Here is a 230,686-nt window from a genome sequence, read left to right on the forward strand (position 1 = left end):
GAAAAAATATTCAACTTATCTCTGTCTTCTTTTACACCCGCTGATCAGTTTTTCAGCGGTTATTTTAGCTTTTCTGCTTTCTATTGTAGAAATTTCAGAACGTATTACCGATTTTATTGGTATTGCTAACTGAATTTCTTTCCAAAAAATACAGGTAAATTAAAGTCCTTTTGTTTTCCTGATTCCTTTAAAAATTTTGAACGGCATTTTTTGAAAAGAATTATAAAGTAAATTTTATAATGAAAGGACTATTGATGTAAGTTTAAAAAAAATATAAAACAATAAATTTAAAAATATGAATTTAAAAGATGTAAAAAACGAGTGGATCAACGGGCTCTCACAGCCATTGATGATTGCTGGGCCATGCAGTGCGGAAAGTGAAGCCCAGATGCTTGAAACGGCTAAAAGAATAAGAGAAACCAATGCCCAGGTACCTATATTCCGTGCAGGAATCTGGAAGCCGCGTACCAAACCAAACGGTTTCGAGGGAGTAGGAGTTATTGGTCTTAACTGGCTGAAAAAAGTGAAAGAGGAATACGGTTTCAAAACGGCTACAGAGGTGGCCAATGCCCACCACGTATTTGCAGCTTTGGAAGCAGATGTAGACGTTCTTTGGATTGGGGCACGTTCAACTGTAAATCCATTTACGGTTCAGGAAATTGCAATGGCTTTAAGAGGAACAGACAAACCTGTATTCGTTAAAAACCCGGTAAACCCGGATCTGGCCCTATGGATTGGTGCGTTAGAAAGACTTCTCGGACAGGATATTAAAAACCTAGGCGTAATTCACAGAGGGTTTTCAACGTACCAGAAAACAAAATACAGAAACAACCCGAACTGGCAGATTGCATTAGATTTCAAAAGTCAGTTTCCCAACATTCCGATGCTGATCGATCCGTCCCATATCTGCGGAAACAGAACAGGACTTGCCGATATTACACAGGAAGCACTTAACGTAGGATACCAGGGGGCTATTATTGAGACCCACTGCAACCCGGATGAAGCCTGGAGTGATGCGTCACAGCAGATTACTCCTGAAGTACTGGCGGAACTTATCGGAAACCTGAAAGTAAGAAATTCAGGACTTGCCGGTTTTGATAATGAAATGGGAAGACACAGAACTTTAATTTCTGATCTTGATTTTCAACTGATTGAGCTTCTTTCCCAAAGAATGAAGATTTCCGAGAAAATAGGTAAGCTTAAAAAAGAAAATGATATCGCGATCTTCCAGCCGGAAAGATGGAAGGTGATCACGGAATACGCTACTCAGAAAGCTAAAGAAACAGGGATGTCTCAGGAATTTATTGAGAAGGTATTTAAAGCCATTCATGAGGAATCTATTGAAGTACAGAATAATATCATGATCGACAGAGCATAATTGACAGATCACACAGTATAGTCTTTAGGGCTTAAGAGTCAGGAAAGTGGTGAAAAAGAAATGTTTTCATATCCCCGGATCTGTGCCTTAAGCCCTAATTTCTTATATTTGCATCCAGTATTATCTATGAAAGGAAAAATCATTAAATCAACAGGCAGCTGGTACCAGGTTCTGGAGCTTGAAACAGAAAAAATTTTCGAAGCCAGGATCAGGGGAAAATTCAAACTGATCAAAACAAGACTCACCAACCCGCTTGCTGTAGGAGATTTTGTAGAATTTCAGCTGGAGAAAGATGATATTGCATGGATTACTAAAATAGAACCGAGAAGAAATTATCTGATCAGGAAATCCGTAAACCTTTCAAAAGAGGCTCACATCATTGCATCCAATATAGATTTAGCCTGTTTTATTTTTACATTAAAACATCCGGAAACCTCATTAGGATTCCTCGATCGTTTTCTGGCATGCTGCGAAGCATATAACATTACCCCATTAATTCTGTTCAATAAAATTGACGTTTTAAATGAAGATGAAATTGAATTAGTGAAGGACATTGAATTTTTGTATCAGGAAATTGGCTATGAGACTTTAGAAATTTCTTCCTATTCCAAATTGAACCTTGAATTACTTCAGGATCTTCTTAAAGATAAAACCTCCGTATTTTTCGGGCATTCCGGCTGTGGAAAATCTACATTGGTGAATGCACTTCAGCCCGGGTTGAATTTAAAGACATCTGAAATTTCAGACTCTCAGCTTAAAGGAAAACACACCACAACTTTTGCCCAGATGCACTTCTGGCATTTTGGAGGAAACGTTATCGATACCCCCGGTGTACGTGAATTTGCGATGATTGACATTGAAAAAGAAGAAGTTCAGCATTACTTCCCGGAAATTTTCAAAAAAAGGGAAGAGTGTAAGTTTCATAACTGCCTGCACATTAATGAACCTAAATGTGCTGTTTTAGCTTCTCTCGAAACCGGAGAAATCCAACATTCCCGCTATTCTACTTATATAAAATTGATGGATGAGGCTGAGGAGGCTTCCCAAAAATAATACCGATCATCTGGATAAATGTTTTTTGTTATCGTTAGCAAACGCAAAGCCGCAAAAGTATTTTTCATGCAGTATATATAAGTAAGGTGCAATTAAAAATCTGTGTAATCTGAGTTATCTGTGGGGAATATTTAACCACAACAGACACAAAAGATTAATACAAAAGCTATTTTTAAGTTTAAAAGCTTTGTGTATAAAAGTTCACATAAGCCTAAAAAAATCTGCGATTTTTATTGATGCTGAAAATGAATCTGTCTAATCCGCGAAATCATCGGGAGAAAAAAATACAAGAATCTGTGAGATCTTAAAAACACCAACAAAAATCTCTTCTAAAAACCGGTTAATGTAATTTGCCTAATTTATTCAATAGAGGTAGACTTTAGTCCGCCTAAACAATAAAAATCATCCCGGGTTCTGATAAAGTCTAGTAACAAATATGTAAAACAGGCAAAAAATCTGCTGGATCTACGAGAATAAAAATAAAAATCTGCTGAAAAATCTTTGTTTTTAAATCTACAAAAATATCTGAGCTATTAAAATAACTCTACTTTTTCATGTCATAAATTATGACAGGTAAGATCAATTTTCGGAATGTCGGTTTTTAATGAAAATATTTTTTTGAATTTTTTTTAAAAAAAATATTTATTTCATTCTTTGAAATAGAAGGAATACGCTAATAATATGATTTTTTACGGTTTAAAATTTTATCATATTCGTAAAAAATTACTTGAATTTTTACAAATAAAAAACCCAGCCGAAGCTGGGTAAAAACTAATAACCATGAAAACTCAAATTAAACATGAGAATCATAATAGAATTAACAATTACTGTGCCAAAGTTGATAACTCCATTTCTTAATAAAAGTTATTTTTATGTTAAAAAAAAATTAAAATAAAAATCAAAGATATTTTTTGTAATTTTGCGCCATTAAAAAAATATACATTTATGTCTAACATTACATTCACTATGATTAAGCCTGATGCAGTAGCAGACGGACATATCGGTGCTATATTAGGGAAGATTGCAGAAGGAGGTTTCAAAATTAAAGCTTTAAAATTAACTCAGCTTACTGTAGCTGACGCTAAAAAATTCTATGAAGTACATGCTGAAAGACCATTTTATGGTGAGCTTGTAGAATTCATGAGCTCTGGTCCAATCGTTGCAGCTGTTCTTGAAAAAGATAACGCTGTTGAAGATTTCAGAATATTAATCGGATCTACTAATCCTGCAGAAGCTGCAGAAGGAACAATCAGAAAAATGTTTGCAAGAAGCATCGGAGAAAATGCAGTTCATGGTTCAGATTCTAACGAAAATGCGTTGATCGAAGCTCAGTTCCATTTTTCAGGAAGAGAAATTTTCTAAGAAAATTCTTTTATAAAATAGAAACCGGAGAAACTTCTCCGGTTTTTTTATGCCATAATGTCTGCGCTTGAGATATTTAGGAATCAATCTCAATTTTTAGCGGATAATTCCAGTCTTGAATTTTGTATATTTTTTTTGACTACTTCAATTTCAAGAAAAAGTATAATAAAAAAAATCAAGCTTATGCTAATTCTGTTTTTATACTTTACAGGTTGTTTTCAATAGCTTCCACCTTCTCCCTATGCAGGTCAACGGGTTTATCAAGCAGGATGGCAAGAACAGTCATACTTTTGTCAAACCTTTCTTTCGGAATATCAATATAAATGATCCCTGGTGTTTCACTCCAGTACAGCTTATTGTATATTTTATGATCCAGAATACTGCCTTCACCGGCTATCCTGATTCTGGCAATATTATTTTTGATTCCTTTTAAGGCAACAGGACCGGTAGGCGTTCCTTCTACAAACAGATAAATGGTCTGTCTGTCTTTTGAAAGAGCACTCATCCCTGAGTAATGTCCGCCAGGAAGCCCTTTTCCGGTTTCAAAAAGCGCTTCTGCATGTTTACTGATCCATTTCAGAGTTTCAGGATTGGTTTTGGGAGTTTTGGGAAGAGTCATTTCGAGTCCGTCATTGGTCAGCCCTGAATGATCCATAATATTGCTGCCATTATGAATAAGATTGGCAAGATCATACACCGCAGTTTTGGCATCTTTGTTTTCCAGAATATCCTTAACAGAGAAAGTGTCCTTTTCAAAATGATTAAGAAGAGTAGGCTTTTCACTAAAAATAAGCTGAACCGTTGTCACGTCCTGATCAAATTTTACCTTAGACAGATCAATCATCATCGTTGTATCGTTAGTAAAGTGGAAATTTACCTGAGAATTTTTATCCCCTACGACTTTTATAACCGATGGTTTACTGGCCAGGCCATACATTTTTACAAAATCTTTAGCCTCTTCCAGATAAAGAAATATAGATTTTTCATCTTCAGAAAATGCAGATTTTCCTTTATAATGCTCAAAAGGAATGCCTTGCCTGGTGCCGTATATAGCGTCTTTATTTTTTGTAGTCCATCTTCCGAGATTTTTTAAAATTTCGGTTTGTTCTTCAGGAATGGTTCCATCAGATTTCGGCCCGATATCCAGAAGGAGATTACCTCCCATGCTGATCACGTCTGCTAAGGTTCGGACAATCATATTAGGTGTTTTATAATGACTGTCGAACGGCTGGTATCCCCATGAATCATTCATCGTATAGCAAAGCTCCCAATAAGAGCTTTGGGGAGCTGCAACGGGAATTCCCTGTTCCGGAGTTTCATAATCACCATGATTGTTGAGCCTTGAATTAATAATAATATCAGAATTATACTTCTTTAAAAGGGCTAAGGTCTGCGGAGCTTTCCATTCTCCGGAAGAGTGCTCCCAATCGCCGTCAAACCATAATAAATCAGGCTTGTACTGTTGTGACAGTTCATTCAGCTGAGTTTGGTAATAAGAAACAAACTTATCCCATCTTTTAGGGTCGTTTTTGATATCATAACGCTTTTTTGTACGGGTATTGACGTCATAATATGGATGGCTCCAGTCTGGAAGAGAAAAATAGATCCCGGTTTTGAGTCCTGATTTTTTTAACGCGGCAACAAAAGGAGTTAAGACGTCTTTTTTGGCTGCAGACTGATGAGGAATCGTGATAGCCTTCTCAGCTTTAGAATTCCATAAAGAAATACCATCATGATGTTTGGAGGTAATAACGGCATATTTTGCTCCTGATTCCTGGATCATGCGAACCCATTCCTCCGGCTTGTAACCCGAGGCTGAAAAGCCGTTAAGCTGTTTCATATAATTTTCATGATTGATATAATTATTAAAAAAAGACCAGGACTCGGAGATACCATCAACTGAATAAATACCCCAATGGATAAAAATACCAAGTTTGGCATTTCTGAACCATTCCATTTTTTTTAGACCATCTGATTCAGACTGAGCATTGAAATGGCATGCTGATAGCATCAATCCTAAAAAAACAACTCCTGTTATCCTCTTTTTCATTTCTCTTTTTTATGCTAAAATAAATAAAGAAAAGCTAATTTTTTCGGATAAAGAAAGTAAATGTTATATTCATTAATAGAAGTATTGAATTTAAATATGAAAAGCTGAAATACTGAATAATAAAATATCGTATTTTTAACGAGATGATAAATGGAATACTTCTTGTAAGTTTCTTTAAAAAAAAGAATATGAAAATTCCAATGATAGTAATGGCGGGTTTATTAGCTGTGGGGGTATCTGCACAGACAACAAAACCAGTGAAAAAAATAAACAAGCCAGTTAAGAAAATTAAAAAAGCAGAAGCACCAAAACCGGTAAAAGCTGCCGAACCTAAAGTAATTGTAAAGAAAGATACTCTTCTTAAAAGAGGAGGATACTGCCCGGCCTGCGGAATGGGATAATTTATGAAAAAACCTCTCTTGGGACTGTCGATGATGCCGGAAGCAGATTTTGTTTCCGCAATACTTCCACTGTTGCAGGATCAGTCGGTGGCTGTGCTGGAATGGTCCTTTGATACGGTTGAACAAATGCATGAGCCGGAATGGCTCAGCGGTCTTTTGGATTTTTATGCCGAAAATAACCGTCTGTTGGGACATGGGGTATATTATTCGCTTTTTGATGCCCGATGGACAGAACGGCAGGAGGTCTGGCTTGAAAAACTAAAGCAGGAAATCCAAAGAAGAAAATACAATCATATTACGGAACATTTCGGTTTTATGAATACCGAAAACTATCATCAAGGCGTTCCCCTGCCGGTTCCGTTACATCCCAAAATACTACAGATTGGAAAAGACAGGCTGGCACGTTTACAGGCTGTCGTAGAAATTCCTGTGGGTGTGGAAAATCTTGCTTTTTCGTTTTCAGCAGATGATGTCAGGGAGCAAGGAATATTCCTTGAAAAACTGATTGAAGAAGTAGATGGCTTCCTGATTTTGGATCTTCATAACATTTACTGTCAGTCCTGTAATTTTGAGATTGATATTCTGGATATCGTTACCATGTATCCGCTTGAAAAAGTAAAGGAAATTCATCTTTCCGGAGGAAGCTGGCAGGAAAGTGTATACGGAAAAAAGCCAATCAGAAGGGATACTCATGATGATGCAATTCCTGAAGAGGTATTGGCTGTATTACCTGAAGTGCTTTCCAGGTGTCCAAATCTTGAATATGTCATTATTGAAAGGCTGGGACATACTATAAGTACAAATATAGAAAAAGAGTCTTTTTTCAATGACTTTGTTAAAACTAAAAAAATAATTGAAGGTTGCTTGTTTCCAGCCAGAAAGAAGACTGTGTGGAATAGAAAAGAATATATTTCTCCGGAACCATTGGAGGATCAGTTACTGTATCATGAACAGACAAAACTGACAAGATTACTCCACGAAAACGGGGATATTGCGTTTTTTAAAAATGAAGACTTTAGTTATTTCAACGTGCAGAAATGGGATCCCGAAATGATAGAAACTGCCCGAAGTATCATCAAAAAGTGGAACCCATACTAATTCTTTGTACACCGTTAATCAAAAATAAATGAAAATGACAACCGTATTTTTAATAACTGCAACTGTACTTACGGCTTTAATTGCAGGGCTTTTCTATGCGTATTCCTGTTCTGTAGTTCTGGGATTGGGAAAACTCTCGGATTCAGAATATCTGAGAGCCATGCAGAGTATTAACCGGGAAATTCTTAATCCTGTATTTTTTGTGAGTTTTATCGGAACAGCAATACTGCTTCCAGTGACTGCTTTTCTTTTTCGCGGACAGCAGCCTGCTTTTATCTTTCTTCTGCTGGCGTCTGTGGCCTACCTGATTGGTGTATTCGGAGTAACTGTTGCCGGAAACGTTCCCCTGAATGATCTACTGGGTAAGTTTGATATTGCCGGATCATCTGCCGAAGCAGTGAAACTGATGCGCAAAACTTTTGAAAACAGATGGAACTTTTTGAACAATATCAGAACAGTTTTCTCTGTCATAAGTATCGTTCTGGCAGTCTGTGCCTGTATCTGGAATAAAGAGATTTAAAATGAATTCAGTAGAAATACGCAACTGATTAATTACGTATTTCTACGGATGCGTGGTATGTGTTTTTATGTTGAAATTTACATCAACAACAGTAATAGATTTAAGTATTAAAAGTTTAAAGCGTAAATACTGATAACCAACGAATTTCATATTCCACAGAGAAGAAAGGCAGTCCGGATGGGCTGTCTTTTTTCGGTCTTCTGTTTTTATTCTGCTTTAAATAGAGTGTAATAACCTGCCATAAACGGTGTTTTTCCTGTAAAGCAATCATTGGTTTATAGTGACCTTTGTCCTAATCATAATTAAAATTAAAACCAATGAAACATTTAGAAAATTTTTTCGGTACGAGATGGTTGTCTCTAAAAAAGTTTTACGCCCTATTAGCTCTTACAGCAGCATTCTCCATAACAAGCTGCAGCAAAGATGACGATGAGCCTATTCCCCAGCCAATAACCTATGCAGTAGAAAACCCTTTGGATAAATATCATGAAATGACAGGTTTTACAACAACAACGAATTTTATAAACTCTGGCGATTATGAATTTGGGCTTGCCTTCTCGGCCAATGTAAAAGGGAAAATCAGCGCAATAACTATTAAACTTCCTGATGTTAATCCGAATCTAAGAGTAACATTCTGGGATTATACCACTAAAACAGTACTAAGAACAGAAACAATCAATGTGACAGCTTCTAATACTTTGATTACGAAAAGTATTTCAGAATTGGCGTTGGAAAAAGATAAAAAATACGTGATCACAATGAATTCCAATGACTGGTATAAGAGATCAAAGCCGGATAATAGCAATGCTGCGTATCCCATCACTGCCGGAAATATCAAATTTTGGGAGTATAAATGGACGAGTGGTACGGCACAGGCATTCCCAACGACTACTTCACTGGATTATAACGGAGGTGATTTAAGCTTTAATTTTCAACAGGTAGACTAATAACCATATTTTTTCAAAGGAAAAGGCAGCTCAATGAACTGCCTTTTCTGTTTTTTATTCAGATTTTTTTTAGATCTTTAAAAGTTCAATGGTTCTTTCCGGGCTTTCTGTAGAAAATACAGCATTTCCGGCTACCAGAACATCGGCTCCCGCTTCGAAAAGCTTGGAAGCATTATCCAGATTCACGCCGCCATCAATCTCAATAAGAGCTGTGGAGTTATTGCTTAAAATAAGATCTTTTGTTTCCGCAATTTTCTTGTATGTATTTTCAATGAATTTCTGGCCTCCAAATCCTGGGTTTACACTCATTAAAAGAACAAGATCCACATCTGCAATAATGTCTTCAAGCATCAGCACTGGAGTGGAAGGATTCAGAACAACTCCTGCTTTTGCCCCTCTGCTCTGAATATGATGAATCGTTCTGTGAAGATGGGTACATGCTTCATAATGTACAGAAACAAGATCAGCACCATGGTCAATAAATTCATCCACATACTTTTCCGGTTCTACAATCATCAGATGAACATCAACAAATTTTTTAGCGTGCTGCTGAATGGTCTTCATAACAGGAAAACCGAATGAAATATTAGGAACAAATCTGCCGTCCATAACGTCAACGTGGAACCAGTCGGCCTGAGATCTGTTCAGCATTTCAATGTCTCTTTGCAGATTCCCGAAGTCTGCGGATAAAAGGGAAGGAGCAATAAGCTTCGTTTTCATTTTTACTTTTTATACTTTTACTTAGATTTCCAGTTTTTAAAATGGATTAACAACTAAAAAATAATACAGGAAAAAGCTTCCCAATACCATTGTTTCCATAATTGTTAACTTGATATTATTAATTTTAATAACCAATAATCGATCAATCATAAATAATCCTAAAGGCATGATGCTGAAAATTAATAACATTTCCTGAAGCATTTTGTATCCTGAATCTGTTTTTGGAGGATCAAACCACTTATATACTATTAAAAATACCACATAAATAAAAAAAGAGTACTTAAAAGGGTATTAAAGTTGGTTTTCGGATTATTTGATAAAAGATACTTTTCATTTTAATGATACTTCAGCTTCATCTCCGGATTGATCTTAAGAAGCGTTTCGTAGATCAGTTTGATCACATTGCCCACATCTTCTTTAGATACCATTTCTACCGTTGTATGCATATAGCGCAAAGGTAAGGAAATTAATGCACTTGGTACTCCGCCGTTGGAATGGGCGAATGCATCAGTATCAGTTCCGGTACTTCTGCTCGCTGCTGCTCTCTGATAAGGAATCTTTTTGCTTTTTGCGGTATCAATAATCAACTCTCTGATCGTGTGATGAATGCTCGGTGCAAAGAAAACTACAGGTCCGTCACCACATTTTTGATCGCCTTCTTTCTTCTTCTCAATCATAGGTGTTGTGGTATCGTGGGTAACATCGGTTACGATAGCAATATTAGGTTTAATGGTATCAGCAATCATATCAGCACCATACAGGCCAACTTCTTCCTGTACGGAATTGGTAATATACAGTCCGAAAGGAATCGTTTTTTTGTTTTCCTTTAAAAGTCGTGCCACTTCAGCAATCATAAAGCCTCCGATTCTGTTATCGAGCGCTCTGCACACAAAATAACGGTCGTTCATTTCAAAGAATTCATCCGGATAAGTGATCATGCAACCTACATAGATTCCCATGTCTTCGACTTCTTTCTTCGTAACAGCACCGCAGTCGATGAAAATATTTTCAATTTTTGGAGCTGGTTCGTTCTGGTTGGTTCTGGTGTGGATTGCAGGCCATCCGAATACCCCTTTCACGATTCCTTTTTCACCATGAATGTGAACTACTTTCGAAGGTGCGATCGTCTGGTCAGATCCTCCGTTTCGGATCACATAAATAAGCCCGTCATCCGTAATATAATTTACATACCATGAGATTTCATCCGCATGAGCTTCAATAACGACTTTAAACTCAGCCTCAGGATTAATGATCCCATAGCAGGTCCCGTAATGATCTACTTCAATTTTGTCTACATAAGGTTTAATGTAATCCATCCAGACTTCCTGGCCTTTATGTTCGTATCCAGTTGGAGATGAGGTGTTTAAGTATTTTTCTAAAAATTTCAAAGATTTCTTTTCAAATTTCATAAAAAGGAATGATTTTTGCGTTTAATTTTTGTTATTATAAGTGTAAAAATAATGAATTTTAGCAAGATTATCTGCCTTTTTATCTTCTTTTTTGGGATCAGTGTTTTTGGTCAGAAGGATTCTATCATTGCGAAACCACTCAATCAGTACCCACCTGAATCCTTAAAAGTAGATGAGTTTGGTAATAAATATTACTATGACGAAAAGCAGAAGGTAAAGATATTTGAAGTGAATGGTGAACCTGTTGTAGAGCTGGATGAATTGGTTTTGGTCAATAAGCCGAGATTCAATAACCAATTGGATAAAAATTATTATTATTTCCTTAATAAAAAGCTGTACAGAGTATATCCTCTTTTTATAACTGCTCTGCAGCAGTACAGAGATATACAGGCTGATATGAATGATATGGACAGCAAGGCTAAAAGAAAGTTTGTAAGAGAAAGACAGAGTATGCTTGCCGATCAGTATGAAAAACAATTGCGGGACCTTACTACAACAGAAGGGCAGGTATTTGCCAAGCTGATGAACAGAGCAACAGGTAAAAACGTATATGAGATCATTAAAGAGCTTAGAGGTGGATGGAGTGCCTTCTGGTGGAATGTAAAAGGAAAGATGGCAGATATTGATCTGAAAGACCAGTATAATCCGCATAAAAACAGAACGGATGAGTTTGTAGAATCCCTGCTTCAGTCCAACTGGAATTCCGGCTATTTGCAGCCCTATCCGGGAGCCAGCGATTTTAAAACCAAAAAATAATAAAAATTCCTGTAAACATTTACAGGAATTTTTCTTTTAATTTATCGAATACAATTTTATCTATCGGCAGTTGAAAAGGATTATCCGGCTGATCAATATCAATCCATTCCGTTCTTTCAATGCAGGGATCCAGGATCAGGAAATCTTCTTCGGTGGTAATATTCACTATATAATACATGGTAAGAAGCTGTTCGTTGTCTCTGAAACGCGACACCAGGAAATCTTCCTGCGTATAAAAATGCTCAACAACTTCTATCTTCACATTTAATTCTTCATCAAACTCACGGTGAAGACATTCAAGCACTCCTTCGCCAAACTCCAGTCCGCCGCCCGGAAATTTCATTAAAGGTTCACCGGCATACTCTTCAAATAAAGTCAGTACTTTTTTATCTTTTACAGCACAGGCATATACCCTAATATTGATCTTGTCAATCATATATAATGTTTTGTATAGCTAATGTAAGGAAATATGTGGAAAAGACAAAGACGAGAACGGGCAAAGCCAATCATATATTTATTTTCTGATCTTTTACCTTTTCATCTTATTTAACCTCAATTCGGGATAAGAATATCTGATGGATGCAGGTTTGAAGCTGGATGATGGAAGAGGGAAGTTTTGAAAGTCACTAAGAACAAATATTGATCTGTTTTTATTTAATTTGATTTTCTGGTAGCTTTCAATACGTATAACTAAAAGTAACTTCCAGCCTCCTTCTTCCATCTTCCAACCTTTTACATTTTAACTCCTTAACCCGAACTCCTCAGGTTATTTAGAGTTTCACAGCATTAATCATCTCTCTCTTCCCGGGAGGTCCTTGTTTTTTCTCTACATTAAAATTAAGCTCCTGAAGAATTCTTCTAACGCTTCCTTTAGAAGAGTAGGTTGTTAATAGTCCGTTAACGGCCATTTTGTCGGAAACCATTTCAAACAGGGGTTTTTCCCAAAGGTCTGGCTGCACTCTTGCTCCGAAACAGTCAAAGTAAACAAGGTTGATTTTGGGCAGATCTATGTTTTTCAGATCGAAGAAATCACATTCTATCTTTTTTAAGTTAAAACCACTAATGATTTCTACTGACTTTTCCCACTCTGCCAGATGAATTTTCTGATAAATATTTTTGAACTCTGGGTTATCAAAAAGTTCAAAATAAGCTAAATCATTAACTTCGGATTCATTTATGGGGTATTTTTCAAGTGAAAAATAGTTGATGACATGATTTTTGTCAGTTTTTAAATATTCATTAATTGTCACTAAAACATTCAAACCTGTTCCAAAACCGAGTTCTAAAATATTAATTTCACAATCATTTATTAAATTTAATCCATTTTTGATAAACACGTGTTCTGCTTCCTGAAGGGCTCCGTGATGAGAATGGTAGTTTTCATTTAAATCATTGATAAACAATGTTTTGCTTCCGTCGTTTGTGGTCTTAATCTCTCTTTTCAAGCTATTTTTTGGTCAAATTTACTCTAAAATTTTTATATTTAGAAAATTATATTAAATTTGTAGAACATCGTAAAAATTTTATAAAATGATAATTCAAAAAACTGAAAACTCCAGAATTTCTACATTCAATCCTAACGATTTTTCATTTGGAAGTACTTTTATTGATCATATGATTATATGTGAGTATGAAAATGGAAAATGGGGTGATGTAAAATTAGTTCCTTACGGTCCGATACCATTTACACCTGCCATGATGGGAGTAAACTATGGACAAGCTTGTTTTGAGGGTATGAAAGCCTACAAAGACAAAGACGGGCAGGTTTTCCTTTTCAGGCCTGAAAAGAATTTTGAACGTATCAACAAGTCAGCGAAACGTCTTGCTATGCCTGAAGTAACTGAAGAAATGTTTTTAGACGGATTAAAAGCATTAGTAGATATCGACAGAGACTGGATCCCACAAGGTGAAGGAATGTCTCTATATATCAGACCTTTGATCTTCGCTACAGAAGAAGCTTTGAAAGCAAGAGTAGCTAATAAATATATGTTTGCCATCGTAGCAACTCCAGCGAAGAGTTATTATGCGGAACCTGTTTCTGTAAAAATCTCTGACCACTACTCAAGAGCGGCCAACGGAGGGGTAGGTTCTGCTAAAGCTGCAGGTAACTATGCTGCTTCTTTCTATCCAACACAGCTGGCTATTGAAGAAGGATATGAGCAGATTATCTGGACTGATGATGCTACCCACGAATATTTCGAAGAGAGTGGAACAATGAATGTATTCGTAAGAATTAATGATACAATCTATACACCGCCAACTTCTGAGAAGATTCTTGACGGGGTTACAAGAGACAGTTTCATTCAATTGGCTAAGAAAAGAGGTATTGAAGTGAAAATTGAGCCTGTAGCTGTAAAAACAGTAATCGAAGCTCAGAAAAATGGTACTTTGAAAGAAGTTTGGGGAGTAGGTACTGCTGTAGTAACTACGGTATTTCAGGCTTTAGGATATGAAGGTGTGAAACTGGAACTTCCTAAATTATCTGATGAAGAAAGTTATGCTGCTATTCTTAAAAAAGACCTGGTAGACTTACAGAACAACCTATCTGAAGATCCATTCGGATGGAGAGTGATGGTAGACCACGCTCTTGAAACTGTTTAATTTTAATTGAATAAACATACAGAAGCCGGGAAATTCCTGGCTTTTTTTATTTGACTCATTTACTTTGTACATTTCTCCTTCAAGTTTTGTAATTGATTCCCGAAATGTGTATTTTCGCAAAAGTTTATGAAAAAATTACTCTTCATATCAGCAGTAAGTCTGTTAAGCTGTAACAGGAATGCGCAGACGGCTCACCCTCCTGTAGGAGGTGTTTTAAGCCAGAAAGACCTTGATGTTTCCAAGAACAGGATGAAGAACCTGAATACCATTGAAAGGGGACAGATCCAGGACTGGATCAGTGGTCAGTCTGTGAAATATTTTCCTACACAGCTTAATTACTGGGTAACAGTAGAAGGTTTTGATCAGAGAGAAAAAAGAGCCGATGAGACTTTTATTTCTTATTCTTATGATCTTTATGACTTTGATCAGACGAAGATCTATGATGAACCTTTTGTGAGAAAAGAAGCCAGATTCGGGCATTTTGATGAACTGAAAGCGGTAGAGAATGCTTTGCGTTTTATGCGTGATGGGGAGGAAGTAACGCTTTTGGTACCATCTTCACTGGCTTACGGAACCTTTGGAGATGAAAAGAAAATAGATAACGATATACCCTTAATCATAAAATTAAAAGCGCTATAAATAATGAAATTGTTTAACAAGAATATAATTCTGGCAGCGGCAAGTATTTCGCTGATGAGTTGTACCCCAATTTATAAAAAAATGAACGTAGACAAAGAAACTTTCGAAGGTCTTAATAACGGACTTTATGCAAATCTTCAGACTTCTAAAGGAAATCTGATCGTGAAGTTTGAAGACAAAAAGGCACCAGTTACTGTAGCCAACTTTATCGGGCTTGCAGAAGGGAAAATTGACAACAAAGCTAAGGCTAAAGGAGTTCCTTATTATGACGGAACAATCTTCCACAGAGTAATCAAAGATTTTATGATTCAGGGAGGTGACCCTCAGGGAACAGGAATGGGAGACCCTGGATATAAATTTGAGGACGAAAAGAATGACCTTAAACATACAGGAAAAGGAATCCTTTCTATGGCTAATTCAGGTCCTAATACCAATGGCTCTCAGTTCTTCATCACTGAAGTGGCTACTCCTTGGTTAGACGGAAGACATACGATCTTCGGAAAAGTGGTGAAAGGAGATGATGTGATTGATGCTATTGCCAACGTGGAAAAAGGCGCTCAGGATAAACCTAAAACTGACATTGTATTAGAAAAAGTTTCTGTATTCAGCAAAGGTGACGAGTACAAAAACTACGATGCAGCAAAAACGTTCAACGAAGGAAAAGCGAAAATTGCTGAAAACAACAAAGCTTTTATTGCTAAAGAAGAAGCAGAAAAAAAGAAAAAAGAAGAAGAATTCAAGGCCAACCAGGAGAAAATGGTAGAAAACCTGAAAGCAGGTATGCAGAAAACGGAATCTGGTCTTTACTATAAAATCACAAAAACGGCAGACGGTAAAGCTCCAAAGGCAGGAGATAACGTATCTGTACACTATGCTGGTAAATTAGTAGACGGTACTGAATTTGATTCTTCATTCAAGAGAAACGAGCCTATCGAAATTCCAATCGGAATGGGAAGAGTAATCAAAGGATGGGACGAAGGAATTCTGTTGCTTAAAGAAGGTGAAACTGCTACTTTACTGATTCCGCCTGCAATGGGTTACGGAGAAAGAGGAGCAGGAGGAGTTATCCCGCCAAACGCATGGTTAATCTTCGATGTTGAGCTTGTAAAAGTGAAATAATTGCACACTTTATCATATAAAAGCCGTCCGGAAGGATGGCTTTTTTGTTTTGGGAAGGTAAAATTTATTGATGAAAAAACATTACTTTCGTGTACAAAATCTACACATGAAAAAAATCCTCTATACGCTCCTGACGTTTTCTACCATTACATTTTCCGCTCAAGGAAAGAAATTCTTTGAAAGCGGAGAAGTAAAGCTGCAGGCTCCGATAGAGAAAATCAATATGAAATTCGCATACGATCTTCCTTTTGTACAGGTGATGATCAATGGAAAACCATACAACTTTTTGTTTGATACCGGTGCACCCACTGTGATCTCTTCTGCTATTTATGAAGAATTGGGTCTGGAAAAAAAGCATTCCAGTAAAGTAAAGGATTCCCAGAAAAATAAACAGGAACAGATCTTTACTATTCTGCCGGAAATGATTGTAGATAAAGCTGTTTTTAAAAATGTAGGAGCTATTGTCATGGATTTCGGGGCCTCAGAATTAAGCTGTTTTAAAATGGATGGTATTTTGGGAGCCAACCAAATGGCCAAGCTTGCCTGGAAGGTTAATTATGAGGGAAATTCACTGGAAGCAGCAGAAAATCTTTCACAGTTTGATCTGACCGGGTATGATATTGTGATTCCCTTCGATCCGAAAACCCAGAAAACACCAATTATTAAAACTAAAATTTTAGATAAAAAAACAGAACTGACCTTTGATACTGGTTTTTCAGGAAGGCTTAAAGTAGGAGAGAACAGCTATGATCCGAAAAAAGCAGGACAAAGTGTGGAAGTTTACGGAACCAATTCTGTAGGAGCTTATGGAGCAGGAAAGCCAGCACCTGGCTATATTTTCAGACTACCGGAACTCGCATTGGGAAATAGAAGTTTTGCCAATGAAATTGCCAATACCGGAGGTTCAAACTTAATCGGAAATGACTTTTTCAAAAATTTTGTTTTCATTCTCGACTGGTCCGGAAATAAAATCTACATGAAACGCATTAAAAATGAAACGATCAGGCTGGAGTCTTTTGGGTTCGGATATCGCTTCATTGATGCTAAGCCAACGGTTGCTCTGGTATATCAGGAAGAGAATTTTCCATTGAGAGTTGGTGATTCTATCATCAGTATCAATGATGTGAATCTTGATAACCTTAATAAGGAAAGCGCCTGCTATTATTTCCTCAACAAGGCGGAAAAAGGGCAGAATGTAATTGATCTGAAAATAAAAAGAGAAGGAAAAGTGATGGAAATGAAATTGGAGAAGAAGGAATACCTGAAGGGATGAGAAGGAAAGATAGAGGTTCGGAAATAAACGAAGCGGCTTTGTTTATCCTTTAAAAATACAGCATCTTATACATCTTTGTCTGTCTTTGTGATCAATTAAAAAATTAATTCTGCTCTGCACCTGATTCATTCTAACCGATAAATAATAAAATAAAAACCCCGTTCAATAAGCTTGAACGGGGTTTTTTCAGTAAAATAAGAATTAAAGTTACAGATTTCTGCCTTTGTTCATTCTTGATGAATAATTTATTTTTCCGGCTAAGGAGCTGATGAATATCAATCCAAAGCCTAAGTAAGCCGCAAATGCGGTCAGATAAACAATTAAGCTGTTAAAACTTGGGTTGGTAGCGTATACCAGTACCGAAAAAACAGCAAAGCTCAAAAGAAGCACAAGGCTCCAGATGTGCATTTTTGCAGCATCTTCATTTCTCTTAAAAATCATTTCAAAAAAGTCTCTCATCATTAATCACTTTTTAAGGGTTATACATCTTTTTTCCGTTCTTCCATAGAACGGTCCGGAATCGATTTCCGTTATTTATCAACAGGCTTATGATCATGGTGAACTCGGCTAAGGTCACGATCTCTAAGACAGTATGATTATTTCGTACCAAGGTAGCTTAATGCTTCCTAATTATGTTAAAAGCAATATTGAATCAGTATGGTGATTCATGAGCTTTATGATACCGTACACAGCATTCATCGTAATGGAATTGATAGTTAACTATCTTTTCCTGTGCATACGGCATCTAAAGAAAAAGGATCATATAAAAATATAGGAACCGCCTTAATCTGGCCCAGCGGAAACTGAAATTCCGCAGAAAACCTTTTTCATCGTTGTGTTTTAACAATTTTTTTTCATTGTTTTAGTAGCTAATTTCATGCCAAAGTGATTTTTTTGCCTATATTTATTTTAATTAACTTTAAATATCATAGGTTTAAGTACAATATATAATGACTTTTGAAAGTATAAAAGAGGATATAAATAATTCTTTGGGAAGTCTTTTAACACACGCAAAAGACTGCTCTTGGAATACAATTTCTCCCAATATAGGTTTTATTGTGTCTGACTTTAATGAGTTTAAGGGGGCCAATTCTTTTGAGAGGAGTATGTTGAGGAATAAGGTGAATAATTCTAAGAAATTATTATCGTTGGAATCTGCTGTTGAAATGTTGAAGAAAGAGTATGATGATCTTTATGATATCAATTTATATATCTTCAGAGCATTCAGAAATGAAACGATTATTGAGATCCAGTATTACAGAAAATCAAATTTTGAGCCTGATTATTTTGAAACGGTAAAGGATAGCCAACCCATGCTTCATGCTAAAATAGCTTTGCCTTTTTACGCTTCAGAAGGTGGGAAATTTGATGTCAACTGGGAATCTGGAGGAGGTTTCAGACATGCCTGGAAAAGTTTTCTTTATCGGTTTAAATACAAAAGAATAATGAAAGAATTAAAAAGGTAGTGAGTATTTTAGTTTATTTGGATGCGATTTTTTATTTGCTCGCAGATTGGGCAGGTCAGGCAGATTTTCGGAGCAAAATGTGTTTAGATAAATCATTCTCGCATAAGATTAAAATCACTTTTTTTTGATGCCAAAAATAAATTTGTGCTATCAGCCAAATCTACGAGAACACATGTAATTCTTAGAATTTATTCAATAGAGGCGGACTTTAGTCCGCCCAAATAATAAAAAACAATCCATTGTCTTTAGCCAAAACCTATAAAAATCTGTTTGACTGAGCATTAAAAAAATCAATTATAAAGAAATTGCGTTCAAACAAATCTAGATATATTTGAACGCAATTTAGCTAAAATGGCAATTTACCAGTTCTTATCAATCATATAAATAAGCTGTGTCATCGCAGATGCTCCTAAAAGAAGTTCTCTGCGGTTTACCTTTTCAAAAGTATCTTCTTCCGTATGATGAATGTCAAAATATCTCTGAGAATCCGGAACAAGTTCTGCTGTTGGTACCCCCATCTGCTGAAGCGGAGAGATGTCTGCTCCTGAATATACACCTTCAAAATTATAAACACCGTAAGGGAAGAATAATTTTGTCCAGCTTTTGATCTGGTTTCTTTTGGCATCATCCATTTCTAAAGCAATGCCTCTTGGGGTAAAACCTCCTGCATCAGACTCTATGGCAAAAAGATGTTTTTCATTTTTCTCTTTCACTGTTTTTCCGTACTGAAGACCACCTTTTAAGCCATTTTCTTCATTGGCAAAACATACTGCTCTGATGGTATGGTTGTTCTGGATACCCAGTTTTTTGAAAGTTCTTAATACCTCAATACTCTGTACAATTCCGGCTCCATCATCATGAGCCCCTTCGCCTACATCCCATGAGTCAAGATGTCCACCTACAACAATCACGCTGTTGTCTTTTTTACCGGTAATTTCACCAATAACGGAGTGGGAGAGCTTTTCACCCTTCATTCCGCAATTGGAATTAAGCTTGGCGGTAACTTTCTGTTTTTTCAATAATGCTTCCAGTTCGTCGGCCGTTGTGTTCCCGATTGCAGCAGCCGGAACTTTGGTGATCTTGTCTTCATAGCGCATGGCCCCTGTGTGAGGTACGTCATCAAATGCAGAGGATAAAGATCTGATAATGGCAAATTTTCCACCTTTTTTAGCGGTTAAAGTAGCTGCATTTACTCTGTATTTTGCGGCATCACCATACCCTCTGAAGGTTTCTACAAAAGACTGGCTGAAAGGGTAGTTGAAAAATACAATCTTATCTTTTACCTTTTCTGCCGGGAGTTTTTCATATTCCTCCATAGATTTCACCATGATGATCTCTCCAGATACATCTTTTCCGCCCGTACCTTCAGAATTTCCAAGGGAAAGCATTTTCAGGCTTTTCCACTTTCCGTCTGCGGCTTTAATGTGTAATGATTCTTTACCTCTTTCCCAGACCGGAATCATCACTTCCTGAAGCCATACTTTATCAGCTCCGGCCTCACGGAGTTTCTGTTCAGCCCATTTTACGGATTGGTCATAAGCTTTGGAGCCACTCAAACGGTGTCCGATGTTTTTAGTCAGATCTCTCAGATCTTCATAACCTTTCCCATGGTTCAATATCTCTATGGAAATTTTACTGAATTGTATGGAATCTTCCTTAGACTGGCCGAAAACAGCCATTCCAAAAATTAATAATGAGGTTCCTAATATCTTTTTCATTGTTACCAATTTTTATCAATCATATAAATAAGTTGTGTCATCACTTTAGCGTCGGCAGTTATTTCGGATTTTTCATATTACCAGTTTTTATCAACCATAAAAATCATTTGTGTGATTACAACGGCTCCAAGAAGAAGTTCTCTTTTATTCACTTTGTCGAAAGTATCCTGTTCAGAATGATGGTAATCGAAATATCTTTGAGTATCTACAACAAGTTCTGCTAAAGGAATATCCTGTTTTTTCAAAGGGGAAATATCCTGAACAGCATCGGTTTGGTCGAAATCATAAACGCCGTAAGGAAGAAAATATTCTTTCCAGGGATAAACCAGTCTTCTTCTCTGTGGTGACATATCTAAAGAAAATCCCCGTGGAGAATAACCTCCGGCATCTGTTCCTAAGGCAAATACATGCCTTTCTTCTTTCTTTTTCACATAAGCAGCATACATTTCGCGGCCCTGTCCTCCGTTTTCACTGTTGGCAAACAAAACTACCCGGATGGTGTGATTGTTTTCATATCCAAGGGCTTTCAATGTTCTTAAAACTTCGATACACTGAACAACCCCGGTTCCATCATCAATAGCGCCTTCACTAATATCCCACGAATCAAGCTGAGCGCCTAAAACAATGACTTTAGAATCTTTTTTACCCTGAATTTCAGCAATAATATTTGGATTTGTTGCATCTCCTTTTGATTCTGCGGTCATGTTGATTTTAGCCGTAACTTTCTGCTTTTTTAATGTTTTTTCCAGCTCATCTGCTGATCTTACCCCTATTGATAAAGCAGGAATTTTAATTTTGTCATCAGGTTCATAATAAATCATTTTAGCATGAGGGGTATCATCATTCGCTGTTGTTAATGATCTTATAATTAATGCTTTTGCACCGGTTTTAGCAATAACGGAAGCAGAAATCAATTTTGATTTTGCAGTAAGTAAATAGGAGTCGCTGGTGTTGATGATTTTCGGGTCCATAGGCACGTTCACGAAAACTATTTTGTCTTTTAACTGGCCTATTGACATTGCATTAAGTTCTGACGTTGAATTTATTAAAACAATTTCCCCTGTCAGATCCTTTCCACCTGTTCCTTCAGAGTTTCCGAAAGAAAGCATTCTGATATTTTTCCAGTCTCCATTTCCTGTTTTTATCTGTAAAGATTCTTTTCCCCTGATCCAGACAGGAGCTTTGGCCTCTTGTCTCCAGATCATATCAATACCAATTTCTTTGAACTTTTTTTCTGCCCATTCTACTGCTTTGGCATAGCCGGGAGTAGCGCTGAAACGCGGTCCGACCCCTTTTGTGAGCTCTCCAAGGTTATCATAAGCCCTGCCATTGGTCATGATCTCGTCCGAGATCTTTTTAAATTCGTCGTGGTAATTTAATTTTACAGGAATTGATGTTCTACCGGCAGGTTTTTTCTGTGGTTTTTTTTGAGAAAATAAAAATCCACTCAAAAAGAGTGGAAGTATAATGAAGATTTTTTTCATTTTTTATTTACCTTTCTTTTTCCGATGATAAAAGTAGGGAAAAAATAGGAATTTATTAAGGTTTCATGTCATACATTAACAGTGCTGTAACCAATTTCGGTTCAATGAATGTACATTTTGGAGGCATGCTGAGTTTCAGATCTGAAATTTTAATCATATCGTTGAAACTTACAGGATAGATTCCGAAGCCTACCTTGCCTTCACCGCTTTCTACCTTTTCTTTTAAAATATTGATTCCCTGAATGTTTGAGGTTCCTTTTACATAGGTAATCTTTTCAGAACTGTCAGGATCTTCTATTTTCAGGACGCTTTTAAAAATATATTTATCAAGCAGGTGGTGATCCAGATTGTCCAGAGACATTTCCTTTGAACGAAGATCGTGCTTAACGTGAAGTGAATAAAACTTACCATCCAGATACATTGAAATATGGAATTTTTGTGAAGGAAAGTATGATGCCTCACCCTTTTCATGGATCAGGAAGTACTCTTCCAGCTTTTTTAAAAATTCTTCGCTTGAAAGACCATTCAGGTCACTCAGAATTCTGTTGTAATCATGGATCTTGATCGATTGGTTGGAAACAATAAAACTGTAAACGAAATTATATGCCTCTGTTCCGTTATGTTTTTTATTCTTTTCTTTATGATGTTTGGCGTTCAATGCTGTAGAGCCAATCCTGTGGTGGCCGTCCGCAATATAGAATGAATCAATCTGATCGATCACTTCTTTGAACTGCTGAAGTTTCAGGCGGTTATCTATTCTCCAGATTTTATGTCTGATCCCGATAGAATCGACATGGTTGAAAATAGGAACGTTTTTTTCCTCATGATTCATCAGAAGCTCAATCTTGGAATTGGAAGGGTAGGTAAGGAGAACAGGTTCTGCCTGCAGGCTTACTTTTTCCAGATAATGAGCCAGCTTTTCTTTTTTCTGAGGAATGGTGCTTTCGTGTCTTTTGATCTTTCCGTTCCAGAAATCTTCAATACTGGCAAGCCCAAGCAAGCCTCTGAAAATTTGTTTGTTGGGATAGATCTGCTCATAAAGATAGTACGCAGAATTGTCCTGAACGAGTTTTTTATCATCCAGAAGCTCTTCAAATGTAGAACGGATCTTTCGTAAGTTCCGGTCGATATCTTTGGATTTACTCACAACATATGGTTTTATCATATTGATGTAAGTATTCTCTATCTGAGCTTTCTCCGTAATTTCCTCCTGAGTAAAATTATCCAGAGGGTGGGTAGGGAAAGTGCTCTCAAGGTCTTTATGAGGTCTTATTCCACGGAAAGGTTTGAAAATAGGCATATTTATCTTATAGTTTCTTTTTGTAGCTTAATAATTTGTTCCGCAAGTTCAGCACCGATTTTTTCCTGTGCATCCACTGTATTTCCGCCTATGTGAGGGGAAAGGGATAATGCAGGATTCATCAGTAAGGGAAGTTCCGGGCTGGGTTCGTTTTCAAAAACGTCCAGTGCTGCTCCGGCTACTTTTTCCGACTCGATGAAATCAATCAGTGTTACTTCATTGATCACTCCGCCTCTTGCAGTGTTTACAATGTAGACTCCGTCTTTCATTTTTTCAAACTGAGGCGTGTCTATGATATATTCGCTCGTCTTTGGAGTATTGATACTGATAAAGTCTGTGTCTTTAAGAAAAGCATCCATATCATTGGTGGAAGTAATCTCAAAGTTGAGGCTTTGTCCGTCAAAAAAATCCAGGGTAAGCTTTTTTGTTTTCGGGTTCTTGGTAAGTACTTTGATCTTCATCCCTAAAGCTATACCTATTTTCACAACTTCCTGTCCAATGCTTCCGAAGCCAATTACTCCCAGTGTTTTTCCTGAAAGTTCATAAGCTTTGCTGAAAGATTTTTTCATTGCATTGAAATGAGTTTCTCCTTCCAGCGGCATCAGCCTGTTCGATTCATGAAGGAATCTTGCCAGTGCAAAAAAATGTCCGAAAACAAGTTCCGCTACTGATTTTGAAGAGGCTGTAGGAGTATTGATCACTTTAATCCCTTTGCTTTTGGCATACTCTACATCAATATTATCCATTCCGATACCTCCACGTCCGATAATCTGCAGACCAGGACAGGCATCAATCAGATCTTGTTTTACTTTCGTTGCGCTTCTCACTAAAAGAACATCTACGTTATTTTCATTAATAAAATTAATAACGTGATCCTGGGCCACTCTGTTGGGCAGAACTTCAATTCCTGCCTCTTTAAGTGCCAGTTCTCCTGTTTTTGAGATTCCGTCGTTTGCTAAAACTTTCATGTGTTATTGGATTTAAAGATTGAAAAATTTAATTATTTAAAAAATTTAAATCGGGCCGCAAATTAATAAATTTAAATGAACTGCCTTAAATCTTTCAATCTTTGAATTTTTTTAATGCTTAAATAATTACCTGATCGATTTCATAACATCCACCAATACCTGTACGCTTTCAATTGGTAGTGCGTTGTAAAGGCTGGCTCTGTAACCTCCCAGACTTCTGTGTCCGTTCAGTCCGCTGATTCCTGCAGCTTTCCAGGCATTGTCAAACTCTTCTTTTTTGCTCTCGTCTGTTAATTTAAAAGAAACATTCATCAGAGAACGGTCTTCTTTTACGCAGAAGGTTTCAAACAATGGATTACTGTCTATTTCATCATATAATAATTTCGCTTTGGCTTCATTTCTCTCTTCAGCAGCAGCAATTCCTCCGTTTCTCTCAAGATACTGTAAGGTAAGAAGAGATGCATAAATTGGGAATACCGGAGGGGTATTGTACATGGATTCTTTAGAAATGTGCTGCGAATAATCCAGCATGGAAAGCATATTTTCTCTTCCTGTTTTTCCAAGGATCTCTTTTTTTATCACCACAAGGGTTACGCCCGCAGGTCCCATATTTTTCTGAGCTCCGGCATAGATAAGGTCGAATTTTGAAAAGTCGAGTTGTCTTGAGAAAATGTCAGAACTCATATCACATACCATCAGCGTATCTACTTCAGGGAAAGATTTCATCTGGGTTCCGTAAATCGTATTGTTGGAGGTACAGTGGAAATAGTCGTACTCCGAACCTACAGTATAATTTTTTGGAATGAATGAATAGTTTTCTTCTTTGGAAGAGTCTACCACATCAACAGTTCCTAATTTTTTAGCTTCTTTAATGGCTCCTGCTGCCCAGGTTCCGGTGTCCAGATAGGCTGCTTTACCGTCTGTTTTCAAAAGATTGTAGGGAACCATTGCAAACTGCATGCTGGCACCGCTTCCTAAATAAAGAACTTCATAATCATCTCCAAGGTTCATCAGCCTTTTTACGATAGCACGTGCTTCATCCATTACCGCTACAAAATCCTTGCTTCTGTGGGAAATTTCCAAAAGGGAAAGTCCAATTCCATTAAAATCAAGAATGGCCTGTGCCGATTTTTCGAATACCTCCTGAGGTAAAATGCATGGTCCTGCGCTGAAATTATGCTTTTTGCTCATAGTGTTGTTTTTTGGTTGTGCAAGAACAGACTTGCGGTTTCATTATTAAAATTTTACTAGATTTCTTGATATTTATAGTAAAAAAAACCGTCTCATCGTCATGAGACGGCGTTTTTTATTCACCGTGTAAAAATGCTTTTTTATTAAGCAGGGCTTCTTCTGATTCTACATGATCCTCATCCGGAACGCAGCAGTCTACAGGGCATACCGCAGCACACTGAGGTTCTTCATGGAACCCTTTGCATTCCGTACATTTGTCGGTAACAATGAAATAAACATCATCACTTACCGGTTCCTGTGGATCATTGGCATCAACCGTCAATCCCGAAGGCAGTGTTACAGTTCCTTGAAGGGTAGTACCTTCAGAAGCTTTCCAATCTACGGCTCCTTCATATATTGCATTATTCGGGCATTCCGGCTCGCAGGCCCCACAGTTAATGCATTCATCAGTTATTTTAATAGCCATCGCTAATTTTTTTTAAATTTGCACAAAATTACAAAATATTCCCCAATTGTAAAGTAATTATGAATACCGAAAATCAAGTTTTAGGACTTATTAAGTTAAGTGACTATATAAAAACGTTTCTGACAAAGGATCAGAACAATGAGAATGAAAGTGATGCAGAATTTGAATTATTGCTGAAAAAATCGGAAATTGAGAATCCGTGGTTTACTCTTGATAATCAGAAATTTGCCTTTAAGCAGTGGACAGAACTGCTTACGGAAGAAAATATCAGTGCCTGGCTTAAAAATTATTCAGTTTCAAAGAACCCAAAAAGAGTAGGGCTTATTTTGGCCGGAAATATTCCTTTAGTAGGATTTCATGATGTGATCTCTGTAGTATTGAGCGGTAATATTCCGGTAATTAAACTGTCTTCAAAGGATAAATACATGATTCCGTTTCTGTTGAAAAAATGGAATGATTTTTCAGGAGGGCTAGTTTCGTTTGAACTGGTAGAAAGGTTAGAAAATTTTGATGCGGTAATCGCTACCGGAAGCAATAATACGGCAAGGTATCTTGAATATTATTTTAAAGATCATCCAAGTATCATCCGTAAAAACAGAACCTCAGTTGCGGTATTGAAAGGTGATGAGACCAATGAAGAACTGCAACTTCTGGCGGAAGATATTTTCCGTTATTTCGGATTAGGCTGTAGAAATGTGACCCGTATTTTTATTCCACAAGATTTTGTGATTGACCGGCTTTTTGAAAATTTCTTACACTTCCAGGATATTATTCATCATAACAAATACGCGAATAATTATGATTATAACAGAGCGGTTTACCTTCTGAACCAGGATAAGTTCTGGGATAATAATTTTGTGATGCTAAAAGAAGATGATAAGCTTTTCAGTCCTCTTTCTGTAATCAATTTCAGCAGATATGCTTCTTTGGATGATGTTAAAAGATTTATAGCTGAAAATGCGGAAAATATTCAGTGTATAGTGGCTAAAAATGAACTGGGATTAGATTCTGTTTCATTTGGGGAAGCGCAGCATCCAGCCCTGGATACCTATGCTGATAATGTGGATACAATGAAATTTTTGGAAGTGGTATGATTTTTCGTATCTTAACTCACTTATTTCACCCAATAATAAAATAAAACTTATGAAAAAATTATTTTTAGGACTTGCACTGGCTGCTGCTCCGTTTATGTTTGCTCAGAAAGTAGCGGGCGTAACGGTTGAACGTCCCAAAAAAGAAATACCAACTGAGCTGAGTAAAGATAAGGCTAAGATGTTTAATGAGAACCTTATCAAATTTCTCGATGCAGTAAAAGTATCAGACCGTAAGGTTATAGATGCTATGCTTTCTGATAAAGTGAAGCAGATTGTTACTGATGATGTCCTTAAAAAAGTAAAAGAAGGCATTGATTATACTAAAAAGCTGGAAATTCTGAAAGCCGGATATTATGTAACAGGGGATAATGAAGCCTATCCGAATCTAAAATATAAATATGCAGGAGATTCGTCCAATAAAGAAGTGGTCAGTGCGATATTTGAAGAAGATGGGAAAATTCTTGGGGTAATGCCCATGAATAATAAATAATTTATTTTTGATACAAAAAAATATTAACTATGATGACAGATTCTTTAGTCGCTCATTCCTCGGAAGTGGAAAAAGCAGACTTTTACAGGAAAACGTATTTACACGTTGCTTTATCAGTCCTTGCGTTTATCGGGATTGAAACTATTCTATTAAAAACCGTTCCGGCAGAGCTTATTGCTATGATGTTCGGACAGAAATATACCTGGTTACTGATTATCGGAGTATTCTGGCTGGCTTCTATTCTGGCTAATAAATGGTCTCTTGCACAGAGCAGATCTACGCAATATTTAGGATTAGGATTTTATATTGTACTTGAAGCAGTGATCTTTTTACCCTTGATCTATATTGCTGTTAATACCGCAGGGGTTAACGTAATCTTTCAGGCGGCTATGCTTACCATTTCTATGTTTGCAGGGCTTTCACTGGTTGCTTTTATGTCAAAAAAAGATTTTTCTTTTTTGAGAAATATAATTGTTATCGGAGGTTTTATCGCCATTGGACTGATTGTAGCGGGAGCTATTTTCGGATTTAATCTTGGTCTTTGGTTCTCCGTAGGAATGGTGCTTTTGGCTTCTGCCAGCATTTTATATGAAACCAGTAAGCTTAAAAATACCTATACAACAGGGCAGTATGTAGGAGCATCTTTACAGTTGTTCGCATCTATTATGTTGCTGTTCTGGTATATCCTGAGAATTTTAATGAGCAGAAGAAGCTAATTTGAGAAATAATGAGCTGAAGGTCTCATTTTTTTCATAACTTAATAATATAATCCTGATGATTTTCATCGGGATTTTTTCTTGCCACAGATACACGAATCTTTTACTAATATGCAAATGATGGCTGTCTGATTTATTTTTCTAATTATATGTTATCTTGTAAATTGATCAGTAATAAACTTTTCAGCCTGGGTAAAAAATCTGCACCATCTGTCAAATCTGCGAGCTATTTTTTCGACGCAAAGTTTTTTGCTGAGAATTTTTGATTTTCTTGCGCCCTAAAAACATTATCATAATTAAAAACTTTTAGGTCCCTTAGCGTTTTCCAATAAAAAAAATCTGCTCAATCTGCCAAATCAGCGAGGTATTTTGTTCGATTCAAAGCTAAAGGGAGTAGAGTATGAGATCAATCCTGCTGATCAATGTAATTAAATGATTGGATTGTGTTATTTGTGAAGAAATTATAACCCTTGTCTTCAGGAACCCAAAAAATCCTGATGGCAATTCATCGGGATTTTATTGGAACAATTGGGTTTTTCAGAAATTGTGTTTTATGGATGTTTTTAATTATTAAGTCTCTAATAATCAAAATTTATTTGTCGATTGAGCCCAGTACTTTCTGTGCAAAAGAGTTTAAGGCATCTTTTTCGCTCATTCCGTTCTGTACATTAGCGTGTACTTCTAAAGCACCGCAGATATTGGTAATTAATTCTCCTGCTACATTAAGGTCTTCTTCACTGGTTCCTCTGAATTCGCAGAAGCTTTCCAGTACCTCTAATGTTTTCTCAAGATTCTCAGGAGTCTGATTCTGATAAAACTGTCTGATTACGGGTAACTTCATTATGATAATTCGTTAAAAAGGTTAATTAAACTTTCTGCCTGGTTAGATTGTACTTGGTTAACCAGCTCTCCGTTTTTAAAAATAGCAAACGTCGGAAGGTTGTCTACTTTAGCCAGTTTTCTGCTTTCAGGAAGTTTTTCTGCATCTACATATAAAAACGGAATGGCTTCGTTTTCTGATGCTAATTTTTTGAATTTAGGCTTCATGATTCTGCAGTTTCCGCACCATGTTGCGCCATATTGAACAACTACTTTTTCGTTGTCATTTACGATATTCTGTAATGTATCTTCAGTTAATTCTGTGTACATAGGTTAAATTTTAAGAATTAAAATTTAACAATGTAACAATTGAATAGTGTATCAATGTACCAATAAAAATATCTATTGCTACAGTGATGCATTGTTACATTGTTAAATTACTAGATTGTTAAATTGATTTTAGTTCTTAGCTAAGTATTCTGCTGTAGAAGTTCTGTCTGCTTTCATTGCATCTTTTCCCTCTTCCCAGTTAGCAGGACAAACTTCACCGTGCTTCTGAACGTGCGTGTAAGCATCGATCAATCTTAAGAATTCCTTTACGTTTCTTCCTAATGGCATATCGTTTACAGCCTCGTGGAAGATTTTTCCTGTTTCGTCGATAAGGTAAGTAGCTCTGTAGGTTACATTAGAACCTGTGAAAGTTTCCTCTCCATCTTCATTGTATTCGAAATCCTGATCTACGATTCCAAGGATATTTGCTAATTGTCTGTGAGTATCAGCTAAAAGCGGGTAAGTTACTCCTTCAATACCTCCGTTATCTTTTGGAGTGTTTAACCATGCAAAGTGTACTTCATTCGTATCGCAAGAAGCTCCGATTACTTTGGTGTTTCTTTTTTCGAATTCACCTAAAGCCTCCTGGAAAGCGTGAAGCTCAGTAGGACATACGAAAGTGAAATCTTTCGGATACCAGAATAAAAGAACTTTTTGTTGGTTGGAAGTAGCTTCTTCAAGGATGTTGATTCTAAGATCGTCACCCATTTCAGACATTGCATCAATTGTTACATTTGGGAATTTTTTTCCTACTAAAGACATAATTTTCTGTTTTTATATTTAAATTTCTGTTGCAAAGATAAAAATATTTCATCTATCAATCAAGTTAATGTTGATAAATAAAATCTATAATTGTTTTTGACGGTAAAATGTGAAAAAAGCCCTGATTTCAGGACTTTTCTTTTATATTTTAATACCCAAATATTTCATTGAGATTAAGCTTTTTAACTTCACCGAGTTTTTTCATATCGGCTTCGTTTACTTTATCTTGTGAAGCAACCAGACAATAGGTGTAGCTTTTACCTTTCATCTCTTTGTCATGGAAAGTATTGATGTCAGTAAAAGAAAGCTTTGGAGCCTGCTCGTATACATTCTTTCTGATATCGGAATTATTTCCAAGCTTCTGAGCTTTCAGATAAGAGAAGATGATACCGTCCTGGGTAATTCTTTCGGAAGCAATCGATTTTTTCAATCCGCTTTTTGCTGTTTCAAATAACTGCTCAGACTTTGGAAGAGTAGTTAAAAGCTCATTCATGGCTGTTGTAGATTCGTTGAATTTATCAGCCTGAGTTCCTACATAAGCCATTACAACATCTTTGTCTTCTTTCTTACCCGGAAGTGCAAAATAAGAATAAGTTGAATAAGCCAGTGCTTTAGACTCTCTGATTGTCTGGAATACAATAGACCCCATTCCGCCTCCGAAATAGCTGTTGAACAGGTTAACGGTAGGAGTAATGGATGAATTATACTGATCCGCGTTTCTTACCCAGAAAACTTCAGCCTGTACCATGTCGTAGTGAGCGAATAATACCTTGTTTTTATCCGTTGGGATCTGAACAAAAGTTTTTGTTTTAGGCAAGTCTTTCAAAGAAGCAGGAAGCTTATGAACCGGAGTTAAAGAAGCTACCACCTCATTTCCTGATTTCGGTCCATAATACAATACTCTGTGTTTGAAATTGAAAAGATCATGAAGAACATTAATCAGGTCTTCGGCTTTCAATGCGTCAAGTTCTGCATCACTTAAGACGTTATTGAACGGGTTTTGAGGTCCGTACTGAGCATAGCTTCTAAGTCCCGCCATGATCGTCCCTTTATTCTGCTTGGCATTGGCTCTTGCTTTTTTAAGTCTTGCTTTGTAAGCATCTAAAGCTTTCTGATCTGCCTGGCTGTTTTTAATCAGGTCTTCGAAAAGAGCGGCTGTTTTTTCAAAATTTTCATTCAGACCTTCAAGAGATACATACGTTTCTTCATTTCCGGCGATTACGTTAAAGCTTGATGCCAGTTTGTAGAATTCTTTACTGATTTCTTCTGAAGACTTGTTTTTCGTACCCAGATACTGAAGATATTCTGCCGCCAGAGGAAGGATTTTGTTGTTCCATTTTCCGGAATCGAAGTGATAATACATTCTGAACAGAGCATTATCTGTATTTTTTACAGAAAGTACATCTACGTTTCCTAGCTTATTTTTGGCAATATCTTTATCATAGTTCAGCCATATCGGTGAAATTGCATTTTCCGGCATTTCATCAATCTTCTTAAGGAAAGGAGACTGGTCTTCTCTGTTTACTGTAACGGGGGTAATCGTTGGCTTGTCTACTTTTACAATACTCTTGTCTTCCCCTTTTTTCTTATAAACAGCAACGTAATTGTTGTTTTGAAGGTATTTAGAGGCGAAATCCATAATGTCTTTTTTCGTCAGCTTAGAGATTTCGTCTACATATTCTAAAGAAACCTTATGGTCAATACCAGAAGTAAACTCATCCATCAGAATGCCTGCTCTGGAAGAATATTTTTCATCCTTCTGGATAATGTTTTTCTTTTCATTATTAACAATAGACTGAATAAGATCATCAGAGAATTCTCCTTTTCTCAGCTTATCTATCTCCTGAAGAAGAAGTGCTTTCACTTCATCCAGAGACTGTCCTTCAGTGGGTCTTCCCTGGATAAGCAGGACAGAATAGTCTTTTAAGGCATAAGCAGAGGCAAAAGCGGACAGTAATTTTTGTTTTTTAACCAGATCCAGGTCAATTAATCCGGCTTGTCCGTTAGTCAGCATATTTCCTACAAGATTAAGCAATCTCGCATCTTTTGTTGTTGCGCCCGGAAATCTGAAGCCTAACATTACGTTTTCAGGGTTAGGGCCTACTACTTCTTTTACAATAGGAGAGGTAATTGGTTTTTCCTGGCCTATCTTATATTCAGGGATTGCTTTGGTCTTCATAAATGAAAACGCTTTGTCGATTTTTGCGATCACTTCATCAGGATTGAAATCTCCGGACATGATCACCCCCATATTATTAGGAACATAATAGTTGTTGAAATAATCTCTGATAGCTTTCAGAGAAGGGTTTTTCAGGTGTTCAATGGTTCCGATAGTAGTTTGCTTCCCGTAGTTATTATTCGGGAAAAGATTGGCGAACATCATGTCAAACACCTTATCACCATCATCATCAAGTGTTCTATTTTTTTCTTCATAAACCGCTTCAAGTTCCGTATGGAAAAGTCTTAAAACCGGCTGTCTGAACCTTTCGGATTGTACTGCTAAGAACTTATCAATCACATTGGCTGGAATGTCTTCTGTATAAACGGTCTGCTCAAAAGAAGTGAAGGCATTGGTTCCTTCAGCTCCCATTCCGGTCATCATTTTATCGTATTCGTTGGCGATTGCATATTTAGCCGCTTCACCGGAAACTTTGTCAATTTCTTTATAGATCTCTTTTCTCTTAGCCTCGTCCGTCGTTTTGTTGTACTTTTCATAAAGTGCATCGATCTGGTCTAATAAAGGTTTTTCTTTTGCCCAGTCTTTAGATCCGAATTTATCGGTTCCTTTGAAAAGCATATGCTCCAAGTAATGAGCTAGCCCCGTATGATCCGCAGGATCGGTTTTGCTTCCCGCTTTAGTAGCGATGTAAGCCTGGATTCTTGGGTCTTTATTGGTTGGACTTAAAATAACCGTCAGTCCGTTTTTTAACGTGTAATATCTTGCTGCAGTAGGGTCGTTGGTTACATATTTGTACGTATAACCGTTAGATTTTGCTTCTTTCCATTGGAAATCCTGTCCATAAGCATAACCGGCAAAACTTGCGGCGGCGATACTTGTTGCGATTGTTAGTTTTTTTAACAGATTCATTTTTGTTGCGTTATTATATGCTTTATTTTGTGCTGAATGGTTCCAGCAGGTTTTTGATTCTTTTCATAGCTTCTCTCAGATCATCTTCTGATGCGGCATACGAGAATCTGATGCATTCCGGGCTTCCGAAAGAAACTCCGCCTACACATCCTACGTGGGCATTTTCTAAAAGGAACATGGCAAAATCATCAGCATCTTTGATTTCTGTACCATTTAAAGTCTTTCCGATATAGTAGGAAACATCCGGGAAATAGTAAAATGCAGCTTTTGGAAGAACTACTTTAAACCCCGGGATTTCTTTGATCAGATCATACACAAGATCTCTTCTTTTTTTGAAGGCATCAATCATGTATTTGTATTCCGAAGGATCTGTTTTCAGTGCGGTAATAGAAGCTCTCTGGGCCATAGTGTTGGCTCCGCTGGTCATTTGTCCCTGGATCTTTTCACAGGCTTTGGCCAGCCATTCAGGACATGCAGAATATCCAATTCTCCATCCGGTCATGGCATAAGCTTTAGACATTCCGTTGATCACAGCTGTCTGCTCATATACTTCAGGAAACTGGGCAATAGAGGTCGTCTTGGTTTCGTAGTTGATAAACTCGTAGATCTCATCCGATATAATGGTAACATGTGGATGCTTAGCAATAACTTTGGCCAAAGATTTCAGCTCATCATAGGTGTAATATCCTCCTGAAGGATTACATGGAGAACTGAAAAGAACAGCTTTTGTTTTCTCTGTGATTGCTTCTTCCAGCTGTTCAGCCGTAATTTTAAAATCAGTTACATAAGAAGTAGGAAGCATAACCGAATTTCCGCCCATCATTTTCACCATTTCATCATAACTTACCCAATATGGGGCAGGAAGAAGAACTTCGTCTCCATCATTGATGATCGCTGCCAGTACATTAAGGATTGCCTGCTTGGCTCCGTTTGATACGCAGATTTGTGAAGGTTTATAGTCAAGATTGTTATCTCTTTTCAGTTTGTAGGCAACGGCCTCGCGAAGTTCCAGAAATCCCGGAACAGGAGAGTAGTGGCTGTAGTTTTGATTAATAGCGTCGAAAGCTGCCTGTTTAATATTATCCGGTACGTCAAAATCCGGTTCGCCAAGAGTGAGGCTGATTACGTCAATGCCGCTGGCTTTCATTTCTCTTGCTTTGTTTGACATGACGAAAGTCTGCGAGTAACCCAGTCGTTTTACTCTATCTGAAAGTTTGTCCATGTAGTCTTTTTGAATTTTAACAAATATATAATAAAAACATCTTGCCGGGAAATAAAAATAAGCTTAGAGAAAAGATTTTTGTCAGGTTTCAATTTAATCACTAGCTTTGGAAATAGGATTGATTTTGAGGCTTTCACCAGCTTTAAAAATTGATAATGTTTAATAATGGCCAAACTTAAAAATGTACAAACTTCTTTTTTTATTGTCCGCAGCTCTCTTTTCTGCACAGAATTACCGCTTTGTTTATGAATACAAGATGAAATCTGATATCGAAAATGATTCTTTGGTCACCGATTATATGAGTCTGGATACCGACGGGAAGAAATCTTATTTTTATAACACCGCTAAGTATGAAAAGGACTCTGCTTATGCGGCTGATAAGGATTTTGCAAAACTGTTTAAACGTAAGAACTATAACAGAAATCTGAACTATCTTATTGAAAAAGATTACGCTAAAAAGACTATCAATTTTTATGATCAGTTTAAAAGTGTGAAGCTGGTGACTACGGATAGCGAAATTCCTCAATGGAAAATAGAAAAAGAGTTTGTTAAGATCAATAACATGAAATGCCAGAAAGCGGTGACGAATTACAAAGGAAGAACCTGGGAAGCGTGGTTTAGTAAAGATTATCCGATCAATGACGGACCTTATAAATTCAGCGGTCTTCCGGGGCTTGTGGTAAGTATAAAAGATTCCGAAGGGCAGCATATCTTTAACCTGATCCAGATCAAGAAAATGAAAACCCTGTTTGATCGGGTTCCTGCAAACAGTAAGAAAATGTCTGAGAATGAGTATAAAAAACTCATGAAAAATTATACTTTCATTCCTGCAGAAGATTTTGAAGCATTCCAGGCAGATACAAAAGCGGGTACTGTTGGAGTTCAGCTGAAAGACGGTTATACAGTGCAGTACAATGTTAAAGAGCTTGAGAGGTATACAGGAAAAGGGGAGACTATTGACGATGAAATCCTCAGAAGGCTTAAAAGAACCAACAACCCTATTGAAAGGGATTAAAAATAATACATAAAGGACCGCAAAACTGCGGTCTTTTTTTATATCCGGCTCTTAAAGTTTGAATAAAGCCAATAAAAACTTATTTTTGCGGTTTATAATAATTCATATGGCAATATCGTTACTATTAAAATACTTTCCGGATCTTACAGAAAAACAGATCGAACAGTTTACCCAGCTGGAAAAACTGTATCACGAATGGAATGAAAAGATCAATGTGATTTCCAGAAAAGATATGGAATCGCTGTATGAAAAACATATCCTGCATTCTTTAGGAGTGGCAAAGGTAATGGAGTTTGCCCCGGGTACAAAAGTATTGGACATTGGAACCGGAGGTGGTTTTCCGGGAATTCCTTTGGCAATCCTGTTCCCTGAATCTGAATTTACCCTGATTGATTCCATCGGAAAAAAGATCAGCGTGGTACAGGCAGTTGCAGAAGGAGTAGGACTGAAGAACGTAACCGCTATTCATGGTCGTGCAGAAAAACTCAAAGAAAAGTTCCACTTTGTTGTAAGCCGTGCCGTGACCCAGATGCCGGAATTTTTGAGATGGCTGAAGGGGAAGTTCGAAAAAGAACAGTTCAACGCCAAGCATAACGGAGTTTTGTATTTAAAAGGTGGTGACCTTGCAGAAGAGCTTGCCGGTCTTAAATGTGAAATTTTCAGCCTTAAAAACTATTTTGATGAAGAATTTTTTGACACTAAAAAAGTAGTGTATTTATCAAAAGGCAATTTTAATTCCTGATCTGGATGACAGAGGAATAATTTTTGCTGTTTCTTGTTAATAATCAGTAAATTGAGGGTATGAAAAAACTTTTAAATATTGGATTTCCTGCATTATTTTTAGGGCTGCTTTTCATCTCCTGTAACGATGATGACTATCAGACCGTTGAATCGATCGGCAGGATTAAAATTGACAGCGTAAAAATAGTAAATGATACGATGGATGTTTTTTCCGTACAGAGTATCAGAACATATTCTACCTATCCTTCGCAGTGTGAAGGATTTTATGGCTATGATTATATTTATGATAATGATTTTGACAGGTCGGTAACTGCTTATCGCTATATAAAAGACGGCCCCTGCAGCCAGAACAGCTATACGGCAGGCAGCCAGATCAATTTCAATCCACGTTATAAAGGGAATTATACCTTCAGATTCTGGAACGGTGGAAACCAATGGATCACCAAAATAATTGTGGTTAAATAATGAGGATGATATTGGTATTCTGTTTTCTGGCTGTACATACAGTCTGGGGGCAGAAAATAATCTGGAAGGAAGATCAGAAGCTGGTTTGGGATAATTTTAAAAGTCCGGTTAACCGCAAAAACAATCCCAATGTGGCAGCTTACACCCATTGTGGATGGGAATATTCCCTGGTGAGATCTTCCAATCCCAAAACTCCGGTGAAAATTGAAATAACCGCTATTTTTAATGAAGAAAGATCATGGAAAGATGTGAAAAAAATCAATGATTATATCCTTCTTCATGAGCAGAAACATTTTGATATCGCAGAACTGTTTGCCAGAAAGCTTAGAAAAGAAGTCGCTGAAAAGATTATTACTTCCGGTGACTATGATAAGTATTTTAAAGCGGTTTATCAGAAAGTGTCCAATGATTATCAGAATTTTCAGAAATCTTATGACAGGGAAACCCAACACGGAATCAATGAAGAAAAGCAGAGAGAATACAATGTCCTCATCTCTGAAGAATTAAACAATTTAAAAAGCTACCAGGCCTCTTGAAATTTCTCAATAAGATCATCCACGAACTTCTGGAACAAAACCCGGACCTTTCGGCATTTAATATCGTTTTGCCCGGGAAGCGTCCCATCGTTTTTATCAGGCAGATTTTAGAGGAGAAGAACTATTCCGGACTTCTTCCCAACTTCTTTACCGTGGAGGAATTAATAGACCGTATTGCAGACAAACAGCCAATCCAGGGAATTTCTCTCTGGCTCTTTGCCTTTGATGTTTACAGAAGCCTTAATCTGACTCCCCGGGATGATTTCTCTGATTTTCTGAAATGGTTTCCCACCCTGCAGAAGGACTGGGATGATATCCTTAAATTCTCCGATAATGATCAGGTAGTTCTCCAGTATATGTTTGATGAAGAGAGAATCAAAGAATGGGCGCAGGATCTCGGTGAAAATGATGATGTTCCAAGGAAAAAATTCCTTAATTTCTGGCAGAATATGAATATTTTTCTTCCGGTATTAAAGGAAAAACTGCAGGAGAAGAACTGGGCAACCTCCGGAATGATCCACGAAACTGCAAAGTCGAAGATTGATGATTTTGCTAAAAATACTTCAGAACATTTTGTTTTCTGTGGATTTAATGCCTTTACCCCTGTAGAAGAAAAGCTTGTAAGAAGTCTTTTAAGATGGAATAAAGCCGGTTGTTTTTTCCAGGCAGACCGTTATTATTTTGATGATGAAAGACAGGAAGCCGGAAAATTTCTCAGAAGCCATAAAATGTGGAAAGAATTCAATGATAACAGAGATTTTCATTGGATTGAAGACGACTTTAACCAGCCGAAAAATATCAAGGTCTATGAAGTTTCAGGAAATGTAACCCAGACAAAAGTTCTTCCTGAGATTTTTAAAGAGATTGAAAATAAAACCTTTTCCAACACAGCAGTTGTATTGTTGGACGAAAATCTTCTGCCTGCCAGTTTAGACGTGATGTACGGAGTGCAGAACCTGAATATCACTATGGGTTTTCCGCTGAAGAACCTGTCTTTTTCCAATGCCGTAAAACAGCTTTTTTATCTTCAGAAACAACTGGAAAAAAACAAAACTTCCTATTATTACAGGGATGTTTTTCCTATTCTGGAAGAATTGCCGAAATCTGCGGAAGATGAATTGGTGATCAGTGATTTTAAAACCAAAATAGAAGAGAGGAATATTGTTTATATATCAAAAAAACTGCTGCATGAGCTCCTGAGCAGTCTTTCTTACTACGATCTGCTTCAGAAGGCAGATCACACAGGTATTTATCTGGATAAGCTGATTGCTTTCTGCCGGCATATTAAATGGCTGGATATTGATGATATTCAGTATGAAAATGTGTCTCACTTTGAAAACGCTTTCAGAATCATAAAAAATCAGCTAAGTCCGTATAATTTTGAGATCAGAATGGAAACGCTGGAAATTCTGATCAACCAGCACATCAATTCCGAGAGTATAGATTTTCAGGGAGAACCGCTTCGCGGACTTCAGATCATGGGGCTGCTGGAAACCCGTCTCCTGAATTTTGAAAATGTTATTCTGCTTTCTGTGAATGAAGGAAAACTTCCTTTGGGAAATACACAGAATACCTATATTCCTTTTGACATAAGGAGATACTTTGACCTTCATACTTTTCTGGAAAATGACGGGATCTACGCCTATCACTTTTACAGGCTGATTCAGGATTCGCAGAATGTACACCTTTTGTACAATGCACTGAGTTCGGGAGTGAATACGGGTGAGAAAAGCCGTTTTATTACTCAGATTGAAATGGAAAGTTCCCACAAAATAGAACACCTGATCATAGAGAATTCTTCTGAACCGATTGCTTCTAAGCCTATCGAAATTCCAAAGACGGCAATCGTTATGGAAAGACTTCAAAAATGGAAAGAAAAAGTATCAGCTTCACATCTTACCAGCTACCTTTATAATCCGATTGATTTTTATCTTTCCAAGATCCTGAACACCTCGGAAACAGATGAAATTGAAGAAGAACTGTCTGTTAAAAACTACGGAAACCTGGTTCATTATTCACTTCAAGAAGTTTATGAAATACTTAAAGGTAAAGTTTTAAAAGAAAGTGATTTACAGAAGTCAATTAAAGAAATAGATCAGTATATTGAAAAAGCAATTGAAAAGCTGAAACACCAGCCGGAGTTCTATGAAAAAGGAATGAATTACATTCACAAAGCGATTGCTAAAAAAGTTATTGAAAACATTCTTACCCACGATCTCGAACTGATCAGAAACGGAAATGAACTGGAGATTCTGGATATTGAAAAAAGATTTGAAAATGTAGATTTTTATCTTGAAGAAAAAGACAAGATTTCTTTCTTCGGATTTATTGACAGGATAGACCGTCTGAACGGAACTTTAAGAATTATCGATTATAAAACGGCCAAAATCAAAAATCTTACGGTAAAGATTGATGAGGATAATGTGTCGGATTATTTCCATAACAGCGACAGAAAACAGGCTCTCCAATTATGCATCTATCATTATGTAGTCCAGAACCTTCCTGAGTTCTGGGGATTCCCGATTGAGACCGGAATATGGAGCTTTGCCGAAGCTCGGAAAGGGGTGGTTTCCCTCCAGTTTGATAAAGGGAATATTGATGATGCGATGAGGTCTGTAAAAAAACTGATTCTTGAAATTCTGAATCCTGACCTGACATTTGTAGAAAACGTGAAATCCTATACTGTCTAACAAAAAAATGCACTCCATTGCTGAAGTGCATTCCATTTGAAAATGAAGAAATATAATATGAGAAGATACTAAAGTTTTATCTTTTTGTTGATTGTTTTTCCATCAGCAAGAGTGAGCTGTACCAGATAAACTCCCGGTTCCAGGGATTTTGATTCAAATTGAGATAGGTTTACATCCTGCCGCACAACTAATGCTCCTGAAATACTGTATATGCTGATGTTTTTTATATCGCCGGCTGATCTGGCGATGATCTGACGGCCATGTGCAAAAATATCTGTTTTATTTTCCGAAGAATGCCCAATGATCATTTTATTGAACTGCAGATTATAGAATTGGGTGGCAATCTCAAAGGTATAGTTCTGGTTTTCAAGATCCTGAATAGAGATTCCGTTATTTTCTATATACTGTGATTGGGAAACTGTTTTTATCAGGTTACGTTTTTCATCAAAGATATGTACTGCGGACAATTCATCCGGATGAATTTTAAGTTTTAAAATTCCATTGTTTTCAGATTGGATGATCTCATTTTCAGCAATTTGCTGAGGTGTATTTTTGATATAAGGAATCAGCTTGTTTTCATTGTTTTCCTGAACCTTCAGCAGATAAATTCCATCCTTAAGACTAGCCAGATTATTTTCTGTTACAGATTTTGCCACTGTTTTTTCTTGATTAAAATCTGTGATTTCCAATAGTTGCATATGTCCCAGATCAGGTTTGATTTGGGAAGAATATAGCGGATTGTTTTCCCTGGATTCTATTATCTGATCGCTATTTCCTGTCTGCTTTGAAGTAATCACAGCCCATTGATTGAATAATCCTCCGCTTCTGAGCGTATTGAATTTCGCATTGGAAGCCAGAACAAAAGGAACAATTCCTCCCACATGTCCCAGAGGGCCCCAGTAAAATGAATCCAGCTTGTATTTATCCAGATCCCACCACGAGTAATATCCACGCTGTACATTAATGGTTTTAGAGGTGTTTTCCGGCGGGATGGCCAGATCTACGGTGGAATGCCCTAAAGTCATTGGAGTTTTATTGTACCAGTCGTAAACATCTTTAGGTTTCAGGCATTGTCTGAGCTTATTATTCGGATTGCTGGTAACATCACTGACAAAATTGGGTGTGAAAAGACTTCTCCAGATCACAGGTCCCCACAAAAGTCCGCCGTTATCCTGAACCACATGATAATTATATTTGTCCAGATATTCCGCTGAAATAACTTCTGAAATATTGTTATTATAAGTTCTGTAGCCTGTATTATTGCAGGTGTGGAGTACATTGGCCAGAAAAGAGGTGAAAGGGTAGATGTCTTTTTCCAGAACTCCTTTATTCAACGTAACTCCCGAAAAATCATAAGGCCCGTCACCCATATACGCATATCTGAATTTTAAATTGTCCGGGTTTGAAATACTAAGCCTTTTCAAAGTTGACATTGCAGCATGCGCCCCCTGAGAATAGCCTGCCAGAAAATATTCATTATAACGTTTGATTCCCAGCTGTCCGAGGACTTTATTGGCGGCTGTAACGAAATCTATCGTAGCACCAGCTTCAGTAGCATAGTCTACATAAGGATGAACACCGTCTCCGCTGCCCATTCCCACATAGTCCGGAGCCATAAGAATATAGCCGTTCAGAACATAGGAAAGTTCTACTACAAATCCTGCACTAAGCGCTCCTTTTAGATTAGACGGAACATTTTGCCGACTGTCTGTAGTTCCATGGTCCGAAACAACAGTTGAAAGCTTGTAATTTACGTTAGGGTACATCAGAAGCCCTGTTGCTTTTACCAGAACATTATTCTCATTTTTAGTGTAATAAGTGATTTTATACCCTTTTAAACCAACATTGAAACCATTCAGATAATTGGTGAAATCAGGAGTATTCTGCTCACCGAGATTAACGGCTATGAAATTGATAACACCTTGTGGAGTAAGATCGAGTTTCTGTTCAATATTTACCACATCGCCAGCCTGCTGAGCCAGGTAAAAAGGAGCTGTAAAACTTAGTAAAAAGAAAGATAGTTTTTTCATATTAATGCATTATGGTGATATTAAATTAGTTGTTTTTAATAAAACCATTCATACATTATCAGATCAATAATTATTTATTGAATATAAATTCTCTGTAAAGTGAGTAAAACAAAGGATTCCGGCCGAAGGCCGGAATCCTTTGTTTTATATCGAATCTTTTAATTAAAAAGCATTGATACCAGTAATATCCAGACCTGTAATTAATAAGTGTACATCATGTGTTCCTTCGTAAGTAATCACCGATTCCAGGTTGGCAGCATGTCTCATCATCGGGAATTCACCCATGATTCCCATTCCACCAAGAATCTGTCTTGATTCTCTTGCAATATCAATCGCCATTTTCACATTGTTGCGTTTCGCCATGGAGATCTGTGCAGGCGTTGCTTTATGATCATTTTTAAGATTTCCTAACTGAAGACATAATAACTGAGCTTTAGTAATTTCAGTTAAAAACTCAGCCAGTTTTTTCTGCTGAAGCTGGTAAGAGCCAATTGGTTTTCCAAACTGCTTTCTTTCCTTAGAATACTGAACAGCTGTACAGTAGCAGTCGATGGCAGCACCAATTACACCCCATGAAATTCCGTATCTTGCGGAATTCAGACAGGATAAAGGCCCCTTTAATCCTGTAACTCCCGGAAGAAGATTTTCTTTAGGAACTTTCACATTATTAAATACAAGTTCACCTGTTTTTGAAGCCCTTAAACTCCATTTGTTATGCGTTTCAGGAGTGGTAAAACCTTCCATGCCTCTTTCAACGATCAATCCCTGTACTTTTCCTTCCTCATTTTTAGCCCATACTACAGCAATGTCGCAAAGCGGAGAATTGGTGATCCACATTTTAGCACCATTCAGCAGGTAATGGTCACCCATATCTTTGAAATAAGTTTCCATAGAACTAGGATCAGATCCGTGGTTAGGCTCAGTAAGACCGAAAGATCCAATCATTTCTCCTGAAGCAAGCTTAGGAAGGTGTTTTTTCTTCTGCTCCTCAGATCCGAATTCATTAATTGGGAACATCACAAGAGAACTTTGTACAGAAGCAGCAGAACGTACCGCAGAATCACCTCTTTCCAGCTCCTGCATGATAAGACCGTAAGAGATCTGATCAAGACCGGAACCTCCGTACTCCACTGGAATATAAGGACCCAATGCTCCGATTTTTCCCAATTCTCTCATTAAGCCGGGAAGGTCAGTATGGTTTTGTGCAGCCTGGTCAATCTGCGGCATTACAAAACTTTCTACCCAGTCTCTTACAGATTGGCGGATCAATTTGTGTTCTTCAGTAAGTAAAGCATCAATTCCGTAATAATCAGGGATGCTTGTAAGAGGATAATATGACATGATTTTTTGATTTGTTTAAAAATAGTACTTTTCAGGCGGTTTGGAAAATTTTTTTAAAAGCCTTTTGAGTGGTTGATTTTCAGTGATATATGATGGTTTTAATTAATTCATATAACAAAATGCCTAACCTTAAGATTCCTCATCATTAGAGATAGGATACTGGTGGGCAGAATTATGGATTTTATTCTTGAATTTATACAGGTAAGGAGCTTTGTTGGCAGAACCGTCATAAAACTTCTCCAGCCTGTCCAGAATATTCAAGCTTAATATTTTACGCTGGAAATTATTTCTTCTGAATTTCTGTCCTAAAATAGTTTCATACAGCAGTTGAAGATCCTTCATGGTAAACTTTTCAGGCAGAAGGTTGCTGGCTGCTGCTTCGGTATTGATATTCATCCGAAGGTATTCCAGCCCGGTTTCTATGATCCTGTCATGGTCAAATGCCATTTTAGGCAGATTATCCACTTCAAACCATTCACAGCTTTCATTGAAGGCATCAGGAAAAGTATCCGCAATGGAAAAATCAATAAGACTGCAGTATCCTACAGTAATAAATCTCTGGAAGATCCAGTGGTCCTGAGGCACCTCAATTCCTTTATTCCGAAGCAGGATCTGGTGTACATTATTCTCGGTACGGTCTATTCTTCCAAAAGTGTGAAACTGCTTTAAAAACAGGTCTTTCAGATGAGTTCTTTCATACAGAACCCTTGCAGCGGCCTCACGAAGATCTTCATCATTGAAAACAAAACCGCCGGGAAGCGACCATAGATCAAGATCATGATATTTTAAAAGCAGGACTTTCAGAATATTGTTGTGAAACCCGAATATCGTGCAGTCAACAGATACATGTGCTACAAAATCTTTTGTATCAATAAGTTCCTGAAGGGTTTCTTTGCTTTTTGTGTCTTTGAGTTTCATGGCAGTAAAAATAAAATTATTTTCTAAATTTTCCTTCCTGACAGTCTAAAATATATCAAACTTACCGTAAAAAGCACTAAAACAGCAAATAAGATATAAATAGGGTAATAATTTAAGAGCTCTTTTCCAAACAGAACAGACATAATAATAGAACTGACGGAGCTTCCTAAAGAAGAAAAAATAACAATAAGGGACGTAAACAGGTTGATTTTCTCTTTATCAACCTGCGCGATCATCTTTGAATTCACAACAGGGTAGAGCGGAGATAAAAATAACCCAATCACCGGAAATAAAAACACCAATATCCCGGAATTTTCAGATCCGAAATACTGAATTCCTACAATAAGGGTAAGAACAGCCATGATCAGACCTATACAGAGCAGGTAATATTTAGATAATGAAAACCTTTGAATGATATTGGCCGTCACAGTTCTTCCGGCATATGAAAAAAGAGCAAGAAAAGAAGTCGCCTGCAGGGAAAAAAACGAATCAATTTTCAGGTGGTTTTTGTAAAAAGAAGGAAGCCAGGAATTAAATCCCTGTTCCACAAACACAATAAAAAAGATAACGCCTAAAAATGCGATGGTCGCGGGATTGATAAAACCGGATAACTCAGAAATGATTCCTTTCGTTTCGGTTTTCTTAGCTTCTGAAATCGTCAGACGGGAAAATAAAAATATCGTTACAGCCGAAAGTATGGCAATAGATAAAAATCCAAACTTCCAGTATTCAGAATATTGACTTGAGATCAGCCATCCAAAGCCCATATTCACTACAAAAATACCGATCATAAAGGAAGCCTCCACACTATTCATCGTTTTTGCAAGTGATTTTTCATCCGAAATATTATTCCTGATAATCCCGAAAACACAGATTTTTCCAATCGCAAAGCAGGTTCCGATAATAGCAAACCAAACCTTATAGAACCAGAAATCTTCAATAAAAGGAAGAAGACAGGAGCAGGCCCCAACAATAATTAATGCTGTGATCAAAGCTTTTTTGGTTCCGGTTTTACTGATAAAATTAACAGCAAAAAGGGAAATAAAAGCAATCGGAAGATCTTTAAATGATTCTAAAAATCCCAGTTTTTCATAAGAAATGGCCTCAGAAAGCTGAAGGATGACCAGCCCCATACAGTTCAGTACCATTGAAAAAATAAGGAAAGTCAATTTTAACGGAAGTGAAATCTGGGAGAGCTTGGCAGTCATTTTGGAGATTATTTTTTAAGTTTTTACAACTTTTTTTATGAATTATGATGCAAATTTAAGCCTTTAAAGCCCCAAAAATAAAAGAAAAATTAAAATATTTATGAAGACAATGTTAATTAATTAAAAAAAAATATATTTTTATTGTCTCAATTTGAGAATTAAAAACTAACTCTATATGAATATAAGAATATCAGGAAGTTTTGGACTGGCCGCAGTGCTGTATTTTACAGCCAATTTCAATGCCCAGACCAAGGTAAAAGATTCTGTTCCCAAGGAAAATAAAATAGACGAGATTGTCATGATCGGATATGGAGGAGTGAAAAAGCAGAACCTTACCAGTGCAGTCTCTTCAGTAAAAGCAGATGCCTTTGATAACAGACCAATCTACAGCGTAGGACAGGCTTTACAGGGACAGGCGGCAGGAGTGAATGTCATTCAGGCTTCAGGAAAGCCAGGAGCAGCTCTTGATGTGAAAATCAGGGGGAATAACTCAATTTCATCCTCGGTGAGCCCTCTGTATGTAGTTGACGGAATCCAGACCAATGACATCACCGGGCTGAATCCTGACGATATTGTTGATATGACTATTCTTAAAGATGCCTCTTCTACCGCTATTTACGGAATAAACGGATCTTCAGGAGTGGTTATCATTACAACCAAAAGAGGAAAACAGGGAAAACCCCAGCTTAATTTTAATGCCTATTGGGGAATTTCAAAAACCGTGAAAAATATTGATGTCCTGAATCTTGATCAGTATAAAACCTTAATGGCAGACATCCAGGCAAACGGCGGATCAGACTATCTTTCCACCGTTACCAACCCCAGATATGCAGGGATTGATACCGATTGGAGAAAAGAAGTTTTTCAGACCGGATTTGATCAGAATTATAACGTAAACTATGCCTTTGGAAATGAGAAAGTAAAAGCTTACACCGCATTAGGGTATCAGGATATTGAAGGAATCATCAAGCCTGCTCATTTTCAGAGGACTTCGGTGAAAGTAAACTTAGATGCAGTGATTGCACCCTGGCTGAAATTAAATTCCTCAGTCAATTACTACTTTACCTCACTCACCAATACCAACGATAATTTAAGTACAGCGAGAGGTGGGGTAGTGCTCAGTGCTTTTAATACGCCGAGTTTTCTGCCTGTATACGGAACAGATGTTAATTTCATCCCGTCAGATGGAGTAGTCTATGATCAGACAACAGGCCAGATTAATGACGGATATAAGCCGGGCCAGTTTGCTCCGAATCCTTATCAGTCGTCTTGGGAAAATCCAGTTGCTTATCAGTCAAGAAAAGATAAAACCCAGACTCAGCGTTTCCTAAGCAATTTAGGTCTTGATGTGAAAGTTCTGAAAAATCTGGTATGGAAGCCAAGCATTTCATTTGATATGACAGACTCCCGGAATACTAAATTTACAGACGGATTCCAGACCAGCTACGGAAGATCAAAATCCGGAATAGGCTCCCAGGAGTATATTCAGTATCAGGAATATAACTTTGAAAATACCTTAACTTATACCCTGAAAAAAGGGGTTCATGATTTTTCATTACTTGGAGGAGCCCAGATCACCCAGAAAAGTTTTCAGAATGAATACTTTGCCGGAGAAAAATTCCCTGAAGGAATAATAAATTTCGATTATGAAAAGGCGGCAACACAAGGTTATGACAAACATAAAGACGTTCTGAGAAATGCTTCGTTCTTCGGAAGGGCCTTGTACACGTATGACGGAAAATATACCTTAATGGGAGTGTTCAGGTATAACGGTTCCTCAAACCTTGCTCCGGAAAAAAAATGGGGTTTCTTCCCGGGTGTTTCAGCTTCATGGCTGGTGTCTAAAGAAGATTTCCTGGCAGACAGTAAAGTCATCAGCGAATTAAAACTGAGAGGGGGATGGGGACAGACCGGAAATGTGTCAGGGGTTCCTGCTTATTCACACTTTAACATATTTGATCCGTATTGGTCAAATGGAATTCCTGCCTATACATTTAAACAATATGACAGTGATGTAACCTGGGAAACAACAACCGATACCAATGTAGGGCTGGATCTTGGGCTTTTCAATAACCGGATCAGGTTTACAACGGATCTCTATAAAAGGAAGACTACGGACCTTATTTTCCCTTATGTAATGGGGAATTTATCAGGACCAATCTATAGAAACGCCGGAAGCCTGGAAAATAAAGGAATTGAGTTTTCATTGAATACCGCTAATATCAAGAACGAAAACTTTACATGGAACACGTCATTCAACATTTCATTTGCTAAAAATAAAATTCTGAACTTTGAGCAATACCTCAATACCATTGATGTAATAAGTATGGAAAGTGTTGGAGGTAAAGTAATTCGTTTTCAACCTGGACATGCTTTGAGTACATTTTACGGATATAAAGTAGATCACGTAGATCCAAATACCGGAAACATGATCTATAAAGACCTGAATGGTAATGGATACCAGGATGTGGACGACAGAACATTTATCGGAAATCCAAATCCAAAATATACCTTTGGCTTCAGCAATAATTTTACCCTGAAAAACTGGTATATGGATGTTTTGATTACCGGCTCTGTAGGAAATGATGTCTTCAACGCAACCCGTTTTGATCTGGAAATGATGAATGATTATAAAAATCAATCTACGGCTGTTCTTAACCGATGGACTACGCCGGGACAGATTACCGATGTTCCGAGAGCCAATTCGGCGTCTGCACAGGAAATTTCAGACAGATTTGTGGAAGACGGATCTTATGTGAAACTGAAAGCGGTAACATTAGGATATAATTTCAATAATCCTTTCAAAGGAGTAAGCAAACTGAATGTGTACGTAACCGGACAAAATCTATTCACTATTACAGACTATTCCGGAATGGACCCTGAAGTAAATGCTTTCACGCCTAACAGAAATACATCCGGTGCAGAGAAATCTGTTTTCGGAATAGATTACGGAACCTATCCTCAGGTGAGAACCTTCATCATTGGTTTAAAAGCTAATTTCTAAATTATTTACAATGAAAATCAATAAAGCAATATATTATTTATTCGGTGCATCAGTACTTGCTGCCAGCGTTTCCTGCAATGACTTTCTGGATACAGAACCCATTACTGAACAGGGGATTTCTATTGATAATCCGTTAAAAACAGCAACAGATGCAGAAAACAGGATGAGCACCATTTACACTGCATTTGGAAATGAATACTGGCAGCTGGATTATTTTTTTAATGGTGATGCCCAGACAGAAATTTCCTATGCAGGAGCAGATAACGTTCAGAATTTTCAGCAGGATGAATATCGTATTGTAGCAACTAATCCGAATGTTGAAAGAGACTGGAAATATCTGTACGGGTTTATCAATGACTGTAATATGATCCTCAATTATGCCGATAATATCAATGATCCGGCGCTTACAGCAGCAAGAAAGGCTGAAATGAAATCAGAAGCAGCGATATTTAGAGCACTTTACTATTTCCATGCTGTTCAGCTATGGGGCGATATTCCTTTGGTTACCAAGGCTGTAATAGGAGTGAATGCCAGTAATTTTGATGAAGTATACAGTCAGGTATATCCCGCCAGAAAAACAGTAAAAGAAGCTTATGATCTGATTATTGCCGATCTGGAGGGAGCTATTGCCAATGCACCATCAGGAACTCAAAAATACAGAGCCAATAAAAACTTTGCTTATGGTCTTCTTGCGAAAGTGTATGCCTCAAAGCCGAATCCGGACTGGACCAAAGTAAAACAATATGCTTCCAATATTTCAGGGGTAAATCTTCTTCCGGTTTATGATCAGCTTTTTGACGGTACGCATGAAGCTAATTCCGAATCTATTTTTGAAGTCGATGGAAATGCCGGAACAGTCTGGGCCTGGGGATCATCCATGTTTTATGGAACAGACTGGAAAAAATTCAATGTTCCGTCTAATGATCTGGTAAAGGCATTTAATGATGCCGGAGATACCCAGCGTTTAAACAGCTCCGTTAAATTTTTACCGGTAAGTTGGTCAGATAAGTACTGGACGAGTAATAACTATCCATTCATGTATAAAATGAGGAAAACCGATGGAACTCAGAATTTTTATATCCTGAGATATGCGGATGTTCTCTTACTTCAGGCTGAAGCAGCCGTAAGAACCGGAGATTACACAGGTGCCGCAGGTTTTATCAATCAGGTAAGAACAAGAGCCGGACTTTCTCCGGTTGCTATTTCATCGGAAACGGATGGGATTCAGAAAGTTCTTCAGGAAAGAAAACTGGAACTGGCATTTGAAGGTCAGAGATGGTTTGATCTTAAAAGAACAGGAGCAGCCGTTGCCATCCTTTCCCAGCAGAAAGACGGAAACGGAGTGATACTGCCTTATGCTGCAAGCATTAATCAGAACAGGTTATTATGGCCGATTCCGCAGGGACAGAGGGATAACAATCAGAATTTAACCCAAAATTCCGGCTATTAAATATGAAGTTTCACAACTTATATAGTTTCTTTTTTAATGGTACCGCACTGCTTTGTGGTGTGGTACTTTTTCCTTTGTCATGCACATCTGTGGCAGGAAACAAAGGAAATGAAGTTCAGTTTTGGCTTACAAAAGGAGATCAGAGTGTAAAATTACAGCAGCAGACCCCGGTAAAATTTACCCAAAACAAGAATGATTTTCAGAATATTAAAATTGATGAATCTCAAAAGTTTCAATATATAGACGGTTTCGGATATACCTTAACGGGCGGAAGCGTAGAAGTCATCAACCGTCTTTCACCTGCGAAAAGGAAAGCATTATTGAACGAACTTTTTGGTGATGATAAAAATTCGATCTCTGTAAGCTATCTCCGGTTAAGCATCGGAGCTTCAGATCTGGACGGAGAAGTTTTTTCATACGATGACCTGCCGGAAGGACAGACAGATCCTTCTTTGTCCAAATTCAGTCTGGCAAAAGATAAAAATCTGATTGCTATGCTGAAAGAGATTCTGGCAATTAATCCTGAAATAAAAATCATAGCAGCACCATGGTCGGCTCCTGTCTGGATGAAAGACAACGGAAAATCTAAAGGAGGAAGCCTAAAACCTGAATTTTATGGAGCTTACGCCAATTATTTTGTCAAATATATTCAAGGGATGAAGAAAGAAGGAATTCATATTGATGCCATCACACCTCAAAATGAACCCTTACATCCTGGAAATAATCCAAGTTTGTATATGCCTTCCGAACAGCAGAGAGACTTTATCAAAGGCTTTTTGGGACCCGCTTTTAAAGCCAGTCAGATCAAAACTAAAATTGTGGTGTACGATCACAACTGCAACAAACCGGAATATGCCCTTGATATTCTGAAAGATCCCGAAGCTTATCAGTATATTGACGGTTCTGCGTTTCATTTATACGAAGGAGATATCTCAGCTTTAAGCACAGTTCATAACGCTTTTCCGGATAAAAATTTGTACTTTACCGAACAGTGGACCGGAGCGAAAGGAACTTTTAACGAAGACCTGAACTGGCATACCAAGAATGTGATTATCGGTTCCATGAGAAACTGGAGTAAAACGGCTCTGGAATGGAATGTAGCTAATGACCCGAAATATGGCCCCCATACCGATGGTGGCTGTACAGAATGTAAAGGAGCAATAACCGTTTCCGACAGTGAAAACTTCACCAGAAATGTTTCTTATTACATTATTGCACATGCCTCAAAATTTGTTCCTGCAGGCTCTCAGCGTATTGCTTCCACGCAGACAGAACATCTTTCCACGGCAGCATTTAAAACTCCAAAAGGGAAAACAGTTCTGATTGTACAGAATGGAAATACCACGGATGAAAATTTTAATATACAATATAACGGAAAAACAGCTACAGTAAAAATCTCCGGAAACTCAGCTGCAACCTATATTTTTTAATAATATAATTATGAAGAAGGCCTATTTTTTACTTGCATTTTCAGCATTAGGTATAAACGCTTACGGACAGAAAACAGTTGATCAGAAGGTTTCAGAACTTCTGTCTAAAATGAGCCTGGAAGAAAAAGTAGGACAACTGGTACAGTACAGCGGATTTGAATATGCTACAGGTCCCCAGAATTCAAATTCTGCTACAGTTTTAGAAGAAATAAAAAAAGGACGGGTAGGATCCATGCTTAATGTGGCGGGAGCTGAAGAAACCATAGCTTTTCAAAAGCTTGCTTTACAGTCCGGGCTGAAAATTCCTTTATTGTTCGGGCAGGACGTTATTCATGGTTACAGGACCACTTTTCCTGTTAATCTAGGACAGGCAGCCAGCTGGGATCTGAGACTCATTGAAAAATCTGAAAGAATTGCAGCAACAGAAGCTTCCGCATACGGAATACACTGGACTTTCGCACCGATGGTAGACGTGGCAAGAGATCCGAGATGGGGAAGGGTAATGGAAGGTTCCGGAGAAGACACCTATCTGGGTACACAGATAGGGTTGGCAAGGATCAGAGGATTTCAGGGAAAAGGTCTGGGAAATCTTGATGCCGTGATGGCCTGTGCCAAACATTTTGCCGCTTATGGTGCCGCAGTAGGAGGAAGAGATTATAATTCGGTGGATATGAGTTTAAGACAGCTTCACGAAACCTATCTGCCTCCTTTTAAGGCCGCAGCAGATGCAGGAGTAGCTACTTTTATGAATTCGTTTAATGACATCAACGGAATCCCGGCAACAGCCAACTCATATATTCTCAGAGACCTTTTAAAAGGGAAATGGAATTATAAAGGCTTTGTAGTTTCTGACTGGGGAAGTATCGGGGAAATGATTCCTCACGGTTATGCCAAAGATGCAGGAGAAGCGGCTGAAAAAGCCATTGCAGCAGGAAGTGATATGGATATGGAAAGCCATATCTATATGACAGAACTTCCCAGGTTGGTAAAAGAGGGAAAGGTAAATATTAAATGGGTAGATGATGCCGCCGGAAGAATCCTGAAAAAGAAATTTGAAATGGGACTTTTTGATGATCCCTACAGATTCAGCAGTGCGAAAAGACAAAAAGAACAGACCAATAATACAGAACACCGGAAATTTGGAAGAGAATTTGGTTCCAAAAGCATTGTATTGCTTAAAAACCACGGAAATATATTACCTCTTTCAAAAGCAGTAAAAACTGTTGCCCTGATTGGTCCTTTCGGCAAAGAAACGGTAGCCAATCACGGATTTTGGTCGATTACTTTCAAGGATGACCAGCAGAGAATTGTTTCCCAGTTTGACGGAATTAAAAACCAGCTGGATAAAAATTCAACTTTATTATATGCAAAAGGCTGTAATGTAGATGATAACGACAGATCTATGTTTGCTGAAGCTGTTGAAACGGCAAAAAAAGCAGATGTAGTGATTATGACACTGGGAGAAGGCCACGCAATGAGCGGTGAAGCCAAAAGCAGAAGCAGCATCGGCTTTACGGGAGTTCAGGAAGACCTTTTAAAAGAAATTGCAAAAACTGGAAAGCCTATCGTTCTGATGATCAATGCGGGAAGACCTCTGATCTTTAACTGGGCAGCAGATCATATTCCGGCCATCATGTATACCTGGTGGCTGGGTACAGAAGCGGGGAATTCCATAGCAGATGTTCTGTTCGGAACCGTAAACCCGGGAGGGAAACTGCCCATGAGTTTTCCAAGAACAGAAGGGCAGATTCCGGTTTATTACAACCATTACAATACGGGAAGACCTGCCAAAAATAATACAGACCGGAATTATGTTTCGGCCTATATTGATCTGGATAATGATCCCAAATTTCCTTTTGGATACGGACTTAGCTATACTGAATTTAAATATTCCGATATGAACCTAAGTTCCACAGCTTTGAAAGGAAATCAGACTTTAACTGTTGATGTAACAGTTTCCAATACCGGAAAATATGATGGTGAGGAAGTCGTACAGCTTTATGTGAAGGATTTATTCGGAAAGGTGGTGAGGCCCGTGAAAGAATTGAAAAGCTTTCAGAAAGTATTGATCAGGAAAGGAGAAAACAAGACTGTAACCTTTAAACTGACACCGGAAGATCTTAAATTTTTTGACAATGACCTGAATTATGACTGGGAAAGCGGAGAGTTTGACATCATGATTGGAACTAACTCCCAAAATGTTCAAACTAAAAGAATCAACTGGACTCGATAAAAAATGACATTTACAGCTAATTTTGCAGCCTGTAAAAATAAATGTAGAAGTAAGAAGTAGGTTTCAGCCTAATAGTAAATCAAAAATAATGAAGCGAGGACATATTAGTCCGAAAAGAGAGAAAGATATGAAAAAACTAATTGTAAGTTGTCTGGCCGCAGGTGCCGTTTTGAATGTTAACGCACAAAACTACTGGAAGAAAAATGCAGGAAAAACAGCTAAGGTGATCCTCACCAATTCCAAAACCAGCGAAAAAATGGCAGACAAAGGAACCGTGAAATTTGAAAAATTCGGGCAGCCGAAAGAAACAGATGCCTGTATTTTTGTAGATCCTGATTTCAAATACCAGAAGCTGATTGGGATAGGAGGTGCTGTTACAGATGCTTCCGCTGAAACATTTTATAAAATGCCTAAGGATAAGCAGAAAGAAATCATCGATGCTTATTTCGGAAAAAACGGTCTGGGTTATACTGTGGTTCGTACCAATATGAATTCGTGTGATTTTTCAAGTGATTCTTATACGTATGTAGCAGATAATGATACTTCACTGAAGTCGTTCAATATTGCGCATGATGAAAAGTATAAGATCCCGATGATTAAAGAAGCCCAGAAGGCAATAGGGAAAGATTTTACCTTTTATTTCTCACCCTGGAGCCCCCCGGCATGGATGAAGTCTAATAAAAGTCTGTTCAAAGGAGGAAGACTGGAAAACCAGTATTATCAGACCTGGGCAGATTATTATATTAAATTCATGAAAGAATATGAAAAAAGAGGAATTAATATCTGGGGACTGACGATTCAGAACGAGCCGATGGCTACGCAAACCTGGGAATCCTGTATTTATTCTGCGGAAGAAGAAGGTGATTTCCTTAAAAATAATCTGGGACCCACACTCTGGAAAAATGGCTATAAAGATAAAAAAGTAATGATCTGGGATCACAACAGGGATCTTATCTACCAGAGAGCAACAACCACTTTAAGCGATCCTGAGACCTCTAAATATGCACACGGAATCGGCTATCACTGGTATGAAACCTGGAACAACAAGACCCAGCTGTTTGATAATTTAGCGGAAACCCAAAGAGCTTTTCCTGATAAATTCCTTGCTTTTACGGAAGGATGCAAAGAACAGTTCAGCATGTCAAGAATTTATGATGTAAGTCTTGGAGAACTTTACGGGAAAAATATGCTGAATGATTTCAATAAAGGGACCGCTTTGTGGACAGACTGGAATGTTCTTTTGGATGAAACGGGAGGTCCGAACCATGTCGGGAATTTCTGCTTTGCACCAATTATTGCTGATACCAAAACAGGAGAAGTCCATTATACTTATGAATATTATTATGTAGGTCATGTTTCAAAATTCATTAAGCCTAACGCTCAGAGGATAGGAAGTTCTTCCAACAGAGCAGCCCTTACTTCAACTACTTTTATGAATGAAAACGGACAATTGGTGACTGTAATTATGAATGATTCCGATAATGATATTGAAACCAACCTGTGGATTGAAGGAATGTCTGCAAAACTGTCTGCTCCGGCACATTCTATACAGACTGTAATTATATAAACTTCATATTAATTATTTTTTAAGAGACTGGCTTTTGAAGTCGGTCTTTTTTTATTGAAAATCTGGATTTCCTAATGTTGAAAAACGCAAGGGCGTAAGGTTTTTGGATGTTAGAATGTTTTTAAGACACAAAAAAACAAAGATTTTTAGCAAATTTTTTCAACGAGTCTGAAAATATATTTTTTATTTAGTCTTTGATTGAGCAGATCTGGCAGATTTCTTTTCTGTTGAATTTATTTTGAAAATAAGAATAATTTTTTGTGCCAAAAAAACTAATCATCATATCATAAAAAAGATCTGCGAAACATAAAATATCAACAAAGATGTGCGTCAATCGCGAAATCCGCGGGAAATCTTTTGAAACAGCAGATTTAAAATTTACGCTTATAAAATTAAATAGAACTTCCTGCAAAAAATAAGAGGTTATCCTTCCGCGGATAACCTCTTTGTTTCATTTAAAATAAGAATGACTGATTAGTCTTCAATATTATATTTATTAATCACTTTCTGAGTTACCCCTGAACTGCTGAAACCTCCATCGTGGAAAAGATTCTGCATCGTTACTTTTTTAGTAAGATCAGAGAAAAGAGTAACACAATAGTCTGCACATTCAAGAGCGGTAGCATTTCCTAGCGGAGACATATCTTCAGCATAACCTAAGAATCCTCCAAAACCTTTCACACCGCTGCCTGCTGTAGTCATGGTAGGAGACTGAGAAACTGTATTTACACGTACTTTTCTTTCCCCCCAATAGTTTCCGAAAGTTCTCGCAATACTTTCAAGATAAGCTTTGTTGTCAGACATATCGTTGTAATCCGGGAATGTTCTCTGAGCGGCAATATAGGTAAGTGCTAAAATGCTTCCCCATTCGTTCATACAGTCTTTTTCCCAAGCCACACGCATTACTTTGTGGAAAGAAACAGCGGAAATATCCCATCCTTTTTCCAACCAGTCGTAATTCATTTCTGTATAGTGTTTTCCTTTTCTTACATTCACGGACATTCCGATAGAGTGAAGAATGAAATCTATTTTTCCGAATTTTGCTGTCGCAGCATCAAAAAGTTTTTCAAGATCTTCTATAGAGGTCGCATCTGCAGCGATCACTTCAGAACCTGTTTTTTCTGCTAAACCATTAAGTTCTCCCATTCTCAAAGCGATAGGAGCATTAGATAAGATGAATTCTGCACCTTCCTCATGACATCTTTCAGCAACTTTCCATGCGATAGATTGTTCATTAAGGGCTCCAAATATAATCCCCTTTTTGCCTTTAAGTAAACCGTATGACATAATTCTTTAATGTTTATTTTACTACAAATGTAGCAATAATTTGTGTTTGCGGCATAATAAAAATGGAGTCTTAAATTAATAAGGCTCCATTTTCTTGAAAATATTTATATGACTGAAATTTTAATTGGTTTTCTTGTTCCATTCTGCTTTTACATCTTCTGCTGCATCTTTGGTTTTTTCCCATGCATCGTTGGCTTTGTCTTTAATGTCATCCCATGCATCAGAAACATTATTTTTTACTTTCTCCAACCAGTCTTCCTGTTTTGCTTCTTCATCATTGGATCTCTTTTCATTGATATACTCTTTTGCCTTGTCTGCTAATTCCTCAATTTTCCACTTTGCTTTATCTGCTGCATTCTTTAATGAGTTTTCGGTATCATTTACTGCATTTTCCGCTTTGTTGTATTCTGAATTGTTCATAATATAAAATATTTTGTTGTGTATCAGTAAACAAACAATAACCATTCCTAAAATCCGGCTCCATTGTTAAATTTTTCATAATCTTTTGTTATTCTTTTCTAAATCGATGTACCTTTAATAATCTCAGTTCTGATCATAATTTCTGATATATATAGGTTTAAAGCTGGATGATAGAAAGGGAAAGTTATGAGGGGTATCAATAATAAGTATTGCTTTGTTTAATTTGATTTTACAGAGGCTTTCAATATCCCTAAAGTAACTTCCATTTTTCTGCCTTTAATATCAGCCTATTTAACCCGGGCTTTAATAACAAATGAAAAACTTATGGAAAAAATACGCTGCGGATGGTGTGAGAAGGATGATCTCTACCGCAAATACCACGATGAAGAGTGGGGAAAGCCTGTCTTCGATGACAAAACTATTTTTGAGTTTCTCGTTCTTGAAAGTTTCCAGGCAGGATTGAGTTGGTATACGATTCTTTCTAAACGCGAAAACTTCAGGAAGGCTTTTGATGATTTTGATTATAGGAGAATAGCCTTTTATTCAGATGAAAAAACAGAGGAACTCATGCAGAATTCGGGAATTATAAGAAACAGGTTTAAAATAAAAGCTACCGTAAGTAACGCACAGCGGTTTATGGAAGTACAGGAAGAATACGGAAGCTTTTCTGAATATATCTGGGGTTTTGTAGGAGGAAGGCCATTAGATAATATGCCTGAAACATTATCTGATATTCCTGCGGTAACAAAAGTTTCGGACGCTTTGGCAAAAGACCTTAAAAAGCGAGGTTTTAAGTTTTTGGGATCAACAGTGGTATATGCCCATATGCAGGCTACCGGAATGGTGAATGATCATCTGAAAAGCTGTTTCATTAGGTGGTGATAAATTTTGTTTTATTCATTTTTAAGTGAAGTTTTGTATGAATAATGTAATTGTATTTTAAGTTTATTTAAGTTTGAAGTGCTTTTTATGGCTTTGCAAAGGGTGTTTGTATAGATTTGAAGTCGTGGAATGTTTCATTTAATGGTGATTAAGTATTGTTTTACTCACAGTGGGGTGTGTTTATTATTGAATTTTTAAAATATTAATGGTTTTATTGAAAAATTCGTATATTTGCACCCTCAAAATAAACACCCAACAATAGCATGATCAAAAAATGTAAACTTTCGTTTTTTCTTATCTTTTTGCTAATTACTATTTCTTTACCGGCACAGGTGGGGATAGGAACTCCGAGTCCAGATCCTTCTGCAATGCTGCAGATCAGTTCAAAAGATAAGGGAATGTTGCTGCCGAGTGTGGCGTTGGTTTCATTAACGGATCGTACAACTATTCAGAATCCTGCGGACGGGCTTATTGTATGGAACAATGGTAACGGAACTTTAACCGAAACCGGTTTCTATTACTGGAATGCTTTAAAATGGAATATGCTTTCCACAGCTTCCGGAAATAACGGAAACGGAAATAACGGTGGTGGAAGTGTAACCCCAATGTCTGCCTGGAACAATTCAGCATCCAACAGTGGGAATTCGGGAGGGGCTAATACGAATCTTTCATTGGGAACCAATACTTCTGATGACCTTGTGTTTAAAGTAAATTCAATTTCGGTTGGAAGATTGGGAGTAAATAATTCGGTAAGTTTCGGAACAAATGCGAATGCATCTCAGAATGGTATTGCTTTGGGAAATTCCAGCAGTGCTTACCAGGGAATTGCAATCGGAACCAATACTTCGGTAACGGCTAATGAATCTGTGGCTTTGGGAGCTAACTCAAAAATTTCAGGATATCAGTCAACAGCAATCGGATATAATGCAAAAGTTACGGTGAATGAAGCTACGGCAGTAGGGAATAATGCTGATGCATCTGGATTTCAGTCTGTTGCTATGGGATATAATGCGAAAACAACCACAAATGATGCTACTGCTTTAGGGAAGAATTCAACAGCATCCGGATTTCAGTCAACAGCAGTCGGCTATAATGCTAAAACAACTTCTAACAGCGAAACAGCAGTGGGTTATAATACACAGACCAATAATCAGAATTCTACAGCAGTAGGATCGGGAGCTCAGGCATTGGGACAATTTTCTACTGCAATAGGTTATGGGGCTTCTACCTCTCAGGCTAATGCTGTAATTATCGGAAACGGGAATGCCAATGTGGGAATTGGAACAGGAGCTCCAAATACTTCTGCAAAGCTGGATGTAAACGGATCTTATAAAATGGGTGAGAAGGGTAGTGTGCAGAAAAACCAGATCAGTTTTGAAGCCTGGCCTTCAGTTTCGATAAATAATCTTCCTACAGGAAAATCTGTAACGATGGAAATTCCGGTTCCTGCCAACCTGCAGCCTGGTTCTACAAGAGCTGCCATAGTGGTTTCTCCAGCCGGAGACTTTACCGGAAACACTTCTTTTTCAATTTCAAATCCAAGAATGAACTCTGTTTCAAGTATCACCATCAACCTTACCAATATCTCAGGAAATCCGGAAAGTCTTTATTCTACGCATTTCTATGTGATGATTAATGAATTTTAAGATAGAATGATATGATGAATCCGGAAATTGAGAGAAGAATAGTCATGAAAATAAAATTTTTGTAATAAAACAAAGACTGCCAACAGATATTGAATTAATTTTGTCATGGATAATTTCAGACGGAAAACCTGAAGAAAGCGGCGGGGAATTCCTGATGTTTGTGTAGTTTCAGAGTGTTTCTATTGTCTGATCATTTTAAGTTTTCAGAAACCATTATTCAATATGACAAAAACAGGAATCATAGGTTGTGGCTGGCTCGGATCCAGAATTGCAGAATCGCTGCCAGACAGACATATTATATATACTACGGCCACCACGGAGCAAAAAGTTGCACAACTGAATTCTAAAGGTTTTAATGCTTCTCTGGCCAGTTTCCCGGATTATCAGCTGGATGAAAAGATTCCGCAATGGAGCATGATCAGTCAGCTGGATGTTTTAATCATTACAATTCCGCTTTCCGGGAAAAGCTGTTGTGTGAGTTCTTTGTACAACAGGATACAGCATTTGTTTTCATTTATAGGAGATTGTAAAGGGCAGATGTTTGTGATGAGTTCCACAGGCGTTTATCCTGATCTTCCAAAAGAATTTACAGAAGATGATCTGTGGGTGGAGGCTGTTTCCGGGGAAAGAATGATCCGGAATAAATATCCTCAGGCTAATATTTTACGATTAGGTGGATTGATGGGGGATAACAGGCTTCTTAAAAATTATAATGTTTCAGGTCTGGAAGCTCCGGTTAATCACATTCATTATGCAGATATATGTTCTGTAATTTCAAGAATGACAGAGCTAGGAACAGAAGGGAAACTTTATAATGTGACGGCTCCTTTTCATCCTTCAAAGGCGGCTGTCATTCATGCCCAGAAGAATTTACCGTTTTCTGAAGAGAGAGAAGTTGAAGGCAGAAAGGTTCTTTCATCAAAACTGGTTTCTGAGCTTGATTTTGCATTCAAATATCCTGACCCGTGTCATTTTCATGAAGTATGAAAAATAAGTTAGGTAGTATTGATCTCCCACAGATTTTACAGATGACACATATTTTTTTTTAAGATGAGTTTTGCAATTCATCTTAAAAACAGAATTAGATTATTGATAAAAAGTAGATGAAGCGGAGTTTGAAAATCGCGATTTAAATTCAACTCAAATTCTACAATTTATACTTACTTTTTAGAATGACTTCATAAAATCTGCCAGATCTGCCCAATCAACGAGACTAAATAAAAAAAACATCTATTTATCAGATACATTGACGAAATATTGAAAATCTTTGATTTTCTTGCGCCCTAAAAGCAGCATAATGAGTTAAAGTCTTGCGTCGCTGCATTAAACCACAAAAAATTCATTAAAAAACCTTACAGAACTAAATCTGTAAAGTTGTGTGAGTCTATGTATTTATTTTTTTGCCTGCAGCAGAGTATAGGCTCTGTTCGAAGTGAGATAGGAATGAAACAGGTCATACATGTCAAGCCAGTCGAAATTCAGGCCGAAGTTCTTTTTGGCTTCTTTAATGTTTTCAAAATTGTTTCCTGCAAACTGACTTTCATTATATACCAGGGCATTTTTAATGATTTTGTCATCAAGAACCTGCATAAAACAGTAATCTACCGGCATATCTGCCCATTCAGAACTGTGTTCAATGATAAAACTTTCAATTTTATGATCTCTGATCATTTTAAAAATATCCCCATCCCAGTGATCATTGTCCCGGTCGTATGGATAACTTTCAAAATCGGTTTCAGATTCCATATGTCTGATATAATCGCTCACCAGATCAAAATTTTCTATTCCCTCAAAATGTGGACAGGACATATTGAAAGGAACGAAGGTGAAGTTTTGCACTTCAAAATGAACAACATCTTTTCCTAAATCAATTTTTTTATTGATGATAAGACAAGTAATATCCTGGCCCATGGTGAATTATTTGATGATTCTGTCAAGTACCCAGGTAATCAGGTTCTTTTCAGAAGCGTTGTGGTCTGTAGAGAACTCTCCGCGTCTTCTGTTGGCAATAACGTTATTTACGGTGATCGCTTTGTGGCCTAATAGTTTTGAAAGGGCATAAATTGCAGAAGTTTCCATTTCAAAATTCGTGATGCCAAGATCATTTAATGTTTCCAGGAAATTATCATCCACTGCTTTCAGACGAAGCTGTCTTCCCTGAGGAGCGTAGAATCCAGGGAAAGTGGCTGTATTTCCGTGGTATTTAGCGTCTTTGTAGTATTCTCCCAGTTCTTCGGCCCAGTCTGAGAAGTAAAGCATCGGTTTGATTCTTTCATAAGGAAACTTTTCCAGGAAGCTTCTGGAGAACTCATTCTGGAAATTATAGTCCTGGTAGAAATGCATAAGACCATCCAGTCCAACCACATTCTGGGTAACGAGCATATTATCAACCTGTACATCAGGATTTACACTTCCACAGGTTCCCATACGGAATAATTCAAGGGATTTATGCTCTGTTTTGAATTCTTTATTCTTAAGATCGATGTTCACCAGCGCATCAAGCTCGTTCATCACGATGTCGATATTTTCAGTTCCGATCCCTGTAGACATTACGGTGATTCTTTCTCCGCGAAGGGTTCCTGTATGCGTATAGAATTCTCTTTTATTTTTTTTGATCTCAACTTTATCAAAATACGTTGAAACTTTTGCCACTCTGTCCGGGTCTCCTACAAGGATAATCTTGTCAGCAATATCTTCGGGTAAAAGATTCAGGTGGTATACACTTCCGTCTTCATTCAGAATAAGTTCTGAAGCAGCAAGTTTGTTTAGCATAATATGTATAATTTATTTTTTAATTTTTAATCAATGAAAATGGCTTCTTTATAAGGAGACGATATCAGCTCGTAAAGGGAACCGTATTCTTCTACGATCCTTTTCTGGCCCTGAATGACCTCATATACTGTAACTGTCGTTTTTTCAAAATTCTTAGGATCTTTTCTCTGGGAAGTAATCTCGTAGAAATGATCTCCTTTTTTAAGGACAGAAATCAATTCTTCTTTGGTAGAGTTGTTAGATTCCATCATTCCGGGAAATTCTATCACAATATCCTTAAGCTCATTATATTTTTTATAGGGTTTTGTAGTTCCGTTGGAATAAACATAAACATTGGGAACATCTTTATCTTTTTCGAGACGGATCAGATAATAATCGCTGCCTTTTTTCTCCGCATATACAGCCATTTCCTGTTGTTTTTTCTGCGAAAATGCGGAAAGTGAAAGGAAGCTTGCTGCAAAAGCAAACAATAATTTTGTTTTCATATGACTATTTTCGTTTTTTGATGTTGAATTTAATTAAAAATATCCTCTCCCAATAACCCTTCCCATTATTTTTACCGGCAATTTAGAATATCCGTTTCTTTAAGAATAATGAATTTTGATTTCGGGGTTTAAAATTAGTAAAAAATCTCCTATTTAAAATATAAACATTTTTTAATCTGTAATTAAAACTGGGATAACATCTGATTAATAGTTTTGCCGCTAAAAAATTCATGAGATCTTACCCGCTGTTTGTTCTAATTCTGTTGATTGGTTTTGCTGTTATGTCTTTCAACCCTGTTGATAAAGGGATAAAGAACGAAACTACATTTGTCAATAAAGGCCTGTCTGACTTTAAAACCAGGCTTGAACAGCTGAAATCAGATGTCTATAAATTTTCGGAAGACCGAATATCTCTTGAAGAATTACGGAAATCACTGAGCAGTACAAGAAATTCATTTAAGGAAATTGAATTTTATGTTGCCTATCATTATCCTGAATTTACGAAAACACATCTTAATGCAGCACCCTTGTTCCATATTGAAGCGGCCGGAACTTCAGCTTACACTCTGCCTCCGGAAGGATTGCAGGTTTTGGACGAGCTGATATTTTCTGATGAAGCAGGAGATGAAAAAGAGAAGATCAAAACCATCACAGATTTTTTATATAACAGTTACTCCGGGTTTTATCTGAGTGCTGTAAAAAACGGATTAAGCAAAGGAAATAATAAGACACTTCCGCTTCGCATAGAGCTGATACGAATTTATACATTAGGTGTTACGGGATTTGATACGCCAGGTTCCCTGAATATTTCTGAGGAGTCTGCTCATGCGCTTACAGGAATTAAAAAGTATATTCATGATGATCCTTACTTCAGGAATTATAATCTACAGAAAGCAGATCAGGTTCTGGCCGGAAGCATCGATTATCTTTCAAAAAATACAGACTTTGAAACCTTTGACCGGATTGAATTTTATAAAAATTATATACAGCCGCTTTATGAAGAATTTGGAAAATGGGATGGAAGAACAGATGATCTTAAAGAGTTTTCAGGCTGGAATGTAAACAGTAAAGGTCTTTTTAATAGTGATTTTCTGGATCCTTATTTTTATACATTGCTGAAATCTTCAGAAGACAATGCAGATCTTCGTAATCTTGGAAAGGCCATGTTTTATGACGGAAGCTTAAGCGGAAACGGTAAAATGAGCTGTGCTGCCTGTCATTTGCCGGAAAATGCCTTCACAGATCTTAAGCAGAAATCTGAAAGTAATGTGGAAGGAAAGACTGTATTAAGGAATTCACCATCGCTTTATAATGCCGTTTTTGCTAAAAGATTTTTCTATGACCTTCGTGCCTTTTATCTGGAACAGCAGGCTGAACACGTGATTTATAATGAAGATGAATTCAATACAAGCTATGAAGATATTATCAGAAAATTGAAAACAAAACCCGAGTATAAAAAAGCATTCCGTTCTGCATTTAAAAACGGAAAGATCAATAAGGAAAACTTTTCCAAAGCCCTGAGCTCCTATGTTGCCTCTTTATATTCTTTCGATAGTGATTTTGACCGTTTTATGAGGAGTGAAAAGGACGTTTCGGAGGAAGTGAAAAAAGGTTATAATCTGTTTATGGGAAAAGCCAACTGTGCAACCTGTCACTTTGCTCCTCATTTTTCAGGACTGGTTCCACCGTTTTTTAACGAAAATGAATCTGAAGTTTTAGGGGTTACCACAAAACCGGTCAATGAGCTCCCGGTTGAACTTGATGGAGATCTCGGAAGAGCCAACAGTCCTGTAAAGAAAGAAAAATCATGGATTTATGATTACTCCTTCAAAACGGTAACGGTAAGGAATATAGCGCTTACTAAACCTTATTTTCATAACGGTGCCTTTAATACACTGGAAGAAGTGCTGGATTTTTACAATGAAGGCGGGGGAGAAGGATTGGGATTGAAAATGAAGAATCAAACGCTTCCACCGGACAAGCTAAATCTTACTCAAACAGAAATCAGACAAATTATAGCTTTTCTGAATTCTCTTACTGATGTAAGCAAAGCGAAATAAGCGGGGCTATAAAATAGAATTGAACACTTAGTTTTAACAATTATTTAATCCCCTTAACATTAAATTCCAAATTAATTAACAAATATCAGGACATATTTAAAATCCTATTAACAGAGGTGCCGGCTCAAAAAAATAGTTTTGCAAGGTCTAATAAATCAAAAAAAATGAAGAAAAAACTACTAGCAATCGGAGCTATCGCATTAGCTGCAGGCTTTAACGTAAAGGCACAAACCACTGTTTTCGACAGAAACTCATCCTGGAGCTACATAGATCTTGACCAGGCCCAGCCGGATGAATGGAAAACCAAAACCTATGACATTTCTGCCTGGCCGGTAGGAAACGCTCCGTTAGGATACGGTGACCCTGTAACAACAACTATTCATAATGGGGCTACCGGACTTGTCACCGCTTATTTTGCAAAAGATTTTACCGTGGATCTTTCAACCCTTTCAGATGAAATGGAGCTTGGAGTAATGAGAGATGATGGAATCATTGTTTACCTGAACGGAGTAGAAGTCGTAAGAGATAATATGCCTGCAGGACCTGTTACTTTCAATACCTTTTCATCAACAACTATTGATGGAGCTGCAGAAAATGTATATAACCTTTTCTCAATCCCGAAATCAAAATTTGTAAACGGAGTGAATAGAATTTCTATAGAGCTTCACAACAGAAGCGTATCAAGTTCTGACCTGAGAATTGATGCTTATCTGAAAACTACAATAACTACTAATCCTCAACCAACTTCCTGTAACGGAACACATATCAGCTGCTTTACCTCTATTGTCCCTACAGCGCAAACCAATAAACTGATTATTCCTGCTGAACATAAATATCAGCTTATCCTGAAAGAAGGAGATAATTATACAGAAGGAGGCGGAATGGTAGGTGGCCAGAATGACTTTACGGCGTACGTAGGGAAATTAGGAAGCAGTACAAACGGATACCTTTCCGTAAACCATGAGACCAATCCTGGAGGAGTAACCATGGCAGAAATCAACTACAACGCAAGTACCAAACTTTGGCAGCTAACAAAATCCAGGGCAGTAAGTTTCTCAGATCCAAGCCTTGTTCAGACCATCAGAAACTGTTCAGGAGGGATTACACCTTGGGGAACAGTAGTTACAGCTGAAGAATCTGTAACTTCCAGCGACGTGAACGGTGACGGATATAAAGATTACGGATGGTTAGTAGAAATAGATCCCGCTACAGCACAGGTGATTTCTAAAAACCCAGACGGTTCCAAAGGAAAACTTTGGCAGATGGGAATTATGAACCATGAAAATGTGGTGATTAATAATGCAGGAACTACAGCTTATTACGGTGAAGACGGCGGGACACACATGGTATACAAATATGTAATGGATACCCCGAACGATCTTTCTTCAGGAAATCTTTATGTACTGAAACTGGATCAGGGTCTGAACGCTTCCGGAGATCCTATAGGAACAACAGCAACATGGATCCCGATTCCTAATAAAATAAAAGCAGACCAGAACAATACTACCGGACTTGCCCAGTCATTGGGAGGAACAAGATTTAACGGAGTGGAAGATGTAGATATCAGTCCGCTGGATGGAAAGATCTACTTTACAGCAAAAGGGCTTGATAAGGTATACCGTCTTCAGGATAACGGAACTACGGCTTCTCAGGTAGAAACATTCGTGGGGGGAGCTTCTACAGCGTATTCATTCAATACTCCACAGGGGATGAAAACTGAAGCTTGGGGAGACGGAAATGACAATCTTACCTTTGATGAACTTGGAAACCTTTGGGTACTTCAGGACGGAGGGAAAAACTATATCTGGGTAATCGCTCCGGATCATACTCAGGCCAATCCTAAAGTAAGATTGTTCGCCTCAATGCCGGCAGGTTCAGAACCTACAGGACTTACCTTTACACCAGATCATAAATTTGGGTTCTTCTCTATTCAGCATCCTAACTCAACGATTTCAACAGATATAGATGCAACAGGGAATACAATTGATTACAGAGGGAAATCAGCAACTGTGGTAATTGCTCTGAAAGAAAATCTTGGTACAAACGGTTCATTGGGAACGATTGATAGCCATGTTTCTGAGAGTACAGTAACCGTTGCCCCTAATCCGACTGCAGGAATCGTAAAAATCAATTCAGACAAAGGATTGAAAGATATTCAGGTAACCGCTTACAGCATGGACGGAAAAATCGTTTATACGAAAAAATTCAGCGGACTAAACAGAGCTTTGGAGCTTGATTTCACAAAGCAGCTGGAAGCATCCCGTATTTTGCTTTTAAATATCGAAGCCGAAGGAGGATTCCAGAAAACCGTAAAACTAGTAAAGAAATAAGTATTAATAATTCCCGTCCGGGGCGGCAGCGAAGCTGCCGCCCCGGACACTTTTTATCTATGAAAAAAATTCTTCTGTCAGTTTCCGTTTTTTTTCTTTTTCAGGTAAAAGCTCAGATTGATCCTGTAAAATATCCTACCTTTACTAGTATTGAAGAGGTTTTGAGCAGTAGTAAAACAGTATACAGCATGAGCTTTCGGGAAAAAGGATTGTTCAACCTCCCTCCGCAGATTGCCAGCTTGAAATCGCTGTTTTTTCTGAATATCATGGGAAACAGGCTTGAAAAAATGGACCGGGAGATTTTTGGTTTAAAAGAACTGACGATTTTAAATGTCAATGAAAACAGTATTAAATTCATTCCTGATGAAATCGGAGAGCTGACCAAGCTGGAAACTTTTTCAATGAATCTCAATGGGCTTACAGGCATTAATCCAAATGTGGCAAAACTTCAGCATTTAAAAGCTGTACATCTGGAAGCCAATAATCTGAATACTTTTCCGGAAGCATTGATGGAAATTCCGTCCTTGGAAGAAATTAACCTTCAGGGAAACCAGATCAGCTTTATAACGGATCAGATAAAGAGAATCAAAAATCTGAAGTTTTTAAATCTTTCCGAAAATCAGATCAATGATATGGGAAACCTTTCTTTTCCGAAAAACCTGAAATACCTTGAACTTCAGCAGAACGCCATTACAAAGTTTCCTGAAAATCTTTTCAGAGCCCAAAATCTTGAATATCTGAATGCCAGTGGAAATAATATCACCGAAATTTCATCACGAATCAATGGTCTGAAAAATATGACCAGCATGAATCTTGCTCATAATCATCTGAAAGATATTCCAGTAGAGATCACTCAGCTGAAAAATTTGAAAACATTAATTCTGACAGGAAATCCAATAGAAAAGTCCAGAATAGAACAGTTAAAAAAGCTGATGCCGGAAACCCAGATCTACTTCTAGATCTATCCGCCGACTCTTTTGGTTTTATACCCCATTTCTTTAAGGATATTCATGATCTTATCGCGGTTATCCCCCTGAATAATGATCGTTCCATCCTTTTCAGAGCCGCCTATTCCTAAGGTGGTTTTTATTTTCTTCGAGATTTTCTTTAAATCTTCCTCGCTGCCTTCCCAGCCTTCAACAATGGTGACAGGCTTACCGTTTCTGCCTTTCTTCTCAAATTTGCATACCAAAGGCTCCTTCTGCTTGAATTCATCTTCAGGCATTTCAAAATCCTGCTCTTCGTGTTCAGGAAAAAGGTTCTTCAATTGATCTCGTAAATCCATAAAACAAAATTAATAATAAATAATTGAATGAGAGAAATAATTAGGCAAACCGGAACATTTTATAAAGGATGGGAAAGACCAGAAGAGGGAAGCTGGAGGTTACTTTTAGTTATAGATACTGAAAACCTCCGTAAAATCAAACTAGCTAAAAAAGATGGTAATCTATTATTGATGAACGTCAGAATCTCCCTCTTCCATCATCCCTCTTCCATGCCTATCAAACAAATTTTTCTTTTCTTACGTAATATTTTCCTATTTTGTACTGTTAAATAATAAAACTCATTAAAAGAATACCATGAAAATAAAAATAAATCAGCTCCTTGCGGTCTGTTTTTTCACTTGTGCAACAGTAAATGCTCAATCTGGATTTTCCAATGATCCACTGAATGCTGTTTTTGAAACCAGTGATACCGAAAAGTTCTGGAAAGCTTTCGATAAAATGGAAACTTCCAAAGATAACCCCTTTACAGAATACATGAAGGATGGCTCACTGGGAGTTAAAGGCTTCACAGAATTCAGGATCATTAATGCTGATTCATTATATACGATGGTGAAAAGACGGAAAGCAGATTACCTGAAAACCCGCAATGTGCTTGATGGAATAGGGCTAAAGGAAAAAAGAGCGAGGGCCATTTACAGTGCTATGAAATACTGGTATCCGGACGCTAAATTTCCTCCCGTTTATTTTGTCTATGGAAGATTCAATTCCGGGGGAACAGTTTCCAAAGACGGAATTATTATAGGAACAGAAATGCTGAGCAATCTGGATGGGGTGATGGGACTTGTAGCTCATGAGCTGATCCATTTTCAGCAGGATATCAGCGGAGATGGTTCTTTATTAAAAAATACCCTGATGGAAGGGGGGGCTGATTTTATCAGTGAAATGATTTCGGGTGAAAATATCAATACAGGACCTTTCCGTTATGGAGAAACTCATTTAGATGCTTTATGCCGGGAATTCGTAACCAAATTAAAAAATGATGATAACACAGACTGGCTTTACGGAACCAGTAAAAAAGATGACAGGCCCAATGATCTGGGATATTGGATGGGTTATAAAATTTCGGCAGCTTATTTCAATAAGCAAAAAGATAAACACAAAGCGATCCATGATATTCTGAATATTAAAGATCCGTTGAAATTCCTGAAAGAAAGCGGCTTTTTAGATCCTTATATCAAAGAATACACAGAAAGCAAGAAGATGAAATTTGATGATTTCTATAAACCGTATTCAGACGAAACCCATGAAATTACTTTCACCGTAAGTGTTCCTGATAAAAATGATGAGGTATACATTACAGGAAACCAGCCGGAATTAGGAAGCTGGACACCCTCCTCTATTAAAATGAACAGAAAAAATGCCAAAGAAAGAAGCATTACCTTAAAAATACATTTTCCTGCCCAGTTTAAATTCACTAAAGGAAACTGGGAGTCTCAAGCGGATATAAAAGGAAAAGACAAATGGCAGAATATTAGAATTGAGGAAAAGCCTTCAAAACCGGTACATTATGAAATCATAAACTGGTCTGATAATCAATAAATAGAGATTGAAAATCTACTCAATCTGGATCTGTGAAAATACTATATAATTTACAGAGTTATTCAATAGAGGCAGACTTTAGTCCGCCTAAATAATAAAAACAATCCATTGGCTTTAGCTAAAACTTATACAGCAGACTTTTAATACCTGTGAGAAAAATGAAAACAGAGCGATTGCTTTGTTAATGATGCTGCATGACTATTCATCCGCTTCATCGAATCAACGAAGTTGATTCTACTCTTTGCTCCCTAAAATCAACAGCATCAATCATCAACTTTGCGTTAAATTGTTTTCCATATTTTGCATGAGTAGCCAATTAATATTAGTGAATTCGTGGCAAAACATTTTCCTACAGCTCCCGGATATTTTATAAGTAACTGTTACAAAATCGATACAAATTATCATAGGCAGACTGGATTTAGACTGGATAGTAAAAATTAAGTACACTATTAAAATTAAGCGCTGCAAATTCTTCTGTTCATCGGAAATTAGGTAAATTTGTATAACAAAAGTTTTACAAAATGTCAAAAAAAGCAATATTAGCAATCCTTGACGGATGGGGGCTGGGAATGAATCCGGACGTTTCAGCGATAGACAAAGCAGACACACCGTTTATTGACAGCTGCTATAAAAAATTTCCTCATACAACCCTTGAAGCAAGCGGCCTGGCAGTAGGACTTCCGGTAGGACAGATGGGGAACTCTGAAGTAGGACACATGAATTTAGGAGCCGGAAGAGTGGTTTACCAAAATCTGGTAAAACTCAATATGGCTGTGGAAAACGGAACTTTAGGACAGGAAAAAGTCATTCAGGATGCTTTTGAATATGCTAAAAAAGAAAATAAAAAAGTACACTTTATAGGGTTGGTATCCAATGGAGGAGTACATTCTCATATCAATCACCTGAAAGGTCTTTTAACGGCTGCAAAAGAATCCGGACTGAATGAAAATGTTTTTGTTCATGCATTTACAGACGGAAGAGACTGCGATCCGCATTCAGGGTTAGGCTTTATCGAAGAGCTGCAGAAACACATGGAAGCAACCACAGGAAAACTGGCAACCATTGTGGGGCGTTATTATGCTATGGACAGAGACAAAAGATGGGAACGTGTAAAATTAGCATATGATGCCCTTGTAGAAGGGATAGGACTTCAGACTACAGATGCAATAGCAGCAATTAAGGCTTCTTATGATAGTAATGTCACAGATGAATTCCTGAAACCGATCATTATGGTTAATACTACAGCAACCGGAAATGTGGTGCCTGTAGCAAAGATCATCGATAATGATGTAGTGATCTGCTTTAATTTCCGTACAGACAGAGGTCGCGAGATTACAGAAGTACTTTCCCAAAAAGATTTCCCGGAATATTCTATGAATAAACTGAATCTTTATTACGTAACACTTACCAATTACGACAAAACATTCCAGAATGTACAGGTTGTTTTTGATGAAAATGTCCTGCAAGATACCATGGGAGAAGTGCTTGAAAGAAATGGAAAAACCCAGATCAGAATTGCCGAAACAGAAAAATATCCTCACGTAACATTCTTCTTTTCAGGGGGGAGGGAAAAAGAATTTGAAGGCGAAAGAAGATTGCTCTGTCCAAGCCCGAAAGATGTTCCTACCTACGACCTGAAGCCGGAAATGTCTGCTTATGATATAACCAATGCTATTGTTCCGGAATTGGAAAATGGAACCGCAGATTTTGTGTGTTTAAATTTTGCCAATACAGATATGGTAGGACATACCGGAGTTTTTGAAGCTGCTGTAAAAGCTGCTGAGACAGTAGATAAGTGTATTGAAAAAGTAGCCACTGCCGCTTATGAGAACGGATATACTGTTTTTATTCTGGCTGACCACGGAAATTCCGATGTAATGATCAACCCGGACGGAACGCCTAATACCCAGCATTCAACCAATCTGGTTCCTTTTATTGTTATGGATAAAGACCATATCTGGAATCTTAAACCGGGTAAACTGGGAGATGTAGCTCCTACCATATTGAAAGTAATGGGAGTGGAAATTCCGGAAATTATGACCGGAAATATTTTAGTTAGCTAAAATTCAACAATAATGATAAAAAAGTACCGTTATAGTAGTGTATCACGGTCTTCTTTTATGATTTATGTCAGACATGATATGAGTTGCATACTTTATTATGCGGTAAATAATAAATAAATCATATCTTTGCTGTTTAAAATTAATAGAGTTACAATGTATCAAAAGCTTGTTAGGAAAGAAGTAATGGGAATTCTGGAAAAGGAGGTAGGTTCTTTTCTGGAAAAATTTTTAACGCCGATCGAAAAGATCTGGCAGCCTTCAGACATGCTTCCGGATCCTTCAAGCGCCGACTTTAAATATGATTTAGAGGAAATTCAGACCTTCGCTCGTGAAATGCCTTATGATTTGTTTGTAACCCTTATCGGGGACTGCATTACAGAAGAGGCGCTGCCTTCTTATGAATCCTGGCTGATGGGAGTAGACGGAGTAAATCAGGAAGAAAGCGTAGGCTGGGTAAACTGGGTAAGAGCCTGGACTGCCGAAGAAAACAGACATGGAGATCTTCTGAATAAATACCTTTACCTGTGCGGAAGAGTAAATATGAGAGAAGTGGAAATCACTACTCAATATCTGATTAACGACGGCTTTGATCTGGGAACAAGCATGGATCCATATAGAAACTTTGTGTATACAAGCTTCCAGGAAACAGCTACCAATATTTCTCACCGTAGAGTAGGAACACTGGCAAAACAGTCCGGAAACGGAAAACTGGCCAAAATGTGTGGGGTGATTGCAGCAGATGAGGCAAGACACGCTAAAGCTTACAAACATTTCGTAGCTAAGATTCTTGAAATCGATCCTTCAGAAATGATTCTTGCTTTTGAAGATATGATGCGTAAGAAAATTGTAATGCCGGCACACCTTATGAGACAATCCGGCCAGAAAGCAGGAGAGCTTTGGGGGCATTTCTCAGATGCAGCACAGAGATGTATGGTTTACACAGGCCAGGACTATATCAATATTATGAAAGAATTGTTGGATGAATGGAAGATTGAGCATGTAAAAGGGCTTACTGAAAAAGCTGAAAAAGCTCAGGAATACTTAATGAAATTACCTGCCAGATTACAGAAGATTACCGACAGGGTTTCTACTCCCGATCTGCAGTTCCAGTTCAGTTGGGTAAAAAGTTAGTTCAGCATAATCATTAAATTATAAAACTAAGAGTGTCATCGTTTTTTGGCACTCTTTTTATTTCTTATCTTTGCAAAGCTAAAAAAAGAACAAAAATGCTAAATAATAAAAAAATTGCTGTTGATTTTGACGGAACCATCGTGGATGACGCTTATCCGGCAATTGGAAAAGCAAAGATTTTTGCTTTTGAAACCCTTAAAAGACTTCAGGCAGAAGGCTACAGATTAATTCTCTGGACATACAGACATGGGAAAACATTAGATGAAGCCGTAGAATTCTGCAGAGAGAACGGGATAGAGTTCTATGCAGTGAATTCCAGCTTTGAGGGAGAAGTATTTGATTCTGAAACACAGTCCAGAAAACTGGATGCAGACTGGTTCATTGATGACAGAAATTTAGGCGGATTTCCGGGTTGGGGAGAAATTTACAACATTATTCAGGAAAGAATAGAATTCCGTGTAGAAGGAAAAGAAGTTCTGGCTTATTCAAAACTTAAAAAAGAAAAGAAAAAAGGACTTTTCTGGTAGAAAAGACCAATATCATAATAGCATAATCAGACAGCGTATCATTTACTATTGATACACTTTTATATAAATACATTGGTAAATTAAAACAATGATTCAGTTAAAAACAATAGAGGAGCTCCGCCTGATGAAGGAGAGTGCCAGACTGGTTTCCAAGACACTGGGAATGCTGGCAAAAGAAATTAAACCGGGAATCAATACCTTATATCTGGATAAATTAGCACACGATTTTATTAAAGATCATGGTGCTGAGCCTGCTTTTCTAGGATATGGAGGCTTCCCGAATTCTTTATGTATTTCTCCGAACGAACAGGTGGTTCATGGTTTCCCTAATAAAGATATTGTAAAAGAAGGAGATGTTCTTTCCGTAGACTGTGGAGTAATTCTGAACGGTTTTGTGGGAGATCATGCCTATACTTTTGAAATCGGGGAAGTAAAACCCGAGGTAAAAAAAATGTTGCAGGTAACTAAAGAATCTCTTTACAAAGGAATTGAGCAGTGTGTACGAGGAAAAAGAATCGGAGATATTTCCCATGCAATCCAGGCACATTGTGAAAAAGAAGGCTATGGGGTAGTGAGAGAATTGGTAGGACACGGTTTAGGCAGAAAAATGCATGAAGATCCACAGGTTCCTAATTACGGAAGACAAGGAAGCGGAAAAGTAATTAAAGACGGTCTTGCGATTGCTATCGAACCCATGATTAATCTTGGAACTGAAAAAGTGAAGTTTCATAATGACGGGTGGACGGTAACAACTTTGGATAACCAGCCTTCTGCCCATTTCGAACATGATGTAGCGGTAATCAATGGTAAACCGGTATTGCTTTCTACTTTCCAGTATGTATACGAAGCATTAGGAATTGTAAGTGACGAAGAGAAGCCATTCCAATTGGATTTTTAATGAAAAAAGTAACGAAACTTTTACTCAATAAAATTCCGCGTCCGATGCTGATCAAAATGAGCATCTGGGCCAGACCTCTTATTTACCAGTTTTTCAAAGGAGATAAGTTCTTTGATCCTATTGATGGAAGATCGTACCGAAAGTTCCTTCCTTACGGATATGGAAAACAACGGGAAAATGCACTTTCTCCCGGTACTCTAAGTCTCGAAAGACACCGCCAGATGTGGCTGTATCTTCAGAATGAAACAGATTTTTTCATCAAAAACTATAAAGTTCTGCATATTGCTCCCGAACAGGAGTTTTTGAGAAAGTTCAAGAGAATGAGAAACCTGGATTACATCTCTGCAGATTTGTTTTCTCCCATTGTGGATGTAAAAGCAGATATTCTGGACCTGCCTTTCGCAGATGAAAGTTTTGATATTGTTTTCTGTAATCATGTTCTTGAGCATATTGAAGATGATGGCAAGGCTATGAGTGAGCTTTACAGGGTGATGAGACCCGGTGGATGGGGAATTTTCCAGGTTCCCATGAAAAATTCATTGGAAAAAACCTACGAAGACTTCTCTATCAAAGATCCGAAAGAACGGCAAAAGCACTTTGGTCAATACGATCATGTGCGCTGGTACGGAATGGATTACTTCGACCGTTTAAGAAAAACCGGTTTTGAAACCGATCCTAATTTCTATTCCCAGAAATTCTCCGATGAGGAAATAAAAAAATACGGATTAAGGCATAATGAAATCCTTCCCGTAGTTTTCAAAAAATAATAAAACCGTCTTCAACTAGAAGACGGTTTTATATTGATAGATAGAAGTTGTTTTAAAAATATGTGGTGAAGGATTTTAGTGAGAAACAGATTTTAAACCTACTACAGACCCAATCAGAGTAACGATAAAAAATACTCTCCAGAAGCTTACCGGGTCTTTAAAAAAGAAAATTCCCATAAGAGCTGTTCCTACAGCACCAATACCGGTCCATACGGCATAAGCGGTTCCTATCGGCAGAGTTTGTGTTGCTTTGATCAGAAGAACCATACTGATGGTCATCGTTACCAGAAATCCTGCATACCAGTAATACATTTCAGATCCCGATGTTTCTTTGGCTTTCCCCAGACATGAAGCAAAAGCTACTTCAAATATTCCGGCAATGATTAAAATAATCCAGTTCATTTTCTTAAATTTTTCTACTGCAAATTTCAGGATTCGAAAGGGAAAAAAATTTTACAAATGATAAAAAATGAATTTTCAGGCTTAATTTCAGAGATGGAGAGGAATTAATATTAATCTGAGTTCGGGTTAAGGAGTTTAAGCATACAGACTGGAAGATGGAAGAAGGAGGTTGGAAGTTACTTTTAGTTATAGATGATGAAAAAGCCACTATAAAATCAAATTAACTAAAAAAAATAACTATTTATTATTGATGAGCTTGAAATCGTCCCTCTTCCATCCTCCGGCTTCCTAACTATTTGATTTCTGCCCTTATCCTGCTCAGGCTGACTTGTGTGATGCCCAAATAAGAGGCAATATGCCCCAACTGAACTCTTTTCAGAAGATCAGGACTGTAAGTAATCAGATCTTTATACCGTTCCAGAGAGGTTTTAAATTGTCTGGAAATAATCAATTCTTCGGATTTTATCATTTCCGATTCAGCCAGTTTTCGTCCCCAGTTCGCAATATGGATATCTTCGTTAAATAATGTTTTGAGGTTTTCTGTTTCCAATCTGTACAGATCACAGTCTTCCAGAAGCTCAATACTTTCATAGCCGGGTTTATCTTCAACGTAACTTTTCATTGAGATCACTGTTTGGCCCTCACTTCCGAACCAGAAGGTGATATCATTTTCCGCAGTAGTAGCATAAGCCCTGGCAATACCTTTCCGGATGAAATAGACGTAAGGAATAATCTTATCTGCCTCCATAAGACAGAAATTTTTAGGGTATGAAACTTCAGTAATATGTTTCTTTAAACTCATTCTGGAAGCTTCAGGAAGAACATATATTCGGTCAAGGATCTGGTCTATATTCATAAAAAGAATTCTGGTTTTCAAAAATATCAGTTTTAGCCTATGCAATACAATAAAATACATTCATTTTTTACAATTTAGATACTCACAAATCATTTCCGAGAACTGTATCAGTAAATAAAGCTTTTTTCTTCCTAAAATTGGAGATAAACCCTGAAGACCGGTTTTGTTTTAGTAACTTTGCAGTTCGTAATATTATTTTTATGCATAAAGCTGGATTTGTAAATATAGTCGGAAAGCCTAATGCCGGAAAATCTACCCTGTTGAATCAATTGATGGGAGAGAAGCTGGCAATTGTAACACAAAAGGCCCAGACAACCCGTCACAGAATTTTTGGAATTTATAATGAAGATGACCTACAGATCGTATTTTCTGATACTCCGGGAGTATTGGATCCAAAATACGGGCTTCAGGAAAAAATGATGGATTTTGTAAAGGATTCTTTGCAGGATGCTGATGTTTTCCTGTTCATTGTAGATGTAACCGATAAGGCAGAACCTTCAGAGTTTTTAATTGATAAACTGAATAAAATTCCGGTTCCTGTACTTCTTCTTCTGAACAAAGTAGATCAGACTAATCAGGAAGGACTTGAAAAACTGGTAGAATTATGGCATGGCAGAATTCCGAAAGCGGAAATTCTTCCTATCTCGGCACTTAATGCTTTCAACACAGAGATTATTCTTCCTAAATTAAAATCATTGCTGCCGGAAAGCCCGCCATATTATGAAAAAGACCAGTTTACCGACAAACCGGAAAGATTTTTTGTCAATGAAGCAATCCGTGAAAAGATCCTTCTCAACTATGAAAAAGAAATTCCTTATTCAGTAGAAGTTGTAACAGAACAGTTCAAAGAAAAAGAAGGAATTATTTTCATCGATTCTATTATTTATGTAGAAAGAGATACCCAGAAAGGAATTATTATCGGGCATAAAGGTGAGGCCATTAAGAAAGTAGGAACAGAAGCGAGACTGGACCTTGAAAAATTCTTCAGTAAAAAGATCCATCTGAATTTATTCGTGAAAGTGAAAAAAGACTGGCGTAAAAACGACAGAGATCTTAAAAATTTCGGGTACAGATAAACTAAAAACACCGGAATCCCGTTGTATTAAAAGATTTTTATTACCTTAGTCTAAATTTTTAGTAGATGAACTATTTAAACTCGAATTCCAGCTCAGTCCCTAAAGATCTTGTTTTATTAGTAGTGAGAGTATTTATTGGTTTTGCCATGCTGTCTCACGGTTTTCCTAAACTTCAGACGCTTATAGGAGGCGGGAAAATTGAATTTTATGATTTCATAGGACTAGGCCCTCAGATTTCATTGATTCTCACTGTTTTTGCTGAATTTGTTTGTTCAATACTTCTGATCCTTGGCCTTTTTACAAGGATTTCTTTAGGATTTCTGATCTTCACCATGATCATGGCTGCTTTTGTAGTACACGGGGCAGATCCTTTTGATAAAAGAGAAATGAGCCTGATATATCTGTCTGTATATCTTCTGCTGTTAGTATTTGGCGCAGGAAAGGTATCTGTGGATCACATGATAGAAAAAAGAAAAAGAGCTTCAGATTGGTAAGCTTAAATCTATAAAATTAAAGAGGCATCCCAGAAATGAGGTGCCTCTTTTGCTTTTTATGGCCTGCAGGGAGATGAAGTCGGGATGCAGTCCCAGATGGGAGATCCGTGTTCCGTTCTGCCTACTACGCAGGCTCTGTAGCCATCATCACATAAAGGAGCACTTCCTCCGATAATTGTTTTCAGATTGCTTTTGGATAATTTTCTTAAATTTTTCATATTGTTTTATTTTGAATATTAAAAGTAAGTAAAAAATATTAATTATTCACATTCATGGGATTATTTTAATAAATTTCATATCTGTTTCAAATTTCATTATATTAGTGGAAATGATTTTTTATGAAGATAAAACTGACCATCTGCCTCCTGGCATTTCTTAATTTTTATGATGCGCAGGAAAATATTGCTTATCAAAAACCATCTGCGGAAATCCTTAAACTGGCAGATTATGAGAGACCTCCCGGGGTTCTGATGAACAGTAAAAAAGACTGGGTTGTTTTTACCTACCGCCCGACTTATAAAACTCTGGAAGATCTTAACCAACAGGAACTGAAACTGGGAGGGCTTAGGATTAATCCCATAACCAATATTTCAAGTACGGTTACGTATTCAAACAATCTGAAGATCCGGAAAATCAATGATAAGGATGAAATTCAGGTAAAAAATCTTCCTTCCAATCCCAAAATAACATCTATTTCATTTTCTCCGGATGAAAAAAAGCTGGCTTTTACCAATACAACAGGAAAAGGAGTAGAGCTCTGGGTTGTAGATATGGAAACAGCTGCTGCTAAGAAAATGACCAGTGATAACCTTAATGCGAATGTAGGAACTCCTTATCAATGGTATAATGATTCACAGAATTTATTGATCAGAACTCTTCCTCAGAATAGACCTGCTCTGATTAATTCAGATAAAGATCTTCCAACAGGACCAATTGTTTCTACGGCAGACGGTAAAGTTTCGCAGAACAGAACCTATCAGGATCTGCTTAAGAATCCTCAGGATGAGAAAAACTTTGAGGTAATCACCGCTTCTGAAATTTATAGTGTTGACCTGAACGGTAACCTGAAAAAAGTAAAGGACAAGGATATGTATGTAGGTCTGAGCTTTTCTCCCGATGGAAATTATTTAATGGCAGTTGTGGTTAAAAAGCCATTCTCCTATATCGTTCCTTATAATAGATTTCCATTGACGACCACGGTGTATGATATGAAGGGAAATACAGTGAAAGTAGTCAATGAAGTTCCTTTAAATGAAGTGATGCCCAAAGGGTTTTCTTCCGTAAGAACAGGAAAAAGAAGTATGGGATGGAGAAGTGATGCTCCGGCTACATTAGTCTACGCTGAAGCACTGGATGGCGGAGATCAGTCTAAAGCTGCAGATTTCAGAGATGAGATATTTACATGGGAAGCTCCGTTTACTGCATCTCCTAAATCATTCTTCAAAACAAAACAGAGGTATGAAGGAACAGATTGGACGAATGATCACTATGCGGTTATTTCCGAGGGTTGGTATGACACCAGAAATACAAAGTCTTTCTTAGTAGATCTTAATAATTCAGAATCGAAAATCATAGAAGATAGAAATTCCCAGGACGTATACAGTGATCCGGGGAGATTTAATACCACGAAAAATCAGTACGGAAGATATGTAATTGATATGAAAGGCGGGAAATCTTATCTGATTGGTGACGGATTTACCAAAGACGGACAGCACCCTTTTATTGATGAGATGGATATGAAATCGTTGAAAAAGAAAAGGCTGTACACTTCCGATCTTAAAAATGCAAAAGAAGAAATTGTGGATATTCTGAATCCCGCAAAAGGAGAGATTCTGACAACCCAACAGTCTTCCAGCCAATATCCGAATTATTTCAAAAAGAATATTAAATCCAATAAAGCAGAGGCGGTTACCAGCTTTGCCAATCCGTTTGAAAGCATCAAGGATGTCTATAAAGAAGTGATCACCTATAAAAGAAACGATGGGGTAACGCTGACCGGAACCTTATACCTTCCGGCAGGCTATGACCGTAAGGCAAAGAAAGAAAAGCTTCCGTTGCTGATCTGGGCTTATCCTACAGAATATAAAGACAAAAATACGGCAGGCCAGAATACTCAAAACCCAAATGATTTCACCTTCCCTTATTACGGATCTTTTGTCTATTGGACTACAAAAGGATATGCCGTGCTGGATGATGCTGCTTTCCCGATTATTGGTGAAGGCAAGACTGAACCGAACGACACTTTTATTCCCCAGCTGGTAGCCAATGCTGAGGCCGCTATCAACGCAGTAGATCAGTTAGGCTATATTGATAAAAAGAAAGTAGCTGTAGGAGGACATTCTTATGGAGCCTTTATGACGGCAAACCTTCTTACCCATTCCAAATTATTTGCCTGCGGTATTGCCCGAAGCGGAGCGTACAACAGAACACTGACTCCGTTCGGATTCCAGATGGAGCAGAGAAATTACTGGGATGTTCCGGAAATTTATAATACAATGTCTCCTTTCATGCATGCCGACCAAATGAAAACTCCATTACTGCTGGTGCATGGTGACGCAGACAATAATCCGGGAACCTTTACCCTTCAGACCGAAAGATATTTCCAGGCTCTGAAAAACCTGGGAGCGCCGGTAAAAATGGTTCTTCTGCCAAAAGAAGCCCACAGTTATATGGCCAAAGAAAATATCCTGCATCTTTTATGGGAACAGGACCAGTTCTTAGAAAAATGTTTAAAGAAATAGAAAATATTTAAAGGTAAAGCCCGTTTGATACTAAGCGGGCTTTTTTGTTCCGTTGAAACTGATAAACACACTTATGAAACAATACTGTATTTTATTTTTGATTCCTGTTCTAAGCTTCGCACAGCTGTCTGAAAAAACGAATGAGATTTATAAAAAACTGTCTGAAAGCAAAATGGTAGAGTCTGCTGCCATCGGGTATGCAGGAGAAAGAAGCAGTATATTTGAGCTTTATTCTGATCTGGGTAAAAATGCATCAGATGAGGAAATAGAGTATATGGCTTATCACGGTACTCCGGTTGTAAAAGCATATGTTTCGCAAACTTTTTTTGAAAGAAAACTAAATGGTCTGGATAAACTCTTTTCCTATTATTTAAAACATAACGATTCTGTTAGGAGCAAGTTAGGGTGTGTGGGTTTTAATTCATTTCTTGCCGATGAACTCTATAAAAATGTGTTTTGGGAAAAGGATGGTCTGAAAAGTAGGATAGCTGACAAAAAATATGTCGACAGTATGAGAGCTCTCAAATATCAGGATGAGTTACTGGATCAGATGGATCAGAGAGAAATCAGATGGGCTGAAACCGAGCTTGATTCAGTTCTGATGAAATTTGAACAGCTCGTTCTTAATGATTCATCCTCAACAAAAAGCTTAGTGGAAATTATTGCAGGGGTATATCACTATAAAGAAAAAAAACGCCCCGAATATTATGAAAGACTAGCTTATTTTGAAAAGAAATACAATTCTGAAATGATAAAAAAATATCTGGAATTTTGCGGAAACTGACTGAAAACACAAAACCGCTTTCAAACAGCGGTTTTATTATTTACAAATGTTTCAGCACTTCATTAATGCTTTTCAGCTCCATGAAATGTTCGTGTTCAAGAGTGTTCTCATGCTGTTCATGAGCCCAGGTGATATGATAAGGAATATGGGCGGCAGATCCACCGATTTCTAAAACAGGCAGAATATCAGATTTTATGGAGTTACCAAGCATAAGAAAATTTTCAGGCTGGCAGTCCAGATGTTTCAGGAGCTTTCTGTAATCGCTTTCCTTTTTGTCACTCATGATCTCAATATGATGGAAATATTCCTGCAGTCCCGAATTTTTAAGCTTACGTTCCTGATCCAGAAGGTCTCCTTTTGTAGCTACTACCAGACGGTATTTTCCTTTCAGGCTTTCCAGGGTTTCGGTAACACCTTCCAGCAGCTCTATGGGTTTTTGAAGCAATTCCTGACCAATCTCAATGGCTCTGTTAACCAGCTGAAAATTAGCTGTGCCTCCTGAAACCCTGCTTATCGTTTCAATCATGCAGAGCATAAAACCTTTTACACCATATCCGTAAAGATGGAGGTTCTGCATTTCCGTTTTGAATAATTCCTGGGAAACAGAGTGCTGAGGCAGATAATCTTCGAGCAATACACAGAATTCCTTTTCTGCTTCCTGGAAATAAGGTTCATTAATCCAAAGTGTATCGTCTGCGTCAAAAGCAATGGTGGTGATGTGATTATTCATTTTAGTTTTTGTATTTTTCTTACCGCAAAATTCAGAATAAAAAATAAACAAGGAAAGGACATTTGTCCCGGATATCATATGTTACGAACCAATCAGTTATTTTTAGATTATATAGAAAGCCTTTATGATAAGGAAGAAAATAAAAGAAATATTATGTTGAAATCTTTTTCGAAAGGAGAAGAAATATTGGTTCAGAACCAGAAACCTTCTCAGATTATGTTGATTAAAGACGGGATCACCAAATGTTTTTTTGTGGAGGAGAACGGCAAAGAATATATCGTGGAGTTTCTTGGAAGGGGAGAGATCATCGGGGAAATAGAACTGATCCGGAATATTCCGTGTTTATGCAGTATTGAAGCTTTAACGGATGTCTGTGTTTATACTTTATCAATTTCTTATTTCCAATCTCTGATTAAAAGCGATCTGGCTCTGAATAATCTGCTGCTCGATGTATTTGCACAAAGGATTGTCAATACTTCCAGCCGTGCATCCTACCAGCAGCTTTATACAACGGAACATACTTTGGGACAGCTTCTTGAACTGCAGGCACAGCAGGGGATTCATCTTTCAAAAGAAGATATGGCGGCGTATCTGGGAATTACAGTAAGAAGTTTAAATAGAGCTTTGAAGAACTTAATTTGATTAAAGGGCTGGAAGCTGGAAGAGGGACGCTGGAAGTTACTTTTAGCTATAATTACTAATTAAATTACTTAAACAGATAAATAATAAATCAACAGCTATTATTGATGACTTTCATAACTTTCTTCTTTCGTTTTCCAACTTCAAACCTACCTGAATTACAAATTCTTATTCCTAATTAATGTTTATTTAATTTTATTTGCTCTTGTTTTTATAGGGTGTTTTTGTGTTATTTGATTGAAATTTAATTCCATATTGTTTTTATTTAGGGGGTGTTGTGTAATTTTATTAATTTTGAATAAAAAATAATGAACGGGATCACATTCAGAAATGCGGCATTACAGGACCTTGGGAAAATTGTTGAAATATACAATTCAACCATTGCTTCGAGAATGGTAACAGCAGATGTGGAGGAAGTTTCGGTAGAAAGTAAGCATCAATGGTTTGATGAGCATCATCCGGACACAAGACCGCTTTGGATGGTAGAAGATCATGAAGGCAGGATAGTAGGCTGGGTAAGCTTCAGCTCATTTCATGAAAGAGCTGCTTACAGCGGAACGGCAGAGGTCAGTATTTATCTGGATGAAAGCTGCAGGGGAAAAGGCTATGGCAGGGAAATTCTTCAGTATTGTATAGATAACGCTCCAAAATTCGGAATTCATACCCTTGTTGCTCTTATTTTCCTACACAACGAACCAAGCCTGAAACTCTTCCGGCACTTCGGATTTGAAGACTGGGGAACATTACCAGATGTTGCCATTCTGGACGGTGTGAAAAGAAGTCTGAAGATTTTGGGACGAAAAGTAGAGTAAATACAAAAGCGGCCTGTGTGACCGCTTATATTTTTCTGACAATATTATAAAAACTCATTGTCGACCCCTAATTAACCTCATTTCGGGATAAGAAAATCAAACTTATATTAAGTGCTATAATTTGATGATCAAATTATAAATTTTTGTAAAAAAATATGATTTTATTTGAGCTTTTTAAGTGCTCCATAGGAGTACTCTGTTCATAGAATTTAGTACATGATCTAAGGAGAGCTCCGTAGGAGCGACCTGATAATTATAGTTATTAATATGTGGTCTGATAGAGCTTTAATGCGAACGAAATTTGAAATTCATACCCTTGTTGCTCTTATTTTCCTACACAATGAACCAAGCCTGAAACTCTTCCGGAACTTCGAATTTGAAGACTGGGGAACATTACCAAATGTTGCCATTCTGGACGGTGTGAAAAGAAGCCTGAAAATTTTGGGATAAAAAGTAGAGTAAATACAAAAGCGGCCTGTGTGACCGCTTATATTTTTTCTGACAATATTATAAAAACTCATTGTCGACCCCTAATTAACCTCATTTCGGGATAAGAAAATCAAACTTATATTAAGTGCTATAATTTGATGATCAAATTATAAATTTTTGTAAAAAAATATGATTTTATTTGAGCTTTTTAAGTGCTCCATAGGAGTACTCTGTTCATAGAATTTAGTACATGATCTAAGGAGAGCTCCGTAGGAGCGACCTGATAATTATAGTTATTAATATGTGGTCTGATGGAGCTTTAATGCGAACGAAATTTGAAATTCATACCCTTGTTGCTCTTATTTTCCTACACAATGAACCAAGCCTGAAACTCTTCCGGAACTTCGAATTTGAAGACTGGGGAACATTACCAGATGTTGCCATTCTGGACGGTGTGAAAAGAAGCCTGAAAATTTTGGGATAAAAAGTAGAGTAAATATAAAAGCGGCCTGTGTGACCGCTTATATTTTTTGTTTACGAATATTATATTTACGAATAATATCTTAATCCAATCATTTTATTCTGATTTAAAATAGGCTAGATTCACAAGCTGAATCCTCCAGTTTTGTAATCGTTTAATGATTGCATTCAGATCTCTTTTTTCATTTAATGCTAAAACTCCATGATAAATAGGGTAGAGATTTGGGTTCAGGTTATGTTTGCTCAATTGTTCAGAAGCATCAGGATTCCATTTTATATATTTCGCCAGTGAAAAAATCAGGTCAATAGCTGGTTCTGAATGATAGAGCTGAAGATAGTCTTTTTCTTTTGAGGGTTCCACCTTAAAGCTTCCTATAGTCTTTTCTAAATAGTCCTCGAAAGCAAGAATAGCCAGTCTGTAAATTAATTCATGTTCATATTTCTCATCTAATGTTCCCCACCAATCAATGCCAAGTTCTTCTGATCTTAGGTGAGTAACCGCTTTGTTGACCCCTTCAATAATGATTTCCAGCCTTGAAATATTCTGGTCATAATTAAGCATCATCCCATGAATCTGTTCTGTTGTTAGCATATTGGTTTATTTAAAAACAGGCTGCTTATCTTTCTCAATATAAATATACCGCTCCTTAATTCCGTTCTGCAGCATTGCTTTTTTACTGTTCAGTTCTGCAATAGATTCTACCGTTTCATTTTTAAAATTGGCTTTGTTGCCGTTTTTTACCCCCTCTGCAAATATCCGGGTAGGATCTGCATACAAATTTTCAACATAGGTATTGAATTTTTCGTTGGTTATGGGAATCGCCTGTTTACCATAATGACTTTCCATAAAATCTTTGGTATCGAATTCCGTACTCAGCTTTTTATTGTTAATCAGTTTATAAACAAAATTCTGGTCTGCATCTTCGAGGATAAAGATTAACCCCGGAAGACCTCTGAACTTATAAGGACCTTCTTTGATATTCACTTCATTGGAAAACCAGGCCGTCCAAGTTCTGCCTCCGAAATCGGTTGTGGCCTTCTGAAGTTTATAACCGTTGTATTCCTGTGTTTCCTGAAGCAGTTTCCATTTCATTTCATCATTTGTTTTTACAATGAAATAATCATGGAAATCTCTATACCAGTTATTTTTGAAGGAATCCGGTTTTCTCTCAATAACCTGATCAGTTCTGGTACTGTAACGTGAAGTGGTTCCACGATCCAGTTTATTGATAGAATCGTATTCAGCGAATCTTTTATCGTAAAATTTAACGGACTTAGGACTGATGTCCAGATTCATCAGACTTTCCCTGTAATCTTCCGAAGCCTCTTTTCTGAACTGAAGCTGGTAGGTGAATCTGTTAGTTTGAGACTGATAAAAAGAACCTGCATATAAAGCCAGCAGGAATAGTATTTTTTTCATGGTATCGTTTAAAATAAGATGGTTCAAAAGTAGTAAAATAAAATAAAAAAACGCAGAGTTTCAGGCTCTGCGTTCATTTTTATAGAAGTACTTTTTATAAGGTCTGCTTAATCCTCTTTGCAGACATATTTAAGAATCGTTTTACCAGGAATACAGCAGAAACCGTAAGTCCCAGTCCCAGAGCAATCCACATCCCGAAAGCACCCATTTTTAAAGTGACACAAAGGAAATATCCTAATGGAATGGTAATAACCCAATAAGCGATAAAAGTGTAGATGGATGGTATTTTTACATCCTGTAATCCTCGAAGCATACCAAGAGCAGTCACCTGAATTCCGTCTGAAAGTTGGAATAGGGCAGCAATGATCATGAGTTTAGAAGCTAAAGTAATCACCTCAATCTCTTCTTTCTTGGTAAAGAACGTAGGAAGGATATTTCGGCCTAAAATAAAGACCAATCCGCAGATACACATAAAAATAAATGCGATCTTCAGGTTGTTGATTCCCACTTTTCTTAGCTCAACAAAGTTTTGTTCACCTAATTTTCTTCCGATCATTACTGTTGACGCTACACTGAAACCAACACATAGATTGAAGGTGAATGAGGCCATACTTAATGCAATCTGGTGAGAAGCAATATCATGAGCAGAGATCAGTCCGCAGATGAATGCAGCTCCCGCAAAAGCAGTTACTTCAAAGAACATCTGTAAGGCTGTTGGTAATCCCAGTTTCACCATTTTATCAAACATTTGCTTGGAGAAATCCTGAATTTTTAAAGAAAAATCCTTGATATAACGTCTTGTTTTCTTCTCTTTTACCAATACAAAATACAGGAACACTACCATGAAAATTCTAGAGATCAGCGTTGCTAAAGCAGATCCTTTCACACCCATTTCCGGGAAGATCCAAAGCCCTTTGATGAAAACATAGTTTAGTACAATATTGATGATATTGGCAATGATGGTAGCCTTGGTAACTCCTATGGTATAAGATAGCCCTTCAGAAACTTCACGCAGGGTCTGGAAAGCCATGAATGGGATCATACTGATCGCCATAATACTGAGGAAGTCCACTGTGTTCGGGATAATCTTTTCCGGCTGTCCGGAGTGATAGAGCAGAGGCATCGCTAAAAGCAGAAGCCCCATCAGGATGATCCCTACAGACATATTGATGACAAATCCGTGGCTGAATACAGAGTTAATGGTCGCATGATCCTCTTTGGAATGCGCCTCAGAAACCAGCGGCGGTATAGCAAATGAAAACCCCAGCGCCAGTACAAATATGGAGAAAAATACGGCATTCCCCAATGAAACAGACGCCAGTGCATCTGCTCCTAAAAGTTTTCCGACAATAATATTGTCGAATAAATTCACCGAGACCTGCCCCACCTGTGTAAGCATAACAGGAAGAGCCAAAGTCAGGCATTCTTTCGTATAATTTTTGTTTAAAAAGTTCATAGTATTTTATGATTCATATAGTTATATCTTCAATAGTTCCAAAAAAAAAATTTGCAGTAAGGCTACTGCAAATTTTTATAATTTATTTAATGTTTAATTAAATTATTTCCTTACAAAACTTGCAACATCCTCCTCAGAAACAGAATTTCCGCCAAGAATAATTAATCTTTCCACCACATTTCTAAGTTCTCTGATATTTCCGGTCCATGAAAGCGCTTTTAGAGCTCCAATAGCCTTATCATCAAATTTTTTCACAGCAGTACCATGTTCATCGGCAATCATACCGGAGAAATGCTCTACTAATAATTTAATATCTTCCTTTCTGTCATCCAAAGGCGGAACATAAATTTCAATCACAGAAAGCCTGTGGTAAAGATCTTCTCTGAATTTTCCTTCTTCAATTTCCTTCTGCATATTTTTGTTGGTAGCCGCAATCACTCTTACATCTACCTTTATTTCCTTATCGCTTCCTACCGGAGAAACTTTACTTTCCTGAAGAGCCCTCAATACTTTAGCCTGAGCAATAAGGCTCATATCACCAATCTCATCCAAAAAGATGGTACCACCGTTGGCTTGCTCAAATTTTCCTTGCTTATCCTTAATTGCTCCTGTAAATGAACCTTTTACGTGTCCAAATAATTCAGATTCAATAAGTTCAGACGGGATTGCCGCACAGTTCACTTCCACCATTGGACCTCTTGCTCTTTCACTCTGGTTATGGATGGCGTGAGCTACCAGCTCTTTTCCGGCACCGTTAGGTCCTGTGATCAGAACTCTTGCATCTGAAACAGCAACCTTTTCAATCATATCCTGAATTTTCTTAAGGGCAGAAGATTCACCAATCATTTGATATTTTTTGTTGACCTTCTTTTTTAAGGTTTTATTTTCAGTCTGAAGATTTTTGTTCTCTTTCTTTAAAGACTCTTTAGCCAGTGCATTCTTTACGCTGGTGATCAGCCTGTTGATGTCAATGGGCTTGGAGATGAAGTCGTATGCACCTTCCTTCAGACAGGAAACAGCAGAGTCGATATCTGCGTGACCGGAGATCATGATAAAAGTGGTTTCAGGTTTCAGCAGAATACTTTGTTTTAAAAGTTCAGTTCCTGAAAGTTTAGGCATCTTGATATCAGAGATCACCAGTGCGAAATCTTCTTTTTCTATCTGTTTATAACCTTCAAGGCCGTCTTCGGCAATAATGAATTCATAATCAGTAAGTTCATCAGAAAGAATATTATGTAATACTCCTGAGATTGCTTTTTCGTCTTCTACAATAAGGATTTTTTGCATAGTTGCAAATTTAAATTTTTTGATTCAATTATTAGCAAAAACCATACCTAAAAATTCTATTTTAAATAATCTCTTCTGCCGAAAATTGCAGATCCAACCCGTATGGAATTGGCTCCGCATTCAATAGCTGCCGGAAAATCATCGCTCATTCCCATTGATAAGGTTTCCAGTGTTTTTGATTGACTAAATTCATCAAAAAGAGCTTTTAAAATTGAAAATTCTCTCCTGATCTGCTGTTCATCGTCTGTGAATGTAGCCATTCCCATGAGTCCGGTAACCTCAACATTTGGAAAATCACCGTTAAGATATTTTTCAAACAAATTTCTGGCTTCAGGAATGTCAAGTCCGAATTTGCTTTCTTCCTCAGCAATTTTTACCTGAAGAAGTACTTTGATCTTCCTGTTATGCTTTCCTGATTCTTTGTCGATCTCAGAAAGAAGTTTTTCAGAGTCCACACTTTGAATGGTATCTATAAAAGAAGCGATATACTTCACCTTGTTGGTTTGCAGATGTCCGATCAGATGCCACTGGATATCTTTAGGAAGAAGCGGATACTTTTCCATTAATTCTTGCACCTTGTTCTCTCCAAATACCCTTTGTCCCAGATCGTAAACCTCCTTAACAGCCTCAGCCGGATGTGTTTTTGAAACAGCTACCAATTGTACTCCTGCCGGGAGATGCTGTAGTATTGCGTTATAATTTACTTTAATATCCATAAATGCAAATTTCAGAATAATAAAAACAAAAAACTAATGAATCTGCAAAATAGTTGAGAGACATTAGCTGATGATGTACAGGGTAGTTGATGATGAATGTCTAGATTCTAAGGCATCATACTATTAATTCAGAATCTCGTTGATCTTAGGATATTGTGATATTTTTCTGAACACAAACTTGTTGCTCTTCTGTAGTTTTTCAATAAACATATCCAGCTCGTTGATAGAATCTGCGTCTCTGAGGTATTGATCGTGGGTCAGGAAAACAAGATGTCTCGAAGTCTTTTCCAGATCATTCAGGAAGATGCTGTCTACTTTTCTCAGCATGGCTTCATGGCTTCCTTTTAAAGTCATTTGCGGAGACGGTCTCCATTCAAGATCCCATCCAATCACTTTATATCCTGCTTTTTTGAGACCATTGGCAGCCTCAGTAGAACTCTTGATGTCTGTTACATTAATATTGTTAAGCCTCCAGATGTTTCTTCCCGGAGTTCTTGCTATTTTATCATAAAGCTTAAGGCTGTCTTTTGCAATGTTAAAATCATGAACTACAGCATCCGCATTTTTATAAAAATCGGTGTATTTATTATGAGCGTGTGTAAAACTGTGATTAGCCAGCTCAATCAATGGATTGCTTTTTAAAAGTTCCATATCATCTTTCTGTTTTTTGCTGCCATAAGCATGTTTTCCAACTAAAAATGCCGTAGCACACACATTTCTTTTATTAAGGATTCTGATGAGATTTTCTGTACCCTGATTGGGACCGTCATCAAAAGTAAGATAAATGACCCTTTTATCCGGATCTATCGTTTCTTCATCAGACCCGGGAACTATTTCTGCGGGGGGATATTCCTGTGAAATGACCTGTTGGGATTCTTTCACATCAGTTTTGTAATTACAGCTGTTTAGTAAAAATGAAGTTGCACTCACCAATGCAAGCATCCCTAGAAAAGTCTTGTTTACTGACTTTTCCGCAAAAATTTTTCTCATAAAGATAATGGAATTTTAAATTGTTAAAAAATCGTTAAAATTAACATGTAAATGTTAACAAAATATATGCCAGTATTTGTTAAAAATCTGCTTTTTAAGGTTATTTTAAGGTGCTTTCTTTTTAATGTTTTTTAACTAAAATGTTAAAATTTAGTTTATGTTTGATTATCTTTATTTTTTAACATTTATTGATGTTGACAATATTTCTATTAATGCTTTTTCTGATGAATAATACATTCTTCTTTTCCTGGTGATTTATTTTAATTGAAAACTTTATACAGATTTGAAGTTGGGAGCGGGAAGAGGGAAGTTATGGAGGTCATAAAGAATAGATTGATCTCTTTTTTTAGCTGATCTGATTTTACAGAGGTTTTCAGTATCTATAACTAAAAGTAACTTCCAACCTCCTTCTTCCATCTTCCAGTTTTATTATTTCTTAAAGTCTGCTGGAATAATGCTATTCTTCTTATATTCGGAACTTATTTTGAAATCATGAAACTCAAATACCTATTTCTGCTGTTGGCCGCAGGAAAATTATCTGCTCAACAAATATCAGGAACAATTGTTACCGAAAAGCAATCTCCAGTTTCCGATGCAAGAATTGGAGTTGAAAATACAGATATTGGAGATGTTACAGATAGACAAGGAAAGTACATAATCAATCTCGAGGGTATTGAAAAAAATAAAATCTTAAAAATAGCAGTGAATGGTTATGAGCCCTTTCAGATGAATATTTCAGCGTTTGAAGCATTGGAAAATCATACTATTGTTCTTAAAGAGAGGGCTATTGAAATAGATAAGGTGGAAATTACCCCTAAAAAATACGTTCTGAAAAATTTTGGAACCAGAAATGCAAAGAGAAGCTACTGCGGCTACAACTCGGAAGATGCGTCCAAATTGTTCAGGGAATATGCTATAAGGGTTAAGAATACTAAAAGAGTTAAGGTGAAGGGAATTAATGTTAATCTGGCTTTTTTTACATTGGAACAGCCTGTTACATTAATCTTTGACATTCAAAAATCTGAAAATGGTTTTCCGGGGGAATCTCTGGCCAATGAAACGCTGAAAATGACTGTTACCAAGGATGATGTTAAAAATAATATGGTTTCTCTTGATGTGAGTGATAAAGGAATCTGGATTAATGAAGATTTTTTTGTATCAGTGAGAGTTTCTGAAGATTTTAAAGGGAAACTTTATCTGGCAGGAAATATTTTTGCATTTTCAAAGAATACCTATTACAGAAACTATTTCGGAGAATGGAAAAAGTTTTCAGCGGGTGAACCTTCCATTAATGTGGATGTTCTGGTAGAAAAATGAAAACTCTAAATGTTTTTCTTAGTTTAATCCACTTCTAAAAGCTTTTTTAAATACAAAGCATTATTGATGGCCGCTGTTCCCCAGGTATTATTGAAAAATATAAAGACTTTCTTTTCCGCTTTGAGCATTTCTTCTGCAAGATCATTAAGGAAGCTATAACTATATTCAGATTTGTAAAGGATAGGTTTTCCATGAAGCCTGTAATAAAGAATTCCAGGATGATTAATGATGATATCCTGCGGGAGATCGCCCGGAAAGCTGACACCGGAAAAAATAATCTTGTGTTCTTTTAATAAGGTAAAGACATTTTCCTGCCACCAGGAATGATGACGGAACTCAATGACATTAATATATCCGAAATTAATATTGTTGAGAATCAGGTCCAGATTTTCCGGAGAATTTTTAAAAGAAGGCGGGAACTGATATAAAAACCCGGAAAGCTTTTCTTTTAAATGATCAGCAATATGACTGGAGAATTCTGTAATCTCTTCTTTACATGCTTTCAGACGTTTTTCATGCGAAATGATTTTTGGGATTTTGATGAAAAACCTAAAATGATCAGGGGTTTCATTATACCATTTCAGAAGAGTTTTAGCAGTTGGCTTACGGTAAAAAGTTGAATTGATTTCCACCGAATTAAAGACTTGTGAATATAAAGTAAGAAAGTCTTTACTTTGGGCATTTTCAGGATATAATGACCCTTTCCAGTCATTATTATAAAATCCCGAACATCCAATGTAAAGACTTTCTTTTTTCATGTGATGTAAAATTGAGGTTAATAAACCGTTTTTATCTTTGCTTAATATCCAGATCTACAGAATTTAATCTTAATGAATTCAGGATCACAGATAAAGAACTGAAACTCATGGCTGCCGCGGCAATCATCGGAGACAGCAGAATTCCAAAGAATGGATACAATAATCCTGCCGCAACCGGAACTCCCAATACATTATAGATGAATGCAAAGAACAGGTTTTCTTTAATGTTTTTAAGAAGCTTTTCACTCAGAAGTTTTGCTTTGGCTACTCCTAAAATATCTCCTTTCAGAAGGGTGATTTCTGCACTTTCAATGGCTACATCAGTTCCTGTTCCCATAGCGATTCCAACATCAGACTGGGCTAAAGCAGGGGAGTCGTTGATTCCGTCCCCGGTCATGGCTACAATCTTACCTTGCTGCTGCAGTCTTTTTACTTCGTTTAATTTATCTTCAGGAAGGCAGTTGGCTTTGAAATGTTGGATGCCCAGCTCATCGGCAACTGCTTTTGCTGTGTGTTCATTATCTCCGGTCATCATCATGACATCAATTCCTTCATCCATCAGCTGTCTGACTGCTTTTTTGGAGCTTTCTTTAATCTTATCTGTAAAGCTGATGAAACCTAATACAATTTGATCCTTTGCAATATAGGAAATGGTATGTGCTTTTGACTGTACTTCTACCGCTTTTTGTTTTAAATGTTCAGGAATGCTGAGATTATGGCTGGTCAGAAGACCTTCGTTTCCTAAATAAACTGTTTTTCCATTGATATTTCCTTTTACTCCTTTCCCGGAAATGTTTTCAAACTGATCCACTTTTTCGGCAGAAATATGCTCTTCTTTTGCTCTTTTGATTACGGCGTTCGATAATGGATGTTCTGAATTCTGATTCAGTGAAAATGCCAGTTTTAGCATCTGGTTTTTGTCTTCACTGCCGGTTGTTTCAATATATTCCACAGACGGCTTTCCTTCTGTAAGAGTACCGGTTTTATCCGTAATTAAAACATTTACTTTATTCATCTGCTCAAGGGCTTCCGCATTTTTGATCAGGATTCCGTTTTTGGCTCCTTTTCCGATCCCTACCATTAAAGACATGGGCGTTGCAAGGCCAAGTGCACACGGACAGGCTACAATTAAAACCGCTACGGCGTTAACAAATGCGAAAAGGCTTCTTTTTCCTTCCGGTCCGAAAAATTGCCATAGAACAAACGTAAGCACCGCAATCAGAATAACTACCGGAACAAAAACTTTGGAAACTTTATCGGTTAGTTTTTGAATAGGAGCCTTACTTCGGCTGGCTTCATTAACCATTTTAATGATTTGTGAAAGAAGGGTTTCATCACCTACTTTTTCAGCTTTCATTATAAAAACCTGATTTCCGTTGATGGTTCCCGATGAAACTTTATCATCAATATTTTTCTCTACAGGAACGGGCTCTCCGGTAATCATACTTTCATCCACTACAGAATTTCCTTCAATGATTTTTCCGTCTACCGGAATTTTTTCTCCCGGCTTTACTTTTAATAAATCACCGATTTTAACCTGGGAAAGAAGAACTTTCTTTTCCTCTCCGTTCACCATAAGATTGGCTTCATCAGGTGAAAGGTTCATCAGCTCTTTAATGGCATTTCCTGTTTTTTTATGCGCTGCTGCTTCCATAAGCTGCCCTAAAATAACCAATGTTAAAATAACACAGACCGCTTCAAAATATAATGGAATCTCATGATTATGTCCACGGATTTCATGCGGGATAATATCCGGAAAAGCAATAGCGGTTATACTGAAAATAAAAGCAGCTGCAACCCCCAATGCAATAAGACTGAACATGTTTAAGTTCCATGTTTTGAAAGAAATCCAGCCTCTTTTCAATAAGAACCATCCTGAATAAAACATAACAGGCAGCGTTAATATAAGTTCTATAATTCCCTGTATCTGATGAGAAAAAGGGAAATTAATAAACATTCCGCCCATCGAAAGAATGAAAACAGGAATGGTAAAAGCAAGGGAAATAAAGAATTTCTTTTTTAAGATATTATAGGTTTCGTCCTCTTCATCGTCTCCGCTGTCAGGCATTCTTACGAGGTCCATTCCACAGATAGGGCAGCTTCCCGGTTCATCGCTGATGATTTCCGGATGCATCGGACAGGTGTATTTTGCGGTTTTTTTTTCGGGGTATTTTACCAGATCCATTCCACAGACGGGACATCCTACATTGGAGTCATAGGTTTTATCCCCTTCACAGTACATCGGACAATAGTATCTTCCTGCCATTTCATCTGTTACTGTCGGTGCTTCATGATGATGGTGTCCGTGATGATGGTCGTGTGAATGCGAATGTGAATGGTTGTGTTGTGAAGCATTCTTTACCAGTTCTTCAGTGATGGGCTCCAGGTGCATATGGCAAACCGGGCAGCCTGTATCTGAATTGTAGGTTTTATCCCCTTCACAGAACATTGGGCAATAGTATTTTCCAATATTATTTTTAAAACTTTCCGGTAGGTTTGATGAAGAGTAAGTAGGTTTGTGATTGGGATCTTTAGCGTGTTTTTCTTCAATAGGTACGAGGTACATATTGCAAACCGGGCATCTTTCACCTTGTTTAAAGTATACTTTATCTCCTTCACATTCCATCGGGCAATAATATACTGAAGAAGGGGAAACTCTGTCCTGAGGCTTTACAAATGCCTTTTCCGGTTTTTCCGGGTCTTCCAGTCTGTATTTTCCTATTTCTGATAAAGCCTGATTTAAAGCTGAAAGCTCAATTTCGTGATCGAAAGTGATGGTTGCTGTACTGTTTTCCAGATTCACATCGGCTTTAACACCGTGAACACTGTTGAGCTTTTCTGAGATTTTTTTCTGACAGCCGGAACACGTCATTCCGAGGATATTATATTGTCTTTCCATGATCCTTGAATTTTATAGTACAAATTTCCAAAAACGGAACTTAAGCCTGTTATAAATTTAAGGATAATAGTTATAGAATTAGGAAAGGTTATTGAGATGAGGGTTTTATAGGTTTAGAAAAGAAAAAGAATTTGAGAGAGTGGGGAAGCCTGTGAGACTGTTTTCCCTTTAAAATAATTATTTTACTCATATTATCTCTCTCAAACGATCTGACTTTAGATTTTCTTTTTACTTAGACGCTGTCCAGCGGTTTCCTGTGATGATCTTTAAGTTTTTTGAATTCAGTAGGAGTAAAGCCTGTAATGGTACGGAATTGTGTAGACAGGTGCTGAACACTTTTGTAACCAAGCTTGCCTGCAATTTCCGTAAGGTTGAACTCATTATACAACAGAAGCTCCTTAACTTTTTCAATTTTCTGCAGGATAAAAAACTGTTCGAGCGTGATATTTTCGTTTTGAGAAAAAGTTTTTGAAAGAGAGCTGTATTCTTTATGAAGTTTTGAACTTAAATATTCAGAGAGGAGAAAGTTTTCGTCAATATCCATCCCGCTGATCTTGATGATGATGATGTTCTTAATCTTATCAACCAGCTGATGGGCAGAATCTTTAATCCTTTCAAAGCCTGTTTCCAGCAGTTTTTCTTCAATCTGATGCATAACTCCATCTGGAATTTCAGCTTCTGTTTCGGCTTCTCCAAGAATAACTGAATGAAGCGGCGTCCCGGCATCGTTAAATATTTTTTCAACGGCAGCAATACATCTGTTGCATACCATGTTCTTGATGAAGATCTTCATGGCTTGCTCAGTCTGTCTTTCACAAATTCAATCTGGGTTTTTCCGTGAGGAGCCGGATTTCCGTCAGCATCAAGGTTTACCATAACAATTTTATCAACGGTGATAATGGTCTGATGGGTCATTTTGTTGCGGACATCACATCTTAAGGTAATGGAAGATGATCCGAAATGTACAGCTTCAATTCCTATTTCAATAATATCTCCCTGTTTGGCAGAGCTTACGAAATTGATCTCTGAGATAAACTTCGTAACTACTTTTGTGTTTTCCAGCTGGATGATGGCGTATAGAGCAGCTTCTTCATCAATCCATTGAAGAAGTCTTCCTCCAAAAAGTGAATGATTGGGATTCAGGTCTTCGGGTTTTACCCATTTTCTGGTATGGTAGTTCATGTCTTTAATAATTTGCATGACAAATTTAGTGTTTAAAACCGGGTTTATCAAGGAAATACTATTTACTGATCTGAAGAAAACCATTCATTTTCTCAATCATTTTCTTTTGGAGCGCATTGCTTTTACTTTAACAACTGAGCTGTCATTTAACAATTGCTGGTATTCCTGGCTTTCTGCGGGATAAACAGCTACTTTTCCTTCCTTATTATGATGAAACCCGAATCCGTAGCGTTTGGCTAACGGAGAAGATCTCAGACATGGCTGCCCTTTTGAGAAAAACCTAATTCTTTCTGATTCTTTTTCACTTTCAGTAATATCATTCTTTAAAGCATAGCATTCAAAAATAATGTCATCTGACGAAAACTGATACGGATGTCCGGAAATTATTCCATACTGAAGGCTGGCTAATGTTTTTTCTTTCTTTTCAGGCGGGATTTGTGCCTGAGACACGGGGCAGTCTTCCGCCGTTTCAATAAGAGTATTGAGGTAATTGGTGGTATGCTGTTTCACATTAACGGATTTTTAATGACTCTAATATAATCTAAATTGGGATAAGATTATAGGAGGGAAGTAGTTGGCCTCAGATCACAAGTTCATGCTTCCCTCTTTCAGGGTATGATTTCTTATTCCTTATATTCCAGGATGTCTCCGGGCTGGCATTCGAGGGCTTTGCAGATGGCTTCAAGAGTACTGAATCTTATGGCTTTTGCCTTTCCGGTTTTCAGAATAGAAAGATTGGAGAGTGTAAGATCTACTTTTTCCGAAAGTTCGTTCAGTGACATTTTTCTTTTGGCCATGATGACATCTAAATTTACAATAATCGGCATAACTTATATGGTTAATTCATTTTCAGACTGAAGTTCAATTCCTCTTTTAAATACCTGGGCAATGATAAAGATAATTCCTCCGAAAAACAGATATTCAGATCCGGAACCTATAAATTCATACAGATTGGTAATGGGAGAAATCCCGGTTGTTACAGAGTCTTTATCAAAAAAATAAGACTCGGCAATAAGGGAAATAAGACCTATTGAAAGGGCTGCATAGCTAATTTTAGTAATCATTATTCTGATATCCTCACTAAAAGGTGCTGCGAGATTGAGCTTCAGGAAAATTTTCACCACAAAATAGGTAAGGTAGGCTTTGTAGCAGGCAAGGAAAATAATAGTGGTCATTATCTGATAATACAGCTGTGAATTAGATTGATACAGATTGTAGAAACTAATGCCTTTATAGAGCTTTTTTGCTGCTTCGGGATTAACTACAGTGATAATGTATGAACAGGTTAATGCTCCTGCGGTAATACATGCTCCGATAAAAACGATCCATGAAATAACATTCATGATCGAAAGAACTCGTTTAGTGTTGGTTTCCATTGTTTTCATATTTAAGAAAAATTTATGAAAACAAATATCGGTAAATATTTATTGAAAAACAATAAATATTTTTCTTTTTTCAATTAATTATATTTTTGAATTCAACATAATGTGAGAAACACTGTAAAAAAAGCTTTGATTTGAAATTTTTAATTGTATCTTGCATACGTTTATATTTGGAATCAATATTTGTTCATTAATTTATGTTGTTTTTCTTTTATATACCCAAATTTTTATTAATTTTTTAATTTTATTTAAAATGAACATTTTTGTTTCAAACATCAATTACGCAACTAAAGAATATGAGTTGCATGATCTATTTGCAGAATTCGGTGACGTATCATCAGCTAAAATCGTTACTGACAGAGAAACTGGCCGTTCAAGAGGTTTTGGTTTCATCGAAATGGGTGATGAAGAAGGAAAGCAGGCAATTGAGGCTCTTAATCAGAAAGAATTCAACGGAAAAACTTTGAACGTATCTGAGGCTAAGCCAAGAGAAGAAAAGCCAAGAAGAAGCTTCGACAACAACAGAGGCGGAGGTTACGGAAATAACAACAACAGAGGCGGAGGCTATGGTAACAACAACCGTGGCGGAGGCGGAAATCGTTGGTAAAAATATAAGCGGCTTTTTTAAGCCGCTTTTTTTATGTCTGTTTTTAAATGGTTGGATTTAGCTCGGTCAAAAAACTAACTGATTGTCAACACTCCTTCCGCGAACCTACATTATATAGAGAGATTAATCTTTTTTCTTCTTTTTCTTCTTCTCTTTACTATCCTTGCTTTTCTCTTTTTCCTTTCCTTTCTTCCCTTTTTTAGGATTGAGTACTTCTTCAGCAATTTCAAATTTAGGTTCTTCAGCTTTGGCTGGCTTTATTTCTATTTTAAGGTCAAAATAACCCTTCAGGTCATTTTGTGAGATTAAATTTTCGTTAAATAAAAACTCAAGAATTTCCTTTCCGGAATCATTGAAAAAATGATGAGCAAGTTCTTTCAGTAAAAATTTCCTGTATTCTTCCATAGGAACAATCACGGAATATTTGAATATTCTGCCTTCTTTTTCTGTAGTAAGATACCCTTTTTCAACAAGTATTTTTAAATAAGTAGAAGCCGTATTTTGATGAGGTTTAGGCTCAGGATGCTGCTCCATAACGTCTTTCAGGTAAAAAGATTCCAGCTTCCAAAACAGTTTCATAAAGTTCTCTTCCGCAGACGTAAGATGATTAATTTTCATAGATGTTCTTAATGTTGAAATTGTATATCGCAATAAAGATAAACAAAAGATACCAGAAATGCTATTCCGGCCCCCATAAATACTTCTTTTATTGTATGTCTTTTTAATATAATTCTTGTAATTCCTACCAGTGTGGCGATGCCCAGCCAGACAAGGCCCATCTTCCAGTCTAGTGTAAAAAATAAGGCAGCCACAAATATATTGAAAGAAGTATGCATGGAACTTTTAATGAAAAAATTACTGATCTGCATGGTGATGAGAAGGATCAGAATAAACAGCATAACCAGATCGATGTATCCATTCCTTATATAGTGAAAAATAAGATAACTCATTAGACAGCCTGCTACAAATATATATAAAGTTTTCCTTTGTACACGGTCAGATACATCCATATTGGTGTATCTTCCTGTTTTTACATTCCAGATCAGCCAGATAATGACAGGAATAATAGTCATTAAAAGAATAGGAACAAAATAAAACAGAGAATCTTTAAGTGAATATTCTCTTACACTCATATAAAGGTAGAAAATAAACAGAGAAACTAAAGGGTTGAAAAAATCAGAGATGACTTTTGAAATTTTATGTACCAATGACGGCTGTTTTTCTTCCATGTTTAAGTTTAAAATTCAAATATAACACTATAAGCAAAAAAACAATTAGTATGTATACGATAAAAACAAAGTTTTTTTTATAATTTTGCTCAAATATTTCATCATAAATAAGCAAGAGCTATCACATGAAAGAATTTTCTAAAGAGGTATACCTGAAGTGGTATGAAGATATGACTATGTGGAGAAGGTTTGAAGACAAATGCCGTTCTCTTTATCTAAAACAAAAGATCAGAGGTTTTTTACATTTGTATAACGGCCAGGAAGCTATTCCTGCCGGCTTCACGCATGCAATGGATTTAACGAAGGACAGTATGATTACAGCTTACAGATGTCACATCCATCCAATGGCGATGGGCGTAGATCCTAAGAGAATCATGGCTGAACTTTGCGGTAAAGCTACCGGAACATCAGGAGGTATGGGTGGTTCTATGCACATTTTCAGCAAAGAGCACCGTTTCTACGGAGGTCATGGTATTGTAGGTGGACAGATTCCTTTGGGAGCAGGTATTGCTTTTGCAGATAAATATTTTGACAGAAAAGCGGTGAATATCTGTTTCTTCGGAGATGGTGCTGCCAGACAGGGGTCTTTACATGAAACATTTAATATGGCAATGAACTGGAAGCTTCCTGTAGTATTTGTTGTAGAGAACAACCAATATGCAATGGGAACTTCTGTAAAAAGAACAGCCAACCACGAAGATATTTATAAACTGGGTCTTGGATATGAAATGCCTTGTCTTGCAGTAGATGCAATGGATCCTGAAAAAGTGGCTGAAGCTGCTTATGAAGCGATAGAAAGAGCAAGAAGAGGAGACGGACCTACATTCATTGAAGCAAGAACATACCGTTACAGAGGACACTCTATGTCTGATGCTGAACCTTACCGTTCTAAAGAAGAAGTAGCGGTTCATAAGAATGATGATCCTATCGAACTGGTAAAACAGAGAATTTTGGCTAACGGATGGGCTACAGAAGAAGAGTTGGAGACTATGGATAACAAGTCAAGAGATTTTGTTGAAGAATGTATCGAATTTATGGAAAATTCTCCATATCCGGATGCTGAAAAAATCTATGAGTATGTGTATGCTCAGGAAGATTATCCATTCTTAGATAAATTAGAAAATTAATAAATAAAAATTAATTTGAAATTTGAAGTTTGAAATTTCCGAATTCTCAAATCTCAAATCTCGAATCTCAAATCAATATAGATTATGGCAGAAGTAATTACGATGCCCCGCCTTTCCGACACTATGACGGAAGGTAAAGTGGCGAAATGGCATAAAAAAGTAGGTGATAAGGTAAAAGAAGGAGATATTTTAGCTGAAATTGAAACAGATAAAGCTGTTCAGGATTTCGAATCTGAAGTAGAAGGAACTCTTTTATACATAGGAGTAGAAGAAGGCGGTGCAGCTGCTGTAGACTCTGTTTTGGCTATTATCGGAAATGAAGGAGAAGATATTTCAGGATTAACGGGAGGAACAGCTACTCCCAGTGCTGGCTCCGAAGAAAAAAAATCAGAAGAGCCTAAAACAGAAACTCCTGCATCTGCTGAGCAGACTGTAGCAGAAGTTCCGGCTGGGGTAGAAGTGATTACTATGCCAAGACTGTCTGATACAATGACAGAAGGTAAAGTAGCTAAGTGGCATAAAAATGTAGGCGATACTGTAAAAGAAGGTGATCTTCTTGCGGAAATCGAAACTGATAAAGCAGTACAGGATTTTGAATCCGAATTCAACGGAATATTATTGAAGCAAGGTGTAGAAGAAGGCGGAGCAGCTCCGGTTGATTCCGTTTTAGCAATTATCGGTCCTGCAGGAACAGATGTTTCAGGTGTAGGAGCTCCAAAAGCAGCTTCCCAATCATCAGAAAAACCTGCCGAACAAAAAACTGAAGCTAAAGCTGAGGAAAAAGCAGCTCCGGCTGTAAGTTCATCCTCTTCTGACAGGGTAGCAATTTCTCCTTTAGCTAAGAAAATGGCTCAGGATAAAGGAGTGGACATCCACGATATCCAGGGTTCAGGAGAAAACGGAAGAATCGTTAAAAAAGATGTTGAAAATTATCAGCCTGCTGCGAAAACAGCTGCGTCAGCTCCGGCTGCAAGTGCTGCTGCTCAGGTTGCTGTAAGCTTTGTTCAGGGTGAAGATACGGAGACACCAAACTCACAGGTAAGAAGCATTATTGCAAAACGTCTTGCTGAAAGTAAGTTCTCTGCACCTCACTACTATCTGATGGTAGAGATCAATATGGATAAAGCTATTGAGGCGAGAAAAGAGATCAACTCTATTCCTGATACCAAAATTTCTTTCAATGATATGATTATTAAGGCAACTGCAATTGCTTTAAGAAAACATCCGCAGGTAAATTCAAGCTGGGCAGGAGACAAGATCATCCACAGAGGAAATATCAATATCGGTGTAGCTGTAGCTATTCCGGACGGATTAGTGGTTCCTGTATTGAAGAATACAGATCAGATGAACTACACTCAGATCTCTGCAGCAGTAAAAGATATGGCTTCAAGAGCGAAAAGCAAAGGTCTTAAAGCAAATGAAATGGAAGGTTCCACATTCTCTATTTCCAACTTAGGAATGTTCGGAATTGAAACATTTACAAGCATCATCAACCAACCGAACTCTGCAATCCTTTCAGTAGGAGCAATCATTGAAAAACCGATTGTTAAAGACGGTCAGATTGTTGTAGGAAACACCATGAAGCTTTCATTGGCATGTGACCACAGAGTAGTGGACGGTGCTACCGGTGCTCAATTCTTACAGACATTAAGAACATATTTAGAAAGCCCATTAACTTTGTTACTGTAATTTTCTAAACTGAAAATAGTGAAGCCTCCCAATCCGGGAGGCTTTTTTTTATAGTTGCTAAATGATATTTTATTTCCATGTTATTTGAGGAATACTTATTATATTTAGTTATTGAAAAAACAAAAATGAAAAAGTTCATCCTTATTGCATCTCTCCTTCTCAATATGGTTTTATTGGCTCAGGAAATTAAAGTAGGCCAGGTCATTCCTAGTTTTACGATTAAAAGTGAAGAAGGAATGATAAGATCATCTGATCTGAAAGGGAAAGTTGTTCTGATCAATTTTTTTGCAACATGGTGCAAACCCTGTATGCTTGAGCTTCCTCATTTACAGACAGAGATTTGGGAAAAATATAAGAATGATAAAAGGTTCTCCTTACTTATCATTGGACGTGAGCATTCTCAAAGTGAAATAGCAGAATTTAAGGCAAAAAAAGGGTTTCAGCTGCCTATTTATCCGGATGAAGACAGATCTGCTTATTCTCTTTTTGCCAAAGAATATATTCCCAGAAACTATATCATGGATAAAGACGGGAAAGTGGTGTTTAGTTCTGTTGGCTTTAATGAAGCAGAATTTAAAGAAATGATAAAGAAGGTTGATGAATTATTAAGATAATATTCACTTCAATCTCATCAAAAATAAATTAGAATGTTTGCTTTGAAACATTTCGTATATTTATGTTTATTCACTATTTTTGAATCATGATTAGAGCAAGGAATATCCATAAATCATATGGGAATTTAGAAGTACTGAAAGGAGTTGATATCCACATTAAAACAGGTGAAGTGGTGTCTATCGTTGGAGAATCAGGAGCAGGAAAATCTACACTTTTGCAGATTCTTGGAACACTGGATCTTCCAACCAATTCCAATAAATACAATACAGAAATTTCTATTGCAGGAGAATCTTTCATTAATATGAATGATAAGCAGCTTTCTAAATTCAGAAATCAGAACATTGGTTTTGTATTTCAGTTTCACCAGCTTCTTCCGGAATTTACCGCATTAGAAAATGTTCTGCTTCCAACAAAAATAGGAGGAGCAAATGAGAAAGAAGCCCTTGAAAAAGCATACGCCTTATTTGAAGATCTTAGGATAGAGCAAAGGCTTCATCACAAGCCTAATCAGTTATCAGGAGGAGAAGCACAGAGGGTTGCTGTTGCCAGAGCTTTGATCAATTCACCGAAGATTATTTTTGCCGATGAGCCTACCGGAAATCTGGATTCAAAGAATGCCGATGATCTTCACCGGTTATTTTTTGACCTTAGAGATAAATACAACCAGACTTTTGTGATTGTCACCCATAACCCGGGTCTTGCTGAAATTACAGACCGGAAATTGGTGATGAAAGACGGTATGATCATAGAATAAACCTGCTTTTGATAATGAAAAAATTGATATTCCTATTTCTTTTTATCATTTCCTGTGCTAAATTTGAGTCGCAGGGAACTCCCGTTTCCGGAGGTATTCCGAAAGAAAAGATTCTGGAAATTAAAAGTTTTCTGAAGGGCAAAAATTACAATCAGGATATCGCGGTTTTTATCAACTTTAAAACCTATTCAGGACAATACCGTTATTTTGTGTATGACCTGAAAAACAATAAAATACTACAGAAAGCAATCGTTTCTCACGGTTCCGGTTCTGTAGTACGGAATTCAGAGGCTTTAGTATTCAGTAATACGGAAGGATCCTATCAATCTTCCCTTGGAAAATATGAAATTCTGCAGAGCTATAACGGAAAATTCGGTAAAGCTTACAGGATGAACGGTCTCGATGCTTCCAACAGCAGAGCTATGGAACGGGCAATTGTATTACACTCACTGGGATGTGTTCCGGATAAAGAATCATCATCTCCGGCCTGTTTAAGCTTAGGCTGTCCCATGCTCTCGGTAAATGCTTTCAATGAGACTGCAAAATACCTTGATCAATCTAAATATCCGGTTATTTTATACGCTTTCTATTAACAATCTATAACTCATCATTTATACCCTAAAAAAATGCCCATAAAACTTCTTGCCGAAGATGACAGACCCAGAGAGAAATTTTTGCTGAAAGGCCGAAATTCACTTTCTGATTCTGAATTACTGGCTATTATTATGGGAAGCGGAAGTAAAGATGAAACGGCTGTAGAACTGGCAAGAAAGATTCTTTCTTCAGTAAACAACAGCTGGCATCAGCTAAGTCAGCTTTCTACCAAAGAATTGATGAAGTTCAAAGGGATAGGAGAGGCTAAAGCCATTTCTATTATCGCAGCCCTAGAGATCGGGAGAAGAAGAGCTGTTCAGGATATTCCGGAAAGAGCCGTGGTTGTAAATAGTAATGATGCCTATCTTTTATTAAAAAATCAGCTGTCAGATCTGAGAACCGAAGAGTTTTGGGGAATATTTCTTAACCAGAGCAACAAAGTCATTCATATTGCCCAGCTGACTCAAGGAGGCATAAGCCAGTCTATCGTAGATGTAAGAATATTATTCAAGACCGCTCTGGATCATTTTTCAACAGGGATTATTATCGCGCACAATCATCCTTCAGGAAGCCTGAAGCCCAGCAAAGAAGACTTACATATTACACAAAAAATAAAAGAGGCTGGGAAAATACTGAGCATCCAGCTTTTAGACCACATTATTATTACGCAGAACTCATACTTTAGTTTCTCAGATGATGGATTATTATGATTAGAAGAGTGAAATATAACGAGATTGATTTCGTAAAATATACAAAATGCCTGGAAAATTCTGAACAGAGAAACTGGTATGCCCGAAAGGAAATTTTAGATCAGCTTTCAGGCAGTTGGCATGTCCTGGTTTATGGAGATTATGAAGCGGTAATGCCTGTTCATATAGATCGAAAAGTAGGAATTAATTTCGTTAATATGCCACTTTTCTGTCAGCAGCTTGGGGTTTTTTCAAAAGCTGATGATTCAGGAATCAATGATCTGTTTTTACAGTTTTTAAAAAAGAAATATATTCTTTTTCTCTATTCATTTAATCAGCATAATACATTTTCATCGGAGCCGGAAAAAAGAAAAAATTACATTATTCCCATTTCTGACTATGTCCTGTTAAGAAGAAAAAAATACTTTAAAGGAAGAAAATCTACCGCTAAAATGGCTCAGCACCTTCATTATAAGGAAATCGAGCTTAATGACCAGAGCATTCTTTTTTTTCGCAGTAATTTAAAAGGACTTTCCAAAGAATCGGATTGGCAGAAACTTAAAAATTATCTGTTCTTTCTTTCCGAAAATAATTCCCTTAAGCTCTGCGGGGCATTTTTTAATGATATATTAATCAGCCTGGCTGTTTTAGTTTCAGACAAAGAACAGTTTTCTTTGCTAAGTTTGGTCAATGATGAAAAATATAAAAATGAAAATGGGGCTTCTTTTGTAATCGACAGAATTCTGAATCTGTATATTCATGAAAAATCATTCAATTTCATGGGAAGCAATATCCGGGGAATTCAGGTTTTTTTCAAAAGTTTTGGAGCAGAACTTCATGAATATGGTGTTATTGAAAATAAATTTCTTAAAAGGTTTTATTAAACAATTTTGAACGCAGGACGTTACTCAGACCTATAAGCCTGTTTCTGCTCGTTAAATTTTTTCAGTAGAGATAATTTTTTTAACTCATTGAAAATTAAATGTATATATTTTCTTGTTTAAGAGGGTATCCGAATTTATTATTTCATAGCTTAATCCTCACAAATTTGTGATTTTTTTCTCTTACAAAGTTTTTGTAAGGTAAATAGTTGTATATTCATGGTGTAAAAAAGCTAAATAAACCATAAAACTTAAATTTAATCATCATGAAAAAAACATTCATTTTGGCGGCTATTGCTATGGCTGCATTCTCAAATGCCCAATCAACATGGAATCTATTAGGAAATTTAGGAACCTCTCCGGGTAAAGAATATATCGGAACAAGAGATGAGCAGGATCTGGTTATAAAAACAATGAGTACTGAGCGGATGAGAATTCATGCGAAAGGAAGCATAGGAATCAATACAGCTCCTGATCCTAACTACATTTTTAAGGCAATGGGCAGGTCCCAATTCATTTCCACCACCACTTCTGATACATTTCAGGTACTGAATCACGGTGCCAATGTTGGGAATGGCTCTTCTTTGGTGTGGCTGTCGTACAAGGAATATCAGCCCAATAATCCAGGGATTTTTGATGTCTCAGGAATAACAAGCCTTAACGGTCCTTTTGAAAGTATCTTATCATTGAAAGCAAACGGTAAAATGGTTTTAGGACCTTCAAGTCTTACTTTCAACTGTTCTGACTGTAACGATTACAGATTATTTGTGAAAAACGGAATCAGAACTGAAAAAATAAAGGTTGACATTGCAGCAGACAACGGCTGGGCAGATTATGTCTTCGAAAAAGACTATAAACTGATGCCATTGAATGAATTGGATAAGTTCATCAGTGAAAACGGCCACCTTCCGGAGGTACCTACTACAGAAGAAGCTATCAAAAACGGGGTGGAGCTGAAAGAAATGAATATTCTCCTGCTTAAAAAAGTAGAAGAATTAACACTATATATGATTCAGCAGAGTAAAGAGATCAAGGAATTAAAAAATAAAATACAGCAATATGAAAAATAAAGTATTAATTGCTGCATTTTCTTTATGGTCCGCCTTATCTTTTGCTCAAAATAAAGCCTACTATATAGAAATTGCAAACAACGATAATGTTCCCAAAATAAAAAGCAATGGTAAAAACCTGTTTTTAGAACATACCGACAGATCTGTTACACAAGTTTTATCGAAATATGAAATCTATAAATTTGAAAAAGCTTTTCCCCTGGCAGTTACCCCATTTCTGCAGAGAATATATCTGCTGGAGGTTAATAAAAGTGAAGTTTTCGAGGATTTAAAGCAATTCAGTAGATATTTTCCTCTGATAGAAGAAACCCGTAAACCGGAAATTTTATATACCCCGAATGATTATCATTATCCCATTGGAAGCTCAGCTCCCCGCAAAAGTCTTGATCTCATCAATATAACAAATGCCTGGGATTACACTCATGGAGATCCTAATATTAAAATAGGAATATGTGATACCCCTATCAGGCTTACCCACGAAGACCTTGTAGGAAAAGTAACCAGCCTGGATACTTATACCTATCCGGATTCTCATGGAACAGCAGTAGCAAGCCACGCTGCGGCAAATACCGATAATGGTAAGGGAATCCCTGGAACCGGGTTTAACTCTACTGTACTTTATAAAATGAACAATAGTGTTAACGGATTATTGGAATTATCAAAAAAAGGAGCAAGAGTAGTTAATGCCAGCTGGCATAACGGATATTGTGCACCAAGTACTATTGAACAAAGCGTTATTGATGAAATATATGCTAATGGAACAGTAGTTATTGCAGCGGCAGGAAATTCATCTACCTGTGGAGGTCCTTTCACTTATGTATATCCTGCAAGTTACAATCATGTGATCAGTGTTTCTACCGTGGGACATGAAGATGTAGGCTTTACTTACAACAATATTCCGATGATCTGGAAAGATCGAGTAGAACATAACATCGGAGATCCTGCAACCATTAACAGAGTGAACGATAAAGTGGATGTGTATGCTTCAGGATATAATGTTCTGGGAGCAACTGCAGAAAGTGACACTTCTTATGGAGGCGCGTGGGGAACTTCTTTATCAGCCCCGCAGGTATCAGGTGTTGTGGCCTTATTATTTTCAGCTAATAATTGTTTGAATGCAGATGAAGTAGAGTCTATTCTGAAATTAGGAGCATCCGATCTTGATACCATTCCGGAGAACCTTCCATACGTCGGAAGAATGGGAGCGGGTAGAATTGATGCGGGAAAATCTACTAAACTGGCCTGGCAGATGAATCCGGTAAACGGCGGTGAGATGCTGGTTTCAGGAAGAGATTTTAACCGATATAGTTTTGAGCTGATTAATTCTCCTCAGAAAGTAAGAATAAAAGATCAGTCATTTGTAAACCAATCTGAAATTACCATTAAAGCAAAAGACTATATCCTTCTGGAAAATAATGTTGTATTGGCACCGGATCCTGGGAAATCAAATTACCTTTATATTGGCGATAATTCATGTTATACCTTCGCACCGGTGGCCACTAAAGCTTCTGAAACAGAACGAAACAGCAAATTATCAGATGTGCAGATCGCAGAAAGTAACCTTTTGGCTGTTGAAGTGTATCCTAATCCGTCATCAGGACTTATTTACTTTAAAAACCTGGAAAAGATCAGTGCTGGCGAAAAAATATCTGTAGCAGTTTATGATCTTTCGGGAAGACTGGTCATCAATAAACCGAATCTATCCGTATTAGGTATTGTACGTAACGGGTTTGATATAAGCGAATTAAAACAAGGCTCCTATTTGGTTGAACTGAGTTCAGGTAAAGAAAAAGTCAATAAGAAAATTATTAAAAAATAACTAAACAGACAGTCGGAGCTTTCCGGCTGTTTTTTTATTTCTCTTTCCCAATTCCTGAAGGTTATTTTCCTGTATAAGGTTTAAAAAATTTTTATTAACGGATATATGCAAAAAATCTTTAGAACCCGGAAAATAATTAGTAATTTTGCGGTCTAAAATTATGACTAGTTTTTCAGGATATTTACCTTATGCTTTTGCATTGATTATTGCAATTCCTTTTCTGGTTTTGCTGAGACAATTTGTACATACCTATATTACCCTTAAAAATCAGGAGATCAAACTTCTTTCCGTAAAATCGAATACAGAAAACAAAACCCATTCTTATGAAAGGATGACTCTCTTTCTGGAAAGAATGAAACCTTCCAATCTTATTCAGAAATTTGATAAAGATCTTGCGGTTCATGAATTTATTTTCCTTACTGAAAAAGCAATCAATGAAGAATTTGAATATAACTCTTCACAGCAGCTTTATCTGACAAAAAATTCATGGAAGAATATCGTGGATTCTAAGAATGCAGTGATTGATCTGCTTCATAAAACGTATGAAGGGTTGAAAGGAAATGCTGATCTGGATGAATTCAAGACCATTTTCATCATGAATTACATGGAAAGTGAAGATTATATTGCCGATACAATAGAAGATCTTCGAAGAGAAATTTTAATAATAACTTAAAAAATAACAGATAAATAATGATTCCAAATTTTAAAGCACATCCATGGCATGGAATTACTGCGGGAGAAGATGCGCCAAATGTTGTAAATGTATTTGTGGAAATCGTTCCTTCAGATACCATTAAATATGAAGTTGACAAAGAAACAGGATTTTTGAAGGTAGACAGGCCTCAGAAATTTTCCAATATTATCCCTGCTTTGTATGGTTTTGTTCCAAGAACATACTGCCATAATGAAGTAATGAAACTTGCTGTAGAAGCAGGAGCAGATGATGTAACCATGGGAGATCATGACCCTCTTGATATTTGTGTATTAAGTTCGCACAACATTCACTCCGGAGGAATATTAATGGAAGCTATTCCAATCGGTGGATTTAAAATGATCGATGGAGGAGAAGCAGATGACAAAATTGTTGCTGTAATGATCGGAGATCATGCTTTCGGACACTTCAGAGATATCTCTGAGCTTCCTGAAGCTGAAGTAAAAAGATTAATGCACTACTTCCTTACGTATAAAAATTTACCGGATGAGCCTGCAAAATGCAGAATCCATGAAATTTACGGAGCGGAGCACGCTAAAAAAGTGATCAAAGCTTCTCAAACAGATTATGCCAATAAATTTGGCGGATAATATTCGCTGATTTTTATCATAGAAAAAGGGTAAACGATTCTTCGTTTATCCTTTTTTATTGGCTGTTTACAGGGATCAGGTCCAACACTTTTCCAACGCCGTAACTTTAAACTGTTGGTTTTTTTTGATGTTTTAGTGATAATTATTTATTATATTTAATTTTCTATTATCAAAAAAATATTAAACTATGGATCTATTTGTGTTAGTGCCAATTTTTGGTGTTGTTGCGCTGTTGTATACTTTTTTGCAGAGCAATTGGGTAAGCAGACAGAATGCCGGAAATGAAAAAATGAAAATAATCAGTGGACATATCGCTGATGGTGCAATGGCTTTTCTAAAGGCCGAGTACAAGATTTTAACCTATTTCGTAGTAGTAGTGGCCATCCTTTTGGCTGTAATGGGTTCCAGTAACGCCAATTCTCACTGGAGCATCGGAGTTGCTTTTGCCGTAGGAGCTGTATTTTCAGCCCTGGCAGGATTCATTGGAATGAAGATCGCTACAAAAGCCAATGTAAGAACCGCAGAGGCAGCAAAAACATCCTTATCAAAAGCACTTAAAGTATCTTTTACCGGAGGTTCCGTAATGGGAATGGGTGTTGCCGGACTGGCTGTTTTGGGCTTGGGATCCTTATTTCTGATTATTAAACAGATCTTTGCTCCGGAAGCTACTGTGGATTCCCATGAAATGGAAAGAACCATTGAAATTCTCACCGGATTTTCTTTAGGAGCAGAATCTATTGCTCTTTTTGCCAGAGTGGGAGGCGGTATCTATACAAAAGCAGCAGACGTTGGCGCTGACCTGGTAGGAAAAGTAGAAGCTGGAATTCCAGAAGATGATCCAAGAAACCCGGCTACCATTGCAGATAATGTAGGAGATAACGTGGGAGACGTAGCAGGCATGGGAGCCGATTTATTTGGTTCTTATGTGGCAACTGTATTGGCAACCATGGTTTTAGGAAGAGAAACGATTTCCAATGATGCTTTCGGTGGATTTGCCCCGATTCTTCTGCCGATGCTTATTGCGGGAACAGGAATTATATTTTCTATGATAGGAACTTTATTCGTAAGAATTAATGATAATGAAGGCTCATCTACTTCCTCTGTTCAGAATGCCCTGAATCTGGGAAACTGGGGAAGTATCGTAATCACTGCCATATCATCCTATTTTTTGGTAAATTATACACTTCCAGAAACCATGACCCTCAGAGGGCATGAATTTACAAAAATGGGCGTTTTTGGAGCAATAATGGTAGGTCTGGTTGTGGGTACCCTAATGAGTATTATTACAGAATATTATACTGCCATGGGTAAAAGACCGGTTTCCAGTATTGTGAGACAGTCTTCCACAGGGCATGCAACCAATATTATTGGCGGCCTTTCTGTAGGAATGGAATCAACGCTGCTTCCGATTATTGTGCTTGCAGGAGGAATTTACGGATCTTACTTATGTGCCGGACTATACGGAGTAGCAATTGCTGCTGCCGGAATGATGGCTACAACAGCTATGCAGCTTGCAATTGATGCCTTCGGGCCAATTGCAGATAACGCCGGAGGTATTGCTGAAATGAGTGAGCTTCCGAAAGAAGTCCGTGAAAAAACAGATATTCTTGATGCGGTAGGAAATACAACTGCAGCTACAGGTAAAGGATTTGCAATTGCTTCTGCAGCATTAACAGCACTGGCCTTATTTGCTGCTTTCGTAGGAATTGCAGGAATTGATGGTATTGATATTTACAGAGCAGATGTTCTGGCCGGATTATTTGTAGGAGGAATGATTCCTTTTATATTTTCCTCTCTGGCTATTACAGCAGTAGGACAGGCAGCCATGGCTATGGTGGAAGAAGTGAGAAGACAGTTTCGTGAAATTCCGGGAATCCTGGAAGGAAAAGCACAGCCTGAATATGAAAAATGTGTCGCCATTTCTACCGATGCCTCTATCCGGAAAATGATGCTTCCGGGGGCGATTGCTATTGTATCTCCTTTGTTGATCGGGTTTATTTTCGGACCTGAAGTATTGGGAGGTTTCTTAGCAGGAGCTACCGTTTGCGGAGTTCTTATGGGAATGTTCCAGAATAATGCCGGCGGTGCCTGGGATAATGCTAAAAAATCTTTTGAAAAAGGCGTAGATATTAACGGTCAGACCTACTACAAAGGTTCAGAGCCACATAAAGCTTCTGTAACCGGAGATACCGTGGGAGATCCGTTTAAAGATACTTCCGGACCTTCTATGAACATTCTGATTAAGCTGATGTCCATCGTTTCACTGGTAATTGCTCCAACACTTGCAGTACTGCATAAAGATAAGATTGAAGCTAACAGAAAGGCTAAGCTGGAAAGTCTTATGGGAGCATCGCAGGCACATTCCACTACCGTGAGTGCTGTTCAGGAAGCTATTCCGGGAGAAGTGAAAGGGCATCTTAATGAAAACGGAGACTTTGTATATGAAACCGGAAATGTTCAGGAAATTAAGCTGAAAGGAGGAAAAACAATTGCTATTGGTGAAGGAAGTAAACTATATCAGCTGTATAATGCAGTAGATAAGAAAGATAAATCCATTTTAGATCCCAATATCTGGTATACTATTGAAAACCTTTATTTTGAAACCGGATCAAGCGACCTGAAAGCAGGGTCTGAAGCACAGCTGAATAATCTTGCTGAGATTCTGAATGCGTATCCGGATCTTAAGATCAAATTAGGTGGATATACAGACAATACCGGAAATGAAGAAAGCAATCTGAAATTATCTAATCTGAGAGCTCAGACGGCGAAACTTAAACTTCTGGAATTGGGAATTCCGTCAGATAGGGTAGAAGCAGATGGTTATGGTTCACAGCATCCCGTATGCGCGGCTAATGATACCGATGAATGTAAAGCTAAAAACAGAAGAATTGATGTAAGAGTTCTGGCTCTGTAGCCTTGAAACGATAAAATATATTAAAAGACACCGCATTTGTGGTGTCTTTTTTAGTTTTATAGCATTGAATTAAAAATCTGTTCAATCTGCAACAATTGCGAAAAAAAATATCCAGAAAGGTTTGTGCGAAATAAAAATTAAAGATTCCTTCTCAGGTACTCCATCGCCTGAATAATCACTTCATCCTTTTTAGCAAAACTAAATCGCACATAATCTGAGTTCTGTTTTGAATGATAAAATGCAGAGAGAGGCAAACAGGCTGTTTTCTTTTCAACAGTCAGCCATTTGGAGAACTCTACATCGGTCATTGTTTTGGAAATATTTCTGAAATTAACAATTTGGAAAACACTTCCCTCTGCTTTCTGCAGGGTTTCTAAAGGAGTGTTTTGAGCCATATCATAAAACAGATCTCTCTTTTTCTGCATCAATCTTTGGTTTTCAGACGGATCAAAGACTTCCAAGTATTTTGCCAGTGCATATTGTGCCGGAGCATTGGCACTATAAGAAATATACTGCTGATAGCACCTGAACTTTGAAGTCAGATCTTCGGATGCTGCCAAATAGCTTACTTTCCAGCCGGAGGTATGAAACATTTTTCCGAAAGAAAAAATACAGAACGTTCTGTTTTTAAGTTCCGGATGCAGCAAAGAACTGTAATGCTCGACACCATCATAACAATAAGTATCATAAATCTCTTCTGAAATCAGGTAAATTTCCTGATCTTTAATCAGCTCGTACAACTGCTGCCAGTCGTTTTGTTTCCATATTTTTCCGGTAGGGTTTTGGGGTGAATTAACGATGATTGCTTTTGTCTTTTTAGAAATACATTGTTGAAACTTTTCCCAGTCTATAGTAAAATTTTGGTCGAGATCATAATAGACAGGAATACCTCCGTTGATCACTACAGATGGACCATAGGTATAATAAGAAGGCTGTATAATGATGACTTCATCTTCCTGATTCAAAACGGATTTTAGTGCAGTATGTAAAGCAAAGGTTGCACACGGGATAATCGTGACTTCAGTTTCTTTAAGCTGAATACTGTTTTTTCGCCGCCCATTAAACTGTATGATATTTTTTATAAGAAACGGATTGCCTGCCAAAGGTTCATAATGATGACTGTCATAATCTGCGGCTTCTTTTAAAAATGTTGTCAGGCGCAGATCAATGTCAAAATCGGGAATTCCTAAAGAAAGATCAAAGCTGTTATGCCTGATGGCAAGATCAGACATTTCTGTGAAAAATGAATAATGAGTAAATCCGTAAATTTTTTCCATCTATTCTGTATTTAATTCAAATATAATGAAATTAGTATCATATTTTTATACAAAACAATGTTTTAATGTGATTTGCATTGTTAATTATGTTTTTTATTGGTTATATTTTAAATTTAACTTGTTTTAAACATAGATGAAAATAAGTTTTATGATCATAATTCCCTTAAATAAAGCCAAATTGTAAGCAGTATCGTTCCGGTTAAATAAAATTTGTTATTTTTAGACAAATAATTATTCTAATGAAAAAATTACTTATACCGTTATTTTCCGCTGCTGTACTGGTAAGCTGCGGAACTGCAAAAATAGCTGAAAGAGCACCGGATCAGTCTTCTTCTTCCGCTAAAGGTGATAAAGCTTTTCTTTCTGCATATAAGTTCATTAAAGCAGATGAGTTAAAGAAAAACTTATATGTGATTGCTTCTGATGAAATGGGAGGAAGAGATACAGGAAGCCCGGGGCAGAAAAAAGCGGGTGAGTATATGATCAACTATTATAAAAGTCTAGGAATATCATATCCGAAAGCACTTGGGTCCTATTATCAAAAGGTTCCGGCTGAATTTATGAAAAAAAGAGGCGGTGGAAATCTTCCGGATTCAGAAAATATCCTTGCATTTATTGAAGGAAGTGAAAAACCTGAAGAAATTGTAGTGATTTCGGCACATTATGACCATGTAGGAACCAAGGACGGTGTGGTATATAACGGGGCTGATGATGACGGAAGCGGTACCGTAGCCGTGATGCAGATCGCCAAAGCTTTTCAGGAAGCTAAAAAAGCAGGAAAAGGACCTAAGAGATCTATTTTGTTTCTTCATGTAACAGGAGAAGAGCATGGCCTGTTCGGATCAGATTATTATACCAGCAATCCGGTGTTCCCGTTGGCGAATACCGTTGTAGATCTTAATATAGACATGATTGGGCGTGATGATCCGGATAACAGAGGAAAACAATATGTATACGTAATCGGTTCCGAAATGTTGAGCTCACAGCTTAAAGTGATTAATGAAGAAGCCAATACCAAAACCAATAATCTGGAACTGAACTATAAGTATGATGATCCGAATGATCCTCAGCAGCTGTATTACCGTTCAGATCATTATAACTTTGCTAAAAATAATGTCCCGGTAGCATTCTATTTCGACGGAATTCATGAAGATTACCACCGTCCTACAGATGATCCTGATAAAATCGACTATCCTTTGCTGGAAAAAAGAACCCAGCTTGTTTTTGCTACGGCCTGGGAAATAGCCAACAGAGCAGAAAGAATTGTTGTAGATAAAAAATAACTTTAGATTGAATTATAGAAATGCAGGATTTTATGCTCTGTATTTCTGTATTTATCAAAATACCATCACCTTACATGAAAGTAATAATCCGAGAAGCATTACCAGAGGATATTTTTCAGATTCAGAGAGTCAGAAACTCTGTAAAAGAGAATGTATTGTCAGATCCTGGATTAGTGACTGATCAGGATTGTGAAGAGTTTCTTTTTGAAAGAGGAAGGGGCTGGGTGGCAGAAATTGATTCTGAAATTACAGGATTTTCAATAGTTGATCTGAAAGAACATAATATCTGGGCACTTTTTGTTCATCCTGATTTTGAAGATCAGGGAATCGGAAGACAGCTTCATGATCAAATGATCGACTGGTATTTTAAACAAACCCAACATGATGTCTGGCTGGGAACAGCTCCCAATACCAGAGCAGAAACATTTTACCGAAAATCAGGCTGGAAAGAAAACGGAATGCACGGAAAAGGAGAAATCCGTTTTGAAATGGACTGGTCGACATGGAAAAACAGAAAATAATGAAACAGCAGGTAAAATCCATCCGCCCGTTTATTGGTGCCGAAAATTTTGAAATAAGCCGTCGTTTTTACAAAGATCTCGGATTTGAAGAATTCATTCTCGAACCTAAATTATCTCTGTTTAAAAAAGGAGAAACCGGTTTTTATCTTCAGGATTACTATGCGAAAGATTGGGTAGACAATACCATGATTTTCATGGAAGTGGAAGATACAGATAACTTCTATAAAGAGCTTTTGGCTCTGAATTTCACAGAAAAATATAAAGGAACCAGACTTACTCCGGTGAGAACGATGGAATGGGGAAAAGAATGCTTCGTACATGATCCGTCCGGGATTTTGTGGCATTTTGGTGAGTTTTTTTAAGTTAAGAATACTATGATTTACGCTTTTGATACCTACTATTATGAGGATCACGCCAATACAGTATGTATTGCATTTGAAGACTGGACTTCTGAAAAAGAATCTGAAATTTTTACCGAAAAAACAGAGATCAGCTCTGATTATGAAAGTGGAGCTTTTTACAAAAGAGAACTTCCGTGTATTATTAGCCTGCTAAAGAAAATAACCTTAAAAGAAGGAGATATAATCATTGTAGACGGCTATGTTACCTTAAATAACGATGGAAAGATAGGATTAGGAGGCTATCTTTATGATGCACTTGAACAGAAATATCCCATTATCGGAATCGCAAAAAATGAATTTGCGGCCCCGGATTCTTTACGAAAAAATATATTTCGCGGAGAAAGCAAAACTCCCTTATTTCTTACGGTGAAAGGTGCTGATTCTGATGAAATTCTTAAAAAAGTAGAACAGATGCATGGTCCATACAGAATTCCTACATTACTAAAAAAGCTAGACCAGTTTTCAAGGGCATAAAACAGGCTTTTTTAACCACACAGGCACAAAAGAAATTTAACACTTAAGAATTATTTTAGGTTTAAAACTTTGCGCATAGAAGTTCACAAAGTTTTTAAGCATCTACAATTTTTATTTCCCATAGAATAAAAAATCTGCGTAATCTGCTGGATCAGCGAGAGAAAAAATAGCAGGCAAACATCTTCTGGTATGTAGAATTTATTCAATAGAGGTGGACTTTAGTCCGCCTAAATAAAAAAACAATCCATTGGCTCTAGCCAAAGTCTATACAGCCAGTTTGTAAAATCCACAATAAATAAAAATTCGTGGCAGAAATGTTTTCCCACAAATAGCCCATATTTTCAGGGATGAGAGTGATAATTATTTGTAAATCAAAATGAAAAAGAATGATTAAATCGCAGATCAGGCAGATTCTGTTACAGTCTAATTCTTGATGGATTAAGAGTATTAATTTTATTAATATTCTGATTTTTAGCCTTATATATTGTTGTATTTCATTAATTATCTTGTTAATATTCAAAAAATGACAAATATCATTAGTTTATTATTTTTATTAATTCTAAATAAATATAATTTTGTCTCAAGAAAATTAAGAAATACATGAAAAGATTATCTACTCTTGCAGCTGTGCTGTTTTATATGATGATGGATGCGCAGTACTGCAGTCCGGCATTTCAATACGGAGCAGACAGCAATATGATTACCTTGGTAAGTTTTGGAAATATCAACAATACATCGCCGTTTCAGTCTGGAACTACACCTGTATATGAAGATTTTACCTCAATATCTACAGACCTGCAGGCAGGAAACAGTTATCCAATCTCTGTAAAAGGTCCTTCAAGTACATTTCCGAGTGATGTGGTCGTTTTTATAGATTTCAATCAGAATGGAAATTTTAATGATGCCGGAGAAAGTTTTTATGTCGGAAGACTGGGGGCGGCCAATCCTGCCAATGCTGAAACTGTGAGTGGAACGGTTACTGTACCGGCAAACGCTTCTTCGGGAACAACAAGAATGAGAGTGCTTAAAAATAACAATACAGCAGCTTATTCGGATCCGAATGCACCTAGTTCCATCAGTACAGCCTGTGATACCAATTTAAGATCGGGACAGGCAGAGGACTATACCATTTTTATTGCCGGAAATAATGTTGGTTTCCCGGCACCTTACTGCGGCACTGAAAATATAAGTACCCATACCGTAAGTGAAATAAGCAGAGTAGAATTTGCAGGAAAAAGCAATGACAGCAATATCGACGGGAATTCAGAAGTGCTGGAAAATTTCACAAATATTATATTTGATGTGAACAGAGGTGGTTCTTATCCTATTACAATGACCGGAGGAACCCACGGTCAGACTACTGTTTCAGCGTATGCCTATATAGATTTTAATCACAATAATATATTTGATGCCGATGAAGCGTTTAACCTGGGATATTTAGACAATTCTGATCCTATTGGCCATGAGCAGTCGGGAGTGACTTCAGGAACAATTGTCATCCCTTCCAATGCGTTGCTGGGGGCAACCCGTTTCAGGCTGGTAAAAGCATATGAGTCAAGTTCGTGGATGGGAACGCTGGAAAATCTTCCGTGCCCGTCAGGATGGTTCATAGGACAGGCAGAAGACTATACCATTAATGTACAGGCAGAAAATCTTGCTATCGCAGAAGTATCAAAAAAAGCTGTCGCAAAAATATTCCCGAATCCAACATCAGGTTCTTTAACTATAAGAACGGAAGAGAAATTGGAAAAATATGAGATATATGATCTGACAGGAAGAAAATTATCAGAAGGAAACACTGCTGTTGTAAGCTTGGATGAGTTGGCAGCGGGAACTTACCTGATAAAAATTCAGACTAAAGATCATAAGGTTATCACCGAAAAAATCATAAAAAAATAAACACATATCTAAATCATATCCATATCAATTTTTGTTTTTTAAACCGGCAGGCGATATTCTGTCGGTTTTTCTTTTTTCAAAATAAGGAATTGCTGAAAACGCCTGCATTTAAGAGACTTTTAACTAAAATGCTATTCCTGTGGATTATTGTTAAAACATTACTGCTCCTTTTAACATTTTATCCCTGAAATTTATCAAAACTTTATATTTCCGGAGTTTTTATGTGTTGAAAAATTGAACTTATTTTACAGAAATTTAAAAGCCGTGAATTCATGATCAGATCGTTTGTAAAAGGTGTCTTACAAATATTCTGTTTTGTTTTTCAGGCTGCTTTTAATGAAAAATAATAACATGAAAAAAACAGTACTTATGGCAGTTCTGGCTGCCGGCTTTTGGGCTAAATCCCAGACCCACCGATTCATCTATGATGTCATTTACAAAAAAGATGCAGATTCAGAAGTTCTGACCAAAGAGAATTTTCATCTGGACATCCATCCTGAAAAAGTAGAATACTACCAAAGGGATTTCTTTATTGCAGACTCTCTGATCACCAATAACCTTCAGTTTCCTAAAGATAGCAAATTGAATACCTCAACCATTATTTATCATAAAACCGGAAATGAAAATTATGATGAATATGATCTTATGGAAGATACCGTTTTAAAGCTTCAGACCAAAGATTCCCAACAGTGGAAGCTTACTGGGGAAAGTAAAAAAGTGAAAGATCTTCAGCTTCAGAAAGCAACAACAAGCTATGGTGGAAGAGAATGGACCGCCTGGTTTGCCAAGGATATTCCGTTTCAGGAAGGACCGTATAAATTTCATGGTCTGCCGGGGCTTATTGTAGAACTTTACGATGATAAGAACAATTACAAGTTTGAGTTGGTAAAGTCTGTGAAATTGGATAAACCCGTTAAAAATATGTTTATTGACATGTCGAGGGAAAGAAGCGTTCCGGTTACCTGGGAAAAATATAAAACAACGAAACTTACATTCTATGAATCTCCGATTAATTTCATCAGGAACGGAGCAGAGGGTGATCAGTTCTTCCTGAATGACGGAACAAAAGTAAATGCAGCCAATAGACGGGAAGTGAATGAAAGAATGAGACAGAATATCAAAAGATTCAACAATCCTGTTGAGCTGGATAAAAAGATTATGTATCCTTAAATTAATAAATTTTCGGGCATTCCGGAACGGAATGCCCGAAAATTTTTATCATGACTTCGAGTCTAAAATTTCCAGCAGATCATGCTTAGATAGTTTCTGAATACCCGCTCCGTCTGTTTTAAGAAGGTTTTGAGCCAGTTCATTCTTTTTCTTCTGTAGAGTCAGTATTTTTTCTTCAACCGTATTGGTACAGATCAGCCGGACAGCAATGACATTTTTGGTCTGCCCGATACGATAACTTCTGTCAATAGCCTGGTTTTCTGCCGCAGGATTCCACCACGGATCTACCAGATAAATATAATCAGCTTCCGTAAGATTAAGCCCGACTCCTCCGGCTTTTAAGCTGATCAGAAAAACACGGATCTCTTCATTTTCCTGGAAATTTTTTACGGCTTTACCGCGGTCCTTAGTCTGCCCGGTAAGGTATTCAAAAGAGATATTCCGGTCTTCAAGTTCAGTTTTCAAAAGATCCAGCATCTCCACAAACTGGGAGAATACAAGGATTTTATGGTCTTTTGATTTACTTTCAATCTGTTCCATCAGTATTTCTGTTTTCACTGAATGTTCACCGGAATAGCCCTCTTTCAAGAGAATAGGTGAATTACAGATCTGGCGGAGTCTGGTCAGCCCAGTCAGAACATGCATGCTGTTCTTGTTCAGATCGTCATCGTCATTGGCTGTAATAAATTCACGAAGTTCTCTTTCATAAGCATCATAAATCTTGCGCTGCTCGCTATTCATTTCACAATAGATTACCATTTCTGTTTTCTCAGGGAGCTCTTTGGCCACCTGTTTCTTGGTTCTGCGGAGGATAAACGGCTGTATTTTCTGCTGAAGTTCCAGAGCGCGTTTGCTGAACTCGAATTTGTCAATAGGAATAGCATAAATATCTTTGAAATACTGTTTGCTGCCCAATAATCCAGGACAGGCAAAGGAAAGCTGGCTGTACAGATCAAATGTGTTGTTTTCAATGGGGGTTCCGGTAAGGACAAACCTGTTTCTTGATTGCAGAAGACGGGCTGCTTTATATCGTTCAGAGTCAGGATTCTTAATCGTCTGTGATTCATCAAGGAAAATACAGCTGAAATGAAAACTCTTCAGAAAACGAATGTCGGAAAGCAGCATTCCATAGCTGGTAAGCACAATGTCGTAATCAGCCATATGGTCTGAAACTTTTGGTCGATCGGAGCCATAATGGACCAGAACTTTTAGAGAAGGAGCAAATTTGCCGATCTCTTCCTGCCAGTTGAAAAGGAGGGAAGTGGGAACTACGACCAGATGGGTTTTCTGACCCCGTTTTTCTTTCTGAGCGAGAATAAAAGCAATAATCTGAATTGTTTTTCCAAGTCCCATATCATCAGCCAGACATCCTCCGAAATTAAATCCGTCCAGGAAGCTCAGCCAGTTCAGTCCGTCATGCTGATAGTCTCTTAATATAGCCTGCAGTCCATCAGGAACCTGAATCTGGGGAATATTTTTAACCGATGAAAACTGAAGTGAATAGGAGGTGATTTCCTGCTGCACTTCTTCACTTAATACTTCTTTTTCAAAAAGTGAAGAGACTTCGGTAAAATTAATCTTAGGGATTCTGAGTAGCTCAGCATCAATCTCTCCTGCCTGAAAATAAGCAGAAATACGGCTGATCCATTCTTCAGGAAGAATTCCCTGTGTGCCGTCATCAAGCTGTACAAATTTGCTTTTGTTCCGGATGGCTCTGTGAAGCTGTTTTAAGGCTGCATCTTTTTCTCCGAAACTTACTTTCAGTTTTGCATTGAACCAATCCAGTCCGCTGGTGATCCGAATGTTGATCTTTGCCCGGTTAGGATTAAGTTTATTGTTTTTTAGTTCATTAAAGCCCAATATCACAATGCCTTCATTCTGCCAGGTTTCAAAGGCGGTAAGAAACCAGTTGTCATCCAGAAATTTATCCCTGTGAAGATAAAAATATTCATATCCGTCCATCTGTTCTTCAAATTCAGGATGCTGTTGCATAACGAGTGAAGTGAAACGTGCTTCAGCATTTTCATTCCTGTTGACTTTAAACGGATTTCCGTTTTGGTCAGTATCAAAAAGTTGTTTTTTTGAATAGACCGGGACTTCTGCCATTCCATACTTCATAACAGGAGTTATGGCAATGTAATTCCCCTGTTCACGAAGATAGATAACCCGTTCGGTCTGATAATTTTTTTCTTCAAGCTGTACCTGAGTTGCTGGGTGTATATAGCTATAATTGATGTGAATGATCTGTTCAATGGAAGAAAGAACAGTCTGCATGAATTCCTCGTACTTTGAAGCATGAACCAGCAGGATCTCATGATTGGCTTTAAAAAATTTAATAACTCTGAGCATATCCGGATTATCCACGAAGCTGAAAGTATTCTTGCTATAAACGAAACATTCATTCCTGAGTATTATGTTTTTAAAAGGTACAGACACATCATTGAACAGAAGTTCTCCTGTAACTTCATAAAAAGGATCTTTTTTAAAGACATTCAGCTGGATTTCGGCTTGAAGTGTCTCAAGCTTTACAGGAACCAGAGATTTTGCCGATAGAGTTTCTGAAAGCTCCCTGTCGTGATAGTAAACGTTCAGGTTTAGAGGATTGTGTACGATCAGACTGAGGGCTTCTAGTTCAGAGGTTGTATAATCTTCACTGTAATTGTTCTGGAAAGAGGAAACTGCCGTATAAAACTTAATATCGGAAGGCTGTTCTGCTTTCCAGATCAGCTGTGTGGTATCCACGGTATTTACCGGATTTTTAATCTTTCCGTTCTGAGTAGTCTCAGCCTCCATTAAAGAGAAATTCAGATGATTATAGTAACGGTGTCTGCCGATGACCAGTATTTTTTTTCGGCCTGTTTCCCGGAGAGCAAGTTCATCGATAATGGAAGAACGCTGTGGCAGCAGATGCTGTTTAAAAGTCTGCTCATCTATTGGCAGCATTTCTTTAATTCTGGGATATACCTCAATTTTTCCGTCAAGATATTCAAGTCTGAAATAAACATCAAGATCAGGTTCACAGTCCAGTCCATAAACTCTCGCTTTAGAAAGGAACTGTTTTTTTCGGATAAAAGAATCAAAAAAGATCTTAAAATTATTGACCTCTAAAATACTATGGATGATTTCTGCCTGATGTTCGCAGAGCTTATTTCTGGTATTACCGCAGCTGCAGGTGCTGACTAGCGAACTTCCAACCTGACTGACAGAGACAGAAGGGAAATCCTGAAGAGTTTTTTTCGTAAATACACCCGCATCATTTTCAATGGCAAGGGGATAAATATGTTGAAAATCCTTGATCTCTATAAACGCACTGCTGTCAGTGTGTTTCAGAAGATCATACACAGAAAGTGTGCTGATGGTGGTGTTTTCAAGAATATAGGCTGCCATAATGATCAGCAAACTTACAAAAAACAGCTGAAAGATAAGAACAGAAATAAGTCCGTTTTGGCTACATGTTTCCCCGTTTTGGCAACTCTTTACTTTTTCCTTTAGCGGAAATTTGTCCTGTAATTTAAATACAGAAAAATAGAATGAAAACAATTTTTATAACAGGTGCTTCCACAGGATTAGGAAAAGCAGCAGCACAGTTATTTCAGAGCAGAGGATGGAAAATTATTGCAACAATGAGAAATCCTGAAGCGGCCGGAGAATTAGCCGGATTAGAAAATGTGACGGTTCTCCCGCTGGATGTAACCAATCTGGAGCAGATCCGGTCTACGGTAAGCAAAGCTATAAACCTTGGTGAAGTGGATGTGGTTTTTAATAATGCAGGATATGGTCTTATCGGTCCTTTGGAGGCATTGACAGATGAACAGATTCTGAAACAGCTGGATACCAATCTTTTGGGAGTGATTCGTGTTACACAGGCTTTTATTCCGTATTTCAGAGAGAAAAAGAACGGGGTGTTTATTTCCACAACGTCTATTGGAGGATTGATTGCATTTCCTTTCGGATCCACTTACCATGCTACCAAATGGGCTTTAGAAGGCTGGAGCGAGAGTATGGCTTTTGAACTTGATCCATTCGGAATAACCATCAAAACGGTTTCTCCGGGCGGTATTAAGACAGATTTTGCAGGACGTTCCTTAGACTCAGCAGTAAGTCCTGCTTATGAAGGAATGCTCAATTCCATGTTTTCCAATATGGAAGGCATGATGGAAACAGCTTCTTCACCGGAACAGATTGCAGAAGTGGTATATGAAGCTGCTACAGATGGAAAGAAAAAACTGAGATATGTAGCAGGAGAGGATGCTAAGGCTTTATATGCCCAACGTCTTGAATTGGGAGATGAGGCATTCAGGGAACAGCTGGGAAAACAGTTTCTTTAAATAAACCTATAAATAACAGCATAGACGCTTGATTTATGCTGTTTTTAAACCTAATAATTTTTTATCTTTATAGTATGGAAAAGAAAGAACACATTCCGCTGAAAATCTCATCCATATCAGAACTGCACAACATGTTACAGCTTGCCAAGCCGCTTCATCCTCTGGTGAGCCTGATAGACAATTCCACAATGAAGATCAATAAGGAATTGTTGAACCGAAGTTTTATTATGAATTTCTATAAGATCTCCTACAAATTTTCGGAGAATGGAAAGATGGGATATGGGCAGGGATATTATGATTTTAATGAAGGAGGTATGATGTTCACATCACCAGGACAGATCCTTTTTACTGATACAGAAGCAGAGTACTGCGGGTATACAATACTGATACATCCTGACTTTATCCGTAACTATCCTTTGGCAAAAAACATTAAAAAATTCGGTTTCTTTTCTTATGATACCAATGAAGCCCTTCATCTGTCTGATCAGGAAAAAACAATTATTACAGGACTTCTGGATAATATAAAAAATGAGCTTAATACTGCCATAGATGAAATCAGTCAGGATGTGATTGTTTCCTATATTGAAGTTTTGCTGAATTACAGCAACCGCTTTTATAAGAGACAGTTTATCACAAGGAAAACCGTGGGAGGTGACTTGTTGTCTAAAATGGAAACGATTCTAGATGATTATTTCAATCAGCAGGAAACCCTTACCAATGGTCTTCCGACAGTGGAATATCTGGCATCCAGTCTTCACCTTTCACCGCATTATCTTAGTGATATGCTTCGTAACCTTACTGGGCAGAATGCTCAGCAGCATATTCATGAAAAGCTTATCGAAAAAGCAAAGGAATACCTTATTTCAACCAGTTTTTCAGTATCAGAGGTGGCCTATGCATTGGGATTTGAGCATCCGCAGTCATTTAATAAGCTGTTCAAAAAGAAAACAGACAAGACACCGTTAAGCTTCAGACAATCGTTCAACTAATCTATAGATTTACCCATAAAAAATGCAAGTAATATGCGAAGGATATTAAATAAAATGATATATTTTTGATTCAGATACAATTTGGAGATAATTTACGTTATATTTATAGACCAATTCAATTCAATGATGAAAAGAATTAAAAAGGAATATAACTTTCATGACAAGCAAAATAATAGGAGTAGGAAACTATATTCCGCCGGAAACCATTACTAATTTATTTTTTGATCAGCATCATTTTATCAATAAAAGCGGCGAATCATTAAAAGAGACTAATGCCGTTATAGCCCAAAAGCTTAAAGAGATCACGGGAATAGAAGAAAGGAGGTATGCCTCCAGCCATCAGGTCACCTCAGATTTAGGATTGATAGCAGCCCAGCAGGCCATAGAAGATTCAAAAATAGATCCTGAAACATTAGATTACATCATTTTTGCCCATAATTTCGGAGATGTCCGTTTCGGGACGGTTCAGTCTGATACAGTTCCCAGTCTGGCTGCCAGGGTAAAGCATCTTTTAAAGATTAAAAATAACTTTTGTGTAGCCTATGATGTGCTTTTCGGCTGTCCCGGATGGATAGAAGGCGTAATACAGGCCAATGCTTTTATAAAATCAGGGATTGCCAAGCGCTGTCTGGTTATTGGTGCAGAAACTCTTTCCAGAGTGGTAGATATTCATGACAGAGACAGTATGATTTATGCTGATGGTGCCGGAGCAGTTATTCTGGAAGCATGCAACAATGAAAGCGGTATACAGTCTCACTTGTCCGCATCCTATACCCTTAATGAAAAAGATTATCTGTATTTCGGAAAGTCATACAATAATGAAAGCTGCCCAGATACAAAATATATCAAGATGGATGGCCGGAAAATCTATGAATTTGCTCTGATAAATGTACCTGAAGCCATGAAATTGTGCCTTGAAAAAAGTGGCTTCTCCATTGACAGTGTCAACAAGATTATCATCCATCAGGCTAACGAAAAAATGGATGAAGCCATTGTAAAGCGTTTTTATCAGCTTCATAACCAACCGATGCCGGAAAATATTATGCCGATGGTTATTGAAAAGTTAGGGAACAGCAGTGTTGCCACAATTCCTTCTCTGTTGAAGATGATTTTAAATGGAGAACTTCCTTCCCATCAGATCCGGAGAGATGAGGTTGTTTTATTTGCTTCTGTAGGTGCAGGAATGAATGTTAATGCATTTGTCTATAAGTTCTGATCCTCTAAAAAATATATTTTTGCAATATCCGGGACTGTCTTTTTTAGGCAGTCCCGATACTTTTAGGTCTCCTAAATATTGATGTTGCCTTTTCATAAAATAAGGTTTCCTTTTGACATAAAAAATACCTGATTTCCGGTATAAAAAAATACTTTTTTTTAAGGATTGATGATCGTTGAGGTAAAATATAGATTTGTCATAAAAAACACTTCATTATAAATCACTTCAGTAAACTTAAAAAAATGAAAAAGCTAAACTTTATTTTATTTGCTGTTATCGGGGTAATGGGATACGCCCAGCCTTCGATAACGAGAGCAGGAGTAGATCGTATTAACGTTCCTATTACATTCCGGGCTGATGATTTTACAGCTACTTCTATCAGTGCAGGACCTGCGGGAGCTAATATGACCTGGAACTTTTCTGCATACAACGCAGTGAATGTCACAACATACACTACCAATGCCTGTCCGGGGCAGGCCAATTGTTTCAGGTTTCCCGGAGCTAACAGAATCACTAAGCCGGCACAGGCAGAAGTTTATGAGTTTGTCTCCATGACAGATACAGAAGCAACGATGCTCGGAACCTATTCTGGACCGACTGTAGGGGAAGGAACCTCAACCTATACTGATCCATTAATCGAATATAAGTTTCCGATTACTTATCAGCAGCAGTTTGATGATACGTATCAGTTCAACGGAGTTTCTGCAACAAGCAATATGAGTGAGTCGGGGCAAGTATCCTTTGTTGCGGATGGTTACGGAACAGTGATTACCCCCGTTGGGACTTTTTCCAATGTGATGAGGGTTAAAAGAATAAGATCAGCCACACAAACTATTCCGGGATTACCCCCGGCAACCTATAACCTTGAATCCTATCAATGGATCAGCCAGAATGAAGGAGTTGTGTTGAGTTTTACGATCAATACTGCTACTTTCAATGGAAGTTCCACTACTACAAAATTAATGTCTTACCTTGTTCCAGGGTCTTTATCAACTGCGGAAACAAAAAGCAGATCATCAGATATTGCAGTATATCCAAATCCAAGTGCAGATTTTGTTACCTTAAAATCAAAAGAAGATATTAAAAAGATAACGGTTAATTCTTTGGATGGAAAAGTCATGCTGACAGCTGAAAACAGTAGAAATATTGATATTTCAGGCTTGCCTAAAGGGGTATACATTTTACAGGGAACCTTAAAGAACGGAACTTCAGTATCGAAAAAAGTAATTAAAAAATAAAGAGAATTTCATAGGTCAGAAATTAAACTATATGAATCTGAAAATTTTATATTCGATTGTGGGACTGATCAGGAGAATGTATCCTGGCAGATGAAAACTTGAGTTTAAAAAAACTCCGTTTTCGAAAGTGGTTTTTAAAGGAATGGAGCTGACGGAATTTTCTGACAGCTCTTTCCGTTTTCACAAAGACCGCCTGAAATCCATACATCTAAAAAATAGATGATGTATTGATTCTTAATTGTATTTTTGAGAAGAGATTCCTGATTCTCAACACAATAATGATAAAAAATATTGCTAATAAAACTATCCCGGATATGATAAGCAGATTAAAAAACGATGTAACACAGCCGTGCAGGCCCATAAAGTTTCTACAAAAAATCAGTTTTCTGATGATGGTCATTTTTACGGGGCTTTTATGTGAAGCACAGCTGCCTCTTAATCACAAGGCTTACCATGACAGTCTTTATTCAGTATTCCGGACTCAGAAAAATGACAGTGCAAAAGCCAGAACAGCGTTTCAGCTGGCTCATTACTGGGCAGTAAAAAGAGATCAGAAGAAGGCAGAAAAATATCTTGCTGCCGGAAGATCCTGTTTTAAAGATAACCGTTTTCTACTTGGGATGTATTATAGCAGTGTCATTGAAGTATACCTGGATACAGACCCCGTTAAAACCCGTAAAGCTCTTCATAAAGCCGATTCACTGCTTTCTGTATTTCATTCTTCAGATGCTTATTATACGCTGGCAAGATCCTGGTACAGTGAAGCGATCAATGCCCAAAAAGTAAACGATGAGAAGAAAGCCCTGGAAATTATTATCAACAAAGTAATTCCTTTGGTTAAAAAAAGCGGAAAACAAGATTCTCTGGCCATGTTCTATTCACAGGTGGGAATTTTGTTGATGAATTCGGACCAACTGGAGAATGCAGAAGAGTATTTTTCCAGAATCATTGAGATGAAAAGCAGCCTTCCGGCTAACAGCAACATTCTGGTGAGGGCTTATATTTATTCGGCAGAAGCATTTGTGTATGGCAAGAAACTTTCACAAGCCAAATCCAGACTGGATAAAGCCTGGGAAATACTGGCCAAAAATCCGGAATCCACAGATTACGGGGATTATTATAAAGTAACAGGGAACTATTTTGAAAAGACAGGAAAGCATGATGAAGCTATCCGCTATTATGACAAAGGGATAGAATTTGCAAAAAGTATTGAGGATACCTACCTGGAAAGTGATCTTGTGAGATACCGTTTAGGTCTTCTTTTTGAAACCAAACAGTATGATCAGGCTAAGAAAATGCTGAATCAGGTGATGCTTAGCAGCCGGTATATGGTAGATCTGGATAACAGAAAAGAAGTGTATGGACAGATGGCCAAAGTTTCTCATGCATTAGGTCAGGATACTGAAGCCTATCAATGGCAGCTGAAATACAGCTCATTGAGCGACAGCCTGCATGTAGCCCGTTCGGATGAAGATATTGCGGAGATAGAAGCAAAATTTAAAAACTCTGAAAAAGAAAAAACAATAGCCCGGCTTCAGGCTGATAAAAAGCAAAGTGAACTGAACAGTAAAAACCATAAACTAACCAGCTGGATATTAGGAATAACGGTTACCACGCTTCTGATAGGGGTTCTTTTTCTGGCCTATTATTATAAAAGTGCAAAAAAGCTGGCGAAACAGAAAGAAATTAATCATGAACAGCATTTGAAAGAAATGGAAAATCAGCACCGGCTGACTCTTGTTCAGGCGATGCTGGGAGCGGAAGAACGCGAGCGCCAGAGGATAGGGCGTGATCTGCATGATGGCTTGGGAGGAATGCTGGCAGGAATTAAAATGAATCTTTCCCAGCAGCCTCAATCAGAATATCATAACCTGAACATAGTCATCAGCAGACTGGATGAATCAGTAACAGAACTCAGACGTATCGCGAGGAATATGATGCCGGAAAGTCTTTTGAAAATCGGGTTGGAAACTGCCTTGCGCGACCTTTGTGAATTACTGCAAAATGATGATACCGAGATTGAATTCCAGGCTATAGACATAGATGAAAATATTCCGGCTGCCACACAGATGCATATTTATCGTATTGTTCAGGAGCTGCTTTCCAATGCCGTACGTCACGGTAAACCTTCGCATATCATCCTTCAATGCAGCCAGAACCATAACAGGTTTTACATTACGGCAGAAGATGACGGAGCCGGATTTGATACCAGCCTGATCGAAAAAAGTCCGGGAATTGGTCTCAGCAATATAAAAAACAGAATCGCTTATCTCAAAGGAACTATGGAGATTGTATCTGCTGAAAATGAAGGAACGGTCATTAATATCGAGCTTGATGTAGAGGCAGGAAGTCAAAATAGGGTAGTCTGATAATCCGGTTGTTATCCCTGAAAATTCAGCACTGATTTGAAGGTCTCAGTACGCTCTGCCGGACTAACTTTTGTAAGAATGATAGATTCACAGTCATTAAATCTGGCAAAACGTTTCACGGATTCGATAAAAGGCTCAACCCATATATCTATATTGATACGGGTATTTTCAATATGCAGATGGATAAGTTCAAGACGTTTGTCCTTTCTGTGAGCTTTACAATCTACACGGCCGATAAAGGTGTCTCCGGACAGGATAGGTAAACAGAAATAACCATACTGTCTTTTTTCCTGTGGAGTGTAGCACTCAAGGCGGAAATCAAAATTAAAAACCTGGCTGATACGGTCCCTGTGAATAATAGAATTGTCAAAGGGGGATAGCAGATGTATTCCCGCAGTTGGTTTTTTGAATGTTTTTTCGAGCAGTGTAGTTTGTATAAAAACAGATGGCATCCCTTCAATAGCTACCTTCTGAATACTTCCTTCCTGAAGCATGGACTGTAAAACTTCATTGATATTTTTCTTCAATATTTCCCCTTTTCTGAGATGGGTAATTTGTTTTAAGGTAGTAAAACCATAAGCCCGGAGGTGTGTTTTTACAAGATATTCTGCCATTTCCATTGGAGAAGGTTCTGTGGTATTAACGGTTGAGGGAAGTACTCTCTCACAGAGGTCATACATTTTCTGCATGCCGTTTCGCCCGCAGATCATCAGGTCTCCCTGCATAAAGAGTCTTTCCAAAGCCAGTTTTGTCGGTTTCCAGTTCCACCAGCTTCCGGGCTTTTTGGTTTCACTTTCAAAATCTCTTGCTCTTTTAGGGCCTTCAATACGGATCACATCAAGAACATGCTGCATTACTTCGGGATTGGCGTTATAATAATGAGATTCACTGTGCTTAATGCTATTCATCCGGGGTAAAACAAAACGAAAATCCCTCATGGGAAGATAAGAAGCTGCATGAAACCAATATTCAAACACTTTACGTTCTTCTACCAATTCTTCCAGGTAATCCGGCTGATAATCCGGAATTCTTGTCCAGAGTGTATGATGATGGGCACGCTCAACCATTGAGAGCGTATCGATCTGTATGTACCCGAGATGCTCCAAAGCATTAAGTACTGCTTTTTTCCCTTTCCCGAACGGAAGAGGCTTTGTTAATCCCTGACTTTCCAATGTTGCACGTTGTAATTGCTGCAGCGTTAATTCTTTTCTCATAGTTAAAGTAATATACTCATATTTCCTGGTATCAATGGTAAATGTAAAATGAATTATTTTTATCATAATCATTTTGGAAGATGAACAAGTATGAAGCAGCTTATTTTTAAAACGTCTTCATGGATAAACTATATAAATAATGCATCTTCTGCATTATTGAATAATTTACCAGCTTCTTATCGTATTGAGTAGGGCGAAAATGGAGTGTAAGAGATTAATTTTCTTTTTTTAATTGTATAGCCTTGTAAACTGACAAACCTTTGAAAAAACCAATAGATAAAATTATTACCGAACATTGTATAGTAGCCCCACCAGGAATCGAACCTGGATCTAAAGTTTAGGAAACTTCTATTCTATCCATTGAACTATGGGGCCTGTAAATGTTTAAAATTACAAATTATTTGAACAAAGACAATCATATATTTAATACACTAAAGTATATTATTGCCTGCCTTTTTCAGCATTTGTTATTGCATGAAATAAAATAGTCGGAAGACCAATCTTCCGACTATTACTGGATTAATTTTTAGTATTTACTTTTTGATGATTTTTTTTATTGTGGTCCTATTATTGTTGGTTGATATCTTTAAAATATACTCACCTTTTACCAAATTATTTAAATTAATTGTCTTCTCATTAAAAGTACCCTTATTAACTAATTTTCCCGAAATATCATAGAGCTCAAAAGATTTTAAATTTTCGCCCTTGATAGTAATTATACTGGTAAATGGAGAGGAGCTGATCCGCAATTCCCCATAAAAATTAGACCGTTTGCATCTAAAAACTTTCTATTCATTGTGTGTTGTTTTTTAGATTTTTCCATACAAAAGACTATTGTAATTTATAGTATACTTATTTCCGTACCAAAAAAAGAATCCGCTCTTTAGAAGCGGATCCAATAGATAATACATCTCATTTTTTTAATTAGACAACAATAAAAAAGCACAGCCGACAATGCTGTGCTTAAATTTTTATTTCAAATTTAATTGCAATTTCAAAGCTGAAAAAGACAAAAAATGTTTTCACTTCAGTTGTATTACATAGTAAATGTAGTGATATTTTTAATACGATACATGAATTAAATGTTAAAATTTGCAGTCTTTTTTACAGCTCATTTCTAAATCCTGAAAAAATCTGAAAATTTCCTATCTTTAAACCATCAAACTCGCTTTGTAAAATATTACCCCCTATTTCAGATGCATATTGTATTCTGAATACTAAAGGTTCAGATTCCCTGAGCCATTATTATCTATTTTTTAAACGGAAATATCAGAAAACTACTTTCTGCTATTTTAAACTGAACAGCTGTCTGCAATAGATGCTGAAGCTGTCAGCAATATTATTAAAAAAATTATTATGAAATTAAATACAATTGCCGTTATCGGCGGAACCGGAAAATCAGGAAGATTTCTGGTGCAAAGACTTATTAAAGAGGGATACCCGATAAAACTTTTACTTAGAAATCCCGAACTTTTTACCTTAAACCATCCTATGATCGAAACTGTACATGGTGACGCAAGAGACTTTAATTCCATCAGCAGGCTGGTTAAAGGCTGTAGCGCTGTTATCAGTACACTGGGACAACCAAAAGGAGAACGCTCCATATTCAGTGATGCTGCAAGAAATATCATCGGAGCGATGAGTCTTTATCAGGTAAAAAGATATATCGTAACAACAGGCTTAAGCGTAAATACTCCTTTCGACCGGAAAAATGAAAGAGTAAGCATGGCCACAAACTGGATGTATCAGAATTATGCAGAAACCACTCAGGACAAACAAAAAGAATATGAACTTCTTTCAGAAAGCAACCTAGACTGGACTTTGGTAAGACTGCCATTAATAAGCCTGACAGAAGAACATTGTAATACAGAAACAAGTCTTGAGGACTGTAAAGGAGAGGGAATAGGTGCTGCAGATCTGGCGGCATTTCTGGTCTCTCAAATTGAAGGAAAGGACTATATGAAGCAAAGTCCGTTTTTGTATAATGTTTAATAATTGGTTTCAATAAAAAACAGAGAGCTATTTTGGGGCTCTCTGTTTGTATTTAGTTTTCAAGTTTTTCTTTGATGTATTTCGCCGTATGGGATTTTTTATTCTTCGCCAGTTCTTCCGGAGTTCCCGCAAAAACAACCTCTCCGCCATATTTTCCTGCTTCCGGGCCAATATCAATAATATGGTCCGCACATTTAATAATATCCGGTTGGTGCTCAATAACAATAACCGAATGTCCCAGATCAATTAGAGCCTGCAGAGACCTCAGAAGCTTTTGAATATCGTGGAAATGCAGACCTGTAGAAGGTTCATCAAAGATAAACAAGGTTTTATCATTGGTCACTCCTTTTACAAGGAATGAAGCCAGTTTCACACGCTGAGCCTCACCTCCTGAAAGAGTAGATGAACTCTGACCGAGCTGAAGATAACCTAAACCTACATCCTGGAGCGGTCTCAGTTTGGTAACGATCTTTTCTTCATTATTATCTTTAAAGAATTCCAATGCTTCATTTACCGTCATATGAAGAATATCGGAAATACTTTTTTCATCAAATTTTACTTCGAGAATTTCATTTTTGAATCTGGTTCCTTTACATACCTCACATTCCAGCTCAATATCTGCCATAAACTGCATGGATACATTGATGACCCCTTCTCCTTTACACTCATCACATCGTCCGCCATCTACGTTGAAAGAGAAATGTTTCGGCTTATAACCCATCATTTTAGCGACTTTCTGCTTAGCGAAAAGATCTCTTATGTCGTCATAGGCCTTCAGGTAAGTTACAGGATTGGAACGCGAAGATTTTCCGATCGGGTTCTGGTCAATCAGTTCAATATTTTTGATCAGTCTTTTAGGAAACTCTACAGAATCATAATCTCCCTTTTTGCCGCCCATTCCAAGCTGGATCTGGATGTCATTGGTTAAAATTTCCTTCATCAGGGTAGATTTTCCACTTCCGGAAACCCCTGAAATAACGACAAGACTTTCCAGAGGAACATCTACATCTATATTTTTAAGGTTATTCTGTCTTGCCCCTTTAATATGAATCCATTCTTTGGCCTTTCTTCTTTTCTCAGGAACCTCAATTTTCAGTCTTCCAGTGAGGTATTTTGAAGTAAGGGTATCAGCATTTTTCAGATCCGTATAATCTCCGGCAAAAACCAGCTCACCTCCGAGATAACCTGCCTCCGGACCAATATCAATGATATAATCCGCTTCTCTCATAACGTCTTCGTCATGTTCTACTACAATCACTGTATTTCCAAGGTCTCTGAGGTTTTTTAAAACACCGATGAGGTTTTCCGTATCTCTGGAATGAAGTCCGATAGAAGGCTCATCCAGAATATAGATTGATCCAACCAATGAACTTCCAAGGCTTGTTGCCAGATTGATCCTCTGACTTTCACCACCGGATAATGTATTGGAGGTTCTGTTGAGGGTTAAATATCCTAAGCCGACTTTTAATAAGAACTCAATACGGGTGGTAATCTCGTACATCAGTCTTTTAGCCACTTCCTGATCATGTTCGGAAAGTTTAAGGCCTTGTATCAATGGGAATAATTCATCCAACGGAAGTTCAATCATCGATTGAATATTATGTCCGTCTATTTTTACCCAGCTTGTTTCCTCACGCAGCCTCAATCCCTCACAGGTTGGACATAAAGTTTTACCTCTGTATCGGGAAAGCATAACGCGGTATTGTATCTTGTACAGGTTTTCCTCCAGCATTTTAAAGAAATTGTTGATGGAGGGGAAACTGTTTTTTCCGTCACCTTTCCAAAGAAAACTTTTTTGTTCTTTGGTTAATTGATGATAAGGCTTATGAATAGGGAAGTCACCCGCTTTTTTAATGAATTCTTTTTTCCATTCGCTCATCGTTTCGCCTTTCCAGGAAACAACGGCATCTTCATAAACGGATAGGGTCTTATTCGGAACGACAAGATCTTCATCTATTCCGATTACCTTTCCATAACCTTCACAGGCAGGACAGGCTCCATAAGGGTTGTTAAAACTGAAAAAATGAACATTCGGCTCTAGAAATTCTATTCCGTCCAGTTCAAATTTGTTGGAAAATTCTTTTACTTTTCCGGTATCTGTATTTTTCAGGGAACAGTAGCCGCGTCCTTCATAAAATGCCATCTGGATAGAATCTGCAAGACGCTGAAGGAAACTTTCATCTTCTTCATAAGAAAAACGGTCGATCACCAGATTGATCACCATTCCTTTTTCAGGGGCAAATCCAAAACTTTCAAGATCTTCAATTCCGGCCAGATTTCCACTGATCTCCAGTCTGGTAAATCCAGCCAGTTTTAATATATTCAGAGTTTCCTTGAAGTTGGCCGCATCATATTCCAAAGGAGCAGTCAGTAAGAATGAAGTATCTTTTTTAGAAGCTTTGATAAAGTCTACCACATCAGATACCGAATCTTTCTTCACTTCTTCACCAGAAACCGGGGAAAATGTTTTCCCGATCCTCGCGAATAAAAGCTTCATATAATCGTAGATCTCAGTAGAAGTTCCTACAGTAGATCTAGGATTGGAAGAAATAACCTTCTGCTGAATGGCAATAGAAGGCGCAAGCCCTTTAATGTCATCTACTTTCGGCTTTTCTAATTTTCCCAAAAACTGACGGGCATAAGAGCTTAAGCTTTCAACGTATCTTCTTTGTCCTTCGGCATAGATGGTGTCAAAAGCCAGTGAAGATTTTCCGCTTCCCGAAACGCCTGTGATCACAATCAGCTTATTTTTCGGGATCAGTACGTCAATGTGTTTCAGATTGTTAAGATGAGCATTCTTAACGAATATCTGTTTTTTTATATCTATTTCTGTTGTTTTAGCCATGTTTTTTCTTCCTTAAATTTTCTGTAATCCTACTTTCCATTTTATATTCTTTATTTAAAAATGCCTATAAAAAATAAGAAAAGGAAGATTATTTTCATCGTAAAATTAAGACCCACAAAATTACGAATTTTTGGTGAAAATAATAGGCTAAAAATAGGTCCTTCAACAGAATTAAGTCAGGTTTAATTTTTACCCTTGGTAAAAACTGTTAAAAAGAGGCTTGGAATAAGTATTTAACAGTCATAAGGTTATATGATTGCTGTGTCGTTACTCTATTTTCAATCTTCTTTACAATTTTAACTATATTTTTCCCAAGTTGCTATTGCTTTGTATTTTAAAATTATTTAAAATTGCATTCATAAATAGGTAATATAGAAATGAGAAAATTTTTCAGAGATCTAGTTACACATTTAATGAGAAAAAGATAATTACTCCCTCACACAAGCTGTCTCTATGAGATAGCTTTTTTGTTTTCGGACTTAATCTGTAGCTTCATCGGTTCAATGTAATTGATTCCATTCTTAACTTCCTAAAAATATGTATACAGAAGTTAAAACCTAGCGTGACAAAAAATAATATTAATACAAAATAAATTTCCTGCTGGTTTTTTAGATTTCACAGATGTTTATTTTTTTAAGCTCACAGATTGAAATGCAATATAATCGCCACGAATAAATGAATAAAAATGATTCATACCTATCCCCATTTATGAAAATATGCATGCTGCATTACGTGATGATACTGATAAAAGATAGAGTCTCATTATCGTTTTTATGATAACTATCATTTGGCTGTCTTGGCGAACTCTCTTACTTTTGAAGCCGTTATTAAAGAAACTGACTTAAGGATAAAAACGGAGAGAGTTATGATCAAAAAGATTGGAAGTATATTTTTACTGGGTTCAATGGTTTGGAGCAATGCACAGGAAAAAACTACAGATATTGAAAATATTGAATTTCAGGGAAAATTTATTTCCACACCCTATAAAAGTGCCAACCAGAATATTGCAGTAATCACCAAAGAAGATATTGCCAGTTCTCCGGCAAAAAGTATTGATGAAATTCTTCAGCAGGTTCCGGGGATGGATATCAGAAGGAGAGGAGCTAATGGAGTGCAAAGTGATATCGGCTTCAGGGGAAGTTCTTTTGAGCAGGTTTTACTGCTTCTGAACGGGATCAGAATGAATGATTCCCAAACGGGGCATAACTCTATGAACGTTCCTGTAGATCTGGAAGATGTAGAAAAGATTGAGATCATCAAAGGCCCGGCTGCGAGGAGATTCGGACAGAATGCGTATGCCGGAGTAATCAATATTATTACAAAAACCAATCCTGGAAAACGGGTGAAAATAAGTGCAGAAGGTGGTGATTACGAGACCTATGGATTCGGATTTAATGCACAGCTGGGAAATGAAAAGTTTTCCAACTCACTTCAGGCTAATTCAGCTTCTTCACAAGGGTATATGTACAATACCGATTACGAGATCAGAAATGTTTTTTACCAGAGCAGACTGAATATCAAAAACGGAGATCTTAAATTACAGGCTGGTTTTTCAGAGAAAAAATTCGGAGCCAACGGGTTTTATGCTTCTAAAGCTGCCACTGAGCAGTATGAAGAAACTCAGGCATCTATTGTAAGTCTTGCTCATCAGCAGAAATTTGGAAATTTAAAGCTCAGCTCAAATGTTTACTGGAGAAGAGGGCAGGATATGTATCTTTATGACAGGAATAAACCAGATGGTTACCGAAATATGCATATCGGAAATAATGTTGGCGGAGAGGTAAACAGCAGCTATCAGTGGGGACTTGGTACTACCGGTGTAGGGGTTGAACTCAGAAAGGAGCTTCTGGCAAGTAATAATCTGGGAGAAAGAAACCGTTTTGTATCTCAGGTATTCTTTGAGCATCATTTCTCATTATTGGATAAAAAGCTGAACATCAGCCCGGGAATTTCGTGGGCGAACTATTCTAAAGAAGGGAACTTTTTTTACCCGGGACTGGATGTAGGGTATAACTTCAACCTGAATCATAAGATTTACGGAAATATTGCCAAGGTACACCGGGTTCCTACATTTACCGAACTCTATTATGTAAGTAAAACAGAACAGGGAAATCCTGACCTGCTTCCTGAAAATGCGGTTTCCTCAGAAATTGGATATCAGTTCCAGAATAACAAAATTTTGGCTAAAGTAAGTGGGTTCATGAGAAATTCCAACAATTCTATAGACTGGGTTAAAAAAACATTGAAAGATCCGATATGGTATGCCCAGAACGTAGGGAAAATTGATACCAAAGGTTTTGAAGCAGAAATCAACCACAAGGTATTTGACTGGCTTAAATATACAGTTGGCTATACTTATATAGACAGTAAAATAGAAGAATCCAATGATTTTGTTTCAAGATATATTCTCGATAATCTGAAGCATCAGTTCATTGCCAAACTGGAAACTAAATTTCTCAGAAATTTCACCAACGAATTGGTGTACAGATATAATGAACGTCTTGGATTGGGAACCTATAATCTTGTTGATGAAAAGCTGAGCTTTGCCAAAAAAGACTTTTCTGTATATGTTTTGATCAACAACCTGACCAATACAAAATATACCGAAGCGTTTGATGTCGCAATGCCTCAACGATGGTTTCATATAGGCTTTTCATATACGATTAACATTAAGTAAATATTAATCTGATGTGAATGAAAGTTAATATTACTAAATTGTTAAATCCATTATTTTTGCAAAAAATTTTTATGAAACTTTTTTTAAGCCTGAGTTTACTTTTCAGTATGACCTTTTTCAAAGCACAGGAACACATTTCCAGCTTCAATGCAGTGACTCTAACGTATAAGTTTCATCCCAAATTTTTCCTCTATGCGGAAGGTCAGCTTAGAGGAAATGAAGATTATACCTATCCGGACTATTATGAAATTAAGGGAGGAATAGGGTATAATCTTACCAAGAATCATAAACCTTTTGTAGGTCTGGGAAGATATGTCAACTACAAAGATCATAAATTAAGCAGAGAGGAGTTCAGGGTATGGCTTCAGGACGTGATTGATTTCAAAAAAGGAGTCGTGAAGTTTGAAAACCGTTTCCGTGTTGAGAAAAGCTGGTTTTATGAACCTGCTACTGATAAAGCTTCTCAAAGAATGCGTTACAGATACCGTTTGAACATCAGTGTTCCCCTGAATTCAAAAACCATTAAAAAAGGGACTGTTTTTGCGAATGCTTATGACGAAATGTTCCTGGTAAGCCCAATGAAACCGACATTTGCCAGAAACAGGGTATACGGAGGATTCGGATATCAGATCGATGATTACTTCGGAATTCTTACAGGTTATCTGTGGCAGCGTGAGTTTGAAGCAAAAGGAAATAAGAATCTGCATTTTATTTATCTTGCTTTAAACATCAACATCGATGGAACCAACCATCCTACAAAAACATATGACTTCCCGGGAGCGGATTAATATTTTTCAATCAGATAACGATAGGCTTTCAGATATTTATTGAATCTTTTAATGTCTTTAGGTGTAAGCTCCCTGTTTACTCTTCTAAGATCCATATTATCACGAAGATCATTAAGCTTTACAGCAACAGCAAGGGGAGACCTTTCGGTTCTTTTGATAAATTCGTCATAATCTTCTTCAGGATCAAATTTGGTCAGGCAGCTGACTGCGAAAATAATGTATTCCGGAAAACCCTCACTTCTTAAATAATCGAAGCTGAACTCTGCCGGATGATCTTCCACTACATCATGGAGTACCCCTACGATCTTTTCATCCATGGTTTTGCCATATTCCATAACCCGCATGACATGGGCAATATAGGGTGCGTGGTATTTATCTGTCTGTCCTTTATGTGCCTTATCAGCTATTTTAATTGCTTTGTGCAGCAGTTCTTCTTTTGTCATTCTATAGAAAAATATAGACTACAAAAATAAAAAAATGCCTCAAAAAAAATAAGGCATTTATAAAGATTATTTTATATTAAACTGAGTTCAGGCTGGAAGTTACTTTTAGTTATAGGTATTGAAGAGTATTGTAAAATCAAATTACCTTAAAAAAGATAAAAACAGTGTTGCACTTATTATTGATAACTTCCCTCTTTCAGCTTCAAATCTGTATAAATAAGAAATTCTTATCTAGGACTGATGTTGGTTTAATAAAATTGACAAAATAAGTTGAAAGTTAGGGATGGTCTGTTTTCATCATTACCATTTTTTTCAATAGAATAATGGGGGTATTTTTCAAATTGACAACAATATTTGGTTAAAATATTACTTGTTAAAATCTGATTAAGCGCTTATAATATTCGTGTTTAAACTACTTTAAAGTGATTTTTTTGGGCTTGAAAAATGAGGGACTTGTTATTAACATTCTTTATTTTTTAATTTATTTAATTATAGATATTTATGTTTTTTTTAAATAACACTTTTTATTGAAAAAAGTGTACGAAAACGAGTGTTTTTGAGGGGTGATTTTTGTGTATCTATTACTATTGATATAAATTGAAATAAGTTTATCATAATTATAAAAAGGAAAACTATTTATAATGTATGAACGGAGAATTAATTATCTTTTTCAATTAGTCCAATTAAAAAAATAATGATGAAACAAAAATTATTCCTTAAAATTTCATTGCTTATTGTATTTATTTTAAGTATAAATTCTATAGCAGCCCAAACATTATATTGGACGAATTCCACAGGAAACAATAGATGGAGTATTCCTGCAAACTGGAGTGCGGATAACCCTAGCGTAGTTACCACACCTGCTCCTGCAGTCTCACCTCCTACGGCTTCTACTGACGTTATTTTTAACGCAGGAAGCTTTAAGACTGCTACCAACCATATTATTAATCTTGATCTGGCTGTACAGGCTAAAAGCATATTTGTATTAAGCATTGGTGCTGCCAACCAGGTTACGGTAAACGGTGGTGGTATTTTATCTGTATTTGGTGGCATACAATTGTTACCAGAGACCTCTAAATTCTTTTATAATGGAACAGGAAATTTAATTTTAAAATCAAATAGCATGGGTAATATCCTTGATATGAAAGGACAAAACCTTGAAACAACGGTCCAGTTTGATGGAGTGGGTGGAGGATGGCAGTTTCTCACCCCTGTAAATACAAATTCTTCTAAAGGAATTAACGTTTTAAGAGGAAGTGTTGACTTTCACGGACTAACGTATAATATAGGTAATTTTTCATCCTCAACCGGAGGTACAGCCAGAGCGATAGATTTTGGTAATTCTAATTTTAATATTTCAAGTAACACATGGAATATTTCTAATGCCGGCCTTATATCCCTGGCAGGAAAGCCCAATATTAATTTTTTAAACCCTTCAACTTTCTATCATCAGAATACAGGATTGACCAATTTTCATTATGGCTCTATTACAATGGCGAATGGAGCCGGGATAACCTTTCTTCTGAATAACGGAAATTCAAACGAAAGTGACATTGAAGAATTCAATGGATATGATATTTTACTTTCCGGAGGAACCAATACTGTAATTAAAAATTTAAATCTAAATTATGGCTATACAGGCTCACTCCAGGGCAGGAGAATTGTTGTAGATAAGCTATCATTTATTGGAGGAAATACGTGTGATTTATATCATTTTACTGGTGGAAGTATTGCATTTACCAATTTATCTGCTCAATTACAGCCTATTGACCGTCTGTGGCTGAATTCTACAACTGCACAAATCCCAAACGGAAGTGGAGGCTATATCATAGCGTCACCATTGGTACAGGTTAGTAACGGAAAAGACGATGGTGGTAATGCAGGATGGAATATAAGCAGTATCACAGGAAGAAGTTTATATTGGATTGGTAATTCAGGAGAATGGCATAATCCGCTTAATTGGTCATTAACTTCAGGTGGGGTCTCTTTGGGGGCTTCCGGGTGCCCTCCGAATATTACGGATAACGTCTTTTTTGATGCCAACTCATTCAATGCCAATAATCAGGTTATGACCATTGGGACTAGTACAGACGCTTACTGTAACAATATGACCTGGGCAGGATTGGATCAGACCGGAATAGATTGGCAGGGAACAAAATCCCTGAATTTAGGGGGAGACATCACTTTAGATCCTGGTATGACAGAATTTATCAGCTATAATCAACAAATAAAATTCTATGATAAAGTTGAAGCAAGAGTTGATTTTAAAAATGACAGCCAGAACAGGAAAATGTCCAATGTAACATTTTATGTACAGGATCAGGGAAAGGTTAATCAGGTTTCTAATCTGGTTTATATATCTATTATGACGATGGACCGAAATACAGCTAGGGTGTATAACGTTGGTGGTGCCGGCCATACTCTTCAGGTAAAGGATGGTCTGAGAGAAAACGGAACCATAAGAATGAATGATGCAACGATTATTAATGAAGGAACAGGTTTGGCGGTTTATTATAGTATTAACTTAATTTTTAATGCAAATTCTGTCTGGAAAGCAACGGCGCCGGGTACCATACAGTACCGTTTTGTAACCAATAACTTTCCTACATTTATACAAACTGATCCGGCGGGAGTATTGAATTTTCAAAACCAGGGAAGTTCACTTCACGTACAAGGAAATTTAACGGTTAACGGCAAAATCAATGATATAGGATCTGCAACAGTAACCGGAACAATGAAATTGTCTGATAATACGCATCAGTTCTCTGATGGGGCAACTATTACTGTGGGGTATTTGGATGCAGCAGGCGATAACTGTGGTATTGCTCCAAAAATTAAAAGCTTGTCCGGAGGTCAGTTTAACCTGAATGTTCCTAACGGAAATGTCCTGTCTAACTATGCTGGTTTTTCAGATATTAAATATACCGGTAATGCTGCTCATTTGAACCTTAATGGGCAAGGTACTTTAAATGTGGGTAATAATACCAATATAGATTTCGGATTGCCTGTAGAAAATACATTTTATTGGCGCCCGAATTCTGATGACAATACATATACCGGAAACTGGACCAATCCACGGTATTGGGCACTGAACCAATCTGATGTATTTGGACAGAGCAGTTCTACCGGTTGTATTCCTACAATAAATGATAAAGTTGTTTTTGATAAGCTATCAGGAAATGGAAGTTCAATGACGGTTACAATCAATGACGGAAGGGGAGCGAAGTCTGTAGAATGGATAGACAGTGGTGCTGATGCTATACCGAACAATATGAACTTTTTAATTACAAGCACAGGAAGTCTTGATATTAAAGAGAAAATATCACTGGGAAGTAATATGACACCGTCTTTTGGAGGTGCTCTTAATTTTTTAGGTACCATAAATGAAGATGTACTGGTGGATCTTAAAAATAAAACTATAGGCGGAATGTTCATTGTAAGTTCAGGAAATGTAAGATTACAAAATGGTTTCCTGGGGGGTGCCAGAATAAAAGTAAATGGCGGAGCATTTATTACCAACGGGAAAAATATAACGGCAGCTACATTATGGTCTGTCAATACCCAAAGCCGTAAAATAGATCTTACGAACAGTTCCGTTACATTAACAGCTACAGAACAATATCCGGGGGCACTTGCTGGTGATCCCAGGTATACCTGGAACATACAAAACTCCGTGGGTAATCTGGATTTTATTTCCACAAATTCTATTATTAATATCAAAGGGAATTTTAACCCTAATGGTAGCGGGGGAAGCTATTTTTTAGGAGACGGGCTTGCCTATAAAGACATTCTGTTTTCGTCTGCAGATGGTACGGATAATTATTCTCTTGAATTTTTAGGTAATAATACCGTTGCGGGAATACTTTCTGTACAGGGAACATTAAATGCCAGGCAAAGTTTTACGGTTAATAATTTAAATCTTAAGACTGATAGGAACCATGTGTTTTCCGCAGGGCAGACCACTACATTTCTGCCAACTGGTAATATAGAGAAAAACGGAGATCTGAGTGCTATTCTTAACCTGAGAAGCTCCAATAGCCCGACGTTACACAATTTTGTGAAACAATCAGGAGGAAATATATTCATCTGTAATATAGGAATTATTGACATTCAGGCAACCGGTGTACCTTTTAAAACAAATTCCGTAAGTACATATAACGGTTTGGCGGGTGCTGCTGCAAATCCTCCGGCAGGAACTTCCTGGGATTTTAATTCCGCGACTGCGCCAGCTCAGATTACCCTTACGGATCCTTCGGATGTTCATATAAATTTAGGGGATGAAGCTAAAATAGGATATGAGATAACATTAAATAATACAGGACCTTATCAGACCGTAATTAATTTATTAGGAGTGGCAACCTCATTTACAACCCTCAGCAGCGGAAATGCCACTACAACCGGTAATTTTATACTAACGCCATCTGCTACGGGTGATGCTGTTGTAAATAATTTCAGCTACTTTGATTGTCCGGGGCAGTATGATCCGGGGACAGTGATAGATGGAATAACACCAATAAAAGTACCTCCTGTAAATATCAATGGACTTGCACTGAATGGAGAAACTGAAACTTATCCTTTTTCTAATTTGCCCAACAAGATTTTTGTAATGAATGAAGCTGATAGACTCACGAATGTTGCTACTTTTGCCAATAGAAAAACACAGGTCAGAATACAGGATAAAGTAGATGCCTCTGATACACAAAGTCTGAATAATGTAAAAGTAACCACTCATATAGATGTGGCTGAGATTAATTTTAGTTCAAAAGTATATGCAAAGAGAAGATGGGAGCTGGCGACTACCGGAGCGGGAGGAGCCATTGTAAGATTTTATATTACACAGGCTGAACTTACATCTCTTAAAACAGCAGTAAACAATACTGGTTCCGATTTAGATTTTCTGGCATCATTATCTGTATTTAGATTCAATTCTGGGGTTACTCCATCCGCAGGACAGGTAAATACAGAACAACAAATGCTTAGTTCGGGAATAGCTGCAGAATTGGCTGACGGGACTAACACTTACTATTATGTGGAAGCTAAGCTCAGTGGATTCTCCGGATCGTATGCATTAGGAGCCGCTTTAAATTTGTGCTACAAACCAGCTGCCTCTACAGGAATAACTCTGAGTACTAAGGCAGGTATCACATCACTTGGAAGAGCCGGAGCAAATGATGAAAACTGGCCAATGGTAAGAAAAGGCGGATGGATAGCTCTGGAATCTAAAACAAAAGCATTGGTTATTAACAGGGTTTCTTTCAATAGCTCTAACAATCCTGTTGGTATTGCTTCCGCTGATTTTGTAGAAGGAATGATGGTCTATGATACTACCAATAACTGCCTGAAGCTATATACTTCTGTAGATAACGGGATTACTTTTGGATGGTATTGCTTAAATACCCAAACATGTCCTGATTAAAATAATTCAATTTTCCGAAGGATAATTTGAAGCTTTGGAATATTTTTTTAACTAAAATCTCATAAAATGAAAAAAATAATTTTAAGTATTATGTTTTTTTCTCAAATCTTTATCAATGCTCAAGTCGCAATAGGGAAAAATACGGTAACTAATCCATCAGTATCATTAGAATTTTCTACTGTTGAAAACAGAGGTTTGATATTGCCTTATGTAGAAAATAAAAATGGGATTACCCAAAATGGAAGTATGATATATGATACCACTGACCATAAAGTTAAGATTCTTAAAAATGGTACTTGGTTTGATCTGAGTGTAGATAATACAGGAAACGCTGATATTACCATACAAACTTCTAAAACGGAAAATTTGAATGCGAAGGTTAATATTGGAATTCTTGGTGCCGCACAGGGAATTTTGGTTTTAGAAGATAATAATAAGGCTATGGTATTGCCAAAAGTAGCGAGTCCTCATTTGAATATCATTAACCCATCTGCAGGAATGGTTGTTTACGATACTACTAAGCGTCAAATGGCTGTATATAACGGTACCGTCTGGACATTCTGGATGCCATAATTTGAATTTATAAGACAATATTATAATAGGTAATGCAGTTTTCAAATTAATTGAAATAGTGGGAAAAGTATTTTCAAACATTAATTTCAGTAATAGTTCTATCATCTTGTAGCGTATATAAGAGAAACAACTTTGAATACAGAAGTAGTGAAAAAGTTAACAAAAATAGCAATAAACATTTTTTTACAAAGCAATTTAAAGATGGTGTTTTTTATAAATGTCTAAAATATGGATATGGTGAGAATTTAAACTTTCAAATAGGTCAGTTGATGGCTCAAAAAGATTTATTTAGTCCATCTGATGATCCTGACTCTAAAATAAATAATATCCAAGATAGTTTAGCAAAGAAAATTATAAATAATTTACCTCCTGTTTACTTGCATGTTGAAGATGAAAGCACAATTAAAGAAAAGAATTTTATAATCTCTACATGTCTATCTTACTATGAAAGTAAAGAATTAAATTCCTTTGCACAAAAACTTTACAAGGAAAAAGTTAAGCATGAAAAACAAATATGGGGTAATTAGGTTTAAATAAAATATGGGAGTTTCAACCATAAAAATATAGTATGAGATCATTTCTTTGTTTTATTGTTCTATTAAGTTCTTCTTTCCTGTATGCTCAGGAAATCTCAAAAGTTGAAAAATTAAAAATCGGTAATTATGTTTATAGTAATTATCTGTATCCCTTTTTCAACTATGAGCGAAATATAGATGGAATGTCATTTTATATAAGATTAAATGATAAAAAACAGTTTTTAGGAACCGCAATAACTTATAGAAGAACAAATTCTTCTAAAAATTATGAAAAGAAGGGGAGTAAAGAACTGCCCCCAGATGTGAGATCTACCTATAAAGATGGAGTTATTCTGAGTGAAGGAAAAATTGATATCGACGAAAAAAATAAAATGATTACCATTGTTGAAAACACATTCACAAAAGATAATGGATTTGAAAATGAACCAGATTCTGTAAAACGTGTTTACCGACAACGAAAAGATGGTCTTTTCAATTTGATTTTACTTACAGAATATAGAAATGGGCAGGAAACGATTATTGTAAAGAAATAATACTTTAAACAGTCGTTATGGGAATTATAAAAAATAGTATACATATACTTTTATTATTGATGAGTATCAATATTTACTCGCAAACAGTAGACGTTAAAAAGAGTGATTCTATTGTATTAAGAAAAGCAAATAGTAAAAATGAATACTACGTTATTTTATTTAATAAAGAAAATATTAAATATAATAAAAGCAACGGATTTAAGTACGATACTATTCCCCATATAAAAACAGTCATAAAATGTAAGGAATGTAAAGAAGAATCTTACGGATTTTTGATAAAAAAAATAAAAAAGAATAAGAAAAGGCAAGGCTCTATTCGTACACTTGAAGATTTTTTTAAAGATAGAACAGGTTTTAACTTTGGAGGTGGTTACTTTCTAATTAATGGTCACTATTGTAAAAATTTAGGGATGCCAATAGAATAAATCGAAATAACTTTTTCTACATCTACCTGAAAAATAGCCGGTTTTTAAAGTCTGTCCCATCATAAAATAAGTTGATTAATTCTCAACTTATTTTGGATTGACTTTGGTTTTAGGCGTTTCAGGAATTTCAGGTTTAACAGGGTTGAGGACTTTATATTTTAAAAGGTCGATTTTAGGTTCTTTTAATGACATATAGAGCGAAGTATCTGGTTTTACAGTTAGGATTTTATACAGGTCTTTATATTCTTTTCTGGAGGCAGCATTTAGTTTTTCAACAGACAGGATCTCCGGCTTCCCCTGTTTTAAGATCTTAAGAGTATCTGTTTTGGGTAGGAGGGGCAGCTTTTCGGTTTTTTGTGCAGAAACGGCTGCTGAAACTAGAATAAGAGGAAATAATAAAGCTTTCATGCGATGTAATTTTAAATTAAAATATTGGAATCTTCTGTTATTCGGAGGTTCCTGATATTATAAGACAACTCATGTCCTCATATTATTACATTGTCTAATGAAAAAAGGCTTATTTGATATGCAGTCTTGTAATGGAATTGATTTTTCTGTCTTTATCTAACCTGAGTTCAAAATAATGATCTTCCTTACTTTTAAGATCCTCAAAAAACAGTTGCTGCAACTGGAGCCGATCTGTAAAATATTTAAAATCTTTGGATAGCTGAAGGCCGGTATCAACTGATGAAACACACTGAACATCGTACATTGCTTCACAATGTTCATTATTCCCGTTAACATCACTTACAGATGCCGTTCCGGTCAAAATTGAAGCACAGCGGAAGGTCAGTATCATATTTTTTGCTTCTTCTTTTAAACGTACATCTGTAGCAAAAACTATAGTATCTGTCTTAATGGTTGTTTCACATACACATAGTTCTTTCCGGAAAGAATTGTCATTTTGAATTCTATGATTTCCATTCTTTTCTTTGTTGCAGGCAGAGAGCATCAAAACGAGTATTGCAGATGTTATTATTTTCATACGTCTTCTTTGGAATGGCACAACAAGATACTGTTTTTTCTGTTGATATTCAATAAAAAAGCGCCTCAGAAAGGTGAGACGCTTTAATCAAATTTATGTATAAAAGACTAATAATTTCCTTTTTCGATATAGTGAGCAGCCACTTTTTCAGTGAGTGCCACTACATTTGGATGGTTGGCATATTTCGTGAATCTTCTTAATCCTGAAAGCATCATTCTCTGCTCATCTCCTTCAGCGAAAGAAACAATTCCTTCTTTAGCTGCAACAATGATCTTTTCAACCGCTTTATAAAGGTTAAGCTGGGCCATAGCTGCTTCTACAGAATCAGGAGCAAAGTGTTTTTCAGCTCTTAATATCGCAGATTCTGCCATATAGATCTGGTTAAGGATCTCCGATGCATTTAATAATAAGTGCTGCTGTTTTTCAATATCCATCATATACTTCTGAAGCGCTGCTCCGGAAACCATAAGGAATACCTTCTTAAGATTAGTGATGATTGATTTTTCTTCACTCATGAATTCAGAATAATCAGGAACTTCAAATGAAGGAATTCCCATTAATTCTTTGCTGATCGCCATTGCAGGAGACAGTAAGTCCAGTTCTCCTTTCATTGCTCTCTTAATAAGCATTCCAACCGCTAATAATCTGTTGATTTCATTGGTTCCTTCATAGATTCTGGAAATTCTTGAGTCTCTCCATGCCGCTTCCATTGGAGTATCTTCAGAGAATCCCATACCACCGTAAACCTGGATTCCTTCATCAGCTGTATGCTGAGCAAGATCAGAAACGAAAACTTTAAGGATAGAACACTCTACTGCGAATTCTTCAACTCCTTTAAGCTCTGCTGCCTGATGATCCATTCCTCCTGCTACCAGCTCATCAATTTTATCCTGAATATTTTTTGCCGCTCTGTAAGAACCTGCCTCACTTACGAAAACTCCGGTTGCCATTTCAGCGATTTTCTTTCTGATGGCTCCAAAAGTAGAAATAGAAACGCCAAACTGCTTTCTTTCGTTAGAATACTGGATAGAGTGGTTTAAAATTCTTCTCTGTGCATCAAGACATGCTGCTGCTAATTTAATACGGCCAACATTTAGTGCATTTAATGCGATTTTGAATCCGTTGTTTCTTTCTCCCAATAAGTTCTCAACAGGAACCTTCATATCATTAAAGAAAACCTGGCGGGTAGAAGAGGCACGAATACCTAATTTATGTTCTTCTTCACCGAAAGTAAGGCTTTCAGGGTTTTCAAGCTCAGATCTGTTGATGACGAAACCAGTGATGTTTTTGTCATCATCAATCTTAGCGAACAGAGTGAATGTATCAGCGAAACCTGCATTGGAAATCCACATTTTCTGTCCGTTGATGATATAATGTTTTCCATCCTCGGAAAGTTTAGCTCTTGTTTTTCCAGAGTTCGCATCAGAACCTGCATCCGGTTCAGTTAAGCAGTAAGCCCCGAATTTTGCTCCTGTTGCCAGATCCGGAAGGTATTTGTTTTTCTGCTCTTCAGTTCCGTAAAGAACAATTGGAAGGGTCCCGATTCCGGTGTGCGCGCCATAAGCAGTTGCCAATGAACCTGTAACTCCTGAAATATAATCGCAGGCAAGCATTGTGGTTACAAAGCCCATTCCAAGACCTCCGTATTCTTCAGGAACGGCAATTCCCAACATTCCCATTTCACCAAGCTTACGCATCGTTTCTTCAGTAAGAGCATAATCTTTCTTTTCAAAACGCTCTTTCTGCGGAACTACTTCTCTGTCTATAAATTCTTTCGCAGAATCACGAAGCATTTTTTGTTCTTCATTTAATTCTTCAATACTGAAGATTTCGTTTGCAGGAATTTCTTTGATCAGGAATTCTCCGCCCTTAAGTATATTGCTCATTTGTTATTATTTTAAATTTTAGATTATAAATTTTAAATTAGATTTTGTCGTTATAAATTTTCAGATGATGTTTTAATGATTTTAGTCAAAATATTAATAATCATTTCTATTTCTTTTAAATAAGGCTCGATGTCAATTTGAACAAGACTTGAAGAAGGGTAAAGCTTCAGCCAATATTTTGTTTCTCTAGCTTCTTTGTTTGCAATAGAAAGCTTTGATATAAAATCTTTTTTAGACTGAGCTACAATAGCTTCTTCTACGTTTGCTCCGATAGAAGTTCCGGAACGAAGAATTTGTTTTGATAAAATAAACTCATTTTGAGATTTACATTCAGTATAAAGTTTTATTATTCTTAAAGCAAATTCAAATGTTTTTATTTGGATCAAATTGTCTTGTTTGAAACTCATCTAAAATTTATAATTTAAAATCTATAATTAATTAAAGTAGTTCAAAAATAGAAGCCGCTCCCTGGCCCGTTCCCACACACATGGAAACCATTCCGTACTTGTTGCCGCGTCTTCTCATTTCGTCAAGAAGCTGAACGGTAAGTTTAGTTCCGGTACATCCAAGTGGGTGACCTAAAGCGATGGCACCTCCGTTTACGTTCAGGATATCTGGATTTAAGCCTAATTCTTTCTTAATTGCTACCGATTGAGAGGCAAAAGCTTCGTTAAGCTCAATAAGCTCGATATCTTTTAGTTCTAAACCTGCCTGTTTTAATGCCTTTGGAATAGCGTAGATTGGTCCCATCCCCATGATTCTGGGTTCAAGACCTGCTGCTGCATAAGCCACTAATCTTGCTTCCGGCTGTAATCCTAATTCTTTAACCATTTCCTCGCTCATTACCATTACGAAAGCTGCTCCGTCACTCATTTGCGAAGAGTTTCCGGCTGTAACGCTTCCTCCGTTGGCGAATACAGGTCTTAACTTTGCTAAACCTGCAAGAGACGTATCTGCTCTTGGGCCTTCGTCCACAGAAAAGTCAAACTTTTTGGTCTGCATTTTCTGATTTTCGTCTAAGAAGTTATATTCTACAGGAATAGGAACAATCTGATTGGCAAATTTCCCTTCCTGATTTGCTTTTAAGGCTTTCATATGGGATTCAAAAGCAAACTGATCCTGCTCTTCTCTTGATATATTATATTGTTTAGCTACTTCTTCAGCTGTGTAACCCATTCCCCAGTAATAATCAGGGTTGGTTTTTGCGATATCCGTTTCCGGAACCGGCTTATAACCTCCCATCGGAATATAAGACATAGATTCTGTACCTCCCGCGATAATACAGTCAGCCATTCCTGCCTGGATTTTCGCTGAAGCAATCGCAATGGCCTCACTTCCTGATGCGCAGTATCTGTTTACGGTTACTCCCGGAACTTTATCTGTATTTAATCCCATCAAAGAGATCAGACGGGCAACGTTAAGCCCCTGCTCAGCTTCAGGCATTGCATTCCCCACGATAAGGTCATCAATTCTGTTTTTATCTAATTGCGGAAGCTCTGCCATTAATTTTTCAATAACGGTAGCTGCCATTACATCGGGTCTTGTAAATCTTAAACTTCCCTTTGGAGCTTTTCCAACGGCCGTTCTGAACCCCTTTACTATATATGCTGTTTTCATATTTTTTGTTTAATTAAATTGTTTTTGAGAAATTTTGCCTCGTAGAGGTAAACTGTTCATAGTTGTATTGTATTGCAATTTGCGGAGCTCCGTAGGAGCGACCTGTTAGTCTTCAATCCATTCAAATAAATATTTCGGATCATATTCAATTTCAAATTTTGACATAAAATCCAGATATTCTTCTCTAAAAGTTTTCTTTTTATGATGTTCTTCCTGTTTTAAAATATATTTTACAACAGAATCAACACTGCTTTTAGAATAAGAAAAAGCTCCGTACCCTTCCTGCCAATTGAATTTTCCATTGATCCATCCTTTTTCATTGATGAATTTTGAAGAACCCGCTTTTATATCTCTTACTAAATCTGAAACTGACAATACAGGATTCATGCTTATAAGAATATGAACATGGTCGGGCATTGCAAATACAGCGAATAATTTTTGATTTCTGTTGCTAATGATACCTGTGATGAATTTATGTAATTCCTCCCTGTTTTCTTTTGAAATCAGGTTTTGTCTTCCTTTTACTGCGAAAACAATTTGAATATAAATTTGTGTATAGGTATTAGCCATAAAACTAACAGGTCGCCTCTACGAGGCTCTTCAAAATTGTAAATTATTCATAGTTATTAACAGTTCGCTCCTACGGAGCTCCCTATTAATTTCTCAACGGTTTACCATTTTGTAACATATACTGAATTCTCTCAAGAGTTTTTCTTTCGCCGCAAAGCTGAAGGAAGGTTTCTCTTTCAAGGTTCAATAGGTATTGTTCCGTTACGACAGTTGGTTCAGAAAGATTTCCTCCTACCATTACGTTGGCTAGTTTATCTGCAATTTTCTTATCGTGTGCGGAAATATAATTTCCTGTAAGCATCTGGTCGGTTCCTACGTAGAACATTCCTAATGCATCCTTACCAAGAACTTTAACTTTTTGCTCGATGGGTTGAGTATAGCCTTGTTCTGCCAATAGTTTGGCTACTTTTTTAGCTTCGGCGATTTGTCTGTTTTTGCTTACGGAAACAATGTCTTTACCTTTTTCAAGGATTCCCATATCGTAGGCTTCATAAGCTGAAGTAGCAACTTTACCCATAGCGATATTCATGAAGGCCTCACGGAGTCTGTTGTTTTTAACATCATCGTTGTGGAATTCTCTTGAAGTTCTTAAAGTCAATTCTTTTGTACCGCCACCGCCAGGAATTACACCAACACCTGTTTCTACAAGTCCGATATACGTTTCTGCTGCTGCAACCACTCGGTCTGCGTGCATGGTCATTTCGCATCCGCCTCCTAAAGTCATTCCGTGAGGAGCAACTACAACAGGAATAGAAGAGTAGCGTACCCTCATCATGGATTTCTGGAAGTAAGCGATTGCCATATTCAGATCATCCCAGTCCTGTTCGATAGCCATCATAAGGATCATGGCAAGGTTGGCACCTACAGAGAAATTGGCTCCTTGGTTTCCTACGACTAATCCATCATATTCTTTTTCTGCTAAGTCAATGGCTCTGTTTAATCCATCAAGAACTTCGCCTCCAAGAGAGTTCATTTTTGAACGGATTTCGAAGTTGATGATTCCATCACCAAGATCTTCAATTGCAGCCCCTGAATTGCTCCAAAGGGTTTTGTTTTTTCTAATATTATCAAGGATAATGAAAGCATCCTGTCCTGGAATTTTATTGTATTCTCCAGAGTTTTTATCAACATAAATGCTTTGTCCTTCGTCATTTACTTTATAGAACGTTTCTACATTTTTCACCCAGTCTGAAACTTCATATCCTGCATCTTTAGCCAGTTCAATACCTTTTTGAACCCCTACGGCATCCCAGATTTCAAATGGTCCGTTTTCCCATCCGAAACCGGCTCTCATGGCATCGTCAATTTTATAAACTTCGTCAGAAATTTCAGGAACTTTATGCGAAACATAGGCGAATAGTGCTCCTAAAGATTTTCTGTAAAGTTCACCTGCTTTATCTTTACCGCCGATCAATACTTTGAATCGATCAATTGGTTTATCAATAGCTTTGGTTAATTCCAGGGTAGGGAAAGAAGATTTTCCCTGAAGTTCATATTCTAAGGTATCAAGGTTTAATCCGTGAATTTCAGATTTTCCTTCTGCATTTTTCACTTTTTTATAGAATCCTTGTTCTGTTTTTGAGCCCAGCCATTTGTTATCCATCATTTTCTGGATATAGGCAGGAAGAGCGAATACATCATTGAAGTCGTTCGCTTCAGCACCGCTTTGGCGTACACCATTGGCTACCATTACTAAGGTATCCAGACCAACAACATCAGCCGTTCTGAATGTGGCAGATTTAGGACGGCCAATCACAGGACCTGTTAATTTATCTACGTCAGAAACAGTAAGACCTAATTTCTGTACATTATGAAGAAGATCCATCATAGAAAATACCCCGATTCTGTTAGCGATGAAAGCGGGAGTATCTTTGGCTAAAACGGTTGTTTTACCTAGGAATTTAGCCCCATAGTTCATATAGAAATCTATGATTTCCGGATCTGTATCATTGGTAGGAATAATCTCAAGAAGAGGAAGGTATCTTACCGGATTGAAGAAGTGAGTTCCTGCAAAGTATTTTTTGAAATCTTCGCTTCTTCCTTCTGTTAAGAAATGGATTGGAATTCCGGATGTATTAGAAGAAATTAATGTTCCCGGTTTTCTGAATTGTTCAATTTTTTCGTAAACTGACTTTTTGATGTCAAGTCTTTCAACCACAACTTCAATAATCCAGTCTGTATTTTTGATTTTCGGAAGATCATCGTCAAAGTTTCCTATCTTTATTCTGTCTGCAAATTTAGGCGAATAAAGGAGTGCCGGACTCGCTTTTTTTAGTTTTTCAAAGTTTTCAGCAGCAATTCTGTTTCTTACTGCCTTATCATCTTTGGTCAAACCTTTTTTCTGCTCAGCTTCAGTCAGTTCAAAAGGAACGATATCCAAAAGTGACACTTCCACGCCAATATTGGCAAAGTGTGCTGCAATACCGCTGCCCATAATTCCTGAACCAAGAACCGTTACATGTTTGATTCTTCTTTTCATATGTAAATTTTTATTGTTTCTAAAGGCCATATATACCTTGTGGTGATATGATCGCTTATTTTCTGTTGTTTAATAATTCGTTGGCTATCTTCATGACTTCAGACATGACTTCTTTGAAGGTTTCCAGTTTTTCAGGAGCAATCTTTTCCATCACTTTCTTATTAAAGTTCACAACAACTTCTTTAGACATGTTTCTGGAGTTGAGACCTTTATCTGTAAGCTTGATGATCACTTCTCTTTTATCGGTGGTCGTCTTTTCCTTATAGATATAGCCGTTATCCTCCAGAAGTTTGATGATCCGGGTCAGGGAAGTGGGTTCAATGGCCATTTTGGGGCCAAGATTGGTACTTCTTGTTCCTTCTTTCGGATCAATCTTAAGAAGAGTTAGGGCCTGAACAGCCGTAGAATCATGCTCCTGTGCCAATTCTGTGTACATTTTGGAAACAGCTAACCATGTCTGCTTCAAAATGAGATCTACGTTTTCTATTTTTTCCTTGTTATTATCCATCTTTCGTACTAATGGTGTTACCCAAATTTAGTAAATATTATGCATGCATAGCATTTATTAACGTTAAATTTTGTTAATAATCTGATAATAAGACGGTTAAATTGTATGACAAGCATAATACTATGCATGCATAATATGTGAATTAAATAAAGAAAACTGAGTATTAATGAATGTTTTTAACGAAATCTATTATTTCTTCAAAAGATTCGCATTGGTGCTTAGAGTTGTTATTACGAATCTCCCAAATTTCATTCTGATAGTCAAAATAAAGAGAGGAAAGATCTTTTTCAAAGTTTTTCTGCAGTAAAGAATACAGCATTTCCTTATGAACCTGGGGGGCAGTTATAGATGGAGGAACAAAACGGTCATTGACCTGAAATAAAGAAACATTGGTGAGTTCATCATGCTGCAGGAGAACATCTTCAACCATTCCTGAAAAAAGCTTTTGATCTTTCACATACCAGATCTTGTCAGCAAATTCTTTGGCCAGCCGCCAGTCGTGGGAAGAGAATAAAATGATTTTGTTCTGTTCTTTTGCCAGTTTGCGGAGGGTCTTTAAAATAATTATTTTGTTTTTTTCATCCAGATGTGTGGTAGGTTCATCTAGGATAATAACAGGGGAGTTCTGTGTAATGGCACGGCCGATAAAGGCTTTCTGCAGATTTCCGTCTGAAAGATTCTTAAGCGGAGTATGTCTGTACTGAACCAGATCCAGTTCCTCTATAATATGGACAACTTCTTCCCGGTCTTCTTTTTTAAGTTCAAAATAGAAAGGATAGTAGATGTATTTTCCTAATGAAATAAGATCTTCAACGGTATGATGTTGGGGAATATTTGATTTTGAAAAAACCACAGCGATATTCTCTGCGATTTCTTTCACAGAAAGATTCTTTATGTTTTTATTATTGATCAGGATTTCACCACTTAAAAGAGACTGCTGGTGAAGAATAGATTTAATCAGCGTTGTTTTTCCAACCCCGTTATTTCCGATCAGAAGACATACATCACCCAGCTTCAACTCAGCATTTGCATTTGAAATTAAAATTTTTTGATATCCGATGTTGGCTTGTCTGATTTGTAAGTGCATGTTTAAACAGAAATAAAAATTACAAATAAAATAAGAGGGAGAAGGCTAAATAAAAAATATGAGATTTTATTGTTTTTGACTTTCCCCAAGGAATATCCTCCTAATATAATAGAACCCCAGAAAGCAACAGGCATTGCAATAAAAAGCCACCAATTATGCCCGGATGAATAAATCCAGTGGAGCTCTTTATTCATCCTGAACATTTTTGAATATTCCAGAAAAATAACACTAAATACAAACAAAATTATGCTTGCTGAAATTAACTGTTTCTGTGTTATCCTAATACTCATTGAGTTTATTCTAATATCGTCACTTTTCAATTCGACATATCAATATTACAAAATTTATAGATAAGAATCTGCTTTATCCGCGAGACAATAAATAATCTCGGATTAGATGCAAATATTAATCAAATTATAGCTTCTTCATAAATTGACCATTCACACTCATTCACTTATTGACTTTTTAAACCCTATTCTGCTTCAAAAGCATCACCAGGATTACCGGTATCCCAAAAACAGAACTGATCACATTCAGTGGAATATGTGTTTTCTCCGAAACAATGGAGAAAAGAAGCATAACCAACATTCCCAGAAACATATTCAGGATCCACTGTTGCCATAATTTTGATGGATTATAGACCAGCCTGCAGAAATGGGGAACAATAATTCCTATGAATAGGATAGGCCCTAAAAAAGCAGTAATTGATGCTGAGAGCAAGGAAGAAGCTGCGATGATCAGGATTTTCAGCTGGTTGAGATTTACGCCTAAGCTTTGTGCATAGGAAGCTCCCAGTGAATTACCTATCAATGGTTTTATGGTTTTAAAGCAGAAAAACAATCCAATGAAAACTAGGATAGAAAGTACATAGATCTGGTTTCTGGATACCATATTATTGGCTCCGAATGACCATAAAATATAGTTTTTCAGGCTTTGATTTTCCGCATAGAACTGAAGAAGGGAAACAATAGCTCCTGCAAATGCAGAAACGAGGAATCCGAAAATAATAAGATAAGATTTATCCTGAAATTTATTTGACATGGAGAGCAAAACCAGCATTAAGACTAAGCTGCCCGCAATGGCTGACAGACTGAGGAAACTGTTTTGCAAAAACTCAGGAATCAGGATATTATGGGAGAAGAAAATATAAAAGGCAACAGATAGGCTGGCCACGGAAGTAATTCCCAAAATATCGGGTCCGGCCAGTGGATTTTGAAAATATTCCTGCATCAGAAAACCTGAGGTTGGAATTGATATACCGGCAAGGAGCATTACCAGAACCCTGTTAATCCGGATTTCAGCGATCTGGCTGTTGGAGGAATCCTGAAAGAAATCCTGTAAATTTAAACTGAGAAATCCTGTGTTCAGATTAATCACTGCAGTCAGTATAATGGCAGCTGTTAAAACTAAACACAGGATTTTGAATTTATTTGACATTATTCAGAATGAATTCTGTAAATTTTATTTTAAAAGAGCATCAATTTTTGAGTTCAGAACTTCCTCTGTCATCATTCCTAAATATTCGTCGGTTTTATCACCTTTTCTCATGTAGGTAAAAGGAATAGAGCCGCCGTCCCACTGTTTGAAATTATTGGCAAAGAACGTCTGATCCAGTAGTTGTCCATCCAGAAGAATAATATTTTTAGCCAGGTCATTTTGTTGGGCAAAACTTTTCACGGAACTGTTCCATTCCGATTTATCATCCAAATTGATAAAAGTAAATTTCACAGGTTTATCTTTCAGCTCCTGCATTTTGTTTTTGAAATGAGGAATTTCTCTCATACAGGGGCCGCACCAGGTTGCAAAAAAGTTCGTTACGTAAAGCGTATCATTATTTTGAGCTAAATATTTTCCTACATTTTCAGGAGAAAGTTCTTTTGAAACGTAAGCACTTGTTTCAGTTGCATTCTCTGTTACAGAAAGTGAATCTGTAGCTGCAGTATCACCGGTTTTCGAGCCTTCTTTGTTACAGCTGTAAAGTGCGGAAAGAATAAGCGTGGATAAAATTATCTTCTTCATAAATTATTTTTTGTCTATTTTTGAATTGAAGTATGGAACAACAAATCTATAAAGGGAAACTGATACAGTTTCATCGGTTAAAAGTAACGAAAAAGGTAGAACTGACCAAAAATACTTTCTCTCTGGAGTTTGAGATTCCGGAGAATCTACAGGAGAGTTTCAGATTTGAAGCCGGACAGTTTGTAAGCATAAAATTTATGGCGCATGGAGAGGAAGTCATCAATGATTATTCAATGACCTCTGCGCCGTATGAAAAAAAGATATGTCTGGGTATAAAAGTAAACTCTAATGAAGGAGCTACCTCTCAGCTGTTTCATCATTACCATGAAGGAGATGAAATGCTGGTAAGTGAGCCTTCAGGAAGATTTACCCTGGTGTCTAAACCCAGTGAATTCCGGACGATAGTTGCTTTTGCTGCCGGTATAGGAATTACTCCCATCCTCAGTCATTTTAAAAATATTCTGCATAATGAGCCTCGAACAAGACTGTTTCTTTTCTTCGGAAATAAAAGTTCGGAAGAAGTGGTATACAGAGATCAGCTGGATAATCTGGCCAGAGTATATGGGGAAAGATTCCAGATCTTTTACTTTTTCTCACAGGAAAAAACACCGGATCAGTTTTTCTACGGAAGACTGGATGAAAAAAAATTACGTCTCATTATCAATCAGATCCTGCATCTGGATGATACAGATGAAGAATCCACAATCTGGGATGCTGTAGATGAAGTACTGATCTGCGGAAAGGGAGAAATGATCAAGACGCTTGCTAATGCCTGCTATCATCACGGTATACCTAAAAAGAACATACATTTTGAGCTGTTTGAAGAGTTTAATGATGATATTTATCCGATAGAAAAAGAATTTCCGCTGATCAGAAATGTTGAAGTGGAATTTACGTCATTGGGTAGAGATTATCTGACTGAACTTCCTGATAATAAAGAAAAAATTCTGCAACAGCTGCTGGTTCAGAATTTTCCGGTTCCCTATTCGTGTAAATCCGGAATCTGTGGAAGCTGCGAGTGTTATCTGGAAGATGGAGAGGTAGAACTTCTGGAAAATGAATATCTGACAGAGAAAGAAGAGGCACAGGGAAAAATACTAGCTTGCATGTCAATAGCAAAAAGTAAGAAAATAAAGCTTAACTTTGATCTTAGTTGAGAATTATTAGGAACATATTTAATTTAACCTTCATATCAATAGAAATGGGAATTCTGTTGATTATTCTTTGTAATGCCTGGGTTTTTGGGCTGACGAACGGACGTACCTATACCAAGATCTCCAAAATTCCTCCCAGAGAAATCGCTTTAGTTCTGGGAACTTCCCCAAAAATGAGATCAGGACTTTCCAATCCTTATTTTACGAAAAGAATGGATGCTGCTGCGCTTCTTTACCATCACGGAAAAATCAGGAAGATCATTGTAAGCGGAGAAAAAAGTAGGGGATATAATGAACCTGCAGCCATGAAGAATTACCTGGTGTATCAGGAAGGAGTTCCCGAAGATATTATTATAGAAGATCCGAAAGGATTTAATACCTATAAAAGTATTTTACGCTGCAAAGATGTTTATAAGAAAACAGACGTGATTATTGTATCTCAGGGATTTCATAATCTTCGGGCGCTGTTTTTTGCCAGAAATAATAATATGAATGCACTGGGATTTGATGCTCAGGATGTAACGAAGCCCGAAAGCTACTACAGAAACCAGTTCCGGGAGATTCTCGCCAGAGTGATTGCTGTAGTATATTTTATATTGGGCATTTCTCCGGATTAGAAAGGATATCCGAATGCAATATTCAATGTAGGTTTAAAAGGCTGGAAGTTCTTGAATCTCCATCGGTCCCCGTCCGGTTTATTCGGATCGTAGATCTTGTAAGCAAGGTCTAATCTTAAAGTAATATAAGCAATATTCAATCTTAATCCAACACCGCTTCCAACTCCAACCTGTCCCAGAAATTTATTGAACTTGAATTCATCGCCATAGCCTCCGCTTCCATCGGGTTTTCTAAGACTCCATGTGTTTCCTATATCCGTAAATAATGCACCTTCATACATTTCATTAAAAGGAATCCTGTATTCTATATTCGTGGTTAGTTTTACATTGTTCGTCATATAAGTACGAACTCTTTCATCAATCTGGGAATCTGAAGGCCCCAGTCCTCCAAAAGCTACCCAAGCCCTGATATCATTGGACCCCCCATTAAAATAAGACTTAATCACGGGCATATCCGTAGAGTTTCCATAAGGGATACCAACACCAATAAACTGTCGCAACACTAAGGTCTGATTGCCATTGAACTTAAAATATTTTCGGGTATCGATATCAAATTTTACGAACTGAGCGTAAGGGAGACCAAAAATTGTTCTCTGAGGGTTCGCTATAACACCTCCTGCATCTCTTTTTTGATTGAATATGCTTAAAATATTACCCGCAAGTTCTACTTTTCCGTTAAAATAGAAGGCATTCGGATAATCTTTTTTACCAATCTCACTATAAACAAAGTTATAAATCATGGAAGAAATGAGGATATCCTGAGTTTGTCTGTCTTTATTCACGAGTGAGCCCATAAATGCCAACAGAAGATCCTGGGTTTTCTTATCCAGTGAGCCTATGTAAGTATTGTCTTTCAGAATCATTTCTGAAACATCATCAATACTAAGTTGTCCTGAAAGGTATCTGTTCTCAATATTCTTAATCTCTGGAATAGTAGAAGTAGAGGTGTAATCAAAATAATTTCTGAACATATCATCCTTGATTCTTTCATCATTCGTGAAATAATCATAATAAGCATCTTTATTTTTGGTAAGACTGACCTGCGTGTTGAACAGGGTAAGCCTGTGTGAAACCTGATCATTAACATTGGCTTGGTAGTTAAGCCCTGTGTTAAAGTTTACCCTTCCCAAACCGATATTATTTTGTACCGATGCTCCCAATAGGATAGAAGAGGTCGGAGTGTATCTTTTAGGAAGAAGTTTATAATAATCAAAAGGTAGCAGCAATCTCGGGAAGTTAAGGGAGGCCTGAGCAGAAATTTCATAAGCCAGTTCTCTTTTGCTGATATCCTTGGTACTTCTTATAGATCCGAAAGCTCCGGAAAGACTGGTAGAAAGGTTTTCTGCACCTCTGAACACATTCCTTGTGGTAAGATCTACGGAAGGGGATATCCCAAGATTCAGAATCTGTGAATAATTGACGTCGGTTCCTACCTTCAGTTCATATTTTGGAAGAGGTTTTAAGATGTAAAGAACATCAATGATGCTGTCATTAGGTGCCATACCGCCACCTCTTCTCAGTGAATCTCTAGCTTTTACAAGGCTGAAGTTATTCATGGCGAGAAGATTTCTCTTCGTAAGATCCAGCTTTTTCTGATCATATACCTGCTTATTGTCCACAATAATAGACCTCCACAAGGATGACATTTTATAATTATCATTCACTTTATGGAACCTTATTCTGCGCAGACTGTCTTTAACTGTATTTTTAGGGTAGTCGCCGGGCTCATCTATGATAGCTACATCAATATTTCCGATAGTGGAAACCTTGTAAGGACGGTCTGTTGAGTCTCTGTGGATCTCAAGTATAAGCGGAACCTTTTTTTTACTTTTTAAAGAATCTGCTACAAAGGATATTTCTTCATTAGAGCTGTTGAATCTATAATATCCGTTTTCTCTCATCAGATCGGTAATTCTGGCGGCTTCCTTTTCAAGGACAGTCTGGTCAAGGATCTGTCCGGATCTTATCAGACTTTTGTCAAGTTTCTGCCAGTAAAGACCTTTAACGGTAGGGTCTGTAATATTATAGTAATAGTCTTTAATATAAGTGGGTTCATTGTGCTTGATGAAATAATTAACAGCTGCCTTTTTTGAAGCAGAATCCAGCACATGTTTAAAGTTTACTTCTGCATCCCAGAACCCTCTGTAAACCATTCTTTTTTCAACAGATTCAGCACTTTTTTCACTTCTTGTCTGATCCAGAATAACAGGCGGGCTTCCCCAGTTGTGAAGAAGGCGGTCAAGAAAGAGTGTTTTTCCGACACTGCTTTTCATGTCATATTTGATGAACAGTGAATCTCTCAGTTTTTGACTTCTCATCTCACTGGGATAAGTCATGTATTCATTAAGCAGCGTATCATATTTAGGATTAGCCATATTGTAAAATCCTAAGCTTAACGGCATGAACAGAAGCTGCTTTTTATTGGGCTTCTGCTGTACATAATCTTTCAGTTCTTCATCAAAAGGTTCTTTCTTATCTTCAAACTCAAAATTGTTTTTGGAAAGCAGATATTCGCCGTCCGGAACCTTTTTGGTGGTACTGCATGCATAAAGGAGACCAACAAATGTTGCAAATGAGATAATTTTATAATATTTTTGAGGAGAATTCTTATAATGCTTACAGCTCATACAATAAAAGTTTTACAGTCTTTAGATAAAAAGAAGTTCAGACAAAAATACAATTTGTTTTTGGTTGAAGGTAATAAAATCATTTGTGAACTTTTCAATTCGAACATTAAAATTAAGGAAATATTCTCTACCGATCCACAAAAATTGGGCCGTACAGACGCACCTGTTATTCAGATCACTGAAAATGAGCTGAAAAAGATCAGTTTTCTTAAAACCCCGAAAGATTCCGTTGCAGTATGCTATCTGGATGAAGAGGAAAAAATGGAAGACAGGGAAGTACAACTTGTACTGGACGGAATCCAGGATCCCGGAAATCTGGGTACGATTATCCGACTGGCAGATTGGTTCGGAATTGAACAGGTTATCTGCAGTGAGGATACGGTAGATGTCTATAACCCGAAGGTGATACAGGCCAGCATGGGGTCTTTCACACGCGTAAATGTTGCTTATACCGATCTTACAGAATATTTGTCCGGAACAGAAAGTGTTAATATCGGAACCGATATGGAAGGGGAAAATATCTATACGTTTGAAAAGCCAAAGAAAATGAACCTTATTCTCGGCAATGAAGGAAACGGAATGCGTCCGGAAACAGAAAAATTACTTCATAAATGTGTAACAATTCCCAGATTTGGAAAATCACAGTCTACAGAAAGCCTGAATGTTTCAATGGCAGCAGGGATTATTTTGGGACAGCTCTTTAGAGGGTAGTTTCAAAATTTCAGAAATTAGATACCAGACATCAGATATCAGATTTTACATTGTAAGTGAATATTCTATCACTCATAGATCTGAAATCTGATGTCTTATATTAATTTATCAGCTTTGTTATATCAACTGCTCCATACTTGAAACACTTTTGTTTTTCTGATATTCTTCAAGTTTTTTTCTTACATATTTAAGAGCAATAGGAGCAAGATAGATCATGGCTGCACCCATTAATTTCTTTTTCCAGTTGGGACTTTTCATATTCTTTTTGGCGTAGTTGCCAACAAGTGCTGTTACTCCCAATTTGATAAGACTGTCCGTAACATTTCCGCCTAGTGCAGTACTGGCAATGCCTACGGCTGTATTTTTATTGATCAGCAGGTCTTTTACCTCTGAAGTAAGCTGTCTGGCAATAACGTCTTTGCGTAGAATTACTTTTTCATCGCCGTCTTCATCTACTTTCTCCTGCAGATACTGGTCGCTAAGTCCATTGGTAAAGGCGCTTAAACTTTCCTTTGTATTTTTAAAGGTAAGAAGGTTTTCCAGGTCGTCTATTTCGCTTTGAAGCAGTTTTTTCTTTCTCCTTAGTTCTTCGATGCTTTCATATTTTCTGCCCATAGTTTAATGATTTAAAAATTTAATAACCTGGTCTGCAACCGTATTGACAATTTTATTCTTGAATGCAATGACAAGCGCCATGACTACAGCATAAAATGCAGCAACAATCAAAAATCCGTAAGAAGTATTATCCAATGCTTTGCCGATAAGAAAGGCAATTCCGAAGTTGAAAAGGATAATAAAAAAAGCAAAAGCAACAAGCAGCACTACAAAGTAGGTAATGAGCCCAGCGGAAAGAGAAGATTTTTCGGTAGCTTCAATTTTCAGAAGATCTATTCTCTTCGAGGCATATTCTTTAATAGTCTCTATCATTGTTTTTTTTTAAAGTTACAAAAAAAGGAACTTTCGCGCAAAAAGTTCCTTCCCATAATTTACTCAAAAAATAAATTACTTATTTTTTAAGATCATTCAATTCAGCTTCTACATCCTTTACTACGTCTGCAGTTTTAGAAACGATCTGATCTTTGTATTTATCATATCCGTCTTTTACCGTATGGGCTACATTATTAGCTGTTTCTTTGAAAGTAGAAGAAATGTTACCGTACTGATCTTTTACTTTTTCAGAAACCTCGCCATATTTGTTTTTAGCCTGATCTTTTAGGTCGTTTGCTTTATTTTTGATTTTCTTTCTTGTTTCTTTACCTTCTTCAGGGGCATAAAGCATTCCTAAGATTACACCTGCTGCAGCACCTGCAAGAAGTCCTGCCAATATACCTGCTGTATTTTTTCCTTTTCTAGACATTTTAAGTTTTTTAATAGTTAATAAATAGTAGTTTTTACTGTGTTAAAATGTACAATTTGCATACCAAAGGAGGTCAATGGCCTATTAAAAATTGTTAAATCTTATGGATGTGGGATAAAATCATGTCTATTGTTTCTTCTTTCGTCAGTGTTGTATTGTCGATAACAATAGCATCCTCAGCCTGCTTCAATGGAGCAATTTCCCGTTCACTGTCGATCTTATCACGTTCAATAAGGTTCTGTTTTACCTGCTCTCTGTCTGCTTTAATTCCAAGGCCTGCCAATTCAAAATATCTTCTGTTGGTTCTTTCATCAATACTGGCCGTGAGGAAGAATTTGTAGTCCGCATTTGGCAGAACTACTGTCCCTATGTCACGTCCGTCCATAATAATACCGCCTTTTTCTGCCAATGAGCGCTGGGACTGAAGAAGAAAATCTCTTACTTCTTTCTGCTTGGCAACAATGCTTACATTATCAGATACCTCATTGGTACGGATCTGCTTGGAAATATCAATATGATTAAGATAAAGAACCAGTTCTCCGTTATTATTTCTGAATTCCAGTTCTATTTCATTGAATGAATTAAACAATTTCTGAAGATCAATGGTACTATCCTTGTTCATACAGTTCTGTAATGCAAACCAGGTTACCCCTCTGTAAAGCGCGCCGGTATCCAGGTGAATAAGACCCAATTTATCGGCAATGACTTTAGAGATTGAACTTTTTCCGGTAGACGAGTACCCATCGATAGCTATTACAGGTTTTTTCATACCGCAAATTTCAAGATTTTTTTTAAAAAACCAAGGCTGTAAAGAAAAAAATCTACATAACAATGTAGATTTATATTGTAGAATTATTCTCCTGCGTGGCTGCTAAGGTCTATAGATACCCCTATCTGGTTCACATTGGAAGAGTTGTGATAGCGCACATGGGCATAATCAATTCGGAATTTTCTTAATTTAATTCCAAATCCTCCGGAAAGTCCCGAAAAGTTTCTCTGATCTGCCACGGCAAGTTCATTACCTCTTTTTACGTTATATCCCAGTCTGATATTAAACCCTTTTTCCGGGAAAAGTTCTGCTCCCACAGAAAAGTGGTCTGCCAGTTTTCTTCCGAAGCCTACTTCCTGTCCGTTCACATTATATTGATCAGAAATATCAAACTGCTGAAGATCGTGAGCGGTAATGGTGATGGCAAGAGGAATCATTTTCAGAATCTTGGTGTAGCCCAAGTCAACCCTGAACGGAAGATTTTCTCTTGTTCCGTTGAATGATTTCAGCTGAAATCCGAAGTTTCTTAATACTAGGGAAAGAGTTTCTTTATTTTTCTTATTATAGTAGGTAACTCCTGCCGTTCCCGAGATGGCAGAAGACGTATAATTGTCAATTTTTGAAGTGATGAAATTAATTCCTCCGCCAATGGTCCAGTCTTCTTCAAACTGGTAGGCATATCCTGCACCAATAGCTACATCTGAAGCTTTGAAATCTCCGTTCTGATAACCGCTTTCATCGGTTCTCGGAATACTTCCGTAGCTCATATACCTTGCATTGATCGTGGCCATATGACCATTATCGAAATCTCTGGCATAGGCAACGGTTCCATATTTTGAGTCGGCAAGATAGGCCGCACCGTTTACAGAAAGCTGTTTATCTGAATCTCTATTAAGAAGGGACGGGTTTGCAATAGCAAAGGAAACATCATGATCTCTTATGGAAATTGCATCACCGCCTAAGGCAGCCTGTCTGGCAGATACAGGTATGTTTAAGAAAGGATAAACATTTGTTCCTGTTTGCGCATAAGAAACAATTCCTGATAGAAATAATGAAAAAATGATAATTTTCTTCAATTCAATTTATAATTAATGCAAAAATAATCCTTTTTCGTACTTATCAAAATATTTCTAACATTATTTGTGTGTAAATATTTTTCTTTTACCAATATTTTTAATGATTATATTTGCAAAATCAAATTTCGGGGAAATTACCTCCAATAAAATTTATTAAAATTAAAGATGAAATATAAAAGAATCCTTCTAAAACTGAGTGGCGAGGCCTTAATGGGGAACAGACAATACGGTATTGACAATGAAAGACTGCAGGAATATGCAGCAGAGATCAAAAAAGTAGTGGATAAAGGATGTGAAGTAGCGATCGTTATTGGAGGAGGAAACATTTTCCGTGGAGTAGCAGGAGCGGCGAAAGGAATGGACAGAGTACAGGGAGATTATATGGGGATGCTGGCGACTGTCATCAACGGAATGGCTCTTCAGGGAGCGCTGGAAGATGCGGGAATCAAAACAAGGCTTCAGTCTGCTATTGAAATGGATAAGGTAGCAGAACCTTTTATTAAAAGAAGAGCAGTAAGACACCTTGAAAAGGGCAGAGTAGTGATCTTCGGAGCAGGAACAGGAAATCCTTATTTTACTACGGATACGGCTGCTACGTTAAGAGCTATTGAAATCGGGGCAGATGTGATCTTAAAAGGAACCAGAGTAGACGGAATCTATGACAGCGATCCTGAGAAAAATGCGGACGCTGTAAAATATAATTCATTATCTTTCGATGAAGTATTTGAGAAAAACCTTAAAGTAATGGATATGACTGCCTTCACTTTAAGCCACGAAAACAAACTTCCGATCATTGTATTCGATATGAATAAAGATGGTAACCTGGAAAAAATTGTGGACGGAGAAAATGTAGGAACTCTGGTTGATTTGTAAGTAAGAGCCAGATTACGGGCAGTGGATAATAGGTAATTGCAGTTAAGTTTTTTTTATAATACTTATCATTTATCACTTATAATTAATGTGTAATTTATCAAACTATAATATAATAATGGAAGAATTAGATCTTATATTAGACTCTGTAAAGCATGACATGGATGCAGCTGTAAAGCACCTGGAACACGCATTTCAAAGAATTAGAGCAGGACGTGCTTCTACGGCGATGGTTCAGGATGTGATGGTGGAATATTACGGAGCAATGACTCCTATCAACCAGGTTGCCAACGTGTCTATTCCAGATGCAATGACAATTTCTATTCAACCTTGGGACAGAACGGCGATCAATGCAATTGAGAAAGCGATTATTAATTCAAACTTAGGTTTTGCACCTTCTAATAATGGAGAAAACATTATCCTTAACGTTCCGCCTTTAACAGAGGAAAGAAGAAGGGAATTGGCAAAACAGGCTAAAGGAGAAGCTGAGCAGACTAAAGTAACGGTAAGAAACGCAAGACAGGACGGGTTGAAAGAACTTAAAAAGCTGGAAGGAGTTTCTGAAGATGTAGTAAAAGGGGTGGAAGAAGAAATCCAGGCTTATACTGACAAATACGTAAAGCTTTGTGACGAACATCTTAAAACAAAAGAAGCTGAAATTATGAAAGTATAATTTTCAGTTTTTTGAAAATAAAAAAGAGGCTTCCCCTGGAAACCTCTTTTTGTTTTTTAAAGACATTGCTTTTCTTCTTTCTGATCTTTGTTTTTTATGAGCAGTCCATATGTTTTCATAAGATCTTCAATTGTACAATGGATTTCTTTTCCGGGGATTTTAGAGGGATCTGGTTTTTCTGAATCATCTGATCGTATGCTGTATTTCTTTTCAAGGCACCTGATTGGTTTTCCGTTTTGGATATAAATTCTTGTTTCTGTAATGTCGTCTTTAGTAATCGGTTTTTCCGGGGTTCCTCCATCGAAATTCCAGATTGCTTCTTCTCTGAATATAAAGAATGGTTTTCCATTTTTGATAAAATACTGTTCAGTAGCTGAAAAATGGCTGTGTTCAGCATAGGAATGCCGGATCACCTTAATTTCATTCTTATCCGAGTAGAAAGTAACCTCTCCTGAAGGTTCTTCATTGCAGTTGTAGGTAAAGCCTTTCGTTGTAAACTTCTTAGCTTCCAAAAGGGCATGAAGCCTGTTGTATTCTTTTTTGATGTTATCAATAGGATCAGATGAATCTGTTTCTGAAGCTTTTTTAACAGCAGAACTGTCTGCCCCGGAAGACGGTAGGAGAGCCTTTTCCTTGTTGTCTGCTTTTTTACAAGACATAAAGATAGCCAGGAATGCTGTGATGAATATTGTTTTCATATTTTGTAAGGTGGTATTAAAAACGGAGACTTCCGTGGGAAACCTTCGTTCGGGATCTTGATTTCTGGTTTAGAAAGGTTTGAAGCAGGGAGATGGGGGGATGGAAGTTATGAAAGTCATCACTCATAATTGCCATTCTGTTTAAAATAATTTGATTATACAGTGACCTTCAATACCTATAACCAAAAATAACTTCCATCCTCCTTCTTCCATCCATTAATCTTACCTTACTTCTTCCGAATTCAGGTTATTTATTTGCAGTTTTCGTTATAATCAACAATTACTTCTTCCACAATCTCAGGGATGTTTGACATGACGTCATCAATCTGGCTTTTGATCAGTTTTCCAAGCCCGGATCTTTTCTTTTCGTCATTTTTTAGAGAAGCATAAGAACCTGCAGTCAGCTTTCCTTTGGCATAGCTGCAATCTGTAATAACCGTTTTGGCTTTAGCAAATGTAAGCTCTTCCAGTTTGCCACCCCTTTTGGAATAAATATAAGAAGGGAAATTTCTCATTCTTTCATTTTCCTTGTCAGCGGCAGCAATTTGTCCGCCTGCGGAGAATGTAGTAGGATAGCCGTAAAGTTTATATACTTTGATTTTCCCATCCGTAACCACTTCTGCAAACTGTGTACTTTTGGTAAGGTTATTAAATGCTTTAAGATTACCGCTCAGTCCGCCGGTTGCGGTATTAAAACCTTCTTTTGTATTGGTGTACTTTATGGTTTCAAAATGTCTTTCATTATTGTTTTCATCAACAGCGGTATATCCTTTAATATCATCCGCATCAAAACCTTTGAATTTCTGTTTCTTTTTAGATTTGTCAATATCAGTTGCAGCAATGAATTTCACTTTTTTCTGATTATCCCACGGATTTCTTTCGTCTCCGTTCAGACGTACGATTCCTTCTATTTTTTTTCCGCTTTTATCGATGATATACCCTAATTTTTCATCATTTTTCAGATCATAATCTGTAGCGTTGTCTTCCTGTGCATACACATTTACTGAGACTATAGTGAATAAGCTCAATAGTAGTACTTTTTTCATGTAGTTATTATTTTTAACAATTTTTGTAAATATAATCTTTTATACTTTAGGGCATGACATAATAGAATACCATACTTTCAGGTATAAAAAAGACCCGGATTTCTCCAGGCCTGTATTTATAAGTGCATTTTTAATATCATTACTGGTATCTCGTATGCTCTTTCGTTTTCACGAACAGCTTTGTAATAGGTTTAAAGAACGCCTTGTATTTCTCCGCATCAAACAGTTGTGAGTCGGTAAGGGCTTTATACGTCATCCATACTCCGAAAGGAAGAAGAATGAGATTAGGAAGCCATGCTGCCAGATAAGGACTCATTTTTCCGCCCCATGCCACGTTTTCAATCCCGAGATTCATCACGTAGAAGATGATGAAAATAACGATGGCTATGATCACCGGAAGTCCCATTCCTCCTTTTCTGATGATGGATCCTAAACTGGCCCCAATCAGGAAGAAGATGATACAGGTTACAGAATAGGAAATAATCCTTTGCTGATAAATGACAACTTTACTGAAATATTTGATATTGGAACTGAATTCATTCTTTTTATCTGCTGCAGTTGTTTTCAGGCTCTCCAGATTATTATAGGAATTATAAAGAAGGTCCAGTTTTTTATCTCCTTTTATTGAATCTAATTTGATCTGGGACTTCGGGGCAGCTTTTGATTTTACATTTTTATCCATATAGCTGATCACCGAATTGGTACGGCTCAGGACATCGGTTCCGATATTGGTGAAAAAATCTGCATTGTCTTTTTTGTTTTTAGCTACCGTTTCAATAAGTTGTCCATAGGTCTGGAAACGATAATCGTCCGTAATCTGTTCTTTTTCAATAGCCTTGTTGACGATTTCACTGACATCGAAGTGAGAAACCAGCGTGTCAAACTTAATGGCCTGATCCGGTTGTTTTTTTCTTACATTCTCTCCTTTTCCTGCAAAATTGTCTTCTAATATATAACCATTATACAATTCCAGCTTTAGAAAGTTTTTATTGGCGATCGGTACAAATCGTCCTTTTTCAGCTACAATAGACCGTTGATTTTCATAGGTGCTGGCTTTTTTGTGAACAAAAACCCCTTCAATATGTTCACCGTTATCCCCATAAATTTTATCAAACTTTACCATGTATCCGGGAAGCTGATCAATAAACTGTCCTGGTGTAAAGTTAAGCGCCGGCTTAGTCTGTGCAATATTGAAAAGCATATTCTTAGCCTTTTTCTGGAAATCTGGAATAATATTATTGGAGAAGAAAAAAAGCATGACTGCCAATACGGTTGCCACTCCCAACAGTGGTGCCATTACCCTTGTAAGAGAAATTCCGGCAGCTTTCATGGCGGCAAGTTCATACCGTTCTCCGAATTCTCCAAAAGACATAATGCTTGCCAGAAGTATGGTAAGCGGGAGTACCATACTGATAACGCTTACCCCCAGATAAAAAAGAAGTTTAAGGATCTGCCAGTAGCTTAATCCTTTACCCATAAATTGCCCCAACTGAACCCAGATAATGTTTACAATAAAAATGAAAAACAATACGCTGAATATAAAGAAAAACGGTCCAAAGAAGGTTTTTATGATATATCGGTCTAGTATTTTTAACATGCGCCAAAATTAATCAAAAAGCCACAAATTTTACTTGTGGCTCTTATAATTTTTATATTTTTCTTTTAAGACTAAATAACAAAAAGACGAATTAGCAGCTTTACGATTTAGTTTTTCTATTTTTAAAGTTCTGTGATCACGTAATTTTTGAACTTATTCTTATCAAAAACGAACATATTAGGGTCCAGCTCCTGGTTTTCCTTGTATTCTTTGATGGCGATTACGGCTACATCCTGATTATTTCCGTGCTGCTCAAGTTTTACCATTTGTTTCTTTGCAGAATCTACAAAAAGATAAACATATTTTATTCCGTTGGATTTTACTGGGGTCAGCTTGATGAAATCTGCGTTTACTCCGTTTACTGTTTTTTTACCATTGTAGGTTACGTTGTAATCATTTCTGTAAGTAGAAAGATAATTGATAGGAGAGAACATAGAACTGCTTCCGTTAGGCTTGGCAATGGTTACCTCCATATCATCAGCATTGATGTTGTAAATTTTGTTTCCATCATAGATCTGTTCCGTATCCATGATCTTAAGCTTATATTTTTCCCCTGCAGCATAATAGATCCCCGGTTCTGTTTTCGTCACCTGTCCATTTAGTCCGCTTCCAAAAGAAAATTTGAAGTAAGAATTCTTTTTAGAATTATAGTTGGCTGTAATATCATCCAATATCTTTTTAGCTTTTGCATCAATTTTCTGTGCCTGAGCCATTCCAACTGCACCTACAACAAAACTTCCCAATATAACTTTTGAAATAATATTTTTCATTTTCTTTATTTAATAATCTTTAGATTTTTAATTTTAAGGGTGAAACAATTTGTTTTTCCTTCTAACTACGCAGATCTTCCAAAAACTGTTCCAAAGAGTGTAAGTCACTGATCAGTACCTCTCTTGCTTTAGCTCCGTTAAAGCCTCCTACAATACCACTTGCCTCCAGCTGATCCATAATTCTTCCCGCTCTGTTATAGCCCAGTTTAAGCTGTCTCTGAAGCATAGAAGTAGATCCTTGTTGTGTAGAGACAATAATTCTTGCAGCTTCTTCAAATAATGCATCTTTTTCATTCGGGTCAAAAGCGCCTACTGAACTGGATGAGTCATCAGAAACATATTCAGGAAGAAGGAAGGCAGAAGCATATCCTTTCTGTTCACCAATGTATTCTGCGATTCGTTCCACTTCCGGAGTATCAACAAAGGCACACTGAAGTCTTAAAATTTCATTTCCGTTAAAATAAAGCATATCTCCTTTACCAATCAGCTGATCAGCACCCGGAGAATCCAGGATCGTTCTTGAATCTACACTGGAAATTACTCTGAAGGCCGCTCTCGCAGGGAAATTGGCTTTAATCATCCCTGTAATTACGTTAACAGAAGGTCTCTGTGTAGCAACAATCAGGTGAATTCCTACGGCTCTGGCAAGCTGTGCCAGTCTGGCAATCGGTAATTCTACCTCTTTTCCTGCAGTCATAATCAAATCTGCAAATTCGTCTACAACCAATACAATATAAGGAAGGTAACGATGCCCGTTTTCAGGGTTGAGTTTTCTTTCCGTGAACTTCTTATTATATTCTTTCAGGTTTTTACAGAAAGCATTCTTAAGAAGGTCATATCTTGTATCCATCTCAATACAAAGAGAGTTCAGAGTATTGATTACTTTATTGGTGTCTGTGATAATGGCTTCCTCTGCATCCGGAAGTTTAGCCAGATAATGTCTTTCAATTTTTGAATATAAAGAAAGTTCAACCTTTTTAGGATCTACCATTACAAATTTCAGTTCACTTGGATGCTTTTTGTAAAGAAGCGAGGTAAGGATGGCGTTAATACCTACCGATTTACCCTGTCCTGTGGCTCCGGCCATCAGTAAGTGTGGCATTTTTGCCAGATCGGCCATAAATACTTCGTTAGAAATGGTTTTCCCGAATACAACTGGAAGATCCATGTCCGTATTCTGGAATTTATGAGAAGCAATGACAGACCTCATGGATACCATGGTAGGGTTCTTTCTCGGTACCTCAATTCCAATGGTTCCTTTCCCCGGCATTGGAGCAATAATCCTGATTCCAAGAGCGGAAAGGTTCAGCGCAATATCATCCTGCAGTTTTTTGATGGCAGCAACACGGATTCCCGCTTCCGGTACAATTTCATATAACGTAACCGTTGGTCCAATGGTAGCTTTAATTTCAGCAATCCCTACATTGAAATTCTTTAAAAGACCTACAATTTTATTTTTATTTTCTTCCAGTTCTTCTTTGTTGATAGAAATTTCTTCATTTCCGTAATCTTTCAGAAGATCTACAGTCGGCATCTGGAATCCGGCAAGATCCAGTTTATGATCATACAATCCGTGTTTTTCAACCAGTTCCTGAGATTTTCTGTCCGAATCATCAAGGATATCTATTACAGGAGCTACTTCCACATTAAATTTAATGTTGTTTTCTTGGGCCGGTGTTGAAACAGGAATTGGCACCTGAACCGGAGAAACCGGGCTCATGTCAAATGCCTGCTCCGGAGTAGAAGTAGGAACAGCGGGTTTTGTATTCAAATTAAGATTTACAGATTGAGAGAAATCTTTTTTGTCATCTTCAAAAGAAGTATGGTTGGGCGTTACAATAGTTTCTACTCCGGTTACCGGTGAAACTTCAGGGAAGCCTTTCGGAACCTGTACTGGTTCCGGTTCTCTTGTTTTTGGCTTCTCCGGTTGCTCAGAAACGTCGGTTACCGTAACATTGGGTGCCGTATTTTCAGCTTCTTCTTCAAGTTCATCATCAGCTTCAAAATTTTCATCAGAACTAGGCATCATCGATTTTACCTTTCCGATGGTGTTTTCGTTAATGCTATCCAGCTTAGCTTTGATTGAGCTGGGACGAAGATTGAATTCTAAAATAAAATATAAAAGAATACTTGCCACCAGAACAACCCACAGGCCAACCGTTCCGATGATTGCATTAAGATAATCCATGATCTGGTATCCGTAAACACCTCCCATCACGCCTTGCCCTTTGGTGATAGCACCCATAAAAATAGGCAGCCAGCAGATGAAAAACAGAGAGTGGCCGATGGTTTTCCATGGCTTGAATATTTTTTTCTTAAGGATCAGAGTTCCTACCGCCATAAATAAAAAAGCGATAATAAATGAAGCGATCCCTATGCTTTCAAAAATGAAAATATTTCCCAGCCAGTCTCCGGCTTTTCCGAAAATATTGGAGGATTTTATGCTTTTGTCAAGCATGGTGCCTGCCTGGCTCTGATCTGCTTTCCAGTTCATTAAATAAGAGATGAACGAGAATGTCAGAACTACAGAAAAAAGGATGAAAGTAAGCCCGAAAAATATGCGTGGCTTTGATAATATCTTACCTGTATCAGGTGATTCTGTTGGTTTTGTCTGTGTCTTTTTATCCATAATATCAATGTGGGCAAATTTAATGTTTTTTCAACATTAAAAGAATCTTTTTTACTCAAAAAGAGAGCGTAATTTATGGTTATTTTTTTGAATTTACGGTGCTTTACAATGATAATTTTAAGCTAAAATTTTTAAATCTTTTTCTGTGATGCTGAAACGAAGATTCGTTTTTGAACTAGTTCAAAGGTTATGGATTTCTGGTACTGTAATTTTGCATAATTAAGTTAAAAAAGAAATTCATGAACAATGCATTCAACAGAATTCTGGCCCTGAGCCTGATTTTAATTTCACTACTATCTGTTAACGCACAACAAAAAAGAAACATGGAAAACACAGCATTATTAATTATCGATGTACAGAATGATTATTTCCCAGGAGGGAAAATGACGCTTGAAGGAGCTGAACGGGCTGGCAGAAAAGCACAGGAGATACTGAGGTTCTTCAGAAAAAATCATCTCCAGGTTGTTCATATCAGGCATATTGACGAGAGTAAAGAGGCTACTTTTTTTCTTCCTAATACAGCAGGATCTGAAATCAATACCTTGGTTGCCCCTGAGGCTAATGAAAAAGTGATTATCAAACACTTCCCGAACAGCTTCCGAGAAACAGGTCTTCTGGAACACCTGCAAAAAAGCGGGATCAAAAATCTGGTGATCACCGGAATGATGACGGATGTCTGCGTAGAATCAACGACAAGGGCCGCTTTTGATTTAGGTTTTAATAATACCATTATCGGAGACGCTATAGCAACAAGAGATCGTGAGCTGAACGGAAAAATTGTAAAAGCGGAAGAAATCCAAAGGTCGTTTCTCGCAGGAATTTCAGCATTAGGAGGTTTGTATGCCCGTGTTGCAGATGCTGAAGATTTTATCAACGGAAAATAATCCTGTCTGAAAAAGAGTTTAGTAAAGATACCTGTTTGAAATATAGGTATCTTTATTCCATTATAATTCATCTAATGTCTGACTTGCTGTATAAAAATATCACCAGATACATCCCTCTTTCCGATGAAGAATTCGGGAGGTTTGCTGAACCCTTTAAACTCAGAAAGTATAAAAAGAAAGAGATTGTCCTGAAAGAAGGTGAGTGTTGTCATTTCGAAGGTTTTGTGCTGAATGGCTGTTTCAAAGTGTATTATCTGAATGAGAACGGTACGGAACAAACCCTTTATTTCGCCGTTGAAGGCTGGTGGATCACAGATATAGACAGCCTGATCAACAATGTTCCCAGCACTTTAAATATTGAAGCATTGGAGGACAGTGAAGTTCTGATGATTTCAAAAAAAGATAAGGAGCAGCTGTACGAAACCATGCCGCAGATTGAAAAGCTTTTCAGAATCATGAATCAACAGTCATCTGTAGCACTTCAGAGAAGAATTCTTTCCCTGACGGGCAAAACTGCCGACAAACGATATTCTGAATTTCTGGAGAAGTATCCCGGACTGGAACAGAGGATTACCCAACAGCAGGCAGCCTCTTATCTGGGGATTACTCACGAATTTTTAAGTAAAATCAGAAAAAAACTGCGCTGAAAAAATGAGGAATATATTTTAATTATATACTTTTGGAGGAAACTAAAACCTATATGAAAATTCTAATGCTGCCTTGTCTTTTCCTTTATGAAGACCTTACGCAGGAGGCTTCAAAAAACTTAAAAGCGAAAGGTGATATAGAATATTTCAATAGCTTGGATAGGTATTATGTATCTAGGTTATTATGATATTTGAAATTGAATTTTTCTTAATGTTTTTCATGTTATTAAGAATGATTAAAAATAAGTAAAAGCGGCTTTAAAGTGACAAAAAACAGCTTTTTTTAACCTCTTTATAGTTTATCATCCTTATTTTTGCATGTCAAGTATAATAAATCATGAAGAAGCTCCAAGATATTCTTATCTCAACCAGAACAATGGCTGTGTTGTTACTGGTGTACGCAGGCTCGATGGCTTATGCGACGTTCCTGGAAAACGATTATGGAACGCCAACAGCAAAAGCATTAATTTATGAAGCAAAATGGTTCGAACTGATTATGGTTCTGCTCATTCTCAATTTCATAGGAAATATCGGAAGATACAGACTGTGGAAAAGAGAAAAATGGCCGGTTCTGATGTTTCACCTTGCCTTTGTATTCATCTTTATTGGTGGTGCCATTACAAGATACATCAGTTTTGAAGGCACAATGCACATCAGGGAAGGAGAAACTTCCAATGAGATCATAACGGATAAAAATTTCTTAAAAATTCAGATTGAAGAAAAAGGAGATGTTCTTAATTATCAGGATATTCCTTATCTGATGTCTCCTTTGCATAAAGACCTTAAAGCTACCTATGACTACCGTGGAAAAGAAGTAAAGGTTATTGCTAAAGAATATGTACAAAGAAAAAAAGACAGCTTAGTTGCTGAACCTAACGGAGCGGAATATCTTCACCTGGTTTCTACAGGAAATACCGGAAGACAGAATATTTACATCAAACCGGGAGAAACAAAATCCATCAACGGAACCCTGGTAACGTTTAACAGAGCTATTGAAGGTGCTGTAGAGTTTAAAAATGAAGGCGGAAAACTGTTTATCAAAACACCGGTTGACGCTACTTTTATGACCATGGCAACGCAGGCCACCGGAAATACCAAGAAGGATGAATTCCAGCCTTTAGTATTGAGAAGTCTTTACAGCATCAATGAGTTGAAGCTGGTAGTTCCTGAAGGTCTTAAAAAAGGAAAACTGATCGCTTTTGAAGGCGATAAAAAGAAAGACATGAATGTTCCGGATATGCTTAAAGTTGAGCTGCAGGGACCAAAAACAAAGCAGCTGGTTGAACTTTCAGTTGAAAAAGGAAACCCGAATGCCTACAAGCAGATCACAATGGATGGACTGAATATTATGCTAGGTTTCGGGCCTAAAGTATATAACACACCGTTTGCTTTAAAGCTGGATGACTTTGTGATGGAAACCTATCCGGGAAGTTCATCTCCGAGTGCTTATGAAAGCCATGTTAAAATCATTGATGGAGGTAAAGAAACGCCTTATAAAATCTATATGAACCACGTTCTTAACCATGGCGGATACCGTTTCTTCCAGGCAAGTTTTGATCCGGACAGAATGGGTACTGTTCTTTCCGTAAACCACGATTACTGGGGAACTTTGATCTCTTACATCGGATATGCTCTTTTATTTTTAGGAATGTTCATCATTTTCTTCTGGAAAGGAACCCATTTCTGGAAACTGAATAAAATGCTGTCTGATGTTAATAAAAAGAAAGCGGCGGCAGTGCTTCTGATCTTCTTAAGCTTAGGATTGAACGCTCAGAAAATTGAAACCCACGGGACGACTGACGGAAGCAGAGAACATGTTCATACAGAAGGAGACGGGCATAACCACGCTCCGGCTCCGGAAACTAGTGTTTCTACACAAAATTCTGCTGCATCACCGATCAATAAAATGAGAATAATCTCTCCAGATGAGATTATTGCAAGAAACAAGATCAGTAAAGAACATGCAGATAAATTCGGATACCTTCTGGTTCAGAATATTGAAGGAAGAATTGTTCCGATGAACACGCAGGCACTGGAAGTTCTGAGAAAACTATACAAGCATGACCGCTTTAAAGGAACCGACGGAAAATCCCTGGATGCCAACCAGTGGTTCCTGTCTATTAATACCGATACAGAAAGCTGGACAGCTGTCCCTTTGATTAGTGTTGGAGCCGTAAAATCACTTCTGGAAAAAGCCAAAGCCAATGAAGACGGATATACTTCTCTGCTTAATCTTTTCCCGATTGATAAAAAAACAGGGATGATGACCTATGTTCTGGAAAGAGACTATAATATTGCATTTGCCAAAAAGCCTGCAGAACAGTCAGAATATGACAAACAGCTGATTAAACTTAACGAACGGGTTCAGATCTTCAATGAGTTTTTCAGTGGCCAGTTCATGAGAATTGTTCCTGTGAAAAATGATGCCAACCATACATGGCATTCATGGCTTGACCAGAAACTGGAGCCGGATATGGAATCTCAACAGGTAATGGGACCATATTTTGCCGAAATCCTACAGGCACAGAAATCAGGAGACTGGAGTAAAGCTGATGCTGAATTGGCGAAACTTTCAGATTATCAGCAGAAATGGGGGAAAGCTGTTGTTCCTTCAAAATCTAAAGTAGATCTTGAAGTGTTCATGAATAAGGTGAACATCAACTTTAAGCTATTGATTTTCTATACCATTATCGGAGGATTATTGATGATTTTAGGATTTGTTGAACTGTTTAAACCTAACAAGAAATTAAATAAGGCAATTAAAGCCATCATCATATTAGGGGCAATAGGATATGTGTTCCATTTCCTTGGGCTTATCGCACGCTGGTATATTTCTGGACACGCACCTTGGAGTAACGGATATGAAGCGATTATCTTTATTTCATGGGTAGGTATCACGGCAGGATTCCTTCTGTACAGAAATGCCAATGCTCTGATTCCGGCAGCTGGATTTATGGTAGCAGTTATCATGATGGGGTTTGCTCATGGCGGTTCAGCACTTGATCCACAGATCACTCCGCTGGTTCCGGTATTGAAATCATACTGGCTGATCGTTCACGTGGCTATTATTGTATCCAGTTATGGATTCTTTGCACTGTCTATGATTATTGCGGTAATCAGTCTGGTATTCTATATTATTTCCGATAAACCTACTTATAAAATACATCATGATACCACGTTGAAAGAACTGGTTATTGTATCTGAAATGTCTCTTACTATAGGTCTTTTTGCCTTAACCGTCGGAAACTTCCTTGGAGGGATCTGGGCCAACGAATCATGGGGGAGATACTGGAGCTGGGACCCGAAGGAAACATGGGCTTTTATCTCCATTATGGTGTATGCGTTTGTACTGCACATGAGACTGGTACCAGGATTGAGAAGCAGATGGGCATTCCACATAGCAACAATGTTCGCATTCTGTTCAATGGTAATGACCTATTTTGGAGTAAACTATTACTTAAGCGGACTTCATTCTTATGCAGCAGGAGACCCTGTTCCGGTTCCGGCCTGGGTATATATTGGAGTAGGAACAATGATTTTACTAGCGGTAGTTTCTTATTTCAAGTTCAAAGTATTGAACAAAAAATAAAATTATAAAACAATACAATCTAAATCCCGGAATTCATGTTCCGGGATTTTTTATGCAATGAAGCGGGGTGTAGTTGTATATTTTCAAAATAGACTAGATACAATGCTTGCTGATTTTATTATTTCACATCCAAAATTCCTTGCACCAGGCACCTATCCGAACCTATTAAAAAAATCATATTTTGTGATTCATCGTATAGAATTAATTTGTATCTTTATGATATCAAAATAATATCAAATTAAAATTTACTGTTATGGAAAAAATTTTAAAACCGATGTCAGGGTATCTTACCTTAGTGATCTGCCTGGTTCTGTTTGTAGCATCAATCTATCTTTTTATTTCCGGAGTTGATCAAAGCATTCCGCTTGTAGCCATTGCTATGTTGTGTTTTCTGTTGTCCTGTTTTTTCTTAAAAGGTCTGATGATTATTCAGCCGAACCATTCAAGAGTGCTCAACTTCTTTGGCCGCTATGTGGGAACTGTAAAGGATAACGGATTGTTTTTTATCAACCCTTTATATTCATCCCAAAAGATGTCTTTGCGTTCAGAGAACCTACAGGGTCAGACTTTGAAAGTCAATGACAAAATGGGGAATCCTATTGAAATTGCCGTGGTAATGGTCTGGAAAGTAGGAGATACCTATAAAGCTGCATTTGATGTAGAGCGTTATTCAGACTTTGTGAAAATGCAGAGTGAAGCCGCAGTACGTCATCTGGCAATGAGTTTCCCTTATGACAATCTGGAAGATGATCATGCACCAATTACTTTAAGGGAAGGCGGTGATAAGATCAACTCTATTTTGGAGCAGGAACTTACAGACCGTCTTTCAAAAGCGGGAATTATTATTCAGGAAGCGAGGATTTCCCACCTGGCTTATGCTTCGGAAATTGCTGGTGCCATGCTTCAGAGACAACAGGCAACAGCTATCGTAGCCGCAAGAACTAAGATTGTAGAAGGTGCTGTAGGAATGGTAGATCTTGCATTGAAAAAACTTTCTGAAGAAAATATTGTGGAACTTGATGATGAAAGAAAAGCAGCAATGGTAAGCAACTTAATGGTGGTTTTATGTGGTGAAAAAGCAGCAACTCCCATTTTGAATGCAGGTACACTTTACAATTAATGTGAACAATTAATTATTACATTGTAAGACTGATTTTCTCTGTCTTACAATAATTCAGATCATCATCTTAGAGAAATTTAGAAAATGAAATCAGAAAAAACTCACAACTCTTCAGAAAGTAAAAGTAAAAAATCCTTCGTCATAAGGATTGATGATTCTACGTACAAACTTCTGGAGAAATGGGCCAATGATGAGTTCAGGAGCGTAAACGGGCAGATTGAATATCTGCTGCATCAGAGTTTGGTGAATTCAGGAAGAAAGAAAAAGGAAGAGTAAAAGGTTGAATGAAGCCTTATGTTTTCAATAAAATAACCCAATCAATTAACCTTATAACAAAAAAAGCAGAGATCAATTCTCTGCTTTTTTATTTTATACAACTTTGAAGCGTATCGGCTCCAAAATAGAAGATCACGAGCCAGATCAAACCTTTAATGGTAAAAAAAGCAAATCCTGCCCATCCCACACGCTTGAACCACTTCATGAACTTCGAGTTGTTATTATTTTCCTGAGAATTTTCCATTTCTGTTAAAAATTACCTTACAAAGATAAGCATGTTTATAATTAGTCCAAATAAAAAGCCAACTAAAAATTAAAATTTTGAGGTTCGCATAATATTTTTATCTTTAGAGGAACGAAAAGTAACATTTTATGTCTAAAAAAGTAAAGGATTTCGGAATCGAAAAAACACTCAAAAATCTTGGGATCAAAGAAGAGAATAAAGGAACTTCAACAGGAGGGAAATATTTTGCTTCAGGAAAAACAATAGAAAGCTTTTCCCCCGTAGATGGCAGACTGATTGCCAAAGTAAAGACTTCCGGACAAAGTGATTATGACAAAGTAATTGAGACGGCTCAGAAGGCGTTTCAGGAATTCAGAATGATCCCGGCTCCTAAGAGAGGGGAAATCGTAAGGCAGCTAGGCCAGAAATTAAGAGAATATAAAGACGATCTTGGGAAACTTGTTTCTTATGAAATGGGTAAGTCCCTGCAGGAAGGTCTTGGTGAAGTTCAGGAAATGATTGATATCTGTGATTTTGCAGTAGGAGTATCCAGACAGCTTCACGGGTACACCATGCACTCGGAAAGACCGGGGCACAGAATGTACGAACAATACCATCCGCTGGGTGTAGTGGGAATTATTACCGCGTTCAACTTCCCGGTAGCCGTTTGGGCATGGAACACTGCGTTAGCATGGATTTGCGGAAACGTTACCATCTGGAAGCCATCAGAAAAAACACCAATGTGTGCTATTGCATGCCAGAACATTATGGCAGAAGTATTGAAGGAGAACAATCTTCCTGAAGGAATTTCAAGCGTATTGGTGGCAGATCACGAAATAGGACAGAGATTAGTGGATGACAAGAGAGTTTCATTGGTATCTTTCACCGGTTCTACAAGAGTAGGAAGAATGGTTTCTTCTAAAGTAGCAGAAAGATTCGGAAAATCAATCCTTGAACTAGGAGGAAATAACGCAATCATCATTTCCAAAGATGCGGATATTGATATGTCTATCATCGGAGCCGTTTTCGGAGCAGTAGGAACTGCAGGACAGAGATGTACTACAACCAGAAGACTGATCATCCACGAAAGTGTATATGATGAAGTAAAGAACAGACTGGTAAAAGCATACGGACAGTTAAAGATCGGAAATCCTCTGGATGAAAAGAACCACGTAGGACCACTTATTGACGTTGATGCTGTTAATCAGTACGAGGAAGCAATCAAAAAATGTAAAAAAGAAGGTGGTAAATTCATCGTTGAAGGGGGTGTGCTGAGCGGAAAAGAATACGAATCAGGATGCTACGTTAAACCATGTATCGCAGAAGTGAAAAACTCTTACGAGATCGTTCAGCACGAAACATTTGCACCGATTTTATATTTAATCAAATACAAGACATTAGAAGAAGCTATTGCTATTCAGAATGATGTTCCACAAGGATTATCTTCTGCTATCATGACTCAGAATTTAAGAGAAGCAGAATTATTCCTTTCCCAGGCAGGTTCAGACTGTGGTATTGCCAACGTAAACATCGGAACATCCGGTGCGGAAATTGGTGGTGCTTTCGGTGGTGAAAAAGAAACAGGAGGCGGAAGAGAATCCGGTTCTGATGTCTGGAAATACTACATGAGAAGACAAACTAATACTATAAATTATACAGCTCAACTTCCTTTAGCACAAGGGATTAAGTTTGATTTGTAAAAGTTTTAATTTAACTATGAAAATTGAAAATTGAGAGATTTGAAAAAATCATTAGGTCTCTCAATTTTTTTAACCCAATCCCCACATTTAAAAATTAATAACCGGGAAATGATGAACCTCATTTTTTGATCTTCTGATTCCCCACTTATTAAATCACACATCAATTTATTATGGAACAAACATTAGATATAAAAGCAAATAAAGTAAAAGAAACAGTAGGAAAACACGTTTTAGCAGATGGTTTTGATTTCGTGATGGACATCGAAAGATCTCATGGATCATGGCTATATGACAAATTAACCGACAGAGAATATCTGGATATGTTCTCTATGTTTGCATCTGCTTCCATTGGCTATAATCACCCATACCTTGTTGAAAGATCAGAATGGTTAGGCAGAATGGCTGTAAACAAACCAACTTTAGCTGACGTTTATTCCGAAGAATACGCCCAATTCCTGGATGTTTTTGAAAGAGTAGTAATTCCTGAAGAATTGCAGTACGCATTCTTTATCGAAGGCGGAACTTTAGGCGTTGAAAATGCAATGAAAGCTTGCTTCGACTGGAAAACACGTAAAAACTTTGACAAAGGAATTCAAACCGAAGCCGGAATCTGTATCCACTTCAAACAGGCATTCCACGGAAGAAGCGGGTATACTTTAAGCTTAACCAATACTTCAGATCCTAGAAAATATCAATATTTCCCAATGTTTGAATGGCCAAGGATCTTAAACCCAAAACTTTCCTTCCCAATTACAGAAGAAAATCTGGAGGAAACCATCAAGAATGAAAACTTAGCTCTTCTTCAGATTGAGGAAGCCATTTTGATGAACCCTGATAAAGTTGCCTGCATCATTATTGAGCCTATTCAGGCTGAAGGCGGCGATAACCATTTCAGAGACGAGTTCCTGATGGGATTAAGAAACTTATGTGACCAGAACGAGATCCTTCTGATCTTTGATGAAGTGCAGACGGGTATTGCAATTACAGGGAAAATGTGGGCATTCCAGCATTTCACTGCTAAGCCGGATATTATTTCTTTCGGTAAAAAAGCGCAGGTTTGCGGGGTTTTAGCCAACAAAGAAAAATTTGATCAAGTACCAAACAACGTTTTCAGAGAAAGTTCAAGAATTAACTCCACTTTCGGAGGGAACTTTATTGATATGCTTCGTTTCCAATTGGTGATGGAAGTAATCGAAAAAGAAAACCTGGTTGAAAATGCCAGAGTAGTTGGTGATTATCTATTAGAAAGATTAAAAGAATTAGCTCAGAAATATCCTGAAAAAATTTCAAATGCAAGAGGAAGAGGGTTGATGTGTGCCATTGATCTACCTTCAGGAGAGCAAAGAAACCATATGATGAATGAATTGTTCAAAGACGGTTTAATCATTCTTCCATGTGGAGATCAGTCGCTTCGTTTCAGACCTCATCTTAATGTTACCAAGGAAGAAATTCAGCTGGCTTTAGATAAAATTGAAAATAATATTAATAAAATTTAAAACCAAAGATTTGTAATTTTAAAAAAAACATTGTACATTTAGATACTCAAACGATATAGAATATGGAAAGAAGTACGAGAGTATCGGTTTTTGAAAGTGATAAACCTTCAGAAATCCAGTTAATTAAGTCTAAATTGGATGATGCACAAATTACAAATACCGTCGAAAATAATTATCTGACCTTTACGACAACGCCTACCGCAACGTCGCTAAAAATTATGGTGGATTTAAAAGACGAGAAGAACGCATTCAATATTATTGATGCTTATCTTCAACAAGTTGAAAATCAATAAAAACAATTTCATAATTTTAAATTTTACTACTTCGAACCGAAAATTAATTTTTAATTAGTTTTCGGTTTTTTAATTCAAACCGGATAAGGTATTTAAAAGTTGGAAAAAATACAAGGTTATAATCCATTGTAATTAAGGGTGTTATATCCTTTTGTGATACTTAGAAAATTAAAAAAAGAGGAGATTATTTATTCCTGCATTGAATTTTGTAATGATGGATCGTTATTCAATAGAGGCGGGCTTTACCCCGCCTAAATTAAAAAGATTCCATCCATTTTAAATCCGTTTAAAAACTAATAATTAAAAAGATTAATCAATAAGAGATTATGTATCCATGCATTAAGGTTTGTAACATTGAGACATTATTCAATAGAGGTGGGCTTCAGCCCGCCTAAAACAAAAAATCATGCAACCGGCTTTGCCAAAACCTGAAATATACACCAATCTCTTCATTTTAATATAAACCAACAACAATGAGTTCAGAGACACAACTAAGAAAAGCAGAAATTGAAGACAGAAACGTCATTTGGGAAATCATCCAACAGTCTATCGAAAGAAGGAAACAGGACGGAAGCACACAGTGGCAGAATGGATATCCTAATCTTGGAACCGTAGAAAGTGATATTGCAAAAGGATTCGGTTATGTGATGACAGTGGATGGCGATATTGCGGTATATGCAGCCTTAATTCTAAATGATGAACCGGCTTATAGCCAGATTGAAGGAGCATGGTTGAGTAACGGAGAATTTGTGGTTGTACACAGGGTAGCTGTAGATGAAAAATTTGCAGGCCAGGGTATGGTAAAAAAACTCTTTGATCATATTGAAGATTTTACCCGATCTCATGGAATTCAGAGTGTAAAAGTAGATACCAACTACGATAATATTGCTATGCTGAAAATTCTGGAAAGTAAGGGATATTCTTACTGTGGAGAAGTTCTTTTAGCAGACGGAATGAGGAAGGCTTATGAGAAGATTATAATTTAGCGGAAAAGTTAAATCTATCTTCATTGAATTTTTAAAAGACCCTCTATTTATAAACTCTATCATCTTTGTTCGTTTAGTTCTGAACTAATTTCTACTTTTGTTCAAAATTTTTATATTATGCATCAAAGTATAGAAATTGATGAAAAAATTTTTCAGGATGCCGTAAAATTTTATGGCACCATCTTCAACTTACCTCCTTTAGCCTCAAAAATTTATTCCTACCTTCTTTTCGATTATGAGAAAGTAGGAATTACTTTTGACGAGTTCGTTGAAGTGCTTTCCGCAAGCAAAAGTTCTGTTTCCACCAGTATTTCATTATTGTTGAATGCACAGCTCATTGTGGATCACAATAAAATGGATGAAAGGAAACGGTATTTTTTCATCAATGATGATTATAAGCGAATACGATTTGAAAAAATAGTTCAGAAAATGGAAGACGAATTAAAACTACTAGATGATTTAAACAATTTTAAAAAAAATCAGGACGATGGATACAATGAAAGAATAGAAGTTTACAAAGCACTTTTAAATAAAAACATAAAAAATATTCAGGAATCTCTTAATAAACTATAAAATGAATAATAAGCTAGTTATACTTTCTATTGCAGCGCTCTCACTGACAGCCTGCAAAAAAGAAGCTCCGAAGCAGGGGGGCGCCAAGCCTTATCCTGTGGTTTCAGTGGAGACAAAAAATATAGTGGGTTATCAGACATTCCCGGCTACCGTTCAGGGTAGAGTGAACAATGATGTCCGCGCAAAAATACAGGGATATATTACTCAGGTACTGGTAGATGAAGGGCAGTATGTTACACAGGGACAGCCTTTGTTTCGTCTGGAAACCAATATTCTGAATGAAAATGCCGCTGCTTCCAAAGCAGGAATCGGTGCTGCCGAATCTAGTATTGCTGCTGCCCAGGCTTCAGTGAATGCGGCTCAGGTAGAAGTGAATAAACTTAAGCCGCTGGTTCAGAAAAACATCATCAGTAATGTACAGTTACAGACTGCACAGGCTAATTTAGCTCAGGCTCAGGCTCAGCTTCAGCAGGCGAATGCAGCAAAAAGACAGGCTGTTGCCAACTATAAAGGTGTAGAAGCGAACATTGAATATTCTATCATCCGTGCCCCTATTTCAGGAGTAATCGGAAAACTTCCGTTAAAAGTAGGAAGTTTGGTAGGACCTACTGATCAAACCGCTCTGACAACTATTTCTGATACGTCTCAGGTATTTGCTTACTTCTCCATGAATGAAAAAGAGTACTTCGACTTCCTGGAAAAGGCACCGGGAGCCTCTATGCCTGAAAAGATCAAAAATCTTCCGATGGTAGAACTGCAGCTTGCTAATGGAAGCCTTTATCCTGAAAAAGGAAGAATTGAAGCCATTACAGGCCAGATTGATCCAGGGACAGGAACTATCCAGTTCAGAGTAGCTTTCACCAATGCACAAAAACTTCTTAGCAACGGAAACAGCGGAACCATCAGATTCCCAAAGCATTATGACAATGTTCTGGTTGTGCCGGAAAGTGCAACTTACGAACAGCAGGGAATTGTTTACGTCTATAAAGTAGAAAAAGATACCGCTAAAAATGTCGTAGTAAATGTGATCGACAGAATCGACAATATGGCTCTTATCAAATCAGGAGTTAATAAAGGAGAAACCGTAATTGCTGCCGGTATCGGAGGTTTAAAACCAGGTACACCAGTGATTCGTAAGCCTGTAAAAATGGATAGTCTTGTTCAATCAATAAAACCGAAATTCTAATGATAAAAAACTTTATTAACAGACCGGTTTTATCCACCGTAATCTCAATTCTGATTGTGATTCTCGGTGTATTAGGACTTGTCTCGTTACCGGTTACACAGTATCCGGATATTGCACCGCCTACGGTAAGTGTTACGGCCAGCTATACGGGGGCCAACGCAGAAACGGTAATGAAAAGTGTGGTTGTTCCTTTGGAGGAACAGATCAACGGGGTAGAAGGAATGGATTATATTACTTCTTCTGCAGGAAATGACGGTTCTGCCAACATTCAGGTCTTCTTTAAACAGGGAATTGATCCGGACATTGCAGCAGTAAACGTACAGAACCGTGTAGCCAGAGCAACACCTTTGCTGCCTTCCGAGGTAACCCGTTCAGGGGTTGTAACCCAGAAACAGCAGACCAGTGCCCTGATGTATATGTCTTTCTATTCTGAAAATAAGGACCTGGATGATGTGTATCTTCAAAACTTTTTGAATATCAACGTTATTCCAAACCTAAAGAGGGTTAACGGTGTAGGGGATGCCAACGTTTTCGGAGGTAAAAATTACTCAATGAGAATCTGGCTCGATCCTGCAAAGATGGCGGCATACAACGTAACTCCTACAGACGTTACCAATGCAATTAATGAGCAGAGTAGAGAAGCGGCTGCGGGTTCTATAGGGCAAAACAGTGGTAGCTCGTTTGAATATATCATCAAATATGTCGGGAAGTTCAACGATAAAGAACAGTACGATAATATCATCATTAAAGCATTGAATGACGGACAGAATTTAATGCTGAAAGATGTTGCTAAAGTAGAGCTTGCAGGTCAGTCTTACAGTGGAGTCGGGGAAAACGGAAACTATCCTTCCATCAGTATGGGGATCTTCCAGACTCCGGGATCCAATGCTCAGGAGATTATTAAGAACATCAAAACCTATCTGAAATCTGCGGAAAGTACTTTTCCACAGGGAATTAAATATACCTTTAACTTTGATACCAATGAATTCCTTGAAGCTTCTATCGAAAAAGTAGTACATACCCTGATTGAAGCCTTTATCCTGGTATTTATTGTAGTATACATTTTCCTTCAGGACTTCAGATCAACCCTGATTCCGGCTATTGCAGTTCCGGTATCTATCGTGGGGGCTTTCTTCTTCCTGAATTTATTCGGATATTCGTTAAACCTTTTAACCTTATTCGCATTGGTACTGGCGATTGGTATTGTGGTGGATGACGCCATTGTCGTCGTCGAGGCTGTCCATGCGAAGATGGAACACGGTATTTCCGATGCTAAAAAAGCAACAGTAGAAGCCATGGATGAAATTACGGGAGCAATCATTTCAATTACCCTTGTAATGGCAGCTGTATTTATTCCGGTAACTTTTATTACAGGACCTACAGGGGTATTCTATCAGCAGTTTGGGGTTACGCTTATCGTAGCGATCATTATTTCTGCGGTTAATGCTTTAACGTTAAGTCCGGTTTTATGTTCATTATTCCTGAAACCTCACGCAGAACATCATGAGGAATATCAAAAAATGAATTTCCTTAAGAAGTTTTTCTATAAATTCAATATTGCCTTTAAAACAGCTACAGAACGTTACGGAAGAGGGTTTGTATTCCTGTTGAGACATAAATGGGTAACCCTGGTTATTTTCGCTGTTACAGGAGGTATTTTATTCTGGGCGAGTAACACTATGAAGAAAGGTTTTGTACCTACTGAAGACAGAGGAATCATCTTTACCGATGTACAGCTTCCTCCGGGAGCTTCCATGGAAAGAACCTACAATGCTCTGAAAACGCTTCAGGCTAACGCGATGAAAGTGCCTGGCGTACAGAATGTAACAATTTCCACCGGTAGAGGATTTTTATCAGGAAACGGTAGCAACAATGGTCTTGCTTTCGTCAAACTGAAACCTTTTGAAGAACGTAAAAAAGATGGTCAGACTTCTGAAGATATTACCAAAAAACTATTTGGAATTACAGGATCTGTACCGGATGCTAAAGTTGTATTCTTCCAGCCGCCAAGTGTACCCGGATTCGGGAGCAGCGCCGGATTTGAAATGGTATTGCTGGATAAATCCGGAGGTGAATATGCCGATCTGGATAATAAAACGAATGAATTCATCGGTAAGCTGATGGAAAGACCGGAAATTGAATTTGCCCAGACTTCATTCAATACAAAATACCCGCAGTATCAGATGGAAATCAATGTTCCTCTGACCAAGCAGCTTGGAGTTTCCGTAAGTGATATCCTGGCAACGATGCAGGGATACATCGGAGGGGTTTATACAGCCGACTTCACAAAATACGGAAAACAGTTCAGAGTAATGGTTCAGGCACTTCCTGAAAACAGAAAGAACATTGAAAATCTGAATGAATTATATGTAAGAACCGGTTCCGGTGTAATGTCTCCGATTTCGCAGTTTGTAACGCTGAAAAAAGCATACGGACCACAGTCGGTAAGCCGTTACAACCTGTTTACTTCGGTGAAGATCACAGGAGCGAACTCTGCCGGATTCAGTTCCGGGGATGCCATTGCTGCTGTACAGCAGGTTGCCGGAGAAACATTGAACCAAAACTACGGAGTAGAATTTACGGGATTATCCAGAGAAGAATTAGCTTCCGGCTCCCAGACGCTTCTGATCTTTGGTTTAAGTTTGATTTTCGTTTACTTTATCCTTTCGGCTCAGTATGAAAGTTATATTCTTCCGCTGATTGTTGTTATCTCTCTTCCTTTAGGGGTAATGGGAGCCTACTTTGGCCAGAAGATCATGGGCTTGGAAAATAACATCTATTTCCAGATCGCTCTGATCATGCTCGTTGGACTATTGGCGAAAAATGCGATCCTTATTGTAGAATTTGCTGTTCAGAGGAGACATCATGGGGAGACCATTGTTATGTCTGCTATCAATGCGGCAAAAGCCAGATTAAGACCGATCCTGATGACATCATTTGCCTTTATCTTCGGATTATTGCCTCTGGTGTTAGCAAGCGGAATTGGTGCAGTGGGGAACAGATCCATTGCAACAGGAGCAGCAATCGGACTATTAATCGGTACGATCTTAGGATTATTTGTAATTCCGGTACTGTATGTGATTTTTGAAACACTGCAGGAAAAAATCAAACCAATCAAAAGAGAAGACATCAATTTAGCAGAATAAAAATTAAAAATTTGAGGCAGTGAAGTTAGATCCCTATAAAAATCTAACTTCCCACCTCTGATTTCTAACTTCTAATTTTATATAATGAAGAGTTTATTAAACATCATAAAAGGAATAACTTTTTCAGCTGTCATACTGGGAGCCATTACTTCCTGTATGGCCCGGAAAGAGTATGAGAGACCGAAGAATGTTGTGGACGAAAAGCTTTTCCGTACAGATATGCTTCCTTCAGACAGTACTACGATCGCGAATGTTTCATGGAAAGAAATTTTCACAGATCCTGTACTTCAGCGACATATTTCCAAGGCTTTAGAAAACAATCTGGACATCAGAATTGCCCTTCAGAGCATTGGTTCCGCAGAAGCTTATTTAAAACAGAGCAAAGCAGCCTATCAGCCGACGCTGTCAGTAGGTCCCAATTATACGTTTCAAACCCAGTCGATCAATACCCAGTTTGGGCAGATCATTGGAGAAAGAAGATATGTCAACCAATTTGACATTACGGCCAGCATTGGTTGGGAAGCCGATCTTTGGGGAAAACTGAAAGCTCAGGAAAAAGCACAGCTTGCCACGTATTTAGGAACTGTAGCAGCTCATAAAGCCGTTAAAAGCGATTTGGTTGCATCTATTGCATCTGCCTATTATCAGCTGCTGACTTTTGATTCTCAAAAAAGAATCATCACAGAAACCATTGCTGTAAGAGAAAGAAATCTTGAAACAACCAAAGCGCTGAAAGCTTCCGGAAATCTTACAGAAGTAGCCGTACAGCAAAGTGAAGCATTGGTTTTAAATGCAAAATCTCTATTGATTGATATTGATACCCAGATCCAGCTTCTTGAAAATACAATGAGCCTTCTGATGGGAGAACCTTCCCATTCTATTGAAAGATCTACCCTGGAAAGCCAGAAACTTCCGATTGATGTGAAATTAGGATATCCTGCACAACTTCTGGCTAACCGTCCGGATGTGATGAGAGCAGAGTACAATCTGATGAATGCTTTTGAACTGACGAATGCCGCAAAAGCACAGTTTTATCCTACTTTAAAACTTACCGGAAGTGGAGGACTTCAGTCTGTAGACCTTGACCACCTGTTCAGTGTAAATTCTCTTTTCGCCAACGTGGTAGCAGGTTTGGCACAGCCTATTCTGAATAAAAGACAGATCAAAACAAACTATGATGTGAGTCTTGCCAATCAGGAAACGGCCTACCTGAATTTTAGGAAAACAGTGCTTACAGCCGGAAAAGAAGTTTCCGATGCTATCAGAGTGTTCTCAGTACAGGATTCTTTTATTGAACTGAAACAGAAAGAAATGGAAGCCTACAAAAAATCGGTAGACTATTCTCAGGAATTGGTAAACTATGGTATGGCGAATTATCTTGAAGTATTGAATGCCAGTGTAAATTCATTGAATGCAGAATTGAATATTTCAAACGCAGAATACAACAAAATGAAAGCGGGTATTGAACTTTATCAGGCTCTTGGAGGGGGCTGGAAATAACACTTTCTGCTTTTAAATAAATAAAAACGTATGTCAGCAATGGCATGCGTTTTTTTGTTTCCCGCAGAATTCTCAGATTTTATTCAGAAAATAATTGATGCAGCTTATCAACGTTATAGGTTTCCAAAATCTATAACGTTTAGAAAATCTAACATGAACAAACTGCTCGATGAGCATAAAACGCATCACGGAAATCGTTTAGTTTTTGTTAAAAAATTTATAAAAGCAAAATTTCGTTTGCGTATATGTAGTCAACTACGTAGTTTTGATGTGTAAAAATTGATATAGTATGGCAATAGAAATTCAACAAATAGGAAATTCATATTCTACTCAGGTTATAGATCTGATCCTGAATATCCAGCAGAAGGAATTTAATATTCCGATTACCATAGAAGACCAGCCGGATCTTATGCAGATAGAAGATTTCTACATAAAAACAGGCGGTAACTTTTGGGGAGCTTTTGTGTATGGAGAATTGGTAGGCTCAATCGCTTTGGTTAAATTTGATGAGCGGGCTGGAGCAATAAGGAAGATGTTTGTAAAAAAAGAATTCAGAGGAAAAGAGCTGAATATTGCACAGTATTTACTGGAAGTTCTGATCCGTTTTTGTAAAGAAAATGAAATTAATGACATTTATCTGGGAACCGTTGATGTTCTGAAAGCGGCCATGCGTTTCTATGAGCGTAATCATTTCAGTCAGGTTGAAAAAGAAAAGCTTCCGGCGCGTTTCCCGTTAATGAGTGCGGATAATGCGTTCTATCATTTAAACATCAATACCAGCGTATGAATATAATAGACGAATCAGGTATTCTGGCCATATCTACAAGGCTTCAGAGGCTTAGTGAGCAATTGAGAAAAGACGGAGCTCTGATCTATAAAACCTTCGGTATTGACTTTGAACCTAAATGGTTTCCGGTGATATTCACATTACATCATAAAAAAACACTTAGTGTTGTAGAAATTGCTAATGAAATAGGGTATACTCATCCTTCCACCATCAGTCTTCTCAAAGAGCTGGAGAAACAGAAACTTATCCTCTCCAAAAAAGATAAACAGGACGAACGCAGAAGACTGATTGAGCTGGCTCCAAAAGGAAGCGAACTGATTGAAAAAATGAAGCCGGTATGGGAGCTGATGTCCAAAGTGCTGGGAGAGATTGCAGACAATGAAAATCATCTGCTTACGGCCATCAATGAAGCAGAGGAGAAAATAGCGGAACAGTCATTTTATCAAAGGGCAATGTATAATAAAAACAAACTGTAGTATTGGTTGTTTTTCATCAATAGACGAAACTATTTTACTTTATAATTGTATTAAACTAATAACTATGACAAAAGAAGAATTAATAAGTATTCTTGAAATATGCAATAAAGCTACCCAAGCTCCCTGGACCTCTTGTATTGAGGGAAGAGATTTCGATTCCGGTTCCGGATTTATCATGACAGGAAAAGATGAAAACAGGGATTATGATATTGAATTTGTATCTATAAAATCCGCAGATCAGGATTTTATCGCCATGGCCAGAAACGTCATTCCTAAACTAGTTGATGACATTTTAAGATTAAAAAATATAAATATCTGAATACTGATTCCATTATTCTCTCACTGCTATCGCACGAATCCTTTCGTATAACCGATAATAATACAAAGACCCCTGCTCTCCGAAGTTTGCAGCTTCGGAGTTTTATGCATTTATTTACGAAAAGCTTATAAAAATGCTTCCCTCAATAAATGAATTTTTCTGATTATAATCTGCCCTCAGTTTAAAGCTATATTTTAAATACTACCGTCTTCCCCCAGTTTTCCTTAAATCTGATGGTCTCGACTGTGTAAACTCATGAAAAGTATCACTAAACGAGCTGATAGAGCTGTAACCCACATCATCAGCAATTTCATTAATCGGTTTATCTGTATTGAGAAGCAGCTCAATGGCTTTGATAATCCTTAATGTTTTCAGATACTGAAGAAAAGAAATATCCATATCAGCTTTAAAGAGGCGTGAAAGTGTGCGTTCACTCAGTCCGAATTTTTCACTGATGCTGGCCAGACTGTGTTTTCCTTCTATATTCTGTTCCAGGTACGAGACAATTTTCATCATCTGTTTGTTTTGGGTAGCAGGAAGAATGATCGGTAAAGGTTGTTGATGAGTTTTTGGGAGTATTTTTTTTAAAGCTACTAAAAATTCAAAATTTTCGTTGGCCTTGGTGACATGTCTTTCGTCCCAGATTTCAGTGTATTTGATCATCTGTATAAGCAGTTCGGAAGCAGGATATATTCCCAGCCTGCCAAAGAAAGGATCAGACAGGTCATCATGCGCATAAAAGTAAAGAGATCTCAATACCGTTGCAGAATGCCCGATCTGCAGGATATGTTCCATTCCCTGAGGAATCCAGAAAAAATGTCTCGCAGGAACTACATACGTACGGTTGTCTATCGTAATATAAGCAATCCCGCCTTCCACATAGCTCAGCTGTCCTTTCGCATGTTTGTGAAAAGGAATGAGTTTCTCCGATTTTTCGTGCATAACAAATACACTGTCATCATGTTTATCGATATCCGGAAGTGCCGCAATTAAGCCCATAAAATAATTGAAAATAGAATGAAAAAACAAAGATAATAATTTGGCCGGAATCATGTAAAACTTGACTATTTTAGATAAAAATAATTTCAGGAGAGCCAATAAATTTGCAGTGCAATAATTCGAAAAATCAGATGAAAATCTATCTCACCGGACTGCTGATCCTTGGAAGTTCCCATGTTGCAACAGCACAGACAGGCAGTCCCGCCAATGACACTGTAAGGCTTAGTTTAAGAGACGCATGGCAAAGAGCCGAAGACAACAGCCGCCACATCAGAATCAGAAATATAGAAACAGAAATAGCCGATGCTGAGCTGAAAGACGCCAAAAGAGAACGCCTCCCGGAAATTGAAATCAAAGGTTCCGCAGAAAAAGCTTCCAACATCCCCATTTATGAAAACGGACTGTTTTCCAAACCTACGCAACACGAAGTAATTCACACTCTCTACCGGGCCGGAGCAGATTTTTACCTGAATATCTATAACGGAAACAAGCTGAATCTGAAGATCAAAGAAGAAGGAACCCTGCAAAAGATCAGGGGAATCCAGAAAGAGCAGGCGGTGTCTGATATTCACTATAAAACCTCAGCGCTTTACCTTGAGCTTCAGAAAGCATTCATTTTCAGAGACCTGATCAAACAGGACATTGTTGATCAGAAAGCACAGCTGAAAGAAATAAAATCCCTGTATAAAAACGGAGTAGTCCTGAAAAGTGATCTACTGCGGGTAGAATTGGAACTTTCACGCCGTGAAATGGCCCTTATCTCCATTAAAAATGATATCCTCATCGCTACCCAGAAGCTGAATATTATTTTAGGATTTCCTGATGAGCAGACCGTTGTTCCTGAAGTTCCTTTTAATCAATGGGAAGAAAATATTACGTATGAAGAATATGTGAAAAGAGCTTTAAAACATTCTTTTGATTATCATATTTCAGAACAGCAGACTGAATTAAGTATTATAAAGCTCAAGCAGGTAAAAGCGAATGTGAGCCCGAAAGTAGGCTTATATGGAGAATTTTACTATGCCAATCCACAGATCTTTCTATATCCTTATAATCCTTATTGGTATTCATTAGGGGTTGTGGGAGTAAAAGCTTCATTCTCGTTGTCTTCCCTGTATCATAACCCTCAAAAGGTAAAAGCAGCCAGATTGGAATTCGAAAAAGAAGAGGAAGCCCACAAAGATACAGAGGATAAAGTGCGCCAGAAGGTGAAAGAAGCCTATCTGAGATATGAGGAAGCTCTTGAACAGATTAAAGTAGCAGAAGCCAACGTGGTGCAGGCTAAAGAAAATGCACGGATAATTAAAAATACCTACTTCAGCCAGACCTCACTGGTAACGGATCTTCTTGACGCAGACATTCAGCTGCTTCAGACAAAATTCGAGTTGGAAGCCGCTAAAATTACAGCACAGAATAATTATTATTTATTACAGAATATCATAGGGACCTTATAATACAATGAAAAAAAAATACACGCCCACAGACAGACTCATTACCAGAATTACAGGATGGATAGCTGCTTTTATAGTCGCAGGACTTGCCATATGGGGCATTATCAGCCTTTTTAGCTTTTACAAATATGAACAAACCAATGATGCACAGGTTCAGGAGTATGTAAATCCTGTTATTTCAAGAGCCGGGGGATTCATTGTTGATGTTAAATTTGAGGAGAACCAGGAAGTCAAAAAAGGCGATACTCTTCTGGTCATCGATAACCGTGAATATAAATTACAGCAGGAGCAGACACAGGCTGCAATCCAAAAAGCCCGCGCAGAGCTAAGGGTGCTGGAAAGCAATACCCACACAACTGAAAAAGAAGCGGCTTCTGCCTTAGCACAGGTTGAAGCCAGTAAAGCCAAGGTCTGGAAACAGGAGCTTGACTATAAGCGATACCAGGATCTTTACAATGAAGAATCTGCAACAAGACAACGCCTTGAAGATATCAAAGCCGGATTGGACGTCAATAAAAGCGATTATAAATCTTCGCAGGATAACTATGCGGCTTCCCGATCTAAAATTAATGATATCCAGGCTGAAAAAAAAGTGGTACGGGCAGAAATTGCAAAATTGGAAGCGCTGCTGGACCGTCATAAACTTGACGTAAGCTACACGGTAATTACAGCTCCTTATGACGGAAGAATGGGAAGAAGAACCGTAGAAGCTGGGCAAATGATTGATGCCGGAGAAACGCTTGCTTTCATCGTGAATAATGAAACAGATAAATGGGTGGTTGCCAATTATAAAGAGACACAGATCAGGGATATGCATATCGGGGATCATGTAAAGATTGTAGCGGATTCCTATCCCGATCAGGAATTTCAGGGGACGATCATTTCCCTGTCTCCGGCTACAGGTTCCAGCTTTTCCCTGCTGCCTCCGGATAATTCTACAGGGAATTATGTGAAAATTGTACAGCGTATTCCGGTAAGGATCAGAATAGATGGAAAGAGAAAAGATATAGAGGTTCTTAAAGTGGGAATGAATGTGAATGTATATGCCCAGAAAAAACGTTTCAATGGTTAGAAAAGTTCCGTTTTTTAAAAGCTGGATCCCCGAATGGCTCATTAAGATCATTCTTTTCCTGATGACCCTTCCCGGAATCACCATATTTTTTCTTCCTTTGGCGAATGTCAATGCAGCAGCAGGATATTACGGCTGTGAGCCGGCTGATATTCAGTTTTCTGTAGCTTTGTTTTATGCCGGATATGTCGGATTTTATAGCCTGGAAAGAAGGTTTTTCAGCTTTCTTGCCGCCAAAGAATATTTTCTCTTATTCATGACGCTGCAGATCACAGCATGCCTGATATGTTATTGTACGAAGGAAATTTATGTTCTCTTTCCTGTACGTTTTCTCCAGGGAATGCTGTTTGCCTGTAATGTCAACCTGTCATTAACTTTAATTTTTACAAGGCTGAGCAGTGAAAGAGCTCGGGAGATCAGCTTTTCCGTATTTTTCGGAATTCTCATCTGCGCCTTGCCATTCAATAACCTGATTACGGCAAACCTCATCGATTCCTATAATTTTAATATCATCTACAAGGGAGCGATATTTTTATATGTACCGGGATTTATTTTTCTGGCTGCTGCCATGAGACATTACCGGATCAGTGCAAGATTTCCTTTATACAAACTGGATTGGGAAAGCTTTGCCCTCTACAGTGCGATGCTGGTGCTTATCGGCTATATCATGATTTTCGGACAGGAATATTACTGGCTGGAAGATAAGCGCATTTTAGGAAGTGTAATAGCCATTGCGGTTCTGTCAGTTTTATCTATATTTCGTCAGAAGGCCATGAAAAGGCCTTATATTGATCCGCGTGTTTTCAGATACCGTAATTTTAAAGTAGGGCTCGTCATTCTTTTTGTCATGTACATCTGCCGTTTTGCATCAGGAATTACTAATAATTACTTTATTTCCGCACTTCATTTTGACCCGTTTTATCTTTCCTATATCAATATTTTTAATATTCTGGGATTGGTTGCAGGGGTAATCATTGCGTGCTGTATGGTTCTTCAGAAGAAAAATATACGGTATATCTGGGGGCCGGGTTTTCTGCTGCTCCTGATATTTCATGCGGTGATGTATTTTTCATTTGATGTGCAGGCGGATGAGTTCAACTATTATATTCCGCTGTTTATCCAAGGGTTAGGAGTAGGGTTGATTATGGTGCCTACCATTATTTTCATTATTTCTTCAGTTCCTGCATCCATCGGGCCTTCTGCGGCTGCTACAGCGCTTGCCATCAGATATCTGGGATTTTGTGTAAGCATTGCCCTTATCAATTTTTTTGAACTTTTTGAAAAAAGCAGGCATTATAATGCTTTTCAGGACCATCTCAGCGAAATAGATCCTGCCGTTAGGAACTTTATTCACAGCCAGACGGCAAAACTCAGCAGCAAAGGAATGCCTGAAGACCATGCGTTGAAAGGAGCGGATAAGCTTTTAGCTGCAAGGATGAATGTACAAAGCCAGGTTCGCTTTGCCATGGATTATTATGAAATGATGGTCTGGATTCTTTTCGTATCTCTGCTATTGATTCTTCTTTTTCCTTATCTGAATCGTACAGCGCTGTATCTGAAATCAAGACGCCTGTCTCCTGCATAAGTTATTACTCTTACTTTTAAATAAATAATAATGAATAAAATAATCAGAATTTTCTCTCTTATTTCACTGGTGTTCCTTCTTTTTTCCTGTGGAAATGATGACCGGACTTTTCAGCTAAAAACGGTGAAACTTACGGAATATACACGACGTGAATCACTTCCGGAACAGAACCTCTACATCAAGGTTTTCAAAGATGAAATTCCCACCAGTATTGCCCAGACGGAAACCTATCCAAATAGTCTTCCGCTTCCGGTTGTTCTTAAAGTCCATCCGTCACCGGAGATGAATTTATATGCAGAATCTTATCATATCGAGCTTTGGGGTGACGTTACCGGATATATCGGAAACTGCTCCGTCAATATGGACAATTATAAGATTGTTTTCCCGATAGATATGGAAGTTAAAAGCGAAAACCTGGAAGTCTCTTTACAGGGAAGCTGGAGGTAATTTTAAAATTGGGAAAACGAAAGAGATTAGGTCAGTGTATGAAGGGGAGTAAATTGTACAGAAAAAGATTGTTCGTATATTTAAGCGTAAATTTTGATTATGAGATTGACTGTATTTTTTATCATGATAGGCAGTGCTCTGTCCAATGCCAGTGCACAGGATCTTATTCCCTATAATAAAAATGAGAAATTTGGATTGTGTGACATTCATGGAAAAATAAAACTGGAACCTCAATATAATGATATTTCCTTTTTTAAGCCTAAACTGAATGGATATTCCATAGAAAAAGATGGAAAATTCGGGCTTATGAATCAGGCATTACAAACGGTGATTTCTCCTCTGGCTGATCAACCTATATTCGGCAGCGGGGAGCATCTGATTGCAAAAAGCGGGAATGAACTGATCTACTATGATAAAAACTACAAAGAGACACAAAGACGGCAGTTAAATACTTCCGCAAAAGAAAGCGGGTTGGTATATCCAGCCGATTATCCTCAGCAGTCTGGCTATAGCAGGGAAGAGGTTCTGAAAATGTTTAAGGAAAAATTCGGAAATAAATACAAAGCTGTAGAACTCAACGTCGTTTCTGCCAATAACACTTATTTTCACATTGAATCCTTTTCAGAAGGAAAGAGAAAAAGTGAAGGACTGTTTCTTCCCAAAACAAAAACATTCATGCTTAATGATGGGCAGATTAGTTACCAGTCTGCGGTCTGGATACCTTCCAAAAAGTGCTATTATATAAAAATAAAACAGGGCAACGATAAAGGAGTAATTACGCATGATGGAAAAACTGTTTTCGAATCCAAACAATACTCATATCTGGCAGTAATGCCGAATTATATTGCTTATACAGAACCGGGAACCACTACCGGAACAATCGCTTTTTATTATATAATCAGCTCCGGAAAATCTATTGAAAATGAATTTTCAAGTTTCAGATATTCCACAACTGTCTCAGATCAAGGAAAAGAATTTGAAGTCTTTTCAGCCGTCGTAGAAAATCCTGATCTGCATAAAAGCGCACAGGTCTTCATTGGAGAAAATGGAATGAAATACTATGACCTTGATTTTGTAAAGTAGTGTGTGATCTCCGGAATTTTCCCTAAGATTAAAAGCTGCGATTTTTATTAGCTATCCAATAAAAGATCTGTGTTGTCTGTAAAATGATTCCGTAAATTGAAAACATAAAATCAAACACCATGAACAAGATATTCCAATTCAACTGCTGTCTTACCAACGGCATGAATTATTTTATTGCAGCAGATCCGTATGCTTTGTTAGCGTTCAAAAAACGGAATCATCTTTCGGATAACCTGCTGACCGAGTTTACGACGAATGAGAGCGGTGACAATGTGGTCCGTGAAGGTATTATGATAGCGCTGGAAGGCTGCGAGATTGTACCACACACCATTTATCTCAATTTGGATGAAACATACAAGGTGTTGGAAGAAGAACAAAACGATTTCCAGTTTAGGGAAAGCGATTATCCCTTAAAAATTGAAAATGGTGTTTTTTGTGCCTTTGCCATAGGATATTTACAGAACTTTACTGAAGAGACCGTTGAGAGACTCTTAGCGCTTCATCGAAATAATGGATATGCCATTGCGGACATAGAAAATGGATGGTATTCGGTTGAGATTTTGGCAGGACTTACACAGCAGAATTTTGAAAAATCTGCCTATCACTGGGGCGAAATAATGGACGATATGGAGCCTACTTTTGAATTTTGCCTGAAAAAAACCGATGCAGCTCCGCAACTGACGGCAAAACTCAACCGGAATTATGCTATAGAAATTAATAAAGAAATGTATAAGGAACGGAGAGTTTTTAAAGAACAGTAAAAAATCATAGCTATACCAATCAGATATTTATGAAAAAGCCTTTAACCGTGTTCCAAAAGATACTGCTCAGCCTTATCACCATAATGCTGCTTATTATGTTTAGTGATTTGCTGCTGCAATATTTTTTTGACATCAGTCTCTCCTGTGGGGAACTCATTATCCCCTTAGCGGTTGTGGGATTGATCAGCTTATATGTTTTCTTTCCGAGGAAAAAACTGTTTGTACTGGTACTCTTATACCTCATTACCGGCTTTGTGCTTATCTTTTATAATATCACGAAAGAAGGTATTGTCAGTAGTCGAAGGGCGATAAGCGATAGTAAATACAGCATCGAAGTCAGCCGGCATGGCTATTCTATCATCAGATATTATGATTTTGCGGAAAAAATAGTAGCAACGAAACAATCAGATGCTTTTTTCGACCCAAATTCAAAAACAGCAATAGATCCCGGTTATCAGGTAAAAATACTGAAAGAAACCCCGGACAGTCTTTATATTGAAATCAATTCTCAGCTTCATAAGCTTGATCATTTGAAAAAAAGAAGGCTTTGGGAGAAAGACTGAAACATTTTTAAAATACAGATTCGTTTCGCTTATCTTTGAAATACAGTATTTTATCTGAATTTGATTTTTTGATACCACCAGGTATTTGTATTTTTTAAGAAAATAATTTGATAAAATATTTGCATATACCGTTTAAATACTTACTTTTGTACCGCTTCAAAGCTGGGGGATTGGCGCAGTTGGCTAGCGCGTTTGACTGGCAGTCAAAAGGTCACGGGTTCGAATCCCGTATTCTCCACGTAAAAGGGTTGTAATTTAATTGATTACAGCCCTTTTTGTTTTTTTGACGATTGATGATGTGCAAAACTGATTAGAGATCAGTTGGGGGAGAATACTTTTTTATTAATCGCTATGGTAGACAAAAATGAATAATAGCAAAGCGTTTTTAGGATAAACAAAGGTGCTTCGCTTATTTTTGAAATACAAGGTTGTAGATAATTTACATTTTTGAAAATATCAGATAATACTGTTGAGTTTTTATTAAGGACAAAATGGGGTATACTGCGGCAGATTAATCGACTTAGGAAGCAGGAGCGTTAAAAAAATTGAGATTGAATCCGTTAAAAAATTTCCACTGTCTGAGCATGGCTCGTATTTAGACCCGAAGAAGCACCATCTGAACCATGCGAGTTTGGAAATTTTAGGAGTCAATATCAATTTTTAGCGGATGATTCCAGTCTTGAATTTTGTATACTTTTTTTCAAGAAAAAGTATAATAAAAAAATAATTACCACCTTCTACTGATTCTGATTTCTCTATGTTTCGCAAATGGTCCAGAAAATCCGGTTCTATAAAGCCCGTAGTTCTGCAATAATTTGCAAGCCTTCTTTTTAAGAGGGCTTTTGTTATATTTGATAGAAATAACCATTTATGAGTCAAAATAGACCAGCAATAAAATCATCTATTAAAAGAGAAGTTCGCCAACGATGTGGTTTTGGTTGTGTAATTTGTGGTAATCCAATATATCAATATGATCATTTATTAGGCTGGGCAAAAGTCAGACGTCATAAAGCTGAAGAAATAACTTTACTTTGTAGTGAACATCATTCAGAAAAAACATCAAAGAGGCTTCCAGATTTCATTGTTGAAGAATTTAATAAGAATCCATACAATTTAAGATCAGGCATTACAAAACCTAAAACTTTATACTATTTTGGAGATAGTGCAAATGTAGTATTTGGTTCTATGAGATTTTCAATGACTAAAAATGATCTGTATGATTATCTAATCCCGTTTACAATAGATCATGCTTCGCCAATAAAAATAATATTTAAAGATCAAATGTATTTATTAAATATTGAATTACAAGATCCGTTTGGTAAATTGATACTCAAAATCGTAAATAACGAATTGGTTATGAACATTGGTTTGTGGGATATTCAATATGTAGGACAAAGAATAACCATAAGAGAAAGTTTTTACAAAATTTTTATAGAAATTAGATTCGAAACACCAAATACAATAAATTTTATAAGAGGTAAAATATTCATAAAAGGAAAGATTATTACTATTCATCGTGAAAATGGGCTTAAGTTACCTTGTGGTGGTGGATTTAGTAATTTTACAATAAAGGCTCCCAATGGATTTATTATGTAAATTTCATTAAGGAGATTAGTGTAAAATTTATTTAAATGCCAACCTATTCTTATTAAACAGATCGTTATTAATAATTTCAAAACCCGGCGATCAACTCAGATTGCAAAAAAATCCAAACCACTCCTTATATCACTTCATCAAATCAATGCAGTTGATTCTCTCCTTTGTCATCTAAAATCACCAATGTCAACAATCAAACTTAACATTAAATTATAAAACCATCAAAAAACACCCTCTTCATATAAAATCTCCTTCATCAGCTTCCATTTGAAAAATAATTGTATTTTAGCCAAAATATGCTGCTTATTCATAAAAATATAAACGGCTGATTAAAATTCAGATAATCTGAATGAAAAATTTAGTAGATTTGCACGACATTAAACAATAATAAACATATTAATTCTGTTCTCTGTTTATGAACAATAAATAAGAAAACAATCCAATTTGATTAGGGTATAAAACTATTAGAACTATGAAGAAACTTTTTTTACTTCTTTTGACAGCTTTTTTATTTATCGGATGTAGCTCTGATGATGACACTATTTACGATTTTATCGGAACATGGTCAGGGAAATACGATGGCAATGATAAAGGAACCTGGAACTTTGTGGTAGCAAGTGACGGTAAAGTATCCGGAACCATGCATTCTGAAGTAAATAATGAAAACTATACTATTTCAGGTCATTTAACAGATACCGGAGATTTAACCACTGTAGTGGGTCTTCCTTCAGACGGAGAGTTCAGAGGAGCACTCACAAGAGAAGGTAGTGGAAACGGAAGCTGGTCAAACTCAGTTCCTACTCCAACAAGAACCGGAACCTGGTCAGGAAATAAAAATAAACAATAAAAAAAAGTCTGCAGATCAACCTGCAGACTTTTTTATTTCTTCAATCAAACGACAAAGTCCCGAAGGGACACTTCAACCCAGGACAGGAAAAATTCCTGTCCCCACATTGAAATTCTAAATCTCAACTCAACCTCAAATTTAAAATCTACACAAATCCCATTCGGGAAATGTCCCCATCTTTATTTTTGATAATAAGGAAATAGAGTAGGAGGCCCTCATCCGGAAAATGATTTTTAAAATTAATTTTCCCTTCTTTAGTGTAAACACGAGATTCTTCAATATATTCAACGGTGTATTTCTCAAAATCCGGCTTTATAGTAATGAATGATGTTTCATGAATGTCTTTATCTTCAGTTGCATAAAGTATAGCATGCTGAAGTTCCGTTGAAATCCTGGTTTCTGTGGAAATAATCTCTTTATTTCCAAATTTGAATGCCTTTAACAGTTCTATCCCTTTTTCTGTCATAAGGCCTTTTTCTACGCTTCTTTTTCCTCTTTCTGAAACCGTATCCAGATCTTTTATATCGGTCATCAGCTTTGCAAAACTCTGATAGAGCAGAGGATTACCCGCTTCCTTAATATATCCGTCAATACAGCTCCGGATAAGCTTTCCCGCTTTAGAACAATGCCCAAATTCAGAGCTGTTCTGTCGTACTTTCTCGTATGAAGGGCTCTTTTTAAAAGCTTTTTTATTGAATCCGCTTTTCTTACGGACCACATTTTTCCCGTTCAGGCTGTAAAAAACCAGATCGCCCACGGTTCCTGTGATCTTTATTAAACTTTCATACGTTGCCATACTGTAAAATTGGACTCAAATATAGGAATAAATATACAGAATTAAAATTTTAACATATATTTATACTATAGTTGTAGTATAGTTATTATATAATTAAAAGATAAAAATGTATATTTGTGCATGTTTAGTTACTTCATTTAAAATCAGATGACTATGGTACCGGGATTATTTGAAAACTTAAGATTAAAGAAGCTTTCCGTATTACTGATTGCTTCTGCTGTAGCCGTTTCGTGTGGAGCTTCAAAAACGGCTTCATCAAAGAAAAATACAGGTTCAAAAACCGTAACAAGAACGGAGAACCTCAGAAAGCTTGATTCAAAATTTGACGGAAAAGTATCCAGATCCATCAGTGATATCCTGAAAGATGCAGAAAAATATATCGGAACTCCGTATAAATTCGGAGGAAATACCTCTTCCGGTTTCGACTGTTCCGGATTTACCGTAAAAGTGTTTGAGGAAAATGACTTCTCACTTCCCCGAAGATCTACTGATCAGGCTGAGGCCGGAAAAAAAATAGACATTAATGAGGTAAAACCGGGGGACCTTCTCTTCTTTGCAACGGCAGGCGGAAGCAGGGTTTCCCATGTGGGTATTGTTCATGATATCGGAGCCGATGGAGAAGTGAAATTTATTCACGCTTCCACATCAAAAGGAGTTATTATTTCGTCATTAAACGAAAAATACTGGAACAAAGCCTATCTACACGCCCAAAGAATTCTTTAATAACAAAAGCCGTCTGAATGGAGAACCGAAGCTTTGCTTTTATCAAAACAGACAAAAAACTGGTCAAACTTTTTTATAAAGACATTACGGTTATAAAAGGTCTGGGGAATTATGTAGAAATCAATACCACAGACGATAAAAGGCATATCTACTATAAAACCCTTAAGGATCTTATTGAAAGCCTTCCCGATGAATTTATGCGGGTTCATCATTCATACATTGTTAATTTAACCAATATTGAATATTTTGAGGATAATCAGCTCGTATGCCGGGGACAGAAAATTACAGTTGCCAAAAGCTACAAAGAATGTCTTATCACAGCGCTTCATACCATGCTGCTGTAAATATTGTACATAAAATAAATACCCAACTGCATAATAAAATTTCGAGATCCTGTTTTCCATAATAGATTTGTGAAAATTTTAAAAATGAGCAAGAACAAAAACACAGCATTGCACTATATCAATACTCATAACATTACAGGGATAAAAGCAGGAAAAGAAAGAGAAACATTTCTGGAGATCTGGATGGTTGTGGTTAACGAACGGATTTTTGCACGATCATGGGGCCTGGCAGAAAAAAGCTGGTACAATACTTTTCTAAAAGAACCTGAAGGACAGATTAGATGCGGAGATGAAATATTTAGCATTAAAGCCGCTGTTCCTGATGATATAACAGATCTGACTTCCGAAATCAATGAGGCTTATTTAACAAAATATAATACAGGTTCAAATATTGAATATTCCAGAGGAATTATCCGGGAAGAGCATATTAGCCGTACTATGGAGTTTGAAATCTGCGGTTAGATCCTCTACATCTCATTTGTATACTAAAACAATCTTTTGTACTTTTAACACCTGAAAACCGAGACGTTTTCCAGAGATAATTTATATTAAAAATCAAACAAGAAACATGTCGTTACAACAAACAATTGAAAACATTTGGGATAATAGAGATTTATTACAGAATGAAGACAGCCAGAAGGCGATAAGAGAGGTTATTTCTTTATTGGATACCGGTGAACTTCGTGTTGCTGAACCTGTAGAAAACGGATGGCAGGTGAATGAGTGGGTGAAAAAAGCTGTAGTAATGTATTTCCCGATTCAGAAAATGGAAACCATTGAAGTAGGCCCGTTTGAATTTCATGACAAAATTCCTTTGAAGAAAAATTATGCTGAAAAAGGAGTGAGAGTTGTACCACATGCAATCGCCAGACAAGGTTCTTTCGTTGCTTCAGGAGTAATTATGATGCCTTCTTACGTAAATATCGGGGCGTACGTAGACTCAGGAACGATGGTAGATACCTGGGCAACTGTTGGAAGCTGTGCCCAGATCGGGAAAAATGTACACTTAAGTGGTGGAGTTGGAATTGGAGGAGTATTGGAACCACTTCAGGCTGCTCCGGTAATCATTGAAGACGACTGTTTCATTGGCTCAAGATGTATCGTTGTAGAAGGAGTTCACGTAGAAAGAGAAGCTGTATTGGGTGCAAACGTAGTATTAACCGCTTCTACAAAAATTATCGATGTAACCGGAAGTGAGCCGGTAGAAATCAAAGGAAGAGTTCCTGCCCGTTCAGTAGTAATTCCTGGAAGCTATACCAAACAATATCCGGCTGGAGAATATCAGGTTCCATGTGCTTTGATCATCGGACAGAGAAAAGAATCTACAGATAAAAAGACCTCTCTTAACGATGCTTTGAGAGAAAATAATGTAGCCGTATAAACTGTATTTCTTTAATTTTTTAAAGATTTACTCTTAAAACTCATATTAAAACCCTGAATATACATTTAGGGTTTATTTTATTGATACCTTTGAAAGGTTAAAAAAGCTTATTGAAAAACATGAACATGAAAATTGCCTTCGATGCAAAACGTTTTTTTCATAATACGTCCGGATTGGGCAATTATTCACGGGACCTGGTAAGGATCCTGTCTCAGTATTATCCAGAAAATGAATACCTCCTGTTGAATAAAAACACTTCAGAACGGGGTAAGGATATTCTGGAAAGACCTGATGTCCGTTTTGTGGAAACCTCAAAAGGAAAGTTCTCCCGCCAGTTTAAAATGGGAAAAGATGCCCAGAAGCAGGATGCTGATATTTTTCACGGACTTTCCGGTGAACTGCCCTTGAAATGGGATAAAAAACCGATCAGAAAAGTCGTGACCATTCATGATCTGATCTTCATGAGATATCCTCAGTATTATTCCTTTTTTGACAGAAAAATCCACCTTTGGAAATTTAAAAAAGCCGCTGAAACGGCAGATAAAATCATAGCCATCTCAGAACAGACCAAAAGAGATATCATCCATTACCTGAAAGTTCCGGAAACAAAAATTGAAGTGATCTATCAGGGCTGTCATAAAGCATTCAAAGAACAGCAGACCGATGAGCAGATTCTTGCTGTAAAGGAAAAATTCGGGCTTCCGCAGCATTTTATTCTGAATGTAGGAACCATAGAAGACCGGAAAAACCTTCTGAGCATCGTTAAAGCCATTCAGGGAAAAGAAATACCGCTTGTAGTAGTCGGAAGAAAAACCCAATACTATAAAAAAGTAGCTGATTTCATCCGGAAAAACAAAATGGAAAAACAGGTTTACTTTCTGGAAGGAGTTTCTATGGATGAACTGGCGATAATCTATAAACTGGCTGACATTTTTGTCTATCCAAGTTTCTTTGAAGGCTTCGGAATCCCGGTTATAGAAGCACTTTTCTCAAAGACTGTTACCATCACAAGTAACACAAGCTGCCTTCCCGAAGCTGGTGGAAAAGATTCGGTTTATGTAGATCCCGGAAATTATTTGGACCTCAAAGCCAAAATACAATTTCTTTGGGATAATGAATCCGAAAGAAAACGCCGTGCAGAAAAGAGTTTCGAGTTTGTACAGAAATTTAATGACGAACCGATTGCCGCTCAGCTGATGGATCTTTATAAAAAATTAATGTAAAAAAACTTTGAAGTTTAAAAATAAATCCTACATTTGTACCACAATTCAAAATAATGAAACCGAATTTTTTAACAGTACATCATTACTACTATCATCTCTGCAAAGACGGAATTGATTAGTATATACCTACGTTAAAAATCAAAATAATTAAAAACCGTCTGAGTAAATAGACGGTTTTTTTGTTTCCTGAATTCTTCTTCTCAGAAACTTCCAACAGATCAGTTCTCATTTACTCAGATTCAAAAAAAGAATACAATGAGTAAATTAAAAATTGCAGTTCAGAAAAGCGGCCGGCTGTATGAAGAGTCCTTACGGCTTCTCAAAGATTGCGGAATTTTTGTGAATAATGGGAAAGATCAGCTTAAAGTATCCATAGACAATTTTCCGATGGAAATCCTCTATCTCAGAAATTCCGATATTCCGCAATATCTGGAAGACGGAGTGGTGGATATTGCCATTGTAGGAGAAAACCTTTTAGCTGAAAAGCAGAAAAATATCCGGATTGTTCAGCAACTCGGGTTTTCCAAATGCCGGGTCTCTCTTGCTGTTCCGAAAGACATCGAAACCGACGACCTTTCCTATTTCCAGGGTAAAAAAATTGCAACATCTTATCCAAATACCCTTAACAGTTTTCTGACTGAAAAGGGAATCAATTCAGAGATTCACATCATTTCAGGATCAGTGGAAATAGCTCCCAACATAGGCCTTGCAGATGGAATCTGTGATATTGTAAGTTCCGGAAGCACACTTTTTAAAAATGGGTTAAGAGAAACCGTAACCCTTATGAAATCAGAAGCTGTTCTCGCAAAGACCTCAAACCTCAGTGAAGAGAAAGAAGCCGTTTTGCAAAAATTTCTGTTCAGAATTAAAGCTGTTTTAAAAGCAAAAAATTCAAAATATATCCTCATGAACGTTCCCAATGAAAAAATTCAGGACATTGCTTCTGTACTTCCGGTATTGAAAAGTCCGACTGTTATTCCGCTGGCAGAGAAAGGCTGGAGCAGCATTCATTCAGTAATTGATGAAGAAAGGTTCTGGGATGTTATTGACGAGCTGAAGGAAAACGGAGCCCAGGACATATTAATTATTCCAATCGATAAAATGGTGATATAAAGATGAAAATATACAGATATCCAGAAAAGAAAACATGGCCGGAGCTTACCAAACGCCCTGTCATTGAACGGGAAGAGATTTCCGGGCTGATTGCTGAAATATTTGAAGCTGTGGAAAAAAATGGTGACCAGGCTCTTATTAAGTTTAATAAGAAATTTGATAAAGCCGAGACACCCCAAATTGCAGTAACAGAAGCAGAAATTGAAAATGCTGCAGGACAGATCAGTGAAAATTTAAAAAAAGCAATTGGGCAGGCAAAAGAGAATATCTCAAAATTCCACACTTCACAGATACAGGAAACTGAAAAGATAGAGACCACATCCGGAGTGGTCTGCTGGAGAGAAAACAGAGCTATAGAAAAAGTCGGAATTTATATTCCGGGAGGAACTGCTCCTTTATTCTCAACCGTTCTGATGCTCGCCATACCTGCCAATATTGCAGGCTGTCAGGAAATTATTCTTTGTACACCTCCCGATCAGAATGGCTGTATCAATCCGGCTATACTGTACACCGCACAGCTTTGCGGAATTTCTAAAATTTATAAAACAGGGGGTGCACAGGCAGTGGCGGCAATGGCTTTAGGAACCGAAAGTATTCCGAAAGTCTATAAGATCTTTGGCCCCGGAAACCAGTTTGTAGTTGCAGGAAAAGAATATGTTCAGCGTTACGGGGTTGCTGTGGATATGCCGGCCGGACCAAGCGAAGTTCTGGTCATCGCAGATCATAAAGCCGTTCCTGAATTCTGTGCAGCAGATCTGCTTTCCCAGGCAGAACACGGAAGTGACAGCCAGGTGGTCTTTATCACTACCAATTTTAAAGTATTCAATGAAACGATAGAAGCTGTAGGAAAACAACTTAAGAAACTTCCGAGAAGTGAAACCGCACGCCAGGCATTACAGCACAGTTGTTTTATCCTGACAGAAAGCCTTGAAAATGCCGTTGAATTCAGCAATCTGTATGCTCCGGAACACCTTATCCTGGCTATGGAAGATTTTGAAAAGTATATTCCGATAGTAGAAAATGCAGGCTCAGTCTTCCTGGGTAACTATTCCTGCGAAAGTGCCGGAGATTATGCAAGCGGTACCAATCACACATTGCCTACCAATGCTTTTGCAAAGAATTACAGCGGTGTTTCACTTGATAGTTTTGTCAAAAAAATCACCTTCCAGCATCTGACTAAAAAAGGCCTTCAGAATATTGGAAGAACAATAGAAATTATGGCAGAGGCAGAAGGTCTTCTCGCTCACAAAAATGCAGTATCCATCAGATTAAAATAATAAAAATGAAAGATTTTAACCTCAATAATTTAGTAAGAAAAAACATTATAGCACTACAGCCTTATATCAGTTTCAGAGATCATAATGAGTTTAATGCTCCGGTTATGCTGGATGCCAATGAATGTCCGTTCGGAGAATTCAACAGATACCCGGATTCAACTCAGAAAAAACTTAAAAATAAGCTGGCAGAAATAAAAGGGGTACAACCAGCACAGATTGCGGTAGGCAACGGAAGCGATGAACTGATCGATCTGATTGTCAAAGTATTCTGTGAACCTAAAAAAGATGCCATTCTTATGATGAATCCGTCATTTGCGATGTATGGTTTTTATGCCATGGTGAATGAGAATGAAGTCCTGAAGCTCGATTTGGATGAGAATTTTGAAATGGTAAAAGATGAGTTTTTAAAAAAGACCCGGGAAAGAGATATCAAGATTTTCTTTTTGTGTTCCCCTAATAATCCAACCGGAAACAGTGTGGAAGACATTGAGTTTTTTGTTAAAAATTTTGACGGAATTGTAGTGATTGATGAAGCTTATATTGAATTTTCCGGGAAACGGTCAGGCATAGAACTGTTGTCACAATATCCTAATCTGATTATTCTTCAGACCTTCTCAAAAGCCTGGGGAACAGCCGGTGCAAGGGTAGGTGTTGCCTATGCTTCAGAAGAGATCATCCGGTTTATCAACACCGTAAAAGCACCTTATAACGTCAATGTATTGAGCCAGGAACTGATTCTGAATCTTTTAAATGATGAAAACAGACTTAAAGAGAACGTTGAAAATACTCTTCAGGAAAGAGAGTGGCTGATCGGGGAGTTTCAGAATATTGAATGTATTGAAAAGGTTTTCCCTACCGATGCCAATTTCTTCCTGATTAAAATGAAAAATGCAGAACAGGTGTATGAAAAAATGCTTTCAGAGGAAATTTTAACCAGTAAAAGAGCTCCTGCTATTCCGGAATGCATCAGGATCAATGTGGGAAACCGTGAAGAAAATATAAAATTAATTGATACCCTGAAAAAAATCAACTCATGAAAAAAGTCCTTTTTATAGACCGTGACGGTACGCTGATCATTGAACCGCCGGAAGATTTTCAGGTCGATTCACTGGATAAGCTGGAATTCTATCCCGGTGTTTTTCAGAATCTTTCAAAAATAGCCAGAGAGCTGGATTATGAACTGGTCATGGTTACTAATCAGGACGGCTTGGGAACAGATAGCTTTCCCTATGAGAATTTTATAAAACCTCACGAAAAGATGCTGAAGGCCTTTGAAAATGAAGGGATTTTTTTCAGGGATATCCTGATTGACAGCAGTTTTGAACATGAAAATAAACCAACCCGAAAACCGGGAACGGCAATGCTTGAAAAATATAGATACGGACAGTATGATCTGGAAAATTCCTATGTAATTGGAGATAGAATTACCGATATTCAATTAGCTGAAAATATGGGGTCTAAAGCTATTTTTATAAATGAAAACTTTAATGAAGGGGCCACACTAACCACTAAAAAATGGGAAGAGATCTACAGGTTTTTAAAACACGGATCAAGAAAAGCTATAGTCCGCAGAAAGACCAATGAAACAGATATAGAAATAGAAATAAACCTTGATGGAAAAGGCCGTTCAGAAATTTCAACAGGACTGCATTTTTTTGATCATATGCTGGATCAGATCGCCAGACACGGTGGTCTTGATCTGAAAATTACCACAAAAGGAGATCTGGAAATCGATGAACACCACACGATTGAAGATACGGGAATTGTCTTGGGAGAAGCATTTTTGAAAGCATTGGGTAATAAAAAAGGAATTGAACGATACGGGTTTCTGCTTCCGATGGACGACTGCCTGGCGCAGGCGGCAATAGATTTCGGAGGACGCCCGTGGCTGGTCTGGAATGCTGAATTTACAAGAGAAAAAATAGGAGACGTACCCACTGAAATGTTTTTTCATTTTTTTAAATCATTCACAGACTCCTCAAAGTCTAATCTGAACCTTAAAGCAGAAGGAAACAACGAGCACCACAAGATAGAATCCTTGTTCAAAGCATTTGCAAAAGCCCTGAAGATGGCAGTGAAACAATCTGATGATTCCTATAATTTACCCTCAACCAAAGGAAGTTTATGATCGCCATAATAAAATATAACGGAGGTAATGTAAGTTCCGTCCAAAATGCATTACTGCGATTGAATACAGATTCTGTAGTAACCGATGATCCTGAATTGATCTTGCAGGCTGATAAAGTCATTTTTCCGGGGGTAGGAGAAGCCTCTTCCACCATGAAAAACCTTCAGGAAAAAGGCCTTGATAAGCTTATTCCCACATTAAAACAGCCTGTTCTGGGAATTTGCCTTGGAATGCAGCTGATGTGCGCAGAGAATGAAGAAGGAAGAACCGAAGGAATGGGAATCTTTGATACTCAGGTTAAAAGGTTTCCGCCTGAAGATCTTGTTCCTCACATGGGCTGGAATACGGTTTCAGATCTGAAATCACCTCTTTTTTCGGGAGTTGATGAAAACACTGATGTTTATTTTGTACACAGCTATTACTGCAGCCTGTCGGAGTTTACAGTGGCAACATGCGATTATATTCTGCCGTTCAGTGCAGCGCTGCAGAAAGATAACTTTTATGCTGTTCAGTTTCACCCGGAAAAATCAGGGATTGTGGGACGCAGGATTTTAGAAAACTTTTTAAACCTTTAGAAATGAAAATTATACCAGCTATTGATATTATTGACGGAAAATGTGTACGACTGTCAAAAGGTGATTACAGCACAAAAAAAGTATACCGTGAAGATCCGGTGGAAATGGCTAAGGAATTTGAAAGTTACGGAATCCGGTTTCTTCATCTTGTTGATCTTGATGGGGCCCAATCCAAACATATCGTCAATCAGAAAGTCCTGGAAAATATAGCAAAAGAAACTTCGCTGCACATTGATTTCGGAGGCGGCTTGAAAACACAAAAAGATATAGAAACTGCTTTTGATTCGGGAGCAAAGCAGGTAACCCTTGGAAGTATCGCGGTTCAGAATCCTGAATTCAGTGTTGAAATGATTAGAAAATACGGAAGTGAAAAGATCATCTTAGGGGCAGACTGCCACCACCGGAAAATAAAGATCTCCGGCTGGCAGGAAGAAAGCAGTGATGACATTATTGATTTTCTCCTGCGGTATCAGGAACTGGGAATTCAGCAGGTCATCTGTACCGATATTGCTAAGGACGGAATGTTGGAAGGCCCGTCTGAGGAACTCTATAAAGAAATTCTGAAGAAAACTTCGGTAAGTCTTACAGCAAGCGGAGGCATTTCATGCATTGAGGATGTGTACAGGATGAAAGAGATCGGATGTTCAGGAACGATTATCGGAAAAGCGCTTTATGAAGGAAAAATAACATTCACAGAACTTCAGAAACTGATTGATAATGCTTAAAAAAAGAATAATCCCATGTCTGGATATCAAAGACGGAACCACAGTAAAAGGAATCAATTTTGAAGGGCTCCGCAATGCAGGAGATCCTGTAGAACTTGCCATAAAATACGAACAGGATGGAGCCGATGAGTTGGTTTTCCTAGATATTACGGCTACCATAGAGAAAAGGAAGACCTTTGTAAGTCTGGTAAAAGATATTGCTGAAAAACTGAGCATACCCTTTACGGTAGGAGGCGGAATTTCCTCTGTAGAAGATGTCAGAAAGCTTCTGGAGGCCGGAGCAGATAAAATCAGTGTCAATTCCTCAGCGGTAAAAGATCCACAGCTTGTTTACAGGCTGGCGAAGGAATTCGGAAGTCAGTGTGTAGTTGTAGCTATTGATACCCGGTTTTCTGCGGGTAAAGATCTGGTTTACATCAGCGGGGGGCGTGTGCCTACCAGTCTGGATACCATCAATTGGGCTAAAGAAACCGCAGCTTTGGGAGCTGGAGAGCTTCTTTTGACTTCTATGGACGGAGACGGAACAAAAGCCGGATTTGACCTGCGGATCACTCAACTGGTATCAGAAAGTGTGCAGATTCCTGTAATTGCATCCGGTGGAGCCGGAAAAGCAGAGGACTTTGCTAAGGTTTTTCAGGAAACAAAAGCCACAGGAGCGTTGGCGGCCAGTATTTTCCATTTCAATGAAGTACCCATATCAGAATTAAAACAAATATTAAAATCCCAAAAAATTGCAATACGATGAAAATTAATTTCAATAAAGGCAATGGTCTTGTACCGGTTGTCATTCAGGACAGCAGAACACTTCAGATGCTTATGCTTGGCTATATGAATGAAGAAGCATTTGAAAAAACAAAAAGAGAAGGGAAGGTTACCTTTTTCAGTCGTTCCAAAAACAGACTTTGGACGAAAGGAGAAGAATCCGGAAATTTTTTGAAAGTAGAAAGCATAAAATTAGATTGTGATCAGGATACCATTCTGATTAAAGCAGTTCCCGCAGGTCCGGTTTGCCACACCGGAAGTTTCAGCTGCTTTGGTGAAAAGAATTCAAAAGGATTCCTATATCAACTGGAAGCTAAAATCTCTGATAAAATTGATAGCCAGGAAGATGGTTCATACACCTATTCTCTTTATCAGAAGGGTATTAATAAAGTCGCTCAGAAAGTAGGAGAGGAAGCTGTAGAACTGGTCATTGAAGCCAAAGATAATAATCAGGATTTATTCAAAAACGAAGCGGCCGATCTTCTGTATCATTTTCTGATTTTACTCAAAGCTAAAGGTCATACATTGGAAGAGATTGAAGATATTCTTCAGAGCAGAGACAGATAAGTAAAGACCTTTAGTGTTTTATGGATTGTTAAAAAACAGGTATATTTACAGCTATACAATCTAAAAACTAATGCCAAAATGTATAAATTCCTTTATATAGCAACTCTTCTCCTGCTCATCAACTCTTGTGAGAAAAAGGGGAGCACTACTTTCAAAACAGAAAAAATAGGTAACGTAAGCTTTAAAATACCGTCCTCTTTTTCACTGGTGAAAGCAAAAAGTACAGACACAGAAGTTTATGATATTCTCTCAGGCCAAAAGATAGTAGGCTCTGTTTATAGAGGTACTTACTACCAGCCTTTTGTGGAGGACTATTCTCTTACTGAAGAAAAAGAAATATATGATAAAGTAAAGTCTAAGGAAACCCGGATTTATTATTCTGAGAATTTTGAAAAAGATTATAAAAATGGGATTTACAACGATAATTACTATTACTACGATACCATCAACAAAAATATAGGACAGGTTATGCTTCCTAAAAAAGAGAATAAAGGTTCAATAGGAATTTATTTTGACAGTATAGACCGTCACAAAAATAAATTTGCCATCATAAGCAGTGATCTGAGTAAGGCTAATCAAAAAACTTTTTTAGAGATTTTTAAAACAATAGAAGTGAAATAACTGAAAGGAATAAGAGATTTTCAGATTATTACTTCTTTATATTTTTCACAAAAATAACGATTGTAGATACTAAAAAAGCAGGAAAATAATCCCTGCTTTTTTAGTTATTTTATACTTTATATTAGCGTTTTCAATTATCTGTCTATTAATATTTTACGCACTGCTGTTTGATCTCCAGATTTAATAATGCCAATATAAGCTCCGTTGGCAAGTTCTGAAACATTAATTTCAGTTTCATTATTTCTCTTAAGGAGTGATTTCCCGGAAAGATCAGTGATTTCAAAGCTCAGATCTTTGGTCTTCACATCAGGAAGCTGAATTGAAATCACATCTTTGGAAGGGTTAGGATAAATCACGACAGATTCAATCGATTTTGAATTATTTTCCTTTGTTCCCATTAATGAACTGACAGTAGTAGCAACGGCAAAATGTTGAAGGGCTCCCACAGTTGCCTTTCCTATTTTGTAGATATACACCGGATCTGTATTGGCAAATGTATCAGCTGTAGTGTGAGGGTAAGAACTTCTTATTCTTTCAAAGAAACCGGTAATGACTTCCCCTTTTCTTTCAAACGGAATATAATCTGTATCTGCAGCCGGATCTACGGCAGTCTGAAGAGGAGAGTATAGTGTGGTGCAATTTCTAAGCTGTTGGGTTACAGCAGCTGAAGCAGCATTGTTACTTGTTGTCCCACCCTGATCCTGATCACAGTAGACCACATTGTTATTATTGCCCATAACACCTCCTACCTGATCCAGGTTAAAGACCAGCTTGATATCCAATACCCGGGTATTCCCTTGATAGGCAATGTTGTTGGCGTAATGATAGCTGCCCTTCAATCCCTGTTCTTCCACTGAGAAATGAATGAATTTAATAGAGTATTCTGTAGGGATATTTCTGAGAATTCTTGCGGCTTCCAGAATAATAGAAGTTCCGCTGCCATTGTCATTGACACCAGGGCCGTTAAGACTGTCAAAATGCCCGCAGATGATCACATATTTGTTAGGGTAGACCGTTCCGGTTTTAGTGATGACTAAATTTTTGGAACTTGTCCCGCTGAATGTAAAAGGATCTTCTACGATCTGAGATGCGGAATAACCGTAAGAAAGATACTTGTTTTTGATCCAGGTAAGTGCATTGGCATTATTTACCGAACCTGTTGTTTTAATACCTAAATTGGCAAATTCCTGAAGGCTGGTGGTGATATTGGTTTGGGAAACCATATCAGCTCTGTTTTTGTAAGCCTGAATAAGGCTTTGGGCACCGATGCAGTGAAATGCAAATGATGCCAGTGCGATTGTGGTGAGTTTTTTCATATATATAATTTGTTGGTGGTGTCTATTTCTCAATAATGACCTTTCGGGTCACTGTGTTTTGGTCAGATTTTACCGTTACCATATAGGTTCCGTTAATAAGGTTAGAAGTTAGTATTCTGTCCTCATTTTCTGAATTCAACAGTAAACGGCCATTCATATCACTAAGTTCTACATTGAAGTTTTTAACGCTTTCCGGCAGCTCAATATGAATAATATCCTTAGCCGGGTTAGGGTAGATTTTGATGGCTGCCAGCTCGTTTTCTGCATGAACTTCATCGGTTCCCAATACACTGGATGCAGAGGCAAAATGCTGAAGCGCTCCTACAGCAGCTTTTCCTATTTTATAAACATAAACAGGATCTACATTGGCAAAAGTATCATTGGCGGTATGAGGGCGGGAGCTTTGAATATTCTCATAAAACCCGGTAATAATCTCGTTTTTCTGCTCAAAAGGGATATAGTCTGATGAATAAGCATTGGTAATCACGGTCTGTAGTGGTGAATATAAAGTGGTGCAGGTCGCCAGCTCCTGAGTGATCTGGTTAGACATCGCATTGTTAGTAGATAGCCCGCTTACGTCTCTTTCACATTTGATGATAGTATTATTATTACCCAGCTGGCCGCCTACCTGATCTATATTGAATACCAGCTTTACGTCAATATTACGGCTGTTATTCTGGTAAACAACATCATTGGCATAATGCTTACTTCCGTAAAGTCCCTGTTCTTCTCCTGAAAAATGAATGAATTTTATAGAATAATCAGTGGGAACATCTTTTAAAATCCTTGCCGCTTCCAGAAGGATAGAAGTGCCGCTTCCATTATCATTTACACCAGGCCCGTTAATCGTGTCATAATGAGCACAGATAATTACATACGTATTGGGATAAAGTGTTCCGGTTTTCGTAATAACAAGGTTTTTAGAACTTATTGTTGTATTAGCTGTATAATCAAAAGTGAAAGGATCTTCCACAATTTGTCCGGCAGTATAACCATACGAAAGATATTTATTTTTAATCCAGTTGAAAGCACTCGTATTAACAGGTGAGCCTGTCATTTTTACGCCTAAATCTCCGAAAGCCTGAAGGTTAGAAGTTATATTAGTTTGAGAAACCTTGTTGGCCCTGTCTTGATAAGCTTGGATAAAAGTTTGCCCGTTAAGGTGGTAAGCTGTCAAAGAAAGAAGAATAATAGTCGTTATTTTTTTCACTTTTAGATAAAATTTTACAGATTCAATAATTCAGCAAATTTAGATAATAAAAACGAATTTTATTTATAAAAACTCAAAGATTCTCCCTTATAATTCTTATTTAGTAAAACATTGATTATGTGATAGGTATATAATTAATTACATTACCGTATAGTAATTAAATTATTCATTATTATTATTATTGTATTTATTGATTTTTTACATTAAAAATGGAATTTAAAAGAAAATAATGATTCGGAATCATAAATCCACTTCCGGATTACTGTGAATACAGCAATAGTGAATAGATCAGTTTCAAAAGTTAGGGAGAATTTTTATTAATCGCGAGGAAAGACAAAGGATAAATAAAATGTAGCTGTTTTTAAGATAAATAAAGGCGCTTCGCTTATTTTTGAAATACAAGGTTATATCTAAATTTACTTTTTTGAAATTATCAGATAATATTGTTGACATGGGGTACTGGGGCTGATTGATTGACCTGGGAAGCAGGAGCGTTTAAAAAAAGTTATAATTGGAGAAGCGTAATTTTCCGGAACAAAAAAATCCCGGACCAAAGCCCGGGATTTATATTGATAACAAAAGTTCTACATTATTTTACTTGATCTACAACAGCTTTGAAAGCTTCAGGGTGATTCATTGCTAAATCTGCTAAAACTTTTCTGTTAAGCTCAATGTTGTTCTTTTTAAGAGCTCCCATAAACTGAGAGTAAGACATTCCGTGCTCTCTTGTTCCCGCGTTGATACGAGTGATCCAAAGTGATCTGAAATTTCTCTTTTTCTCTTTTCTTCCGCGGTAAGCATATTGCATTGCTTTTTCAACCGCATTTTTAGCTACAGTCCAAACGTTCTTTCTTCTACCGAAAAAACCTTTAGCTTGCTTAAAAATTTTCTTTCTGCGAGCTCTTGAAGCTACGGCATTTACTGATCTAGGCATAATTTAAATTGTTTTTTTGAAAAGGGCGGAATATAAAATTCTCTTAGTGGCACCGTTTCAGGGTTAAAATGTTGAATTTGTTTTGAATTCTTATAAACCGAATATAGATTTATAAAAACTACTTAATGGCTAATTGACGTAGAACGCTCTTTGTGTCCACAGCAGCAACGTAAGAAGTCTGCGTAAGATTTCTCTTCTGCTTAGTTTCTTTCTTAGTTAAGATGTGGCTTTTGAAAGCATTTTTTCTTTTGATCTTACCAGATCCGGTAAGAGCAAAACGTTTCTTAGCACCTGATTTCGTTTTTAATTTTGGCATTGTCTTGCTTTTTTATTGTTTTTGTTATCAATATCTTGTCCATGGTTCCTAAATTACTTAGGAATAACAGTTTGCAAAGATACAAAAAAAGATTTAATCTTCTGCCTCTACTACCAGAGATTCTAATAAAATGTTGTGGGTGGGAATAACGGATATCTTTATCACCCCGCCATTCTGTGCAACCGTGCTCTGAAGCTTATCATTATCTTTTTGATGATTGACTGATTTTACAGCCCATTTTTTAGACGGAATAGATTTCAGAACCACGGTATAGGTATTTCCTTTGATCATATTCTTTACCAGTTTGTTCTGTTTGAAAACACTTAGAGTATCAGTCGTATTTTTAAAGAAATAACCAGGAACGGTTAGTTCATTTTTGACCAGATTAATTCCCGTATTCTTACTGTATTTATTAAAATAGAGGATGTAATCTTCATTTTTTAACCGGAGATCAACACGGCTAAAGCCATCAGTAAATCTTTGATCTCTAGTCATCTGTTCTCCAAAAGAGAAAAAAGGAATACTGCCGGTATTGAAAATAATGATATCCGGATTTCTTTCAAGAACATAATTGGCATCACCTAGTTCATGCCCTAAAGCTCCGTTTCCAAAATTAGCAGGTGGATGTCTCGGAAGATAATAGTCATTTAATCCCAGCATATCTACTGTCGGAAGTTCTGATGAATAGGGAATACATCCGGCCGCAGTAACCGCAATCAGGGTATTATCAGGAAAGGTATTTTTGAGTTCTTGGCCTAATTCCATTCCACGGAACTCCCATCTTTCTTTGGCGGCTCTGTAATTCTGTGGAATAAAAAGCTGTATAATGGCATTAATAATCAGTGCAGGGATCAGTACAGACTGTATTTTTTTTTGTTTAAAATTGAATTGAGGGGAAACGTTCAGCCCTAAAATAATAGCAAACGTAAAGAAAATAAGCAAAACATAATAATGTCTGTTGGCCGGGAAAATATCACCTCCGACTGATGTTACATAACCTGCCCATGCAGCGATATTTAACAAAAAATAGAAACCAGTGATATTTTTTTTCCTGAAGACAAGAATATATAGAAAATAGAGTCCCAGAGAAGAAATAATCAGAGTTCCGACAAATGCTCTAAGCTGATAATATCCACCTCTCAGAATATGATGAAGAGTAACTTTTACTTTAACTAACGCTGTATTGGGAACAATTTCACCATAATAAGTATATCTGAAAGCCAATTGTCCCAAAAGAAATAAAGAAGGGATGATAAAGCTGAACAACACTATTTTAGCTAATTGGGTCCTGTTTTTCAGATTTGTAGCTAACAGGAAAAATGAAGCCAGAAGGGTAAATAAAAATCCATCCGGCCTGGTAAGGGCAAGAAGTCCCAGCCATACAGAAAGGTAAAGCCCTCTTTTCAGGCTTCCGGTATTGACAATTTTCAATACTTCAATGATAACCAGGGTAACCAAGAGAGCATACATAGGCTGTTCCAGACCTCCGACTGCCCACACGGCAAGGGTAGGAGTCGTTACCAGCAATCCCACACCAAAAAATACAAATTCCTTTTTTACAGGCTGTTGGCTGAAGTACCGGAGAATAGTGCCTATCATCCCAACAGTACACAGAATACCCAGTATCCTTGCCGAAAAAATAAGGTCAATACCCAGTTTGCCAAACAAGGAAACCCCAAGAACCCAAAGAAGGTTGGAGTAGCCTTCCACAGGATGCCCGTCATTCCAGGTCAGTCCTTTACCTTCTAAAAAGCGCTGTGCATATCGGAGAGAGATCAGGCTGTCATCGGAGAAAAAAGGGTAGTAGAAGTAACAGGTCAGGAAGAATACAATAAGGGAAAGAATGAAAAAAAGTCGATATCCAAATTTCATGAATGTGTCAGTTTTTAGCGCATAGTTTCCCAAACCTTTCAGGAATTCCGATTGCAAAATAACAAAAAAACTGCCTCCCAAAAAAGAAAAACTGCAGACGGACTGCCTGCAGTTAGATTATTTTATGAACTAAAGTCTATGAATTGAAAAATTCCAGCAGATCTTTATTGATCGTTTCCGCTTCTGTGGTTGGCATACCATGAGGGAATCCTGGATAAGTGATTAACTTTCCATTCTTAAGAAGCTGTGCAGATTTAACGCCTGAATCCTGATAAGGTACAATCTGGTCATCTTCGCCATGCATTACCAGAACAGGAAAATCTACACTTTTAAGGTCTTCTGTAAAATCTGTTTCGGAAAAAACTTTAACGCAATCGTAATGAGCTTTGATAGATCCCATCATTCCCTGTCTCCACCAGTTTCTGCGGATTCCTTCAGATACATTGGCTCCTTCTCTGTTAAATCCATAGAAAGGAAGGGTAATATCGATATAAAACTGAGATCTGTTGTTAGCAGTATTGTAGCGGATATCATCAAATACCGAGATAGGAGTTCCTTCAGGATTACTGTCACTTTGTACCATGATAGGAGGTACTGCACTGATTAATACCACTTTTGAAACTCTTCCGTTTCCTCCGTATTTTGCAGCATATCGGATTGCTTCTCCACCTCCTGTAGAATGGCCGACATGAATAGCGTCCTTCAGATCCAAAAACGCCGTAAGTTCTGCCACATCTGAGGCGTAGGTATCCATATAATGGCCTGTTTCTACCTGGGTAGATCTGCCGTGTCCCCTACGGTCGTGGGCAATGACACGAAATCCTTTTTCAAGGAAGAAAAACATCTGTTTATCCCAATCGTCTCCCGATAATGGCCATCCGTGATGAAAGAATACAGGCTGTCCTTTTCCCCAGTCTTTGTAATAGATCTCTGTTCCGTCTTTTAATTGAAATGTGCTCATTGTTCTACTTTTTTTGTGATTAATAATGTGCTCAATGTTTTAGTTTATCATGATGATAACAAATGTAGGACAAAATATTTTACAGAAAATTGATATAGGATAATGATTAACAATAATGTAATAAAAAAAGCCGCATATTAGAAATTAGAGAAAAATTAAATTAATCTTTGTTCGGGATAAGAGTATCTGATTGATGCAGGTTTGAAGCTGGGAGATGGAAGTTATGAATGCCATCAATAATAAGTATCATTTTTGTTTTATCTTTTTTTAAGATAGTTTGATTTTAAGTAAACTCTAATACCTATACTAAAATTAACTTCCATCTTTCAGTCATTAATCTTCACTTCGCTTATTTTAGAAATGCGAAGTCTTGTTTGATGTATCAGCCGGATACTGATTATAAAAAAGAAAGCTACCTCATTTGAGATAGCTTTTATATTTTATTTAGCTGGTTTTTTAGGACTCATCATCATGATCATTCTTTTTCCCTCAAGCTTTGGAAGCTGGTCTACTTTTCCAACATGCTCCAATTCCTGAGCAAGTTTCAGAAGTAAGATTTCTCCCTGGTCTTTAAAGATAATAGAACGTCCTTTAAAAAATACGTAGGTCTTTAATTTTGAACCTTCTTCAAGGAATTTTTCAGCATGCTTTTTCTTGAATTCATAATCGTGGTCATCAGTCTGAGGTCCGAAACGGATCTCCTTTACCACCACTTTTACCTGCTTGGCCTTAAGTTCCTTCTGCTTTTTCTTTTGCTCGTATAAAAACTTTTTATAGTCTAATATCCTTGCAATAAAAGGCTCAGCCTTATCGGAGATTACTACCAGATCAAGCTCCTGCTCTGTGGCGAGCTGTCTTGCTTTATCAATTGGATAAACTCCCGGCTCTACGTTATCGCCCACTAAACGAAGCTCTCTCACACGAATTTTATCGTTGATCAAGTGTGCGTCCTCCTGTACCGGACGTCTCTGTGGGCCCCTGTTGTTAAATCTTTGTGCTATTGTATTATAATTTTATTGGTTAATTGCTATTTTATCAAAAGATTGAGAGATTCAGCAATGATTAATCTCTCAATACTTTATTTTTTAATCTTATTAAATGGCAGATTCCTTTTTAAAGTAAGAAACAAAATCTTCCATATTCATTACTCCAAGGTCTCCTTCACCACGTCTTCTTACAGAAATCGTACCGTCTTTCTCTTCATTTTCACCCACTACAAGCATGAATGGGATCTTGTTCAATTCAGCATCACGGATCTTTTTTCCGGTTTTCTCGTTTCTGTCGTCAATCTGACCGCTAATATCGTGATTTTCCAAAAATTGTGAAACTTTTTTTGCATAATCTACATATTTTTCACTGATTGGAAGAATAATAAACTGATCAGGGCTCAGCCACAACGGGAAATCTCCTGCCGTATTCTCCAAAAGGATCGCGATAAAACGTTCCATAGAACCGAATGGTGCTCTGTGAATCATTACCGGTCTGTGCTTCTCATTATCGTTTCCAATGTAGTGAAGATCAAATCTTTCCGGTAAGTTATAGTCAACCTGGATCGTTCCAAGCTGCCATCTTCTTCCTAAAGCGTCTTTCACCATGAAATCCAGCTTCGGTCCGTAGAATGCAGCTTCACCATATTCTATTACCGTTTTAAGATTCTTATTTTTAGCAGCAGTAATGATGGCACTTTCTGCTTTTTCCCAGTTCTCATCAGAACCGATATATTTTTCTCTGTTTTCAGGATCTCTTAAAGAAACCTGCGTTACAAAATCTTCAAAACCTAAAGATCTGAAAACATAAAGAACAAGATCAATTACCGCTTCAAATTCTCCTAAAAGCTGATCCGGAGTACAGAAAAGGTGAGCATCATCCTGAGTAAATCCACGAACCCTAGTCAGCCCGTGAAGCTCTCCACTTTGCTCATATCTGTATACCGTACCGAATTCTGCATATCTTTTCGGAAGATCTCTGTAGCTCCATTGCGAAGTTTTATAGATTTCACAGTGGTGAGGGCAGTTCATTGGTTTCAGCATGAATTCTTCACCTTCATTCGGTGTTTTGATCGGCTGGAAGCTGTCTGCTCCGTATTTATCCCAGTGTCCGGAAGTTACATACAATTCTTTCGCCCCGATATGTGGAGACATTACAAATTCATAACCTCCTTTTTTCTGAGCTGCAGAAAGGAAATTTTCCAGTTTTCTTCTCAAAGCAGTCCCTTTTGGCAGCCATAACGGAAGCCCGGCACCTACTTTCTCAGAAAATGCAAAAATTCCAAGTTCTTTACCTAATTTTCTGTGGTCTCTTCTTTTGGCCTCTTCAAGTCTTTCAAGATATTCAGTAAGATCTTTCTGTTTAGGGAAAGAAATACCGTAAACTCTTGTCAATTGAGGGTTTTTCTCATTTCCTCTCCAGTAAGCTCCTGCAGCATTTAAAATCTTAACGGCTTTTACGATATTGGTGTTAGGAATATGACCTCCACGGCATAAATCTGTGAAGTCATCATGAGTTACAAAAGTGATCTCTCCGTCATTAAGATTAGAGATCAGCTCTACTTTATAAGGATTATCTGCATAAACTTTCAATGCTTCTTCTTTAGAAACAGGGTATAATGAGAATGTTGAACCTTTTTTAGCATTTTCCAATACTTTCTTTTCAATTTTCTCAAAGTCTTTTTCAGATAAGCTTTCGTCTCCGAAATCTACATCATAATAGAATCCGCTTTCAATAGCAGGACCAATGGTCAGCTTAGCATTAGGATAAAACTCAAGGATTGCCTGCGCCAGAAGGTGGGCAGAAGAATGCCAGAACGCTTTCTTTCCAAGATCATCATTCCAGGTCAGCAGCTGTACCGTTGAATCCGTCGTTATAGGTGTGGTGGTTTCTACTTGTTTACCGTTTACAACTGCGGAAATGGTATTTCTAGCCAATCCCTCACTGATAGATTTTGCCACATCTAAAGGAGTAACTTCTCCTTCGAATTCTTTGACACTATTGTCTGGAAGTGTAATTTTTATCATTGTTTACTAAGAAATTTTAAGATGCAAAAATACGCATTTTTTAGATAATATACTATATTAGCATCTATTTAGAATGAGATTTAATATAAAAAATAGAAAAGATATTTGTGCTTTTTGTATCATTGGGTTTTATAAGTAGCTTTTCATAGAAAAATTATTCAAATTCCTTTGTTTACAGGAGAAGTAAAAAGCCTGAAGTACGCTTTGTCTATTGAACTGTATTTCTTCTCAAAAACATCAGAAATCAAACAAAAAATAAACTTTTTAAATATGGATACTTTCAATATAGATCTGCATTGTGACCTTTTATATTATCTGTTAAGATCAGAGGCCAAAATAAATGATGGTGAGTTCGGAGCTTCACTGCCTTTTTTAAGAGAAGGAAATGTAAAGCTTCAGATTATGGCGATCTATTCATCCACAGGTAAGGGAAGTACAGAATATGGGCTTCAACAGAGCAGTCTGTTTTCAGAACTGATAAAAAGTGACGATTTTTTCCTGTTTGAAAATGAAAGCTATAAAGACACCGAAAATGAAGGAAAAACAGGAATTCTGGCTTCCATTGAAAATGCTTCTTCTTTCTGTGATGAAAATGAAAGCCTTGATTCCGGTTTTAAAAAGTTGGACAGTATCATTGAAAATACAAAAAAAGTCTTTTATATAGGAATTACCCATCACACGGAAAATCGTTTTGGAGGCGGAAACAATGCTTCAGCAGGATTGAAAGAAGACGGAAAAGTATTGATTGATTATCTTTCAGACACAAAAATAGCCATCGACCTTGCTCATGCAAGTGACCAGCTGGCTCATGATATTTTTAATTATATCGATCAGAAAAATTATTCAGTTCCCATTCTGGCAAGTCATTCCAATTACAGAACGATTTATAAGAACAACCGGAATCTTCCTGATGAGCTGGCTAAAGAAGTGATCCACAGAAAAGGTTTAATTGGATTGAATTTCATTAAAGATTATATTGATCTGGAGCATCCGGAACGGCTTTATGAACATATTCAGTACGGATTAGATCTGGGTGGAGAAAACAGTATCGCTTATGGAGCTGATTATTTCTACTGGAAAGACCATCCGGACAAATCCCGTCATCCGTTTTTCTTCCCTGAACATTCCGATGCTTCAGTGTATCCGGCAATCAATAAAGAAATATCGGAGAGATTTTCTCCTGAACTGATGAGAAAAATAAGCCATGAAAATGCCCTGAAATTTATAACGGGAATATATCAGCCGTAATTCTGATTTTTAGAGTGCAAGTTTGTTTTAAAATCAGAGGGAAAATATTTTAATTCTCGCAGATCATGCAGATTTGGCAGATTTATGAAGTCTTTTAAAAAAACAGAAATAGATTTAAAAACGTTTGCCTATAACGTTCACTTCATCGGATAACGAAGTTGATTCTATACTTTGCTTCCTTTAAAATCATTATTGCCTATTCATGAAACTTTGTGTTTTCAAAAAAATAATAATTAATGCTTGTCCGGGAGATTTATTTAGGTTTGCAGATCATGCCGTTTTTTGTTGGTTTAACGCAAAAGGCGCAAAAGTTTTAAATTATTATGCAGCTTTTAAGGCGCAAGAAAATCCATGATTTTCAGCAAGTTTTTAGAATTGCAATCCTTCGTTTCATCGAATCAACGGAGTTGATTCTTTCTTTTGCTCCCTAAAATCAATAGTATCAATAATAAACCTTTAGTTTTCAAAAAAATAATAATTAATTTCAGTTACTCAATTAAAAAGATAAAAAGGGTCATGAAATCTGTGTAATCAGCGAGATCTGTGGGAAATAAAAGCCAGCTACAGTTTACAGCTGACTTTTTCTTTTATATTTTACCTTCTGCTTGATGATTTCAATCACATCCACATTCTGCACTTTAGACTTTACCCAGCCATGAATGTCAATATAAAGAAGGGATCTTCTGTAATATTCATTTTGTGAAAATGTTTCCAACTTTTCATCAAATGCTTTAAATGCCTCTTGCTGTTTGTTTAAAACCAGATTGTTAATCTCTTTGAAAAACTGGATGCTTTCATAATGAAATTCCTCAGGCTTTTTCATTTTCCGGGCAAACTTTAAGGTAGAGGCAATAAATTCATCATAATCTTCATCATTTCCCGATTCATATTTCACCATCAGAATCAGGATTCTTGTATGAAAGAGAAGGTCTTCCTGTACATTTCCGCGGCATTCTACGACCTTCATTGCGTACTTAATTGACCTATCATACATTTTACTTCCGAAAAACATGGCAGCCATTTTCAGATAGAGAATCATAAAGTGATGTTCATCAATCTTTTCTTTCAGGCGTTCCATTTTCAATTCAATTTCCGGGATCAGCTTTGTACCTGCAAAAAATTCACCCTTTACAAAATGAATGTTCATCAGGGTATTATAATGGGTCAGAAAAATCAGCGACTGTAGGTTCTCGTTCTGAGCAAAGTTTTCAGCGTTCACTGTAGTGTTGAAGCTTTCAAAATGTTCTTCCAGAATATCAATGTTTCCGTATAAGAACAGGATTTTGAGGAGGTAAGTATTTCCTTTAATATACCAGACCGGATGGCTGAAGATCATTTCAGGCTTTTTATGAAACAGATCTACCCACTGATACGCGTATTTCAGGGTGTATTTATACTCCTGCAACAGTTGGTTTTTCCAGACATGAGCTTTGAAATACCAGAGTTTTTCTGTGAAGTTCAGTTGATCCGGATTTATATTTTGGATCTGTGCATTGAAGATGTCCAGTATTTCTTCCCGATCCTTATCATTTTTTGCATAGCCATGGGTAAGCATTTCGCTATACAGTTTCAATGAAAGATTAGAGAGTTCGGTAGCATAATGATTTTGTATGCTTACTTCCTGTGATTGTCTGATCAGTTCATCGGCACGGCCTTCAATACTTCTTGTAATGAATTGTGATTCAATAACTTTTTCAAGATCAATAATTTCAGAAGCAATGCTTTTTTCGTCCAGTTCTAAAGCAGTTTGCTTCGTTTTATCTAATATTTTTAAAGCTTGCTTATAAAGACCTTTCTGATATAAAATATTGGCAAAGTCAAGCTGTTCACGAAGCTGTATCCTGTAATTCTGATGGCTGGGATTCATCCGCAGGCTGACTAAGATCTGCTTATAAAGATGAGCCTTAAGATTGGATAATTGTTGTTTCGTGGATATTTTTTTCTCAATAACGATATTCTCATCATATTCTTTCATTTTATCCATTTCTGAAAACAGCAGCAGAAATTTGGCATCTGTGTTTATTCCGAGACGATTCACATAAAGTTTGAACTGGCGTTTTTCTGAAGTGGTCAATGACTTGACGAGGACGAACAAAAAATCTTTCTGCAATTCTGCCATTGTAAATTAATGAAGTATAATTAATTGATTTTTAATTGAATATGGTTATTTTATTGGCTGTTGGATATTGTAATTTTCAGAATTAATGAAAATAAAAAAATATAGTAAGCTGTAGTTTTGATTCAAAATTAAGTAAAAATTTAATTATGAGTTCTGAAAAGATTGAAATTTTTGACACCACATTAAGAGATGGAGAACAGGTTCCC

General features: G+C 37.3%; 212 protein-coding genes and 2 tRNA genes (1 of these 214 running past the window's edge). 126 read left to right on the forward strand and 88 right to left on the reverse strand.

The features are described 5' to 3' along the window. The first annotated feature begins 295 nt into the window (after positions 1 to 295). The 3 genes from FW768_RS01520 to FW768_RS01530 all read left to right on the forward strand — a co-directional run bounded on the left by FW768_RS01520 (position 296) and on the right by FW768_RS01530 (position 3,793). Complete coding sequence (locus tag FW768_RS01520) at positions 296 to 1,378, forward strand: chorismate mutase (RefSeq protein WP_153391754.1); 1,083 nt, start codon at positions 296 to 298, stop codon at positions 1,376 to 1,378. 126 nt (positions 1,379 to 1,504) lie between these two features. Continuing rightward, on the forward strand, positions 1,505 to 2,431 hold the full coding sequence (rsgA, locus tag FW768_RS01525) for a ribosome small subunit-dependent GTPase A (RefSeq protein ID WP_153391756.1): 927 nt from the start codon (positions 1,505 to 1,507) through the stop codon (positions 2,429 to 2,431). 945 nt (positions 2,432 to 3,376) lie between these two features. Continuing rightward, positions 3,377 to 3,793, forward strand: a complete 417-nt coding sequence (locus FW768_RS01530; protein ID WP_153391757.1) for a nucleoside-diphosphate kinase — start codon at positions 3,377 to 3,379, stop codon at positions 3,791 to 3,793. 205 nt (positions 3,794 to 3,998) lie between these two features. Here FW768_RS01530 and FW768_RS01535 read toward each other — a convergent pair whose 3' ends face one another. Next, positions 3,999 to 5,843 carry an alpha-L-fucosidase gene (locus tag FW768_RS01535; RefSeq protein ID WP_153391759.1) on the reverse strand — a complete coding sequence of 615 codons (1,845 nt, stop codon included), beginning with the start codon at positions 5,841 to 5,843 and terminating at the stop codon, positions 3,999 to 4,001. Between the two features lie 188 nt (positions 5,844 to 6,031). Here FW768_RS01535 and chrA point away from each other — a divergent pair, with 188 nt between their 5' ends. Genes chrA through chrI form a run of 3 tightly spaced genes read left to right on the forward strand, consistent with a single transcriptional unit; the run spans position 6,032 to position 7,862 of the window. Beyond that, positions 6,032 to 6,244: an MNIO class RiPP chryseobasin precursor ChrA gene (chrA, locus tag FW768_RS01540; protein ID WP_153391761.1), complete on the forward strand. Its 213-nt coding sequence runs from the start codon at positions 6,032 to 6,034 to the stop codon at positions 6,242 to 6,244. 3 nt (positions 6,245 to 6,247) lie between these two features. Continuing rightward, positions 6,248 to 7,342 (forward strand): MNIO family chryseobactin maturase, encoded by a 1,095-nt coding sequence (gene chrH / locus FW768_RS01545; protein ID WP_153391763.1) that lies wholly within the window; start codon positions 6,248 to 6,250, stop codon positions 7,340 to 7,342. Between the two features lie 34 nt (positions 7,343 to 7,376). Beyond that, on the forward strand, positions 7,377 to 7,862 hold the full coding sequence (gene chrI / locus FW768_RS01550) for a chryseobasin maturation helper ChrI (RefSeq protein WP_231128608.1): 486 nt from the start codon (positions 7,377 to 7,379) through the stop codon (positions 7,860 to 7,862). A 115-nt stretch (positions 7,863 to 7,977) separates the two neighbouring features. On the opposite strand, the gene FW768_RS01555 is transcribed toward chrI, so the two are convergent. After that, a complete protein-coding gene (locus FW768_RS01555) occupies positions 7,978 to 8,133 on the reverse strand; it encodes a hypothetical protein (RefSeq protein ID WP_153391767.1) in 156 nt (51 codons plus the stop codon). A 46-nt stretch (positions 8,134 to 8,179) separates the two neighbouring features. On the opposite strand from FW768_RS01555, the gene FW768_RS01560 reads away from it, so the two are divergent. Next, entirely contained in the window at positions 8,180 to 8,809 is a 630-nt protein-coding gene (locus tag FW768_RS01560; RefSeq protein WP_153391769.1) for a DUF4082 domain-containing protein, read from the forward strand. 69 nt (positions 8,810 to 8,878) lie between these two features. On the opposite strand, the gene rpe is transcribed toward FW768_RS01560, so the two are convergent. Then, positions 8,879 to 9,529 (reverse strand): ribulose-phosphate 3-epimerase, encoded by a 651-nt coding sequence (gene rpe / locus FW768_RS01565; protein WP_153391771.1) that lies wholly within the window; start codon positions 9,527 to 9,529, stop codon positions 8,879 to 8,881. A gap of 335 nt (positions 9,530 to 9,864) precedes the next feature. After that, entirely contained in the window at positions 9,865 to 10,938 is a 1,074-nt protein-coding gene (chrP, locus tag FW768_RS01570) for a chryseobasin maturation metalloprotease ChrP (RefSeq protein ID WP_153391773.1), read from the reverse strand. A gap of 51 nt (positions 10,939 to 10,989) precedes the next feature. On the opposite strand from chrP, the gene FW768_RS01575 reads away from it, so the two are divergent. After that, on the forward strand, positions 10,990 to 11,694 hold the full coding sequence (locus FW768_RS01575) for a DUF4294 domain-containing protein (protein ID WP_153391775.1): 705 nt from the start codon (positions 10,990 to 10,992) through the stop codon (positions 11,692 to 11,694). A gap of 19 nt (positions 11,695 to 11,713) precedes the next feature. Here FW768_RS01575 and FW768_RS01580 read toward each other — a convergent pair whose 3' ends face one another. Further along, positions 11,714 to 12,130 carry an NUDIX domain-containing protein gene (locus FW768_RS01580; protein ID WP_153391777.1) on the reverse strand — a complete coding sequence of 139 codons (417 nt, stop codon included), beginning with the start codon at positions 12,128 to 12,130 and terminating at the stop codon, positions 11,714 to 11,716. A 334-nt stretch (positions 12,131 to 12,464) separates the two neighbouring features. Continuing rightward, positions 12,465 to 13,139 carry a tRNA (5-methylaminomethyl-2-thiouridine)(34)-methyltransferase MnmD gene (gene mnmD, locus FW768_RS01585; RefSeq protein ID WP_153391779.1) on the reverse strand — a complete coding sequence of 225 codons (675 nt, stop codon included), beginning with the start codon at positions 13,137 to 13,139 and terminating at the stop codon, positions 12,465 to 12,467. A gap of 85 nt (positions 13,140 to 13,224) precedes the next feature. Here mnmD and FW768_RS01590 point away from each other — a divergent pair, with 85 nt between their 5' ends. The 4 genes from FW768_RS01590 to FW768_RS01605 all read left to right on the forward strand — a co-directional run bounded on the left by FW768_RS01590 (position 13,225) and on the right by FW768_RS01605 (position 17,326). Next, a complete protein-coding gene (locus tag FW768_RS01590; protein WP_153391781.1) occupies positions 13,225 to 14,295 on the forward strand; it encodes a branched-chain amino acid aminotransferase in 1,071 nt (356 codons plus the stop codon). Positions 14,296 to 14,421: 126 nt separating this feature from the next. Continuing rightward, positions 14,422 to 14,934: an FKBP-type peptidyl-prolyl cis-trans isomerase gene (locus FW768_RS01595; protein WP_153391783.1), complete on the forward strand. Its 513-nt coding sequence runs from the start codon at positions 14,422 to 14,424 to the stop codon at positions 14,932 to 14,934. 81 nt (positions 14,935 to 15,015) lie between these two features. Next, positions 15,016 to 16,053 carry a peptidylprolyl isomerase gene (locus FW768_RS01600; RefSeq protein ID WP_231128786.1) on the forward strand — a complete coding sequence of 346 codons (1,038 nt, stop codon included), beginning with the start codon at positions 15,016 to 15,018 and terminating at the stop codon, positions 16,051 to 16,053. A 106-nt stretch (positions 16,054 to 16,159) separates the two neighbouring features. Next, complete coding sequence (locus tag FW768_RS01605; protein WP_185151919.1) at positions 16,160 to 17,326, forward strand: retropepsin-like aspartic protease; 1,167 nt, start codon at positions 16,160 to 16,162, stop codon at positions 17,324 to 17,326. A gap of 207 nt (positions 17,327 to 17,533) precedes the next feature. Here FW768_RS01605 and FW768_RS01610 read toward each other — a convergent pair whose 3' ends face one another. After that, positions 17,534 to 17,788: a hypothetical protein gene (locus FW768_RS01610; RefSeq protein WP_153391787.1), complete on the reverse strand. Its 255-nt coding sequence runs from the start codon at positions 17,786 to 17,788 to the stop codon at positions 17,534 to 17,536. 488 nt (positions 17,789 to 18,276) lie between these two features. Here FW768_RS01610 and FW768_RS01615 point away from each other — a divergent pair, with 488 nt between their 5' ends. Further along, the gene (locus FW768_RS01615) at positions 18,277 to 18,792 is read left to right on the forward strand and encodes a hypothetical protein (RefSeq protein ID WP_153391789.1); all 516 of its coding nucleotides are present in this window, start codon (positions 18,277 to 18,279) and stop codon (positions 18,790 to 18,792) included. 359 nt (positions 18,793 to 19,151) lie between these two features. Here the strand turns inward: FW768_RS01615 and FW768_RS01620 are convergent, their stop codons facing one another. The 6 genes from FW768_RS01620 to FW768_RS01645 all read right to left on the reverse strand — a co-directional run bounded on the left by FW768_RS01620 (position 19,152) and on the right by FW768_RS01645 (position 25,919). Then, positions 19,152 to 20,510, reverse strand: a complete 1,359-nt coding sequence (locus FW768_RS01620; RefSeq protein ID WP_153391790.1) for a M28 family peptidase — start codon at positions 20,508 to 20,510, stop codon at positions 19,152 to 19,154. Positions 20,511 to 20,587: 77 nt separating this feature from the next. Continuing rightward, positions 20,588 to 21,994, reverse strand: coding sequence for a M28 family peptidase (locus FW768_RS01625; protein WP_153391792.1), 1,407 nt, complete (start codon positions 21,992 to 21,994; stop codon positions 20,588 to 20,590). 55 nt (positions 21,995 to 22,049) lie between these two features. Next, a complete protein-coding gene (locus FW768_RS01630; protein WP_153391794.1) occupies positions 22,050 to 23,294 on the reverse strand; it encodes a DUF1015 domain-containing protein in 1,245 nt (414 codons plus the stop codon). Positions 23,295 to 23,296: 2 nt separating this feature from the next. Next, positions 23,297 to 24,262, reverse strand: coding sequence for a D-2-hydroxyacid dehydrogenase (locus tag FW768_RS01635; RefSeq protein WP_153391796.1), 966 nt, complete (start codon positions 24,260 to 24,262; stop codon positions 23,297 to 23,299). A 126-nt stretch (positions 24,263 to 24,388) separates the two neighbouring features. Beyond that, a complete protein-coding gene (gene serC, locus FW768_RS01640) occupies positions 24,389 to 25,453 on the reverse strand; it encodes a 3-phosphoserine/phosphohydroxythreonine transaminase (protein WP_153391798.1) in 1,065 nt (354 codons plus the stop codon). A 115-nt stretch (positions 25,454 to 25,568) separates the two neighbouring features. Continuing rightward, positions 25,569 to 25,919 (reverse strand): 4Fe-4S binding protein, encoded by a 351-nt coding sequence (locus FW768_RS01645; protein ID WP_062699046.1) that lies wholly within the window; start codon positions 25,917 to 25,919, stop codon positions 25,569 to 25,571. A 59-nt stretch (positions 25,920 to 25,978) separates the two neighbouring features. Here FW768_RS01645 and FW768_RS01650 point away from each other — a divergent pair, with 59 nt between their 5' ends. From FW768_RS01650 to FW768_RS01660, 3 genes are read left to right on the forward strand one after another with little or no spacing between them, the layout of a single operon-like run. Then, the gene (locus FW768_RS01650) at positions 25,979 to 27,013 is read left to right on the forward strand and encodes an acyl-CoA reductase (protein ID WP_153391800.1); all 1,035 of its coding nucleotides are present in this window, start codon (positions 25,979 to 25,981) and stop codon (positions 27,011 to 27,013) included. Positions 27,014 to 27,062: 49 nt separating this feature from the next. Further along, complete coding sequence (locus FW768_RS01655; protein ID WP_185151920.1) at positions 27,063 to 27,503, forward strand: peptidylprolyl isomerase; 441 nt, start codon at positions 27,063 to 27,065, stop codon at positions 27,501 to 27,503. 29 nt (positions 27,504 to 27,532) lie between these two features. Then, positions 27,533 to 28,219 carry a Bax inhibitor-1/YccA family protein gene (locus tag FW768_RS01660; RefSeq protein ID WP_153391804.1) on the forward strand — a complete coding sequence of 229 codons (687 nt, stop codon included), beginning with the start codon at positions 27,533 to 27,535 and terminating at the stop codon, positions 28,217 to 28,219. A gap of 592 nt (positions 28,220 to 28,811) precedes the next feature. Here FW768_RS01660 and FW768_RS01665 read toward each other — a convergent pair. From FW768_RS01665 to FW768_RS01685, 5 genes are all read right to left on the reverse strand, one after another. Continuing rightward, on the reverse strand, positions 28,812 to 29,060 hold the full coding sequence (locus FW768_RS01665; RefSeq protein WP_002980002.1) for a DUF6952 family protein: 249 nt from the start codon (positions 29,058 to 29,060) through the stop codon (positions 28,812 to 28,814). Further along, positions 29,060 to 29,368, reverse strand: a complete 309-nt coding sequence (locus FW768_RS01670; protein WP_062699051.1) for a thioredoxin family protein — start codon at positions 29,366 to 29,368, stop codon at positions 29,060 to 29,062. The genes FW768_RS01665 and FW768_RS01670 overlap by 1 nt, the downstream gene beginning before the upstream one ends. Before the next feature lie 129 nt (positions 29,369 to 29,497). After that, positions 29,498 to 30,130 carry a peroxiredoxin gene (locus FW768_RS01675; protein WP_153391806.1) on the reverse strand — a complete coding sequence of 211 codons (633 nt, stop codon included), beginning with the start codon at positions 30,128 to 30,130 and terminating at the stop codon, positions 29,498 to 29,500. A 148-nt stretch (positions 30,131 to 30,278) separates the two neighbouring features. After that, on the reverse strand, positions 30,279 to 33,218 hold the full coding sequence (locus FW768_RS01680; RefSeq protein WP_153391808.1) for a M16 family metallopeptidase: 2,940 nt from the start codon (positions 33,216 to 33,218) through the stop codon (positions 30,279 to 30,281). 22 nt (positions 33,219 to 33,240) lie between these two features. Continuing rightward, entirely contained in the window at positions 33,241 to 34,440 is a 1,200-nt protein-coding gene (locus FW768_RS01685; RefSeq protein WP_153391810.1) for a pyridoxal phosphate-dependent aminotransferase, read from the reverse strand. Positions 34,441 to 34,621: 181 nt separating this feature from the next. On the opposite strand from FW768_RS01685, the gene FW768_RS01690 reads away from it, so the two are divergent. The 5 genes from FW768_RS01690 (at position 34,622) to FW768_RS01710 (ending at position 39,887) form a co-directional block, all read left to right on the forward strand. Then, positions 34,622 to 35,455: a GLPGLI family protein gene (locus FW768_RS01690; protein ID WP_153391812.1), complete on the forward strand. Its 834-nt coding sequence runs from the start codon at positions 34,622 to 34,624 to the stop codon at positions 35,453 to 35,455. Between the two features lie 106 nt (positions 35,456 to 35,561). Continuing rightward, complete coding sequence (gene rsmG / locus FW768_RS01695) at positions 35,562 to 36,197, forward strand: 16S rRNA (guanine(527)-N(7))-methyltransferase RsmG (RefSeq protein WP_153391814.1); 636 nt, start codon at positions 35,562 to 35,564, stop codon at positions 36,195 to 36,197. Between the two features lie 59 nt (positions 36,198 to 36,256). Continuing rightward, positions 36,257 to 36,661 (forward strand): hypothetical protein, encoded by a 405-nt coding sequence (locus tag FW768_RS01700; protein WP_153391816.1) that lies wholly within the window; start codon positions 36,257 to 36,259, stop codon positions 36,659 to 36,661. A 5-nt stretch (positions 36,662 to 36,666) separates the two neighbouring features. Then, entirely contained in the window at positions 36,667 to 37,197 is a 531-nt protein-coding gene (locus FW768_RS01705; RefSeq protein ID WP_231128609.1) for a DUF922 domain-containing Zn-dependent protease, read from the forward strand. Next, a complete protein-coding gene (locus FW768_RS01710; RefSeq protein ID WP_153391820.1) occupies positions 37,194 to 39,887 on the forward strand; it encodes a PD-(D/E)XK nuclease family protein in 2,694 nt (897 codons plus the stop codon). Before FW768_RS01705 ends, FW768_RS01710 begins: the two co-directional genes overlap by 4 nt. Before the next feature lie 68 nt (positions 39,888 to 39,955). Here FW768_RS01710 and FW768_RS01715 read toward each other — a convergent pair whose 3' ends face one another. The 4 genes from FW768_RS01715 to FW768_RS01730 all read right to left on the reverse strand — a co-directional run bounded on the left by FW768_RS01715 (position 39,956) and on the right by FW768_RS01730 (position 45,384). Continuing rightward, a complete protein-coding gene (locus FW768_RS01715) occupies positions 39,956 to 41,917 on the reverse strand; it encodes a T9SS type A sorting domain-containing protein (RefSeq protein WP_153391822.1) in 1,962 nt (653 codons plus the stop codon). Positions 41,918 to 42,079: 162 nt separating this feature from the next. Further along, on the reverse strand, positions 42,080 to 43,258 hold the full coding sequence (locus FW768_RS01720; protein ID WP_153391824.1) for an acyl-CoA dehydrogenase family protein: 1,179 nt from the start codon (positions 43,256 to 43,258) through the stop codon (positions 42,080 to 42,082). A 129-nt stretch (positions 43,259 to 43,387) separates the two neighbouring features. Then, positions 43,388 to 44,176, reverse strand: a complete 789-nt coding sequence (locus tag FW768_RS01725; RefSeq protein WP_153391826.1) for an NUDIX hydrolase — start codon at positions 44,174 to 44,176, stop codon at positions 43,388 to 43,390. Positions 44,177 to 44,199: 23 nt separating this feature from the next. Continuing rightward, positions 44,200 to 45,384, reverse strand: coding sequence for an MFS transporter (locus FW768_RS01730; RefSeq protein WP_231128610.1), 1,185 nt, complete (start codon positions 45,382 to 45,384; stop codon positions 44,200 to 44,202). 175 nt (positions 45,385 to 45,559) lie between these two features. On the opposite strand from FW768_RS01730, the gene FW768_RS01735 reads away from it, so the two are divergent. From FW768_RS01735 to FW768_RS01755, 5 genes are all read left to right on the forward strand, one after another. Further along, entirely contained in the window at positions 45,560 to 48,388 is a 2,829-nt protein-coding gene (locus FW768_RS01735; RefSeq protein ID WP_153391828.1) for a SusC/RagA family TonB-linked outer membrane protein, read from the forward strand. 10 nt (positions 48,389 to 48,398) lie between these two features. Next, complete coding sequence (locus tag FW768_RS01740; RefSeq protein ID WP_153391830.1) at positions 48,399 to 49,838, forward strand: RagB/SusD family nutrient uptake outer membrane protein; 1,440 nt, start codon at positions 48,399 to 48,401, stop codon at positions 49,836 to 49,838. A gap of 2 nt (positions 49,839 to 49,840) precedes the next feature. Beyond that, positions 49,841 to 51,268 carry a glycoside hydrolase family 30 protein gene (locus FW768_RS01745; RefSeq protein ID WP_153391832.1) on the forward strand — a complete coding sequence of 476 codons (1,428 nt, stop codon included), beginning with the start codon at positions 49,841 to 49,843 and terminating at the stop codon, positions 51,266 to 51,268. A gap of 10 nt (positions 51,269 to 51,278) precedes the next feature. Then, positions 51,279 to 53,501 carry a beta-glucosidase BglX gene (gene bglX / locus FW768_RS01750; protein WP_153391833.1) on the forward strand — a complete coding sequence of 741 codons (2,223 nt, stop codon included), beginning with the start codon at positions 51,279 to 51,281 and terminating at the stop codon, positions 53,499 to 53,501. A 127-nt stretch (positions 53,502 to 53,628) separates the two neighbouring features. After that, the gene (locus FW768_RS01755; protein WP_153391835.1) at positions 53,629 to 55,068 is read left to right on the forward strand and encodes a glycoside hydrolase family 30 protein; all 1,440 of its coding nucleotides are present in this window, start codon (positions 53,629 to 53,631) and stop codon (positions 55,066 to 55,068) included. A 474-nt stretch (positions 55,069 to 55,542) separates the two neighbouring features. Here FW768_RS01755 and FW768_RS01760 read toward each other — a convergent pair whose 3' ends face one another. Together FW768_RS01760 and FW768_RS01765 are read right to left on the reverse strand one after the other, a co-directional pair. Then, on the reverse strand, positions 55,543 to 56,355 hold the full coding sequence (locus FW768_RS01760; protein WP_153391837.1) for an enoyl-ACP reductase FabI: 813 nt from the start codon (positions 56,353 to 56,355) through the stop codon (positions 55,543 to 55,545). 120 nt (positions 56,356 to 56,475) lie between these two features. After that, positions 56,476 to 56,775: a hypothetical protein gene (locus FW768_RS01765; protein ID WP_153391838.1), complete on the reverse strand. Its 300-nt coding sequence runs from the start codon at positions 56,773 to 56,775 to the stop codon at positions 56,476 to 56,478. 324 nt (positions 56,776 to 57,099) lie between these two features. Between FW768_RS01765 and FW768_RS01770 the strand changes: the two genes are divergently transcribed. The 3 genes from FW768_RS01770 (at position 57,100) to FW768_RS01780 (ending at position 60,290) form a co-directional block, all read left to right on the forward strand. Further along, positions 57,100 to 57,657: a DNA-3-methyladenine glycosylase I gene (locus FW768_RS01770; protein ID WP_153391839.1), complete on the forward strand. Its 558-nt coding sequence runs from the start codon at positions 57,100 to 57,102 to the stop codon at positions 57,655 to 57,657. 263 nt (positions 57,658 to 57,920) lie between these two features. Next, positions 57,921 to 59,303, forward strand: a complete 1,383-nt coding sequence (locus tag FW768_RS01775) for a hypothetical protein (RefSeq protein WP_153391840.1) — start codon at positions 57,921 to 57,923, stop codon at positions 59,301 to 59,303. A 222-nt stretch (positions 59,304 to 59,525) separates the two neighbouring features. Beyond that, complete coding sequence (locus FW768_RS01780; protein WP_153391841.1) at positions 59,526 to 60,290, forward strand: Rossmann-fold NAD(P)-binding domain-containing protein; 765 nt, start codon at positions 59,526 to 59,528, stop codon at positions 60,288 to 60,290. 405 nt (positions 60,291 to 60,695) lie between these two features. Here FW768_RS01780 and FW768_RS01785 read toward each other — a convergent pair whose 3' ends face one another. The 3 genes from FW768_RS01785 to FW768_RS01795 are packed head-to-tail and all read right to left on the reverse strand — an operon-like array spanning position 60,696 to position 62,560. Then, a complete protein-coding gene (locus FW768_RS01785; protein WP_153391842.1) occupies positions 60,696 to 61,214 on the reverse strand; it encodes a hypothetical protein in 519 nt (172 codons plus the stop codon). Positions 61,215 to 61,220: 6 nt separating this feature from the next. Continuing rightward, complete coding sequence (locus FW768_RS01790) at positions 61,221 to 62,075, reverse strand: nucleoside phosphorylase (protein WP_153391843.1); 855 nt, start codon at positions 62,073 to 62,075, stop codon at positions 61,221 to 61,223. Positions 62,076 to 62,101: 26 nt separating this feature from the next. Then, the gene (locus tag FW768_RS01795; protein ID WP_153391844.1) at positions 62,102 to 62,560 is read right to left on the reverse strand and encodes a hypothetical protein; all 459 of its coding nucleotides are present in this window, start codon (positions 62,558 to 62,560) and stop codon (positions 62,102 to 62,104) included. 230 nt (positions 62,561 to 62,790) lie between these two features. Between FW768_RS01795 and FW768_RS01800 the strand changes: the two genes are divergently transcribed. The 3 genes from FW768_RS01800 (at position 62,791) to FW768_RS01810 (ending at position 67,909) form a co-directional block, all read left to right on the forward strand. After that, on the forward strand, positions 62,791 to 64,620 hold the full coding sequence (locus FW768_RS01800) for a cytochrome-c peroxidase (RefSeq protein WP_153391845.1): 1,830 nt from the start codon (positions 62,791 to 62,793) through the stop codon (positions 64,618 to 64,620). A gap of 164 nt (positions 64,621 to 64,784) precedes the next feature. Next, a complete protein-coding gene (locus FW768_RS01805) occupies positions 64,785 to 66,950 on the forward strand; it encodes an alkaline phosphatase PhoX (RefSeq protein WP_153391846.1) in 2,166 nt (721 codons plus the stop codon). A gap of 59 nt (positions 66,951 to 67,009) precedes the next feature. Further along, positions 67,010 to 67,909, forward strand: coding sequence for a leucine-rich repeat domain-containing protein (locus FW768_RS01810; RefSeq protein ID WP_153391847.1), 900 nt, complete (start codon positions 67,010 to 67,012; stop codon positions 67,907 to 67,909). 2 nt (positions 67,910 to 67,911) lie between these two features. On the opposite strand, the gene FW768_RS01815 is transcribed toward FW768_RS01810, so the two are convergent. Beyond that, positions 67,912 to 68,235 (reverse strand): translation initiation factor, encoded by a 324-nt coding sequence (locus FW768_RS01815; protein WP_153391849.1) that lies wholly within the window; start codon positions 68,233 to 68,235, stop codon positions 67,912 to 67,914. Between the two features lie 295 nt (positions 68,236 to 68,530). Here FW768_RS01815 and FW768_RS01825 point away from each other — a divergent pair, with 295 nt between their 5' ends. From FW768_RS01825 to FW768_RS01850, 6 genes are all read left to right on the forward strand, one after another. Next, a complete protein-coding gene (locus FW768_RS01825; protein WP_185151921.1) occupies positions 68,531 to 69,775 on the forward strand; it encodes a DUF2268 domain-containing putative Zn-dependent protease in 1,245 nt (414 codons plus the stop codon). Positions 69,776 to 70,296: 521 nt separating this feature from the next. Continuing rightward, positions 70,297 to 71,838, forward strand: a complete 1,542-nt coding sequence (gene gpmI, locus FW768_RS01830; protein WP_153391853.1) for a 2,3-bisphosphoglycerate-independent phosphoglycerate mutase — start codon at positions 70,297 to 70,299, stop codon at positions 71,836 to 71,838. A gap of 153 nt (positions 71,839 to 71,991) precedes the next feature. After that, positions 71,992 to 72,969: an acyl-ACP desaturase gene (locus FW768_RS01835; protein WP_153391855.1), complete on the forward strand. Its 978-nt coding sequence runs from the start codon at positions 71,992 to 71,994 to the stop codon at positions 72,967 to 72,969. A 95-nt stretch (positions 72,970 to 73,064) separates the two neighbouring features. Beyond that, entirely contained in the window at positions 73,065 to 73,496 is a 432-nt protein-coding gene (locus tag FW768_RS01840) for a BT0820 family HAD-type phosphatase (RefSeq protein WP_062699114.1), read from the forward strand. 88 nt (positions 73,497 to 73,584) lie between these two features. After that, on the forward strand, positions 73,585 to 74,394 hold the full coding sequence (gene map / locus FW768_RS01845; RefSeq protein WP_153391857.1) for a type I methionyl aminopeptidase: 810 nt from the start codon (positions 73,585 to 73,587) through the stop codon (positions 74,392 to 74,394). Further along, positions 74,394 to 75,161 carry a class I SAM-dependent methyltransferase gene (locus FW768_RS01850; protein ID WP_153391859.1) on the forward strand — a complete coding sequence of 256 codons (768 nt, stop codon included), beginning with the start codon at positions 74,394 to 74,396 and terminating at the stop codon, positions 75,159 to 75,161. Before map ends, FW768_RS01850 begins: the two co-directional genes overlap by 1 nt. A gap of 75 nt (positions 75,162 to 75,236) precedes the next feature. Here FW768_RS01850 and FW768_RS01855 read toward each other — a convergent pair whose 3' ends face one another. Both FW768_RS01855 and FW768_RS01860 read right to left on the reverse strand, forming a co-directional pair. After that, entirely contained in the window at positions 75,237 to 75,563 is a 327-nt protein-coding gene (locus FW768_RS01855) for a DMT family transporter (protein WP_153391861.1), read from the reverse strand. A 292-nt stretch (positions 75,564 to 75,855) separates the two neighbouring features. Further along, complete coding sequence (locus FW768_RS01860; RefSeq protein ID WP_153399736.1) at positions 75,856 to 76,419, reverse strand: Crp/Fnr family transcriptional regulator; 564 nt, start codon at positions 76,417 to 76,419, stop codon at positions 75,856 to 75,858. Between the two features lie 200 nt (positions 76,420 to 76,619). Here FW768_RS01860 and era point away from each other — a divergent pair, with 200 nt between their 5' ends. Next, positions 76,620 to 77,495, forward strand: a complete 876-nt coding sequence (gene era / locus FW768_RS01865; protein ID WP_153391863.1) for a GTPase Era — start codon at positions 76,620 to 76,622, stop codon at positions 77,493 to 77,495. Positions 77,496 to 77,560: 65 nt separating this feature from the next. Continuing rightward, complete coding sequence (locus FW768_RS01870; RefSeq protein WP_153391865.1) at positions 77,561 to 77,989, forward strand: DoxX family protein; 429 nt, start codon at positions 77,561 to 77,563, stop codon at positions 77,987 to 77,989. Between the two features lie 56 nt (positions 77,990 to 78,045). On the opposite strand, the gene FW768_RS01875 is transcribed toward FW768_RS01870, so the two are convergent. Continuing rightward, positions 78,046 to 78,207 carry a bacteriocin-like protein gene (locus FW768_RS01875; protein WP_153391867.1) on the reverse strand — a complete coding sequence of 54 codons (162 nt, stop codon included), beginning with the start codon at positions 78,205 to 78,207 and terminating at the stop codon, positions 78,046 to 78,048. A 120-nt stretch (positions 78,208 to 78,327) separates the two neighbouring features. Here FW768_RS01875 and FW768_RS01880 point away from each other — a divergent pair, with 120 nt between their 5' ends. Continuing rightward, entirely contained in the window at positions 78,328 to 80,730 is a 2,403-nt protein-coding gene (locus FW768_RS01880) for an alpha/beta hydrolase family protein (RefSeq protein ID WP_185151922.1), read from the forward strand. Positions 80,731 to 80,803: 73 nt separating this feature from the next. Then, positions 80,804 to 81,514, forward strand: a complete 711-nt coding sequence (locus FW768_RS01885; RefSeq protein WP_153391869.1) for a hypothetical protein — start codon at positions 80,804 to 80,806, stop codon at positions 81,512 to 81,514. A gap of 40 nt (positions 81,515 to 81,554) precedes the next feature. Here the strand turns inward: FW768_RS01885 and FW768_RS01890 are convergent, their stop codons facing one another. Then, complete coding sequence (locus tag FW768_RS01890) at positions 81,555 to 82,244, reverse strand: HAD family hydrolase (RefSeq protein WP_153391870.1); 690 nt, start codon at positions 82,242 to 82,244, stop codon at positions 81,555 to 81,557. A 78-nt stretch (positions 82,245 to 82,322) separates the two neighbouring features. Here FW768_RS01890 and FW768_RS01895 point away from each other — a divergent pair, with 78 nt between their 5' ends. The 4 genes from FW768_RS01895 to FW768_RS01910 all read left to right on the forward strand — a co-directional run bounded on the left by FW768_RS01895 (position 82,323) and on the right by FW768_RS01910 (position 84,608). Further along, positions 82,323 to 82,886, forward strand: coding sequence for a Crp/Fnr family transcriptional regulator (locus FW768_RS01895; protein WP_153391872.1), 564 nt, complete (start codon positions 82,323 to 82,325; stop codon positions 82,884 to 82,886). Positions 82,887 to 83,191: 305 nt separating this feature from the next. Continuing rightward, positions 83,192 to 83,695 (forward strand): GNAT family N-acetyltransferase, encoded by a 504-nt coding sequence (locus FW768_RS01900; RefSeq protein WP_153391874.1) that lies wholly within the window; start codon positions 83,192 to 83,194, stop codon positions 83,693 to 83,695. A 288-nt stretch (positions 83,696 to 83,983) separates the two neighbouring features. After that, positions 83,984 to 84,145: a GNAT family N-acetyltransferase gene (locus FW768_RS01905; protein WP_231128611.1), complete on the forward strand. Its 162-nt coding sequence runs from the start codon at positions 83,984 to 83,986 to the stop codon at positions 84,143 to 84,145. Positions 84,146 to 84,446: 301 nt separating this feature from the next. Continuing rightward, complete coding sequence (locus tag FW768_RS01910; RefSeq protein WP_231128612.1) at positions 84,447 to 84,608, forward strand: GNAT family N-acetyltransferase; 162 nt, start codon at positions 84,447 to 84,449, stop codon at positions 84,606 to 84,608. 93 nt (positions 84,609 to 84,701) lie between these two features. On the opposite strand, the gene FW768_RS01915 is transcribed toward FW768_RS01910, so the two are convergent. The 6 genes from FW768_RS01915 to FW768_RS01940 all read right to left on the reverse strand — a co-directional run bounded on the left by FW768_RS01915 (position 84,702) and on the right by FW768_RS01940 (position 90,473). After that, positions 84,702 to 85,196, reverse strand: coding sequence for a hypothetical protein (locus FW768_RS01915; RefSeq protein WP_153391876.1), 495 nt, complete (start codon positions 85,194 to 85,196; stop codon positions 84,702 to 84,704). Positions 85,197 to 85,202: 6 nt separating this feature from the next. Then, positions 85,203 to 86,024, reverse strand: coding sequence for a GLPGLI family protein (locus FW768_RS01920; protein WP_153391878.1), 822 nt, complete (start codon positions 86,022 to 86,024; stop codon positions 85,203 to 85,205). Between the two features lie 94 nt (positions 86,025 to 86,118). Further along, positions 86,119 to 87,480, reverse strand: a complete 1,362-nt coding sequence (locus FW768_RS01925) for an MATE family efflux transporter (protein WP_153391880.1) — start codon at positions 87,478 to 87,480, stop codon at positions 86,119 to 86,121. Between the two features lie 102 nt (positions 87,481 to 87,582). Further along, positions 87,583 to 88,767 carry a sigma-54-dependent transcriptional regulator gene (locus FW768_RS01930; protein WP_153391882.1) on the reverse strand — a complete coding sequence of 395 codons (1,185 nt, stop codon included), beginning with the start codon at positions 88,765 to 88,767 and terminating at the stop codon, positions 87,583 to 87,585. 56 nt (positions 88,768 to 88,823) lie between these two features. Beyond that, positions 88,824 to 89,483, reverse strand: a complete 660-nt coding sequence (locus FW768_RS01935; protein WP_153391884.1) for a YggS family pyridoxal phosphate-dependent enzyme — start codon at positions 89,481 to 89,483, stop codon at positions 88,824 to 88,826. Between the two features lie 123 nt (positions 89,484 to 89,606). Next, positions 89,607 to 90,473: a polysaccharide deacetylase family protein gene (locus FW768_RS01940; protein WP_153391886.1), complete on the reverse strand. Its 867-nt coding sequence runs from the start codon at positions 90,471 to 90,473 to the stop codon at positions 89,607 to 89,609. A 492-nt stretch (positions 90,474 to 90,965) separates the two neighbouring features. Here FW768_RS01940 and FW768_RS01945 point away from each other — a divergent pair, with 492 nt between their 5' ends. Beyond that, positions 90,966 to 91,790, forward strand: a complete 825-nt coding sequence (locus FW768_RS01945) for a carboxypeptidase-like regulatory domain-containing protein (RefSeq protein WP_153391888.1) — start codon at positions 90,966 to 90,968, stop codon at positions 91,788 to 91,790. A 23-nt stretch (positions 91,791 to 91,813) separates the two neighbouring features. Here the strand turns inward: FW768_RS01945 and FW768_RS01950 are convergent, their stop codons facing one another. From FW768_RS01950 to FW768_RS01980, 7 genes are all read right to left on the reverse strand, one after another. Next, positions 91,814 to 92,548: a DUF72 domain-containing protein gene (locus FW768_RS01950; RefSeq protein ID WP_153391890.1), complete on the reverse strand. Its 735-nt coding sequence runs from the start codon at positions 92,546 to 92,548 to the stop codon at positions 91,814 to 91,816. Between the two features lie 31 nt (positions 92,549 to 92,579). Continuing rightward, positions 92,580 to 95,447 carry a heavy metal translocating P-type ATPase gene (locus FW768_RS01955; RefSeq protein WP_153391892.1) on the reverse strand — a complete coding sequence of 956 codons (2,868 nt, stop codon included), beginning with the start codon at positions 95,445 to 95,447 and terminating at the stop codon, positions 92,580 to 92,582. Between the two features lie 232 nt (positions 95,448 to 95,679). Beyond that, entirely contained in the window at positions 95,680 to 96,240 is a 561-nt protein-coding gene (locus tag FW768_RS01960; protein WP_153391894.1) for a helix-turn-helix domain-containing protein, read from the reverse strand. Beyond that, the gene (locus tag FW768_RS01965; RefSeq protein WP_062699151.1) at positions 96,237 to 96,629 is read right to left on the reverse strand and encodes an acyl-CoA thioesterase; all 393 of its coding nucleotides are present in this window, start codon (positions 96,627 to 96,629) and stop codon (positions 96,237 to 96,239) included. Before FW768_RS01965 ends, FW768_RS01960 begins: the two co-directional genes overlap by 4 nt. A 96-nt stretch (positions 96,630 to 96,725) precedes the next feature. Beyond that, a complete protein-coding gene (locus FW768_RS01970) occupies positions 96,726 to 97,139 on the reverse strand; it encodes a DUF6157 family protein (RefSeq protein ID WP_153391896.1) in 414 nt (137 codons plus the stop codon). Between the two features lie 113 nt (positions 97,140 to 97,252). Beyond that, positions 97,253 to 97,456, reverse strand: coding sequence for a helix-turn-helix domain-containing protein (locus FW768_RS01975; protein ID WP_153391897.1), 204 nt, complete (start codon positions 97,454 to 97,456; stop codon positions 97,253 to 97,255). 3 nt (positions 97,457 to 97,459) lie between these two features. Then, positions 97,460 to 98,014, reverse strand: coding sequence for a DUF2975 domain-containing protein (locus tag FW768_RS01980; RefSeq protein WP_153391899.1), 555 nt, complete (start codon positions 98,012 to 98,014; stop codon positions 97,460 to 97,462). 250 nt (positions 98,015 to 98,264) lie between these two features. Between FW768_RS01980 and FW768_RS01985 the strand changes: the two genes are divergently transcribed. Further along, positions 98,265 to 98,618, forward strand: coding sequence for an RNA recognition motif domain-containing protein (locus FW768_RS01985; RefSeq protein WP_027375202.1), 354 nt, complete (start codon positions 98,265 to 98,267; stop codon positions 98,616 to 98,618). 123 nt (positions 98,619 to 98,741) lie between these two features. Here FW768_RS01985 and FW768_RS01990 read toward each other — a convergent pair whose 3' ends face one another. Together FW768_RS01990 and FW768_RS01995 are read right to left on the reverse strand one after the other, a co-directional pair. Beyond that, on the reverse strand, positions 98,742 to 99,236 hold the full coding sequence (locus FW768_RS01990; RefSeq protein WP_153391901.1) for a BlaI/MecI/CopY family transcriptional regulator: 495 nt from the start codon (positions 99,234 to 99,236) through the stop codon (positions 98,742 to 98,744). A gap of 8 nt (positions 99,237 to 99,244) precedes the next feature. After that, positions 99,245 to 99,847, reverse strand: a complete 603-nt coding sequence (locus FW768_RS01995) for a phosphatase PAP2 family protein (RefSeq protein ID WP_153391903.1) — start codon at positions 99,845 to 99,847, stop codon at positions 99,245 to 99,247. A gap of 125 nt (positions 99,848 to 99,972) precedes the next feature. On the opposite strand from FW768_RS01995, the gene pdhA reads away from it, so the two are divergent. From pdhA to FW768_RS02055, 12 genes are all read left to right on the forward strand, one after another. After that, complete coding sequence (pdhA, locus tag FW768_RS02000; protein ID WP_153391905.1) at positions 99,973 to 100,974, forward strand: pyruvate dehydrogenase (acetyl-transferring) E1 component subunit alpha; 1,002 nt, start codon at positions 99,973 to 99,975, stop codon at positions 100,972 to 100,974. Positions 100,975 to 101,058: 84 nt separating this feature from the next. After that, complete coding sequence (locus FW768_RS02005; protein ID WP_153391907.1) at positions 101,059 to 102,663, forward strand: pyruvate dehydrogenase complex dihydrolipoamide acetyltransferase; 1,605 nt, start codon at positions 101,059 to 101,061, stop codon at positions 102,661 to 102,663. 125 nt (positions 102,664 to 102,788) lie between these two features. Next, positions 102,789 to 103,277, forward strand: a complete 489-nt coding sequence (locus tag FW768_RS02010) for a TlpA family protein disulfide reductase (RefSeq protein WP_153391909.1) — start codon at positions 102,789 to 102,791, stop codon at positions 103,275 to 103,277. Between the two features lie 86 nt (positions 103,278 to 103,363). Then, entirely contained in the window at positions 103,364 to 104,032 is a 669-nt protein-coding gene (locus FW768_RS02015; protein WP_153391911.1) for an ABC transporter ATP-binding protein, read from the forward strand. 14 nt (positions 104,033 to 104,046) lie between these two features. Then, positions 104,047 to 104,625, forward strand: a complete 579-nt coding sequence (locus FW768_RS02020; RefSeq protein WP_231128613.1) for a murein L,D-transpeptidase catalytic domain-containing protein — start codon at positions 104,047 to 104,049, stop codon at positions 104,623 to 104,625. A gap of 33 nt (positions 104,626 to 104,658) precedes the next feature. Next, positions 104,659 to 105,336, forward strand: a complete 678-nt coding sequence (radC, locus tag FW768_RS02025) for a RadC family protein (RefSeq protein WP_153391913.1) — start codon at positions 104,659 to 104,661, stop codon at positions 105,334 to 105,336. Then, positions 105,333 to 106,199 (forward strand): hypothetical protein, encoded by an 867-nt coding sequence (locus FW768_RS02030; RefSeq protein ID WP_153391915.1) that lies wholly within the window; start codon positions 105,333 to 105,335, stop codon positions 106,197 to 106,199. Before radC ends, FW768_RS02030 begins: the two co-directional genes overlap by 4 nt. Positions 106,200 to 106,462: 263 nt before the next feature. Then, positions 106,463 to 107,266, forward strand: coding sequence for a hypothetical protein (locus FW768_RS02035; protein ID WP_153391917.1), 804 nt, complete (start codon positions 106,463 to 106,465; stop codon positions 107,264 to 107,266). Continuing rightward, positions 107,256 to 109,085: a S8 family serine peptidase gene (locus FW768_RS02040; protein WP_153391919.1), complete on the forward strand. Its 1,830-nt coding sequence runs from the start codon at positions 107,256 to 107,258 to the stop codon at positions 109,083 to 109,085. The genes FW768_RS02035 and FW768_RS02040 overlap by 11 nt, the downstream gene beginning before the upstream one ends. 160 nt (positions 109,086 to 109,245) lie before the next feature. After that, positions 109,246 to 109,758 carry a DUF7935 family protein gene (locus FW768_RS02045; protein WP_153391921.1) on the forward strand — a complete coding sequence of 171 codons (513 nt, stop codon included), beginning with the start codon at positions 109,246 to 109,248 and terminating at the stop codon, positions 109,756 to 109,758. A gap of 17 nt (positions 109,759 to 109,775) precedes the next feature. Next, positions 109,776 to 110,387, forward strand: coding sequence for an inorganic pyrophosphatase (locus tag FW768_RS02050; RefSeq protein ID WP_153391923.1), 612 nt, complete (start codon positions 109,776 to 109,778; stop codon positions 110,385 to 110,387). A gap of 187 nt (positions 110,388 to 110,574) precedes the next feature. Then, the gene (locus FW768_RS02055; protein WP_153391925.1) at positions 110,575 to 113,301 is read left to right on the forward strand and encodes a sodium-translocating pyrophosphatase; all 2,727 of its coding nucleotides are present in this window, start codon (positions 110,575 to 110,577) and stop codon (positions 113,299 to 113,301) included. Between the two features lie 137 nt (positions 113,302 to 113,438). Here FW768_RS02055 and FW768_RS02060 read toward each other — a convergent pair whose 3' ends face one another. Next, positions 113,439 to 114,578 carry an aminotransferase class I/II-fold pyridoxal phosphate-dependent enzyme gene (locus tag FW768_RS02060; RefSeq protein WP_153391927.1) on the reverse strand — a complete coding sequence of 380 codons (1,140 nt, stop codon included), beginning with the start codon at positions 114,576 to 114,578 and terminating at the stop codon, positions 113,439 to 113,441. Positions 114,579 to 114,817: 239 nt separating this feature from the next. Here FW768_RS02060 and FW768_RS02065 point away from each other — a divergent pair, with 239 nt between their 5' ends. The 6 genes from FW768_RS02065 (at position 114,818) to FW768_RS02090 (ending at position 120,326) form a co-directional block, all read left to right on the forward strand. Continuing rightward, the gene (locus FW768_RS02065) at positions 114,818 to 115,861 is read left to right on the forward strand and encodes a M28 family metallopeptidase (RefSeq protein WP_153391929.1); all 1,044 of its coding nucleotides are present in this window, start codon (positions 114,818 to 114,820) and stop codon (positions 115,859 to 115,861) included. A gap of 74 nt (positions 115,862 to 115,935) precedes the next feature. Further along, positions 115,936 to 116,382 carry a GNAT family N-acetyltransferase gene (locus FW768_RS02070; RefSeq protein WP_153391931.1) on the forward strand — a complete coding sequence of 149 codons (447 nt, stop codon included), beginning with the start codon at positions 115,936 to 115,938 and terminating at the stop codon, positions 116,380 to 116,382. After that, positions 116,382 to 116,744 carry a VOC family protein gene (locus tag FW768_RS02075; RefSeq protein WP_153391933.1) on the forward strand — a complete coding sequence of 121 codons (363 nt, stop codon included), beginning with the start codon at positions 116,382 to 116,384 and terminating at the stop codon, positions 116,742 to 116,744. The genes FW768_RS02070 and FW768_RS02075 overlap by 1 nt, the downstream gene beginning before the upstream one ends. 12 nt (positions 116,745 to 116,756) lie before the next feature. After that, positions 116,757 to 117,257: an endonuclease V gene (locus FW768_RS02080; RefSeq protein WP_153391935.1), complete on the forward strand. Its 501-nt coding sequence runs from the start codon at positions 116,757 to 116,759 to the stop codon at positions 117,255 to 117,257. Positions 117,258 to 117,857: 600 nt separating this feature from the next. Then, entirely contained in the window at positions 117,858 to 119,156 is a 1,299-nt protein-coding gene (locus FW768_RS02085) for a T9SS type A sorting domain-containing protein (protein WP_153391937.1), read from the forward strand. Positions 119,157 to 119,507: 351 nt separating this feature from the next. Then, positions 119,508 to 120,326: a GLPGLI family protein gene (locus FW768_RS02090; RefSeq protein ID WP_185151923.1), complete on the forward strand. Its 819-nt coding sequence runs from the start codon at positions 119,508 to 119,510 to the stop codon at positions 120,324 to 120,326. A 48-nt stretch (positions 120,327 to 120,374) separates the two neighbouring features. On the opposite strand, the gene FW768_RS02095 is transcribed toward FW768_RS02090, so the two are convergent. Continuing rightward, a complete protein-coding gene (locus FW768_RS02095; RefSeq protein ID WP_153391941.1) occupies positions 120,375 to 123,713 on the reverse strand; it encodes a DEAD/DEAH box helicase in 3,339 nt (1,112 codons plus the stop codon). Between the two features lie 143 nt (positions 123,714 to 123,856). Here FW768_RS02095 and FW768_RS02100 point away from each other — a divergent pair, with 143 nt between their 5' ends. The 5 genes from FW768_RS02100 (at position 123,857) to FW768_RS02120 (ending at position 130,466) form a co-directional block, all read left to right on the forward strand. Next, positions 123,857 to 124,654, forward strand: coding sequence for an SDR family oxidoreductase (locus FW768_RS02100; RefSeq protein ID WP_153391943.1), 798 nt, complete (start codon positions 123,857 to 123,859; stop codon positions 124,652 to 124,654). Between the two features lie 74 nt (positions 124,655 to 124,728). Continuing rightward, the gene (locus FW768_RS02105; RefSeq protein WP_153391944.1) at positions 124,729 to 125,643 is read left to right on the forward strand and encodes a helix-turn-helix domain-containing protein; all 915 of its coding nucleotides are present in this window, start codon (positions 124,729 to 124,731) and stop codon (positions 125,641 to 125,643) included. Between the two features lie 157 nt (positions 125,644 to 125,800). Continuing rightward, on the forward strand, positions 125,801 to 126,859 hold the full coding sequence (locus tag FW768_RS02110; RefSeq protein ID WP_153391946.1) for a 3-oxoacyl-ACP synthase III family protein: 1,059 nt from the start codon (positions 125,801 to 125,803) through the stop codon (positions 126,857 to 126,859). Between the two features lie 242 nt (positions 126,860 to 127,101). Further along, complete coding sequence (locus tag FW768_RS02115; RefSeq protein ID WP_153391948.1) at positions 127,102 to 128,097, forward strand: T9SS type A sorting domain-containing protein; 996 nt, start codon at positions 127,102 to 127,104, stop codon at positions 128,095 to 128,097. 389 nt (positions 128,098 to 128,486) lie between these two features. Beyond that, complete coding sequence (locus tag FW768_RS02120; protein WP_185151924.1) at positions 128,487 to 130,466, forward strand: tetratricopeptide repeat-containing sensor histidine kinase; 1,980 nt, start codon at positions 128,487 to 128,489, stop codon at positions 130,464 to 130,466. Positions 130,467 to 130,477: 11 nt separating this feature from the next. Here FW768_RS02120 and FW768_RS02125 read toward each other — a convergent pair whose 3' ends face one another. The 3 genes from FW768_RS02125 to FW768_RS23960 all read right to left on the reverse strand — a co-directional run bounded on the left by FW768_RS02125 (position 130,478) and on the right by FW768_RS23960 (position 132,429). Then, positions 130,478 to 131,746 carry a winged helix-turn-helix domain-containing protein gene (locus FW768_RS02125; protein ID WP_231128614.1) on the reverse strand — a complete coding sequence of 423 codons (1,269 nt, stop codon included), beginning with the start codon at positions 131,744 to 131,746 and terminating at the stop codon, positions 130,478 to 130,480. 237 nt (positions 131,747 to 131,983) lie between these two features. Continuing rightward, positions 131,984 to 132,055: transfer RNA gene (locus tag FW768_RS02130), tRNA-Arg, on the reverse strand. A gap of 158 nt (positions 132,056 to 132,213) precedes the next feature. After that, positions 132,214 to 132,429 (reverse strand): T9SS type A sorting domain-containing protein, encoded by a 216-nt coding sequence (locus FW768_RS23960; protein WP_153391952.1) that lies wholly within the window; start codon positions 132,427 to 132,429, stop codon positions 132,214 to 132,216. 607 nt (positions 132,430 to 133,036) lie between these two features. On the opposite strand from FW768_RS23960, the gene FW768_RS02140 reads away from it, so the two are divergent. Continuing rightward, entirely contained in the window at positions 133,037 to 133,672 is a 636-nt protein-coding gene (locus tag FW768_RS02140) for an NAD(P)-dependent oxidoreductase (RefSeq protein ID WP_153391954.1), read from the forward strand. 52 nt (positions 133,673 to 133,724) lie between these two features. Here the strand turns inward: FW768_RS02140 and uvrA are convergent, their stop codons facing one another. Further along, entirely contained in the window at positions 133,725 to 136,517 is a 2,793-nt protein-coding gene (gene uvrA / locus FW768_RS02145; RefSeq protein ID WP_153391956.1) for an excinuclease ABC subunit UvrA, read from the reverse strand. A gap of 865 nt (positions 136,518 to 137,382) precedes the next feature. On the opposite strand from uvrA, the gene FW768_RS02150 reads away from it, so the two are divergent. Next, on the forward strand, positions 137,383 to 139,194 hold the full coding sequence (locus FW768_RS02150; RefSeq protein ID WP_153391958.1) for a TonB-dependent receptor plug domain-containing protein: 1,812 nt from the start codon (positions 137,383 to 137,385) through the stop codon (positions 139,192 to 139,194). Between the two features lie 71 nt (positions 139,195 to 139,265). Further along, complete coding sequence (locus tag FW768_RS02155) at positions 139,266 to 139,982, forward strand: DUF2490 domain-containing protein (protein WP_153391960.1); 717 nt, start codon at positions 139,266 to 139,268, stop codon at positions 139,980 to 139,982. Here FW768_RS02155 and FW768_RS02160 read toward each other — a convergent pair. Then, positions 139,979 to 140,425, reverse strand: a complete 447-nt coding sequence (locus tag FW768_RS02160; protein ID WP_153391962.1) for a phosphohydrolase — start codon at positions 140,423 to 140,425, stop codon at positions 139,979 to 139,981. The genes FW768_RS02155 and FW768_RS02160 overlap by 4 nt on opposite strands. 694 nt (positions 140,426 to 141,119) lie before the next feature. Here FW768_RS02160 and FW768_RS02165 point away from each other — a divergent pair. From FW768_RS02165 to FW768_RS02185, 5 genes are all read left to right on the forward strand, one after another. Further along, positions 141,120 to 145,841: a beta strand repeat-containing protein gene (locus FW768_RS02165; protein ID WP_153391964.1), complete on the forward strand. Its 4,722-nt coding sequence runs from the start codon at positions 141,120 to 141,122 to the stop codon at positions 145,839 to 145,841. Between the two features lie 66 nt (positions 145,842 to 145,907). Further along, on the forward strand, positions 145,908 to 146,414 hold the full coding sequence (locus FW768_RS02170; protein WP_153391966.1) for a hypothetical protein: 507 nt from the start codon (positions 145,908 to 145,910) through the stop codon (positions 146,412 to 146,414). Between the two features lie 269 nt (positions 146,415 to 146,683). Continuing rightward, positions 146,684 to 146,941 carry a hypothetical protein gene (locus FW768_RS02175; protein WP_153391968.1) on the forward strand — a complete coding sequence of 86 codons (258 nt, stop codon included), beginning with the start codon at positions 146,684 to 146,686 and terminating at the stop codon, positions 146,939 to 146,941. Positions 146,942 to 146,982: 41 nt separating this feature from the next. After that, positions 146,983 to 147,483: a hypothetical protein gene (locus FW768_RS02180; RefSeq protein WP_153391970.1), complete on the forward strand. Its 501-nt coding sequence runs from the start codon at positions 146,983 to 146,985 to the stop codon at positions 147,481 to 147,483. Positions 147,484 to 147,500: 17 nt separating this feature from the next. Next, positions 147,501 to 147,908 (forward strand): hypothetical protein, encoded by a 408-nt coding sequence (locus tag FW768_RS02185; RefSeq protein ID WP_153391972.1) that lies wholly within the window; start codon positions 147,501 to 147,503, stop codon positions 147,906 to 147,908. An 87-nt stretch (positions 147,909 to 147,995) separates the two neighbouring features. Here FW768_RS02185 and FW768_RS02190 read toward each other — a convergent pair whose 3' ends face one another. From FW768_RS02190 to FW768_RS02240, 11 genes are all read right to left on the reverse strand, one after another. Continuing rightward, a complete protein-coding gene (locus FW768_RS02190) occupies positions 147,996 to 148,316 on the reverse strand; it encodes a hypothetical protein (protein WP_153391974.1) in 321 nt (106 codons plus the stop codon). 109 nt (positions 148,317 to 148,425) lie between these two features. After that, positions 148,426 to 148,893 (reverse strand): hypothetical protein, encoded by a 468-nt coding sequence (locus FW768_RS02195; RefSeq protein WP_153391976.1) that lies wholly within the window; start codon positions 148,891 to 148,893, stop codon positions 148,426 to 148,428. 107 nt (positions 148,894 to 149,000) lie between these two features. Continuing rightward, positions 149,001 to 150,779: an acyl-CoA dehydrogenase family protein gene (locus FW768_RS02200; RefSeq protein WP_153391978.1), complete on the reverse strand. Its 1,779-nt coding sequence runs from the start codon at positions 150,777 to 150,779 to the stop codon at positions 149,001 to 149,003. Positions 150,780 to 150,829: 50 nt separating this feature from the next. Then, positions 150,830 to 151,186 carry a four helix bundle protein gene (locus FW768_RS02205; protein ID WP_153391980.1) on the reverse strand — a complete coding sequence of 119 codons (357 nt, stop codon included), beginning with the start codon at positions 151,184 to 151,186 and terminating at the stop codon, positions 150,830 to 150,832. Between the two features lie 31 nt (positions 151,187 to 151,217). Next, positions 151,218 to 152,396 (reverse strand): acetyl-CoA C-acyltransferase, encoded by a 1,179-nt coding sequence (locus FW768_RS02210; protein ID WP_153391982.1) that lies wholly within the window; start codon positions 152,394 to 152,396, stop codon positions 151,218 to 151,220. A 105-nt stretch (positions 152,397 to 152,501) separates the two neighbouring features. After that, complete coding sequence (gene tnpA, locus FW768_RS02215) at positions 152,502 to 152,966, reverse strand: IS200/IS605 family transposase (RefSeq protein WP_153391984.1); 465 nt, start codon at positions 152,964 to 152,966, stop codon at positions 152,502 to 152,504. Between the two features lie 85 nt (positions 152,967 to 153,051). Next, positions 153,052 to 155,445 (reverse strand): 3-hydroxyacyl-CoA dehydrogenase/enoyl-CoA hydratase family protein, encoded by a 2,394-nt coding sequence (locus FW768_RS02220; RefSeq protein ID WP_153391986.1) that lies wholly within the window; start codon positions 155,443 to 155,445, stop codon positions 153,052 to 153,054. Positions 155,446 to 155,500: 55 nt separating this feature from the next. After that, positions 155,501 to 155,953 (reverse strand): MarR family winged helix-turn-helix transcriptional regulator, encoded by a 453-nt coding sequence (locus tag FW768_RS02225; protein WP_153391988.1) that lies wholly within the window; start codon positions 155,951 to 155,953, stop codon positions 155,501 to 155,503. Positions 155,954 to 156,116: 163 nt separating this feature from the next. Beyond that, complete coding sequence (locus tag FW768_RS02230; protein ID WP_153391990.1) at positions 156,117 to 157,040, reverse strand: ABC transporter ATP-binding protein; 924 nt, start codon at positions 157,038 to 157,040, stop codon at positions 156,117 to 156,119. A 465-nt stretch (positions 157,041 to 157,505) separates the two neighbouring features. Next, positions 157,506 to 158,477 carry an iron ABC transporter permease gene (locus FW768_RS02235; RefSeq protein ID WP_153391992.1) on the reverse strand — a complete coding sequence of 324 codons (972 nt, stop codon included), beginning with the start codon at positions 158,475 to 158,477 and terminating at the stop codon, positions 157,506 to 157,508. Positions 158,478 to 158,501: 24 nt separating this feature from the next. Beyond that, positions 158,502 to 159,059: a TlpA family protein disulfide reductase gene (locus FW768_RS02240; protein WP_153391994.1), complete on the reverse strand. Its 558-nt coding sequence runs from the start codon at positions 159,057 to 159,059 to the stop codon at positions 158,502 to 158,504. A 32-nt stretch (positions 159,060 to 159,091) separates the two neighbouring features. Between FW768_RS02240 and FW768_RS02245 the strand changes: the two genes are divergently transcribed. Both FW768_RS02245 and FW768_RS02250 read left to right on the forward strand, forming a co-directional pair. Then, the gene (locus FW768_RS02245) at positions 159,092 to 160,216 is read left to right on the forward strand and encodes a ferredoxin--NADP reductase (RefSeq protein ID WP_153391996.1); all 1,125 of its coding nucleotides are present in this window, start codon (positions 159,092 to 159,094) and stop codon (positions 160,214 to 160,216) included. 44 nt (positions 160,217 to 160,260) lie between these two features. Further along, positions 160,261 to 160,830: a SanA/YdcF family protein gene (locus FW768_RS02250; RefSeq protein WP_394349956.1), complete on the forward strand. Its 570-nt coding sequence runs from the start codon at positions 160,261 to 160,263 to the stop codon at positions 160,828 to 160,830. On the opposite strand, the gene tamL is transcribed toward FW768_RS02250, so the two are convergent. Then, complete coding sequence (gene tamL, locus FW768_RS02255; RefSeq protein ID WP_153392000.1) at positions 160,827 to 163,457, reverse strand: translocation and assembly module lipoprotein TamL; 2,631 nt, start codon at positions 163,455 to 163,457, stop codon at positions 160,827 to 160,829. The two genes, FW768_RS02250 and tamL, sit on opposite strands and share 4 nt — an antisense overlap. On the opposite strand from tamL, the gene FW768_RS02260 reads away from it, so the two are divergent. After that, a complete protein-coding gene (locus FW768_RS02260; RefSeq protein ID WP_153392002.1) occupies positions 163,443 to 164,168 on the forward strand; it encodes a TrmH family RNA methyltransferase in 726 nt (241 codons plus the stop codon). The two genes, tamL and FW768_RS02260, sit on opposite strands and share 15 nt — an antisense overlap. Positions 164,169 to 164,285: 117 nt before the next feature. Here FW768_RS02260 and FW768_RS02265 read toward each other — a convergent pair whose 3' ends face one another. The 5 genes from FW768_RS02265 to porQ all read right to left on the reverse strand — a co-directional run bounded on the left by FW768_RS02265 (position 164,286) and on the right by porQ (position 167,370). Beyond that, complete coding sequence (locus FW768_RS02265) at positions 164,286 to 164,783, reverse strand: phosphoribosyl-ATP pyrophosphatase (protein WP_153392004.1); 498 nt, start codon at positions 164,781 to 164,783, stop codon at positions 164,286 to 164,288. Positions 164,784 to 164,786: 3 nt separating this feature from the next. Next, positions 164,787 to 165,095: a phage holin family protein gene (locus FW768_RS02270; RefSeq protein ID WP_153392006.1), complete on the reverse strand. Its 309-nt coding sequence runs from the start codon at positions 165,093 to 165,095 to the stop codon at positions 164,787 to 164,789. 79 nt (positions 165,096 to 165,174) lie between these two features. After that, positions 165,175 to 165,525 (reverse strand): YtxH domain-containing protein, encoded by a 351-nt coding sequence (locus tag FW768_RS02275; RefSeq protein WP_153392008.1) that lies wholly within the window; start codon positions 165,523 to 165,525, stop codon positions 165,175 to 165,177. A 94-nt stretch (positions 165,526 to 165,619) separates the two neighbouring features. Next, positions 165,620 to 166,294: a (d)CMP kinase gene (gene cmk, locus FW768_RS02280; protein WP_153392010.1), complete on the reverse strand. Its 675-nt coding sequence runs from the start codon at positions 166,292 to 166,294 to the stop codon at positions 165,620 to 165,622. A gap of 83 nt (positions 166,295 to 166,377) precedes the next feature. After that, positions 166,378 to 167,370 (reverse strand): type IX secretion system protein PorQ, encoded by a 993-nt coding sequence (porQ, locus tag FW768_RS02285; RefSeq protein WP_153392012.1) that lies wholly within the window; start codon positions 167,368 to 167,370, stop codon positions 166,378 to 166,380. Positions 167,371 to 167,535: 165 nt separating this feature from the next. Here porQ and pyrH point away from each other — a divergent pair, with 165 nt between their 5' ends. Then, positions 167,536 to 168,243, forward strand: a complete 708-nt coding sequence (pyrH, locus tag FW768_RS02290) for a UMP kinase (protein WP_002979821.1) — start codon at positions 167,536 to 167,538, stop codon at positions 168,241 to 168,243. A 115-nt stretch (positions 168,244 to 168,358) separates the two neighbouring features. After that, positions 168,359 to 168,913 carry a ribosome recycling factor gene (frr, locus tag FW768_RS02295; RefSeq protein WP_153392014.1) on the forward strand — a complete coding sequence of 185 codons (555 nt, stop codon included), beginning with the start codon at positions 168,359 to 168,361 and terminating at the stop codon, positions 168,911 to 168,913. 56 nt (positions 168,914 to 168,969) lie between these two features. Here frr and FW768_RS02300 read toward each other — a convergent pair whose 3' ends face one another. From FW768_RS02300 to FW768_RS02320, 5 genes are all read right to left on the reverse strand, one after another. Next, positions 168,970 to 169,611, reverse strand: coding sequence for a hypothetical protein (locus tag FW768_RS02300; RefSeq protein ID WP_153392016.1), 642 nt, complete (start codon positions 169,609 to 169,611; stop codon positions 168,970 to 168,972). 251 nt (positions 169,612 to 169,862) lie between these two features. After that, complete coding sequence (locus FW768_RS02305) at positions 169,863 to 170,657, reverse strand: hypothetical protein (RefSeq protein ID WP_153392017.1); 795 nt, start codon at positions 170,655 to 170,657, stop codon at positions 169,863 to 169,865. Between the two features lie 139 nt (positions 170,658 to 170,796). Next, entirely contained in the window at positions 170,797 to 172,254 is a 1,458-nt protein-coding gene (locus FW768_RS02310; RefSeq protein ID WP_153392019.1) for an LptF/LptG family permease, read from the reverse strand. Positions 172,255 to 172,376: 122 nt separating this feature from the next. Further along, positions 172,377 to 173,024 (reverse strand): LolA family protein, encoded by a 648-nt coding sequence (locus FW768_RS02315; RefSeq protein WP_153392021.1) that lies wholly within the window; start codon positions 173,022 to 173,024, stop codon positions 172,377 to 172,379. Positions 173,025 to 173,085: 61 nt separating this feature from the next. Then, a complete protein-coding gene (locus tag FW768_RS02320; RefSeq protein WP_153392023.1) occupies positions 173,086 to 175,653 on the reverse strand; it encodes an FtsK/SpoIIIE family DNA translocase in 2,568 nt (855 codons plus the stop codon). A gap of 239 nt (positions 175,654 to 175,892) precedes the next feature. Between FW768_RS02320 and FW768_RS02325 the strand changes: the two genes are divergently transcribed. The 5 genes from FW768_RS02325 to FW768_RS02345 all read left to right on the forward strand — a co-directional run bounded on the left by FW768_RS02325 (position 175,893) and on the right by FW768_RS02345 (position 182,169). Beyond that, positions 175,893 to 176,537, forward strand: a complete 645-nt coding sequence (locus FW768_RS02325; protein WP_153392025.1) for a cysteine hydrolase family protein — start codon at positions 175,893 to 175,895, stop codon at positions 176,535 to 176,537. Positions 176,538 to 176,611: 74 nt separating this feature from the next. After that, the gene (locus FW768_RS02330; RefSeq protein WP_153392027.1) at positions 176,612 to 177,184 is read left to right on the forward strand and encodes a Crp/Fnr family transcriptional regulator; all 573 of its coding nucleotides are present in this window, start codon (positions 176,612 to 176,614) and stop codon (positions 177,182 to 177,184) included. A 337-nt stretch (positions 177,185 to 177,521) separates the two neighbouring features. After that, positions 177,522 to 180,773 (forward strand): cytochrome c biogenesis protein CcsA, encoded by a 3,252-nt coding sequence (gene ccsA, locus FW768_RS02335; RefSeq protein WP_153392029.1) that lies wholly within the window; start codon positions 177,522 to 177,524, stop codon positions 180,771 to 180,773. 253 nt (positions 180,774 to 181,026) lie between these two features. Beyond that, the gene (locus tag FW768_RS02340; RefSeq protein WP_153392031.1) at positions 181,027 to 181,893 is read left to right on the forward strand and encodes an SPFH domain-containing protein; all 867 of its coding nucleotides are present in this window, start codon (positions 181,027 to 181,029) and stop codon (positions 181,891 to 181,893) included. A gap of 84 nt (positions 181,894 to 181,977) precedes the next feature. After that, positions 181,978 to 182,169 carry an Arc family DNA binding domain-containing protein gene (locus FW768_RS02345; RefSeq protein ID WP_153392033.1) on the forward strand — a complete coding sequence of 64 codons (192 nt, stop codon included), beginning with the start codon at positions 181,978 to 181,980 and terminating at the stop codon, positions 182,167 to 182,169. 88 nt (positions 182,170 to 182,257) lie between these two features. On the opposite strand, the gene FW768_RS02350 is transcribed toward FW768_RS02345, so the two are convergent. Then, on the reverse strand, positions 182,258 to 182,413 hold the full coding sequence (locus FW768_RS02350) for a histidine kinase (RefSeq protein WP_153392035.1): 156 nt from the start codon (positions 182,411 to 182,413) through the stop codon (positions 182,258 to 182,260). A gap of 128 nt (positions 182,414 to 182,541) precedes the next feature. Between FW768_RS02350 and amaB the strand changes: the two genes are divergently transcribed. From amaB to FW768_RS02405, 11 genes are all read left to right on the forward strand, one after another. Next, on the forward strand, positions 182,542 to 184,092 hold the full coding sequence (amaB, locus tag FW768_RS02355; protein WP_153392037.1) for an L-piperidine-6-carboxylate dehydrogenase: 1,551 nt from the start codon (positions 182,542 to 182,544) through the stop codon (positions 184,090 to 184,092). 170 nt (positions 184,093 to 184,262) lie between these two features. Continuing rightward, on the forward strand, positions 184,263 to 185,588 hold the full coding sequence (lat, locus tag FW768_RS02360; protein WP_153392039.1) for an L-lysine 6-transaminase: 1,326 nt from the start codon (positions 184,263 to 184,265) through the stop codon (positions 185,586 to 185,588). A gap of 62 nt (positions 185,589 to 185,650) precedes the next feature. Next, positions 185,651 to 185,881 (forward strand): DUF2007 domain-containing protein, encoded by a 231-nt coding sequence (locus FW768_RS02365; RefSeq protein WP_153392041.1) that lies wholly within the window; start codon positions 185,651 to 185,653, stop codon positions 185,879 to 185,881. 473 nt (positions 185,882 to 186,354) lie between these two features. Next, on the forward strand, positions 186,355 to 186,867 hold the full coding sequence (locus FW768_RS02370) for a GNAT family N-acetyltransferase (protein ID WP_153392043.1): 513 nt from the start codon (positions 186,355 to 186,357) through the stop codon (positions 186,865 to 186,867). A gap of 117 nt (positions 186,868 to 186,984) precedes the next feature. Next, positions 186,985 to 187,440, forward strand: a complete 456-nt coding sequence (locus FW768_RS02375) for a transcriptional regulator (RefSeq protein ID WP_153392045.1) — start codon at positions 186,985 to 186,987, stop codon at positions 187,438 to 187,440. A 1-nt stretch (position 187,441) separates the two neighbouring features. Then, entirely contained in the window at positions 187,442 to 188,626 is a 1,185-nt protein-coding gene (locus tag FW768_RS02380; protein ID WP_153392047.1) for an efflux RND transporter periplasmic adaptor subunit, read from the forward strand. Then, a complete protein-coding gene (locus tag FW768_RS02385; protein ID WP_153392049.1) occupies positions 188,626 to 191,772 on the forward strand; it encodes an efflux RND transporter permease subunit in 3,147 nt (1,048 codons plus the stop codon). The genes FW768_RS02380 and FW768_RS02385 overlap by 1 nt, the downstream gene beginning before the upstream one ends. A gap of 84 nt (positions 191,773 to 191,856) precedes the next feature. Beyond that, a complete protein-coding gene (locus tag FW768_RS02390) occupies positions 191,857 to 193,272 on the forward strand; it encodes an efflux transporter outer membrane subunit (protein ID WP_153392051.1) in 1,416 nt (471 codons plus the stop codon). 289 nt (positions 193,273 to 193,561) lie between these two features. Further along, positions 193,562 to 194,059, forward strand: coding sequence for a GNAT family N-acetyltransferase (locus tag FW768_RS02395; protein ID WP_153392053.1), 498 nt, complete (start codon positions 193,562 to 193,564; stop codon positions 194,057 to 194,059). Then, a complete protein-coding gene (locus tag FW768_RS02400; RefSeq protein ID WP_153392055.1) occupies positions 194,056 to 194,535 on the forward strand; it encodes a MarR family winged helix-turn-helix transcriptional regulator in 480 nt (159 codons plus the stop codon). Before FW768_RS02395 ends, FW768_RS02400 begins: the two co-directional genes overlap by 4 nt. A gap of 64 nt (positions 194,536 to 194,599) precedes the next feature. Next, complete coding sequence (locus FW768_RS02405; protein ID WP_153392057.1) at positions 194,600 to 194,854, forward strand: hypothetical protein; 255 nt, start codon at positions 194,600 to 194,602, stop codon at positions 194,852 to 194,854. A gap of 201 nt (positions 194,855 to 195,055) precedes the next feature. On the opposite strand, the gene FW768_RS02410 is transcribed toward FW768_RS02405, so the two are convergent. Continuing rightward, positions 195,056 to 195,853, reverse strand: coding sequence for an AraC family transcriptional regulator (locus FW768_RS02410; RefSeq protein ID WP_153399743.1), 798 nt, complete (start codon positions 195,851 to 195,853; stop codon positions 195,056 to 195,058). Positions 195,854 to 195,984: 131 nt separating this feature from the next. Here FW768_RS02410 and FW768_RS02415 point away from each other — a divergent pair, with 131 nt between their 5' ends. From FW768_RS02415 to FW768_RS02460, 10 genes are all read left to right on the forward strand, one after another. Beyond that, the gene (locus FW768_RS02415) at positions 195,985 to 197,307 is read left to right on the forward strand and encodes a TolC family protein (RefSeq protein ID WP_153392059.1); all 1,323 of its coding nucleotides are present in this window, start codon (positions 195,985 to 195,987) and stop codon (positions 197,305 to 197,307) included. 4 nt (positions 197,308 to 197,311) lie between these two features. Further along, the gene (locus FW768_RS02420; protein WP_153392061.1) at positions 197,312 to 198,376 is read left to right on the forward strand and encodes an HlyD family secretion protein; all 1,065 of its coding nucleotides are present in this window, start codon (positions 197,312 to 197,314) and stop codon (positions 198,374 to 198,376) included. After that, positions 198,369 to 199,958 carry an efflux MFS transporter permease gene (locus FW768_RS02425; protein ID WP_231128616.1) on the forward strand — a complete coding sequence of 530 codons (1,590 nt, stop codon included), beginning with the start codon at positions 198,369 to 198,371 and terminating at the stop codon, positions 199,956 to 199,958. The genes FW768_RS02420 and FW768_RS02425 overlap by 8 nt, the downstream gene beginning before the upstream one ends. Before the next feature lie 30 nt (positions 199,959 to 199,988). Then, a complete protein-coding gene (locus FW768_RS02430; RefSeq protein ID WP_153392065.1) occupies positions 199,989 to 200,405 on the forward strand; it encodes a hypothetical protein in 417 nt (138 codons plus the stop codon). Between the two features lie 99 nt (positions 200,406 to 200,504). Then, positions 200,505 to 201,488: a WG repeat-containing protein gene (locus tag FW768_RS02435; RefSeq protein ID WP_153392067.1), complete on the forward strand. Its 984-nt coding sequence runs from the start codon at positions 200,505 to 200,507 to the stop codon at positions 201,486 to 201,488. A 119-nt stretch (positions 201,489 to 201,607) separates the two neighbouring features. Beyond that, positions 201,608 to 202,249, forward strand: a complete 642-nt coding sequence (locus tag FW768_RS02440; protein WP_153392070.1) for a hypothetical protein — start codon at positions 201,608 to 201,610, stop codon at positions 202,247 to 202,249. A gap of 29 nt (positions 202,250 to 202,278) precedes the next feature. Next, entirely contained in the window at positions 202,279 to 202,812 is a 534-nt protein-coding gene (locus FW768_RS02445) for a hypothetical protein (protein ID WP_153392072.1), read from the forward strand. 164 nt (positions 202,813 to 202,976) lie between these two features. Next, positions 202,977 to 203,050: transfer RNA gene (locus FW768_RS02450), tRNA-Ala, on the forward strand. 632 nt (positions 203,051 to 203,682) lie between these two features. Then, the gene (locus FW768_RS02455) at positions 203,683 to 204,408 is read left to right on the forward strand and encodes an HNH endonuclease (RefSeq protein WP_153392074.1); all 726 of its coding nucleotides are present in this window, start codon (positions 203,683 to 203,685) and stop codon (positions 204,406 to 204,408) included. Positions 204,409 to 204,880: 472 nt separating this feature from the next. Further along, the gene (locus FW768_RS02460) at positions 204,881 to 205,255 is read left to right on the forward strand and encodes a hypothetical protein (protein WP_153392075.1); all 375 of its coding nucleotides are present in this window, start codon (positions 204,881 to 204,883) and stop codon (positions 205,253 to 205,255) included. A 145-nt stretch (positions 205,256 to 205,400) separates the two neighbouring features. On the opposite strand, the gene FW768_RS02465 is transcribed toward FW768_RS02460, so the two are convergent. Next, on the reverse strand, positions 205,401 to 206,051 hold the full coding sequence (locus tag FW768_RS02465) for a hypothetical protein (RefSeq protein WP_153392077.1): 651 nt from the start codon (positions 206,049 to 206,051) through the stop codon (positions 205,401 to 205,403). A 153-nt stretch (positions 206,052 to 206,204) separates the two neighbouring features. Here FW768_RS02465 and FW768_RS02470 point away from each other — a divergent pair, with 153 nt between their 5' ends. The 14 genes from FW768_RS02470 to FW768_RS02535 all read left to right on the forward strand — a co-directional run bounded on the left by FW768_RS02470 (position 206,205) and on the right by FW768_RS02535 (position 217,490). After that, positions 206,205 to 206,774: a C40 family peptidase gene (locus tag FW768_RS02470; protein WP_153399745.1), complete on the forward strand. Its 570-nt coding sequence runs from the start codon at positions 206,205 to 206,207 to the stop codon at positions 206,772 to 206,774. 17 nt (positions 206,775 to 206,791) lie between these two features. Beyond that, entirely contained in the window at positions 206,792 to 207,118 is a 327-nt protein-coding gene (locus tag FW768_RS02475; protein ID WP_153392079.1) for a LytR/AlgR family response regulator transcription factor, read from the forward strand. Between the two features lie 84 nt (positions 207,119 to 207,202). Further along, positions 207,203 to 207,580, forward strand: a complete 378-nt coding sequence (locus FW768_RS02480; RefSeq protein ID WP_153392081.1) for a DUF2255 family protein — start codon at positions 207,203 to 207,205, stop codon at positions 207,578 to 207,580. Between the two features lie 106 nt (positions 207,581 to 207,686). Further along, positions 207,687 to 208,499 carry a 2,3,4,5-tetrahydropyridine-2,6-dicarboxylate N-succinyltransferase gene (locus FW768_RS02485; RefSeq protein WP_153392083.1) on the forward strand — a complete coding sequence of 271 codons (813 nt, stop codon included), beginning with the start codon at positions 207,687 to 207,689 and terminating at the stop codon, positions 208,497 to 208,499. A 125-nt stretch (positions 208,500 to 208,624) separates the two neighbouring features. Next, on the forward strand, positions 208,625 to 209,722 hold the full coding sequence (locus tag FW768_RS02490) for a glycosyltransferase family 4 protein (protein ID WP_153392085.1): 1,098 nt from the start codon (positions 208,625 to 208,627) through the stop codon (positions 209,720 to 209,722). Positions 209,723 to 209,977: 255 nt separating this feature from the next. Then, positions 209,978 to 210,835 (forward strand): ATP phosphoribosyltransferase, encoded by an 858-nt coding sequence (gene hisG / locus FW768_RS02495; protein ID WP_153392087.1) that lies wholly within the window; start codon positions 209,978 to 209,980, stop codon positions 210,833 to 210,835. A gap of 2 nt (positions 210,836 to 210,837) precedes the next feature. Beyond that, entirely contained in the window at positions 210,838 to 212,112 is a 1,275-nt protein-coding gene (gene hisD, locus FW768_RS02500) for a histidinol dehydrogenase (RefSeq protein WP_153392089.1), read from the forward strand. 5 nt (positions 212,113 to 212,117) lie between these two features. Then, complete coding sequence (hisC, locus tag FW768_RS02505; RefSeq protein WP_153392091.1) at positions 212,118 to 213,149, forward strand: histidinol-phosphate transaminase; 1,032 nt, start codon at positions 212,118 to 212,120, stop codon at positions 213,147 to 213,149. Further along, positions 213,146 to 214,240 (forward strand): bifunctional histidinol-phosphatase/imidazoleglycerol-phosphate dehydratase HisB, encoded by a 1,095-nt coding sequence (hisB, locus tag FW768_RS02510; protein ID WP_153392093.1) that lies wholly within the window; start codon positions 213,146 to 213,148, stop codon positions 214,238 to 214,240. The genes hisC and hisB overlap by 4 nt, the downstream gene beginning before the upstream one ends. After that, complete coding sequence (gene hisH / locus FW768_RS02515; protein ID WP_153392095.1) at positions 214,237 to 214,815, forward strand: imidazole glycerol phosphate synthase subunit HisH; 579 nt, start codon at positions 214,237 to 214,239, stop codon at positions 214,813 to 214,815. Before hisB ends, hisH begins: the two co-directional genes overlap by 4 nt. A gap of 2 nt (positions 214,816 to 214,817) precedes the next feature. Next, a complete protein-coding gene (hisA, locus tag FW768_RS02520) occupies positions 214,818 to 215,540 on the forward strand; it encodes a 1-(5-phosphoribosyl)-5-[(5-phosphoribosylamino)methylideneamino]imidazole-4-carboxamide isomerase (protein ID WP_153392097.1) in 723 nt (240 codons plus the stop codon). Continuing rightward, positions 215,533 to 216,285: an imidazole glycerol phosphate synthase subunit HisF gene (hisF, locus tag FW768_RS02525; protein ID WP_153392099.1), complete on the forward strand. Its 753-nt coding sequence runs from the start codon at positions 215,533 to 215,535 to the stop codon at positions 216,283 to 216,285. Before hisA ends, hisF begins: the two co-directional genes overlap by 8 nt. Beyond that, on the forward strand, positions 216,282 to 216,869 hold the full coding sequence (gene hisIE, locus FW768_RS02530) for a bifunctional phosphoribosyl-AMP cyclohydrolase/phosphoribosyl-ATP diphosphatase HisIE (protein ID WP_153392101.1): 588 nt from the start codon (positions 216,282 to 216,284) through the stop codon (positions 216,867 to 216,869). Before hisF ends, hisIE begins: the two co-directional genes overlap by 4 nt. Before the next feature lie 78 nt (positions 216,870 to 216,947). After that, positions 216,948 to 217,490, forward strand: a complete 543-nt coding sequence (locus FW768_RS02535; protein WP_153392103.1) for a hypothetical protein — start codon at positions 216,948 to 216,950, stop codon at positions 217,488 to 217,490. Between the two features lie 134 nt (positions 217,491 to 217,624). On the opposite strand, the gene FW768_RS02540 is transcribed toward FW768_RS02535, so the two are convergent. From FW768_RS02540 to thrS, 8 genes are all read right to left on the reverse strand, one after another. Beyond that, positions 217,625 to 218,806: a M28 family peptidase gene (locus FW768_RS02540; RefSeq protein WP_153392104.1), complete on the reverse strand. Its 1,182-nt coding sequence runs from the start codon at positions 218,804 to 218,806 to the stop codon at positions 217,625 to 217,627. Between the two features lie 22 nt (positions 218,807 to 218,828). Then, positions 218,829 to 220,016: a M28 family peptidase gene (locus FW768_RS02545; protein ID WP_153392106.1), complete on the reverse strand. Its 1,188-nt coding sequence runs from the start codon at positions 220,014 to 220,016 to the stop codon at positions 218,829 to 218,831. Positions 220,017 to 220,605: 589 nt separating this feature from the next. Continuing rightward, positions 220,606 to 220,950 carry a 50S ribosomal protein L20 gene (gene rplT / locus FW768_RS02550; RefSeq protein WP_076352028.1) on the reverse strand — a complete coding sequence of 115 codons (345 nt, stop codon included), beginning with the start codon at positions 220,948 to 220,950 and terminating at the stop codon, positions 220,606 to 220,608. Positions 220,951 to 221,068: 118 nt separating this feature from the next. After that, entirely contained in the window at positions 221,069 to 221,266 is a 198-nt protein-coding gene (rpmI, locus tag FW768_RS02555; RefSeq protein ID WP_062699712.1) for a 50S ribosomal protein L35, read from the reverse strand. A 93-nt stretch (positions 221,267 to 221,359) separates the two neighbouring features. Further along, positions 221,360 to 223,138, reverse strand: coding sequence for a glycosyltransferase family protein (locus FW768_RS02560; protein ID WP_153392108.1), 1,779 nt, complete (start codon positions 223,136 to 223,138; stop codon positions 221,360 to 221,362). A 136-nt stretch (positions 223,139 to 223,274) separates the two neighbouring features. Next, on the reverse strand, positions 223,275 to 224,099 hold the full coding sequence (locus tag FW768_RS02565) for an alpha/beta fold hydrolase (protein WP_153392109.1): 825 nt from the start codon (positions 224,097 to 224,099) through the stop codon (positions 223,275 to 223,277). A 440-nt stretch (positions 224,100 to 224,539) separates the two neighbouring features. Further along, entirely contained in the window at positions 224,540 to 225,040 is a 501-nt protein-coding gene (infC, locus tag FW768_RS02570; protein WP_172617123.1) for a translation initiation factor IF-3, read from the reverse strand. Between the two features lie 153 nt (positions 225,041 to 225,193). Further along, positions 225,194 to 227,113, reverse strand: a complete 1,920-nt coding sequence (thrS, locus tag FW768_RS02575) for a threonine--tRNA ligase (RefSeq protein ID WP_153392111.1) — start codon at positions 227,111 to 227,113, stop codon at positions 225,194 to 225,196. A 270-nt stretch (positions 227,114 to 227,383) separates the two neighbouring features. Here thrS and FW768_RS02580 point away from each other — a divergent pair, with 270 nt between their 5' ends. Beyond that, positions 227,384 to 228,361, forward strand: a complete 978-nt coding sequence (locus FW768_RS02580; RefSeq protein ID WP_153399746.1) for a dipeptidase — start codon at positions 227,384 to 227,386, stop codon at positions 228,359 to 228,361. 568 nt (positions 228,362 to 228,929) lie between these two features. On the opposite strand, the gene FW768_RS02585 is transcribed toward FW768_RS02580, so the two are convergent. After that, positions 228,930 to 230,480 carry a hypothetical protein gene (locus FW768_RS02585; protein WP_153392113.1) on the reverse strand — a complete coding sequence of 517 codons (1,551 nt, stop codon included), beginning with the start codon at positions 230,478 to 230,480 and terminating at the stop codon, positions 228,930 to 228,932. A 146-nt stretch (positions 230,481 to 230,626) separates the two neighbouring features. Between FW768_RS02585 and FW768_RS02590 the strand changes: the two genes are divergently transcribed. Next, positions 230,627 to 230,686, forward strand: partial view of a 2-isopropylmalate synthase gene (locus FW768_RS02590; protein ID WP_153392114.1) — the 5' end (the start) only. It continues 1,104 nt past the right edge of the window; 60 of the gene's 1,164 nt are visible here — the first part of the coding sequence; its start codon is at positions 230,627 to 230,629; its stop codon lies off the right edge, out of view.

Source organism: Chryseobacterium vaccae, assembly GCF_009602705.1.
Taxonomy (GTDB): domain Bacteria; phylum Bacteroidota; class Bacteroidia; order Flavobacteriales; family Weeksellaceae; genus Chryseobacterium; species Chryseobacterium vaccae.

Bases quoted from the DNA above. Each gene is read 5' to 3' on its own strand.
- FW768_RS01900 (WP_153391874.1), top strand. From the start codon at position 83,192: ATGAACGGGATCACATTCAGAAATGCGGCATTACAGGACCTTGGGAAA.
- FW768_RS01745 (WP_153391832.1), top strand. From the start codon at position 49,841: ATGAAGTTTCACAACTTATATAGTTTCTTTTTTAATGGTACCGCACTG.
- FW768_RS02055 (WP_153391925.1), top strand. From the start codon at position 110,575: ATGGATCTATTTGTGTTAGTGCCAATTTTTGGTGTTGTTGCGCTGTTG.
- FW768_RS01945 (WP_153391888.1), top strand. From the start codon at position 90,966: ATGAAACTCAAATACCTATTTCTGCTGTTGGCCGCAGGAAAATTATCT.
- FW768_RS01700 (WP_153391816.1), top strand. From the start codon at position 36,257: ATGAAAAAACTTTTAAATATTGGATTTCCTGCATTATTTTTAGGGCTG.
- FW768_RS01840 (WP_062699114.1), top strand. From the start codon at position 73,065: ATGCTAAATAATAAAAAAATTGCTGTTGATTTTGACGGAACCATCGTG.
- FW768_RS01740 (WP_153391830.1), top strand. From the start codon at position 48,399: ATGAAAATCAATAAAGCAATATATTATTTATTCGGTGCATCAGTACTT.
- FW768_RS01655 (WP_185151920.1), top strand. From the start codon at position 27,063: ATGAAAAAATTATTTTTAGGACTTGCACTGGCTGCTGCTCCGTTTATG.
- chrA (WP_153391761.1), top strand. From the start codon at position 6,032: ATGAAAATTCCAATGATAGTAATGGCGGGTTTATTAGCTGTGGGGGTA.
- amaB (WP_153392037.1), top strand. From the start codon at position 182,542: ATGTCTAAAAAAGTAAAGGATTTCGGAATCGAAAAAACACTCAAAAAT.
- FW768_RS01890 (WP_153391870.1), bottom strand. From the start codon at position 82,244: ATGAATAATCACATCACCACCATTGCTTTTGACGCAGACGATACACTT.
- era (WP_153391863.1), top strand. From the start codon at position 76,620: ATGCATAAAGCTGGATTTGTAAATATAGTCGGAAAGCCTAATGCCGGA.
- FW768_RS02095 (WP_153391941.1), bottom strand. From the start codon at position 123,713: ATGGCAGCCTATATTCTTGAAAACACCACCATCAGCACACTTTCTGTG.
- FW768_RS01690 (WP_153391812.1), top strand. From the start codon at position 34,622: ATGTACAAACTTCTTTTTTTATTGTCCGCAGCTCTCTTTTCTGCACAG.
- FW768_RS01805 (WP_153391846.1), top strand. From the start codon at position 64,785: ATGAAGAAAAAACTACTAGCAATCGGAGCTATCGCATTAGCTGCAGGC.
- FW768_RS01600 (WP_231128786.1), top strand. From the start codon at position 15,016: ATGAACGTAGACAAAGAAACTTTCGAAGGTCTTAATAACGGACTTTAT.
- FW768_RS01825 (WP_185151921.1), top strand. From the start codon at position 68,531: ATGAAAATAAAAATAAATCAGCTCCTTGCGGTCTGTTTTTTCACTTGT.
- FW768_RS01765 (WP_153391838.1), bottom strand. From the start codon at position 56,775: ATGAACAATTCAGAATACAACAAAGCGGAAAATGCAGTAAATGATACC.
- FW768_RS02250 (WP_394349956.1), top strand. From the start codon at position 160,261: ATGGGAATTCTGTTGATTATTCTTTGTAATGCCTGGGTTTTTGGGCTG.
- FW768_RS02005 (WP_153391907.1), top strand. From the start codon at position 101,059: ATGGCAGAAGTAATTACGATGCCCCGCCTTTCCGACACTATGACGGAA.
- FW768_RS02175 (WP_153391968.1), top strand. From the start codon at position 146,684: ATGGCTCAAAAAGATTTATTTAGTCCATCTGATGATCCTGACTCTAAA.
- rsgA (WP_153391756.1), top strand. From the start codon at position 1,505: ATGAAAGGAAAAATCATTAAATCAACAGGCAGCTGGTACCAGGTTCTG.
- FW768_RS02125 (WP_231128614.1), bottom strand. From the start codon at position 131,746: ATGATAAAAATAATTCATTTTACATTTACCATTGATACCAGGAAATAT.
- FW768_RS01635 (WP_153391796.1), bottom strand. From the start codon at position 24,262: ATGAAAGTTTTAGCAAACGACGGAATCTCAAAAACAGGAGAACTGGCA.
- rsmG (WP_153391814.1), top strand. From the start codon at position 35,562: ATGGCAATATCGTTACTATTAAAATACTTTCCGGATCTTACAGAAAAA.
- FW768_RS01615 (WP_153391789.1), top strand. From the start codon at position 18,277: ATGACTTTTGAAAGTATAAAAGAGGATATAAATAATTCTTTGGGAAGT.
- gpmI (WP_153391853.1), top strand. From the start codon at position 70,297: ATGTCAAAAAAAGCAATATTAGCAATCCTTGACGGATGGGGGCTGGGA.
- FW768_RS01535 (WP_153391759.1), bottom strand. From the start codon at position 5,843: ATGAAAAAGAGGATAACAGGAGTTGTTTTTTTAGGATTGATGCTATCA.
- FW768_RS01905 (WP_231128611.1), top strand. From the start codon at position 83,984: ATGCGAACGAAATTTGAAATTCATACCCTTGTTGCTCTTATTTTCCTA.
- FW768_RS01795 (WP_153391844.1), bottom strand. From the start codon at position 62,560: ATGAAAACAAAATTATTGTTTGCTTTTGCAGCAAGCTTCCTTTCACTT.
- FW768_RS01930 (WP_153391882.1), bottom strand. From the start codon at position 88,767: ATGCAAAAAATCCTTATTGTAGAAGACGAAAAAGCAATCTCAGGAGTA.
- FW768_RS01875 (WP_153391867.1), bottom strand. From the start codon at position 78,207: ATGAAAAATTTAAGAAAATTATCCAAAAGCAATCTGAAAACAATTATC.
- FW768_RS01835 (WP_153391855.1), top strand. From the start codon at position 71,992: ATGTATCAAAAGCTTGTTAGGAAAGAAGTAATGGGAATTCTGGAAAAG.
- FW768_RS02180 (WP_153391970.1), top strand. From the start codon at position 146,983: ATGAGATCATTTCTTTGTTTTATTGTTCTATTAAGTTCTTCTTTCCTG.
- FW768_RS02455 (WP_153392074.1), top strand. From the start codon at position 203,683: ATGAGTCAAAATAGACCAGCAATAAAATCATCTATTAAAAGAGAAGTT.
- FW768_RS01995 (WP_153391903.1), bottom strand. From the start codon at position 99,847: ATGGAAGAAAAACAGCCGTCATTGGTACATAAAATTTCAAAAGTCATC.
- serC (WP_153391798.1), bottom strand. From the start codon at position 25,453: ATGAGCAAAAAGCATAATTTCAGCGCAGGACCATGCATTTTACCTCAG.
- FW768_RS01555 (WP_153391767.1), bottom strand. From the start codon at position 8,133: ATGATTGCTTTACAGGAAAAACACCGTTTATGGCAGGTTATTACACTC.
- FW768_RS02035 (WP_153391917.1), top strand. From the start codon at position 106,463: ATGAAAAAAACATTCATTTTGGCGGCTATTGCTATGGCTGCATTCTCA.
- FW768_RS01725 (WP_153391826.1), bottom strand. From the start codon at position 44,176: ATGAAACTCAAAGACACAAAAAGCAAAGAAACCCTTCAGGAACTTATT.
- FW768_RS02540 (WP_153392104.1), bottom strand. From the start codon at position 218,806: ATGAAAAAACTCACCACAATCGCACTGGCATCATTTGCATTTCACTGC.
- FW768_RS02340 (WP_153392031.1), top strand. From the start codon at position 181,027: ATGGAAAAAATTTTAAAACCGATGTCAGGGTATCTTACCTTAGTGATC.
- hisA (WP_153392097.1), top strand. From the start codon at position 214,818: ATGAAAATTATACCAGCTATTGATATTATTGACGGAAAATGTGTACGA.
- chrH (WP_153391763.1), top strand. From the start codon at position 6,248: ATGAAAAAACCTCTCTTGGGACTGTCGATGATGCCGGAAGCAGATTTT.
- FW768_RS01530 (WP_153391757.1), top strand. From the start codon at position 3,377: ATGTCTAACATTACATTCACTATGATTAAGCCTGATGCAGTAGCAGAC.
- FW768_RS01895 (WP_153391872.1), top strand. From the start codon at position 82,323: ATGTTACGAACCAATCAGTTATTTTTAGATTATATAGAAAGCCTTTAT.
- FW768_RS02185 (WP_153391972.1), top strand. From the start codon at position 147,501: ATGGGAATTATAAAAAATAGTATACATATACTTTTATTATTGATGAGT.
- FW768_RS02170 (WP_153391966.1), top strand. From the start codon at position 145,908: ATGAAAAAAATAATTTTAAGTATTATGTTTTTTTCTCAAATCTTTATC.
- FW768_RS01885 (WP_153391869.1), top strand. From the start codon at position 80,804: ATGAAACAATACTGTATTTTATTTTTGATTCCTGTTCTAAGCTTCGCA.
- FW768_RS02040 (WP_153391919.1), top strand. From the start codon at position 107,256: ATGAAAAATAAAGTATTAATTGCTGCATTTTCTTTATGGTCCGCCTTA.
- FW768_RS02390 (WP_153392051.1), top strand. From the start codon at position 191,857: ATGAAGAGTTTATTAAACATCATAAAAGGAATAACTTTTTCAGCTGTC.
- FW768_RS02480 (WP_153392081.1), top strand. From the start codon at position 207,203: ATGAGCAAGAACAAAAACACAGCATTGCACTATATCAATACTCATAAC.
- FW768_RS01915 (WP_153391876.1), bottom strand. From the start codon at position 85,196: ATGCTAACAACAGAACAGATTCATGGGATGATGCTTAATTATGACCAG.
- FW768_RS01685 (WP_153391810.1), bottom strand. From the start codon at position 34,440: ATGGACAAACTTTCAGATAGAGTAAAACGACTGGGTTACTCGCAGACT.
- pdhA (WP_153391905.1), top strand. From the start codon at position 99,973: ATGAAAGAATTTTCTAAAGAGGTATACCTGAAGTGGTATGAAGATATG.
- FW768_RS02220 (WP_153391986.1), bottom strand. From the start codon at position 155,445: ATGAAAAGAAGAATCAAACATGTAACGGTTCTTGGTTCAGGAATTATG.
- FW768_RS02320 (WP_153392023.1), bottom strand. From the start codon at position 175,653: ATGGATAAAAAGACACAGACAAAACCAACAGAATCACCTGATACAGGT.
- hisB (WP_153392093.1), top strand. From the start codon at position 213,146: ATGAAAAAAGTCCTTTTTATAGACCGTGACGGTACGCTGATCATTGAA.
- FW768_RS02060 (WP_153391927.1), bottom strand. From the start codon at position 114,578: ATGGAAAAAATTTACGGATTTACTCATTATTCATTTTTCACAGAAATG.
- FW768_RS01935 (WP_153391884.1), bottom strand. From the start codon at position 89,483: ATGGATATTAAAGTAAATTATAACGCAATACTACAGCATCTCCCGGCA.
- FW768_RS02460 (WP_153392075.1), top strand. From the start codon at position 204,881: ATGAAGAAACTTTTTTTACTTCTTTTGACAGCTTTTTTATTTATCGGA.
- FW768_RS01800 (WP_153391845.1), top strand. From the start codon at position 62,791: ATGAGATCTTACCCGCTGTTTGTTCTAATTCTGTTGATTGGTTTTGCT.
- FW768_RS01925 (WP_153391880.1), bottom strand. From the start codon at position 87,480: ATGAACTTTTTAAACAAAAATTATACGAAAGAATGCCTGACTTTGGCT.
- FW768_RS01780 (WP_153391841.1), top strand. From the start codon at position 59,526: ATGACAAAAACAGGAATCATAGGTTGTGGCTGGCTCGGATCCAGAATT.
- FW768_RS01715 (WP_153391822.1), bottom strand. From the start codon at position 41,917: ATGAAAAAACTATCTTTCTTTTTACTAAGTTTTACAGCTCCTTTTTAC.
- FW768_RS02210 (WP_153391982.1), bottom strand. From the start codon at position 152,396: ATGAAAACAGCATATATAGTAAAGGGGTTCAGAACGGCCGTTGGAAAA.
- FW768_RS01670 (WP_062699051.1), bottom strand. From the start codon at position 29,368: ATGTACACAGAATTAACTGAAGATACATTACAGAATATCGTAAATGAC.
- FW768_RS02300 (WP_153392016.1), bottom strand. From the start codon at position 169,611: ATGAAAACAATATTCATCACAGCATTCCTGGCTATCTTTATGTCTTGT.
- FW768_RS02445 (WP_153392072.1), top strand. From the start codon at position 202,279: ATGAAAAAGCCTTTAACCGTGTTCCAAAAGATACTGCTCAGCCTTATC.
- FW768_RS01645 (WP_062699046.1), bottom strand. From the start codon at position 25,919: ATGGCTATTAAAATAACTGATGAATGCATTAACTGTGGGGCCTGCGAG.
- hisF (WP_153392099.1), top strand. From the start codon at position 215,533: ATGCTTAAAAAAAGAATAATCCCATGTCTGGATATCAAAGACGGAACC.
- FW768_RS02415 (WP_153392059.1), top strand. From the start codon at position 195,985: ATGAAAATCTATCTCACCGGACTGCTGATCCTTGGAAGTTCCCATGTT.
- FW768_RS01815 (WP_153391849.1), bottom strand. From the start codon at position 68,235: ATGGATTTACGAGATCAATTGAAGAACCTTTTTCCTGAACACGAAGAG.
- FW768_RS02240 (WP_153391994.1), bottom strand. From the start codon at position 159,059: ATGAAGAAGATAATTTTATCCACGCTTATTCTTTCCGCACTTTACAGC.
- hisIE (WP_153392101.1), top strand. From the start codon at position 216,282: ATGAAAATTAATTTCAATAAAGGCAATGGTCTTGTACCGGTTGTCATT.
- lat (WP_153392039.1), top strand. From the start codon at position 184,263: ATGGAACAAACATTAGATATAAAAGCAAATAAAGTAAAAGAAACAGTA.
- FW768_RS01705 (WP_231128609.1), top strand. From the start codon at position 36,667: ATGATATTGGTATTCTGTTTTCTGGCTGTACATACAGTCTGGGGGCAG.
- FW768_RS01575 (WP_153391775.1), top strand. From the start codon at position 10,990: ATGAATTTTAGCAAGATTATCTGCCTTTTTATCTTCTTTTTTGGGATC.
- FW768_RS01520 (WP_153391754.1), top strand. From the start codon at position 296: ATGAATTTAAAAGATGTAAAAAACGAGTGGATCAACGGGCTCTCACAG.
- FW768_RS01940 (WP_153391886.1), bottom strand. From the start codon at position 90,473: ATGAGAAAAATTTTTGCGGAAAAGTCAGTAAACAAGACTTTTCTAGGG.
- FW768_RS01880 (WP_185151922.1), top strand. From the start codon at position 78,328: ATGAAGATAAAACTGACCATCTGCCTCCTGGCATTTCTTAATTTTTAT.
- FW768_RS02140 (WP_153391954.1), top strand. From the start codon at position 133,037: ATGAAATTAAATACAATTGCCGTTATCGGCGGAACCGGAAAATCAGGA.
- FW768_RS01910 (WP_231128612.1), top strand. From the start codon at position 84,447: ATGCGAACGAAATTTGAAATTCATACCCTTGTTGCTCTTATTTTCCTA.
- FW768_RS02315 (WP_153392021.1), bottom strand. From the start codon at position 173,024: ATGAAAAATATTATTTCAAAAGTTATATTGGGAAGTTTTGTTGTAGGT.
- tamL (WP_153392000.1), bottom strand. From the start codon at position 163,457: ATGAGCTGTAAGCATTATAAGAATTCTCCTCAAAAATATTATAAAATT.
- FW768_RS01560 (WP_153391769.1), top strand. From the start codon at position 8,180: ATGAAACATTTAGAAAATTTTTTCGGTACGAGATGGTTGTCTCTAAAA.
- FW768_RS01760 (WP_153391837.1), bottom strand. From the start codon at position 56,355: ATGTCATACGGTTTACTTAAAGGCAAAAAGGGGATTATATTTGGAGCC.
- FW768_RS02370 (WP_153392043.1), top strand. From the start codon at position 186,355: ATGAGTTCAGAGACACAACTAAGAAAAGCAGAAATTGAAGACAGAAAC.
- FW768_RS02150 (WP_153391958.1), top strand. From the start codon at position 137,383: ATGATCAAAAAGATTGGAAGTATATTTTTACTGGGTTCAATGGTTTGG.
- FW768_RS02120 (WP_185151924.1), top strand. From the start codon at position 128,487: ATGATGGTCATTTTTACGGGGCTTTTATGTGAAGCACAGCTGCCTCTT.
- FW768_RS01755 (WP_153391835.1), top strand. From the start codon at position 53,629: ATGAAAAAACTAATTGTAAGTTGTCTGGCCGCAGGTGCCGTTTTGAAT.
- FW768_RS02305 (WP_153392017.1), bottom strand. From the start codon at position 170,657: ATGAAAAAAGTACTACTATTGAGCTTATTCACTATAGTCTCAGTAAAT.
- FW768_RS02430 (WP_153392065.1), top strand. From the start codon at position 199,989: ATGAATAAAATAATCAGAATTTTCTCTCTTATTTCACTGGTGTTCCTT.
- FW768_RS01870 (WP_153391865.1), top strand. From the start codon at position 77,561: ATGAACTATTTAAACTCGAATTCCAGCTCAGTCCCTAAAGATCTTGTT.
- FW768_RS02020 (WP_231128613.1), top strand. From the start codon at position 104,047: ATGAAAAAATTGATATTCCTATTTCTTTTTATCATTTCCTGTGCTAAA.
- FW768_RS02580 (WP_153399746.1), top strand. From the start codon at position 227,384: ATGGATACTTTCAATATAGATCTGCATTGTGACCTTTTATATTATCTG.
- FW768_RS01785 (WP_153391842.1), bottom strand. From the start codon at position 61,214: ATGGGCCAGGATATTACTTGTCTTATCATCAATAAAAAAATTGATTTA.
- FW768_RS01860 (WP_153399736.1), bottom strand. From the start codon at position 76,419: ATGAATATAGACCAGATCCTTGACCGAATATATGTTCTTCCTGAAGCT.
- FW768_RS01955 (WP_153391892.1), bottom strand. From the start codon at position 95,447: ATGGAAAGACAATATAATATCCTCGGAATGACGTGTTCCGGCTGTCAG.
- FW768_RS02395 (WP_153392053.1), top strand. From the start codon at position 193,562: ATGGCAATAGAAATTCAACAAATAGGAAATTCATATTCTACTCAGGTT.
- FW768_RS01730 (WP_231128610.1), bottom strand. From the start codon at position 45,384: ATGACTGCCAAGCTCTCCCAGATTTCACTTCCGTTAAAATTGACTTTC.
- FW768_RS02490 (WP_153392085.1), top strand. From the start codon at position 208,625: ATGAAAATTGCCTTCGATGCAAAACGTTTTTTTCATAATACGTCCGGA.
- FW768_RS02310 (WP_153392019.1), bottom strand. From the start codon at position 172,254: ATGTTAAAAATACTAGACCGATATATCATAAAAACCTTCTTTGGACCG.
- FW768_RS02585 (WP_153392113.1), bottom strand. From the start codon at position 230,480: ATGGCAGAATTGCAGAAAGATTTTTTGTTCGTCCTCGTCAAGTCATTG.
- hisH (WP_153392095.1), top strand. From the start codon at position 214,237: ATGATCGCCATAATAAAATATAACGGAGGTAATGTAAGTTCCGTCCAA.
- FW768_RS02470 (WP_153399745.1), top strand. From the start codon at position 206,205: ATGGTACCGGGATTATTTGAAAACTTAAGATTAAAGAAGCTTTCCGTA.
- FW768_RS01660 (WP_153391804.1), top strand. From the start codon at position 27,533: ATGATGACAGATTCTTTAGTCGCTCATTCCTCGGAAGTGGAAAAAGCA.
- FW768_RS02405 (WP_153392057.1), top strand. From the start codon at position 194,600: ATGACAAAAGAAGAATTAATAAGTATTCTTGAAATATGCAATAAAGCT.
- FW768_RS02050 (WP_153391923.1), top strand. From the start codon at position 109,776: ATGATTCCAAATTTTAAAGCACATCCATGGCATGGAATTACTGCGGGA.
- FW768_RS02375 (WP_153392045.1), top strand. From the start codon at position 186,985: ATGCATCAAAGTATAGAAATTGATGAAAAAATTTTTCAGGATGCCGTA.
- FW768_RS02245 (WP_153391996.1), top strand. From the start codon at position 159,092: ATGGAACAACAAATCTATAAAGGGAAACTGATACAGTTTCATCGGTTA.
- rpmI (WP_062699712.1), bottom strand. From the start codon at position 221,266: ATGCCAAAATTAAAAACGAAATCAGGTGCTAAGAAACGTTTTGCTCTT.
- FW768_RS02535 (WP_153392103.1), top strand. From the start codon at position 216,948: ATGTATAAATTCCTTTATATAGCAACTCTTCTCCTGCTCATCAACTCT.
- FW768_RS02330 (WP_153392027.1), top strand. From the start codon at position 176,612: ATGTCTGACTTGCTGTATAAAAATATCACCAGATACATCCCTCTTTCC.
- radC (WP_153391913.1), top strand. From the start codon at position 104,659: ATGCCCATAAAACTTCTTGCCGAAGATGACAGACCCAGAGAGAAATTT.
- FW768_RS02270 (WP_153392006.1), bottom strand. From the start codon at position 165,095: ATGATAGAGACTATTAAAGAATATGCCTCGAAGAGAATAGATCTTCTG.
- FW768_RS02565 (WP_153392109.1), bottom strand. From the start codon at position 224,099: ATGAGCACATTTCAATTAAAAGACGGAACAGAGATCTATTACAAAGAC.
- rpe (WP_153391771.1), bottom strand. From the start codon at position 9,529: ATGAAAACGAAGCTTATTGCTCCTTCCCTTTTATCCGCAGACTTCGGG.
- FW768_RS01595 (WP_153391783.1), top strand. From the start codon at position 14,422: ATGAAAAAATTACTCTTCATATCAGCAGTAAGTCTGTTAAGCTGTAAC.
- FW768_RS01680 (WP_153391808.1), bottom strand. From the start codon at position 33,218: ATGAATCTGTTAAAAAAACTAACAATCGCAACAAGTATCGCCGCCGCA.
- FW768_RS02350 (WP_153392035.1), bottom strand. From the start codon at position 182,413: ATGGAAAATTCTCAGGAAAATAATAACAACTCGAAGTTCATGAAGTGG.
- FW768_RS02080 (WP_153391935.1), top strand. From the start codon at position 116,757: ATGATTTACGCTTTTGATACCTACTATTATGAGGATCACGCCAATACA.
- FW768_RS02440 (WP_153392070.1), top strand. From the start codon at position 201,608: ATGAACAAGATATTCCAATTCAACTGCTGTCTTACCAACGGCATGAAT.
- map (WP_153391857.1), top strand. From the start codon at position 73,585: ATGATTCAGTTAAAAACAATAGAGGAGCTCCGCCTGATGAAGGAGAGT.
- FW768_RS01605 (WP_185151919.1), top strand. From the start codon at position 16,160: ATGAAAAAAATCCTCTATACGCTCCTGACGTTTTCTACCATTACATTT.
- FW768_RS02065 (WP_153391929.1), top strand. From the start codon at position 114,818: ATGAAAAAATTACTTATACCGTTATTTTCCGCTGCTGTACTGGTAAGC.
- FW768_RS01625 (WP_153391792.1), bottom strand. From the start codon at position 21,994: ATGAAAAAAATCTTCATTATACTTCCACTCTTTTTGAGTGGATTTTTA.
- FW768_RS02085 (WP_153391937.1), top strand. From the start codon at position 117,858: ATGAAAAGATTATCTACTCTTGCAGCTGTGCTGTTTTATATGATGATG.
- FW768_RS02190 (WP_153391974.1), bottom strand. From the start codon at position 148,316: ATGAAAGCTTTATTATTTCCTCTTATTCTAGTTTCAGCAGCCGTTTCT.
- FW768_RS01810 (WP_153391847.1), top strand. From the start codon at position 67,010: ATGAAAAAAATTCTTCTGTCAGTTTCCGTTTTTTTTCTTTTTCAGGTA.
- FW768_RS01675 (WP_153391806.1), bottom strand. From the start codon at position 30,130: ATGTCTTTAGTAGGAAAAAAATTCCCAAATGTAACAATTGATGCAATG.
- ccsA (WP_153392029.1), top strand. From the start codon at position 177,522: ATGAAGAAGCTCCAAGATATTCTTATCTCAACCAGAACAATGGCTGTG.
- hisD (WP_153392089.1), top strand. From the start codon at position 210,838: ATGAAAATATACAGATATCCAGAAAAGAAAACATGGCCGGAGCTTACC.
- FW768_RS01975 (WP_153391897.1), bottom strand. From the start codon at position 97,456: ATGCCGATTATTGTAAATTTAGATGTCATCATGGCCAAAAGAAAAATG.
- FW768_RS02385 (WP_153392049.1), top strand. From the start codon at position 188,626: ATGATAAAAAACTTTATTAACAGACCGGTTTTATCCACCGTAATCTCA.
- FW768_RS02380 (WP_153392047.1), top strand. From the start codon at position 187,442: ATGAATAATAAGCTAGTTATACTTTCTATTGCAGCGCTCTCACTGACA.
- FW768_RS02345 (WP_153392033.1), top strand. From the start codon at position 181,978: ATGAAATCAGAAAAAACTCACAACTCTTCAGAAAGTAAAAGTAAAAAA.
- FW768_RS01620 (WP_153391790.1), bottom strand. From the start codon at position 20,510: ATGAAAAAGATATTAGGAACCTCATTATTAATTTTTGGAATGGCTGTT.
- FW768_RS02105 (WP_153391944.1), top strand. From the start codon at position 124,729: ATGGAAAAGAAAGAACACATTCCGCTGAAAATCTCATCCATATCAGAA.
- FW768_RS02420 (WP_153392061.1), top strand. From the start codon at position 197,312: ATGAAAAAAAAATACACGCCCACAGACAGACTCATTACCAGAATTACA.
- FW768_RS02160 (WP_153391962.1), bottom strand. From the start codon at position 140,425: ATGACAAAAGAAGAACTGCTGCACAAAGCAATTAAAATAGCTGATAAG.
- pyrH (WP_002979821.1), top strand. From the start codon at position 167,536: ATGAAATATAAAAGAATCCTTCTAAAACTGAGTGGCGAGGCCTTAATG.
- FW768_RS01775 (WP_153391840.1), top strand. From the start codon at position 57,921: ATGATCAAAAAATGTAAACTTTCGTTTTTTCTTATCTTTTTGCTAATT.
- FW768_RS02485 (WP_153392083.1), top strand. From the start codon at position 207,687: ATGTCGTTACAACAAACAATTGAAAACATTTGGGATAATAGAGATTTA.
- FW768_RS02400 (WP_153392055.1), top strand. From the start codon at position 194,056: ATGAATATAATAGACGAATCAGGTATTCTGGCCATATCTACAAGGCTT.
- thrS (WP_153392111.1), bottom strand. From the start codon at position 227,113: ATGATAAAAATTACACTTCCAGACAATAGTGTCAAAGAATTCGAAGGA.
- FW768_RS02235 (WP_153391992.1), bottom strand. From the start codon at position 158,477: ATGTCAAATAAATTCAAAATCCTGTGTTTAGTTTTAACAGCTGCCATT.
- FW768_RS02560 (WP_153392108.1), bottom strand. From the start codon at position 223,138: ATGAAATTTGGATATCGACTTTTTTTCATTCTTTCCCTTATTGTATTC.
- FW768_RS01980 (WP_153391899.1), bottom strand. From the start codon at position 98,014: ATGAAAACAATGGAAACCAACACTAAACGAGTTCTTTCGATCATGAAT.
- FW768_RS02325 (WP_153392025.1), top strand. From the start codon at position 175,893: ATGAACAATGCATTCAACAGAATTCTGGCCCTGAGCCTGATTTTAATT.
- FW768_RS01665 (WP_002980002.1), bottom strand. From the start codon at position 29,060: ATGAAGTTACCCGTAATCAGACAGTTTTATCAGAATCAGACTCCTGAG.
- FW768_RS02365 (WP_153392041.1), top strand. From the start codon at position 185,651: ATGGAAAGAAGTACGAGAGTATCGGTTTTTGAAAGTGATAAACCTTCA.
- FW768_RS02045 (WP_153391921.1), top strand. From the start codon at position 109,246: ATGACTAGTTTTTCAGGATATTTACCTTATGCTTTTGCATTGATTATT.
- FW768_RS01990 (WP_153391901.1), bottom strand. From the start codon at position 99,236: ATGAAAATTAATCATCTTACGTCTGCGGAAGAGAACTTTATGAAACTG.
- FW768_RS02100 (WP_153391943.1), top strand. From the start codon at position 123,857: ATGAAAACAATTTTTATAACAGGTGCTTCCACAGGATTAGGAAAAGCA.
- FW768_RS02030 (WP_153391915.1), top strand. From the start codon at position 105,333: ATGATTAGAAGAGTGAAATATAACGAGATTGATTTCGTAAAATATACA.
- FW768_RS01735 (WP_153391828.1), top strand. From the start codon at position 45,560: ATGAATATAAGAATATCAGGAAGTTTTGGACTGGCCGCAGTGCTGTAT.
- FW768_RS01960 (WP_153391894.1), bottom strand. From the start codon at position 96,240: ATGAAGATCTTCATCAAGAACATGGTATGCAACAGATGTATTGCTGCC.
- FW768_RS02205 (WP_153391980.1), bottom strand. From the start codon at position 151,186: ATGAGTTTCAAACAAGACAATTTGATCCAAATAAAAACATTTGAATTT.
- FW768_RS02425 (WP_231128616.1), top strand. From the start codon at position 198,369: ATGGTTAGAAAAGTTCCGTTTTTTAAAAGCTGGATCCCCGAATGGCTC.
- FW768_RS01580 (WP_153391777.1), bottom strand. From the start codon at position 12,130: ATGATTGACAAGATCAATATTAGGGTATATGCCTGTGCTGTAAAAGAT.
- frr (WP_153392014.1), top strand. From the start codon at position 168,359: ATGGAAGAATTAGATCTTATATTAGACTCTGTAAAGCATGACATGGAT.
- FW768_RS01790 (WP_153391843.1), bottom strand. From the start codon at position 62,075: ATGCTAAACAAACTTGCTGCTTCAGAACTTATTCTGAATGAAGACGGA.
- uvrA (WP_153391956.1), bottom strand. From the start codon at position 136,517: ATGGCTAAAACAACAGAAATAGATATAAAAAAACAGATATTCGTTAAG.
- FW768_RS01590 (WP_153391781.1), top strand. From the start codon at position 13,225: ATGATAATTCAAAAAACTGAAAACTCCAGAATTTCTACATTCAATCCT.
- FW768_RS01920 (WP_153391878.1), bottom strand. From the start codon at position 86,024: ATGAAAAAAATACTATTCCTGCTGGCTTTATATGCAGGTTCTTTTTAT.
- FW768_RS02070 (WP_153391931.1), top strand. From the start codon at position 115,936: ATGAAAGTAATAATCCGAGAAGCATTACCAGAGGATATTTTTCAGATT.
- FW768_RS01610 (WP_153391787.1), bottom strand. From the start codon at position 17,788: ATGATGAGAGACTTTTTTGAAATGATTTTTAAGAGAAATGAAGATGCT.
- FW768_RS01630 (WP_153391794.1), bottom strand. From the start codon at position 23,294: ATGCCTATTTTCAAACCTTTCCGTGGAATAAGACCTCATAAAGACCTT.
- FW768_RS02155 (WP_153391960.1), top strand. From the start codon at position 139,266: ATGAAACTTTTTTTAAGCCTGAGTTTACTTTTCAGTATGACCTTTTTC.
- FW768_RS02010 (WP_153391909.1), top strand. From the start codon at position 102,789: ATGAAAAAGTTCATCCTTATTGCATCTCTCCTTCTCAATATGGTTTTA.
- FW768_RS02225 (WP_153391988.1), bottom strand. From the start codon at position 155,953: ATGGATAATAACAAGGAAAAAATAGAAAACGTAGATCTCATTTTGAAG.
- FW768_RS02265 (WP_153392004.1), bottom strand. From the start codon at position 164,783: ATGGGCAGAAAATATGAAAGCATCGAAGAACTAAGGAGAAAGAAAAAA.
- FW768_RS01965 (WP_062699151.1), bottom strand. From the start codon at position 96,629: ATGAACTACCATACCAGAAAATGGGTAAAACCCGAAGACCTGAATCCC.
- FW768_RS02275 (WP_153392008.1), bottom strand. From the start codon at position 165,525: ATGTCTAGAAAAGGAAAAAATACAGCAGGTATATTGGCAGGACTTCTT.
- chrP (WP_153391773.1), bottom strand. From the start codon at position 10,938: ATGAAATTTGAAAAGAAATCTTTGAAATTTTTAGAAAAATACTTAAAC.
- bglX (WP_153391833.1), top strand. From the start codon at position 51,279: ATGAAGAAGGCCTATTTTTTACTTGCATTTTCAGCATTAGGTATAAAC.
- FW768_RS02090 (WP_185151923.1), top strand. From the start codon at position 119,508: ATGAAAAAAACAGTACTTATGGCAGTTCTGGCTGCCGGCTTTTGGGCT.
- FW768_RS01770 (WP_153391839.1), top strand. From the start codon at position 57,100: ATGGAAAAAATACGCTGCGGATGGTGTGAGAAGGATGATCTCTACCGC.
- FW768_RS02015 (WP_153391911.1), top strand. From the start codon at position 103,364: ATGATTAGAGCAAGGAATATCCATAAATCATATGGGAATTTAGAAGTA.
- FW768_RS01950 (WP_153391890.1), bottom strand. From the start codon at position 92,548: ATGAAAAAAGAAAGTCTTTACATTGGATGTTCGGGATTTTATAATAAT.
- hisG (WP_153392087.1), top strand. From the start codon at position 209,978: ATGAGTAAATTAAAAATTGCAGTTCAGAAAAGCGGCCGGCTGTATGAA.
- FW768_RS02435 (WP_153392067.1), top strand. From the start codon at position 200,505: ATGAGATTGACTGTATTTTTTATCATGATAGGCAGTGCTCTGTCCAAT.
- hisC (WP_153392091.1), top strand. From the start codon at position 212,118: ATGAAAGATTTTAACCTCAATAATTTAGTAAGAAAAAACATTATAGCA.
- FW768_RS02115 (WP_153391948.1), top strand. From the start codon at position 127,102: ATGAAAAAGCTAAACTTTATTTTATTTGCTGTTATCGGGGTAATGGGA.
- tnpA (WP_153391984.1), bottom strand. From the start codon at position 152,966: ATGGCTAATACCTATACACAAATTTATATTCAAATTGTTTTCGCAGTA.
- FW768_RS02110 (WP_153391946.1), top strand. From the start codon at position 125,801: ATGACAAGCAAAATAATAGGAGTAGGAAACTATATTCCGCCGGAAACC.
- FW768_RS02465 (WP_153392077.1), bottom strand. From the start codon at position 206,051: ATGGCAACGTATGAAAGTTTAATAAAGATCACAGGAACCGTGGGCGAT.
- FW768_RS01855 (WP_153391861.1), bottom strand. From the start codon at position 75,563: ATGAACTGGATTATTTTAATCATTGCCGGAATATTTGAAGTAGCTTTT.
- cmk (WP_153392010.1), bottom strand. From the start codon at position 166,294: ATGAAAAAACCTGTAATAGCTATCGATGGGTACTCGTCTACCGGAAAA.
- FW768_RS02230 (WP_153391990.1), bottom strand. From the start codon at position 157,040: ATGCACTTACAAATCAGACAAGCCAACATCGGATATCAAAAAATTTTA.
- FW768_RS02165 (WP_153391964.1), top strand. From the start codon at position 141,120: ATGATGAAACAAAAATTATTCCTTAAAATTTCATTGCTTATTGTATTT.
- FW768_RS02075 (WP_153391933.1), top strand. From the start codon at position 116,382: ATGAAACAGCAGGTAAAATCCATCCGCCCGTTTATTGGTGCCGAAAAT.
- FW768_RS02195 (WP_153391976.1), bottom strand. From the start codon at position 148,893: ATGAAAATAATAACATCTGCAATACTCGTTTTGATGCTCTCTGCCTGC.
- FW768_RS02260 (WP_153392002.1), top strand. From the start codon at position 163,443: ATGCTTACAGCTCATACAATAAAAGTTTTACAGTCTTTAGATAAAAAG.
- FW768_RS02475 (WP_153392079.1), top strand. From the start codon at position 206,792: ATGGAGAACCGAAGCTTTGCTTTTATCAAAACAGACAAAAAACTGGTC.
- FW768_RS01720 (WP_153391824.1), bottom strand. From the start codon at position 43,258: ATGTCATATTATCCTCTTACAAGCATCCCTGATTATTACGGAATTGAT.
- FW768_RS02200 (WP_153391978.1), bottom strand. From the start codon at position 150,779: ATGAGCAATATACTTAAGGGCGGAGAATTCCTGATCAAAGAAATTCCT.
- FW768_RS01985 (WP_027375202.1), top strand. From the start codon at position 98,265: ATGAACATTTTTGTTTCAAACATCAATTACGCAACTAAAGAATATGAG.
- FW768_RS01850 (WP_153391859.1), top strand. From the start codon at position 74,394: ATGAAAAAAGTAACGAAACTTTTACTCAATAAAATTCCGCGTCCGATG.
- chrI (WP_231128608.1), top strand. From the start codon at position 7,377: ATGACAACCGTATTTTTAATAACTGCAACTGTACTTACGGCTTTAATT.
- rplT (WP_076352028.1), bottom strand. From the start codon at position 220,950: ATGCCTAGATCAGTAAATGCCGTAGCTTCAAGAGCTCGCAGAAAGAAA.
- FW768_RS02410 (WP_153399743.1), bottom strand. From the start codon at position 195,853: ATGGGCTTAATTGCGGCACTTCCGGATATCGATAAACATGATGACAGT.
- FW768_RS01650 (WP_153391800.1), top strand. From the start codon at position 25,979: ATGAATACCGAAAATCAAGTTTTAGGACTTATTAAGTTAAGTGACTAT.